The 230686-nt window shown below is 34.5% G+C and carries 258 protein-coding genes, 3 tRNA genes, 1 other RNA gene and 1 pseudogene (1 of these 263 cut by a window edge); 74 read left to right on the forward strand and 189 right to left on the reverse strand.

Annotated elements, in window-relative coordinates:
* The first annotated feature begins 85 nt into the window (after window positions 1-85).
* The 5 genes from Q4P18_RS04030 to Q4P18_RS04050 all read left to right on the forward strand — a co-directional run bounded on the left by Q4P18_RS04030 (window position 86) and on the right by Q4P18_RS04050 (window position 5370).
* The gene (locus tag Q4P18_RS04030; RefSeq protein WP_303335938.1) at window positions 86-1120 is read left to right on the forward strand and encodes a glycosyltransferase family 2 protein; all 1035 of its coding nucleotides are present in this window, start codon (window positions 86-88) and stop codon (window positions 1118-1120) included.
* A 136-nt stretch (window positions 1121-1256) separates the two neighbouring features.
* Window positions 1257-2084, forward strand: a complete 828-nt coding sequence (locus tag Q4P18_RS04035; RefSeq protein ID WP_303335941.1) for a phosphorylcholine transferase LicD — start codon at window positions 1257-1259, stop codon at window positions 2082-2084.
* Window position 2085: 1 nt separating this feature from the next.
* A complete protein-coding gene (locus Q4P18_RS04040) occupies window positions 2086-3159 on the forward strand; it encodes an alanine--glyoxylate aminotransferase family protein (RefSeq protein WP_303335943.1) in 1074 nt (357 codons plus the stop codon).
* A gap of 9 nt (window positions 3160-3168) precedes the next feature.
* Complete coding sequence (locus Q4P18_RS04045) at window positions 3169-4497, forward strand: Gfo/Idh/MocA family oxidoreductase (protein ID WP_303335945.1); 1329 nt, start codon at window positions 3169-3171, stop codon at window positions 4495-4497.
* Between the two features lie 9 nt (window positions 4498-4506).
* Window positions 4507-5370 carry a phosphorylcholine transferase LicD gene (locus Q4P18_RS04050; RefSeq protein ID WP_303335947.1) on the forward strand — a complete coding sequence of 288 codons (864 nt, stop codon included), beginning with the start codon at window positions 4507-4509 and terminating at the stop codon, window positions 5368-5370.
* An 82-nt stretch (window positions 5371-5452) separates the two neighbouring features.
* Here the strand turns inward: Q4P18_RS04050 and Q4P18_RS04055 are convergent, their stop codons facing one another.
* Window positions 5453-6331 (reverse strand): hypothetical protein, encoded by an 879-nt coding sequence (locus tag Q4P18_RS04055; protein WP_303335949.1) that lies wholly within the window; start codon window positions 6329-6331, stop codon window positions 5453-5455.
* A gap of 215 nt (window positions 6332-6546) precedes the next feature.
* Window positions 6547-7404 carry a glycosyltransferase family 52 gene (locus Q4P18_RS04060; protein ID WP_303335951.1) on the reverse strand — a complete coding sequence of 286 codons (858 nt, stop codon included), beginning with the start codon at window positions 7402-7404 and terminating at the stop codon, window positions 6547-6549.
* A gap of 286 nt (window positions 7405-7690) precedes the next feature.
* Here Q4P18_RS04060 and Q4P18_RS04065 point away from each other — a divergent pair, with 286 nt between their 5' ends.
* A complete protein-coding gene (locus Q4P18_RS04065; protein ID WP_303335953.1) occupies window positions 7691-9118 on the forward strand; it encodes a flippase in 1428 nt (475 codons plus the stop codon).
* Window positions 9119-9305: 187 nt separating this feature from the next.
* A complete protein-coding gene (locus Q4P18_RS04070) occupies window positions 9306-10172 on the forward strand; it encodes a hypothetical protein (RefSeq protein ID WP_303335955.1) in 867 nt (288 codons plus the stop codon).
* A gap of 16 nt (window positions 10173-10188) precedes the next feature.
* Here the strand turns inward: Q4P18_RS04070 and pseI are convergent, their stop codons facing one another.
* The 7 genes from pseI to Q4P18_RS04105 form a co-directional block, all read right to left on the reverse strand.
* A complete protein-coding gene (gene pseI, locus Q4P18_RS04075; protein ID WP_303335959.1) occupies window positions 10189-11235 on the reverse strand; it encodes a pseudaminic acid synthase in 1047 nt (348 codons plus the stop codon).
* Between the two features lies 1 nt (window position 11236).
* Complete coding sequence (locus Q4P18_RS04080) at window positions 11237-12670, reverse strand: bifunctional UDP-2,4-diacetamido-2,4,6-trideoxy-beta-L-altropyranose hydrolase/GNAT family N-acetyltransferase (RefSeq protein ID WP_303335961.1); 1434 nt, start codon at window positions 12668-12670, stop codon at window positions 11237-11239.
* Window position 12671: 1 nt separating this feature from the next.
* On the reverse strand, window positions 12672-13505 hold the full coding sequence (locus Q4P18_RS04085) for a glycosyltransferase family protein (RefSeq protein ID WP_303335963.1): 834 nt from the start codon (window positions 13503-13505) through the stop codon (window positions 12672-12674).
* A complete protein-coding gene (pseC, locus tag Q4P18_RS04090) occupies window positions 13506-14666 on the reverse strand; it encodes a UDP-4-amino-4,6-dideoxy-N-acetyl-beta-L-altrosamine transaminase (protein ID WP_303335965.1) in 1161 nt (386 codons plus the stop codon). It lies immediately after the preceding gene.
* Complete coding sequence (pseB, locus tag Q4P18_RS04095; RefSeq protein WP_303335967.1) at window positions 14667-15662, reverse strand: UDP-N-acetylglucosamine 4,6-dehydratase (inverting); 996 nt, start codon at window positions 15660-15662, stop codon at window positions 14667-14669.
* 129 nt (window positions 15663-15791) lie between these two features.
* Window positions 15792-19733, reverse strand: a complete 3942-nt coding sequence (locus Q4P18_RS04100; protein WP_303335969.1) for an Ig-like domain repeat protein — start codon at window positions 19731-19733, stop codon at window positions 15792-15794.
* Between the two features lie 167 nt (window positions 19734-19900).
* The gene (locus Q4P18_RS04105; protein ID WP_303335971.1) at window positions 19901-20464 is read right to left on the reverse strand and encodes a hypothetical protein; all 564 of its coding nucleotides are present in this window, start codon (window positions 20462-20464) and stop codon (window positions 19901-19903) included.
* Window positions 20465-20510: 46 nt separating this feature from the next.
* On the opposite strand from Q4P18_RS04105, the gene Q4P18_RS04110 reads away from it, so the two are divergent.
* From Q4P18_RS04110 to Q4P18_RS04130, 5 genes are all read left to right on the forward strand, one after another.
* Window positions 20511-20798, forward strand: coding sequence for a hypothetical protein (locus Q4P18_RS04110; protein ID WP_303335973.1), 288 nt, complete (start codon window positions 20511-20513; stop codon window positions 20796-20798).
* Window positions 20799-21161: 363 nt separating this feature from the next.
* A complete protein-coding gene (locus tag Q4P18_RS04115) occupies window positions 21162-21935 on the forward strand; it encodes a uroporphyrinogen-III synthase (protein WP_303335975.1) in 774 nt (257 codons plus the stop codon).
* Window positions 21928-22212 (forward strand): signal recognition particle subunit SRP19/SEC65 family protein, encoded by a 285-nt coding sequence (locus Q4P18_RS04120; RefSeq protein WP_303335977.1) that lies wholly within the window; start codon window positions 21928-21930, stop codon window positions 22210-22212. The genes Q4P18_RS04115 and Q4P18_RS04120 overlap by 8 nt, the downstream gene beginning before the upstream one ends.
* Window positions 22213-22249: 37 nt before the next feature.
* Window positions 22250-23638 carry a DHH family phosphoesterase gene (locus Q4P18_RS04125; RefSeq protein ID WP_303336562.1) on the forward strand — a complete coding sequence of 463 codons (1389 nt, stop codon included), beginning with the start codon at window positions 22250-22252 and terminating at the stop codon, window positions 23636-23638.
* A 53-nt stretch (window positions 23639-23691) separates the two neighbouring features.
* Window positions 23692-24495 (forward strand): winged helix-turn-helix transcriptional regulator, encoded by an 804-nt coding sequence (locus tag Q4P18_RS04130; RefSeq protein ID WP_303335979.1) that lies wholly within the window; start codon window positions 23692-23694, stop codon window positions 24493-24495.
* Between the two features lie 5 nt (window positions 24496-24500).
* On the opposite strand, the gene Q4P18_RS04135 is transcribed toward Q4P18_RS04130, so the two are convergent.
* A complete protein-coding gene (locus Q4P18_RS04135; protein ID WP_303335982.1) occupies window positions 24501-25790 on the reverse strand; it encodes a DEAD/DEAH box helicase in 1290 nt (429 codons plus the stop codon).
* A 72-nt stretch (window positions 25791-25862) separates the two neighbouring features.
* Window positions 25863-27356 (reverse strand): radical SAM protein, encoded by a 1494-nt coding sequence (locus Q4P18_RS04140; RefSeq protein ID WP_303335984.1) that lies wholly within the window; start codon window positions 27354-27356, stop codon window positions 25863-25865.
* Window positions 27357-27486: 130 nt separating this feature from the next.
* Between Q4P18_RS04140 and cas4 the strand changes: the two genes are divergently transcribed.
* The gene (cas4, locus tag Q4P18_RS04145; protein ID WP_303335986.1) at window positions 27487-28173 is read left to right on the forward strand and encodes a CRISPR-associated protein Cas4; all 687 of its coding nucleotides are present in this window, start codon (window positions 27487-27489) and stop codon (window positions 28171-28173) included.
* Between the two features lie 24 nt (window positions 28174-28197).
* Here the strand turns inward: cas4 and Q4P18_RS04150 are convergent, their stop codons facing one another.
* From Q4P18_RS04150 to Q4P18_RS04165, 4 genes are all read right to left on the reverse strand, one after another.
* A complete protein-coding gene (locus Q4P18_RS04150) occupies window positions 28198-28605 on the reverse strand; it encodes an RDD family protein (RefSeq protein WP_303335988.1) in 408 nt (135 codons plus the stop codon).
* Between the two features lie 12 nt (window positions 28606-28617).
* Window positions 28618-29637 carry a hydrogenase expression/formation protein HypE gene (gene hypE, locus Q4P18_RS04155; protein ID WP_303335990.1) on the reverse strand — a complete coding sequence of 340 codons (1020 nt, stop codon included), beginning with the start codon at window positions 29635-29637 and terminating at the stop codon, window positions 28618-28620.
* A gap of 117 nt (window positions 29638-29754) precedes the next feature.
* Window positions 29755-30138 (reverse strand): 30S ribosomal protein S8e, encoded by a 384-nt coding sequence (locus tag Q4P18_RS04160; protein ID WP_303335992.1) that lies wholly within the window; start codon window positions 30136-30138, stop codon window positions 29755-29757.
* 178 nt (window positions 30139-30316) lie between these two features.
* Window positions 30317-30997, reverse strand: coding sequence for a DNA polymerase domain-containing protein (locus Q4P18_RS04165; protein ID WP_303335994.1), 681 nt, complete (start codon window positions 30995-30997; stop codon window positions 30317-30319).
* A gap of 105 nt (window positions 30998-31102) precedes the next feature.
* Here Q4P18_RS04165 and Q4P18_RS04170 point away from each other — a divergent pair, with 105 nt between their 5' ends.
* Window positions 31103-31804 (forward strand): TIGR02253 family HAD-type hydrolase, encoded by a 702-nt coding sequence (locus Q4P18_RS04170; protein WP_303335995.1) that lies wholly within the window; start codon window positions 31103-31105, stop codon window positions 31802-31804.
* A 48-nt stretch (window positions 31805-31852) separates the two neighbouring features.
* Here the strand turns inward: Q4P18_RS04170 and Q4P18_RS04175 are convergent, their stop codons facing one another.
* The 5 genes from Q4P18_RS04175 to Q4P18_RS04195 form a co-directional block, all read right to left on the reverse strand.
* Window positions 31853-32626, reverse strand: coding sequence for an exodeoxyribonuclease III (locus Q4P18_RS04175; RefSeq protein WP_303335996.1), 774 nt, complete (start codon window positions 32624-32626; stop codon window positions 31853-31855).
* A gap of 29 nt (window positions 32627-32655) precedes the next feature.
* Complete coding sequence (locus Q4P18_RS04180) at window positions 32656-34203, reverse strand: phenylalanine--tRNA ligase subunit alpha (protein ID WP_303335998.1); 1548 nt, start codon at window positions 34201-34203, stop codon at window positions 32656-32658.
* Between the two features lie 326 nt (window positions 34204-34529).
* Window positions 34530-35414 (reverse strand): triphosphoribosyl-dephospho-CoA synthase, encoded by an 885-nt coding sequence (locus Q4P18_RS04185; RefSeq protein ID WP_303336000.1) that lies wholly within the window; start codon window positions 35412-35414, stop codon window positions 34530-34532.
* Between the two features lie 5 nt (window positions 35415-35419).
* A complete protein-coding gene (hemB, locus tag Q4P18_RS04190) occupies window positions 35420-36424 on the reverse strand; it encodes a porphobilinogen synthase (RefSeq protein WP_303336002.1) in 1005 nt (334 codons plus the stop codon).
* A gap of 104 nt (window positions 36425-36528) precedes the next feature.
* Window positions 36529-37224, reverse strand: coding sequence for an endonuclease III domain-containing protein (locus Q4P18_RS04195; protein ID WP_303336004.1), 696 nt, complete (start codon window positions 37222-37224; stop codon window positions 36529-36531).
* A 94-nt stretch (window positions 37225-37318) separates the two neighbouring features.
* Between Q4P18_RS04195 and aroC the strand changes: the two genes are divergently transcribed.
* On the forward strand, window positions 37319-38404 hold the full coding sequence (gene aroC, locus Q4P18_RS04200; RefSeq protein ID WP_303336006.1) for a chorismate synthase: 1086 nt from the start codon (window positions 37319-37321) through the stop codon (window positions 38402-38404).
* On the opposite strand, the gene Q4P18_RS04205 is transcribed toward aroC, so the two are convergent.
* Both Q4P18_RS04205 and Q4P18_RS04210 read right to left on the reverse strand, forming a co-directional pair.
* Complete coding sequence (locus tag Q4P18_RS04205; RefSeq protein WP_303336008.1) at window positions 38401-39303, reverse strand: MBL fold metallo-hydrolase; 903 nt, start codon at window positions 39301-39303, stop codon at window positions 38401-38403. The genes aroC and Q4P18_RS04205 overlap by 4 nt on opposite strands.
* 15 nt (window positions 39304-39318) lie before the next feature.
* Window positions 39319-40239, reverse strand: coding sequence for a DUF2121 domain-containing protein (locus Q4P18_RS04210; RefSeq protein ID WP_368660189.1), 921 nt, complete (start codon window positions 40237-40239; stop codon window positions 39319-39321).
* Between the two features lie 193 nt (window positions 40240-40432).
* Between Q4P18_RS04210 and acs the strand changes: the two genes are divergently transcribed.
* The 3 genes from acs (at window position 40433) to Q4P18_RS04225 (ending at window position 43905) form a co-directional block, all read left to right on the forward strand.
* A complete protein-coding gene (gene acs / locus Q4P18_RS04215) occupies window positions 40433-42532 on the forward strand; it encodes an acetate--CoA ligase alpha subunit (protein WP_303336013.1) in 2100 nt (699 codons plus the stop codon).
* Between the two features lie 264 nt (window positions 42533-42796).
* Complete coding sequence (locus Q4P18_RS04220) at window positions 42797-43291, forward strand: hypothetical protein (protein ID WP_303336015.1); 495 nt, start codon at window positions 42797-42799, stop codon at window positions 43289-43291.
* Entirely contained in the window at window positions 43288-43905 is a 618-nt protein-coding gene (locus Q4P18_RS04225) for a DUF447 domain-containing protein (protein ID WP_303336017.1), read from the forward strand. The genes Q4P18_RS04220 and Q4P18_RS04225 overlap by 4 nt, the downstream gene beginning before the upstream one ends.
* 33 nt (window positions 43906-43938) lie before the next feature.
* Here the strand turns inward: Q4P18_RS04225 and Q4P18_RS04230 are convergent, their stop codons facing one another.
* Both Q4P18_RS04230 and Q4P18_RS04235 read right to left on the reverse strand, forming a co-directional pair.
* Entirely contained in the window at window positions 43939-44883 is a 945-nt protein-coding gene (locus Q4P18_RS04230; protein ID WP_303336019.1) for an ABC transporter substrate-binding protein, read from the reverse strand.
* A gap of 149 nt (window positions 44884-45032) precedes the next feature.
* Window positions 45033-45752, reverse strand: coding sequence for a UPF0280 family protein (locus tag Q4P18_RS04235; protein ID WP_303336020.1), 720 nt, complete (start codon window positions 45750-45752; stop codon window positions 45033-45035).
* Window positions 45753-45788: 36 nt separating this feature from the next.
* Between Q4P18_RS04235 and comD the strand changes: the two genes are divergently transcribed.
* Both comD and comE read left to right on the forward strand, forming a co-directional pair.
* Window positions 45789-46280, forward strand: a complete 492-nt coding sequence (gene comD / locus Q4P18_RS04240; protein WP_303336022.1) for a sulfopyruvate decarboxylase subunit alpha — start codon at window positions 45789-45791, stop codon at window positions 46278-46280.
* A gap of 4 nt (window positions 46281-46284) precedes the next feature.
* A complete protein-coding gene (comE, locus tag Q4P18_RS04245; RefSeq protein WP_303336024.1) occupies window positions 46285-46827 on the forward strand; it encodes a sulfopyruvate decarboxylase subunit beta in 543 nt (180 codons plus the stop codon).
* 50 nt (window positions 46828-46877) lie between these two features.
* Here comE and hdrA read toward each other — a convergent pair whose 3' ends face one another.
* The 11 genes from hdrA to Q4P18_RS04300 form a co-directional block, all read right to left on the reverse strand.
* The gene (gene hdrA / locus Q4P18_RS04250; RefSeq protein WP_303336027.1) at window positions 46878-49187 is read right to left on the reverse strand and encodes a ferredoxin:CoB-CoM heterodisulfide reductase subunit HdrA; all 2310 of its coding nucleotides are present in this window, start codon (window positions 49185-49187) and stop codon (window positions 46878-46880) included.
* A 13-nt stretch (window positions 49188-49200) separates the two neighbouring features.
* Complete coding sequence (hdrB, locus tag Q4P18_RS04255) at window positions 49201-50139, reverse strand: ferredoxin:CoB-CoM heterodisulfide reductase subunit HdrB (protein WP_303336029.1); 939 nt, start codon at window positions 50137-50139, stop codon at window positions 49201-49203.
* Between the two features lie 2 nt (window positions 50140-50141).
* On the reverse strand, window positions 50142-50732 hold the full coding sequence (gene hdrC, locus Q4P18_RS04260; protein ID WP_303336031.1) for a ferredoxin:CoB-CoM heterodisulfide reductase subunit HdrC: 591 nt from the start codon (window positions 50730-50732) through the stop codon (window positions 50142-50144).
* Window positions 50733-50741: 9 nt separating this feature from the next.
* Window positions 50742-51989, reverse strand: coding sequence for a methanogenesis marker 16 metalloprotein (locus Q4P18_RS04265; protein WP_303336033.1), 1248 nt, complete (start codon window positions 51987-51989; stop codon window positions 50742-50744).
* A 25-nt stretch (window positions 51990-52014) separates the two neighbouring features.
* Window positions 52015-52788, reverse strand: a complete 774-nt coding sequence (gene comA, locus Q4P18_RS04270) for a phosphosulfolactate synthase (protein WP_303336035.1) — start codon at window positions 52786-52788, stop codon at window positions 52015-52017.
* Window positions 52789-52926: 138 nt separating this feature from the next.
* The gene (locus tag Q4P18_RS04275; RefSeq protein ID WP_303336037.1) at window positions 52927-53949 is read right to left on the reverse strand and encodes an adenylosuccinate synthetase; all 1023 of its coding nucleotides are present in this window, start codon (window positions 53947-53949) and stop codon (window positions 52927-52929) included.
* 93 nt (window positions 53950-54042) lie between these two features.
* Window positions 54043-54573, reverse strand: a complete 531-nt coding sequence (locus Q4P18_RS04280) for a hypothetical protein (RefSeq protein ID WP_303336039.1) — start codon at window positions 54571-54573, stop codon at window positions 54043-54045.
* Complete coding sequence (locus Q4P18_RS04285; protein WP_303336041.1) at window positions 54570-55163, reverse strand: hypothetical protein; 594 nt, start codon at window positions 55161-55163, stop codon at window positions 54570-54572. Before Q4P18_RS04285 ends, Q4P18_RS04280 begins: the two co-directional genes overlap by 4 nt.
* Before the next feature lie 2 nt (window positions 55164-55165).
* Window positions 55166-55762, reverse strand: a complete 597-nt coding sequence (locus tag Q4P18_RS04290; protein WP_303336043.1) for a hypothetical protein — start codon at window positions 55760-55762, stop codon at window positions 55166-55168.
* 7 nt (window positions 55763-55769) lie between these two features.
* Window positions 55770-56495 (reverse strand): DUF6882 domain-containing protein, encoded by a 726-nt coding sequence (locus Q4P18_RS04295; RefSeq protein ID WP_303336045.1) that lies wholly within the window; start codon window positions 56493-56495, stop codon window positions 55770-55772.
* Between the two features lie 9 nt (window positions 56496-56504).
* Entirely contained in the window at window positions 56505-57740 is a 1236-nt protein-coding gene (locus tag Q4P18_RS04300) for an LL-diaminopimelate aminotransferase (protein WP_303336047.1), read from the reverse strand.
* Window positions 57741-58035: 295 nt separating this feature from the next.
* Between Q4P18_RS04300 and Q4P18_RS04305 the strand changes: the two genes are divergently transcribed.
* On the forward strand, window positions 58036-59553 hold the full coding sequence (locus Q4P18_RS04305; RefSeq protein WP_303336050.1) for a hypothetical protein: 1518 nt from the start codon (window positions 58036-58038) through the stop codon (window positions 59551-59553).
* 97 nt (window positions 59554-59650) lie between these two features.
* On the opposite strand, the gene Q4P18_RS04310 is transcribed toward Q4P18_RS04305, so the two are convergent.
* A complete protein-coding gene (locus Q4P18_RS04310) occupies window positions 59651-61318 on the reverse strand; it encodes a glutamate--tRNA ligase (RefSeq protein WP_303336052.1) in 1668 nt (555 codons plus the stop codon).
* A gap of 108 nt (window positions 61319-61426) precedes the next feature.
* Between Q4P18_RS04310 and Q4P18_RS04315 the strand changes: the two genes are divergently transcribed.
* From Q4P18_RS04315 to Q4P18_RS04325, 3 genes are read left to right on the forward strand one after another with little or no spacing between them, the layout of a single operon-like run.
* Window positions 61427-62461 carry an aldo/keto reductase gene (locus tag Q4P18_RS04315; RefSeq protein ID WP_303336055.1) on the forward strand — a complete coding sequence of 345 codons (1035 nt, stop codon included), beginning with the start codon at window positions 61427-61429 and terminating at the stop codon, window positions 62459-62461.
* A 4-nt stretch (window positions 62462-62465) separates the two neighbouring features.
* Window positions 62466-63200, forward strand: a complete 735-nt coding sequence (locus tag Q4P18_RS04320; protein ID WP_303336057.1) for a nitroreductase family protein — start codon at window positions 62466-62468, stop codon at window positions 63198-63200.
* A gap of 9 nt (window positions 63201-63209) precedes the next feature.
* A complete protein-coding gene (locus Q4P18_RS04325; RefSeq protein ID WP_303336059.1) occupies window positions 63210-64034 on the forward strand; it encodes a class I SAM-dependent methyltransferase in 825 nt (274 codons plus the stop codon).
* 142 nt (window positions 64035-64176) lie between these two features.
* Here Q4P18_RS04325 and Q4P18_RS04330 read toward each other — a convergent pair whose 3' ends face one another.
* Together Q4P18_RS04330 and hcp are read right to left on the reverse strand one after the other, a co-directional pair.
* Window positions 64177-64509 (reverse strand): cupin domain-containing protein, encoded by a 333-nt coding sequence (locus Q4P18_RS04330; RefSeq protein ID WP_303336061.1) that lies wholly within the window; start codon window positions 64507-64509, stop codon window positions 64177-64179.
* A gap of 58 nt (window positions 64510-64567) precedes the next feature.
* Window positions 64568-65869 carry a hydroxylamine reductase gene (hcp, locus tag Q4P18_RS04335; RefSeq protein ID WP_303336063.1) on the reverse strand — a complete coding sequence of 434 codons (1302 nt, stop codon included), beginning with the start codon at window positions 65867-65869 and terminating at the stop codon, window positions 64568-64570.
* Window positions 65870-66059: 190 nt separating this feature from the next.
* On the opposite strand from hcp, the gene Q4P18_RS04340 reads away from it, so the two are divergent.
* Window positions 66060-66842 carry a TrmB family transcriptional regulator gene (locus Q4P18_RS04340; RefSeq protein ID WP_303336065.1) on the forward strand — a complete coding sequence of 261 codons (783 nt, stop codon included), beginning with the start codon at window positions 66060-66062 and terminating at the stop codon, window positions 66840-66842.
* Window positions 66843-66860: 18 nt separating this feature from the next.
* Here Q4P18_RS04340 and idsA read toward each other — a convergent pair whose 3' ends face one another.
* The 52 genes from idsA to Q4P18_RS04600 all read right to left on the reverse strand — a co-directional run bounded on the left by idsA (window position 66861) and on the right by Q4P18_RS04600 (window position 98160).
* Window positions 66861-67856, reverse strand: coding sequence for a short chain isoprenyl diphosphate synthase IdsA (gene idsA, locus Q4P18_RS04345; protein WP_303336067.1), 996 nt, complete (start codon window positions 67854-67856; stop codon window positions 66861-66863).
* Window positions 67857-67880: 24 nt separating this feature from the next.
* Window positions 67881-69230, reverse strand: coding sequence for an RNase J family beta-CASP ribonuclease (locus Q4P18_RS04350; protein ID WP_303336564.1), 1350 nt, complete (start codon window positions 69228-69230; stop codon window positions 67881-67883).
* Entirely contained in the window at window positions 69220-70281 is a 1062-nt protein-coding gene (gene fni / locus Q4P18_RS04355; protein ID WP_303336069.1) for a type 2 isopentenyl-diphosphate Delta-isomerase, read from the reverse strand. Before fni ends, Q4P18_RS04350 begins: the two co-directional genes overlap by 11 nt.
* A 4-nt stretch (window positions 70282-70285) precedes the next feature.
* Complete coding sequence (locus Q4P18_RS04360; RefSeq protein ID WP_303336071.1) at window positions 70286-71086, reverse strand: isopentenyl phosphate kinase; 801 nt, start codon at window positions 71084-71086, stop codon at window positions 70286-70288.
* A 4-nt stretch (window positions 71087-71090) separates the two neighbouring features.
* Window positions 71091-72053, reverse strand: coding sequence for a mevalonate kinase (gene mvk, locus Q4P18_RS04365; RefSeq protein ID WP_303336073.1), 963 nt, complete (start codon window positions 72051-72053; stop codon window positions 71091-71093).
* Window positions 72054-72063: 10 nt separating this feature from the next.
* Window positions 72064-72915, reverse strand: coding sequence for an AmmeMemoRadiSam system protein B (gene amrB / locus Q4P18_RS04370; RefSeq protein WP_303336076.1), 852 nt, complete (start codon window positions 72913-72915; stop codon window positions 72064-72066).
* Window positions 72916-72923: 8 nt separating this feature from the next.
* Complete coding sequence (rpsB, locus tag Q4P18_RS04375; RefSeq protein ID WP_303336078.1) at window positions 72924-73526, reverse strand: 30S ribosomal protein S2; 603 nt, start codon at window positions 73524-73526, stop codon at window positions 72924-72926.
* Window positions 73527-73556: 30 nt separating this feature from the next.
* Window positions 73557-73748: a ferredoxin gene (locus Q4P18_RS04380; protein ID WP_303336080.1), complete on the reverse strand. Its 192-nt coding sequence runs from the start codon at window positions 73746-73748 to the stop codon at window positions 73557-73559.
* 16 nt (window positions 73749-73764) lie between these two features.
* The gene (gene eno / locus Q4P18_RS04385; protein ID WP_303336082.1) at window positions 73765-75009 is read right to left on the reverse strand and encodes a phosphopyruvate hydratase; all 1245 of its coding nucleotides are present in this window, start codon (window positions 75007-75009) and stop codon (window positions 73765-73767) included.
* Between the two features lie 145 nt (window positions 75010-75154).
* Window positions 75155-75355, reverse strand: a complete 201-nt coding sequence (locus Q4P18_RS04390) for a DNA-directed RNA polymerase subunit K (protein WP_303336567.1) — start codon at window positions 75353-75355, stop codon at window positions 75155-75157.
* 66 nt (window positions 75356-75421) lie between these two features.
* The gene (locus Q4P18_RS04395) at window positions 75422-75592 is read right to left on the reverse strand and encodes a DNA-directed RNA polymerase subunit N (RefSeq protein ID WP_303336084.1); all 171 of its coding nucleotides are present in this window, start codon (window positions 75590-75592) and stop codon (window positions 75422-75424) included.
* A 47-nt stretch (window positions 75593-75639) separates the two neighbouring features.
* A complete protein-coding gene (locus Q4P18_RS04400; protein ID WP_303336086.1) occupies window positions 75640-76041 on the reverse strand; it encodes a 30S ribosomal protein S9 in 402 nt (133 codons plus the stop codon).
* 18 nt (window positions 76042-76059) lie between these two features.
* Complete coding sequence (locus Q4P18_RS04405; protein ID WP_303336089.1) at window positions 76060-76482, reverse strand: 50S ribosomal protein L13; 423 nt, start codon at window positions 76480-76482, stop codon at window positions 76060-76062.
* 20 nt (window positions 76483-76502) lie between these two features.
* Window positions 76503-76868 carry a 50S ribosomal protein L18e gene (locus tag Q4P18_RS04410; RefSeq protein ID WP_303336091.1) on the reverse strand — a complete coding sequence of 122 codons (366 nt, stop codon included), beginning with the start codon at window positions 76866-76868 and terminating at the stop codon, window positions 76503-76505.
* 3 nt (window positions 76869-76871) lie between these two features.
* Window positions 76872-77675, reverse strand: coding sequence for a DNA-directed RNA polymerase subunit D (locus Q4P18_RS04415; RefSeq protein WP_303336092.1), 804 nt, complete (start codon window positions 77673-77675; stop codon window positions 76872-76874).
* Window positions 77676-77694: 19 nt separating this feature from the next.
* A complete protein-coding gene (locus Q4P18_RS04420; RefSeq protein WP_303336094.1) occupies window positions 77695-78087 on the reverse strand; it encodes a 30S ribosomal protein S11 in 393 nt (130 codons plus the stop codon).
* 11 nt (window positions 78088-78098) lie between these two features.
* On the reverse strand, window positions 78099-78644 hold the full coding sequence (locus tag Q4P18_RS04425) for a 30S ribosomal protein S4 (protein ID WP_303336096.1): 546 nt from the start codon (window positions 78642-78644) through the stop codon (window positions 78099-78101).
* A gap of 55 nt (window positions 78645-78699) precedes the next feature.
* The gene (locus Q4P18_RS04430; protein ID WP_303336098.1) at window positions 78700-79146 is read right to left on the reverse strand and encodes a 30S ribosomal protein S13; all 447 of its coding nucleotides are present in this window, start codon (window positions 79144-79146) and stop codon (window positions 78700-78702) included.
* A 185-nt stretch (window positions 79147-79331) separates the two neighbouring features.
* A tRNA-Ser gene (locus tag Q4P18_RS04435) sits at window positions 79332-79416 on the reverse strand.
* A gap of 114 nt (window positions 79417-79530) precedes the next feature.
* Complete coding sequence (locus Q4P18_RS04440) at window positions 79531-80496, reverse strand: RNA-guided pseudouridylation complex pseudouridine synthase subunit Cbf5 (RefSeq protein WP_303336099.1); 966 nt, start codon at window positions 80494-80496, stop codon at window positions 79531-79533.
* Window positions 80497-80556: 60 nt separating this feature from the next.
* The gene (locus tag Q4P18_RS04445) at window positions 80557-80778 is read right to left on the reverse strand and encodes a 50S ribosomal protein L14e (protein ID WP_303336101.1); all 222 of its coding nucleotides are present in this window, start codon (window positions 80776-80778) and stop codon (window positions 80557-80559) included.
* Window position 80779: 1 nt separating this feature from the next.
* On the reverse strand, window positions 80780-81298 hold the full coding sequence (gene cmk, locus Q4P18_RS04450; RefSeq protein WP_303336103.1) for a (d)CMP kinase: 519 nt from the start codon (window positions 81296-81298) through the stop codon (window positions 80780-80782).
* The gene (locus tag Q4P18_RS04455) at window positions 81295-81564 is read right to left on the reverse strand and encodes a 50S ribosomal protein L34e (protein WP_303336105.1); all 270 of its coding nucleotides are present in this window, start codon (window positions 81562-81564) and stop codon (window positions 81295-81297) included. The genes cmk and Q4P18_RS04455 overlap by 4 nt, the downstream gene beginning before the upstream one ends.
* 103 nt (window positions 81565-81667) lie before the next feature.
* A complete protein-coding gene (locus Q4P18_RS04460; RefSeq protein ID WP_303336107.1) occupies window positions 81668-82237 on the reverse strand; it encodes a DUF106 domain-containing protein in 570 nt (189 codons plus the stop codon).
* Window positions 82238-82258: 21 nt separating this feature from the next.
* Complete coding sequence (locus Q4P18_RS04465) at window positions 82259-82816, reverse strand: adenylate kinase (RefSeq protein WP_303336109.1); 558 nt, start codon at window positions 82814-82816, stop codon at window positions 82259-82261.
* Between the two features lie 34 nt (window positions 82817-82850).
* Entirely contained in the window at window positions 82851-84212 is a 1362-nt protein-coding gene (gene secY / locus Q4P18_RS04470; RefSeq protein ID WP_303336111.1) for a preprotein translocase subunit SecY, read from the reverse strand.
* Window positions 84213-84241: 29 nt separating this feature from the next.
* Window positions 84242-84679, reverse strand: a complete 438-nt coding sequence (locus tag Q4P18_RS04475) for an uL15m family ribosomal protein (RefSeq protein WP_303336113.1) — start codon at window positions 84677-84679, stop codon at window positions 84242-84244.
* A 14-nt stretch (window positions 84680-84693) separates the two neighbouring features.
* Window positions 84694-85152, reverse strand: coding sequence for a 50S ribosomal protein L30 (locus Q4P18_RS04480; protein WP_303336116.1), 459 nt, complete (start codon window positions 85150-85152; stop codon window positions 84694-84696).
* Between the two features lie 11 nt (window positions 85153-85163).
* On the reverse strand, window positions 85164-85805 hold the full coding sequence (rpsE, locus tag Q4P18_RS04485; RefSeq protein WP_303336118.1) for a 30S ribosomal protein S5: 642 nt from the start codon (window positions 85803-85805) through the stop codon (window positions 85164-85166).
* Between the two features lie 2 nt (window positions 85806-85807).
* Window positions 85808-86389: a 50S ribosomal protein L18 gene (locus Q4P18_RS04490; protein ID WP_303336119.1), complete on the reverse strand. Its 582-nt coding sequence runs from the start codon at window positions 86387-86389 to the stop codon at window positions 85808-85810.
* 11 nt (window positions 86390-86400) lie between these two features.
* Window positions 86401-86847, reverse strand: a complete 447-nt coding sequence (locus Q4P18_RS04495; protein ID WP_303336121.1) for a 50S ribosomal protein L19e — start codon at window positions 86845-86847, stop codon at window positions 86401-86403.
* Between the two features lie 137 nt (window positions 86848-86984).
* Window positions 86985-87314 carry a 50S ribosomal protein L32e gene (locus Q4P18_RS04500; protein WP_303336123.1) on the reverse strand — a complete coding sequence of 110 codons (330 nt, stop codon included), beginning with the start codon at window positions 87312-87314 and terminating at the stop codon, window positions 86985-86987.
* Window positions 87315-87323: 9 nt separating this feature from the next.
* Complete coding sequence (locus Q4P18_RS04505) at window positions 87324-87860, reverse strand: 50S ribosomal protein L6 (RefSeq protein WP_303336125.1); 537 nt, start codon at window positions 87858-87860, stop codon at window positions 87324-87326.
* 10 nt (window positions 87861-87870) lie between these two features.
* A complete protein-coding gene (locus Q4P18_RS04510) occupies window positions 87871-88263 on the reverse strand; it encodes a 30S ribosomal protein S8 (protein WP_303336127.1) in 393 nt (130 codons plus the stop codon).
* An 11-nt stretch (window positions 88264-88274) separates the two neighbouring features.
* On the reverse strand, window positions 88275-88418 hold the full coding sequence (locus tag Q4P18_RS04515) for a 30S ribosomal protein S14 (protein ID WP_299522416.1): 144 nt from the start codon (window positions 88416-88418) through the stop codon (window positions 88275-88277).
* A 16-nt stretch (window positions 88419-88434) separates the two neighbouring features.
* Window positions 88435-88947: a 50S ribosomal protein L5 gene (locus tag Q4P18_RS04520; RefSeq protein WP_303336133.1), complete on the reverse strand. Its 513-nt coding sequence runs from the start codon at window positions 88945-88947 to the stop codon at window positions 88435-88437.
* Window positions 88944-89672, reverse strand: a complete 729-nt coding sequence (locus tag Q4P18_RS04525) for a 30S ribosomal protein S4e (protein ID WP_303336135.1) — start codon at window positions 89670-89672, stop codon at window positions 88944-88946. Before Q4P18_RS04525 ends, Q4P18_RS04520 begins: the two co-directional genes overlap by 4 nt.
* A gap of 1 nt (window position 89673) precedes the next feature.
* On the reverse strand, window positions 89674-90027 hold the full coding sequence (gene rplX, locus Q4P18_RS04530) for a 50S ribosomal protein L24 (protein WP_303336137.1): 354 nt from the start codon (window positions 90025-90027) through the stop codon (window positions 89674-89676).
* Between the two features lie 9 nt (window positions 90028-90036).
* Window positions 90037-90435 (reverse strand): 50S ribosomal protein L14, encoded by a 399-nt coding sequence (locus tag Q4P18_RS04535; protein ID WP_303336139.1) that lies wholly within the window; start codon window positions 90433-90435, stop codon window positions 90037-90039.
* A gap of 4 nt (window positions 90436-90439) precedes the next feature.
* A complete protein-coding gene (locus Q4P18_RS04540) occupies window positions 90440-90757 on the reverse strand; it encodes a 30S ribosomal protein S17 (RefSeq protein WP_303336141.1) in 318 nt (105 codons plus the stop codon).
* 11 nt (window positions 90758-90768) lie between these two features.
* Entirely contained in the window at window positions 90769-91059 is a 291-nt protein-coding gene (locus Q4P18_RS04545; protein ID WP_303336143.1) for a ribonuclease P protein subunit, read from the reverse strand.
* Window positions 91060-91123: 64 nt separating this feature from the next.
* Window positions 91124-91465 (reverse strand): stress response translation initiation inhibitor YciH, encoded by a 342-nt coding sequence (yciH, locus tag Q4P18_RS04550; RefSeq protein ID WP_303336145.1) that lies wholly within the window; start codon window positions 91463-91465, stop codon window positions 91124-91126.
* Window positions 91466-91672 carry a 50S ribosomal protein L29 gene (gene rpmC, locus Q4P18_RS04555; RefSeq protein WP_303336149.1) on the reverse strand — a complete coding sequence of 69 codons (207 nt, stop codon included), beginning with the start codon at window positions 91670-91672 and terminating at the stop codon, window positions 91466-91468.
* Between the two features lie 18 nt (window positions 91673-91690).
* The gene (locus Q4P18_RS04560) at window positions 91691-92461 is read right to left on the reverse strand and encodes a 30S ribosomal protein S3 (RefSeq protein WP_303336151.1); all 771 of its coding nucleotides are present in this window, start codon (window positions 92459-92461) and stop codon (window positions 91691-91693) included.
* Entirely contained in the window at window positions 92461-92925 is a 465-nt protein-coding gene (locus Q4P18_RS04565) for a 50S ribosomal protein L22 (RefSeq protein ID WP_303336153.1), read from the reverse strand. The genes Q4P18_RS04560 and Q4P18_RS04565 overlap by 1 nt, the downstream gene beginning before the upstream one ends.
* A 12-nt stretch (window positions 92926-92937) precedes the next feature.
* Window positions 92938-93348 carry a 30S ribosomal protein S19 gene (gene rpsS / locus Q4P18_RS04570; protein WP_303336155.1) on the reverse strand — a complete coding sequence of 137 codons (411 nt, stop codon included), beginning with the start codon at window positions 93346-93348 and terminating at the stop codon, window positions 92938-92940.
* A gap of 15 nt (window positions 93349-93363) precedes the next feature.
* A complete protein-coding gene (locus Q4P18_RS04575; RefSeq protein ID WP_303336157.1) occupies window positions 93364-94089 on the reverse strand; it encodes a 50S ribosomal protein L2 in 726 nt (241 codons plus the stop codon).
* Window positions 94090-94101: 12 nt separating this feature from the next.
* Window positions 94102-94362 (reverse strand): 50S ribosomal protein L23, encoded by a 261-nt coding sequence (locus Q4P18_RS04580; protein WP_303336160.1) that lies wholly within the window; start codon window positions 94360-94362, stop codon window positions 94102-94104.
* 21 nt (window positions 94363-94383) lie between these two features.
* The gene (rpl4p, locus tag Q4P18_RS04585; RefSeq protein WP_303336162.1) at window positions 94384-95148 is read right to left on the reverse strand and encodes a 50S ribosomal protein L4; all 765 of its coding nucleotides are present in this window, start codon (window positions 95146-95148) and stop codon (window positions 94384-94386) included.
* 2 nt (window positions 95149-95150) lie between these two features.
* Window positions 95151-96161 carry a 50S ribosomal protein L3 gene (gene rpl3p / locus Q4P18_RS04590; protein ID WP_303336164.1) on the reverse strand — a complete coding sequence of 337 codons (1011 nt, stop codon included), beginning with the start codon at window positions 96159-96161 and terminating at the stop codon, window positions 95151-95153.
* A 338-nt stretch (window positions 96162-96499) separates the two neighbouring features.
* Complete coding sequence (locus tag Q4P18_RS04595; protein ID WP_303336166.1) at window positions 96500-97327, reverse strand: putative RNA uridine N3 methyltransferase; 828 nt, start codon at window positions 97325-97327, stop codon at window positions 96500-96502.
* Between the two features lie 194 nt (window positions 97328-97521).
* Window positions 97522-98160 carry an METTL5 family protein gene (locus tag Q4P18_RS04600; protein ID WP_303336168.1) on the reverse strand — a complete coding sequence of 213 codons (639 nt, stop codon included), beginning with the start codon at window positions 98158-98160 and terminating at the stop codon, window positions 97522-97524.
* Between the two features lie 80 nt (window positions 98161-98240).
* Here Q4P18_RS04600 and Q4P18_RS04605 point away from each other — a divergent pair, with 80 nt between their 5' ends.
* Together Q4P18_RS04605 and Q4P18_RS04610 are read left to right on the forward strand one after the other, a co-directional pair.
* Window positions 98241-99734, forward strand: a complete 1494-nt coding sequence (locus Q4P18_RS04605) for an acetyl-CoA carboxylase biotin carboxylase subunit (protein WP_303336170.1) — start codon at window positions 98241-98243, stop codon at window positions 99732-99734.
* Between the two features lie 12 nt (window positions 99735-99746).
* Window positions 99747-100667 carry a biotin--[acetyl-CoA-carboxylase] ligase gene (locus tag Q4P18_RS04610; RefSeq protein WP_303336172.1) on the forward strand — a complete coding sequence of 307 codons (921 nt, stop codon included), beginning with the start codon at window positions 99747-99749 and terminating at the stop codon, window positions 100665-100667.
* A 44-nt stretch (window positions 100668-100711) separates the two neighbouring features.
* Here the strand turns inward: Q4P18_RS04610 and Q4P18_RS04615 are convergent, their stop codons facing one another.
* From Q4P18_RS04615 to Q4P18_RS04655, 8 genes and pseudogenes are all read right to left on the reverse strand, one after another.
* Window positions 100712-101863: a TIGR03576 family pyridoxal phosphate-dependent enzyme gene (locus tag Q4P18_RS04615; RefSeq protein WP_303336174.1), complete on the reverse strand. Its 1152-nt coding sequence runs from the start codon at window positions 101861-101863 to the stop codon at window positions 100712-100714.
* Entirely contained in the window at window positions 101864-102448 is a 585-nt protein-coding gene (locus Q4P18_RS04620) for a hypothetical protein (protein ID WP_303336176.1), read from the reverse strand.
* Between the two features lie 371 nt (window positions 102449-102819).
* Entirely contained in the window at window positions 102820-103230 is a 411-nt protein-coding gene (locus Q4P18_RS04625) for a hypothetical protein (protein WP_303336178.1), read from the reverse strand.
* 513 nt (window positions 103231-103743) lie between these two features.
* Window positions 103744-105027: pseudogene (locus Q4P18_RS04630) on the reverse strand (ATP-binding protein).
* 71 nt (window positions 105028-105098) lie between these two features.
* The gene (locus Q4P18_RS04640) at window positions 105099-105350 is read right to left on the reverse strand and encodes a CatA-like O-acetyltransferase (RefSeq protein ID WP_303336184.1); all 252 of its coding nucleotides are present in this window, start codon (window positions 105348-105350) and stop codon (window positions 105099-105101) included.
* A gap of 1 nt (window position 105351) precedes the next feature.
* Entirely contained in the window at window positions 105352-105492 is a 141-nt protein-coding gene (locus tag Q4P18_RS04645) for a hypothetical protein (RefSeq protein WP_303336186.1), read from the reverse strand.
* Window positions 105493-105917: 425 nt separating this feature from the next.
* Entirely contained in the window at window positions 105918-106019 is a 102-nt protein-coding gene (locus tag Q4P18_RS04650; protein ID WP_303336188.1) for a zinc ribbon domain-containing protein, read from the reverse strand.
* Between the two features lie 928 nt (window positions 106020-106947).
* A complete protein-coding gene (locus tag Q4P18_RS04655; protein WP_303336190.1) occupies window positions 106948-107469 on the reverse strand; it encodes a FumA C-terminus/TtdB family hydratase beta subunit in 522 nt (173 codons plus the stop codon).
* A 121-nt stretch (window positions 107470-107590) separates the two neighbouring features.
* On the opposite strand from Q4P18_RS04655, the gene Q4P18_RS04660 reads away from it, so the two are divergent.
* The gene (locus tag Q4P18_RS04660; RefSeq protein ID WP_303336192.1) at window positions 107591-109417 is read left to right on the forward strand and encodes a DUF2070 family protein; all 1827 of its coding nucleotides are present in this window, start codon (window positions 107591-107593) and stop codon (window positions 109415-109417) included.
* A gap of 14 nt (window positions 109418-109431) precedes the next feature.
* Here Q4P18_RS04660 and Q4P18_RS04665 read toward each other — a convergent pair whose 3' ends face one another.
* Window positions 109432-109713, reverse strand: a complete 282-nt coding sequence (locus Q4P18_RS04665) for a hypothetical protein (RefSeq protein WP_303336194.1) — start codon at window positions 109711-109713, stop codon at window positions 109432-109434.
* A 102-nt stretch (window positions 109714-109815) separates the two neighbouring features.
* Between Q4P18_RS04665 and rqcH the strand changes: the two genes are divergently transcribed.
* Window positions 109816-111822 (forward strand): ribosome rescue protein RqcH, encoded by a 2007-nt coding sequence (gene rqcH / locus Q4P18_RS04670; protein WP_303336195.1) that lies wholly within the window; start codon window positions 109816-109818, stop codon window positions 111820-111822.
* Window positions 111823-111852: 30 nt separating this feature from the next.
* On the opposite strand, the gene Q4P18_RS04675 is transcribed toward rqcH, so the two are convergent.
* Window positions 111853-112572, reverse strand: coding sequence for a metal-dependent hydrolase (locus Q4P18_RS04675; RefSeq protein WP_303336197.1), 720 nt, complete (start codon window positions 112570-112572; stop codon window positions 111853-111855).
* Between the two features lies 1 nt (window position 112573).
* Complete coding sequence (locus Q4P18_RS04680; protein ID WP_303336199.1) at window positions 112574-113692, reverse strand: hypothetical protein; 1119 nt, start codon at window positions 113690-113692, stop codon at window positions 112574-112576.
* 184 nt (window positions 113693-113876) lie between these two features.
* Between Q4P18_RS04680 and Q4P18_RS04685 the strand changes: the two genes are divergently transcribed.
* Window positions 113877-114089: a class III signal peptide-containing protein gene (locus Q4P18_RS04685; RefSeq protein ID WP_303336201.1), complete on the forward strand. Its 213-nt coding sequence runs from the start codon at window positions 113877-113879 to the stop codon at window positions 114087-114089.
* Entirely contained in the window at window positions 114089-114259 is a 171-nt protein-coding gene (locus Q4P18_RS04690; protein WP_303336203.1) for a class III signal peptide-containing protein, read from the forward strand. The genes Q4P18_RS04685 and Q4P18_RS04690 overlap by 1 nt, the downstream gene beginning before the upstream one ends.
* A 24-nt stretch (window positions 114260-114283) precedes the next feature.
* Here Q4P18_RS04690 and fwdF read toward each other — a convergent pair whose 3' ends face one another.
* The 4 genes from fwdF to Q4P18_RS04710 all read right to left on the reverse strand — a co-directional run bounded on the left by fwdF (window position 114284) and on the right by Q4P18_RS04710 (window position 119444).
* Entirely contained in the window at window positions 114284-115288 is a 1005-nt protein-coding gene (gene fwdF, locus Q4P18_RS04695) for a tungsten-dependent formylmethanofuran dehydrogenase subunit FwdF (protein WP_303336205.1), read from the reverse strand.
* Between the two features lie 10 nt (window positions 115289-115298).
* Window positions 115299-115490: a 4Fe-4S binding protein gene (locus Q4P18_RS04700; protein ID WP_303336207.1), complete on the reverse strand. Its 192-nt coding sequence runs from the start codon at window positions 115488-115490 to the stop codon at window positions 115299-115301.
* 55 nt (window positions 115491-115545) lie between these two features.
* On the reverse strand, window positions 115546-116004 hold the full coding sequence (locus tag Q4P18_RS04705) for a phosphopantetheine adenylyltransferase (RefSeq protein ID WP_303336209.1): 459 nt from the start codon (window positions 116002-116004) through the stop codon (window positions 115546-115548).
* Window positions 116005-116093: 89 nt separating this feature from the next.
* Window positions 116094-119444, reverse strand: coding sequence for an Ig-like domain-containing protein (locus Q4P18_RS04710; RefSeq protein WP_303336211.1), 3351 nt, complete (start codon window positions 119442-119444; stop codon window positions 116094-116096).
* A gap of 390 nt (window positions 119445-119834) precedes the next feature.
* Here Q4P18_RS04710 and Q4P18_RS04715 point away from each other — a divergent pair, with 390 nt between their 5' ends.
* From Q4P18_RS04715 to Q4P18_RS04725, 3 genes are read left to right on the forward strand one after another with little or no spacing between them, the layout of a single operon-like run.
* Window positions 119835-121382 carry a radical SAM protein gene (locus Q4P18_RS04715; protein ID WP_303336213.1) on the forward strand — a complete coding sequence of 516 codons (1548 nt, stop codon included), beginning with the start codon at window positions 119835-119837 and terminating at the stop codon, window positions 121380-121382.
* 29 nt (window positions 121383-121411) lie between these two features.
* A complete protein-coding gene (locus tag Q4P18_RS04720; protein WP_303336215.1) occupies window positions 121412-122530 on the forward strand; it encodes a pyridoxal phosphate-dependent aminotransferase in 1119 nt (372 codons plus the stop codon).
* Window positions 122523-123428 carry a cation diffusion facilitator family transporter gene (locus Q4P18_RS04725; RefSeq protein WP_303336217.1) on the forward strand — a complete coding sequence of 302 codons (906 nt, stop codon included), beginning with the start codon at window positions 122523-122525 and terminating at the stop codon, window positions 123426-123428. Before Q4P18_RS04720 ends, Q4P18_RS04725 begins: the two co-directional genes overlap by 8 nt.
* Window positions 123429-123451: 23 nt before the next feature.
* On the opposite strand, the gene Q4P18_RS04730 is transcribed toward Q4P18_RS04725, so the two are convergent.
* The 12 genes from Q4P18_RS04730 to hdrC (Q4P18_RS04785) all read right to left on the reverse strand — a co-directional run bounded on the left by Q4P18_RS04730 (window position 123452) and on the right by hdrC (Q4P18_RS04785) (window position 131814).
* A tRNA-Ser gene (locus Q4P18_RS04730) sits at window positions 123452-123536 on the reverse strand.
* Between the two features lie 45 nt (window positions 123537-123581).
* Window positions 123582-123897, reverse strand: an RNA gene (gene ffs, locus Q4P18_RS04735) — signal recognition particle sRNA.
* Window positions 123898-123965: 68 nt separating this feature from the next.
* Window positions 123966-124364 carry a CBS domain-containing protein gene (locus tag Q4P18_RS04740; protein ID WP_303336219.1) on the reverse strand — a complete coding sequence of 133 codons (399 nt, stop codon included), beginning with the start codon at window positions 124362-124364 and terminating at the stop codon, window positions 123966-123968.
* Window positions 124339-125247, reverse strand: coding sequence for a 2-phosphoglycerate kinase (locus tag Q4P18_RS04745; protein ID WP_303336221.1), 909 nt, complete (start codon window positions 125245-125247; stop codon window positions 124339-124341). Before Q4P18_RS04745 ends, Q4P18_RS04740 begins: the two co-directional genes overlap by 26 nt.
* 145 nt (window positions 125248-125392) lie before the next feature.
* Window positions 125393-126040, reverse strand: a complete 648-nt coding sequence (locus Q4P18_RS04750; RefSeq protein WP_303336222.1) for a trimeric intracellular cation channel family protein — start codon at window positions 126038-126040, stop codon at window positions 125393-125395.
* 228 nt (window positions 126041-126268) lie between these two features.
* On the reverse strand, window positions 126269-127624 hold the full coding sequence (locus Q4P18_RS04755) for an MFS transporter (RefSeq protein ID WP_303336224.1): 1356 nt from the start codon (window positions 127622-127624) through the stop codon (window positions 126269-126271).
* Between the two features lie 18 nt (window positions 127625-127642).
* Complete coding sequence (locus Q4P18_RS04760) at window positions 127643-128332, reverse strand: metallophosphoesterase (protein WP_303336226.1); 690 nt, start codon at window positions 128330-128332, stop codon at window positions 127643-127645.
* A gap of 87 nt (window positions 128333-128419) precedes the next feature.
* A complete protein-coding gene (locus Q4P18_RS04765; RefSeq protein WP_303336228.1) occupies window positions 128420-128944 on the reverse strand; it encodes a DUF2096 domain-containing protein in 525 nt (174 codons plus the stop codon).
* Window positions 128941-129207, reverse strand: coding sequence for a DUF749 domain-containing protein (locus Q4P18_RS04770; RefSeq protein ID WP_303336231.1), 267 nt, complete (start codon window positions 129205-129207; stop codon window positions 128941-128943). The genes Q4P18_RS04765 and Q4P18_RS04770 overlap by 4 nt, the downstream gene beginning before the upstream one ends.
* A gap of 118 nt (window positions 129208-129325) precedes the next feature.
* Window positions 129326-129691, reverse strand: a complete 366-nt coding sequence (locus Q4P18_RS04775) for a hypothetical protein (protein WP_303336233.1) — start codon at window positions 129689-129691, stop codon at window positions 129326-129328.
* Window positions 129692-129751: 60 nt separating this feature from the next.
* Window positions 129752-130660: a CoB--CoM heterodisulfide reductase subunit B gene (gene hdrB, locus Q4P18_RS04780; RefSeq protein WP_303336234.1), complete on the reverse strand. Its 909-nt coding sequence runs from the start codon at window positions 130658-130660 to the stop codon at window positions 129752-129754.
* A 23-nt stretch (window positions 130661-130683) separates the two neighbouring features.
* Entirely contained in the window at window positions 130684-131814 is a 1131-nt protein-coding gene (hdrC, locus tag Q4P18_RS04785; protein WP_303336236.1) for a CoB--CoM heterodisulfide reductase subunit C, read from the reverse strand.
* 186 nt (window positions 131815-132000) lie between these two features.
* Between hdrC (Q4P18_RS04785) and Q4P18_RS04790 the strand changes: the two genes are divergently transcribed.
* Entirely contained in the window at window positions 132001-132744 is a 744-nt protein-coding gene (locus tag Q4P18_RS04790; protein ID WP_303336239.1) for an archaeosine tRNA-ribosyltransferase, read from the forward strand.
* Window positions 132745-132769: 25 nt separating this feature from the next.
* On the opposite strand, the gene rbr is transcribed toward Q4P18_RS04790, so the two are convergent.
* The 5 genes from rbr to dph5 form a co-directional block, all read right to left on the reverse strand.
* The gene (rbr, locus tag Q4P18_RS04795) at window positions 132770-133345 is read right to left on the reverse strand and encodes a rubrerythrin (RefSeq protein WP_303336241.1); all 576 of its coding nucleotides are present in this window, start codon (window positions 133343-133345) and stop codon (window positions 132770-132772) included.
* Window positions 133346-133417: 72 nt separating this feature from the next.
* Entirely contained in the window at window positions 133418-133843 is a 426-nt protein-coding gene (locus Q4P18_RS04800) for a hypothetical protein (protein WP_303336243.1), read from the reverse strand.
* A 16-nt stretch (window positions 133844-133859) separates the two neighbouring features.
* A complete protein-coding gene (locus tag Q4P18_RS04805; RefSeq protein ID WP_303336245.1) occupies window positions 133860-134747 on the reverse strand; it encodes a hypothetical protein in 888 nt (295 codons plus the stop codon).
* Window positions 134748-134875: 128 nt separating this feature from the next.
* Window positions 134876-135034 (reverse strand): hypothetical protein, encoded by a 159-nt coding sequence (locus Q4P18_RS04810; protein WP_303336247.1) that lies wholly within the window; start codon window positions 135032-135034, stop codon window positions 134876-134878.
* Window positions 135035-135534: 500 nt separating this feature from the next.
* Complete coding sequence (gene dph5, locus Q4P18_RS04815; protein ID WP_303336249.1) at window positions 135535-136326, reverse strand: diphthine synthase; 792 nt, start codon at window positions 136324-136326, stop codon at window positions 135535-135537.
* 61 nt (window positions 136327-136387) lie between these two features.
* On the opposite strand from dph5, the gene Q4P18_RS04820 reads away from it, so the two are divergent.
* Complete coding sequence (locus Q4P18_RS04820; RefSeq protein ID WP_303336251.1) at window positions 136388-137383, forward strand: class I SAM-dependent methyltransferase family protein; 996 nt, start codon at window positions 136388-136390, stop codon at window positions 137381-137383.
* A gap of 354 nt (window positions 137384-137737) precedes the next feature.
* Here Q4P18_RS04820 and mtnA read toward each other — a convergent pair whose 3' ends face one another.
* From mtnA to Q4P18_RS04880, 12 genes are all read right to left on the reverse strand, one after another.
* Window positions 137738-138667, reverse strand: coding sequence for an S-methyl-5-thioribose-1-phosphate isomerase (mtnA, locus tag Q4P18_RS04825; protein ID WP_303336252.1), 930 nt, complete (start codon window positions 138665-138667; stop codon window positions 137738-137740).
* A 145-nt stretch (window positions 138668-138812) separates the two neighbouring features.
* Complete coding sequence (locus Q4P18_RS04830) at window positions 138813-139190, reverse strand: hypothetical protein (protein ID WP_303336254.1); 378 nt, start codon at window positions 139188-139190, stop codon at window positions 138813-138815.
* Window positions 139180-139695: a Panacea domain-containing protein gene (locus Q4P18_RS04835; protein WP_303336256.1), complete on the reverse strand. Its 516-nt coding sequence runs from the start codon at window positions 139693-139695 to the stop codon at window positions 139180-139182. The genes Q4P18_RS04830 and Q4P18_RS04835 overlap by 11 nt, the downstream gene beginning before the upstream one ends.
* 148 nt (window positions 139696-139843) lie before the next feature.
* On the reverse strand, window positions 139844-140263 hold the full coding sequence (locus Q4P18_RS04840) for a hypothetical protein (RefSeq protein ID WP_303336258.1): 420 nt from the start codon (window positions 140261-140263) through the stop codon (window positions 139844-139846).
* Between the two features lie 149 nt (window positions 140264-140412).
* Entirely contained in the window at window positions 140413-140670 is a 258-nt protein-coding gene (locus tag Q4P18_RS04845; protein ID WP_303336260.1) for a hypothetical protein, read from the reverse strand.
* A 108-nt stretch (window positions 140671-140778) separates the two neighbouring features.
* Entirely contained in the window at window positions 140779-141492 is a 714-nt protein-coding gene (locus Q4P18_RS04850) for an alpha/beta fold hydrolase (protein ID WP_303336262.1), read from the reverse strand.
* Between the two features lie 186 nt (window positions 141493-141678).
* Window positions 141679-141873, reverse strand: coding sequence for a hypothetical protein (locus Q4P18_RS04855; RefSeq protein WP_303336264.1), 195 nt, complete (start codon window positions 141871-141873; stop codon window positions 141679-141681).
* Window positions 141849-142070, reverse strand: coding sequence for a hypothetical protein (locus tag Q4P18_RS04860; protein WP_303336265.1), 222 nt, complete (start codon window positions 142068-142070; stop codon window positions 141849-141851). The genes Q4P18_RS04855 and Q4P18_RS04860 overlap by 25 nt, the downstream gene beginning before the upstream one ends.
* 292 nt (window positions 142071-142362) lie before the next feature.
* Window positions 142363-142833 (reverse strand): hypothetical protein, encoded by a 471-nt coding sequence (locus tag Q4P18_RS04865; RefSeq protein ID WP_303336267.1) that lies wholly within the window; start codon window positions 142831-142833, stop codon window positions 142363-142365.
* A gap of 521 nt (window positions 142834-143354) precedes the next feature.
* Entirely contained in the window at window positions 143355-143735 is a 381-nt protein-coding gene (locus tag Q4P18_RS04870) for a type I DNA topoisomerase (RefSeq protein WP_303336269.1), read from the reverse strand.
* Window positions 143736-143955: 220 nt separating this feature from the next.
* Entirely contained in the window at window positions 143956-145566 is a 1611-nt protein-coding gene (locus Q4P18_RS04875) for a GIY-YIG nuclease family protein (protein ID WP_303336271.1), read from the reverse strand.
* Window positions 145567-145783: 217 nt separating this feature from the next.
* Window positions 145784-146716, reverse strand: a complete 933-nt coding sequence (locus tag Q4P18_RS04880; RefSeq protein WP_303336273.1) for a hypothetical protein — start codon at window positions 146714-146716, stop codon at window positions 145784-145786.
* 302 nt (window positions 146717-147018) lie between these two features.
* On the opposite strand from Q4P18_RS04880, the gene Q4P18_RS04885 reads away from it, so the two are divergent.
* Together Q4P18_RS04885 and Q4P18_RS08520 are read left to right on the forward strand one after the other, a co-directional pair.
* The gene (locus Q4P18_RS04885; protein ID WP_303336276.1) at window positions 147019-147231 is read left to right on the forward strand and encodes a hypothetical protein; all 213 of its coding nucleotides are present in this window, start codon (window positions 147019-147021) and stop codon (window positions 147229-147231) included.
* 5 nt (window positions 147232-147236) lie between these two features.
* The gene (locus Q4P18_RS08520; protein ID WP_368660187.1) at window positions 147237-147356 is read left to right on the forward strand and encodes a desulfoferrodoxin family protein; all 120 of its coding nucleotides are present in this window, start codon (window positions 147237-147239) and stop codon (window positions 147354-147356) included.
* 286 nt (window positions 147357-147642) lie between these two features.
* Here Q4P18_RS08520 and Q4P18_RS04890 read toward each other — a convergent pair whose 3' ends face one another.
* From Q4P18_RS04890 to Q4P18_RS04930, 9 genes are read right to left on the reverse strand one after another with little or no spacing between them, the layout of a single operon-like run.
* The gene (locus Q4P18_RS04890) at window positions 147643-148512 is read right to left on the reverse strand and encodes a radical SAM protein (RefSeq protein ID WP_303336569.1); all 870 of its coding nucleotides are present in this window, start codon (window positions 148510-148512) and stop codon (window positions 147643-147645) included.
* Between the two features lie 57 nt (window positions 148513-148569).
* Window positions 148570-149130 carry a methanogenesis marker 17 protein gene (locus Q4P18_RS04895; RefSeq protein ID WP_303336278.1) on the reverse strand — a complete coding sequence of 187 codons (561 nt, stop codon included), beginning with the start codon at window positions 149128-149130 and terminating at the stop codon, window positions 148570-148572.
* A gap of 16 nt (window positions 149131-149146) precedes the next feature.
* Window positions 149147-150385, reverse strand: a complete 1239-nt coding sequence (locus Q4P18_RS04900; RefSeq protein ID WP_303336280.1) for a methanogenesis marker 15 protein — start codon at window positions 150383-150385, stop codon at window positions 149147-149149.
* Window positions 150386-150387: 2 nt separating this feature from the next.
* The gene (locus tag Q4P18_RS04905; RefSeq protein WP_303336282.1) at window positions 150388-150918 is read right to left on the reverse strand and encodes a methanogenesis marker 5 protein; all 531 of its coding nucleotides are present in this window, start codon (window positions 150916-150918) and stop codon (window positions 150388-150390) included.
* Window positions 150919-150933: 15 nt separating this feature from the next.
* Window positions 150934-151389 carry a methanogenesis marker 6 protein gene (locus tag Q4P18_RS04910; RefSeq protein ID WP_303336284.1) on the reverse strand — a complete coding sequence of 152 codons (456 nt, stop codon included), beginning with the start codon at window positions 151387-151389 and terminating at the stop codon, window positions 150934-150936.
* Complete coding sequence (locus Q4P18_RS04915) at window positions 151361-152908, reverse strand: methanogenesis marker 3 protein (protein WP_303336286.1); 1548 nt, start codon at window positions 152906-152908, stop codon at window positions 151361-151363. Before Q4P18_RS04915 ends, Q4P18_RS04910 begins: the two co-directional genes overlap by 29 nt.
* Before the next feature lie 44 nt (window positions 152909-152952).
* Window positions 152953-153927: a methanogenesis marker 2 protein gene (locus tag Q4P18_RS04920; protein ID WP_303336288.1), complete on the reverse strand. Its 975-nt coding sequence runs from the start codon at window positions 153925-153927 to the stop codon at window positions 152953-152955.
* A gap of 25 nt (window positions 153928-153952) precedes the next feature.
* Window positions 153953-155077, reverse strand: coding sequence for a DUF2117 domain-containing protein (locus tag Q4P18_RS04925; protein WP_303336290.1), 1125 nt, complete (start codon window positions 155075-155077; stop codon window positions 153953-153955).
* Between the two features lie 9 nt (window positions 155078-155086).
* The gene (locus Q4P18_RS04930; protein ID WP_303336292.1) at window positions 155087-155584 is read right to left on the reverse strand and encodes a type II toxin-antitoxin system VapC family toxin; all 498 of its coding nucleotides are present in this window, start codon (window positions 155582-155584) and stop codon (window positions 155087-155089) included.
* Window positions 155585-155793: 209 nt separating this feature from the next.
* Here Q4P18_RS04930 and Q4P18_RS04935 point away from each other — a divergent pair, with 209 nt between their 5' ends.
* The 4 genes from Q4P18_RS04935 to Q4P18_RS04950 all read left to right on the forward strand — a co-directional run bounded on the left by Q4P18_RS04935 (window position 155794) and on the right by Q4P18_RS04950 (window position 158270).
* Window positions 155794-156600, forward strand: a complete 807-nt coding sequence (locus tag Q4P18_RS04935; RefSeq protein WP_303336294.1) for a winged helix-turn-helix domain-containing protein — start codon at window positions 155794-155796, stop codon at window positions 156598-156600.
* Between the two features lie 9 nt (window positions 156601-156609).
* Entirely contained in the window at window positions 156610-157398 is a 789-nt protein-coding gene (locus Q4P18_RS04940; RefSeq protein WP_303336296.1) for a winged helix-turn-helix domain-containing protein, read from the forward strand.
* Between the two features lie 64 nt (window positions 157399-157462).
* On the forward strand, window positions 157463-157774 hold the full coding sequence (locus Q4P18_RS04945; RefSeq protein ID WP_303336298.1) for a winged helix-turn-helix domain-containing protein: 312 nt from the start codon (window positions 157463-157465) through the stop codon (window positions 157772-157774).
* A complete protein-coding gene (locus tag Q4P18_RS04950) occupies window positions 157764-158270 on the forward strand; it encodes a molybdenum cofactor biosynthesis protein B (protein WP_303336571.1) in 507 nt (168 codons plus the stop codon). Before Q4P18_RS04945 ends, Q4P18_RS04950 begins: the two co-directional genes overlap by 11 nt.
* 44 nt (window positions 158271-158314) lie before the next feature.
* Here Q4P18_RS04950 and pyrE read toward each other — a convergent pair whose 3' ends face one another.
* From pyrE to Q4P18_RS04970, 5 genes are all read right to left on the reverse strand, one after another.
* Window positions 158315-158839 (reverse strand): orotate phosphoribosyltransferase, encoded by a 525-nt coding sequence (gene pyrE, locus Q4P18_RS04955; protein ID WP_303336300.1) that lies wholly within the window; start codon window positions 158837-158839, stop codon window positions 158315-158317.
* The gene (locus tag Q4P18_RS04960; protein WP_303336302.1) at window positions 158840-159073 is read right to left on the reverse strand and encodes a PRC-barrel domain-containing protein; all 234 of its coding nucleotides are present in this window, start codon (window positions 159071-159073) and stop codon (window positions 158840-158842) included.
* A gap of 44 nt (window positions 159074-159117) precedes the next feature.
* Window positions 159118-161766: a PEP/pyruvate-binding domain-containing protein gene (locus Q4P18_RS04965; RefSeq protein WP_303336304.1), complete on the reverse strand. Its 2649-nt coding sequence runs from the start codon at window positions 161764-161766 to the stop codon at window positions 159118-159120.
* A gap of 249 nt (window positions 161767-162015) precedes the next feature.
* Window positions 162016-162129 carry a symporter small accessory protein gene (locus Q4P18_RS08525; RefSeq protein WP_368660188.1) on the reverse strand — a complete coding sequence of 38 codons (114 nt, stop codon included), beginning with the start codon at window positions 162127-162129 and terminating at the stop codon, window positions 162016-162018.
* Window positions 162129-163736, reverse strand: coding sequence for a sodium:solute symporter (locus tag Q4P18_RS04970; protein ID WP_303336306.1), 1608 nt, complete (start codon window positions 163734-163736; stop codon window positions 162129-162131). The genes Q4P18_RS08525 and Q4P18_RS04970 overlap by 1 nt, the downstream gene beginning before the upstream one ends.
* A 139-nt stretch (window positions 163737-163875) precedes the next feature.
* On the opposite strand from Q4P18_RS04970, the gene Q4P18_RS04975 reads away from it, so the two are divergent.
* Window positions 163876-165177 carry a phenylacetate--CoA ligase family protein gene (locus tag Q4P18_RS04975; RefSeq protein WP_303336308.1) on the forward strand — a complete coding sequence of 434 codons (1302 nt, stop codon included), beginning with the start codon at window positions 163876-163878 and terminating at the stop codon, window positions 165175-165177.
* Window positions 165178-165185: 8 nt separating this feature from the next.
* Window positions 165186-165617 (forward strand): amino acid-binding protein, encoded by a 432-nt coding sequence (locus tag Q4P18_RS04980; protein WP_303336310.1) that lies wholly within the window; start codon window positions 165186-165188, stop codon window positions 165615-165617.
* On the opposite strand, the gene Q4P18_RS04985 is transcribed toward Q4P18_RS04980, so the two are convergent.
* The 4 genes from Q4P18_RS04985 to iorA are packed head-to-tail and all read right to left on the reverse strand — an operon-like array spanning window position 165618 to window position 168780.
* Window positions 165618-165941, reverse strand: a complete 324-nt coding sequence (locus Q4P18_RS04985; RefSeq protein ID WP_303336312.1) for a hypothetical protein — start codon at window positions 165939-165941, stop codon at window positions 165618-165620. It lies immediately after the preceding gene.
* Window positions 165942-165961: 20 nt separating this feature from the next.
* Window positions 165962-166240 carry a hypothetical protein gene (locus tag Q4P18_RS04990; RefSeq protein WP_303336314.1) on the reverse strand — a complete coding sequence of 93 codons (279 nt, stop codon included), beginning with the start codon at window positions 166238-166240 and terminating at the stop codon, window positions 165962-165964.
* Between the two features lie 58 nt (window positions 166241-166298).
* The gene (locus tag Q4P18_RS04995) at window positions 166299-166886 is read right to left on the reverse strand and encodes an indolepyruvate oxidoreductase subunit beta (RefSeq protein ID WP_303336316.1); all 588 of its coding nucleotides are present in this window, start codon (window positions 166884-166886) and stop codon (window positions 166299-166301) included.
* A 4-nt stretch (window positions 166887-166890) separates the two neighbouring features.
* On the reverse strand, window positions 166891-168780 hold the full coding sequence (iorA, locus tag Q4P18_RS05000) for an indolepyruvate ferredoxin oxidoreductase subunit alpha (protein ID WP_303336319.1): 1890 nt from the start codon (window positions 168778-168780) through the stop codon (window positions 166891-166893).
* 145 nt (window positions 168781-168925) lie between these two features.
* On the opposite strand from iorA, the gene tfrB reads away from it, so the two are divergent.
* The 4 genes from tfrB to glyS are packed head-to-tail and all read left to right on the forward strand — an operon-like array spanning window position 168926 to window position 173606.
* Entirely contained in the window at window positions 168926-170413 is a 1488-nt protein-coding gene (gene tfrB / locus Q4P18_RS05005; RefSeq protein ID WP_303336321.1) for a fumarate reductase (CoM/CoB) subunit TfrB, read from the forward strand.
* Window positions 170414-170428: 15 nt separating this feature from the next.
* On the forward strand, window positions 170429-171322 hold the full coding sequence (locus tag Q4P18_RS05010) for an RNA methyltransferase (RefSeq protein ID WP_303336323.1): 894 nt from the start codon (window positions 170429-170431) through the stop codon (window positions 171320-171322).
* A gap of 1 nt (window position 171323) precedes the next feature.
* Window positions 171324-171911 carry a dCTP deaminase gene (dcd, locus tag Q4P18_RS05015; protein WP_303336325.1) on the forward strand — a complete coding sequence of 196 codons (588 nt, stop codon included), beginning with the start codon at window positions 171324-171326 and terminating at the stop codon, window positions 171909-171911.
* Between the two features lie 3 nt (window positions 171912-171914).
* Window positions 171915-173606, forward strand: coding sequence for a glycine--tRNA ligase (gene glyS, locus Q4P18_RS05020; RefSeq protein WP_303336327.1), 1692 nt, complete (start codon window positions 171915-171917; stop codon window positions 173604-173606).
* A 93-nt stretch (window positions 173607-173699) separates the two neighbouring features.
* Here glyS and Q4P18_RS05025 read toward each other — a convergent pair whose 3' ends face one another.
* Entirely contained in the window at window positions 173700-174476 is a 777-nt protein-coding gene (locus Q4P18_RS05025; protein WP_303336329.1) for a winged helix-turn-helix domain-containing protein, read from the reverse strand.
* A gap of 147 nt (window positions 174477-174623) precedes the next feature.
* Here Q4P18_RS05025 and Q4P18_RS05030 point away from each other — a divergent pair, with 147 nt between their 5' ends.
* The gene (locus Q4P18_RS05030; RefSeq protein WP_303336331.1) at window positions 174624-175379 is read left to right on the forward strand and encodes a TatD family hydrolase; all 756 of its coding nucleotides are present in this window, start codon (window positions 174624-174626) and stop codon (window positions 175377-175379) included.
* Here Q4P18_RS05030 and Q4P18_RS05035 read toward each other — a convergent pair whose 3' ends face one another.
* Both Q4P18_RS05035 and Q4P18_RS05040 read right to left on the reverse strand, forming a co-directional pair.
* Window positions 175380-175793: a cell division protein SepF gene (locus Q4P18_RS05035; protein ID WP_303336333.1), complete on the reverse strand. Its 414-nt coding sequence runs from the start codon at window positions 175791-175793 to the stop codon at window positions 175380-175382.
* 1 nt (window position 175794) lies between these two features.
* Window positions 175795-176850: a DUF1611 domain-containing protein gene (locus Q4P18_RS05040; RefSeq protein ID WP_303336335.1), complete on the reverse strand. Its 1056-nt coding sequence runs from the start codon at window positions 176848-176850 to the stop codon at window positions 175795-175797.
* Window positions 176851-177018: 168 nt separating this feature from the next.
* Between Q4P18_RS05040 and Q4P18_RS05045 the strand changes: the two genes are divergently transcribed.
* Window positions 177019-177594, forward strand: coding sequence for a ZPR1 zinc finger domain-containing protein (locus Q4P18_RS05045; RefSeq protein ID WP_303336337.1), 576 nt, complete (start codon window positions 177019-177021; stop codon window positions 177592-177594).
* Between the two features lie 5 nt (window positions 177595-177599).
* Here the strand turns inward: Q4P18_RS05045 and Q4P18_RS05050 are convergent, their stop codons facing one another.
* Together Q4P18_RS05050 and Q4P18_RS05055 are read right to left on the reverse strand one after the other, a co-directional pair.
* Window positions 177600-178052 carry a hypothetical protein gene (locus Q4P18_RS05050; RefSeq protein ID WP_303336339.1) on the reverse strand — a complete coding sequence of 151 codons (453 nt, stop codon included), beginning with the start codon at window positions 178050-178052 and terminating at the stop codon, window positions 177600-177602.
* 226 nt (window positions 178053-178278) lie between these two features.
* Window positions 178279-182511 carry a hypothetical protein gene (locus Q4P18_RS05055; protein WP_303336341.1) on the reverse strand — a complete coding sequence of 1411 codons (4233 nt, stop codon included), beginning with the start codon at window positions 182509-182511 and terminating at the stop codon, window positions 178279-178281.
* 455 nt (window positions 182512-182966) lie between these two features.
* Between Q4P18_RS05055 and Q4P18_RS05060 the strand changes: the two genes are divergently transcribed.
* The 9 genes from Q4P18_RS05060 (at window position 182967) to Q4P18_RS05100 (ending at window position 189887) form a co-directional block, all read left to right on the forward strand.
* Window positions 182967-184079: an adhesin gene (locus Q4P18_RS05060; RefSeq protein ID WP_303336344.1), complete on the forward strand. Its 1113-nt coding sequence runs from the start codon at window positions 182967-182969 to the stop codon at window positions 184077-184079.
* A gap of 42 nt (window positions 184080-184121) precedes the next feature.
* Window positions 184122-184826, forward strand: coding sequence for an MIP family channel protein (locus tag Q4P18_RS05065; RefSeq protein ID WP_303336346.1), 705 nt, complete (start codon window positions 184122-184124; stop codon window positions 184824-184826).
* Between the two features lie 212 nt (window positions 184827-185038).
* Window positions 185039-185512, forward strand: a complete 474-nt coding sequence (locus Q4P18_RS05070) for a MarR family winged helix-turn-helix transcriptional regulator (RefSeq protein WP_303336348.1) — start codon at window positions 185039-185041, stop codon at window positions 185510-185512.
* Window positions 185496-186896: an MATE family efflux transporter gene (locus Q4P18_RS05075; RefSeq protein WP_303336350.1), complete on the forward strand. Its 1401-nt coding sequence runs from the start codon at window positions 185496-185498 to the stop codon at window positions 186894-186896. Before Q4P18_RS05070 ends, Q4P18_RS05075 begins: the two co-directional genes overlap by 17 nt.
* Window positions 186897-187017: 121 nt before the next feature.
* Window positions 187018-187692 (forward strand): UMP kinase, encoded by a 675-nt coding sequence (gene pyrH, locus Q4P18_RS05080; protein ID WP_303336352.1) that lies wholly within the window; start codon window positions 187018-187020, stop codon window positions 187690-187692.
* 8 nt (window positions 187693-187700) lie between these two features.
* Window positions 187701-188489 (forward strand): TatD family hydrolase, encoded by a 789-nt coding sequence (locus Q4P18_RS05085; RefSeq protein ID WP_303336354.1) that lies wholly within the window; start codon window positions 187701-187703, stop codon window positions 188487-188489.
* Window positions 188490-188501: 12 nt separating this feature from the next.
* Window positions 188502-188693: a DUF2116 family Zn-ribbon domain-containing protein gene (locus Q4P18_RS05090; protein ID WP_303336356.1), complete on the forward strand. Its 192-nt coding sequence runs from the start codon at window positions 188502-188504 to the stop codon at window positions 188691-188693.
* Between the two features lie 8 nt (window positions 188694-188701).
* Window positions 188702-189025: a YbjQ family protein gene (locus Q4P18_RS05095; RefSeq protein ID WP_303336358.1), complete on the forward strand. Its 324-nt coding sequence runs from the start codon at window positions 188702-188704 to the stop codon at window positions 189023-189025.
* 7 nt (window positions 189026-189032) lie between these two features.
* Window positions 189033-189887: a heavy metal-binding domain-containing protein gene (locus tag Q4P18_RS05100; protein ID WP_303336360.1), complete on the forward strand. Its 855-nt coding sequence runs from the start codon at window positions 189033-189035 to the stop codon at window positions 189885-189887.
* Window positions 189888-189913: 26 nt separating this feature from the next.
* Here the strand turns inward: Q4P18_RS05100 and Q4P18_RS05105 are convergent, their stop codons facing one another.
* Window positions 189914-190732, reverse strand: coding sequence for a sulfite exporter TauE/SafE family protein (locus Q4P18_RS05105; RefSeq protein ID WP_303336362.1), 819 nt, complete (start codon window positions 190730-190732; stop codon window positions 189914-189916).
* Window positions 190733-190782: 50 nt separating this feature from the next.
* Between Q4P18_RS05105 and Q4P18_RS05110 the strand changes: the two genes are divergently transcribed.
* Window positions 190783-191865 (forward strand): hypothetical protein, encoded by a 1083-nt coding sequence (locus Q4P18_RS05110; RefSeq protein ID WP_303336364.1) that lies wholly within the window; start codon window positions 190783-190785, stop codon window positions 191863-191865.
* A 39-nt stretch (window positions 191866-191904) separates the two neighbouring features.
* Window positions 191905-193818, forward strand: a complete 1914-nt coding sequence (locus Q4P18_RS05115; protein ID WP_303336366.1) for an MJ1255/VC2487 family glycosyltransferase — start codon at window positions 191905-191907, stop codon at window positions 193816-193818.
* 25 nt (window positions 193819-193843) lie between these two features.
* Here Q4P18_RS05115 and Q4P18_RS05120 read toward each other — a convergent pair whose 3' ends face one another.
* The 3 genes from Q4P18_RS05120 to Q4P18_RS05130 all read right to left on the reverse strand — a co-directional run bounded on the left by Q4P18_RS05120 (window position 193844) and on the right by Q4P18_RS05130 (window position 195981).
* Window positions 193844-194776, reverse strand: coding sequence for a transcription initiation factor IIB (locus tag Q4P18_RS05120; protein ID WP_303336369.1), 933 nt, complete (start codon window positions 194774-194776; stop codon window positions 193844-193846).
* 44 nt (window positions 194777-194820) lie between these two features.
* Window positions 194821-195108, reverse strand: a complete 288-nt coding sequence (locus Q4P18_RS05125) for a Gar1/Naf1 family protein (RefSeq protein WP_303336373.1) — start codon at window positions 195106-195108, stop codon at window positions 194821-194823.
* Window positions 195109-195219: 111 nt separating this feature from the next.
* Window positions 195220-195981 (reverse strand): RraA family protein, encoded by a 762-nt coding sequence (locus Q4P18_RS05130; RefSeq protein ID WP_303336375.1) that lies wholly within the window; start codon window positions 195979-195981, stop codon window positions 195220-195222.
* Between the two features lie 453 nt (window positions 195982-196434).
* On the opposite strand from Q4P18_RS05130, the gene dnaG reads away from it, so the two are divergent.
* The 8 genes from dnaG to Q4P18_RS05170 all read left to right on the forward strand — a co-directional run bounded on the left by dnaG (window position 196435) and on the right by Q4P18_RS05170 (window position 203181).
* Complete coding sequence (gene dnaG / locus Q4P18_RS05135; RefSeq protein ID WP_303336378.1) at window positions 196435-197670, forward strand: DNA primase DnaG; 1236 nt, start codon at window positions 196435-196437, stop codon at window positions 197668-197670.
* 160 nt (window positions 197671-197830) lie between these two features.
* Entirely contained in the window at window positions 197831-198694 is an 864-nt protein-coding gene (xerA, locus tag Q4P18_RS05140; RefSeq protein ID WP_303336573.1) for a site-specific tyrosine recombinase/integron integrase, read from the forward strand.
* A gap of 11 nt (window positions 198695-198705) precedes the next feature.
* Window positions 198706-200010 (forward strand): Mur ligase family protein, encoded by a 1305-nt coding sequence (locus tag Q4P18_RS05145; RefSeq protein ID WP_303336380.1) that lies wholly within the window; start codon window positions 198706-198708, stop codon window positions 200008-200010.
* Between the two features lies 1 nt (window position 200011).
* On the forward strand, window positions 200012-200740 hold the full coding sequence (locus tag Q4P18_RS05150) for a type 1 glutamine amidotransferase (protein ID WP_303336382.1): 729 nt from the start codon (window positions 200012-200014) through the stop codon (window positions 200738-200740).
* Window positions 200741-200807: 67 nt separating this feature from the next.
* Complete coding sequence (locus tag Q4P18_RS05155; RefSeq protein WP_368660190.1) at window positions 200808-201413, forward strand: biotin transporter BioY; 606 nt, start codon at window positions 200808-200810, stop codon at window positions 201411-201413.
* A gap of 38 nt (window positions 201414-201451) precedes the next feature.
* Complete coding sequence (locus Q4P18_RS05160) at window positions 201452-201838, forward strand: DUF1284 domain-containing protein (protein ID WP_303336386.1); 387 nt, start codon at window positions 201452-201454, stop codon at window positions 201836-201838.
* A 64-nt stretch (window positions 201839-201902) separates the two neighbouring features.
* Window positions 201903-201974 (forward strand) — tRNA-Gln (locus tag Q4P18_RS05165).
* A 46-nt stretch (window positions 201975-202020) separates the two neighbouring features.
* The gene (locus Q4P18_RS05170) at window positions 202021-203181 is read left to right on the forward strand and encodes an ATP-grasp domain-containing protein (protein ID WP_303336390.1); all 1161 of its coding nucleotides are present in this window, start codon (window positions 202021-202023) and stop codon (window positions 203179-203181) included.
* Here Q4P18_RS05170 and Q4P18_RS05175 read toward each other — a convergent pair.
* The 11 genes from Q4P18_RS05175 to Q4P18_RS05225 form a co-directional block, all read right to left on the reverse strand.
* The gene (locus tag Q4P18_RS05175) at window positions 203164-203313 is read right to left on the reverse strand and encodes a hypothetical protein (RefSeq protein ID WP_303336392.1); all 150 of its coding nucleotides are present in this window, start codon (window positions 203311-203313) and stop codon (window positions 203164-203166) included. The two genes, Q4P18_RS05170 and Q4P18_RS05175, sit on opposite strands and share 18 nt — an antisense overlap.
* A 52-nt stretch (window positions 203314-203365) precedes the next feature.
* Window positions 203366-204067 (reverse strand): V-type ATP synthase subunit D, encoded by a 702-nt coding sequence (locus tag Q4P18_RS05180; protein WP_303336395.1) that lies wholly within the window; start codon window positions 204065-204067, stop codon window positions 203366-203368.
* A 28-nt stretch (window positions 204068-204095) separates the two neighbouring features.
* Entirely contained in the window at window positions 204096-205499 is a 1404-nt protein-coding gene (locus Q4P18_RS05185) for a V-type ATP synthase subunit B (protein WP_303336397.1), read from the reverse strand.
* A gap of 3 nt (window positions 205500-205502) precedes the next feature.
* Entirely contained in the window at window positions 205503-207257 is a 1755-nt protein-coding gene (locus tag Q4P18_RS05190) for an ATP synthase subunit A (protein ID WP_303336399.1), read from the reverse strand.
* Entirely contained in the window at window positions 207254-207571 is a 318-nt protein-coding gene (locus Q4P18_RS05195) for a V-type ATP synthase subunit F (RefSeq protein ID WP_303336401.1), read from the reverse strand. The genes Q4P18_RS05190 and Q4P18_RS05195 overlap by 4 nt, the downstream gene beginning before the upstream one ends.
* Window positions 207568-208722 carry a V-type ATP synthase subunit C gene (locus Q4P18_RS05200; RefSeq protein ID WP_303336403.1) on the reverse strand — a complete coding sequence of 385 codons (1155 nt, stop codon included), beginning with the start codon at window positions 208720-208722 and terminating at the stop codon, window positions 207568-207570. Before Q4P18_RS05200 ends, Q4P18_RS05195 begins: the two co-directional genes overlap by 4 nt.
* An 11-nt stretch (window positions 208723-208733) precedes the next feature.
* On the reverse strand, window positions 208734-209360 hold the full coding sequence (locus Q4P18_RS05205) for a V-type proton ATPase subunit E (RefSeq protein WP_303336405.1): 627 nt from the start codon (window positions 209358-209360) through the stop codon (window positions 208734-208736).
* 10 nt (window positions 209361-209370) lie between these two features.
* Window positions 209371-209856 (reverse strand): V-type ATP synthase subunit K, encoded by a 486-nt coding sequence (locus Q4P18_RS05210; protein WP_303336408.1) that lies wholly within the window; start codon window positions 209854-209856, stop codon window positions 209371-209373.
* A gap of 66 nt (window positions 209857-209922) precedes the next feature.
* Window positions 209923-211926, reverse strand: a complete 2004-nt coding sequence (locus Q4P18_RS05215; RefSeq protein ID WP_303336410.1) for a V-type ATP synthase subunit I — start codon at window positions 211924-211926, stop codon at window positions 209923-209925.
* 11 nt (window positions 211927-211937) lie between these two features.
* Entirely contained in the window at window positions 211938-212252 is a 315-nt protein-coding gene (locus Q4P18_RS05220; RefSeq protein ID WP_303336413.1) for a V-type ATP synthase subunit H, read from the reverse strand.
* A gap of 144 nt (window positions 212253-212396) precedes the next feature.
* The gene (locus Q4P18_RS05225) at window positions 212397-212747 is read right to left on the reverse strand and encodes a hypothetical protein (protein ID WP_303336415.1); all 351 of its coding nucleotides are present in this window, start codon (window positions 212745-212747) and stop codon (window positions 212397-212399) included.
* A 73-nt stretch (window positions 212748-212820) separates the two neighbouring features.
* On the opposite strand from Q4P18_RS05225, the gene Q4P18_RS05230 reads away from it, so the two are divergent.
* Window positions 212821-213156 (forward strand): hypothetical protein, encoded by a 336-nt coding sequence (locus Q4P18_RS05230; RefSeq protein WP_303336418.1) that lies wholly within the window; start codon window positions 212821-212823, stop codon window positions 213154-213156.
* Here the strand turns inward: Q4P18_RS05230 and Q4P18_RS05235 are convergent.
* From Q4P18_RS05235 to Q4P18_RS05280, 10 genes are all read right to left on the reverse strand, one after another.
* Window positions 213146-213499 (reverse strand): hypothetical protein, encoded by a 354-nt coding sequence (locus Q4P18_RS05235; protein WP_303336421.1) that lies wholly within the window; start codon window positions 213497-213499, stop codon window positions 213146-213148. The two genes, Q4P18_RS05230 and Q4P18_RS05235, sit on opposite strands and share 11 nt — an antisense overlap.
* 6 nt (window positions 213500-213505) lie before the next feature.
* Window positions 213506-214012, reverse strand: coding sequence for a nitroreductase family protein (locus Q4P18_RS05240; RefSeq protein WP_303336423.1), 507 nt, complete (start codon window positions 214010-214012; stop codon window positions 213506-213508).
* Between the two features lies 1 nt (window position 214013).
* A complete protein-coding gene (locus Q4P18_RS05245; protein WP_303336425.1) occupies window positions 214014-214820 on the reverse strand; it encodes a citryl-CoA lyase in 807 nt (268 codons plus the stop codon).
* A gap of 39 nt (window positions 214821-214859) precedes the next feature.
* Window positions 214860-216218 carry a cation diffusion facilitator family transporter gene (locus tag Q4P18_RS05250; protein ID WP_303336427.1) on the reverse strand — a complete coding sequence of 453 codons (1359 nt, stop codon included), beginning with the start codon at window positions 216216-216218 and terminating at the stop codon, window positions 214860-214862.
* A gap of 5 nt (window positions 216219-216223) precedes the next feature.
* Complete coding sequence (locus tag Q4P18_RS05255; protein WP_303336429.1) at window positions 216224-217099, reverse strand: fumarate hydratase; 876 nt, start codon at window positions 217097-217099, stop codon at window positions 216224-216226.
* A gap of 5 nt (window positions 217100-217104) precedes the next feature.
* On the reverse strand, window positions 217105-218007 hold the full coding sequence (locus tag Q4P18_RS05260) for a peptidase (RefSeq protein WP_303336431.1): 903 nt from the start codon (window positions 218005-218007) through the stop codon (window positions 217105-217107).
* On the reverse strand, window positions 218008-219417 hold the full coding sequence (locus Q4P18_RS05265; RefSeq protein ID WP_303336433.1) for an MmgE/PrpD family protein: 1410 nt from the start codon (window positions 219415-219417) through the stop codon (window positions 218008-218010).
* 45 nt (window positions 219418-219462) lie between these two features.
* The gene (locus tag Q4P18_RS05270; RefSeq protein ID WP_303336435.1) at window positions 219463-219948 is read right to left on the reverse strand and encodes a LysO family transporter; all 486 of its coding nucleotides are present in this window, start codon (window positions 219946-219948) and stop codon (window positions 219463-219465) included.
* Window positions 219949-220842, reverse strand: coding sequence for a DUF3100 domain-containing protein (locus Q4P18_RS05275; RefSeq protein WP_368660191.1), 894 nt, complete (start codon window positions 220840-220842; stop codon window positions 219949-219951).
* Between the two features lie 204 nt (window positions 220843-221046).
* On the reverse strand, window positions 221047-222315 hold the full coding sequence (locus Q4P18_RS05280) for a tRNA(Ile)(2)-agmatinylcytidine synthase (RefSeq protein WP_303336437.1): 1269 nt from the start codon (window positions 222313-222315) through the stop codon (window positions 221047-221049).
* 77 nt (window positions 222316-222392) lie between these two features.
* Here Q4P18_RS05280 and Q4P18_RS05285 point away from each other — a divergent pair, with 77 nt between their 5' ends.
* Together Q4P18_RS05285 and Q4P18_RS05290 are read left to right on the forward strand one after the other, a co-directional pair.
* Window positions 222393-223331, forward strand: coding sequence for a transcriptional regulator (locus Q4P18_RS05285; RefSeq protein ID WP_303336440.1), 939 nt, complete (start codon window positions 222393-222395; stop codon window positions 223329-223331).
* 9 nt (window positions 223332-223340) lie between these two features.
* The gene (locus Q4P18_RS05290) at window positions 223341-223733 is read left to right on the forward strand and encodes a hypothetical protein (RefSeq protein ID WP_303336442.1); all 393 of its coding nucleotides are present in this window, start codon (window positions 223341-223343) and stop codon (window positions 223731-223733) included.
* 13 nt (window positions 223734-223746) lie between these two features.
* Here the strand turns inward: Q4P18_RS05290 and Q4P18_RS05295 are convergent, their stop codons facing one another.
* Together Q4P18_RS05295 and Q4P18_RS05300 are read right to left on the reverse strand one after the other, a co-directional pair.
* The gene (locus Q4P18_RS05295) at window positions 223747-224493 is read right to left on the reverse strand and encodes a hypothetical protein (protein ID WP_368660192.1); all 747 of its coding nucleotides are present in this window, start codon (window positions 224491-224493) and stop codon (window positions 223747-223749) included.
* 62 nt (window positions 224494-224555) lie between these two features.
* Window positions 224556-224894, reverse strand: coding sequence for a heavy metal-binding domain-containing protein (locus tag Q4P18_RS05300; protein WP_303336448.1), 339 nt, complete (start codon window positions 224892-224894; stop codon window positions 224556-224558).
* A gap of 110 nt (window positions 224895-225004) precedes the next feature.
* On the opposite strand from Q4P18_RS05300, the gene serA reads away from it, so the two are divergent.
* On the forward strand, window positions 225005-226579 hold the full coding sequence (serA, locus tag Q4P18_RS05305) for a phosphoglycerate dehydrogenase (RefSeq protein WP_303336450.1): 1575 nt from the start codon (window positions 225005-225007) through the stop codon (window positions 226577-226579).
* Window positions 226580-226651: 72 nt separating this feature from the next.
* Here the strand turns inward: serA and Q4P18_RS05310 are convergent, their stop codons facing one another.
* The 4 genes from Q4P18_RS05310 to Q4P18_RS05325 all read right to left on the reverse strand — a co-directional run bounded on the left by Q4P18_RS05310 (window position 226652) and on the right by Q4P18_RS05325 (window position 229161).
* Window positions 226652-227197, reverse strand: coding sequence for a Mov34/MPN/PAD-1 family protein (locus tag Q4P18_RS05310; protein ID WP_303336452.1), 546 nt, complete (start codon window positions 227195-227197; stop codon window positions 226652-226654).
* Between the two features lie 13 nt (window positions 227198-227210).
* Window positions 227211-227942 carry a tRNA(His) guanylyltransferase Thg1 family protein gene (locus tag Q4P18_RS05315; RefSeq protein WP_303336454.1) on the reverse strand — a complete coding sequence of 244 codons (732 nt, stop codon included), beginning with the start codon at window positions 227940-227942 and terminating at the stop codon, window positions 227211-227213.
* Window positions 227943-228704 (reverse strand): aspartate dehydrogenase, encoded by a 762-nt coding sequence (locus Q4P18_RS05320; protein ID WP_303336456.1) that lies wholly within the window; start codon window positions 228702-228704, stop codon window positions 227943-227945.
* Between the two features lie 61 nt (window positions 228705-228765).
* Window positions 228766-229161, reverse strand: coding sequence for a PRC-barrel domain-containing protein (locus tag Q4P18_RS05325; RefSeq protein WP_303336458.1), 396 nt, complete (start codon window positions 229159-229161; stop codon window positions 228766-228768).
* A 233-nt stretch (window positions 229162-229394) separates the two neighbouring features.
* On the opposite strand from Q4P18_RS05325, the gene Q4P18_RS05330 reads away from it, so the two are divergent.
* Window positions 229395-230120, forward strand: coding sequence for a tRNA-binding protein (locus Q4P18_RS05330; protein ID WP_303336462.1), 726 nt, complete (start codon window positions 229395-229397; stop codon window positions 230118-230120).
* Window positions 230121-230129: 9 nt separating this feature from the next.
* Here Q4P18_RS05330 and Q4P18_RS05335 read toward each other — a convergent pair whose 3' ends face one another.
* Window positions 230130-230686, reverse strand: partial view of a lactaldehyde dehydrogenase gene (locus tag Q4P18_RS05335; protein WP_303336464.1) — the end only. It continues 856 nt past the right edge of the window; only the last 557 of its 1413 coding nucleotides appear in the window; its start codon lies off the right edge, out of view; it ends in the stop codon at window positions 230130-230132.

Raw genomic sequence — 230686 nt, forward strand, 5'->3', positions numbered from 1 at the left:
AATGTTTCTTTACATTACATAAGAAAACAGTGTTCTATGTTTATTATTTCAATGTTTCTTTACATTACATGCATGGAGATGACTTATGAGTTATAAAATTTCTGTAATCCTACCAATCTTTAATGGTGAAAAAACCATTAATCGAGCTATTGAATCTGTAATTAACCAAACAATTGGTTTTGAAAATATAGAGCTAATATTGTATGACGATGCTTCAACAGACAGATCCAGAGAAATAATTCTAGATTATGCAAAAGAGTATGGAAACATTGTCCCCATTTTATCAGATGATAATAGCGGATACCCTGGAAGAGGGAGAAATGAAGGAATAAAAAGATCATCAGCAGACTTTGTAATGTTTATGGACAATGATGATGAGTATAGGTCGGATTTTTGTGAAAAACTCTACGATGCTGCTGTAAAATATGATGCGGATGTTGTATTGTGCGATTACATTGAGGAAGATTATGTATCATCATATGTTTGTAAGACAAGCTACAATGGAGAAATAGTGGAAAATGACAGCACAGTAATTTTTGACCATCATGTGAAGAATCTTAATAACATGATGCTTTGGAACAATCTCTTTAGAAAATCCATAATTGAAAAAAACAAAATCAGATTCCCTGAAGACAAATTAGCTGAGGACATATATTTTTCATATCTCAATTACATGCATGCAAATAAGGTGGTTTACCTGAAATCCTATATTGGTTATGTCAGACATATTCAGGGAACTTCACTGTCCAGAACCCTTTCATTTAAGAAAATAGAAGAAAGTTTGACTGTACTGTCTGAAATTGTCGATGAATTTAACTCCAACAATTATAAACCAGATTATAATGTCCTGTTTAATGCAAACATTAGATTAACATTAAAGTACATATACATGTCCCAAGATTTTAAAGACAAAAAGGAAATTAAAAAGCTTTTAAAACAGCTGTATGACTTTGAAAGGAAAATCGACTTTGAATATGATTATGCTCCAATCTTTAAAATTGCCAATTTCCTGTTAACACACAGGATGTGCAATCTTCTGATATTGTACCTTAAGACATTGAGAGCCTTTGCCAAATCAAGGTTAATAAGAAATATCTACAGGTCAACTTTGGGCAATTAGAACAGTTTTCTTTAAAAAAATCCGTTAGAAACTCCCGTTACTATCGCAAAAATAGCCTTTTCATTAATAAATATTTTATATTTAAAAGACTAAAAATATAATAAACTAAAAATTATCATTGAATTGGAGTTTCACAATGGATAATAAACTTGACCAACAGACACTGAAACATTTGAAGGAAACAGAGTTAATGATTCTAAAGGATGTTATCGATGTTTGCGACAAGCATGACATTGACTATTACTTGTTTTTTGGAACTCTTATTGGTGCTGTTCGTCATGAGGGATTTATTCCGTGGGACGATGACATTGACATAATGATGTTTAGGGAAGATTATGAAAAATTCCTGAAAATCTTCAAAAATGAAAAGAGCGACAAATACGAAGTGTTGGAGGGTCGCTGTCAGGACGATTACTTTTTGCTTTTCGCCAAAATATCCTTGAAGGATACCAAATTTGAAGAATACTGGGCGAAACAGGTTTCCTTTAATCTTGGAATATTCATAGACATCTTCATTTTGGACAATGTTCCAGACAATAAGGTTAAAAGATTCCTCTTCAAGAAATATTGCTTCATGATGGACAAGCTATTGACAATGGCTACAATCAGGTTGCCTGAGCATTATCCTCCTCACATAAGGATTCCTGCAAATGCAATGCACGGCATTCTAAACAGGATAGGTCTTGACACCGAATATTTCAAGAAAAGAACCGAAAGGCTTGCTAGAAAATATGAGAATCAGGATACTGAATACGTTTGCGATTTGACTGAAGTAAAGCAATTCCATTTTAGAAGAAGTGATTTGAAGCCTGCAAAAATCATGAAATTTGAAGATATTGAAGCTAAGGTACCTAACAATTATGATTATATTTTAAAACTGTTGTATGGAGATTATATGAAAATACCTCCTGAAGAGGAACGCACATGTCATGTTCTGGATGGTATTGAATTTGGAGAGTATTGAAATGCTTAATTTTACTATTGGTCCTGTAATGTCTAACGATAAGGTAAGGGAAATCGGATCTGAACAGGTTCCCTATTTTAGAACTCCTGAATTTTCCGAACTTATGCTTGAAAGTGAAGAATTGATGAAAAAACTTTTGAACGCTCCTGAAAATTCCAGGTGTGCATTTATTACAGGCTCTGGAACAGCATCTATGGAAGCTGTTGTAATGAATGTTTTTACAAGTGACGACAAGATTCTCATCGTTAATGGAGGCGGATTCGGCGAAAGGTTCGTTGAGCTCTGCAAATTGCATGAGATTCCCTACGAATCAATTGATTTGGAAGTGAACAAGGACATTGCAGAGGACATTTTGAAACAGTATGAAAACAAGGGATTTACTGGATTTCTTGTAAATATTCATGAAACCTCCACAGGAGTGCACTACAATCTTGATCTTATTAGCGAATTCTGCAGGAAAAACAATCTGTTTTTGGTTGTCGATGCAATCAGCTCATTTCTGGCCGATGAGGTTGACATGAGCAAAAACGACATCGATGTGGTAATCACAGGGTCACAGAAGGCATTGGCATGTCCTCCAGGAGTTTCCATCATTGCATTGTCTCCAAAAGCTGTTGAAAGGGTTGAGGAAAACACATGCAAGTCAATGTATCTTGATTTGAAGAATGCATTGAAAAACGGAGAAAGGGGCCAGACACCATTCACCCCAGCTGTCGCTATTTTAATCCAAATCAACGCCCGTTTAAATGAAATCTTTGACAATGGAGGGGTTGGAAGCGAAATTGAAAAGGTTGCTGAAATTGCAGACAACTTTAGAAGTCAGATTAAGGATTTGCCGTTTGAAATTACTTCAGAGTCCCTTTCAAATGCCGTTACTCCCCTACATCCAACAACAGCATCTGCCGAGGATATTTTCCACATCCTGAAGGATGAATACGGCATATGGATCTGTCCAAATGGTGGGGAGTTTAAAGATACCCTGTTTAGAGTGGGCCACATTGGGGATTTGACAATTGAAGACAACAACAGGCTCATTGAAGCCCTGAAGGATATGCAGAAAAGAAATTTAATTTAGGTTGGAAAAATGAAGAAAGTTATAACCTATGGTACATATGATTTATTCCATTATGGCCATCAAAGACTATTGGAACGTGCAAAAGAGCTTGGAGACTACCTTATTGTAGGGGTTACAGCTGATGACTTTGATAAGACAAGGGGAAAAATCAATGTACACCAACCATTGATTGAAAGGATAGAATCAGTTCGTTCAACAGGCCTTGCAGACGAAATCATAGTTGAGGAATATGAAGGCCAGAAAATCGACGACATCAAAAGAAAGGAAGTGGACATATTTACAGTCGGATCAGACTGGATAGGAGAGTTTGACTACCTGAATGAATTCTGTGACGTCGTATACCTGGACAGGACCGAAGGGATCTCAAGCTCAGACATACGTTCAGAACACAGAAGCATAAAACTGGGCCTTATAGGTAAAAGCAGAATCCTTACAAAGTTCTACAACGAAAGCAAACATGTAAACGGAATAACCGTAGACTACGTCTGTACCGAAGACCCAAAGGAAATCAACAAGCTCAAGGACGAGGATGTCGTAATAACCGAAGACTATGATGTACTTCTGGAGCATTGTGATGCCGTATACATAGTATCACCACCAATCAGACATTATGAACAAATAAAAAAGGCCTTGAATCTTGGAAAACATGTCCTTTGTGAAGCCCCAATAGCATTAAGGGAAGATGAATTTGACGAGCTTATTGAACTTGCAGAAAAAAACGGCCTGATGCTGTTTGAATCAATAAAGACCGCATACTCAACAGCATTCCACAGGCTTGTATTGCTTGCAAAAAGCGGAAGGATAGGAGACATAATCTCAATAGATGCGACCTGTACCAGCCTAAGGGACATAAACACCGAAGCGCTGGAAAAGGAATGGAGCAGTATTGAAAAATGGGGTCCTACAGCACTCCTGCCAATATTTGAAATATTCGGAACAGAATACAAGAACAAGCATGCATCATCACTGATACTAAAGGACAATTTCGACATATTTACAAAAATAGATTTCGAATACGAATCATCAGTGGCATCAATAAAGGTCGGTAACAGCGTAAAATCCGAAGGTGAACTTATAATATCCGGAAGAAACGGATACATCTATGTTCCTGCACCATGGTGGAAAACAGACTACTTCGAATTGAGATATGAAAACCAGGAAGAGAACAAGAAGTACTTCTACCAGCTTGAAGGTGAAGGAATAAGATACGAGCTTGTAGCATTCATCAGGTCAATACAGATGAACAAGAACAATTCATACATAAAGACAAAGGTCTCAAAGGCCATTGCAAAAACCGTCGGCGACTGCATCTACGGAGACGTAAACAAACTATCCTGAGGGCTTGACATGACAATAATGGAAAAGGAAACTTTCTATGAATACCCTCCAGAAACACTTCAGAAAATAAAGGACCTGGAACTGATGATTTTAAAGGAATTCATCAGAATCTGTGAGGAAAACCACATAACCTACTTTTTAGATGGTGGAACAGCCCTTGGAGCCATCAGACATGAAGGATTCATTCCATGGGATGACGACATTGACGTAATCATGCTAAGGGAAGACTACGAAAAGCTTCAGGAAGTCATGAAAGACTACAAAAGCGACAGGTTCGAGTTCCTAAGCAAGAATACAAAGGAATACTATTGTCGTAACTTCTCAGAGCTGAACCTTAAGGGAACATATACTGAAAGGTTCTACAACAGCGAAAACACCGACTTTGAGCTTGGAATAAGCATAGACATATTCGTTCTGGACAACATTCCTGACAGCAAGCTAGCAAGAAAGCTCTTCAACCTCAGATACAAGCTATTCAGGCTACTGCTTATCTCATATGAAATATCATTCAACGACATGTACGTTTCCGAAACCAAACAGAAGATCGGAAGGACAATCAGGTCCATCTACAGGCTGCTGAACATTGACAATGACTTTGTAAAAAGACAAGGGGACAAGCTAATTGAAAGCACCATGAAAAAAGAAACAAGAGACGTTGCAAATCTAAGTACCCCATATTCCACATTGAACATTGTGCCAAGAGATATTTTCAAGCCTGCAAAAAAAGTAAAGTTCGAAGATTTGACCGTAAACGTTCCGAAGGACTACGACACTTATCTGACAGGAATCTACGGAGATTACATGACCCTGCCGCCAGTTGAGGATAGGGTAAACCACAGCTTTGCAAAAATCGATTTTGGAGAATACAAATAGGTTCCAAAATCCATAAAAAAAATTATTTTTACATTTGGAGAACATGTAATTTCTCCAAACGCTTTAATTAGATTTAATTGGTTTAGGGAGTGGTTTGTTGCTCTTCCCTTAATTTTATTATTTCTTTAATTGTATCATTATCAATACCAACTTCCCTCAAAGCTGACAAAAATCCCTCTCTTTCCTCTTTTATTCCTTCTTCTCTCCCTTCTATTTTTCCTTCTATTTTTCCTTCATCTATTCCTTCCTGTTTCCATTCATCAAATATTGGATTCCCCATTTTAGCCAACCTCCTTATTTCATTGCATTTTTTACTGTCTTTTACCAGTTTTTCACATAGCCTAATTAAAAGATATTTAATTTGACCTTTTTCCATTTCTTCCTGTTTATTGTTTGTTTCTATCCTGTTTGCAGTTATCATTGATTGCTTTATCAATCCAGCACATTCTTCAACCGCTTTTGTGGAATATGGAATCAGTATCAGGTCTTGCTTATCCTGATTTGTAAGATGCCTGTTGTCTTTTATTTTATTGTTTATGCTATTTAACAATTCTTTTCCGTCAAGATTCAGTGAGCTTTTCTGGAAGACCTTATGATAGATATTTGAACGGAGCTTATTGCAATGATCTTCATTTTTCACAGGGAGAATTGTGATTACATATGTGTATACCTCCCCATCGTATTTTGCCGTAGTGAGACTTGCATATTCATGCAATACCTCCTGCTTTGCTTTGTTTGGATATGTGCTTTGAAATTCGATATTTAGAATCACTCCTTCCTCCGTTAGAATGATACAGTCCATGCTATAACGTGAATCTATCTTCAATACATTTTCTGTGGGCAGGAACTCCTTAAAGGTATATGGAATCCCAAACCTATCTAGAAGACCTTGAGGATTAAGATCAACCATAAACTTGAAGGCACTGTCATGAATCTTTAAGCCATTTAATTTTTCAGCCATAAAAACCACCGTTAGCCTTTAATTTAATATTAATAAGATATAAATCTTTTGTTTATTAAATAAAATAATTTTATACTTAAAAATCCATTTTAAAAGATTAAATAAATATTTAAGAGTGAAAACAATAATTTAAAATGAGTTTAAAAAATAAGATAATAAAATAAATTTATATGCTAATTAAAATTAGCAATGAAAAAAATAATGAAAAAAAAACCCTATTTCTCATTTAAAAGCTCGATAAGGGTTTTCCTATAGTTTTCCAGCTTGTCGGAATACAATGGCCCGTCGTAGATATATATTTCAGAACCGTCCTTAAAGCTTAAGGCAACTGTGGAAATGATTGTACCAACCACTTTCGGCCTGATTCCAAGTAGCTTCAGAAATTCTATCGGGAACAGGTTGCTTATGACCTCCACTTCAGGGAAAATTGCCTTGTAGTCCTTTGATTCCCTTGGATGGGGCTTGACAAATACATTCCTTGAGGAAAACTCGGCAATCATGTTTCTGTAGATGTCCATTTCCTCATCTTCAGTGATGAAATTGGCCTCACTCAAAGGCTGGGTCAATATGAGAACGCTATCATCACCTATCTTGGATATTGCATCGTAGTCTATGTTGAAAAGTGACAGAATCTTTCTTTTCTCTTCATCTGACTTTTCTGCCCATAGCTTCTCGATGTCTATGACCTCTATCTTCTCGTTGATCAGCTCATCATCATGCTCGTTTGTAAGATAGACCTTTTTGATGTTTTTATGTGACCCCAAAGTCTCCTCTATTCTCAGATAGTACATTCCACAAATATGAAGAATTTTATCGATTATTGGATTGATCTTATGGGTTTCCATGGCTTTACGAGAGTAGTTTAAAAATCCGTCCTCGATTATGCTTGCATTTTTAAGCTCGTAGAAAGGAAACGAGAATGCGGTACTCGCATTTCCGAAAATCTCATATTCACAATTGTACCTGTGCCTATTATAAAACAAGAACAGTCTTAAGGAGATATAGCCATAGAAATACCTCAGATAGCCTGCAATGTTTTCAAAGACTCCTCCTATTGAATCCAATGGAGCCATTAAAGGACCTTTTATGAAATTTACCTTAGGCAGCTGAAAATGGTTGAAGTTTTTAGCAATCTCCCTTGGAAACAGGTATGTGAAGATGAAGATGTCATCATCATCATATCCGCATATCAGAAGATACAGGAAAAGATTGTATAAAGTGGCCGTAAGACATATCCTTTTTGTTTTCTTAGAAATAATAAACACTCTCCTATACTAAAATATTTCTCATTAGAATTATTTAAATTTACTTTACAACAATATTTTAATAGAATCAATAACATATCTAATTAGGAGAAGTATGAATCGAGTTAAAACCATTTTCATGAACATGAGCTGGCTTATGGCATCACAGATAATAACAAGCATCCTTTCATTTATCTGGACCATAATGATAGCAAGATATCTTGGGGTAAGCGATTATGGTATTTTCGGTTTTGCAGTTTCCCTATCAGGAATGTTTGCTGTCCTTGGAGACTATGGGATAGGAACCCATATCGTAAGAAGCATTGCAACAGACTACAACCTGGCCAAGGACTATCTGGGAAACGCCATTCCCCTGAAGATGTTTTTGAACATTTCATACTTTGGAGTTATTTTTATTTTGCTTGTAATATGGCATTCCTCCACACTGGTAATCTACATTACAATGCTATACGTTTTGGAATCCGTAATAAAGAGCTTCTGCAACCTGTTCTACGGAACCTTCCAGGCACATGAGAAGGGAAAGTATCAGGCAATTGCAAGCATCATCCTTTCACTGCTTTCATTCGGATTCATCATGGGAGCCATCTACTTCAATCTGGGCTTGAGTGGAATCACATGGGCTTACGTCGCTGCAAATGCAATAACCCTCCTCTACACATTGAATGCACTGATAAGGCATATCGTAAAGCCAAAAATCCAGTTCGACTTCAAGTTTTGGAAACAGCTGCTTATCTGGGGTGTTCCATTTGCACTTTACAGTATTTTCTACACTGTATACTATTCAATCGACATAGTAATGCTTACTCAGATGGTGGGAGACTTTGCAACAGGTATCTACAATGCAACCTACAAGCTGATAAGCGTTTTGACACTGTTCTACGGAATATACACAGCCGTGATTTTCCCCGTTATGAGCAAGCAGTTCAAGAGCGAGAAGAAGCTTCTTTTAGCAAGCTTTGAGAAGTCAACAAAGTACCTTTCAATGGTTACCATACCAATATGCATTGCATGCCTATTCTATTCTACCGACATTATCCAATTCATCTATGGACACCAGTATGACCAGGCTGCTGCAGTTTTGGAAATCCTTATCTGGACAGTTTGCTTCCTCTTCATAAATGGTGCGGCATCAACAGCATTGAACGCTTCACACAGGGAATATTCCGTAACTAAAATCTATTTGGGAGCTGCAATAACAAATGTGGCATTGAACCTTGTTTTGATTCCAAGATACTCCTATATGGGTGCAGCTACCGCAACCGTTCTTAGTGAAATCGTAATTCTTGTTCTGGCGCTGTTTGTTCTGGGAAAGGTAGGAATAAAGGTTTCAAGACATCTTGTTTTCGATGTGTGCAAGATCATCATATCCTCACTTGCATTAGGAGTCGTTCTATACTTCCTGAACCTTAACATGTGGATAGCCATACCTGTGAGCATTGCAGTCTATCTTGTGTTCCTTATTGTTACAAGAACATTTGATGATAGCGACAGGCACATCATAAAACAGATAATTGGAAGATGATCGGTCAAAAAATCATGCTTATCCTGTCCGAAAATCTACTTTTTTTTAAACTTCTTTTGAAATTGCTTTAGATTAAAAATATTTATATGGTTGATAAAATTGATTTTAAACTGTAAAATTGCTTTATTTAACAAAAAAAAGATTTATATTTCATTAATCTAAAAATAAATGATTATGGTGATGTTTAATGAATGGTAAGTTAAATGGTTTGAAGATTCACGATAGTGCCTTCAAGTTCATGATAGATCTTGACCCTCAAGGTCTTCTGGACAGGTTTGGAATTCCATACACATTCAAGGAGTTTCTAGCTACTGAAAACGTGCTGAAAATAGATTCACGCTACAGCATGGATTGCCTTATTCTGACAGAGGAAGGGATAATCATAAATCTTGAGTTTCAAAGCTCATATCCAAACAAAGCAAAGCAGGAAGTTTTGCGTGTGTATGCAAGCCTTACGACAGTCAAATATGATGAAGACGTATTCACATATGTACTTACGATCCACCCTGTTAAAAATGAAGAGAAGTGCAATAAGCTTCGTTCAAACATTTATCACAGGGTTTTCCAGAAAAGCTCCTTGAATCTTGATGGAAAAGAATTGTTAAATAGCATAAACAACAAAATAAAAAACAACGGACATCTTACAAATAAGGACAAGCAAGACCTGATATTGATTCCTTATTCCACTAGAGATGTTAAAGAATGTGCAGGATTAATAAAACAAGGAATGATTACTACCAATAAGATAAAAACAGATAGCAAACAGGAAGAAATTGAAAAAGGCCAAATGAAATATCTTCTGATGAGGCTCTGCGAAAGGTTGGTAAAGGACAATGAAAAATGCAAAGAAATAAAGGAGTTGGCTAAAATGGGAAACCCAATATTTGACGAATGGAAACAGGAAGGACTAGAAGAAGGCTTAGAAGAAGGAAGAGAAGAAGGAATAGAACAAGCAATAAGAAAATTAGCAACAAAACTGGAAAAACTAGGAATTGACAAGGAAATGTTGAAAAAGGCTCTTGAATTAACCGAAGAGCAAACCAATACAAATTAAAAATAAAATTAAAAAATCAATTGATGAACTCCAACTTGAAAGGAGTTCCTCTTTTTATATCTTCATTTACTTCTTTTCCCAGAATTTCGTTTAGGTATTTTGGATGAAGGCCGAACCCAGGCCTGATTGAACGAACGTTCTTTTCTGTTACTGTTTCTCCTTTTTTAATGTCTTCAACTGCAAAAAGAGATCTTGAAAATTCACGATTTATCTTTGCCTTTTCAGTCAGTTCGAAGCTAACTTTTCCCAATGCCTTTTCGATGTTTCTAATTGAATCTACCATTTCCTTGAATTCTTCAGGCTCCATTGAGAATTCGGCATCAGGACCTCCCATATTCCTATCCAAAATAAAGTGCTTTTCTATAATTTCAGCCCCTAATGCAACTGAGGCTATTGCCACTTCGCTGCCCAATGTGTGGTCAGACAATCCAACCTCAACACCAAATTCATCCATTATTGCAGGAATCGTATTGAGGTTCATATCTTCAAAAGGGGCAGGATATGATGAGGTGCACTTAAGGATAGCTATCTGGTCGTTTCCTGCATCGCGACATGTTTTTATGGCAAGCTCAATGTCTTCCCTTGAGGCTATTCCTGTGGAGATTATTATCGGCTTCCCCTTGCTTGCAACATATTCTATTAGTGGAATGTCAGTTATTTCAAAAGATGCAATTTTATAGGCTCCCATACCCATGTCTTCCATAAAGTCAACTGAAGTCTTATCGAAGGGTGAAGAAAATACAATCAAGCCTAAATTTTCTGCTATGTTTTTAAGTTCCTCTTGCCATTCCCAAGGCATGAATGCATCCTCGTATAGGTTGTACAATACCTGGCCGTCCCAGATGGTTCCCTGCCTAATCTGGAAATACTCATTGTCGCAATCGATTGTTATTGTATCTGGAGTATAGGTCTGGAACTTGACAGCATCCGCTCCAGCATCAGCCATTGCCCTGATTGTATCTGCAGCAATGTTGAAATCATTCAGATGATTTGCAGAAAGCTCGGCAATTATAAAAACAGGATTACCTTCACCAATTCCTCTTCCATCAATTTGAAAACTCATACTATAAACTCCTAACATATTTCAATGCATCAAAACCCTTTACATTTTCAGTTCCTTCAAATTCAAATCCGCAACGTTCAAACAACGAAATTGAAGCCATGTTTTCCTTTTTTATATAAGCAACCATATTATCCAATCCAGCAAATCTAGAGGCCTCCAAAAGCAAAAACGGAGAGATGTTAAGTCCCCTGTATTTCTTATTCAGACTTATGCTGACTATTGCACCATCATCTTCCAAATCAAAGCGAACCTGACCTATCAGATCATCCCCATATTCTGCCACGAGAAAAATAGTGTCTTCATCATCAATTATGTTTTCGAACCATTTCCTATGGTTTTCAAGAGGAATCTTTTCTGAGTTGAATGAAGCATTTCTAACCTCGTCGTCATTTGCTATTTCGAATATCCTATAGCAGTCACCAACATCTGCTTTCCTTAGCTGTAAATTCTTTTTGTAGTAAGCTGACAGGATTCTTTTAACCAATCTCCTAGCACCCTTACCATCAACGGCAGAATTTCCTTTTTCCCTTTTGGATTGCCTCATGCCATAATCATTCAATATATTCAATTTGCCTTTAATATTTTCAAGCAAATCATCGTCATCCCAGAAGCCTACAAACTCTATGAAACCCTGCTCCTGCCAGTTTTCAATGTTGTTTATCTGGTTATCGACTATTCCAATAGCTATTGTTGGAACACCAACCCTTGCAAGCTCATACAATGTCTGACCGCTTGATGAAATGGCCAGATCGCAAGATAGCATTACGTCAAGCATTTCTGACGCATCGAGATTAAACAGAATTTCAGTGTTTGAGTCGGCAGCTTCCCTAATTTTTTCAACATTTTTAAAGCTGTTTCCAACAATGACCTTCTTTTTCAAGTCCGAATCAAGCAATTCCAATATTTCGGGAGTCAGATTTCTGAAATCGTCTCCCCCCATAGTTATAAGAACTGTTTCAACTTCCCTGTTGATTTCAGAATTTTCAAATTCCTCAAATGGCTTTCTCAAGAGTATGAATTCGCTTCCAAGAAGGTCTTCCCTTCCCTCAATATCGGAATATCCAATTCTGGAAGCAAGGATTGTTCCGTTTAGAAGAATGCCTTCCGGATACTCCAGACGGTTGTTGTCATCCAAATAGACACCTAATGAAACTTCGTCGGCTATCCTATCATAAAATACCTTGTCTGCCAGATATGAATCGATTATGACTATATCATCTTCATCCAACATGTCAAATAGCCTGTCCTGATTGGCTATCCAGTCAAAATTTAAAAAATCGAAGTCTGTGATGAAGCCATCCACTGACTCGTCACCATTGACAATAAACATTGGAGATATCCCAAATTCCTTAAGGGAACTGTGGATTGAACTGCATCTTGCAATGTGTCCAAATCCCCTGTTCTTGCCGCCTTCAGTTAATATTACAACATTCATTCTAATCAATATGTTTTTCAAGAAATTCTTTGGCCCTGTCCAAGTCCTGCCTGTCGCAAAGACTTATGACCTCTTCCAGTTCTTCATTCAGACTGTTGCAGACCTTTTTCTGAGCTATTTCGCTGTTGATGTCCCTAAGATAAGGCTTCTCATCAAATAGGTTCAAGACGTCCTCCAAAAGGAAATAATTATCCGGGCAATATAGATTGTCATAGATTGTGCAAAGCAAGGCGTAGTCCTGTGGAGTGTCAAGGGTTATCCTTATGTCTGAATTGTCCTCATCAGATTGGATTCTGTTGATTTTGAAGTCATCCGGATGGGTCTTGTAAATAAATGGAGTAACATGTTCTTTTTCAAATTTTTCAGACGCTTCCTCATATGCCCTCTTCAAAACATCGAAGTTTATAACTTCCGCATCGATTCCTCTTGGAAACGATTCAATAAGAGCATTAGAAGTATAGTCAGCTCCCAAATCCAAATGGCTTTTGACAATATCATCAATTACCGTATAGTCAGCACAGGGACAATCGCTGGTTATCCTTACAATGACATCCAAGTCATTTTCCACTGCAGCACCGTAAAACCTCTCAAGTACATTGGGAAGGCTCCCCCTATAATAAGGCACCTTTTCCATTCTGGCCACTTCAACTATCTCTGAGTCCTCATCCTCAGTGGTAGTAGCAACGATTACCTCATCAATCATTTCAGACCTTTTGACACGCCTGATTACCTGCTGCAATACGCAGATGTCGCTATCGTAAGGCAAAGGCTTTAGAACCTTTTTCGGAAGTCTTGATGATGAACTTCTTGCCTGTATTATTGCACCAATCTTCATCTAATCAAACTCGGAAATTACTTTATAAAGCTTCTCTTGAACGAATTCAAGGTCATCGTCTGTCAGGGTAGGATACATAGGAATGCTTAGCTCGCGAAGATAGAATTCCTCGTCAACAGGACAGCTGTCTTGAGGATACCCCAATTCCCGATAGTATGGTTGCCTGTAAACAGGAATGTAATGAATCTGAACACCAATTCCCTCTTCCCTTAATCTGGAAAATATCTCCCTTTTATTTTTGAGATACTTGTCCTTGAGAAGAATTGGATATAAATGATAGGCTGACTCTGCATTTGGAGTCTCTTCAATCACATCAAAGTATGGGTTGTCCTCGAACATCCCATCATACTTTTTAGCTATTTCCCTTCTTGAATTGACAAAGGAATCCAGTTTCTTGAGCTGGGAGATTCCTAAAGCGCATTGAATGTCGGTTATACGATAGTTGTATCCCAAATGCTGCATTTCATAATACCAGTCACCATCAGACTCGTTGACCAGATTCTCCTTAGTAATACCATGGGATCTGAATAGCTGAAGCCTGTTGTAGTATTCCTCATCGTTTGTGACAATTATTCCTCCCTCACCAGTTGTAATATGCTTGACTGGGTGGAATGAAAACATTGCCATTTCAGAATACTCCAATGAACCTATAGGTTTCCCATCGTACTTTGCCCCAAGAGCATGTGCAGCATCCTCAATTAGCTTAATGTCATTTTCTTCAGCAATCTCGGCAAAAGCCTTCATGTCACATGGATTTCCACTATAGTGAACAGGAGCTATGAATTTGGTCTTGTCAGTAATCTTATCTGCAACCTTCAAAGGATCCAGATTACCTGTTTCAGCCTGCACATCACCAAATACGGGTTTTGCACCTAGATACAATGCAGCATTTGATGTTGCAACAAAAGTGTTTGGGGAAGTTATCATTTCATCCCCAGGATTTAAGCCTAAAGCAAAATAGGCACCATGCAATGCAGAAGTTCCTGAATTGAAAGCTACAGCATATTTGGCACCGCAATATTTAGCTATTCCCTCTTCAAACTCATTAATCTTAGGTCCCTGTGTGATAAAATCTGCATGGAGAACCTCTACAACGGAATCAATGTCATCCTGATCCATTGTCTGCTTCCCATAAGGTAGAAATTTAGAAATAGAAATCACCTAATAAACTATATCAATATTTTCCAGAGCTTCCCTAATCTCTTCCACGGTTAGCCATTCAGGATTGTTGTCTGATGAGTAGGAGAATCTGTCCTCTACCTTCTTGCCTCCATCCTTGATGTCCCAATTGTCCCACCAGTTAAGCTCAGGATAGATTATGTAGTAATCATCATATTCGTATGCTGAACGGGAATCCTCTTCAGTAATCATCACCTCATGAAGCTTTTCACCAGGCCTTATTCCAACATCTTCAAGCTCACATCCGGGAAGCATTGCTTCCGCAAGATCAGTGACCTTAAATGAAGGGCACTTATGGATAAAGAGTTCCCCTCCTTTTGCATCAGCAATTGCCTTGATTACCAAATCCACAGCCTCATCCAATGTAATCCAGAAACGAGTCATTCTCATGTCAGTGATTGGTAATTTGGTAACCCCTTCATCAATGAGAGTCTTGAAAAACGGAATTACAGACCCGCGACTTCCGGAGACGTTTCCATATCTAACAACTGAAAATGAGGTGTCCTTGGCCCCAACATATGCATTCGCAGCTATGAACAACTTATCGGAAACCATTTTGGTGGCTCCATAGAGATTTACGGGATTTACTGCCTTGTCTGTTGAAAGTGCAACAACCTTGTCAACACCCTTGTCAATAGCAACATCCACAATATTTCTAGCTCCGTCAATGTTGGTTTTTATTGCTTCCAAAGGGTTGTATTCAGCTGCAGGAACCTGTTTTAAAGCAGCCGCATGGACAATTATGTCCACATCATCACATGCCCTTGCAAATCTTTCCTTATCCCTAACATCACCAATGAAATATCTCATCTTGTCCTGATATTCTGCAAAAGCCCTTTGCATAAGATATTGCTTATATTCATCTCTTGAATAAATAATAACCTTTTTAGGATTGTACTGTTCCAAAACTCTTCTGGTGAACTTTTTACCAAAAGAACCAGTACCTCCTGTAATTAAAATAGTTTTATCGTCTAACATGCTAAACTCCAAATAAATTTAGTTATTTATAACTATCTTAATTATTTTATTTATAATATTGTATGAGAATTTGAAAAAAAAAGAAGAAATAAGATTAGGAAAAACATTCCTAACCTTTTTGAATGGATTTTAAGCTGTTACTTTAACAGTTGTTTGTGTTTGAGCACCATTTGGAGTTGTTATTGTTACTGCATAAGTACCTGGACATAAGTTGATAGGCAAACTGGCCAAACCGTCAGTATCGGTTATCTTATAGTAAGTTACGGTTTTTGTTGGGAATTTAATGGTAAATGATACCACCTGACCAGCTGCAGGTTTTCCCTGTTCATTAACAAGTTTTGCGGATACTGAACCCGGTTGGTTTGCAGGTTTTGAAACGCTTTCAGAAGTTATAACAGGTAAAACTTCAATATAGTTTTGAGCCACGTTTCCATCAACATCCGCAGATATTGTATATGTTCCTGCTACCAAATTGATGTCCAATGTTGCAACACCATTGTCGTCAGTGACAATATTGTATTTTGCAGGATTTTTCCAGCTGGAAGCGCCAAGAGTTATTGCTACTGTCTTGCCCGCTACAGCGTTGCCGTTCAAGTCCTTGACTGTCACATGATATTGAGTTCCGTTCTTATAGTATTTTACAACATCTGCACTTTCAAGCTTGTATGCTGCTTTTAAAACGTTGACCTGAGTTTTTACGGATTCGCCGTCAAATGAAGCCATAAATCCATAGCTGCCTATAGCCAAGTTAATAGGCAAGCTTGCAACACCGTCTTCATCGGTGACTATGTTGTATGTTGCAGATTTGGTCCATTTAGGACTGGAAATGGTTAAAGCTACAGTCTTTCCAGCTGTAGGATTGCCGTCTGCATCAAGAACAGTCACATTGTAGCTGGTTCCGTCCTTGAAAGTCATGTCAATGTCTTCAGCAAACAATTCATAGGTCATTGGCAATACTGTGATGCTGTTTTTGACTTCCTGATCAGCCATTACTGCAGTGATGCTGTAATCTCCAGGAGCCAGATTAATGGCCAAAGTAGCGACACCATCTTCACCTGAAACAATGCTGTATTTAAGGTCCTTGAATGATTTACCGTTAAGGTAAACATCTACAACCTTGCCAGATGCAGGATTTCCATTTTCATACAAAACCTTTACATTGTATTGTGTGCCGTTTTTGTAATATTTCACAACATCTTGTGATTCTAGATAGCATGAAGGCTCAATAACTTCAAATTCTGTAGAATTTTGAGAACCTAAATAGTTTTCATTACCCTCAAATGTTGCATCAACTGCATAGTTGCCAATTTCCAAGCCCTCAATTGGAAGGGTTCCTTTTCCATCAGTTACATCCACTTCATAAGCATCCCCATTTACAGAAACGAAAACCTTTCCGCTTAAAGGAGTGCCGTCAATTGAATTCAAGGTCACATTTACAATAGCTGCGTTGCCTAAAATGATGTTGCCAACAGAAACGGAAACAGTACTATTAGCCTTAGCTACAGCAAATGAAGTTGTATTGGAAGACGGATTGTAATTGTCATTTCCAGCAAAGGACACAACAACATCATAATTACCAGCATCCAAAGAAATAACCTCATCAATAACACCATTACCATCAGCAACGGAGATTTCATAATCTTTATCATTGATAGTTACAGTTACATTACCATCCAAGCCATTTCCAAGAGAAACAACACCAGAAACCCTATCACCAAAAGTAATATTATCAACAGAAACGGAAACAGTACTATTAGCCTTGGTTACGGAGAACTGTGAATCTGCAGAGGAAGGAGCGTGGGTCTCATTGCCTTCGAATTTTGCTTCAACAGAATAATCCCCTGCTTCAATGTCATCTATTGCATAATTGAAATTGCCGTTTTTATCGACGATTGCTTCATAAACCTTGTCTCCAACCTTAATGGAGATTGAAGATCCATTTGAGATGTTGGTAGTTGATCCTGAAATGACTACAGAATTCCCATATGAAACATTAGCAATAGGATTTAATGTTACTGAAGTCTTTATGAAATTAGTAAAGCTGATTGAATCCTCTGCATCGGAATATCTTAAATTCCCATCGTATTTTGCAGTTACTTTGTAGATTCCAGTATTCAAAACACCTAAATCAAGTGAAAACTTATCGTCTGTTACTGTAACGTTGCGTTCCTCACCATTAACAGTAACTGTAATGTTTGTTCCATTGGCAATGCTTGAAGTGTTTCCTTTAATGATTATAGCTCTGCCGTCGTCAGTATAGTTTTCAATTGAATCAAGAACTATTTTGGTGTCTATCAATTCTATCAAAGCTGTTGTATTAGCTTCACATGCATACCAATGCCCAGTGCTTGTAAGAGTTCCCTGTTCCGGAAAGGTCACTAAAATGTTGTGAAGTCCATATTCAACTTCATCTTTAGGTATTGTAATGTTACCACTGAACTTACCAGGATTAAAATTATTTCCAGTAACCTTGATTGTTTCTGTGAAATTACCCATTGTAACTGTAACATAGGTATTGGAATTACCTGTTTTTACGCTACCTGATATGAAAATCACGATATTTTCGTCATTATATTCAACAGAAACATCATCCAATGTCATTTCTGTAATGAAGTTTATGTTTTTATAAATTATAGTTGTTAAACTACTGGCAACACCCTTAGAATTGCTTGTAATATTTTTTATGGTAGCTGCAGGCCTAGTATAATAAATATCCCTGCCTTGTGACCCCATATTGTCTAAGAATAATGAATTCATAATTGTAGCAGTGGCACCAACAGTATAAATAGCTCCACCATAGTTTTTTGAACTGGAATTGATGAAAGTACATTTGTCCACATTCAATATGAACGGTTTTACACTGTATATAGCCCCACCAGGACTTACTGCATTGTTGACATCAAAAGTGGAATTGTTAATGTTTACGACATTTGAATATCCTGCAGTTGCAGTGGATGAAATTTCAATTGCCCCACCGCTTTTGGTAGCATTGTTGTATTGGAATATGCAGTTGTTGATGGTTATTCCATTGTTTTCACCTATAGAAATAGCCCCACCATAGTGAGCACTGTTGCTTATGAATCTACAGTCGCTGATTAAGGCACTGGATCCTCCAAAAACAGCCAATGCTCCACCATTGTTATTGTTAGGAGATACGTCACCTTTTCCAGTACCCTTGTTACCTGTAAAGTTACATCCAATGATAACTGCAGTCGGACCGTTTACGTAAGCTGCACCGCCGTAGATTGAAGTGTTGTTTTCAAAGGTACAGTTTACAATTTCCACTTTTGCAGATGACTTTTTATAATCAAATGCTGCAATAGCTCCACCGTAACGACCATAGTTATTGTCAAATCTTGTATTGACAACTGTCAAGTTACCTGAAGAAGAAACAGCACCATACATGATATGGCCATTTATATAGTCCTCAGCATTGTCCCTTATTTCAGAATTTCTGATGGATGTTACATTTGAATTGAAAATTGCTGCACCAGCGGCATAAGCATCTCCAGTCAAGCCCGCTGAAACACGATAGGTGATGTTGTTTCCTTTAAAAACAGACTTGTCAACATCCAATATCCCATCATTACTTATTGCTCCCCCATAATAAGTTGCGGTGCTGTTAATAAATTCTGAGTTTGAAACTGTTAGAATGCCATTGTTATAAACTGCACCTCCCTTGGAAGTTGCAGTATTGTTTAAAAATTTACAATTGTTTAAAAACAAGGTACCATAATTAGCTATTGCTCCACCGCAGTCACCATTACCGTTGATAAATGTTATGTCGTTAATGGTTACTGTGGCACCTTTGTCAATAGTGAATATTGGTCCTTTGCCATTGCCGTCAATTGTTTTTCCATTTCCATTGATGACAATATCTTTAGAAATATTTATTGCATTAATTGAATCAGCATCATCTCTTAAATAATCAGTACTTAAATCTACATCATCAGTTGCTGAAGAAATAGTGTTATTAAGACTACTAAATGAATCAGCATCCTCTGCAGAAGCTACAGATATAAATAAAATACAAATCAATAAAAAAGACAATGCGCACATCTTTTTATTCATTATTTTCCTCCAATGAAATGCTTGAAAAGCACTAATCATTAGTTTAATTTTTGGATTTTTTTTAATATAAACCTTATTATAAGGGGATTTAATGAATAAAACGTACAATAAAAAAAGAAAATGTGGATTGTAATGAATCCATTAAAACGATATGATAATGTATCAAATTACATGTTGTCATATTCGCCATGATACTTCTCATCCAAATCGCGGACTTCCAAATCCAGCAATTGAACGAAGCGAGCATCCTTTTCTATTAGATAATCACCATTTGTCAAATTCTTAACTAGGAATATCAAATGGGTCTCAAAGCCAGGGTCTCCAAAAGCGCCCAGAACCTCAATACCTGACCTCATCAATGTGCTTCTTGAAAGATAGATCTGGCCAGCGTGAATAGCTTTAATCCTATCCTTGGTCCTTATAAGATATGGCACATTAGGTTTTAGTCTGAATACTTCAGCTTCCCTAAGGTTTTCACTATCCTCCATTTTGGAGAGTATCTCCTCTTCAGACAAGCCATCCAAATCAAAATTTGGAAGTTTCATCTTCTCAGCATCTATAGGAACATGCTTTGGAAGGTGTTTTCCCTCATAGAACACTCCAGCAGGAAATTTTCCGCTGTTGTCAATTTCAAAAAGTTCACCTGCTCTCAAATCAATACCTGCAGGCTGATACTGTTCCTCATCAAATTGAGGGTATTTTACTCTTAATATTGCATCGCTATTAAGCATCTCTATCACCTAAAATTAATATGGCAAAAGCAACTATATAAATATTATGACTCAAACAATGTTAGATGAAAATTTTGATGTTGAAATTATTACAGACATTATCGAAAGTCAACTATCACAGTGGAGATGCCATAGGATTACCCTCAACAACATAAAATGGGAAATTTTCGATTTTGATGGAAATACCGTTTATAGCTATTTTTTCAATATAAATTTTGAGGATATCGAAGCAAGAATAAAATTAGAAGACCTGAGATTGAACATCATCCACTACATTGAGTCAATGAAGGACGATACGACATATGACTACTATCTCAATGACCTGTTCCGATAGCCTGTTTTATCTTTTGATGAGAAAAATTCCATTGAATTTGGATTTGCGGAAGAATCTGTTTTTCCTAAAAATAAACCTAATAAAAAATTAAAAATATTAATTTATAAACTTATATTCTAAAATATATAATGGCTTATAAAGAGTTATATATTAAAGTATATAACTAATTTTTCAACTAAAAAAATATCACAATATCCTTATTTTCAAGTCAAATAACGATTCATTGTTGTGTATCCCAATAAATGCTTTATAATGATTCATCAATATTTCAATTACAAAAAATATGAACAACTATCATGAATTGAAAAAAATAGTAATTATTTAAACATTCAAAAACATACTAATATCAAAGGAGATAATAACATGTCAAAACCTGTAGTTGCAATTACAAGACCCTATGATAGGGCCAAAAAAGCTTGTGAAATCGTAAAGGAATTGGGCGGAGAGCCTGTTCTTGCACCAACTCTTGATTTGCAGCCAGTAAATACAAAATCATTGAAAGAATTGGTAAAAAAGCAAGATGAACTTGATTGGATTGTTTTCACATCCCCAACCACAATAGTTTCCCTAAACGAATTTCATCCAGAATTCCTAAAAACATTGGACTGCAAAATAGCAGTTATTGGAAACAAGACTGGAAAGGTAGCTAATGAATATGGTTTAACCGTGGATTTAGTTCCCGATAATTTTACAGCGGAAGGACTAGTTGAAGAATTTAAAAAACAAAACATCAAGAATCAGGTTGTTGGAGTTCCAAGAACCCTATCCGCAAGACCGACACTTGTAGACGGCTTAAAGGAGCTTGACAATGAAGTAATTGTAGCTGAAGCTTACAGATCTCTTTTCCCTATGGACAAAATCAAAGTTGAAAGATTGATTGAACAGATAAAAAATAATGAAATTGATGCTATAACTTTTACAAGTCCATTGACTGTTGAAAATTTCTTTAAAATTGTTGTAGAAGAAGAAAAAATCTCAAATTTGTTGTCTGAAGAGGTTATAACTGTAGCTATCGGACCAATAACCGGAAAAGTTCTGGAAGAACATGACATCAGCTACATTTATCCGGACACTTATACGGTTAGAGACATGTTAGAATTACTATTCAAAGTTTATAACGGTGAGCAAAATGGCTAAAGATAGAGACATTATGATATGGCCCCAATACTTAAATAACAATCTTTCACGTTGCGAAGGCAGAAAAGTTTCTCTTGAATATGCAATTAAAGATCCAACAGTAAATGAAATCTCAAGAGCTTTAAAAAGACTTAACATTACCCATAATGTTGAAAAAGACAAGGCATATCCTGGAAAATGGTATGATAAATCCGGTAGGGTTCTTAGTGAACGCACCATGGATAAAAATGAATTGTTGAAACAGATTTGTATCGAAATTAAAGCTATTAGAAAATGATAATATGACATCTGGCGAAGAAATATTAGGTGGAGATATAACAGAGTTGCCAGAATCAATGCGCAATCTTTACAAAGAAGCTATAGAGCTAATAGAACAGAACGATGATATAAAAATATATACTCACATAGATTGTGATGGTTTGTGTTCTGGTGCAATTCTTTCACAGGTTCTTGATAGGCTTGGAAAGGAACATGAAATTGAATGGGTTAACCTGGATGAATTGAGCGACTTGAAAATCAATCATGACCTGACAATATTTTCAGATTTGGGATCAGGACAGCCAGTGGATAAGAATGCTAAAGAAGGGCAAAATATAATTATCCTAGACCATCACCCTCCATTGAGGGACCTTGACTATGAAACCGATTGCAATTACATTGAAATAAACCCGTTGCATCATGGTATAGATGGGTCATTTTATGTTTGCGGTGGAGGACTATGCTATTTCCTTGCAAGAGAGTTGGGTTATAAGGATTTAAGTTGGATTGGAGTGCTGTCTGCAATTGGAGATATTCAAAATGGAAGAAGTGGAAAATTGGAAGGTTTGAACTCCACCATTCTAAAGGATGCCGAAGACCAAGGCTACATTGACACCACCCCCAATGACATAAACATTTACGGAAGAAAAACAAGACCTCTTTTTGTTGCCCTATCCTACTTTAGTGACGTTAAGATACCGATTACTGGAAATCAAAACACTTCCAAAAGAGTATTGAGAGAGCTGAACATTGACATGGATGGAAGACGTACCCTAAGTGAGCTTTCACAAGAAGAAAAGGGAAAATTATTCAAATACATGCTTAAGGAAATTTCAAAAAGAGTGCCTCAGAAATATGTAAAACATGTTCCGAAACTACTTATTGGGGACGCCTTTGAATTTTTATGTGAAGAGGAAGGGACATTCTTAAGGGATGCAAGCGAATTCTCAACTGCAATGAATGCCTGTGGAAGAAATGAGAAATATCCCGTAGCCCATAAAATCCTTAAAGGAGATAGAGGGGAAGCACTTGACTGTTTAGAACAAATCAGTAAAGAGCATAGGATGAGACTTGCAAAAAACATAGCAAAGGTTGGAGATTCCATAATCGAACTTGAAAATCTTCAGTATTTTGACGGGAAAGATATGGCTCCAAATATAGTTGGAACAGTTACAGGAATGATTTTGGGCAATGGAAACTGGAAAAAACCTATTATAGGATTTGGACAAACTGATGAGGATCATTTGAAAGTTTCCTTAAGATGCTCCAAGCTATTGTCATATGATGGAATACACTTCGGCCACATAATCAGGGAAGTATCAAGAGAATTCGGCGGGGATGGCGGAGGTCACTCCATGGCTTGCGGTGCATATATACCTATTGATAAGAAAGATGAGTTTTTAGAAGAATTCAACAACAGACTTGAGGGAGTAATAGAAAACTAAATATAACTGGATTAAAAAATAAAATAATATTGATAAAAATAGGAGTATCTAAAATGAAAGCATTTAAAAAAAGAGGAGCGCTTACACATTTTCAAATATTAAGTGAAATATCAAAACAAAACCCAAATCTTAAACAAAAAGACCTTGCAGAAACCCTTGGAATTACAATACAAGCAGTTTCCGAAAATATAAAGACATTGATTGAAGAAGGCTACATAACTTCAAAAGATGGAAGGTCACCATACAAGATAACACAGAAAGGAATAGACAAAGTTAAAAAAGATGCAATAGTTCTTAGAAAGTACACAGATTCAGTACTTGAAACTATGAATCATTTTAAAACCGTATGGCCTGCAATAGCTAATGAAAAATTGAAAGAAGGGGAAAAAGTAGGTCTTTATATGGACGGCGGGGTTTTATATGCCTCAAAACAGCCAGCAAGTGCAACTGGAACCGTTTTAAAAGATGCTGAAAAAGGAACCGATGTTGCTTTAGGCGGTCTTACCGGACTTATTGACATGGAAGTCGGTGAAGCGATAATCGTTACACTCCCAAACATTAAAAATGGAGGATCCGATGCGGCAGATTTGGATTTAATCATGAATATCTACGAAAAAGGAACACAACATGGTGGAAAAATAGATAAAATAGCAATCGTAGGTACTGTTTCACGTTCAATTACAAATCAACTCAACTTACCTGTCGATATCGAATTTGCAGCGGCTGCAGGAACTGCAAATGCATGCAGAAAAGGATTGAATGTTTTAGTATTGTCCGTCGGAGATATGACAAAGGCATTTATCCGCGAACTTGAAGAAGAAAAAATAAAATATAATATAATTGATGGTATTAAATAAGGAAGCTAATCATCCTTAACCATCTTTAAAAGAGCTGCAGCCACTTCCAAAGTAGTGTAGTTCTTTCTTGTATACTTTTTAACGGCTTTTGTATAGTTTTTCAAATCATCCTTTTCGATGATGTTTTTAACTTCATCAAAAATAAGACCATTTCTGATTTCTTCCATTTCCTTATAGGAAGGAATTTGCTGCTTTTTAATGCTTGATTTTGTAACATTGCGAATATTGTTTAGCATGTGATGCTCTTTTCCATTGACAAATGTAAATGCATACCCAACATTACCTGCACGAGCTGTTCTTCCTATTCTATGAACATAATACTCTGGATTTTGAGGCACATCATAATTGAAAACCGCCTGAACATTAGGAACGTCAATTCCACGGGCCGCAACATCAGTAGCAACAAGAATCTCAATATTTCCATTTCTAAACTTGTTCATGACCTTATCACGAATCTTTTGTTTCATATCACCATGAATACCATCAACAGAATACCCTCTGCTTTTAAGATGGCGAACAACATAATCCACTCTCTTTTTAGTATTGCAGAATACAAGGCCCAAATTTATGTCATAAACATCTATTAAGCGAGTCAATCCATCAAGCTTATCCCTATCCTTTAGATTATAGTAAAATTCACTGATTTCAGGAACAGTCATTTGTTTTGAATCTATTTTAAGATGTTTTGGATCTCTTTGATAAAATTTAGCTATTCTTTTAATGTCATCAGGAATAGTAGCTGAAAACAGCAATGTTTGCCTTTGTTTAGGAGTATGTCTCAATATCTGTTCTATATCCTCCCTGAAACCCATGTCCAACATTTCATCAGCCTCATCAAGAACAACTGTTTCAATGCCTATAAGGTCAAGAGTTCCCCTTTCGATATGGTCCAAGATACGTCCCGGAGTTCCAATAACAATATGAACACCCTTATTTAAAACTCTAATTTGACGTCCAATCGGTTGACCTCCATAAACTGGCAAAACTTTAAGGTTTTTAATATTTGAACCTAATCTGGAAATCTCATTAGCTACCTGAATTGAAAGTTCCCTTGTAGGGCAGATTATAATTGCTTGGGGAGACTTGTCCTTAATAAAAATCTTCTGCAGAATAGGAATCCCATAAGCTAAAGTTTTTCCACTCCCTGTTTGAGCCTGCCCAATGATGTCCTTTCCCTTAACCGCTTCGGGAATGGTCAATTCTTGAATAGGGGTTGGTTCTTCAAATCCCATATTCCTAATGGCTTTCTTAATATTATTATCAATATCAAAATTATTGAATGTAGTTAAACTCATAAAAATCAATTATTATATTAGATTCCAACAGTATAAAAAGATAATTTTAAAAAAAATAAAAGGAAAATAGGCCTATTTACCTATTTTTGCACTTCCTTTTTCGTAATAATGAGCAATGTCATTACTGTTTTTAAGACAACCAGAATCTCCTTCTAGGATGTCACCATTATATGTGTATGCACGTGCCCTACAACCACCGCAGATGTATCTTGAGTCACATTCACCACAGTGTCCTTTAAGTGCATCTTTGTTTCTGAGGTTTTGTAACAGTTCGTTGTTAACCCATAAATCTTCCATATCTGCGTCCTTAAGGTTTCCTAATTTAAGAATGTCATCGTGTGGGAAGAATACACATGGATACATGTCTCCATTAGGCTCTACGCTCATATAGAATCTACCAGCACCGCATCCACCAACAAAGTCTGCTAATGCTTTCATACCAGGATTGGTATATTCCGGATTGAAGAAGTGTGTTGGTACCATATTGTCGTCTTCAGTTTGGATGGATGTTGAAATATCTGCAAATTGAGGAGCTGTTGATAGGATTTGCATTTCCCCTTTCTTGTTTTCAACATAGATTTTTTTAAGAAGATCGAACCTTTGTTCAGGTGTTAAATCTATTTCTGTAACTTCCTCCGCACATCCTGTTGGAATGAAGTTGTAAAGCATGTACCAGTCAACTCCTAATTCGCGCATGAAATCAATCATGTCATCGATTTCACCAATGTTGTTTTGTGTAACGGTAGTTGAAACCTCTGTAAATACTCCTAATTCGTGGAAGTTTTTAATAGAGTCTACAGCTCTTTGCCAGGAGTTAGGAACACGTCTAAATTCATCGTGAGTTTTTGGGTCTCTTCCATCAAGACTTATTTGAACGAATTGAAGTCCAGCATCAGCAAATTCTTTTGCACGTTTCATATTACCAGTTTTAAAACCATTGGTAGCCATAGAAACATACATTCCCCTGTCGGTTGCATGTCTAATGAAATCTAAGATATTTGGATGGATTGATGGTTCTCCACCTGAAAATGCAATTGAAGTAACTCCAAAATCAGCCAACTTATCAATTCCTGCATGAATCTCTTCTGCTGTGAATTCATCTGCATCTTTCTTACCTGCATTTTCATAGCAGTGAATACATCTGAAATTGCATGCTTTTGTAATGTTCCATACAATTTGGAAAGGTGCACCTGGAACGAAAGGTTTTTTAACACCGAAGCTACCCATACCCTTAATTACACTTACAAGACCTTTACTCCAGTATGGATCCTGCATGGTTGATTTGAATGCCTCTTCAGAGGTATTAAAACTTTTAAGACCTCCTTTAATGATTAATTTCAATGCAGGTACAACAAGGTGACATTTCATACAAATGTCATCCCTTTTACCTAAGTAATAATCAAGAGCGCATTCTAATCTGTTTGCCCCGCATTTTTCACAGTATGCGGTAGCTGCATTAATTGTTTTTTTAGAGATAGGATTGTTAATAAAAGTTTCAAAAGTATTGATCATGGAACTGATATCAGCGCCTTCTACCTCTTCTTCGTTGTTTTTTCTGAAATTCATATTTTCATCCCCATTTAAAAATAATTGCATAATCTATTAACACTTAGAAATTGTGTTATCTAATAGTAATAATGTCTACTATATAAATGTTTTCAAAAATGCACTTATACTTATAATACAAAATTTAATTATGGAAAACAAACTAATACAATCAAATGCTGAGGATTATGATATTGAAAAACATCCCAACATAAAGGGCGTTCAGATAATAGAAGGAAAAAACAACTTTCCAATAAGCTGGTTGAATCAACAGGGATACTGTGAATATCAGATATACCTCCAATATTTCAAGGACATTAAAGTTGGAGCAACAGCTGCAATGAAACAGGGAACTGCAGTCCACAATGAATTGGAAAATAAGTTTAAAGAAACAGCAGAAGTTGCAAGTTTTGAAGATGTCATGGAAATGTCAAAAGAAACAGCAACAATATCAAGGGAAGTATTTGTAATATCTCCTGAAAACGGAATCAGAGGATTCATTGATGAAATACAAATGACTCCCACCGAATTCATCATAATAGATGACAAGCCTGGAACCACACCATACAATTCAACAATAAACCAGGTCAGGGCATATTGCTTGGCTTTTAAAGAACTGATTGGTGATGACACAAGAAAAATAAGAGGAGCATTAAGACAGAGAGGAACAGACAATATCTTTTGGAGCGAGGAATTTAATGAAGATGTTGAAAAATCAATAAAATTCGTCCTAGACAGAATGGAGGGCCTGTTTAACGGGACAAAACCGTTTATCCCAACCAAAAATAAAAATAAATGTAGAAGTTGCAGATATCAAAGTTACTGTGAACACTTCTAACTGCAACACCCTTTTTAAAAAAAATTAATAATATTTAGGTATTTCAATAACTGTGGTTCTTGTAATTGAATCTAAAATCCTATCATCCTTTTTTAGGATTTTTCCAATAGCCCAATCAAAGATTATTGGAATCCAATAGATTTTAGTTAGGTTACGCGCAAAAGCCTGACCCCAGGTAATTCTATAATCCCTAATGTCACGAACCTCCAAATACATTAAAGCCTTACCAACAGTAGCTCCCTTAATCTTTTCAAGCAATGTGAAGTAAACCATGATTATGATAGGAACCACAAATGGGAAATAACTGTAAACCTCAAACAGTTCAAATGGATCCATGAATAAAGATAAAACATAAGAAAAAATCCACATAATAGCAGATACGACAAAAAAATCAGCTATGTATGCTACAACTCTTTTTGAAAATACTGACATCAAATCACCTAACTAACAAACTCTTGGAACCGGATCTGCAATAGGAGCCTCCAATATTCTTTCCCCGCCAATAGGTGTTTCAACAAGAACATAATCTCCCTCAATAACTTCACCAACGATAGCTGCATTTTCACCATATTTTTCGCTTTTGATGGCCGCAAGAACCTCTTCAGCCTTATCGGCCTTAACACCCATTACAACCTTACCTTCATTAGCTACTTCAAAAGGATCAATACCCAACATTTCAGATGCCGCTCTTACTTCCTCACGGATAGGAATGGCTTCCTGCTCAAGACGTATTCCAACACCAGATTTAGATGCCATTTCATTAATAGCGTTTGCAAATCCACCACGAGTAGGATCCTTCATTGCAGTGACACCACCAACATCCAATGCCTTTTTAATAACGTTCCACATAGGGGCAACATCAGATTGCAAATCAGTTTCAAAACCGAAACCTTCCCTAAAGGACATCAAACTGATTCCATGATCTCCAAGAGTACCGGTAACAATGATCTTATCCCCAACTTCCAAAGTAGAGTCCCTAATGATTTCGTCTTTTTTGGCTACCCCAATACCTGTAGTAACCATAACAATACCGTCAAGACTGCCTTGATTAACTACCTTGGTATCACCGGCAACAACAGCAACATCTACCTCACTACATGCCTCATCGAGAGATTTCATAATCTTATCCAAATCTTCAATCGGGAACCCCTCTTGCATAATAATAGCATTAGTAATAGCTAATGGCTTTGCTCCCATAACAGCCACATCGTTTATAGTTCCTGAAGCTGAAATTCTTCCTATATCTCCACCAGGGAAAAATAAAGGATCAATTGTATGGCCATCAGTAGTTATAACAATCTCATAATCACCTAATGGGATGGATGCACCATCATCTAAATCATCTAAGCTTACTCCACCATTTACACTTTTTTTAGTGATATTGTCGAGAACTGTCTTAGAGATTAAATTAGCCATTACTTCTCCACCAGCACCGTGATTCATACTAATTTTATCATCTGACATTGTATCTCCTAAAAAAATTTAAAATTATAATAAAATAATATTTGTTGAATAAACTATTTAATAATAGTTATTTGTAAAAAAAGTTTTGAAATAAAATAAAAAAGAGAATTAAAGAAATTATTCTTTAATTAAAACACCGTTAATAACACCATCTTGACCAGGTCTTGATGTTACTTTAGCATTACCTTCAGGAGTTTCTACAATAGCCCCTTTAGTAATGATATTCCTTCTTACGTAGTTTGGGTTTGCAGTGTTTTCAACTACACCAATAATATCTAAAACTTGGGTTTTGTTAGTGTCAGGATTAGTTACGTTGATTTTGTTACCGGTAGCTAATCTGAGTTTTTCGTTTCCACCACGAGTTCTGATTTTTCTTAATTTTTTTTCATCTACTCTAGTTTCTGCAGGTTCTCTACCTAATTGTGCTTTTCTTTTTCCACGGTTTGCTTTGTTTCTAGCACCAGATGGACTTCTTGTTGATTTTCCTTGAGAAATTGCCATTATTTCACCAAATAAATATAATAATTTTATTAAATAAATAAGTAATCGCAATCAATAAGACACTTTCATCTAAATTATCTGACAAGAAAAAATGATAATTTAAATATTCGAGAGCAATAAAGCATCTTAAAGAATAATGATAATAAAATATTACTTCTTTCTAATATATAAAGTTTTATTAGAAGAATGCATCCAAACTTTGTTGGAATTCTCCCCTAGCCAAATCTTCAAGATCTTTTTTTGAATAGCCTAAAGGCCCCATAATCCTAGCAACAGCAGGGATTAGTTGATTATTAATATAATAGTCCCTATCATACTCCAAACCATCGCTATATTCATATGGAACGGCTTTTTGACTGATCGGACCCTTTCCCTTAACAATAATATACTGAACGATGGTGCCCTTGCTAACCTTAATTCCATGAGCTTCAATTTGACGAGCGGCCACCACATGAGGTCCTACCTGCTTATAGTCATCCAATTTCTTTGTAATTTGAGTGTGGATGATTAGCTCTTTCATATCAACATTTCCGCTCTTCAATTTTTTCAGAACTTTTTTAACTTCATCAATTGCCTTTTGAGTGTTACCCTCTTTAAGAATGGCCATAAGGACATTTTCCTGAGTTTTTTTAACAATTGGAGCCCAATCCCTTCTTACAAGTTCAAGACCTTTAGCAATTATCTCTCCCTCTTCAATAACAGCATATCTTTTTTTACTTACAAAGAATCCACGCCTGTAGAAACCTTCATATTCCAGTTCCATACTTTCAGGAAGAGTATCATTAATATAATCAATAAATGATTGAGCCTGATTCTTAATCTCTTGTTCCAGTTCTAGTTGTTTAACATCGTCTTGCAAGAAAAGCACCTACTAATACTATTGACTTCAACATATAAAATAATTTTCAATCGGAACCCTTCAATCAAAATTTTTAAATATTTTCAAAAATAAATTTTTAAGTACATGAGAAAAACTGATAAGGCAAATGAAAGTGTTGTATTTTTTGATGTTGACGATACATTACTAGACACCTCCAAATTTGCAGAAACTGCTAGAAGAACAGCTATTGAGACAATGGTTGACAACGGGCTTCCCCTCAAAAAGGATATAGCCTACTCCACATTAAAAACCGTCATTAAAGAAAAAGGATCAAATTATGACAAACATTTTAATGTTTTGACAAAGGCGCTTTTAGGAAAGGAGGACCCAATGCTTGTTGCACTTGGTATGGTAACCTACCACAATGTTAAATTTTCTCTTTTAAGACCATTTCCAAAAACAATCGACACATTAATCTATTTGAAAAGTCAGGGATACAAATTAGGAGTAATTTCCAATGGAATTACAATAAAACAGTGGGAAAAGCTCGTAAGATTGAACGTATACCAGTTTTTCGACGAGGTTATAACTTCAGAAGAGGTAGGATATGCAAAGCCAAGCAAAGAAATTTATGAGGAAGCGTTGAGAAGAATGAAGGCCGACCCTGAAAAAAGTGTCATGATTGGGAATAAATTTTTAGAAGACGCTTTAGGAGCAGTTGAAGCTGGATTAAGTGCAATACTTGTAAATTCAAATATAACTAATTCTGAAAGATTAAGAATAAAAAAAGAAAATTTAGATATTAAAATTGTCGATAATATTGGAGATATTAACACAATTTTATAAAAAATGAATCAACACTAAGTTTTAAAAAACTTAGTGACTTATTTTAATTTAGAAATCCAATTCCAAAGTAACTGGACAGTGATCTGAACCCATTACGTTGTCTTCAATGGTTGCTGAAAGTACCTTATCCTTCAAATCTTCACTTACGAAGAAATAGTCCAGTCTCCAGCCGATTCCTTTGGACCTTGCATGATACCTATAGCTCCACCAGGAATATTTCTCTTCTGTAGGATGCAATTCCCTAAATGTATCAATAAAACCCAAATCTAAAAATTCAGATAGCCAATCTCTTTCTGCAGGCAAAAATCCTGAGTTTTCATGGTTTTTTTCCGGATTTTTCAAGTCAATAGGCTCATGAGCAATGTTAACATCCCCAGATATTACAATGCTGCGACCTGCATCCTTAAGATCAATAATATAGTTTGTAAGGGTGTTACAGAACTTGATTTTCTTATCTAACTTTGCCCCTCTTGTTCCACTGTTTGGGAAGTATATGTTGAGCAAGGTAAAATCCTCAAAATCTGATCTTAAAAGACGACCTTCCATATCCAATTCTATGTCCCCCAATCCATGGAAGACATTGACTGGTTTTACCTTGGAGTATGTTGCAACCCCACTGTAACCCTTTTTCTCTGCTGTGGTAAAGTATGAGTTGTAACCATCAATATTGTATAGGTCAGCAGGAATATCATCAATATTCGCTCTGATTTCTTGCAAATTGATTATATCCGCTTTACTATTGTTGAACCAGTTCCAAAATTCTGGCTTTTTATTAACTGCCCTTATTCCATTTACATTCCATGATGTAAGTTTAATTGACATCTTTTTCATCTCCTACAATTAATTATTTTTTATAAGTCAATTCCATTTGTAATTGGCAATTCACGTAGCCATTTGATATCGCTTTTGTAAAGCATACGAATATCTGAGATATCGTAACGTATCATGGCCAACCTTTCAATACCAAGTCCAAACGCAAGTACAGGAACGTCAATTCCTAACGGTTCAAGAACTTCAGGTCTGAACATTCCAGAACCACCAAGCTCAATCCAAGCACCCTTATCCTCCAAATAAACTTCACATTCAGTGGAAAGATAAGTGTATGGGAAGTATGCTGGCCTGAATCTTACTTCGAATCCTAATTTTTTATAGAATTCTTTTAATGTTCCAAGTAAGTTCTGATAGCTGATTCCAGGTGCTCCAACAATTCCTTCAACTTGATGGAACTCAGGTAAATGTTTGTATGTGATAGTTTCACGTCTAAATACACGACCTACTGAGAACATTTTAAAAGGAGGTTCATTTTCATATAAATATTTTGTGGAAACTCCCGTAGTATGAGTCCTGAGTACACTTTGACGTGCAACATCCTCATCCCAATCATATTGCCATCCTGTAGAACCGGTATTTCCACCGTTTTCATGAACTGTAGCTGTTAATTTTACTAGATCCTCGTCATCAGGCAAATCACAGGTCAATGGGTTTTTAACATAAAATGTATCCTGCATTTCACGAGCAGCATGGTCTTGAGGTTGGAAAAGTGAATCGAAATTCCAAAATGCTGAATCAAGAATAGGCCTGTTGGATTCTGTAAAACCAAGATTTAAGAAAATTTCCCTAATTTCCTCAATAATCCTTCTGAGAGGATGTTCCTTACCTGGAAATATTTTAGGAGCTTCAGCATTTATATCATAAGGCCTGTATTGGAGATTTCTCCATTCCCCATCTTTAAGTTGTTGGTGTGTTAATTGAGTAGCCTGTTCTTGAATAGTAAAACCTACATCTAAAATATCTTTACCTTTAGACAATACTTTAAAAGAATGTGAGGTGTTCTTTTTGGTATCCAATAGGTTTTTTCTATTGTTGAGTAATTTAAATCCATCTAACAAATCGTCATCCAATTCATTTTTAATTGTTGACTCCGCTTCAAAAAGATATTTGAGGAGCTTTTCATCGTCCCCTAACTTCTCTGCACTTTCGCGACCCACATCGGTAATCTTAATAATGCCCTTGTCAACGGTAGCCCAATGTTTACGGTTTAGCCAACCGATTGCAATACCAGTGTCCTTTTTATCGATTCCTGATTTTGCTGCAAGTTCACCCATTGGAATTTCATCTTCAGCAACCAAAACGTCAAGAATTCTTCTCTCAGGCAATCCAAACTCAGCATAGCTTTTACCGTCATCGGTCAATGAAAGAATTTCATCAATATCCTTTTCAACTTCAATAATCTCTTTTGATGCAAGAGAACCGGCCGCACTCATTACTGATTTAATATCCATGCCGGTAATTTCAGCAACTTCATCAGGAGTTACATCCCTGTTTTTTTCCAATTCTTGCAATAGCTTTTTTTCGTAAATATGTAATTCATTAATGGTTTTTTTAATATCCTCACTCATTAAAACACCTACTTGTTTATTCTATATTATATATGATAATCATAATATAAAAAGCATTTCAATGTTAAGAATGAAAAAAATGATTTGTTTTGATAAGATTCCATTTATGATTGAAAATGATTCCAAATAGAACCGTTCACTTTATTTATAAGAAAATAGATTGAAAAATCATCATTAAAAAGTAATTGGAATGACAACTAGGATATTAAAAGAATAAAACAAAAGGAATATCCAAAGTAGGATGCCTGGAATCAAAAAAAGATAATTTAAAATATAAGATTGGAATTTAAAGAAAATCTCTTTAAATTCGTTGAAGCTTTTTTTAGCTAAAACTTTTCACTTAACAGACTAAGCATGATTGAAGCTGCAGTTAAGTCTGCTGTTGTTCCCGGATTTAACTTGTTTTCAAACAGGTAATCGTCAAACTCCCTAACCTTGTCCATGAAATTGATGGCGTCAACATAGCCCAACAGTTCTGCAGCCATTTCAGATACTTCCTCTGCCTTTTCATCGCCGTATTTTCTAGATATTAATGTATCTGGAGTTGTTGAGAGAATCTTTAAAAATGTTAAAACTCCACTCATGTTAAGGGAGGTTTCTTTCTTAAGTTTTGAGTATTCCTTAAACCCTATTTCAAAGCAAACCGGAAGGGTAGTGGTTAATTCACTGGCTAGCCTATCCCAAGGAGCTGAGATTTCAAGAACATCATACATTGTCTGATTGTTTTCCCTAAGTTCCTGTTTTGCATTCTCACCAGCTACATCATACTCATCCTGTTCACCCATTCCTCCAGCATCTGCAATATTAATGGCATCGTAAAGATTTATTGCATCATCTACAGTTGTATGTGCCATTAAATCAACCACATTTTCACGTATTTGATAGAAGTCTTCACTAATAGCTGCTGCTGCTGAAATTGGCACAAGCAACATTACAATTCCAAGATTAGTATTGTTTGCAATCCAATTGTCGGTTTCTTTTACAGCTTCCAATATGTATTTTCCAAGTTGTGCAGAAGCCAAATCATCCTTATCAACATTTTCGGCAACTTCCCTTATTGTGTCACCTATAACAACACCACTTATTAAAAAGTCTTCAAAGACCATGTCATCGTAATCTCTTGTTCTATGAACGTTTCCAGGTTTGGGAAATCCGCTAACCTCAAGACAAGATGCGATTTGGGCTATTTTAGCTATTGTTTTAGAATCCATGATGATCAATCCAACATATCGTTTTCAAGCACATAAGGTGCAAAGTTTGTAATTATCAGGTCTGCTCCAGCCCTTTTGAAGGCAAGTAAAGTTTCATATATGGCCCTATCGGTCAAATATCCCTTTTCAATAGCTGCCATAATCATTGAATATTCCCCACTTACATTATATGTGGCTAAAGGCAATGGAAACTCTTCCTTAATCATTTTAATAATGTCAAGATACGGAAGCCCTGGCTTAACCATTAAGAAGTCGGCCCCCTCTGCAACATCCAATTCACATTCCCTGATGGCTTCGATTGAGTTTGCAGGATCCATCTGATAGCTTTTACGATTTCCAAGTCCTGGTGATGAACAAGCAGCTTCCCTGAAGGGTTCATAAAATGCGGAAGCGTATTTTGCAGAATAGGACATAATCATGACATTTTCAAATCCTGCCTCATCCAATCCGCATCTTATAGCTTCAACTCTCCCATCCATCATGTCAGAAGGGGCTACGATATCGACCCCTGCCTTTGCATGGGACACTGCAACTTTAGCCAGGTATTCCAATGTTTCATCATTGCATATCTCAAGGCCAAAATCAGTGTCCGCATTTTCAGCTATCAAACCGCAATGGCCATGAGAAGTATACTGGCAAAGACAAACGTCACTTATTACAACAAGATTTGTGTTCTCCTTGATGGCTTTAATGGCCTTTTGAACAATCCCATCATCTACAAATGCAGGAGTTCCCACCTCATCTTTTTCATTGGCTGAAGGGACTCCGAAAACAATGATTGATTTAAGACCCAATTCTTCCAAATGCTTTGCAAATTCAACACCAGCTTCAAGAGAATACCTAAATTCCCCAGGCATGGAAGTTATCGGTTCCTTTTCCATACCTTTCAACTCTTCTTTAAAGAATATTGGATAAATCAAATCTTCCTTGCAGACCTTTGTTTCACGTACAATGGTTCTTATTTTTTCATTTTTCCTAAGTCTTCTCAATCTTGTAGTTGGAAAATACATTTTTTCACCTTATTAGATTAAGATATAATTTGTAATTTATTATTTAAAAAACTTTAAAATGAAAATAAAAAAGTCCTGCTGAAAGACAAAAAGAATAAAAAAAATTAGGAGATTTTATATTTGGATAAAATTTTATCACCGACCCCATAAGGCCTGTTTCTGTAATATAGCTTGGCATGCTCTACAATAAGGCCATGATAATCCTCATAATCCTTTACATCCCCTTCAAAGTTATCCTCAAACAGCCTTTTAAGCTTTAGATAAGTTACCTTTTCAGACACGTAGCCTAGATAGGAAAATATTCTCCTCGTATATGCGTCAACCACAAATTCCTTCTCATTGTAGGCGTAGAGCATGATGGAATCTGCAGTTTCGTTCCCTACTCCCTTAACAGACAGCACTTCCTTTCTTGAGGGAGTCTTGCCATCTAGAGAAATGTAGAACTCCGCAATGTTTTTCAAGTACAATGTCTTCTGATTGTAATATCCCGTTGGCTTTATAAGCCTTTTAAATAGATCAGGATCGTCTTCAATGAAAGCAATTATGCCTTCGGGATTGAAATTCGTATATTTGGATAAATTCTTTAATGCCCTATCTACACTTACCCAAGTGGTATTTTGAGTTAAGATGGTTCCCATGATAATTTCAAATTTACGATTATCCTCTAAAGAAGAATTTTCAGCACCATATTTAATATTTTGAGCATCAACATCGGTTGTTGGCCACCAATGACCTTCATGAGGATAATTTTCTTTTAAAGTCCAATAAATATTGTTAATATTCTCCTTTATCTTATCCATCATATCACCTTTTCAACTATGAAAAATTGTTTTTTTAATTATAAATACTTTATCAAACAAAATTAATATTCATAAATTTAAAACTTGTGATATTATGGCAAATCGATTTGGAGAAGTATTTTCTGTTACAAGCTTTGGTGCAAGCCATGGAAAAGCAATCGGAGCAGTCGTTGATGGATGTCCTGCTAATTTGGAATTAAGTGCTGAAGACATCCAAAAAGAATTAAATAAAAGGAAACCTGGAACAAGTGCAGTTACAACACCACGTAAAGAGGACGATGAAGTTCAAATACTTTCAGGGATTTTTGAAGGAAAGACCGATGGAACACCAATAGCAGGAATTGTCTTTAATAAAAACCAGCATTCAAAAGACTATTCAATGTTCAAAGACACACCTCGCCCATCCCATGGAGATTACGGATGGATGACCAGATATGGAAACTATGACTACAACGGAGGAGGTCGTGGAAGTGGAAGAACAACCATTGGCCATGTAATTGGTGGTGCAATAGCTAAAAAACTCCTTAAAAAATATGGTATTGAAGTAATAGCCCATGTAACCCAAATCGGAGACATAAAATCATCAAAATTAAACATTGAAGACATTGAAAAAAATGTGGTTAGATGTGGTGATTTAGATGTTGCAAAGGAAATGGAAGAATTGATTATTGCAAAAAAACAGGAAGGAGATTCCGTGGGAGGAGTAGTTGAAATAATTGCTACCGGAATACCTGCAGGACTTGGAGAGCCAGTTTTCGGAAAGCTGGATGGAGATATTGCACAAGTTTTAATGAATATCGGAGCTGTTAAAGGAGTTGAAATTGGTTCGGGTTTTGATGTTGCAAATAAACTAGGATCTGCAAACAACGACGAGTTTTATATTGAAAATGATGAAATAAAAACAAGAACTAACAATTCCGGAGGAATAATCGGTGGAATGAGCAATGGAATGCCTATTGTTGCCAGAATAGCTATTAAGCCAACCCCTTCAATATCAAAACTTCAGGAAACTGTAGACATGAAAAATATGGAAAATAAAAAAATAGAAATAAAAGGAAGACATGACCCTTGCATTGCTCCAAGAGTTACTGTCGTTGCAGAATCAAGTGTAGCTATCGTATTGGCCGACCATATGATTCGTTCCGGATTCATACATCCTACAAACATTGAAAATGACTAATTGTCCTTATTGATAGTTAGTTCATCAAATTCTTTATTTTTTAAGGTACTTTGATAAGTAGTTTCCCTTTCTTTTTTATATAATGAAGAACTAGGATCCTTTAAAGACTTCATTCTTGAATATTGTGGCTTTGAATAGTTTATATCCAAAGACATACCGTCATAAGCAGCTAAAGTTTTGATACGTGTTTTTTTAGTAATCTTTTTAGCTTCAGATATCGGATTTGCATTAATCATTTTCAAACCAAAATGTGTCATGATAGCTAATTTAGGTTTGACTTCATTGATTAAGTCCTCAAAGTTTTTAGAGCACATATGACCTCTGATAGTCGTATCCCCTGGTCTTAGCACACTACATATTAATATATCTGCCCCTTCATGATATTCTGCCAATCCATCAAAGTTTGATGTATCTGCCGTGTAAGATATTTTCAGATTTCCTTCATCAATTTGGAAACCGACACCTGTGGGATCTCCATGAATTGTTTTGGTTCCCTTGATTGTGAATCCATCAATTTTCTTAACATAATCCGGCTTCAGCAAGTAATTTTCTGATTTGCTTCTATGATAATCAGAAACACATGGGCCGAATTGTTTGAATCCTTCAAATACACTTTGACTTCCCATTATGACGCCTGTATCCCTAGTCATTCCTTTTGTTATGGCTTCAATGAGAATTTCAGCGTCTGAATAATGGTCAGTATGAGCATGTGAAACAAAAACGCCAGACAAGTTCCTAGGATCAAGTCCAAATTGATATGTTCTAACAAGAGCGCCTGGACCTGGGTCTATGTGATAATTCTTGCCTTTCAAATTATCTATCCTGAAGCCCCCAGTCATTCTGCGCTGACTAATTGTGGAAAATCTTCCCCCACCAGTTCCCAAAAATGTTATTTTCATTTGTTTCTCCTGCAACTATGCATTACATAATATTATATTGCATTTAAGTGAAGATTTATCTTTCTTAAGACATAAATCCTCTCCTTCAATAACTACTTCATCTCCGACCTTTACATCGTCGCTTTCAGTAAACATTATAACATTTTCATTAGGCCCTGCAAGCTCTTTCCAGTTACCGTCATATGCAACTGTCTTGTCGTTGAGTTTGACTTCCAACATCTTGCCATCAACATTTATGACTTTTCCAACAGACCCCTCATCTATAATTTTAGATGCAAGCTCTATTTCTCTTGATTTTTCAATCAAATCGTTTTGAAGCTTTTGTCTGAACTTGCTCAACAGTTTGACATCGGTTTCGATGATTTCATCCAAATGTTTTTGTGCCTCTTGAGGTGTGTACTGTGGCTGTTTTAAAAGAACATCAACTTCCCCACCAACAGTCGGGGTTGATTTTGAAATTTCTTTAATAATTTCAGCAAATATGTCTCCCATATACTTTAAGCTCAATGATGATTTCCATTTTTTGGAAATTAGCTTTTCAGCTTCGGCCTTTGCGTATTTGTTTCCAAATATGATGATTGCCTTTTCACCTGAATTTTTAGAGGTTATGTTGGATCCGATCAACTCAATGATTTGATATCCGTTTGTGGTTCCGTAAATTCTTTTTCTTTTAGTTTCAAAAGCTCCCTTAGAACTTACTTCACCTCTCACCACATCATCAATAGTGCTAATTTTATTTCCATCACTTGATAGTTTGATTTGAATATCTAATTCCTGAGCTCTATTTGTTAATTCCTCTTCACTAGTTATTTTACCAGCATATAATTCATCTTCCAATTGTGCCAAGTTATCCTTATTACCGAAATAAGCGATTTTTCTTTTATCACTTGCCATTACACATCCTTTTTTACCAATATATGCTATAATCAAACTAATAGTAATCCCTCCTTTGATTTTTTTATTTTTTTATATTAATTATAATTTATACTATTTATAAGTTAAATACTTTCCAAGCAATTTTTCCAACCATATATTTATATATTAATTAAAATCTAAATTATTAATTATGATAAATTGTTAATTATTTATCATTATAAATTAACAATCCAACAAATATGGAGACTATTTTATGAAAAATCTTGATAAGATATTCAAACCTGATTCTGTGGCTGTAATCGGAGCATCTGATACTCCGGGTAAAGTAGGTTACATTATCGTTGCAAATATGATTTCTGGAGGATATCCTGGAAAAATATTCCCAGTGAATCCTAAAGGCGGAGAAATCCAAGGATTAAAAGCTTACAAAAACATAAAAGACATCCCAGAAATGGTCGATTTAGTAATAATGTCCATTCCAGCTGCTTTCGTAAACGAATCTGTTAAAGATTGTGGAGAAGCAGGTGTAGAAAATATGGTTGTAATTAGTGCTGGATTTAAAGAAATTGGAGAAGAAGGTGCTAAATTAGAAGCTGAATTAACAGCTCTCGGAGAAAAATATGGAATCAACATTATTGGACCAAACAGTTTAGGTACCACCGATTCACATACTCCGTTAAACTCCTCATTCTCACAAATGATGCCTCCAGCAGGTAACATTGCATTTATCTCACAAAGTGGAGCTATGATGGTAGCTATTCTTGATTGGAGTGTAACCTCAGGAATAGGATTCAGTAAAGTAATCAGTTTAGGAAATAAGGCAGGAGTAACTGAAATTGAATTGATGGATTATTTAGCTAACGATCCAGAGACTGCTGTAATCATTTGTTACTTAGAATCAATTACAGACGATCCAAACTTTGTAAATGCATTAAGAGAAACTGCAGCTAAAAAACCGATTATTGTTCTTAAATCCGGTTCCAGTTCTGCAGGTGCACAAGCAGCATCATCACATACCGGTGCATTAGCAGGTAGTGACATTGCATTTGATACTGCATTTAGACAATCTGGAATTTTACGTGTAGAAACCATGGCAGACCTATTTGACTTAGGATTAGCATTTTCAAAAGCACCACTTCCAAGTGGACCTAATGTAGCTATCATCACCAATGCAGGTGGTGGAGGAGTAGTAACTGTAGACGCTATGGAAAAAGCAGGTTTAGAACTTGTCCAGTTTGACGATGAAACTAAAGCAAAACTAAAAGAATGTATCCCTGATGAAGGTAGTGCAAACAACCCAATTGACGTTCTTGGAGATGCACCAGTAACAAGATACAAAGAATCACTGGATATTGTTTTAGATGATCCTCAAGTAGACAGTTTGATTATCATGGTATGTCCAACCGCATCCGCAGATCCTGATGGAATTGCAGAAGTAATTCTTGAAGCTGAGAAGAAATTTGAAAAACCTATCCTTGTCGTAAACATGGGTGGACCTTCATTTGAAAATGCAAATGACATGCTTAGAAAAAACAATGTTCCTACTTATGTTTTCCCTGAAACCGCTGTAAAAGCGCTTGAAGCAATGACAAGATATGCACGTCTTGAAAGCAGAGAATACAACGACTGCGTAAGCAATATTGAAGGAACCAATCCTGAAGTTGTAGCTGAAATATTTGAAAAAGTTAAAGCTGACGGAAGAGACACATTACTTGGAAGTGAAGCATATGCAGTAGCTGACGCTTACGGAATTTCCGCAGCTCCAATCAAGCTTGCAACCTCAGCGGCTGAAGCAGGAGACCTTGCAGAAGAAATGGAATTCCCAGTCGTACTTAAAATCGCTTCCGACAAAATACTTCACAAATCCGATATCGGAGGAGTAAAAGTTGGAATTGAAAACAGGGAAGAGGCAGAAGCAGCTTACGATGAAATTATAGCTAATGCAAAAGAAGCACATCCAGACATCATTCCTGACGGAGTGGAAGTTCAGAAAATGATGCCTACAGGACAGGAAGTTCTTGTTGGTATGATTAAGGACAAACAATTCGGTCCTATGATTGCTTTCGGTATGGGAGGAATCTACGTAAACCTTATTGAAGATGTTGCTTTCAACCTAGCTAAAGGCCTTACCTGCCAAGAAATCGATGAGCAAATTGAAAAGACTAAAGTCTGCACATTACTTAAAGGTTACAGAGGAGAAGCTCCTTGTGACATAGATGAAGTAAAAGAAGCTGTTAAAAGAATAGCCAAATTAACTTTAGACTTCCCAGAAATATCTGAATTAGATATCAACCCTATCTTCGTTTATGAAGAAGGTTCAAGTGCTCTTGACGTAAAAATCAAACTCGAATAAATTTCTCAACTTTTTGAGAAATTCTCTTTTTTTATTTTCGTTATGTAGATTAACGGATATTTATTTTCAACATTATATTCAATGTTCCATATATTTTCATATCTCTTTAATATTTTTATAAGATTAATTGAATCTATATAAAATAAACATAGCTATTTTTAATTATATCATTATAAAAAACATGGTAAAAAATTACAATATTGCATATATTTAAAAACTAAAAAAATAAATAAACTATCTAAATAAAAAAAAAGAGGTAATAGTATGAACGGTGAATTTGATATAGAACTTTATACAATTGCAATGACCAGACTAAATAATGGCTTTGCAAAAGTAGGCGATATAATTCAAGAAAATGCAGCTGTACTTAACAGCGAAAATGAAGATGAAGAAAGAGAAAAGAAATTGGACAAAATGGCGGTTTCAATAAAAAGAACATTGCCTGACTTTAAAAATGCATGCAAGGAATTTAAAGATCTCTATGCTGACATCGAATCTGATTTAAATAGTAAAGAGATAAACCTAAATGATTACGAACCTTTCTTCAAACATGTTCAAGAGACATTTCCACAATCCTCAATCGATTTGGAAAAAGGAATAAAAGGAATCCAGGATGCAGTTCAAATTGCAACAGGACCTCTTGATTACGCAGTAGCTGACCTAGCACAAATAATTGATGAAATATTGGCTACATTTACTGCATTATACTCACTTTCCTGCAACACCCTTGAAAAAATACAAAAAGGAGAGTTAAGATGAATCTTGAAAGAGTAGGAATAAAGCCACAATTGAAATATGAGTGCATTTATACCACCATATCAAAGGATGGCAAAAAAGATGCCGCACCTATCGGATTCACATATCTTGGAAATGACAAAGTGAAATGCAGCATTTTTGAGGATGCGCAGACACTTAAAAACATTCTTGATACAAGAAGGTATGTTGTAAACATTACCCAGGATCCAATGGCATTTGCATATGCGACAATAGCTAACGTGCCTGAGGACTACTACACCAACGACGAGTCAATAGCTATCCTGAAAGATGCTCCATCATATCTAGTTATAGATGTTGAGGACATTGAAGAAAAACATGCGGAAAGATATCCAATCGAGAATGACAAGTCAAGATTCGAGATTACTGGAAAAATAGACAAATTCGTGGTTAACGACGATTCCGTAAAAGCATTCAACCGTGGCATGGGATGCCTTATAGACTCACTCGTAAACTATACAAGATACTACATTGTTGACGATGAGGGTAAAAAATTCTTCGATGAAAGACTTGAAGAAAACCAAAGAATTATCAACAAGGTGGCCGATAGCAACGTTATTGAAGCTATGGAACTGTTAAAAAAGAATCAAGAAAAATAAATAAAAAAAAATGGAAGTATTAACAATACTTCCTTAATTACCATTCCAGAATATTTTCTGTTCTGATAATGGTTCTTTTAAAATACCTAATTCTACTTCCAAGTTCATGAAATCCATGATACTTTGTTTGTAGCTAGCATCCAAACCTGAGATGAAATTAATACCGCCGAGAGCTTTTTCTTCCAAAGTCACATTTGAAACAATCTCTTTAGGCAATTGTGAAGCTGCACCTTTGGAATCCTTTTTAATGATGTCGGTTGCTTCCTTGTGAGCATCAATTAAATCTTTTAATTCATCAGGATGATCAGCGATAAACTTATCTGAAGCTGCAACTACACAACATGGGTGTCCTGGAAGAATTTCAGATGAATTAACTAATAATTTATGTCCGTTTTCAGTAGCAGTGGTCACATATGGTTCATAAGTCAACATACCATCAATCTTGTTAGAATTCAATGCATCATTCATAGGAGCCACTTTCATTGCAGATACTTTTAAATCATCTACAGACATGCCATTTTGTTTTAAGTAGTATTGGAGTAACATGTATTGGATGGAAGCTTCACCAGGAGTTGCGATTGATTTTCCTTTCAAGTCTGAAGCCTGTGTAATTCCAGAAGCTTCTGAAACTGCAAGTCCACTACCTTCAGTCTGTACACCGGATACAACTTTTACAGGTACGCCTTTTTCAATTGAGGATAATACTGGAGTAATTCCAACATAACCTACATCAACTTCACCACTAGCCATAGCGGTCATCAAATCTCCACCATTGTTGAACTGTACAAGCTCTACGGAGATACCTTTATCATTATAAATGCCTTGAGCATCAGCTATAAAAAGTGCAGCGTCGTGATCGGAAGGAAGGTAACCAATTTTTACAGTACCTTCAGAACTATTGCCGGAAAGCATGAAAGCTGCTCCAGCAACGATAATTACCACTATCACAATAATAGCTGCAAGTAATTTTTTATTCATTATTAAATCACCAAAAAATATTAATTATAATTAATACATTATTATATTTTAATAAAAGAGCATATATTATTTTATATTTTATCTTATATTTTATCCAAATGAAATTGAATTGATGCTAATTTAAAAATCATGTGAATAAGCTTAAACAACTAAATTTTATCCAGCCTGAATTCGCTGGTCTTGACCAATTTTGGAAGCTTCCCGATTGTTCCGACATTGTCTCCACAGATAATCAGAACCCCGTTGAAATATTCCCTATAGTCCTCACAGACCTCCAATGCATTGGAAATAGCTTCATTGGAATTATCCCCATTTACTTCATTTGCAATCCTTGTTGCCAATCCATCAGCCAAAGAACTTGAATTTCCAACTACAGTAACAGAATCAGAACTTCCGAAACTAATGGAATGACCTATTTTACCAGAGGAAGTGCATATTCCCAATGGAACCCTTCGCGGTTTGATTCTGAATGCTATGTTGTTTTCTATTACTTTATTATTGGAATAAATCCCGCACAATACGGTTTTATTGTTTAAAATAGCTATGTCCCCACCATTTTCAACTATGGAATATCTTGATCCTAACTGAATCAAGCGATTCAAGCATAGTTCAGAAATAGAGCCTGCAACACAGGCCATAGGGCCAACATCGGCCTTTTTAGATGAATCAGCCATTAATCCTATAATGTCTTCCTGTTTATCAACTTTCAAATCCAAGTTATCAAGGGACAATAGGAAATCCCTATTGGAATTGATGAATGAGTTGAGGGAATTGTGGATTTTATAGATTAACAGCCTTAAATCATTGCTTTTGATATCTGTTGTTAATCTGATATGGGTCTGGTTAATGTCAATGTTTTCACTATACATTAAATATATTATTAAAAACTTTCCTAAAATAAATTTATGGACAGCAGTGAAGCGATTTATAATGGGATTAAAGATGCAGGAATAGACTTCATTGTAAGTGTTCCCTGTGTCAATCTAACACGATTGTTGAATATGATTGATGAAGACGATGAAATAACACATATTCCAGTTACACGTGAAGAGGAAGGAATTGGAATATGCGCAGGGGCATATATGGGTGGAAAAAAAACAGCCATACTAATGCAGAATTCCGGTCTTGGAAACTGTATAAATGCCTTAAAGTCCTTAACTGAATTGTATCATTTTCCATTAGTGATGATAATGAGCCATAGAGGGACTGAAGGGGAGCAAATTTGTGGACAGGTTCCTATGGGGGAGTCAACACCATCAATACTGGAAGGAATGAAATATGATTACCATAAACCTGAAACTCCAGAAGAAGCCTATGGAAACGTTAAGAACTCATGGATTGAAAGTGAAAAGACTGGAAAACCAGTGTCCATATTATTGGAAATAAAATATTGGTGATGTTATGTTTAGAAGAGATGCGATTGTAAATATAATGAAAGATATAAGTGACGAATTGATTGTCTGCAATATAGGCGTTCCTTCTAAAGAATTGCATGATGTGAAAGACAGGAACGAAAACTTTTACATGATCGGTTCAATGGGGCTTGCATCATCAATAGGTCTTGGATTAGCTGCAGCTATTAAAGATAGAAACATTGTGGTTATAGATGGTGACGGATCTGTTTTGATGAATTTGGGAAGTCTTGTGACAGTGTTTGCACAAAATCCAAAAAACTTAACATGGATTGTAATCAACAACGGAGCATATGGCTCTACAGGAAATCAGGACACATATGCACAGAAAGTAGACATTTTAGAAATGGCCAAAGGAGTTGGTTTTGAAGATGCACACAACTACGAGGACATTAATCTAAAAGAAATATTGAAAAATGAGAAATGCAGTTTTATCAACTACCCGGTTGATGCGGGAAACAGTGCTGCACCAAATATTGAATTAACTCCTGAAGAAATAAAAGAAAGGTTTATGAATGTAATAAAAAAATGAATAATCAATTCTTTAATTTTTAATAAAAAAAAAGGAAAAAAATAAAAGAATTAAGCTCCTAATTCATTTAATTCTTTAATTTTTTCATCAAAGTCAGTTAATTTTTTAGCTAATCCTGTGAAATAAGGAATATAAACTTTAGAGAAAGCCAATCTTTCAGGATTTTGGTTTGAGTCTGAAAGTCTCTTTTTAACCCTTTCAACCTTTCTTTCAACTTCCTCATACATCAAATCTCCAGGAAATTCACCAATGAATACGCCGTCAGCGCCGTTTTCTAAAGCATGATTGATATGTCTTGGCCTTACACGGTTTACTGAATGAACTTTGATTATATGAATGGATTCAGGATATTTCAAACGGTTGACCCCAATATTATCGGCAGCAGTATAACCTATATTATCTAAAAATACTAGAATCATGCGCTCATTTTCTTCTTTTTTCTCCAGAATACCATTAATTGTTGCCATGATTTTCTCATCAATGTTACCGTTTACTGTAATGGCCGTATTTTTACATGCGGTCAAACACTTTCCACATCCAGTACAACTCATCGGATCTATTTCAATCTTATTTTCATTAATTGACATTGACTTGAATTTGCAGCGCATTATACAGTTACCGCAAAGCTCACATTTTTCATCGTCAATTTCTGCAATGAACGGTTCGATTTCCACACCAGCATAATTGTATTCAGCAACTTTTGAAGCGGCTGCAGTTGCCTGCATGATTGATTCTGTTATATCCTTCGGATCCTGTGCTGTTCCACAAACAAAGGTTCCCTGAAGGTCTGTTGTTACAGGTTTGATTTTTGGATGGGATTCCTTTATGAAATTATCTTCAGTGACTCCGACATTTAGAATATCTGCAATTTCTTTTGTACCTTCTGACGGTTCCATAGCAGTGGATAAAACAACCATGTCTGCCTCAATCTCGGAAAATTCCTTTTTGAGAGTATCTTCAACCCGAACGATGTAGTTATCTCCTTTTTTAACAACTTCTCCTGGCCTTCCACGTATAAACCTCACACCACTTGCCTGAGAATGCTTATAATATTTTTCATACATTCCTGGGGTCCTGACATCAGTATAACAAATTACAATGTCAGTATCTGGATATTTATGTTTGATAATGTTAGCGTTTTTAAGGGCAACCATACAGCATATTTTAGAACAATATTTATGGCCATCTGGCTTTTCATCCCTTGAACCTACACACTGTATCATAACAACCCTTTTGGGAACATCCCCGTTCTTTTTAAGAAGTTTTCCTTTTGTTGGACCGTTTACTCCAGTAATACGTCCCAGTTCAGATTGTGTGATTACATCATCGTATCTGTCATAGCCGTATTCTGGCCTCTTGTTTGGATCAAACAACTGATGACCAGTAGCTAAGATTAGTGAACCTACACTTAAAGGAGTCTTTTCACTTTTTCCCTTAAGCTTTATTGCATGCATAGGACATACCTTTACACATTCGGCACATTGAGTGCAGCTATCCATATCAATAGCATATGCTTCTGGATATGATTGTCCGAATGGCCTGTAAATAGCTTTTCTATTGGATAGATTATCGTTCCAGTCATTTGGAACTTCAACTTCACAAGCTTCCGCACATTTTCCGCAAGCAATACATTTGTCCGGATTTACATACCTTGGAAACTGTTCCAGAATTAGGTTGTAAGTTCCTGCCCTTCTCTCAGCATCCACAACCTTTGTGTTGGTCATCACATCAATATTCTCATTCCAGACCACTTCGTTGAGGATTGGATTCAATAAACACATTCCGCACTCTTCAGCTATTTTAACTGGAGAAAACACCTTACCTATCTTTGCCATATGCCCTCCAATTGATGGGCTTTGTTCAATCAAGGTAACCTTTGTCCCTTGTTTAGCCAAGGACAATGCAGCATTCATTCCTGCAATTCCACCACCAATAACTGCAACCTCATTTGGCGTTTGACAATAGATTGGATTTACTGCATCAGATTGTTTGACTTTTTCGATGGAAGCGTTGATTAAAGTAATTGCCTTTTTAGTTGCCTTTTCACAATCATCATGAACCCAAGAACACTGTTCACGAATATTGGCCATATCCATCAAATAAGGATTTAAAGGTTTTACATAATCCTGGAAAGTTTTCTCATGACTAATCGGTGAGCATGCAGCTACGACAACACGATCCAAATCATGCTCAAAAATAGCATCCCGAATAATCTTCCTACCATTTAACGAACAAAGATTTTCAAATTGTTCCACAACCGCAACATCCAATGATTCTTTAACTTTGTCAATATCTACAATATCTGAGATATTTCCACCGCATTCACAAATAAATACTCCTACTTTTAAATCATCAGCCATAATTATACCTCCCTTAAATTTTCTCCTTCAAATCGGTTAATTTAGATTCAACAGGAACAGTATGGGTCTGTGTTCCAATAACCTTTCTAAAATCAGCACCCATTACAATAGCTAAGAACTGTGAAATGTTCAAATGAATCATGTCAAAATCTTCACCAATGTTTTCACCAATCAAATTCTGGTACCTGTCAAACTGAACATGGCAGTTTGGACACAAGTGGATTAGAATGTCAACATCATCCTCTTTTAATGCCCTCAGCTTATCTTCAGTAACCTTTAATGAAAGTTCCTTGTTCGAATATCTTTGCCTAAAACCAGATCCGCAAGTTGTTCTTTTATGATCATAGAACCCGATGGTTTTACAACCTGCAGCTTCAACAAGCTCATCCAATATTAGAGGGTTTCTAAATCCTCCAATAGTGTCGTCATAATGAACTTTACAGTAATGGCAACCGTGATGAGTGGCTATTTTAAAATCGCTTAAATCGTATTTTAGATGGTTGGAAATCTCATCCTTTTTATTATATAAAATATCCACAACGTGAAAAATATTTTCGCTAGAGTCTGTAGAATCTTTTTCATAGACCAAATGTGCCAAATCTGATTCTTTAAAAACTTCATTTACCTTATCTCGAACCTCGTCCTTGTTATTGAGAATGTTGGCTACTTTTTTATTGATTGCATAACAAGTAGCGCACATCATCACAAGATTGGGTCTGTTGATGTTTTGAGCTATCTTAAAATTACGTGCTCCAAGAGTTGTTGTAGTAAATTGATCAAAAACATCAGAATAATGTCCCAAACCAGTACAGCATGTTTGGTGAGGGGAAACCTCATAGTCAACCCCCAATTTATCAAAAACAAACTTGGTGGATGACTCTATTCCAGGATATTCTACACTTACAAGGCAACTCTTAAATAAAAGAATATCTTTATCAGGTATTTTCTTCATGTTTACAACTCATTAGATTTTCTAACTTTTTCTATTCTCTCTTTAAATCCGCAATTTGTCAAAATTAGGGAAACCTCATCAATTACCTCTTGTGGAGGGGTTACTGGGTCGAGGTTTAGTTCGTTTCTGATTTCTCCAAGGTGTTGTCTGAATTCCCACCATCCTTCAACATCTTCTCTGATGTCAGGATAAAAATTTTCAGGGATTGCACCAATAGCTGCACTGTAGTAACTATCTGCAAAACCCAAATATTCGTACAGCTTATCATATGCCAAATCTTTACTTATTGCAAATTGTTTTAAAATTTGATTTACTTCACATACGCTGTTTCCAACTGGACATGTACTGTGGCATGTATAACAGTAGAAACAGTTCCAAATGTTTTCGTCTTCAATTAATGTTTCGTCTCCTTGAAGAACTCTTTCAATAATGTCTCTGGGATTATAATCGGAGTGTTTTGCTGATGGACATGTTGATGTACACATACCGCACTGAACGCATTTTAAAACTCCATCCTCCTTTGAAGACTTGATATCGTTGATTATCTCCTCCACAAAATTAAGTGGAGTGTCTGTGATTTTTTGAACTTTCATTTGATCACACTACAATAAAAATTCCTTATTCATAATCATTTTTTTAAGCTTTGATGATAGTTTGTTTCCTCTTAAAACATCAGATTGCCTGCATATAATTGGAATATCATATTCATTGTCTTCAATTTCCAAATTAACAGAACCTGTGTTCATTTTTATTGCGCCCTTTCTGCAGTAGTGAGCGCAGATTCCACAACCGAAACATCTGTATTGATCAATCCTTTTATCATATAGAGCATTTGTTGGGCATATATCTTCAACAGAACAGTCATTACACTTATCACATTTGGTTCTGTTGAGTCTTGGCCTTAGGTCATAATTGCCCCATGCGTCTCCATAAGTCATTTCACCAATTGGAAAACGTCCATCAATATCTGCAACTGTAAGTGGAATGTCCTTATTTTGAACTAGTAAACCGTTATAAATCTCCTCATTTAAAACAGGAATTGGAACAGCTACGGTATCATAAACTTCTCCACCTTCACCTGTCTTAAATCCGCCGATGTATGTGGAATCCATTTCTTTTAGATTTCCTGTAAGCATCAAGTTCGGTTTTTCAGAAGTGCTCCTTGTCCCGTTTCCAATAACCAAACCCTCAGCCCCATTTAGAAGGATTTTGGTACCGAATTTGATTATGTTCTGATTTGGGTCATTTTGAAGAGGATTTAGATCTCCACAACCTGAAAATGTCAAGCCGGAAAATGGTCCCTCAAGAGGAATAGCAGAGAATATTGAAGAAACCGGCTGGTTGGAAGGATTGGTAAATGCTGTGTAATTTTTGAATGCCATTCTTGTTCCGAATAGTTGCGCATTTGGAATTTCGCTGATGTTTGTGGTGGATTCTATAATTTCTCCGTCAATTGTCTCCACCATAACCTCAATGTCCTTTCCTTCAAGTATTTCCTTAAATAAAAATCCTCCACCATAACTTGAATCGTTTATTGCCTTGCTGGTTCCGTTAACAATTAGATCAACAGATCCCAAACGTTCATTAGGGCAAGGCCCCACATTGCCTGGAACACCGTTCAGATATATGTTTTTAGCTCTAACGAAGCTACCCTGTTCAGCCACAATTATATTAAATACTGCTGCAGTTCCACTCATTACACCGCAGGTTCCAGTTGTGATTACATCGACTTCATCAAATTCAGGCGCTTCATCATTTTCAATCATGTTTTTGAATTCTTCGGCTGTGTAAATATTACAGTCATCATTTTCTATTTTTTTATTGATTTCCTCAATAGTCCTATTTTGCAATATTACCACCTAAAATATGTTGTTTCTATTCTATCTTGCCAAAAGTGTCTCCCCTTAATCCTCTTCTAATGGTTTCAAGAGAAGTGATGTCCTCTGTAGAAATGTTTCCTAGATTAACGTCTTTTCCAACATTCAGAACAAAGAAAATCTGTTGATCTTTATTAGGGGCTTCCCACAATATTCTATCATTGTCAACGCCATCTAAAATGACATTGATCTCATCTTCCTTAACATTTCCTGCCTTATCATATATTCCAATATTCTTTCCACCTTCACGGGCTTCAACGATGATGTATGAAGAGCCTGCTTCCAATTCATTGTTCATCATTTTAACCCTTTCATAAATATCTATCTCTTTATCGAGTTCCGGATTTTTCTTACCCACTTCAGATAGGACCTGAAAACCTTCTTTCTTTGCACGTTTTATTGCATCAAGTTTGGTTTCATGATCTATATCGCATGAACCGTCAGATATTTCTACGGCGGGAAAGCCCAATTCACGAGCTTCTTGGAAAAACTCATCTAATTTGTCGTTATGATAAGCAAGCTCAAATAATGTTCCTCCAGTATAAGGAACTATGTCATGAGATTTATACATGCCAACCTTGTCTTTAATGACTTCCCTATCATGAACTATGCTAGTCCCCCAACCGAATTTTACAAAATCAACATAATTTCCAGCTATTTTCATTAAACTGTCAGCTGTTTCAAGCCCTAAACCTTTATCAAGAACCATTGTTATCCCTTTGGTTCTTGGTTTATTTTCACGTTCTATAAATAAAAAATCAAATGCATTCAAAATATCACAACAAATAATTCAGTATAAGTATAATATTAAAAAAGAATTAAATTAACTTTTCTATATTTCATAACTATTGTTATAAAAATTAAAATCAAATAATCGAATAACATGCAGAAAATTAAAAAAAAAAATGAATTATAATAATTCACTTCTTAAATCGATTGTGTCTTTTAAATCAGGACCTGTTGAAATAATAGTAACAGGAACGCCTGTTTCTGCTTCAATCTCATTAATGAAAGCTTTAGTTTCAGGAGACAAATCAGAATAACTTTGAGTTCTAGCACAATCAGGGTAAAGTCTATCTACACAAGTTAAAGCTATTTGGGTTGCACCATTAATCCTACAGGACTCTTTAGCCAATTCCATATCAAAGTAACCAACACGACGACGACGTCCGGTTACAACACCATACTCTTCAAGTCCTTTAGATTCTGCTTCATCCTGAGACATTTCAGTAGGGAACGGTCCTTCTCCAACACGAGTAATATATGCTTTGAATACATTAATTACCTCATCTACTTTAGTTGGACCAACACCTACATCAGCAGCAAATGTACTTGCAGTAGTATCTTTACTAGTAACAAATGGATAAGTTCCATAGTATAAAGACAATGCAAATCCTTGAGAACCTTCTATAAATACATCTTCACCATTGTCAAGAGTTTCATTAACAGCAAATGAAACATCCAACAAATAATCTTCAAGTTCTGGAACATCCTTAGCTAATTTAATGCTTCTCATTACCCTATCAGAATTAGCCGGACCACATCCGGATCCAGTACTACCAATTTTTTTGTATAAATGTTCTGAACCTTTATCTCTTACTCTATGATCATCAGTAATAATTGCAGCTCTTGGATCTACAAATGTTCTTTCACTTACATTATATTTCTTTAAATCTTCGAATTCTTTGAATAAAACTTCAGGATCAACTAATACTCCTGCACCAATTAAAAGTTTTGCATCAGTATGAACAAATCCAGACGGAGTTAGTCTTAAACCGTATTTTTCACCATTAAATTCAACAGAGTGTCCTGCATTAGGACCTACTCCTGCACGAGCAATAATATCCGGTTTATCATGTTCACAAAGGTAAGTAATACATTTTCCCTTACCTTCATCACCCCATGCTCCACCTACTAAAATACTACAAGTCATTTAAAAACTCCTTTGTATTAATTTGAAAATAAAAAAATTTTCACACCAGTAAAATAATTTATAATTAATATATTAAAAACTTTTTGAAAAAAATTAAGCCTCTTCCAGAATATCCAAAAGATGAGTGAGATAAATAAATCTCAAATGTTTAAAAGTTTCATCATCCTCAAGAAAATAATCCAGAACAATAGAATTCATCTGCCTTAAAATGGCCAAATGAATGATATTCTTAATGTTCTCATCCACATATCCCCTAACAATCAATTCGCCAAATCCAATGGCTATTATTGACCAATCTACAGACAGAACAAGTTCATCAAAATCATAATCCTCAGCCAGCCTCAGAATATGATCATACTCAATGATGGACTCGTTATAATCCTTTAAACTCAAATCCCAATAGTTAAGAATGTCCCTAATGTATTCTATTACCTGACCTTTAGGATTATCATCAAGCCAGTCAACAAAATCTTCAAATATGAAGATGGCGGTCTCATTCCCGAAAGGAGACAAATAATTGGTGGAACTCCAGAAAAATTCAAAATTAGCTATCCTAATGGCATTTGGATGTGGAATTACACCATGAAATTCACAATCTTCAGGAAATGCATACGATTCAATCAAAGTCTATTCTCCTTTAAATGATTTTCACACATAGGATCTTTATTCAACATTTTTCTTTGAGATTTGTAGTCTAAAAAATAGATCATCCACTGATTTGAAAGTTCCTTTAAGATATGGTCATCTAATTTTTCAGATTTGTTAAAGAAATCCATTTGATTTCCACCAACCACAACGGCTATCTCATCTATTTCAAAAATCAGGAAAAAGTCATTTCTAAGATTGTTGATATCAAAATCTTCAATTAAGGTAATCAGCTTGCTTTTGCTGTAATCGTTTACAATCTTATGCAAGTATTCGAAATCAAGGAACTTGAAATTCTTAATTTTAAAATCAAGATTGGCATCAATCCTTAGAGTATTATGGTTAAAATCAGAAAGAAATTCCAAATCCCAAATATTGCTATAAAAAAACATTATGAATGAGTTGTCTGCAAAACGAACTGATAATGACAATTCATCATCGATCTTAGGATTTCCCAGCTCGACGTTTAAAAAGTCCAAATATATTGTGTCTTGAGCTATTTCCAAAAAAGACCAAATTCCAGAATTGACAACAACTTCCTCGATTCTTCTAAGAGAATTTATATTCACGTTTACACCTGATTATTCTTAACAAAATTATCAAAAGCCCCTTCCATTTCATATTCCCTATCTGGAGTGAACTTTTTATCCCAAACGAATGGATTGATTACAATCTGATTGTCAACCGATCCATCCCAAACAACATTAAAATCAAATGATCCCAGAACATGTTTAACAGTTTTTCCAATTTCCAAAGCTTCGGATTCATTGTTATTAAAATCTCCGAAAGTAATATTTAATTTATCTTCAGAAATGGCTTCTTCAATATCTTCAAAAGTGTAAAAACAAAAACCAATCGGATCAAACTTATTATTTTTCAAATGAACCAAAAGCTCAAATGCATCGTTAACTCCCTCTTCGATATCATAACCACAATTATGAACAGCTATGATTCCTTCCTTGGATAATGCAGTGAAAGCTTCTTCCAAACGGGAAAAATTAGAATTAGAAGAGTCCATTAATTCAATGGTTAAATTGTCAAAGTCAATTCCATCTTCATCCATGAACTGTTCTTCCAATATTTCCAATATTTCATCTTCATCGAAAAATCCTGACCTAACCAGATTTTCATGCATCAAATCCAATTCTTCGATAATATTTTCATCCATAAAATCACTAATCGGCAGTAAGCATCTGAATATGGGTTAAATTTCCCCTGTCAGTAAATCCTGCAATAATCCTGTCGTCACCTATTTTAGCAACGGAAAACTCATCTCTTCCCTTATAGATATAACCTTTAAGCTTGGTGTAGCCTTCAAAAGTCAACCTTGGGAAAACGTTGAAGTTTTTCTGGAAAGTCGCATAAGTGTTTCTGAATTTTTCAACAGAATCATTTCTTTTAATCAAATCTGATTTGATACCTACAAATACGTCAATGTTTTCAACACGAGCAGCATAATAAGCATCCAAATCCAAAACACCTGCAGCCGCCATTGCCCAAATATGACAATTATTGAATGTGGTTTGGAACACTGGAGTGTTAAACTCTTTAATGGAGAATTCATCACCAATTTCTTTGATTTTCATAGCTAGTTCAATAAGAGATTCGTCAAATCCAATGTCATCGTTATCCCAACACCAGGACCATTGTCCAACTGGTTCATCTTCTGACAAATCCTCATTGGAACCGAATTCCTTATAGAATCCTAATAATTGTACTGGAAATTCAATTTCATCATTGAATTTTAGGACTCCACTATCTAAATCAAGTTCGCCCACCAAATCTCCGATCAATTCAGAGAGATTTTCTTGCCTATCAAAGGCAAGACAACCAAATTTGGAAAAAACTGTTTTGAAATTATCTCCTTGTTCTATTTCAATCGGTGTTTGTATATCTCTCATAAAATCACCTTAAATATCTAGTTTTGAGATTCTATCCATAGCTTCCTGAGTGTTTTCATAAGTGTTAAATGAAGTAAGTCTTAAATAGCCTTGACCACTTGGTCCGAATCCAGCACCTGGTGTACTGACCACATTAGCTTCATTCAATAATAAGTCGAAGAATTCCCATGAATCCATTCCATTAGGAGTCTTTACCCAGATGTAAGGAGAGTTAACTCCACCATAAACTTCAAGACCTAAGTCAGTTAAGCTTTCACGAATAAGTTTTGCATTTCTCATGTAATATTCGATGTTTTCCCTAACCTCCTTTTTACCTTCTTCGGAGTAGGTAGCAGCAGCTGCAACCTGTACAGGGTAAGATACACCATTGAATTTAGTGGTTTGTCTTCTGTTCCAAAGACTGTTTAAATCCTGGGTTTCGCCATTTGCAGTGTAACCCATTACATCTTTAGGAACAACTGTGTAAGCACAACGGGTTCCAGTGAATCCTGCGGTTTTTGAAAAGCTTCTGAATTCAATAGCTACTTCTTTAGCTCCTTCAATTTCATAAATACTGTGAGGAACATCATCTTCGGTGATGAAAGCTTCATATGCTGCATCGAACAAGATAATAGCCTTGTTTTCTTTTGCATAATCGACGAATACTTTTAACTGATCTCTGGTTAAGGTAGTACCTGTCGGATTGTTAGGATAGCATAAGTAAATAATGTCAACAGGTTCTTCTGGAAGTGCTGGAACGAAACCGTTTTCAGCATTACATTTAAGGTAAACCAAACCTTCATACATTCCATCATCCTGCATGAATCCTGTTCTTCCTGCCATTACATTAGTATCAACATATACGGTGTATACAGGGTCGGTTACAGCAATCTTATTGTCGATTCCGAAAATTTCCTGAATATTACCAGTATCACATTTTGAACCGTCACTAATGAAAACTTCATCAGGCTCTAAGTAAACTCCATATGGTTCGTAATCACTATTGATAATTGCTCTTGCTAAAAATTCGTAACCTTGTTCCGGACCATAACCCATAAAGTTACCTGCTTCACCCATTTGAATAACAGCATCGTTAAATGCTTTAATAATAGCTGGAGACAATGGTCTTGTTACATCACCAATACCCATTTTGATTATGTCAGCTTCAGGATGTGCTTCTTGAAATGCTTTTTCTCTTCTTGCAATTTCAACAAAAAGGTAACTACTTGCTAATTTAAGATAATTATCATTGATTTTAACTACCATGATTAAACCTCATTAATATAAATCTAATTTATATTTAATTTTAAGAATATATATAAGTAATTGACATGGAAACATGATGTAAATGAGGATTAATTGTTTAAAAAATATTAAAATAACATAAAAACATTTTAAAATATTTGGAGAATTATAAAAGAACATGAAATATTTTGCCAAATAATATAAATTCATATAAAAATGATGGAAAAAATGGAAATTCGTAAGATATAAAAATATATTAATTAAATAATACCAAAATGTTAATATATAAAATTAAACATTTATTATGTGGGATTGTATGCTTGGAACAACAGAATTAATATTAATAAATATAGTCATAATATGTGTGATTTCAATAATTATTGTAAAATTATATTATAGAAAACATGCTGAAGCAGATACAGACATTAAAATATTCAACAGAGGTCCTGATGGAGGATTCTTCTCAAGGAAAAACTCAGAAGAAACAAATGAAATCATTACTCAAAGCACTACAAATAGAGCCTTGAACAATGTGAATTCATATTATGGAAATTCAATGAACCAAGAACCTCAATTTAGAACTCAAAGAAATAATGCCTATGCAAATCAAGCACCACAAAATAAACCAAACCCTTATAATGTAAATCCAAACATTAATACTTATAATAATTATAATGCAACCAAGCAAAAAGAAGGAGATATAATGAAAAATAACAATGCACAAGAAGTTGAAAGAAAAGATGTTGCTGAAAAAATAGCTGAGGAAACCAGCAGCAAAACAGTAACAACAGATCAATCAACAAAAAAAGAAACATACACAGAAATCGCAGAAGAACAACCAAAAGTAAAAGACAATGAATTAAAAGATTTATTTACAATTGATGAATTGATAAAAGAATCTAAAAGAAAAACAAAATCAACAACAAAAACATCATCTGCTGATGACCAACCTAAATTTGAGAAAAAAGAAGTTGCTTCTTTCTTAACACCTGAAGAAAGAAAAGAAATGAAAGCAAAATTAAATGAAATGGAAGACGAATTGAAGGAAAAAGAAGCTAAAAAGGATTTGGAAGATTCTGTAAAAGAAGTGGAGACCGAAACCGTCAGGGACGTTTTAAACAAAAGTGAAAGCCCAATCGGTTCACCTATTCTTAAAACCCCAACAAAAACAGAACCTCTCGATGAAGTGATAAAAGACACAGTAGCTGAAAAAATCAGCGAATATCCTCCAGAAGTCGACCAATCTACCAAAAAATCAACCTACACAGATATTTTAGAACAAGAACCAAGTCCAGTAGATCAACCGTTGAAAAACGATTTATTCTCACAAACCACAATTGATGATGAAGACTACTTTAGTGGTGAGGACGATAAGGAATTTGACGAACTTGATTACAGAAAAGACCTAGCTAGAATAACCAACAAGGTTAAAGGATCAAAAATATTCAAGGACGTTAAAAACAAGTTGTCCAGTGAAGAAGTGGAAGACGATCCAAGTATCGATGAAGAATTCATAAGAAATGTAAGATCATACGATTCCCCAGATGAAGAAGACGAATATGTTGTAGATGACTTCATTGCTCCGGAACCAGCTGCTCCTAAAATAGAAACAGCAAAAGATCTCCACATAAAAGAAATTCCTAAAGTTGACAAAATCCAAATTAAAATAAACAACAATAATTCCACCCTTAAAATAGGAGACGAAATCATTTACAAATACAATGGAGACACATACTCAAGCAAAGTATTCGACATTGCTGGAGATGACATTTCCGTCAAATTCAGAGGTAAATACATTACAATAAAACCTACTGATGTCAAAAAAATATTCTAGATAGTTTAATACTATCTATAACTTTTTCTTTTTTTAAAACAGCTTATTTTTATAAATAAATAATTAAAATTTCTAAAAAAAAATAAATAAAATGAAATTATTTATGAGCAAAGTAAAAGATTACTTCATCATCTGTAATTTCATCTAAACGTGCAAATCCAACTCTTTCAAATTGAACCATATCATCAACTTTCAAATCTTCAATAGCTATTTCACCAAGCCCTGTCTTTACAGAGCCGTCAGGCATGACTATTTTTACATTGACATTCTCTTCAACAGGAACCCATTGAATGATTTTAGCCTTTTGCTCCCTTGCATCTTCAAATGAAGTGGAATTGTATGTTAGTTTATCTCCTTCAATGTCTGCATTGACCGCATCCATCAATCGGACTACTCCATCACGGATATCTTCGCTTGCAAGATATGCGCTGCCATCAAACGCTAGCAATCTGTTTCCCCTGTCGGTGTGGTCAGCGTGTAATGGTCTTTCAATGATAACATCACCGTCTTCATATCCTTCAACAGTAACTTTTACAGGATTTTCAACGAAGAAATAACGATTAGCTATTGGTTCTACAAAGTTACGGTTAAGACCATGTATCTTTTTCCAACTGATGGCTGAATCTGACATCTTGACTCCGATTTCGGTGATTAATTGGTAAATTGTTCTTGGGTCAATTCCCCTTCTTGCAATTGCCTTTAATGTTCCAAGCCTTGGATCATCCCATCCTGAGTATTGGCCGCTTTCAATTCCTTCCGATGCTTTTGAAGTGCTTAAAGCAATGTCCTCCATTTTCAATCTTCCGTAATGTATGAATTCAGGCATGTCCCATCCCATATGTTCATATAGATATTTTTGCTTTTCTGTGTTAGCCAAATGATCCTTACCTCTTAAAACATGAGTTAAGCCCAATAAGTGGTCGTCTACAGCTACTGAAAAGTTCATCATAGGATATATTCTGTACTTGTCCCCTAAACGTGGATGAGGTTCTTCAACAATCCTCATAGCCACCCAATCACGGATAGCTGGATTTTTATGTTCAATATCTGTTTTTACTCTTAAAACAGCTTCTCCAACTTCCATTTCAGGGAACTTTTCCCACAATTCAAGATTTTCTTCTATAGTGTTGTCTCTGCATGGACATGGCTTGCAGTTATCCTTAAGCTCTTTGAAGGTAGCCCCATCACAGGTACACATGTAAGCTGCCCCTTTTTCTATCAATTGGCGAGCATAATCATAATATGTTTCAAACCTGTCACTTTGATATATTACTTCATCGGCTTTTACCCCTAACCATTCCAAGTCTTCAGGAATCATTTCATAAGCAGGTTCATATACTCTTTTTGGATCTGTGTCTTCTATTCTTAAAATCAGTTTTCCATCATGTCTTTTTACATATTCCGCATTTGGAACTGCCGCACGGGCATGACCAATATGTAACGGTCCGCTTGGATTCGGTGCAAAACGCATGACGATGTTTTCATGAGAACCTGGAAGTTCCTGAAGTCCCACTTCTTTTTTAACCTTCTTTTCCTTGACTTCCAAATCATACTTTTCCATTTCAGAAGCTAATTCCTCAGGAGATAAACCATTTACTTGACCTACAATCTTGCCTGCAATAGGACCTATTTCCTTAGCCCTACTCCTAAGTTCTGCTTCTTGACTCATGATTGAACCAATAACAGCTCCAGGATTTGCACTTCCCTTATGTTTAGCTGCATTTAATAAAGCGTGTTTATAAACTATTTTTTCCAATTCATTCATAAAATCATCACATTATAACATTTTAATAAAAAATTAGTAATTTGATAAAGTTATTTATTAATAAACCATATAATATATTTTATTATTAAAAAACAGGAGTCTCAATATATGCAGAAATTACGTCTTGGAAAAACAGATTTAGAAGTTAATAAAATTGGATTTGGAGCCCTTCCAATTCAGAGAAGAAATTTTGATGATTCTCTTGAAATCCTCAAAAAGGCCTATGACAACGGAATAGACTTCTACGATACTGCACGTGCTTACAGCGATAGTGAGGAAAAGTTAGGCCTGGCATTTTCAGATGTTCGCGATACAATCTATATAGCGTCCAAAACCATGGCTACTGACGTTGAAAACTTTTGGAAAGACCTTGAAACCAGCCTTAACTATCTTCAGACAGACTATATAGACTTGTACCAATTTCACAATCCATCCACCTGTCCAAAACCAGGTGACGGCAGCGGCCTTTATGAAGCAATGCTGGAAGCTAAGGAAAATGGACAAATCAACCATATTGGAATAACCTCCCACAAATATACAATAGCTAAGGAAGCCATTGATTCCGGGCTTTATGAGACATTGCAATATCCCCTTTCCTATCTGACTGGAGATAATGAATTGGAACTTGTAAAGATGTGTGAGCTTAATGATGTTGGATTCATAGCTATGAAGGCCATGGGTGGAGGATTAATAAAAAATTCCAAAGCAGCATTCGGTTTTTTAAATGAATTTGAAAACGTGCTGCCAATCTGGGGAATTCAAAAGGAAAGTGAACTTGATGAATTTTTAGACTATGGGAAAAATAATGTTACTTTAAACAACGACGAGAAGCTTGTTGAGGAAATTGAGCATGACAGGAAAGAATTAGGTGATGAATTCTGCAGAGGATGCGGATATTGCATGCCTTGTCCGGAAGATATTGAGATTAATGCAGCTGCCAGAATGTCTCTTTGGATTAGAAGATTCCCAACAGAGCCTTGTTTAGGTGAAGACTACCAGGAAAAAATGAACAAAACCCTCGACTGCACCGAATGTAGGATGTGTGTTGAAAAATGTCCTTATGATTTGAATATACCAAAATTGCTTAAAGAAAACTATGACGACTACATGAAAGTTTTGAATGGAGAAACAAAAATTAGGTGAAAACATGGATTTGAAAGATGTAATTTATAAAAGACGCTCCCACAGGGATTATTACCAAAACATACCTGAAGATGAAACAATAAATGAGATCAAAGATTTCATATTAAATGCAAAACCATTATATCCGGATATTGAAACCTATTCTGTGATTATAGGTAATGAAGATGTTTCCGGACCTTTCAGATGGAAAGCTCCCCAATACATAGCCATTTTCTCTGAGAAAAAACCAGGCTATTTGACCAATGTCGGTTTTATCTACCAACAGGTGGATCTCTTTTTGCAAAGCATTGGTTTGGGGTCTTGCTGGCTTGGAATGGGTAAATTCAAACCTAAAACGGAGGACATAAAAGACATTACTAAAAATGGAGAGCAATTTGTAATTTTGATAGGTTTCGGTAAAGTGAAAGGGGAACTCTATAGGGATGAAAGCCAGTTCAAAAGAAAAAACCTTAATGACATTTCAGATTCCATTGATAGAAAATTAGAGGTGGCTAGACTTGCGCCGTCCGCCATCAACAGCCAGCCATGGTATTTCATACATGAAGACGGCTATTATAGCGTTTATTGCAAGGAATTGAATTTTATCAGAAGAAGAATTCTTGGAAATCTAAACAAGATAGACATAGGCATTGCACTGGCCCACTTATACATTGCAAATCCGGAGACTTTTGAATTCTTTGAAGTTGACAGCCCCATACCAATAAAAGACTATTATTACATTGGAAGCTTCAAAATATAGGTGGAAACAATGAAAAAACAATGCATAGACAATCCTGATGAACTAGATTGGGTTGCATACTGGCAGAAAGCCATTTCATCAAAGGAAGGAAAAGACTGGGATAAGGCAGCAGTTAACTTCAAAAAGAGAAACAGGAAAGACGATTATCAGAATTCCTTGTTTTCAAAACTCCCATTAACTGAAGATGATACAGTATTGGATGTTGGATGTGGTGAAGGATCCATTACATTGCCAATAGCTAAAAAAGTGAAAAGGGTGACTAGTGTTGATTCATCTAGAAAAATGCTGGAACTGTTAAATGAAAGAGTGGAAGATGAAGGGGTTGATAACGTTGACACCATACTGAAGCCCATTGAGGACATCAGATATGATGAAATTGGTGATCATGATATTGTCATAGCTTCAAGATCAATGAATGGAATAGTTCCAATTGAGGAAACCATTAGTGAACTCAATAAGATTGCAAATAAATATGTCTTCATCACAGTATTTGGACCTAATGACCGAAAGATGATAAAAGACTTCGAAGCATCTATAGGAAAGGATTCGAATCATTTCCCCGACTATAACTACCTATTCAATATTCTTTTTAATATGGGCATATATGCAAATGTTGAACGGTTAGACATTAAAGAATACCCAAAATACGATTCCATAGAAGAAGCCATGAACAATGGAAAATTCCGCCTTGACCTATTGGATGACAGTGAAAAGGACGAACTAAAGACATATCTTGAAAAAGTCCTTAAAAAAGATCCGAAAACAGGAAAATTATATAATAAGAATGACAATGCCGACTGGATGTTATTCTGGTGGAAAAAAGAGGATGATTAATTTCATAATCTTTTTCTATTACCTTTTTAAATTTTGAAGAATTTTAAAATAAGAATCTATTTTATAAAACACTATTTTTCAAATAGCTGAAATAAACTTTTTAAAAATAAAAAAAATAAAAAAAAAAATGAATAAAATAAATTTATTCAGATTTAATCATGGTTAACATCATTTTGAATTTTTGGTCAGCTTTCAAAGCATGTGGAATGTCTGCTGGCATGATAATCATTTGATCTTTTCTTACAACATGATTTTCACCGCCAATAGTGACGATAGCTTCACCATCAATGACTTGTACAAGTGCATCGAATGGTGCTGAATGTTCGCTGATACCTTGACCTTCGTCAACTGCGAAAAGAGTAATAGTACCGGTTGTCTTTTTCACAAGCTCTTTACTTACGATTGTGTTGTCTTGGTATTCAATAAGTCCTTGTAATTCCATTGCTTTTGCTATGTATTGTTCATCAATTGTCATGATTTCATCTCCTTTTATATTTTGTATTTTTTTATTAATGACAATAAACTATATAAACTTAACCCATTATATCTTTGATGTCTTCTTTTGCATCTCCGCAGACATGCAAGTTGAAGTTGTCAACTAAGAATGTTAACATTTCATCGTTGATCCATGCAGGTACAATCGGTCCGATGTACATGTCTTGTTTGTTTAATGCAAGTAAACTCCAAAGGATAGATACTGCTTTTTGTTCCATCCAACTTAATACGATGCTTAATGGCAAGTCGTTTAATTCAACGCCGAATAAGTCACATAAAGCAACAGCAATATCAATAGCTACGATGGTATCGTTACATTGACCTAAATCTATAAGTCTTGGGATTCCTTCGATATCACCTAAATCCAAGTCGTTGAATCTGAATTTACCACATGCTAAAGTAAGAACAACAGTGTCTTCAGGTAAGTTTTCTACGAATTCTCTATAATATGATCTTTTTGGATTTGGTCCGTCACATCCACCGACAACAAAGAATCTTTTGATTTTTCCTGATTCAACTAATTCCTTGATTTTGTCAGCTAAGGATAAGATAGTTGCTAATCCGAATCCTGTGGAAATGGTTGTGGTTTCTTCTTCCGGCATGTCACCAAGTTCAAGAGCTTTGTCTATGATTGGTTGGAAATCGTAATCTTCAATTACAGGTACGCCTGGAAGTTTTGCAACATCCATAGTGAACATTCTGTCAGCATATTCGTCTTTAGGAATGAGTACACAGTTGGAAGTTCCTAAAATAGCTGCATTGTATTTTGAGAATGTTTCTTTTTGATCAGCCCAGGATCCACCTAATTCACCAACTAAATGTTCATATTTGTTGAGGCCAGGGTAACCGTGTGCTGGCAACATTTCACTGTGAGTGTAAACTTTAATTCCAGTTCCTTCAGTTGCTTTTAATAATTCTTCCAAAGCTTTTAAGTCATGACCTGTTACGATGATAGCTGGACCGCCTTGGGAACCTACTTTAACTTCTACAGGTTCTGGTTCTCCGAATGCTGCAATATTTGCTTCCTTAAGCAATTTCATTACTTTGATATTAGCTTCACCAGCTTCAATACCTAAGTTAATCAAGTCTTCTGCATCGAAATTAACATTGGTTAAAGTGGAATACAAACCTTTAGTTAAAAATTCGTCAACATCGGTGTCACGTGCTCCTAAAACATTTGCACAGTAGTTGTAAGCACTAATACCTTTCATAGCATAGATTAAATTATCTTGTAATCTAGCAACAGTAGGTAACTTTCCACAAACTCCTCTTACTGTACAACCTTCGCCTCTAGCGGTTTGAGCACATTGATAACAAAACATATCTAATTTTTCTACCATATTTAAGTTCCTCCTATTAAAAAAAATTACAAATATTAAATAAAACAACAAACTATTTAACATTATCGTAATATCCCATTAAAATGGAAGATAATAAAAGATATAGTTTAATATAATATAATAATTTTGTCACTATATTTGGGTGAAAAGTGACATATTATTTAAAAACCATGAGAATAAAATTAAAATTATGAATAGTGAAGACATTGAAACACTAAGAAAGATAGGATTGACAACATATGAGGCAACGGCATACATAACCCTGGCGTCACTAATATCAGCCACTGCAGTTGAAGTAAGCAAATCCTCCCAAATCCCAAGATCAAAAATATATGAAGTTTTAAAGAGCCTGGCAGAAAAAGAATTTATAGAAATAGAAACCGGAAGACCGTTGAAATACAACATAAAACCTCCGATAACAACAATAAACAAGCAGAAGGAAAAGCTAAACACGGAACTGGACAAGCTTGCAAGCAAGTTGAACTTCATATATGAAAATGAAATAAAGCAGGTGCCTGCTCCGGTATGGAAGATAAGTGGAGTGACAAACATCATTCAAAAAGAGATTGACATAATAAAGCGCTCAAAAGAAACAATCTCAATGAGGATAGGATTTCTGTTTGAAGATGAACTTGAAATAATCATTAAAGAACTGAAAAAGAAAAATGAAACCGTGAATATTAATGTGCTGATTTCTCCAGAATGTCCATATGAGCATTCAGATGCAAATATAATAGAATGCTTTAAAAAAGAAGGAATAAATGTCTACGAAGCAGATATTCCATCAGTTAAAATGATGATAATCGATGGAAAAGAGATGTTCCACACATATACAAAAATTAATGAAGACAAGAATGAAATCATGCCTAATTCAACCATTGGAGTTTGGAATCAATATGAGGACGTTGCGAAAAATTACGAGTCAAACTTCAAAAAGCAGCTTAAAAAAATTAAAATGAAAAAAGAAGAATAGGTAAAATAATTACCTAATTTAGGAATGTCTTTCAAGCACAAAATCAGCAATCAATTCTAATGCAGTTTTACTTGGACTATCAGGTAATATTTCTAATAGTTGTTTAGCTTCATCCACATTATCTTGAGCGATATTTCTAGCATATTCAATGGAGCCATATTTATTGAAAATTTCAATAGCTATATCTACATCTTCCTGAGTAGAATTAGGATTTTTCAAAATTTCCAATAATGTTTCGCCATCCTCTTCACTAGCATTCTCTAAAGCATTAACAACAATTAAAGTCATTTTACCTTTAACGATGTCACTACCAATAGGTTTGCCAAGAGATTCTTCATCACTTACTAAATCAAGGTAATCATCCTGAATTTGGAATGCAAGACCAATCAATCTTCCATAGTCATACATTATTTCTACAATATCCTCACTTGCACCACCAGTAATAGCCCCTGCTTTTGTTGCAGCGCAAATCAATGCACCTGTTTTCTTGAATATCATGTCAAGATATTCATCTTCAGTTACATCATATCTGCCTTCAAAGCTAATGTCAGCAGCCTGACCTTCACAGATCTTTACACAAGCATCAGAAACTGTAGCAATAGTTTGGGTAATCTGCAAAGGTGACACATTTTCCCTTTCTGAATTGCAAATCAATTCAAAGGCCTTTGAAAATAAAGTATCTCCAGCCAAAATAGCTACACCATTACCCCATACCTTATGAACAGAAGGCATACCTCTCCTCATATCATCTTCATCCATGATATCATCATGAATAAGTGAGAAAGTGTGTATTAATTCAATTGCAGCTGCAGCATAAACTGCACTTTCCTTTTTGCCTCCAATAGCTTCAGCAGAAATTAAAGCAAGGCAAGGCCTTAACATTTTACCTCCTGCTTTGGTTAAATAAATTGAAGCCTCCTGAAGACTTTCTGGAGTGATATCAGACAAACCTTCAACTATTACATTGATAATATCGTCTGAATAAGACCCCAATATCTCTTTTACATCACTCATAAAAACCTCTCCGATAATTGTATTCTAGTTAGCTGTATTAAAAACTTGAGCTTGAGCATTTCTCAAAATATGAACGTTCTTACCAATCCTATACCCTTCTTCTTCAGCCAATTCACCATATGCAGAAAGCATGGATAAATCTCCGTGAGCAGGAATAATATGTTGTGGTTTTAACATTCTAATGAAATCCCTATGGTCTTCACGACCTGCGTGTCCAGAAACATGAGCTTCTGAATAAATTCTAGCACCTGATGATTTTAACCTACGTTCCATAATATGCCTATTAGCAGCATTTGTTGGATTTGGAATAATAGGTGCTGAAATAATAACGTTATCACCTTTTTTAACAGTGAAAGGAGTTTTTCCACTAGCTATTCTTGGAAGTAAAGCATCAGGTTCCCCTTGATGGCCGGTAGTTACAAGCAAATATTTGTCACGGGCTTCATTAGCCTTCATCAAAGCCTTATTTACTGCCTTAGGACTTCCATAAATACTAGCGTTTTTTGGTAATTTTAATATTCCCTGACTTTGAGCCATACCACAGAACCTTTCCATTGATCTTCCAAGGAACAAGATTTCCCTATGGCTTTTTTTAGCAATATCTGCAATAGCTTGAATCCTTTCAACATGAGAAGAGAATGTTGTAACAATCATACCTGTCTTTTCATGAAGAGGACCTCTCATCAAGTCTTCCAAAATGTTTCTCGCAATCCTTTCTGAGTAAGTTTTAACTTCAGTTGTATTTTTAACGTTAGTACTTTCGACAATGAGAGTTAAAACTCCTTTTCTACCTAATTCTTTTAGTCTTTTGTAATCAGGTGGTGGAGACACTTTTTGATGATTGTCAAACTTAAAGTCAAGAGCATAAACAATAATTCCTTCTGGTGTGTGTAAAACAGGAAATACCGCTTGTGGTATACTGTGAGTAGCTTGAACAAATTCTAAGGTAATGTCCTTAGACAAGTTCATTTTTCCACCAGGATTTAAAGTTTTAATAGGATTATTAACTTTAAATTTACGTTCTCCATTAATTTGTTTTTGTACTAAAGCAGCAGTATATGGACTTCCAATTAACGGTGCATCATATCTGTGTGCCAATTTTGCAACTGCCCCGATATGATCCAAATGACCGTGAGAGAAAACAATTCCTTTAACTTTACCGTCTACTTCCTTCATCAAAGTATCATCTGGAATTACTCCTCTTTCAATCAAATCCAAACTGTGCATCCTATCAATGTCAGTATCTTCATGAACATTGATTCTGTCAAGATGTATCCCCATGTCAAAAATTATTACATCTTCGCCTACCTTAACAGCAGTCATGTTTCTTCCTACTTCTTCGTATCCGCCAATAGCAATTACTTCAACGGTCATTATTACATCTCCTTGAATAAATACTTGTTTCAAATCCTCTGTCATTTAACCATTGTCTAGTTTTCCCTTTAATGATTAAATTTGAGTTTTTAAGTTCTTCTATGTTCTTTGCACCTACTAAAAACATTGCAATTCTTAAAGACTCTTCAAATCTATCGATGAAATCAATCATATTGTCAATATCGGTTGAATATTTTAAAAACGGTAATGCCATACCAACAGCATCAGCACCTAACGCAATAGCTTTTGCTGCTTCAAGACCATTCCTGATGCCTCCAGATGATATAACAGGAACATCTACGCTAGAAACAATCTCAGCAGTGCTAACCGCTGTAGGAATTCCCCAATCCCAAAATAATTCTCCATAATATTTATCATCAGAACGATAAGTTTCAACAGCAGCCCAGCTAGTTCCCCCAGCGCCTTCAACATCAATATAACTAACTCCTGCATCAACTAACTGTTTAGCGCATTCTGCAGAAATTCCACAACCTGTTTCCTTAACCATGACAGGAATGTCAATTGAATCAACAATCTTGGAAATTGAATCAATATAATTCCTAGCATCCAAATCCCCTTCGGGCTGTATGGATTCCTGCAATGGATTTAAATGAATTGCCAGAATATCAGCATCCAACATTTCAACTGCATCACTAGCCAAATCCAATTGTGGAGCTCCGATATTTCCTACAAGCAAACAATCGGGAGCGTTTTCACGAACAACAGTATACGTATCAGCAAGTTCGGGATGTTCAATAGCTGCCCTTTGACTTCCAACACCTAATGCAATGTTTTTTTCTTCAGCAACAATTGCCAATTTCTCATTAATAGTTTTGGAATATGGGTGTCCACCAGTAATTGCAGTTATGAATAAAGGAGAATCTAATTTCTTGCCAAATTTAGATGTTGATAAATCAATATTGTTCTTATTGACTTCAGGCAATGCTTTATGAATTAATTCAACATCCTCAAAACCTGTGGTCTTATCTTTAAATTCAACATCGTAGTTTTCACAGATTAACAGATGTTCTAATTTTCTATCGGTAATCATAATATCACTTTTTAGTTGAAATTACGGTTTTCTTAACTTTATTGTTTTCTAAAGCATCGAAAATATTGTTTTCCAAATCAGCATTGATTATTTGTGATTCTATTCCCAAATCGGCCAAATCCAATAGCTCTTTAATTTTTCCAACCATTCCGCCAGTGACGTCAACGTTGGTGGTTTGTTCAAAAGCGTCCAAATCATCTAAGGATGAAACCAATTCAATGAATTCCGCATCATCATGAAGCTTTGGATTTTTATTGTAAACCCCGTCTACGTCAGTTCCTAAAATAACAGTGTCAGGTTTTAAATTAACGGCTAAATATTGTATGATCTGATCTCCTGAGATTACAGCCATCTCAAGCTCCTCATCAATTACAACATCCCCATATATTACCGGGACATATCCCTTTTCGATATATTGTTTGAATTTATCTAGATTCCCATCTGTTATTCTTTTATTGGTGGATGTCATGAAAGCTGATGCCGGAACTGCAATCACAGGAATATTTTCACCAATAAGTGCATCACAAATAAGCATGTTTAGCTTTTTAACTGCATTTTGTGTTTTTGAAAACCCTATTCTCTTTTCTGGATATTCATCAATTTCAAAAGGCTCTCCAATTTTATACTGTTTGGCTGGAGGATGTCCAAATGAACCTGCACCATGAACAATAACTAATTTACTGTTTGATGATTCAAGAGACTCTTTAATTTCATGAGCAATTCTCTTTAAATTATCATCGTCAATTTCGCTTTCATCAGAGTCTTTTTTGGTTAAAATACTTCCTCCAAGTTTTAAAATTATCATATAATCATTTCCTAACTCTTGAAGAAACACCTTTTTTTGTGAATCTAACTTTTAAAACATTATCATCCTTTGCAATACATTTAGCTACCTTATCAACCTTTCCAGGACACAATGCTATAATACTTCCTCCACCACCAGCACCAGTAATCTTGGATCCTATAGCTCCACATTCACGAGCCCTATAAACCATTCTAGCTAGTTCATAAGTATTTACTCCCAACAAATCAAGGAACCCTTGATTAAGATTCATCAATTCCCCCATCTTTTCATAGTCCTCATTTAAGATTGCCTGTTTTGCATAGTTTGTCAATTGACCCATTGAAGATAGGACTGTATTAACTATTTTGGGATTTCTGTTTTTGAGAGCCCTTACATCCTTAACCATCTTGCCCGTATTTCCGTGCTTATTTGTATAACCTACAACCATTGGAGCTTTAAAATTAACTTTAAATCTCTCAATCTTTTTATTTCTAGACAAATAAACAAGACCCCCATATGTTGAAACCATAGTGTCCAATGGACTTGCAATACCCTGAACTGCCTGCTCTACCATATGAGCATCATGTGCTAATGATTTTTTATTGAATCTGACATGGTGGTATCTGTATAGTGCTGCTAATGTAGCTACTGTAACAGCTGCAGAAGAACCTAAACCAGAACCTATTGGAATATCAGACGAAAGAATCATTTCAATAGGTGAGTGATCATGTACTCTGAACAATGATTCCAAAATATATCTAATTATTCCAGGTTTTCCTTTTTTTAATGTGTATTTTTTGTTTTCAGTATCTAACTCTGCTTCAAAATTTAAATCATAAGATTTTAAAACTGACTTATCAGTTTTAGAAGGCCTAATTTTCACTACTGCTCTTTTATTAACTGCACCTGCAATCGCCGGCTCATTATAAACCACCGAATGCTCACCAAATAATATTGTTTTAGCAGGAGCTGAAGCTATAGCTTGCATTTAAAACACCTTATTTAAATATAGCTGAAGCATAACCAACAACTTGGGAAAAATCCCCTGTAACATCCCCGCTTGTACCATAAGCAAGAATTTCACAATGTTCTTTCCCAGTTAACTTAGAAATAATGATATCACTCATAACAGGACCATAGCCGCACATTGTAATATTATATTGAATTATTTCTTCCAATAACTTAAACTCATTCATTTCACCAATATCCTCTAAAACAAAACCATCAACCTTATTTGCTCTTTCTTGAGTATTAAAATGAGACAGATCAGTGCTTGCAATAACACAGTAGGACTTGCCCAGTTTTTCAGCTGCGCTGACAATGGCTGTTGCAAGATCTGAAGCTGTAACAAGAGTTTGAGTGCCCATGGTTATTGGGACTATCTTAAAATCATTAGAAAAAAATTGTAAAAATGGGAGCTGAACCTCTATGGAATGCTCCCTAACATGTGCTTCAAAGTCTGCAGATGCAATATCTGAAAAAGAGATAATAGTATCTGCAAATTCTTTGTCAACACTTACGTTTCCAAGAGGAGTATTCCATTCTCCTTCATTGAAAACAGAAATCTCCCTACCAAATCCAGTATGGTTTGGGGACAATATAATAAAAACATCAGGAATGCCATGCTTAGCTATTTCATAATAGCCATATGAAGCAATAGGGCCTGAATAAATGAATCCTGCATGTGGAACCATGACATTAATCGGATAGTTATCACCTTCAAATTTTTCAACATTCTCAGGCAACTTACCCACTCCAAAAGGAGATAAAAAACAATCCTCAATGGATTGCTTAAGCTCATCCTCATCATCGGAGTAAAATGTTCCACTAACAGCAGGTTTTCTTATCATAATATCATTTAGAATTTTAATTCAAAGTCAGATGCTTCGACGTCTAAATCTCCATCTTCAGGAATAGTTCCTCTTTCTCTTAAAATTTGTCTTGCAAGTAACCAGTAAACTAAAGCAATAGCTTTTCTACCTTTGTTGTTTACAGGAATAGCAATGTCAACAAAGCTTAATAAGTTTTCAGTATCACATAAAGCAATAACAGGAATTCCATTTTGTTTAGATTCTAGAATAGCTTGTGCATCAGATCTTGGGTCAGTTACAACAATGATTTTTGGTTCGATGAACTTGTTGTAAGTTGGGTTGGTCAAAGTTCCAGGAATGAATCTACCAGGAATGGTTTTAGCACCGGTGATTTCTCCGAATTTTTTAACAGGAGCTTGACCGTATTGTCTGGTAGCAACTACTAAAATGTCATCAGGATCATATTTTGCTAAAAGTTTTGCGATTTGTCTGATTCTTTCATCTGTTTTTTGAATGTCTAAAACATATAAACCGTCTGATCTTACTCTGAATATGTATTTTTCCATATCGCTTGTTTTTTGTTGGGTTCCGATATGTAAACCTGCTGCTAAATAATTATCTAAATCAATTAAAAGTTCGTTATTTGCCATTTATATCACCATTATAATTTTATTTTAAATTTAATCGTCTTCTACATTTACACACTCTTCAGGACAAACATCCATACAAACTTCACATAAGCTGCAGTCTTCAGGATTTTGAACAACAATTTTGTCCCCTTCAAGCACTAATACTTCCATAGGGCAAACGTCAGCACATTCAGCGCAGTCTGCTCCTTCACATTTACTTTGATCAACAGTAACTTTAGCCATTTTAATCTCTCCCTAATTAAAATTTACCCATTTCAGGATTTGGAAGTTCTTCTTCAATACGTATAAGTTCATTTAATTTAGCTATTCTTTCTCCACCAATAGCACCGGTTTTAATCATTGGTGAACCTAAACCTACTGCCAAGTGTGCAATGGTATCATCAGTGGTTTCACCAGATCTGTGAGATACAACAGGAACTACATTGTTTTCCTTAGCCAATTTAACTGTTGCATAAGTTTCAGATAAAGAACCGATTTGGTTAGGTTTAATGATGATTGCATTAGCTGCATTCATTTCAATACCTTTAGCCAACAATTCTTTGTTGGTTACGAATAAATCATCACCACAAATTAAACATTTATCTCCAACTTTTGCGGTTAATTGTGCAAATCCATCGAAATCGGATTCATCGAAAGGATCTTCAACGTAAAACATGTTATAAGTTTCAATAATGTCTTTAACAAATTCTATCTGATCTCCAGTATCTCTTTCAACACCGTCTTGAGCATAGACATATTTGCCTTTCTCTGCATCCCATAATTCAGAGGAAGCCATGTCTAAAGCAGGCCTGATTTCAATACCTAATTCATCACCGACTTCTTCACATGCCTGAGCTTGAATTTCCAAAGCAGCATCATTGGTAATGTTAGGCACCCATCCACCTTCGTCTCCTTTTCCACCGGTGAAGTTAGAGTCTTTGGTTTGGATTAATTCTTTTAGCTTTTTATGAATAGCTGCATTAGCAAATACAGCTTCAACCATATTTTTTGCTCCAATAGGAACAACCAAGAATTCTTGAATATCAGGAGCATTAATACCTGCATGTGCTCCACCATTCATCATGTTTCCAAGAGGGAATGGCAATTCGTTTACGAAGTTTCCGCCGACATACTTGTATAATGGTAAACCGTAAGAAGCAGCAGCAGCTTTTGCAGCAGCCATTGAAACAGCCACAGTAGTATTTCCACCAATAGCTGAAAGGTTTTCAGTACCGTCCACTTCTTTCAATAATTCGTCAATAGTTACAAGATCTTCTGCATCCATTCCAATAAGTTCTGATGCAATAACATCTTCAACTTCACTTATGATTAAATCTACTCCGCCTTCAGGGAAAGATACCACTTCTCTTGAACCAGTACTTGCCCCACTAGGTGCAGCAGCTCTACCGAAACCGCCCCAAGTAATTACGTCTACTTCGACGGTCGGATTTCCTCTACTGTCCAAAATCTTACGAACTTGAACGTCCTCTATTATACTATCCAAAAAAAACACCTCTGTGTTAGTTAATTTATTACCATCTAACCTATATTTAAACAAAAAATTAGTAATTCTCTTTATAGATTCAAAAATGGTATTTTTTATTTTTTTTAATTAATAAATGAGAATAAATAAAATAGAAAAATTCTATTTATTCCATTCTAATTACATCTAATGGTAACTTATCTTCTTTAAGTTCAGCATATGCAATATCAATAGGATCTAAAGAATCTAATTTTTTAGTATCGACTAAAGGTTTAGCTCCCATAGAAATTTGTATTGCTCTTGCTCCAAGAAGTCTAGCTTTTTCAAATCTTGTTAAATTTTTTGTTGTCATAAATTTTACTCCAATTCTTTAGGCATGCGTTACCAAGATTAATTTTACAAATAAAAAATTATCCCTACAACTTGCATAACATTATTCCCATGTTTCCACATGAGAAATTAACATTCTTCTACAACAGTATCTATTTAAACCTAAATCATCGAGAATATCTTTTGATTTTTCACCAGCCTCGATTCTACGATTGTATTCATCGAAGTAAGCTGATACAGGTTTTCCGCAACTTAAGCATCTTATAGGAATCATTTATATCATCTTTTAATAAATTTAAACTAATTTTAAAAGGTACAGGTTTACCTGTAACTTTTTTGTTTACGTGCTCTTGCTCCAGGACCACCGTATTTTTTAGGTTCGGAACGTCTTGGATCTCCTACTAACATGGTTCTGTCGTAGTGGATGAATTTATCTTTTAAATCCATATCTTGAGACCATTTGACAAGTCCTTTTGCAATAACCATACGTGCAGCTTCAGCTTGACCCATTACTCCACCACCAATAACATGAATGTCGAAATCGACTTCATTTGCAAGGTCTCCTGCAATGGTTAATGGTTCTTGGAGTTTCAAACGTGCAAGTTCAGGTGAGTAAAGTTCTAAAGGAACCCTGTTAATTCTAACTTTACCAGTTCCTTCTTTAACAGTACCTCTTGCAATAGCTGTTTTACGTTTTCCACTGGTATGTTCTACTTTTACCATAATTACACATCCGTTAATCTAGAAATTAGCTCCTAAAAGTTTAGAAACTTCTCCTAATTCAATACCTTTTTTAAGGTCTCTTAATTCTGCTTCAGGAACATTTACAATTTCAGCATCTGCATATTCAGCAGGTACACCAACAAAAGCTTTTAATCCTTTGTAAGCGGTACGGCCTTTTGACTTTTTGAATGGTAACATTCCTCTTACAGTTCTTCTGAATATATCATCTGGTCTTCTAGGATATTTAGGACCTAAGTCACGAGGGTTAGAGATACTTGCTCTATCTACTCTTTGTTTGTATTTTGCATAAGCCCAATCTTTGTTACCAGTAATCATGATTTTTTCAGCATTGAGAACTACTACTTCTTCGCCGTTAAGAAGACTTTTACTAATTACACTAGCTAATCTTCCTAATACATGTCCTTCTCCATCTATAATCATTAAAACACACATCCTTTAGATTATCCCATAATTATAATGTTGCTTCCTTTAGGATTAGTTTCCATAATTTCTTCAATAGAGATACATTCTCCACCAGCATTTTCAATTTTTTCTTGAGCTTTAGCTGAAAATTTAAATGCAACAACATTTACGTTTTTATCTAAATCCCCGTTAGACAATACTTTACCAGGAATTAAAACAGTATCATCAGCACTTGCAAATCTTGCAATATCTGAAAGGTTAACTTCAGCTGTTTGTCTATTAGCTCTTGAAAGTCTTTTAGCAACATCTTTCCAAATAGCTGCATTTTCACTATTAGATTTTTCATAAAGTTTATTAATAAGTTCAATAAGGTTAGGATTTGTTTTTGTTAATTTCTTAACCATTATTTACCCTCCATTTTCGGCAAAACTGATAAATTTTTCTGCTTTTTCACCTAATTTATCACATGCTTGTAATAAAACTTCTTTAGGAGGCATTGATCCATCAGTTTCTATTCTAAATATAAAATCATTATCATGATACCCTACATTAATGTAGTTTAAGCCGTTTTGTTGTGAAGCCCTTACACAGCTTTTACACATACTACAATTTTCAATATCTAAAATTTTGATCTCCTTTGATCTCCTATCGGATTTTAAAACTCCTCTAGGACAAGCGTTAGCACAATCATAGTCAATGTCAACGTCTTCATTAAAAGTTATTTTAGGATATTGCTTGTAAGTACACACAGTAGTTGGCATCCATTTTGCATGTTCCTTTCCGTAACCAACTTTAGCTTCAGCTTCGATATTGAGGCTTTCTCCTTCTTTAAGTTTTACCAAAGGAATAGTATCATATACAGGTTTAATCTTTGAGTCTGAAGAAATTAAATCTTTGGAATAAACAGTTTTAGGTCCTTCTTCAACTAAAGAAAACATGACTCCTTGGGAGGTCTCGTAATCTTCATCTTCTGGTAATGGCATTCCTTCAATAGCATCCATATCAGAAACTAAAGGAGTTAAACCTAATCTGTGAGCAAGCACCTCATTAAACATAGCTGAATCATTTCTAAGCATGTTAACATTTTCAATAGCTATTTTAGGAACATCCACCATTGCGGCTCTCCTAATAGCATTTACAAAAGGTACTTCTGCATCACGGATAATGAAAACAATTTCATCATCAGTTTGACTTTTAACTTCTATCTCCATTTGTTAAACCTCTTTAAAATTATACTCTTCTTCCTCTTTTACCACCAGGTCTTCCGGTACCGTCGTGAGGAATAGGTGTGATATCTTCAATCTTACCTATTTTAATACCAGCTCTTGCTAAAGCACGAATAGTTGCTTGTGCACCAGGTCCAGGACTTCTAGGTCCGTTTCCACCAGGAGCTCTTACTTTAATATGTAATCCAACAAATCCTTTTTCTTTAGCATCATCAGCAATCCTATTAGCAGCAGCCATAGCAGCAAACGGTGAAGCTTGTTGTCTGTCTGCACGAACTACTTTTCCACCAGACCATTGTGAAATAGTTTCAGCACCAGTAATATCAGTTACGGTAATAATAGTGTTGTTAAATGATGAGTAAATATTAGCTATACCCCATTTTTCGTTTTTTGCCATAATTACACCCTCTATTCTGCATTTTCTTCAACGTTAGCTTTGTTTCTGTTGTTATTGTACTCTTCAATTTGTTTAGCAACAGGTGAAGATTTGTAAAAGCCAATGTCGTCTTCTTGACCTTTTAATACTACATAACTTGGAGAGTTGATTTTCTTACCATTTAAAGTTATGTGACCATGTACAACAAACATTCTTGCTTCTTTAGGAGTACGAGCTAAACCTTTTTTGTATACAACAGTTTGTAATCTTCTTCTTAAGATGTCTTCAACTGTTAAGTTTAAAATATCTTCAAGAGCAGCTCCTTCTGGCAAAACACCAGTTCTAGCCAAATGTCCTAATAATTCTAATTTTTCTTCTTGCATTTGATCTTTTGAGAAACCAAGTAAGTATCTTGCTTCCCTACTGTATCTTCTAACTAAAGTATCAGCTTTCCAAATTTCTTTTTTATTTTTTAAGCCGTATTTAGTCATTAATTTGTTTTCTTCTTTGATTCTTTCTGCATTCCAAGGATGTGGTGGTGTATTATACTTTTTCCTTGCTTTTCTAGGTTGTCCCATTGAAACATCTCCTTCAATATAAATATAAAATATTAAAAATATTCAAAAAATAAGTTTATCTAGAACGACTTACACCAACGGTAGAACTGTGTCTGAAAGTTGATTTGGTTCTTTGACCTCTAACAGGTAAACCACGTTCATGTCTTCTACCTTTGTAACTTCTGGTCTTTTTCATTCTGTTTAAATCATCTCTTAAAGTCATGTCAAGATCAGATTCGATTAAGTGAATGTTGTCACCAGTTTCATAATCTTCTCTACGATTTAACATCCAATCAGGAATATCAAATTTTTGAGGATCTTCTAAAATTTCTTCGATTTTTAATACATCTTCATCGGAAATATAACCCATTTGACTTTTTAAATCTAAATCTAAAGTAAGACAAATAGTTTTGGATAAAGACATACCGACACCTTTAATCTCGGTTAAAGCTTGTTCAATGGTTTTATTTCCATCTACATCCTTTCTAGAAATACGCACTAAATGCTTGAATTCGTCTTCCATTAAATAACCTCCATTTATAGAGCGAACCTACGAGACGTAAAATATAGATTCGAATGTTTTATTTTATAAAACACAGTTTTTTCAACAATATAAACTTAGTAAAAAAAACTAAGAGTGCAAAATATCAGTTTAACAATTAGTTTATAATACAGAAATTATAAAAAAATACGTTAAAAACTAATAAACGCCGAGACTGGGATTTGAACCCAGGCGGGGACAGGCCCCACAAGATTTCCAGTCTTGCGCCTTACCAGGCTAGACTATCTCGGCATGAATTACTTAAAGCCTAAGTAACGTCAAAAAGAAGATACTTTGCCTTCATATTAATCCATATTAATATGATAATATAATATTTTCTCGTTAAACTATTTAAATGTATTGGTATTATTTCCATAATCTTGGATAAATACCAGGTTTCATGAAAACCTTGGAAGTTTTGACAACAAAACCTGAGTCTGCTGACAATATTTCATCAGTGGTAAACAATGCGGTTCCTGCAGCTACAAGTTCACCTTTTAAAGTTTCGATAGCTACAAAATCATTGATTTGAATATTATCAGATAGCTTTGAAATTCCTCCGCTTGCCAAATCTGCACCGTGACAAATCGCATCCACAGCAGAATCTTTTATGATGACTTTCGGCAAATAGTCTGCAGCCCTCTCCATTGGCAAGAGAGCTTCTCTCAAAAAGCTTTCGTCACCATCCTCCTTCCAGAAGTGATATGCATCAGTCACATCCTGAAGAGTAACCAAATGATTTTTTTCATTGAAAGAACCTACCTGAGTTCTTCTGAGTTCCGCCATATGGGCACCAACGCCTAAAGCTTCCCCAATATTGTGACAATATGTCCTGACATAAGTTCCAGCTTCACAACCTATCCTAAAAAGAACATCCCTTCCATCAATTTCATAAATGGTAGCATAATAGATTGTACGGGTTCTCAATTCCCTTTTGACAGCTGATTTAACAGGAGGCAATTGGTAAATCTTACCTGTAAACTCTTCGAAAACTTCCCTGATTCTATCTTCACTTACTTCACTATGCAATCTCATTAAGCAAACATACTCCTTTGGAGCAGTTAACAAAAGTTGAATGGCCCTAGTTGCATCATCAATACCTATTGGAAGTACACCAGTAACCTTAGGATCCAATGTTCCCCCATGTCCTGACTTCTGACAGTGCAAAATTCTTTTAACCCATGCATCTATTTCATGAGAAGTCGGACCTGATGGCTTATCCAGATTAATAACACTTTTTGAGATATAATCCTCGATAGGTCTTTCTTCAGGTTTGCATCCAAAATCAGGACTTGTAAAACTATTAGATTTAACAACTAAGTTAGATTTCATTAAAATCACAGAAAAATTAAATTAAAAAATAGTAAAAGTTGAATAATAAAAATTATTCAATTATAAGTCAGCTAAAGCAGCTTTGATTGCGTCAATATCGCCAGAAACATCAATGGTTTCAGCAGTTGGTTCTAAATGGTTGATATTGCATCTTCTGTTTTTTACAGCTTCACCAACAACTTCAACAAAATTTTCATCAATAATTTCTACAATTGCACATTTTTCTCCTGCTTCTCTTCCAGCAGTTTTAACACATACTCTTCCTACTTCGATTGATGCCATTTTAAATCACCTTTAATGTATTTATAATTATATCAGCTATCTGTTCAGGCAAAAAGGTTCCTGAATTAATAACTAAATCATATATATCCATGCTTGATATATCAATATCATGAATTTCTTTATATCTTACAGCTTCGCTTTCTTCTCGTATTATGATTTCTTCTTTAGCTAAATCAACAGTTTTGTCTTCTCTTTCTGCAATTCTGGCAGCACGAACATCAAATGGTGTTATTAACCATAGTTTCAAGTCAGCCTCTACGAAATATGCGGAGAGCCTTCCTTCAATAATTAAGTTATCTGAAGATTCAGCAAGCTCAGCCTGTCTTTTGTCAATTTCAATATCGATGCTAGTATCATTTTCAGCAAGTTCACCGAATTCTAAAACAGACATTCCTCTTTCTTTAGCCATCTGACGGAAAATTGATCCTGTAGACAAATAAGGAATATCCAATTTTTCTGATAATACTTTAGCCGCTGTAGTTGTTCCAGTTCCAGCAAGCCCACCGATAGTTATAATCATAATTGTCTAGCCTCGTTTTTGAATACTTTACGTGCGCATTTGGAACATAAGTATCCACCATAAGGACGGTTAGGTCTTTTTTGGGTTTTTGACAATTTTCTGATTTCATAAGGACGTCCACGAGGAACTCCATGTAAAACTTGACCACATTCAGCACATACATGCTTAGATGGTTTTTTCTTTTTGTATCTTAAAACATTCCTTCCACCAGGAGTGTTTTTGTGAACTCTTTTGTATGATCTTGATCTATATCTCATTGCAGGCATTTAATCACCTATAATATAATTAATAATTTAAATGTGTAATAGCGAATTCAAAATAGAATAATATACTATATTGAATTCATTATTAATAAATTTTATTAGGATTCTAGAATCCTTGTTTAAATCCTAAGTATTTTCTTAAAATTTGACTCATACCGAATGTACAAATCATATACCATAATAACCAACCAATTACATAACTGCTTGAAGGATGTCCTCCATAGAATAATGGTCCTATAAAGTGCCAGATTGGAGTTAAAGTTATATAATAAACTGATGGAGGCATTTGAACGACAAGGCCACTAATAACTGATGCTCTCATCCACCAAAATATCAAAAGAATTGGAACCATAGTAACAATCATAGGTTTGAAGGAATTACTCATCATTTTGGTCTGGTTCTTCATCATTTCAGCTTGTTCAGCCTGAAGTTTAGCTAACTCCTTACCGTCCCCTCTTTTCTGAGCGTCCCTGAATTTTTTCTGGAATTCTTTTGATCTTTTTTGCATTTCATTCATTTCATCCTGATCGACCAATAATTTATTTGCAACTGTACTTATTAAAGAAATAATAAATGCAACTATCAATACAGTCAATACAGGATTTTGTGGTGTTGGATCCATTTGTATTAAAGGATCAAACACAGCATTTAGTGCTCCAAATATAATGTCAAACATTCTATCGCCTAATCATCAAATTTATTTTAAAACATCAACCAGCCTTGCAACAGTTCCCGGCAAATGATTATCATGGTTTTCAATAATCTTAACTGTAGCTCCAGTTAAAGTAGCATAAGCCATAGCTGCAGCACGATTCATTTCTTGATGAAGTTTGATATTTTTAGCTTTTTCAACATCTCTTGAACGTGTTTCATCAGATAATCTTCTGTAGATAATTTCATCAGGATTTGCTTCAACTAAAATAAAATTGCTTGGTTTTAATTTTTCAAGAACCCAAATCGGAAGACCTGGTAAAAATCCATCAGGAGTGCTTATAGTACAATGAGTATCTACAATAACATTCTCTGATTCTGATCTTTCTTTAATTCTTTTAGCAGCTTTTTGTTGAATGATTTTTTGAGTTTCAGATGGTAATTTACGTAATTCATCCCTATTTTCAACAAGTTTTTCTTCAATAGCAATTTCAGTCATGATATCTCCATAATTTAAGTGAAGATATTCAACTTCCTCAAGTGCTTTGTTAAGTAATGTTGTACTTCCAGATCCTGGAATACCAGTTAATACTACTAATTTCATAATATACCCTCTAAATTTTAAAGAAAGGTGGGATTTAATCTCCACCTAAGAATTTTCTAAGTAATGGATTAGCTGACATAAGTTGTTCTTCAGCCATTTCTTCATAAAGTTTATGAATAATACCTACTGTAAGTAAAACACCAGTACCTCCACCTAAAGCACCAGTAAGGTCAGCAGCAAATGCAATTATACCTACATAAATACCACTTACAAGAGTGAGTGCAGGAATATATTTTTTTAATATTTTATATAATTGGCGTTTACTACTTCTGAATCCTGGAATTTGTATACCGGAATCATATAATTGTTTTGAAATTTTCTTCGCATTCAATCCACTGATTTCCACCCATAAATATGAGAATAACATACAGCATAACAAGAAGAAAATTGCATACACTAGAACCCTTAACGGATTAGTTACAAGTAAACTAATATCAGATGGAGTTGAAAGGAACAATGCAATACCACTTACAGCTTGACCGTTTTGAATTTCTCCTAAAATTGGAACACCAATTTTTTGGAAAACACTTGCAAGAAGTGAAACGTTTACAAGCAATGCACTGGTAAGAATAACAGGCATGTTACTTGCATAAACAAATTTTAATGGGTATTTACCCACAGATCCCCTAACTCTTCCATGTCCTCTAACTTGACCATGAGAAATTGGTATTTCAACTCTCATAGATTCACCATAAACAACAACAAGGAATACACAAATGGTTGCGATTAATGGAATCAAGATAGATACATCAACACCAGTCCAGAAGGATTGGATAAATGAAGGAATGATACCTGGCAATGCACCATCAGATGCTGGTAAGAAATTGAATGAACCTACCATAATAGCTTCACATACACCTGCAGCAATGAATAAACCAATACCACTACCGAATCCCCATTTTGAAACAACTTCATCAAGATAAATTACTAAAATTGCTCCAATAACAAGTTGAAGGAAAAGTACACCAATATAAGAATTATCAATTGGAATTAAACTACCAGTTAATACTAAAACACCAGCCTCAAATATTGTAAATACAATAGATAAAACTTTTTGTGTAGCTTGGAAAAGAGATTTATCCTTATGAGAAGACAAATCTAAATTTAAAAGCTTTGAACCTACTAATAATTGTAAAACAATAGAAGCAGTTACAATTGGACCAATTCCTAAAGTAAGGATAGAACCAAAACTTCCAGCCATTACAGCTCTTAATTGTGCAAACTGGTCAACAGCATTCGGACTTAACCCAAATAATGGAATTTGTGTTAAAATATAATACAAAACCAAAATCAAAGCTGTCCATTTTAGTTTTTCTCTAAAATCTTCTCTATGAACTGGAGACTTAACTTCAGGAATAAACCTAAATAAAGGCTCCAACTTTTCCAATGATGACATTTTATTTTCCTCAAAAAAATAAGGAAAAGCTATAATTCTATAGCTTCTCCACCTAACTCTTCGATTTTTTCTACAGCAGATGCTGAGAATTTAGGTGCTGAAATTTTGAATACTTTAGTAATGTTTCCTTTTCCTAAAACTTTATCAAAACCTAAATCGGTTACGTCAATAACAATTGCATCTCCATCAACAGAAGCTTTTCCAGATTTGATTAATTCGTCAGCTTTTTCTTCTAAATAAACTAAGTTAACAGGATTTACTTTTTTAATCATTTTACTTGGTCTTTTGAATCCGTGTTTACCGTAATGGTTAGGATCGTGAATTACAGTCCAAGTCCAATGTTGTTTTGAAGCTCCAGCATTACCTTTTCCACCTTTGTTACCTGCACCTCTACGTTTTTTGGTACAACCTCCACCGTTGGATCTAGAACCTCTTTGTTTGTTAATTTTACGTTTTGTTCTAATCATTAAAATCACCTAATTTAAAGCATTTTAGCTGCAAGGTCTTCAATTTCTTCTCCTCTGTAACCTAAAGATCCTCCTTCATTAATTGAAAGACGGATGTCTTCATATCCTTTTCTAGGAGGGTGTAAACGGAATACAGGTTTGATATCTAAATCAGCTAATTTTACTTCGGAATTGATAACAGCATTAGCTAATTCTTCAATGTTAGCGTAGTCAGAGTTTTCAGCTACATATTCATCAGTAACTGCTTTTCCACCAACAATTTTACCTCTTTTAGCAATCATTTTTGCTAAAAATTCAGGAGTAATTTCACCCCAGGTAATGTAATCCTTACCTTTTTGAAGCATACCTTTGTAACTAGGATTTTCTTCAACTAAAACTGCATGGTTAATTCTATTAAGTCTTAACATGTCTAAAGTATCAGCGATTTTTTGAATAACGCCAGTTGTTCCTCTAACTCTAATAACTAAAAACATTATATCACCAATTAGTAGTTAACTCCCATTTTCTTGAGATCACTTTCACTAGCTTTAATTGCACTTAATTCTTTTAATGCTTCGAAAACAGCATTAGCAAAGTTTACAGTAGTTTGAGTTTGACCAAAGGTTTGAGACCATACATCTTGGATACCTGCAAGTCTTAAAATAGTTTTACCTACATCTCCAACTACTAAACCAACACCTGCTGGTGCAGGAATTAAAGTTACATTTACACTACTGGTTTTACCATTTACTTTGAAAGGCACGGTGTGTTCTCTTCCACATACACAACCCCAGTCTCCACAACCTCTTCTTACTTTGATAAGGTTGTATTTAGCATTGTCAACAGCTTTTCTGATTGCTGGACCTACCTCTTTAGCTTTACCTTGGCCTAATCCAACATATCCATCCTTATTACCTACTGCAACGATTACTCTAAAGTTAACTTTTCTACCAGATTTGTGCATTCTTTGAACTAAGTTAACATCCATAACTTCTTCTTCTAAATCAGGAACTAAGGCATCAACTATTTCTAATTCCATAATTGGAAGACCTTTTTCAAAGATTTCATCGATATCAGTGATAGTTCCATCTTTAACTAATTTACCTAATTTAGTTTTAGGTTCCCATTCATCCATATTAAAGCTCATAGTTATACCTCTGCCTCATCAATGTTCTTTTTAGCTTCTTCAAAATTCTCAGGTAAATCTACAGGATTAAGACCTCTTTCAAGATATTTAGAGAATTTTTTGTTTAATTCATCTTCATCTAAAGATTCTGCATATGCAGCTACATGTTCTCCTCTAATACGTTCGTCTTCAGGGAAAATGAAATCACCGTGAGGAACTTCTAAGCCTGCATCAACAGCACCTTTGAGAGCTGCGAATACTTTTGATCCTTTAATAGGGGATTTTAAACCAATGTCTAAGATTGCAGTGTCAATGTCTTTAGCTAATGCTCTTTTTGCTGCAAGGTAAGCTGTTAAATAAACACCAGAAATGTTGTTTGCTCCACCTAAGTAACCATATTTAGGTAATTCTTTACTTACAGCAGATGCTAAAGTAATATCTCCTTCAGGAGCGTAGTCAATAATTTGAACAGTTGCATTAGCGTTGGAAAGTCTTACAACTAAACGAGATTTATCGTAGTCGACTAATTTCATTCTAGCTGCATAATCAGTTTTTCCTTCTCTTCTCCTTCTGAATGGTATTTTGTAATTTGATCCGTTAGCCACTTTCATTCCCCCTATTTAATTAAATCATGGTCACGAGCGTAGTTTTTCATGTAAGATTTACTTCTGAAAGCTCCACCTTTAGCCATTTTATATAATTTACGGTATGTAGTAGCATCAATTTCTTCATTAGCACGCATTTCTTTAAGATCTTTTCTTAAAGCTCTGATTGTAGTCATCCATGCTTGTTTTTTAGGAGTACGTGCTTTTTTAGCTCCTTTTCTACTACCATGCCCTTTTCTTTTTCCTTTTGCTTTTTGTTCAGCTATCTTTTTAGAACGATAGCTACTAATTCCTTTTTTAGGTTTTGCTTTAATAGCACCATTATCGATTAGCTGTTTTACCCCTTCTCTAGTAATTGCTCTAGAAACTTCATCTATTCTTTCAGGGTCAATCCATACACGGTTAAGACCTACTTTAAGAATACTTGCAGCTAATCTTTTTTGAGTTGTAAGATTCATATATATAATCCTCCGTCTTCAGCTCAAAGCTGATTATTTAGATTTTATCTAAAGTCCCTTAATTTTTAATAAATTTATATCAGTAGAATCAATAGTACCCTCATTGACTCAACTTTAATAAATATGAATTATTCAAATTATTTATTTAAAACTTTAATTCCGAGTTCAGCTGCTTTTTCAAGCATTAACTCTTTTTTCCTTTTACCAATAGAAGCATTAATTCTTGCAGCTTCGGTTGCTGGATCGATTGCTTCTAATTCCTTCATGTTATTAACAAGAACATCTTTATATCCGGAAGGGTGTAAATACCTAGTTGATTTAGGAGTCCTGTAACCAATTGCAGGCATTGCTGGTTTTCCTGCTTCGTATCTTCTCATTTTACTGGTTTTTCCTCTAGGTCTTCTCCATTTGATTCCAAGTTTTTTATAACGAGCATATTCTTGTCTTTTAAATCTTTTATTAGCCATTAAAATCACCTATTCTTTGCTAATTAAATATATTCCGTCTTGGAATACTCTAGGATCTCTTCCTTTAATTTTAGTTGCTTGTTCTAGGTTAGCCATGGTTTGACCAACATGTTCTTTGTTAATACCTGTAATTGTGACCTCATCACCTTTAACAGAAACTTTTGAATCTCCTACGATTTTTGCGTTTCTTGGGTGTCTTTCCCCGAGGAAATTGTCAATTACAACGATGTCTTTATTAACTTTTACAGTCATTGGAAAGTGAGCAAATACAATTTTCATTGTGTATTTGAAACCGTCAGTCACACCAATAATCATGTTTGAAATGTGTGCTTTTGTGGTTCCGATCATTGCTTTATCTTTCTTTTTTGGGAATGAAGTTTCTAAAACAATAACATCATCTTCTTCTTTGATACTTACGTTAGGGTAAGTAAATACTCTGGAGTCTTCTCCATTAGGCCCTTTAACAGAAACCTCATTTTTATTAATTATAACTTCAACGCCTTCAGGGATTTCAATTTCTTCCCTTATAGCTGCAGCTACTACCATATATAATCACCTAGTACATGTAAGCCAACAAACGTCCACCAATACCTCTTTCTTTTGCCTCATTGTGAGTCATAATACCTTGAGGAGTGGTAAGGATTAAAATACCAAAGTTCTTTGCTGGCAAATATCTTTTTTCAAATTTCTCAAATTCATCTTTCTTAACAGCGTGACGAGGTTTGATAACACCACATTTGTTTATGTTACCATCCAATTCAACATTGAATTTACCTGCTCTGTTGTCATCTACATATTCAAAATTACCAATATAATTTTCTTTTTGCATAACGCTTAAAACTTCTCCAATTAATTTTGAAGCTGGAGAAATAACACAAGAATCGTTTACTTGTAATTCGTTATTTCTAATGTTAGTTAAAGCATCAGCAAGAGGATCCATAAGACTCATATTAACTACCTTTAATTATATTTTTTAAAACCTATTTTAGGAGCAATTTCCCTAAAACATTGTCTGCATAAATTGAGCCCATATCTACTAATCATAGCAGAATGATCTCCACATCTAGTACATTTTTTTGCAGCTTTTCCATATTTTCTTGGCAAACTATCACCTATTAATCTATTCAGTTACGTAATTTACATTAAAATTATCTTCCATGAATTTCATGGTTTCTTCTTTTGAAATTCTATGTTTTTGTGGTATTTTCTTTTGTTGGATTTTTCTTTTAGCTATTCTATAACCTGGTTTTTCAAAGGTTATTGAAAGGTTCATACCAAAAATACCGATATCAGGATTATATTTCATACCTGGAATATCGATATGTTCTCTAATACCGAATGAAAGATTTCCTTGGTCATCGAATTGGGTAGGTCTAAGGTTTCTCATAATTCCTTCTAAAACCATATCCACTGCTTTATCAGCTTTGTCTCCACGTAAAGTAACTTTACATGCAATAGGTTGACGTTTTCTGATACCCCATTCAGGGTTGGTTACTTTTGAATAAGTTTTAACAGGAGTTTGATCAAACATTTCTTCTAAAAGTGTAATAGCACGGGATAATTTTTCACCTGCTTCACCTACACCAATGTTAACGGTAACTTTTTCAATTTGAACTTCGTTCATAGGATTCATTGATTAACCTCCAATAAGTCAATTATTGGTGCATCAGTTCCAATAACAAAAGCATAATCTTTTAAAGTTAAGAAATTGTCTTTTGCATTGTTTTCAATAACGATAGTATTTGGATTAGAAGATTCGTTAATGATGATTTCAGTTACTTTACCTAATTCACCGGTGTGTTTACCACCAGTAACAAGTACAGTAGCTCCAACTTCTAATTTAAGTGATTCTTTGATATCTTGTTCAGGAACAGAGATAACAACAATATCTCCAACATTTAAGTCGGTTTCATCAACAATTATGTTTTTACCATCGTGAAGGTTTAATTGGATTTTTCCGCCTTTGATAGTGGTTTTGTTGACGATTTTACATAATTTAGAATCATTATCGTCTATTGGTTTTAATTGTAATCTACCTTTAGTATCTAAAAGTATTCTATAAGATTCTTCAGTTTTTGGAATTTCAATAATATCCATAAATCCAACTGGGAATTTATAATCTTTAACTACTCTACCATCTACAAGAACATTACCTGAGTTGATGATTCTTTTTGCTTCTCTGGAATTGTCAGCTAATCCGAGAATGTCTCTAATAACTAAAGTTAATGGTAATGCATCATCAATAGCATGTGAACCTGCTGAAGGTTTTACAGTCCAGGTATCTTCTTTAGGATGAATAGGCCAGGTTTTTGGTGCTTTATATCTTTTGAGATGTTTTCTTGAACCCATATTAGCCATGTTATTTATCTCCTTTTACGTTTTTTGCTCTTCTATCATCGTCCATATCAGCTTTAATAATCATTAAGTTGGATGGATCTACTGGAAGAAGTATTGCGCTTCCATCAGGTTTGGATAAAGTTACTTCCTCAATAGTTACTTTGTAGTTGTTATAATCTACACCTAAAATTTTACCTTCGTGATCTTTGAAGTCTCCACGAAGAACTTTTACTTTATCTCCAACTCTTAAAGGTAAAGCTCTTGTACCGATTTTTTCTCTGAGATCTTTACTTAAAGTAGCACTTAAGTGTTTACCACGTTTGTGTGCAGGTGCTTTGTAAAGAGCTTTTCTTTGTTTTCTTGGTTGTTTTGACATTATTTCACCTTATACTAAAATACTTGCTGCACTACCTACACTAGGCCATCTGTCAGCTGCTTCTTTAGCTACAGGACCTCTGATTTCTGATCCTTTCAATACACCTTCAGGAGTAATAATAACAGCTGCATTATCTTCAAACTTAACACGAAGTCCGTCAGCACGTCTAAATTCCTTTTTTTGTCTTACAACTACTGCGTTAACGATTTCTCTTCTCATATCAGCAGTACCTTTTTTAACAGATGCTACAACTAAATCCCCAACACCAGCAACATCGAGTCTTCTGCGAACACCCTTATATCCTTTTACTGAAATAATTTCAATTTCACGTGCACCAGTATTATCCACACATTGAAGAGTAGCTCCGATTGGTAATGCTTTAGATACACTTGATGTTAATGCTTTCATAAAATTACTCTCCTTTTACTTCTACTAAAACAAAGTGTTTAGTTTTACTTAAAGGTCTACATTCTGCAACTTTTACAGAATCTCCAATATTTACATCTAAACAATCTGGTTTGTGAACATTAATTTTAGATTTTCTTTTTTCGTATCTTTCATATTTTTTAATGAATTTATAGTAACTACGTTCTACACTAATTGTCCTTTCAGCTTTGTTACTTACAACAACACCCTCAAGGATTTGACCTCTTACAGGTAAGGATCCGTGGAAAGGACAGTTAGGATCATCGCATGTAGTTTCTGGTACTTGAACATTAAGCCCAACCATATTATCACCATTTATATTTTTTTAAATCTTTTTTTTATTCTATCTTCAGGACGAATTGACAAAATATTACCCTCAATTTCTATAATTTCATTGTTTGGTAATTTGAATTGAAAGATTGAATTGATTTTAGGAATTAATTTTTCCTCATATATCCCTTTATCATTCTTAACTTCAATCTTAATCGTATTCTTTGTCTCATCAATAATAATTCCATTTAAATCAAGAGATTTATTAGTTGAACTAATAACCCTTACATTTAGTCCAATAAATTCATGATGAACTAAATTTTTTGAAGTTATCATAATATCTCTCTATGAAACTAGTCAGCTGAATATATTTGAACTCCTATTATCGAATAAATGAAATTTATTTTCTTCTTTTTCTATTGTTCTTTTTAGATTCACGAATTTCAATAGTATCGGATGAGAATCCCATATCAGATAAAACTTCTTTAACTCTTACTTTATGATCTCCTTGGAGTTCAATTTGACTGTTTTTAGCAGTTCCACCACAAGCACATTTTGCTTTAAGGGTTTTAGTTAATTCTCTGATATCAATATCGTGTTCATCGATACCTTCAATAATAGTCATGAGTTTTCCGAATCTTCTTCTAACTGTAAATACTTTAACAGTTTGAACTTCACGTGCAATTTCTTCGCAAACACAAAGTTCTTCCGGAAGCCCACATACATCACAGATTTTTGACATTTAATTCTCCTTCTGTTTTTCATTCAAAATTGTAAGAACACGAGCAATGGTTCTTTTCAATTCTCTAATTTTTCCAGGGTTTTCATTAACACCTGCAGCTGCACTTTTAGAAACATTTTTGGATAATTCTGCTTTGAGTTCAATTAATTTTTCTTGAATCTCATCAACTTCCATGTCCCAAATTTCTTTACTTCTTAAAATCGCCATTGTAACAACTCACTATGACTAATCATCGTCTGCTTCTACAGCATCTTCTTCAATAACTTCTTCTAATTCATCGAGGTCTTCGATTTCTTCTACGATTTCTTCGTCTTCGATGATTTCTTCATCTTCAGGAGTAATTGATTCATCTATTACCATTTCACCTTCAGCAACAACTTCACCATCTTCAACGATTTTTTCAGTTGGAGGAAGAATTTCAACGGTATCTGGTAATACAGTTTCAGGAGGCATGATTCTTACATAAATACCTAAAACACCAGGTTTTAATTGAACTGTAGCAAATCCTTCTTCTACAAATCTGATTGATGGTTCACCACATTTTTTGATGTAACCTTCTACAAATTTAGCTACAGCAGATCTTGAACCTCTGATTTTACCGGAAATAGTAACTTCTACACCTTGAGCTCCAGCACCCATAATTCTACGAATAGTTGAATAAGCTACTCTTCTGAAGTGCATACCTCTTTGTAACATGTTAGCTATTTTATAAGCCATGATTTTAGGATTAAGTTCAGGAGTTTCAACTTCTTTAACCTCAATTTGAGGATTGTCTAATCCAAATTCGTTTTTAAGAGTATTGGTAATGCTTCTTACGTTTTTTCCGCCTCTACCAATTACCATACCTGGTCTTTCTGCATAAACTACAACCATAGTTCCTAATGGTGTAACTTGTACGTCCATACCACCGTATCCAGCTCTTTCGAGTTCTTTTTCAAAATATTCGTCAATTCTTGTTCTTCTAAGGCCTTCAGTGACAAAATCTTTTTCTATCATTAGTTAGCCTCCTTTAATACTATTTGAATGTGGGTTGTTGGTGTGTTAAATGGAGTTACTCTACCAAATGCTCTTGGAATAGCTCCACGAATTACAACTCCTCTGTGACTTGAAATGTGTTCAATGAAAAGTTTTTCAGTATCCATACCTTTGTATTCAGCATTTGCTTCAGCGTTTTCTAAAACTTTTAAAATAGCAGCAGATGCTTTAACAGGGTATCTTCCTGATGGCCAACCTTGTTGTCCTTTTCTGTGACCTACTTTTTTATTGTGTCTTTTGAATGGAACTGATTGTTTCATGTCAATAACATTTTCTAAGTAAGCTTTTGCTTTTTCCACATCCATTCCTCTAATTGCTCTACAAATCTCTACACAGTGTTTAGGGGAAATCTTAAGAGATTTAGCCATAGCACGTGCGGTTTTTGCTTCATTACCTTCTTTGTTATAAGCATATTTATTAGCCATGTTCTAATCTCCTTATTTAAGTGGTACAAACATAGATGATCTTGTAGCTCCCATACCAGGGTCCCCGTGTTGAACCATTTTTCTGGTTGGTGCGTATTCACCAAAGTAATGACCAATCATTTCTGGTGCAATGGTTACTTCAACAAATTCATGTCCATCATAAATTCCGAAAGTGGTGCCTACCATTTCTGGAATAATAACCATGTCTCTGCAGTGAGTTCTGATTACTACAGGTCTACCATCTTTTGTTCCTTCTTTGTTTAACTTTCTCATCTTATCCAAAACAATTTGTTGTCTTGGTAAAAAACCTCTTTTTAAAGATCTTCTTTGTCTTGCTGGGAATAATTCCATTACTTCCTCTAAAGACATGTCTTGTAATTCTTCAAGAGTATGACCTTTATATTTAAATATTTTTCTTGCCAATGAAACACCCTCTATCTATCTTTTTAATCCTGTTCTTCTAGCTGCAATAGAACCAACTTTTCTTCCTGGTGGTGCATTTCTTGAAATAGTAGTTGGACGACCAGGATGTTGTCTGTTACCTCCCCCGTGAGGGTGATCTACTGCGTTCATTGCTACTCCTCTAACTGTCATGAACTTCTTACCTTTAGCTTTGTAAGCATGCCATCTTGTACCTGCTTTGAGGAACGGTTTTTCTTTTCTTCCTCCACCAGCTACAACACCGATACTTGCACGACATTTAGGATTTAAGTATTTTAATTCACCAGATGGTAATTCAACAACAGATTGATTTGCATCGTGAGTAATTAAAGAAGCATAAGTTCCAGATGATCTTACAAAACGACCACCGTCTCCTGGAGTATTTTCAATATTGTAAATAGGAGTACCTTCAGGAATTTCAGCAAGTGGTAATGTGTTACCGAATTTAATTGGTGCAGAAATACCGCATTCGATTTCATCATCAATTTGAATACTTTCTGGTGCTAATATGAATTTTTTCTCACCATTTTCAAATTTAACTTCTGCAATAGGAGCAGTTCTAGCTGGATCGTGTACGATATCAGTTACAATACCTTTAATACTTCCTTCTTTTTCTAATGCATCGTAAGATCTGTATCTAATTTTATCTTTAAAACGATGAGAAGCAACACGGTGAGTAGGAGTTCCTCTTCCTCTTCTTTGGATTATTAATCGTTTTCCCATTCAAATTCCTCCTTAGAATACACCTATTTTAACAGCAATTTCTTCTGCCATTTCTGGTTCAACAAGCTTGATATATGCTACTTTTTCACCATAAGGAGTAATGTGAGTGTTAACTCTTTCTACTTTTTCTTCGTATAATTGTTCAAATGCTAATTTAATTGTTCTTTTGTTAGCGCTACGTTTTACAACAAAAGTAATTTCATTATTTTGATCAATTAAATTCATGGTTTTTTCAGTAACATGAGGTTTAATAATAATTGAATATGCATCCATGATAATCACCTATTTTCCAATTTATTGGAATAAACCTCCTAATTTTTCAACTGCTGATTTAGTAAATATTGTGAGTCTACCAGCATGAGTACCAGGTGCTAACAATTCAGCATTTAAGTTTTCAACACATACTACGTCTAATCCAGCATGGTTTCTTGCACCTAAACTAATACCTTTATCTTCACCAACAACTAAAAGAGGTCCTTTGGATTGTTTGTATTTACGTCCTCTGGTTTTTCCTCTACCAGCTCTAATTTTTTTACTTTTTTTAGCACGTTCGATATCGTCATAAACACCTAAAGCTTTGAATACTTCACGAGTTTGTTTAGTTGTTTTTAAAGAACAAATATCATCGTCAACTACTATAGGGAATTGTTCAATATCGCCAGTTACATGGCCTCTTCCTTCAATTAAGTCTTTGTCAGTAGTTGCTGCTACAGCAGATCTGATAGCGAATCTTCTTTCTTTAATATTGATTTTTTCGTGATGATTTTTTTCAGATCTTACAGGATGTGCTTGTCTACCACCAATTGCCATTGGGACGAATGCTGCTCTTGCACCGTTTTTTATTCTTGGTACTCTAGCAGTTCCTCTACCTGAACCCCAACCTTTAGCACTGGTTCTTTTACCTGCCATAGGGTCATTTCCCCAAGGTTGGATTCTTGCAGTTTGTGAAGAAATTACAGCTCTTTTTATTAAATCTGGCCTGTATTCTTCGTTAAAAATAGCTGGAAGTTCGATGTCTCCGTTAACTTCCCCTTCCAATGAATAAACGTTTACCTTCATGATTATACCCCTTGTTTAGATTTTGTACTTATGTAGTTTATTTGAGGTAAATCCTCAGACTTTCCATTAGGCCTAATAGGTTCTCTAAGAATGACTAATCTTTTAGAAGGACCTGGAAGTGAGCCTTTTACTAAAACATAATCATTTTTAACAAGACCGTATTTTACAAATCCGCCATCTGGGTTGATTTGATCAACTTCATCTTTTGATGCAATTTTTAAAATTCTCTTATTGAATTCAGTTCTTTTATGGTATCCCATTTGACCTGCTTGTGCTACGGTCCACATAGTTCTTGATGGAGTCCAAGGTCCGATAGAACCTACGTGTCTTGCTTTACTACTTCTAGCAGCTTTACCATATTGAATTCTAATTCCCCATCTTTTAACTACACCTTGGAATCCTTTTCCTTTTGTAGTTGCGATTGCATCAACAAATTGACCTTCTTTGAATATGTCACTTGCACTTACTTCGTTACCTAATAATTCTAATGCAGTGTTTAATTTCTCCTCAGGAGTTGCTCCTCCAATACCACATTCGAATATGTCTGGTTTTTTCTTAGGTACACTTGTAACTTTAGGATTGGTGTGTACTAATACTTTAATATCTTCTGTGTTTTCTAAAGCACCTTGTATTTTTGCAATAGCTTCAGATTTATTGTACTCTTTAGGAAGTGAAATTTTCCTTGAGAGTTCTTCATCCAAATTGTCTGCAAGAACTTCGGTGATTACTTTCATTCCACGAGAAGTTTTTTCGTATGCTCTAATTCCCATTACTACGACCGGCGGTACTTCCAATACGGTTACAGGAGTAAATACATCCATACCGTTTTTTGGAGAGTTTTTATCGGTTTCAGTGACTAAAGCGTGAGTCATACCGACTTTATAACCCGCGAGGCCTAATAATTTTGGTTCATCATTTTTTGGCCAAGCTTTAATTCTTGGGGTTTCTTTTGCTACTCTTTTCCTTGGACTAAAAGCAACAGACCCTTTTCTTGGCTGGTGATGTCTTACCATTTGATTATACCTCCGTTTTATTTAAATTCCTTTTATTTTTTAAATTAATTAGTTTTAATTAATTTTTTAAATGAAAGGCTAATTAATAGCCAAATAAACTTTAATAAAATTATTAAAGCCATATATAAATAGCTAAAACTGTTAACACAGCCATATAGCTAGATAAATATTAAATTTAATATATTCTAGATTTAAATTTAATTTAAAACACTCAGAGAGCGTATTTTAATGTATAAATCATCTGCAATAATATAATCTATAAGAAAGTCTTAAAAACTTCAAATGTATAAAAAGTTGAGCGAAATATCTAATCTATTAAAAATAAATTAGATTTTGAATTAAAATCTCATAAAGTTAATTAAAGAAAGTGTAGCGATAACTGCTTCTTCACTCCTAACAGTTTCAGTTCCTTGCTCTGGAATGGTATTTACTTTAAATAAATCCCAGTTTCCACTAGAAACATCCTCCTGGATTGAAGAATAAGGTCCACCAAATAAAATAGCAATATTTTTACATTCTTCTACTTTAAATTTTAATTCATTAAAAATAGAATTGATTGAATCGCCATATCTTGTAGTCTCAACAACAAGATCTGGACTGATTAATTTTAAGCTATTTTTAAGACTTTTATTAGAGGACATTACATTATATCCCCAGTAAACGTCATCTGGTTCATCAGGTGTGACAATTACTTCTTTTTTAGCAATTTTAGTAATCTTAAAGCTAAATATCTTCTTAACACTAAGTTGCTCTTTGCAGAACGCAAGTTTATCCATACCAATATCCACAAAAGTTCCTTTATTATTTCTTTTTACAGTGAAACCTTGCCTGTAATCTCCAACCTGTGGATTTTTATCTACAGGGTGGTGAGGAGTTCTAAGTGGTGGAAGAATACCAACATGCTTCAATTCTGGTCTAATTGGGAATGCTCTTTTTCTCAAATATTGAGGAGTATTCATATATCTCAAAATTTCAGCAATAAATTCTCCATCTTCTTGTCCCTCATCATCTTTCAATTGCGCATCATTGTAGATTACAACATTGTTTACTCTGTAAACAGCTAAAGCTCTTCCAAGAATTCCTACTTTATAAGTACGAATTTTAAGATCTTTAGATTCTGAAAGAAACGAATTCGGAATAAATACAGATAGCTCATCTTTATACATTAAACAATAGATTTGTTTAAAAACATATATAAAGATTGTGCTAAGTTTATATAGCTATCACTAATAAGACTCATACATTTGAAAATATTATATCAATTATAATACCCGTAGTTTCATAACTACAATAATAAACTCATAGAATATATTAATATAAACTATGTCCATAGTAGTATATAAACTTAATTGAAAAATAGCTATTTACAAGTATTTTCGGCCCTAATCACAATAACATTAACACCTTTTGACTCTTTTGAGTGAAATTCATAAATTTTGGGAATTTTAAATTCATATCTGAATATATGGGTAATTTTAAGATTGTTTCTTGAAAAATAATCAATCAGGAATTCTTCAGTAGATGCCATGTGAAAAGAATAGATAACATCGGGACCAAAAGATATTGCTTTCTCTATAAAATCCAAATCAATTCCCCTTGTTGCCCTCTTTTGAGATCCGAAAGGAGGGTTCTGAAAAATAGTGTCAACATTAAAATCATCAACAAGCTGAAAAACGTCGCCGGCTATGAACCTGCAGTTATCCAACTTGAATTTTTCAGAGAAGGATTCTGCAACATCAACGGATTCCCCATCAATATCAATGCCTATTGCCGAACCCGCACCAAGCATCAATGAACCTATTGTAAAAACACCGCACCCACATCCCAAGTCAAGAACGTTCTTATCTAGAATATCCCCCAAACTATAGGCATTCCATAAAATGTCTGCCGCAATGTAGGCAGGTGTGGAATACTGCTCCAACTCAACTTTAGGGTTAGGATGGTTGGGAATCTGCTGTAATTTAATTTCAAGTTGTTTCTTATTTTTTATAGGTTTCATAAAATCAAATTCATAAATTATAATAATTAATATAATTTAATATAATAATATATTAAAAAATTTTTTATTGAGGTTTTAAATTGTTTAATAAAATATTGATAGCAAATAGAGGAGAAATAGCTATTAGAATTATGCGTGCCTGTCGCGAACTGGATATTGAAAGTGTAGCGATTTATTCTGATGCTGATGCAACTTCTCTATATACAAATTATGCTGATGAGAGTTATCCTCTAGGTAATCCTTCACCGGCAAAATCTTATTTAAATATAGATAAAATCATTGATATAGCCCTGGAATCAGGAGCAGAAGCAATACACCCAGGTTACGGTTTTTTAGCTGAAAATCCTAAATTTGGTGAAGCATGTGAGAAAAACGGAATTAAGTTAATTGGACCAAGTGGAAAGATTATTCAGGAAATGGGAGACAAGATTACCTCTAAAAACCTTATGAAAAAAGCGGGAGTTCCTGTTATTGAAGGTACACCTGAAGGCGTAACCGATATTGAAGAAGCTAAAGAAATAGCTAGGCAAATCGGTTATCCTGTAATCGTAAAGGCGTCTGCAGGTGGTGGAGGTATTGGAATGCGTGCGGTTTATGAAGAAGATGAACTTGTGCGCGCTATTGAATCCACTCAGTCTGTAGCTTCCACTAACTTTGGAGACTCAACAGTATTTATTGAAAAATACCTTGAAAAACCTCGCCATATTGAATTCCAAATATTAGCTGACGAACATGGAAATGTAATACATGCTGCAGACAGAGAATGTTCTATACAAAGAAGACATCAGAAACTGTTAGAAGAGGCTCCTTCCCCAATCATGACCCCTGAGCTAAGGGCAGACATGGGTGAAAGCGCAGTTAAAGCTGCCGAATATATCGGATACAACAGTGCAGGAACTATTGAATTCCTATATGACTCTGGAAACTACTATTTCCTTGAAATGAATACACGTATCCAAGTAGAACATCCAATCACAGAGATTGTTACAAACATCGACCTGATCAAGGAACAGATTAGAATAGCTAACGGAAACGAATTAAGCTTCCAGCAAAAGGACATAAAGGTTTCAGGACATGCAATCGAATGTCGTATCAATGCTGAAGATCCGTTTAACGACTTCGCTCCAAATCCAGGTAAGATTACAGGTTACAGGTCACCTGGAGGTCCTGGAGTACGTCTGGACAGTGGAGTCTATATGAACTATACAATCCCAACATTCTACGACTCAATGATTTCCAAACTAATTACCTGGGGAAGAACAAGACCAGATTCAATTGCTAGAATGAAAAGAGCATTAAGTGAATACATTATTTTAGGTGTTAAAACTACAATCCCATTCCATAAGGCAATTCTTAGAAACCCTAATTTCATAAATGGTGATTTAAATACTCATTTCATTGATACCTATAAAAAAGGAATCGATGAGGAAATGGAAAAAGTTATTGAAGAAGAAATGGAAAAGGTAAACAAACTTAAATCCACATTTATGCCTGCTAAAAAAATAGCTGCGATTTCTGCCGCTGTAGGTTCCTACTTAAACACTGCAAAAAATCAGCAACTGGCTAAAAAATAAGGGGTTTTCAAAATGAGAACTGAAATTATAGAACTTTTAAGAAAAGAAGGAAAATTATCTAAAAACACTCTTTCAGAATTGGCCAACTATGAACTTCACGACTTCATAGATACCGTAAAAGAGGTTGGAGACAATCAGACAAAATACATCAAAAAAGAAGAAATCCTAAAAAATCTCAATACTGAATTCATTGGGAAAAACATTTACATTTTCAAGGAAGTAATGTCAACCAATACTGTTGCAAAGTTCTTTGCAGAGGAAGATGATTCAGATGGTTTGGTCATTGTTTCAGAAAAACAGACTAATGCTAAAGGAAGAACTGGAAAACCTTGGGAATCACCCTTAGGGGGCGTATGGCTATCAATAATATTAACTCCTCACATTACCCAAAACAAGATTCCGATCATAACCTTGGCTACTGGAGTTGCAGTGGAAAAAGCGTTCGAAAGACTTGGAATCAAAAATGCAGAGATAAAATGGCCTAATGATGTTTTGATAAACGACAAGAAGGTATGCGGAATCCTAACAGAAGCAATAGCCAAATTCAACACAATCGAAAGAGTAATCGTAGGTGTTGGAATTGACGTGAACCTGAATGTAGATGAATTGCCTCCTGAAATCCAGGAAGGAACCATTTCCCTCAAGTCTATTACCGGCAAGATAATTGATGAAAATGAGGTTATTGCAATATTCCTTGAAGAGTTTGAGAAAATATACGAACTCATTAACGAAAGCAAATATGAAGAGATTCTTAAGGAATGGAGAAAAAAATCATACAGTATCGGAAAAACCGTAGAAGTGAGACCTCCATTCAGCAAATCCTACGATGCCTATGTTGTCGGTGTTGACAGCGAAGGAATATTGATTGTGGAAAAAACTGACGGAACTTTAGAAAAAGTAATATCTGGAGAATGCATTATCAAAAAACAATAATCATTCCCTCTTTTTTTTATTTTTAATTTTGAAAATTGAAGCAATTATTCAAAAACAATTTCATGACATTTTTCTTTATCTGAAACTACTTCTGATAGCTTGTTGAAAGAATCAATGATTTTCTGATTTAACTCGTCCAATTCCAATCTGAAGGCATCTGAAGTGGACAGATCAAATCTTATTGTTGCAGATGCGCCAGGCATTGAAACTGCAGGAATTGTAATAATGCCCTCATCTTTCAGCAAAATCATTGCAAAGATAAATGCAATATCATCTGGAGATAAATCGTTTTCAGCATTTAATTCACTGGCTAACTTTTCAGGAGTTACCATAACACCGGTAGGAGTCAATTCAAACATTTCAAAATTCTCGTTGAGCAAATTTAAAAGGTCTTCTTTTCTATCAAAACTTTTAAGGAGATTATCTTCTGTGAAATTTTTAAGACCGTTAACCATTGCTAGAATAGATGGAGGCTGTGCTTCAAGACCAAATTGATTTGCCTTTATTTTGATTTGATCCAGATATTTCTCCTTACCTGCCATCAAACCTCCTCTAGGTCCCGGCATAAGCTTGTCAGTACTTGTAATTACAATGTCTGCCCCCAAATCACATGCTTTTTCCTGATTGAAAATTACAGTTCTTAAACGTGCCCCCGAAGCATCATCAACAAGAACCGGAATATCCCTTTCATGTGCTGAACTGATTATTTCTTTAAACTCATCCTCATCAATAACTTGATGATCCATTGTGGAACCTGTTATTACAATCAGTGATGTGTTTTCAGGAATGTTGAACTCATTGAAATCATCATATTCCTCATAGTTCGCACCTACAATTTCACAGCTTCTAGGTATTGAAGGATGAGCTGGCAGTTTAGCAAGATAGTGAACAACAGTGCTGTCTTTTTCAACTAATGCTAAAATAGTTGCCAATATACCTGATGATGTTCTGTTAAGAGGCAAAATCTTTTCCCCGCCCATATGATTTATACCTTCAACCTGCAATAGCTCTTCAAATACCGCAGGCCCAATATAGGTTTCAAGAAGACTTAATTCTTCATCTGAAGCTATAAATCCTCCAGACAAACCAGTTAAATCAAAAAGTTTTTCTCTGCCTTTATCAATTACGATATTCTTTATAACTTTCAAAGAGTTTTCTCTTTTCTTAACTTCATCGAGGGAATTGTTAACTATCATCTAATCATCTAGTTCTAATTTGAAATCTTTAAATGCTTCATAGAAATGTTTAATGTTTTTAACAGGTACTTCAATAGGATCTGCTGCTTCAACATTTCCATCATTATCCTCTTCCATATAGGAATACTCTAAAACAGCGATTTTACCTTCCAAAGTAGTCCAAAAGATAACACTGTCATGAATCTTAAGGTTCTTTTTACCTCGGTTAGGCATGAAAACCTCTAAAGAGGATGCAACCTGACTGTCGGTTTCAGCCACTTCCTCCTCATTCTTATAATCAATCAATTCCAATTTGTAATCCTTAAACTCTTCATAATATTTAACTAAATCCTCATCAGAAACAGGAATGAATTCTTCAATATCCTCATCCACATCATATTCCACATCAAGAATCTTGCCTTCAGGGCTTGTTCTAAAAATCAAACCCATAATTCTGTCATCAGGCACTTCATCAAGCATGAATGATAAGGACATTCCCAATTGATTGAAGAATTTTTCCCTTTCTTCTTCGTTTTTATTCACTTTCTTGATTTTAGTAGTTTTAGATTTTAATTTTTTTTCTGCTACTTCATTAATGTCAGCCATAATCTCCACATCCAAAATGATATAATAATAATGAATTTTTATATAAAGTATTTTTAATTAATATATATAAATATACTGTTTGTTAAAATCCATTAATAATATTTTAGAATATGGAAAATTTAATAAATAATAATTATATTCCAATTTATATAATAATGACAACTTGAAATATTATTTTTTTAAAATCTCTGACAAATTTATTAACAGTGAAAACTTGGATAGAAGTTTTTTTATTTTTGTTGTAGAGACCTAAATATTTGCAGGAAGATAATCATTTAATCATGTTTATTTTTATAACATGAACAACTCTTCTAAATCATAACTTCCTTTAATATTTTTTATTTCTTCCCTAATACCATTATTACTTTCTTTCATAAAATTATCACATGATTGGGTTCTATTTTTTCATAAAAAAGTTTTTTGAATTCATTTAAACTTTTATAGAAATAAATTAATTCTTTATCATCTACTAATTCAATAGATTTAGCAACATCCATTGTAAACTGTATTAATCCTTTTTCAAGTTTTTCATATTCTTCATCATCTGCTAAAACTAATTTTTCACTTAATTTTATAAATAAATAATCAAATTCACTCAACATTTTTATTATCCTATCTTTATCAAAACCACTTTCTATTGCTATATCTAAAATTGAAAGAAGAGTGACTTTTGTCTTTTCTAAAGCAACTTTTGCTCTAGTTGTACATAAAAGACAATATGATCTATCAACATTTATTTTTACTTTTTCTCTTATTGGTCTTTTAGATTCATATATTATCATTATTACTTCTCCTAAAATCTTTTAACTGATTTCATAAAGATTATGATTTAAAGTTTAGCTTCATCAATAGAAATTGGATTATCAAGAGTACCAAAAAATATCCGGAAGTCTACCTCTCAATACACCAATGTTTCCAATGGGAATATTTTCTTTTATCTTTTAAATATAGGAATTTAAAATGATCTAGTTTTTCTTCCATAGTTCCCATGTTTTTAATTTTTTTAACAAATTAAACGGTAACTAATATTATCCCAACCAGATTCACTAGCTAAACTAAGCCCCATAATTCTCAATTTTACCACGTTTTATCTTTTTTGTTATATATATAACTTATGTTTATGTTGTACTTTTTTAAATGTTTATATATGTCCAAAACCAATTCCATATTTGAATTTGCAAATTCATTTAAATATTTATCACAAAGAGAATCATTGTCAACAATTGAATCCGAATTGCATGTTTTAAGAATAAATCTTACACTCCCAAAAAATATAATCTTTTCACTCTATTTAATCATAGTTTTAAAGTACCTATAGGAATCACTTTAATGCCATCTTTTCGAGTGTATGCCAATTTACCACCAGTAACAATTGCTAAAAAACTAGGGGCTTTTAAATTTAGATTCTTTTCTTTAATATTCTTTTTAATAAGATTATCTAATTTGATGAGATTTTTAGATCCATCTTCAATTTCCATTCGACCTAATTTAAATTCTATTAATCCATATCTCCCATCTCTTAAATGAACCACACAATCTACCTCTAGACCATACCGGTCTCTAAAATAAGACACTCTTCCTCCATAAGGAGCCAAATAAACATTTAAATCCCTAATACATAATGTTTCAAAAATAGATCCAAATGTTCTTAAGTCAAATTCTAATGATTGAGGATTTAAATTTAATGCTGCAACTGCTATTGATGGATCAATAAATTCTTTTTTAAAAGAAGATTTTATCGCTGTTTTAGATCTAATGTTTGGAGTCCATGCCCTAACATTATCAATAACAAATAATCTTTCTAATGCATTTACATATGAATAAAAAGTATTTTGAGACATGTCTCCATAATTAGTTTTGATGTCCTTTAATATTGTTGAATTACTTGCTTCTGTTGAAATATTTCTAGCATAAGATGATAATATACTTCTAACCCTTAAAGGATCTCTTTTAACTCCATCAACTGTAGATATATCATCATTACAAATACTGTTTAAATAGATATATGGTAATTCTAACTGATCGGTTTTATTCTCAAATTTTAAACTTGCTGGCCATCCACCTCTACAAGCAGCAAATATTAAATCTTCCATAGATAAATCAGATTCTATACCATCAATATCCAAATTAGAATTATTAAATAAGTCAATTATTGATATTTTTCCATTAGATTCTTTACTTTCATATAAACTCATAGGTCTCATCAATAGTCTAACTATCCTGCCCGTTCCAGTATGTATTATTTTACTTTCATCAACAGATGTTGAACCAGTTAAAATATATAAACCTGTTTCATTTAACTCATAAACACTTACTCTAACAGCATCCCATAAAACTGGAGCTATTTGCCATTCATCAATTAAACGAGGTTTTTCACCACTTAAAAGTTTTGATGGCTTATAATAAGCCCACTCCAAATACGATTCTCTTTCATCAACATTTTATAAATTTAATACGCTATTAGCATGCCTCTTTCCTGTTGTAGTTTTACCACACCATTTAGGACCCATTATAAGAACAGCACCCATTATTCTTAAATATTTATCCAACATTTCATCAAGAACACGATCATAATACATTATTTTTCACCCTACATAAACATCCTTTTTAGATAAAAATTGTGATAAATTGAACTATCTAGTAGAATATTTTAATAGATTATACTTTCTTGATTATTTAATGTATTTTGTAAATATTCAAAGAAATATCCAAATTCATGACCATTAACAAAAATATGACTTACAGTTATTGATACAGAAATTTCATTATCTTTATTCATTTTTCCCCATGTTAGTAAAGGTTGTATGGCATTACCATCAACAACACAATTTGTAATAGCATTGAAATCCACCCAAGGAATGAATAAACAATTAATAATATTTTCTAAATCTATTTTTTCCATTTCAACAGAAAATCCAGGATTTTTCAAGTGATAAAATATCGTTTTCTAATTGTTTATATTCATCACCCCATTGCTTAATATTTTCAAATCCTGTTGGTGATGTTACATTCATTTCACAAAATATTTGTTTTTCTTCATCCATAGATGGTTGGTCATATTAATTTTTTTCAATATTCATATTATTACAAAATGGTAATTGAATTACTTATAATGCTTTATTTTGAGATTTTTCCTTAAAAAGTATTACTTTTGAATAGATTTTATAATTTTGACCAAGCCCCTAGAGAAGAAATAAAAAATATTAAAGAAGTTATGATTTAGAAGAGTTGATTATGTTATAAAAATAAATATGAAATTAATGATTATCTTCTTGCAAATATTTAGGTTTCCCTAATAGAAATAAAAAAACATATTATTTAACTTATAAAACCAAATAATCATCAATATAACTTCTTAAAAGAATAAAGTTATTTATTGTTAAGATACTTGAAATTCATATAAACCGTAATGACTTACTTTCCCTACAACTATATTATCAATAAAATATTGGATTTTATAAACAAAAAATTATAAAGGAGTCCCACAAAAAGGACAAATTACTTCACCAGATTCAATAAATTCCCCACAAATCGGACAAATAAAATCTTCTTCTGAATCATCATAACACATATTTTCACCTAATTATATACTTAATATGTATATAATTATTAATAAAGTTATCTAAAAGTAATTTCACTAATATGTCTTATATGTTATTAATAAGTAAACATTAGATGTTTATTCATTGATTTTAATTATTGAATTTTTCGCAAAAAATCGAACATTGATTACTTATCAATGATGGAAAACCTACTGGAAAATGAATTTTAACAGACCCATCAATAAGAAGAGTATATATTTATTAACAATTTATCCAGTGAAACAACGTAGTCCAAATCAAATTTATTATGAATAACTATGCTGGAGCAATCAATAAAACTGGCTTTATAACTTTTATTGTTGTACTTTTTAAATATTTCCACTTCATTTACAATATTGAAGTTATCATCCAGATAGCAATATGCCTTGGTTAACTCGATACCCTTTGTTTTACCACAACGACAGTTATAATTTCATTTAAAACACCGTTGCTAATATAACATTCATTTTCAAAGAAAATGTTTTTGTTTTTTTCAATAATCTGTCTGGATGAATCTTTTCTTTTAAAGATAGGCATAAAAATAATGTATCGATAAACAGTTTACTCATTGTAGATCAACTCATCAACATTCCAGTCTTCATCATCATCAAACATCCCAAACACATTATCAAATGTATCATATTGTTTCCCCAGATATCCCAATCAAAAATTGTGTTTTCATCAATTGGAAAATCTTCAAATTCTCTTTTATGATTTTAGGTAAATGTAGCTCGTCTTACCATGAAGTTTACTAAGATAGTTAAAACTACAAAAAATCAAATGGGTTCGGCGAAATGTTTTAAAGAACAAATCAATCAAAAAACATATCAATAACAACACAATTACCAAAAAAAACCCATATAACCTCACGACAATTTTAGACCATGCTATTATGATTTAAAAGGAAATAATATATGATTAATGTTCATCATATAAACTATTTCCATGGCTGTCCATAGCCACTATAAGAGGTCCGAAGTCCTTGACCTTTAATTGCCACATAGCTTCAGGCATTCCCAAATCAAGCCAGTTAACATTTTCTATTTCTTCAATAGCATCAACATATAATGCTGCACAGCCACCAGTAGCAACCACATAAACTGCACCGTGCTCTTTTAATGCTTCCCTTACTGTATCGTCCATTCCCCCTTTTCCAATGATTATTTTAGGACCCATGGCAATTACATCTGCCTGATATGGATTCATCCTCATTGAAGTGGTAGGACCAATGGCCACCATCTTATAATCCCCATCTTCCTCAGTTATTATTGGGCCTGCATGGAACAGTGCAGTATTCTCGATATCTGCAGGAGCACCCTCTTCAAGAAGTCTTTTATGTGCTTGATCACGTGCAGTAAAAATTGTACCGGTTAAACTGATTACATCCCCAGCCTTAAGTTTTGTTAAATCCTCCTTAACAGGAACATTAATTTCAATCATATACTCACCTAATATAATTTATTGATTAATCCAATAATAAATATTTTTAAAAAAGATACATTTATTATATTTCATTTAAAAAAATTATACCATATTAAAATAATTATCAGATGGGTAAAATATGTCAAGTATGAGTAGTGTGGCAGGGTTGTCAAAATATTTAACAACATTGCCGAAAACAAAAAACGCCATTTTAACTATGATTTTTATCAGTTTCATTACTGGAACAATATACTTCCTCATAAACCCGCTTTACAAGATCGGTGTTGTGGAACAAGTAATTTATGGTGGAAGTTTCGGATTTTTTGTCCTGGGAATCAGTTCCATAATAAGCGGAGTCATAAGAGAACATGGATTGAAAAAGTTACAAGGAATAAATTTCAAATTGAAGCATTCAATGTTTCTATCCCTTTTGTCAATGGTATTCATTTGCGTAATATTAATTCTAGGTGGAATTTTTGAAATCCTGTTGGGTCAGAGATTCTTGTCAAACATTCTCCTATTCGGATGCGTTCTTATATTTGGAATAAACACATTGATCCTTTGGAGCGTAGCCAAGATAGGATTTTCCAAGTCTGCGGTTGTGGCAACTTTCCAACCATTATTGATACTGGCCACCTACATCATATTTTCATTCCTATCTGACATGCCAATATTTGATGATACCAGCTTCACTACAATCGCATTAAAACTTGTTGGTGGAAGCATAATATTCATAATAGCCATCTACTCATTCATTACAGTGGTGGAATCCCCAATGAAAAAAAATTTAGGTATTGGGGTTCTTGATTTGTTGAGCCTGTTTTTAGCACACATGAACGAAGGATCAAATTCCCTTGAAAATCTCTTTGAACACATGGGAGAGTCAATCAGTACAATTGTTAGTTTTATAAGTTTTAAAAAGAAAGACTCCAATGATTTGAAATGTCTTTTCATAAGTCCTTGTGTTCACCCTGGACCATTGGGGGACATTGGAGGATCAAATATGCCAACAATATTGGCTAGCGACTATGACAATTTCACAATGGTTGCTCATGGCCCATCAACCCACGATTTTAACCCTGTTGCAGTAAAGGAAATAGACAAGATAAAAGAATCCATTAACAGAGGGCTTGAAAAAGCAGAATACTCATCAAAAGCAAGTGTCTTTAAAAGATATGAACATAAAAATGTGAAGATTGGAGTTCAATTCTTCAACAAGGGAATGGTGCTTTTGAGCACATTTGCACCTAATGGAAGTGACGATATTGAATTCGGAGTCGGCCTTACCATGATGGCTCAAAGTAAAAGCAAATGCGAAGTAAAGGATTCCATTATTGTAGATTGCCATAATTCATTCACTCCCGAAAGTGGTGAAGTATTGCCTGGAAATGATGAGGTATTCGAGATAATTGAAGTTATTGACAAAATAGAATGTGCAAAAGAATATTCCGGACTGAAAGTCGGTTGTTCATACGTCAATATGGAAGGTTTGGACAAAACCAATGGAATTGGACAGAGCGGATTGAAAACCATGGTTGTGGAAGTCAACAATCAGAGAACAGCATATCTCCTGTTTGATTCAAACAATATGGAAATAGGGTTCAGGCAGGAAATAATTGAAGCTGCAAACGATTTGGATATTGACGAGATTGAAGTGATGACCACTGATACCCATTATGTGAATACTTTATCCAGAGGATACAACCCTATTGGAATAAATGAAAGAGAGAAAATTATTGAATTTGCTAAAAAAAGTATAAACGAGGCAATATCTAACCTTGAAGAAGTAGAAGTTGCCACAGGTACTGAAAAAATAGAAAATCTTAAAACATTCGGTCCAAACAATTCAACAGAACTTATTTCAACCATTAGTTCAATAGTGGCAGTAAGTAAAATTACAGCTCCTGTGTTGTTTATATCAGCATTGCTAATATTATTCGTGTGGATTTTCTACACAGGAATTTAAAAAAAAAGGATTTTTTATAAAAATCCCATATAATTATATAATACAACGAATGAAATTATCCAAGTGAATAAGAATGGTGAAATTCCATCCCATAGCCATTGGCTAAATCCACTAATTTCATCATTATAACGTTTTTGACAAGCTTGTCCAATGAAATAAAGAATAATGAATGGTAAAATACCTGCAAATACATCATTTTTAAAGCCGAACCAACCAACAGATATTCCCAATGAAATAAATGCTGAAATAAGACCACCAATTACATGAATTGTTGTTACTTTAATTGTAGTATCCATTAGAGTCCTCCAAAATTAATTAAATAAAAAGTAAAATTTATACTAGTAATTATTATCTAAATTATTATATATAAAACATCGTATTAACAAAAAGTGATTATTATGAAAACAATGTCAAATGTTGATATTTACACAATAACAGACGAATTGAATAATTTGCTTGAAAATGCAAGAGTGGACAAATCATTCCAACCAATGAAAGATACTGTCGTTATCAGATTTCATGTTCCAGGAACAGGACGTGTAGACCTGGTTATGCAATGTGGAGTGCGTATGCATACAAGCCAGTATCCGTTGGAAAATCCTACACAACCTCCATCATTCCCTATGCTTTTAAGAAAAAGAATTAAAGGAGCAAATGTCGTTAGTGTAAAGCAACACAACTTTGACAGGGTTGTTGAAATCAAGGTTAAAAAAGACAAGTATTACACAATCATCGTGGAATTGTTTGACAAAGGAAACATAATTCTTTTGGATGATGAGAACAACATTATATTGCCCCTTAAAAGAAAGCAGTGGAGCAGCAGGGACATCAGCTCCAAAAAAGAATATAAGTTTCCTGCAGAGCGCGGAATCAATCCCGTCACTGTTACTTTTGATGAACTGAAGGAGCTTTTCAAAAATTCCGATAGTGATGTTGTCCGTACACTGGCCAGGAACGGTCTTGGAAGCCTTTATGCTGAAGAGATAATCTTAAGGGCTGAAACCATTGACAAGAATGATGATGCAGACAAATTATCCGATGAGGACATTGAAAAGCTTTACAACAGCATATTAAGCATATTTACCGATTTGAAGAATGACAACTTTAAACCGCAAATCGTAAAATGTGAAAATAAGGAAGATGTTGTTCCTCTTGACTTGGATCAGTACAAGAATTGTGAAAAACAGTATTTCAAGAATTTCAATGAGGCCTGTGACGAATTTTATTCCAAAAAAATAAATGTTGGAATAAAAGATGTCAAGGAAGCCACATGGAACAAAAAGGTTGGCAAGTACGAGAAAAGATTGAAGCTACAAGAAGAAACAGTTCAAAATTTTAGAGATACAATCGAAACATGCCAGAATAAAGGAGAGCTTATCTATTCTAATTACACATCTGTTGAAAACCTGATTAATGTTGTTAATAATGCTAGAAGTAAGGACTATTCCTATAAGGAAATAGGCAAGACTCTTAAAAAGGCAAAGAATGACGGAATGGCAGAAGCCCAATCATATGAAAGCATCGACAAGCTCGGAAACCTCACACTGAAATTCAATGACACATCCATAAACATTGATCCCCATATGAATGTTCCAGAAAATGCACAGATTTATTATGAAAAGGCAAAAAAAGCTAAAAGAAAAATAAAAGGTGCATTGATAGCTATTGAAAACACCAAAAAGCAATTGGAAAAAATCAGAGCCAAAAAGGACATTGAAATGGAGAAAGTTCTATACCCTAAAAAAAGAGTTAAGAAAAACCTCAAATGGTATGAGAAACTTCGCTGGTTTATTACCTCAGACAATGTGTTGGTAATCGGAGGGCGTGACGCCAACACCAATGAAAGTGTTGTTAAGAAATATTTAGACAATAATGATATTTATTTGCATGCTGATATACATGGTGCAAGTTCAATTGTGGTAAAACTTGAAGGTGATGAAATAAATGACAATACCCTTCAACAATCTGCAAGCTTTGCTGCTTCATTTTCATCTGCTTGGTCAAAAGGTTTCTCTACACAAGACGTATACTGGGTCCATCCAGACCAAGTTTCAAAAACCCCTCAGGCTGGGGAATTTGTAGCGAAGGGTTCGTTTATAATAAGAGGAAATCGTAATTATGTCCGTGGAGCAAAAGTTCAGATAGCTATTGGAATTGTAGACTATGAAGGAAAAAGAATAATGGCAGGACCTGTCGAAGCCCTTGAAGCACACAGTGAAAATTTTGTTGTTCTGAAACCCGGCTATACCAAAAAGGAAGCAATAGCCAAAAAGGTACTTCACAAAATCAATGAAGATGACCTGTTGACTTTAGATGATATCGTAAGAGTGTTGCCAGCCGGAAAATGTGACATTGACGAGGAATATCACCAAAGAAAAAAATATTTGGACAGAATGAAAAACTAGTTTTTAAAAAAAAAGGATTGTTGAAGAGATCTACTCTTCATATTCTTTTGGATCATACTCAAAGTATTCTCCAGGATTCAATATTACCACATCAATATTTGGATTAAGCTGATTTACGAAATTAGCATAAATGGCAGGATCCTGTTCTATTGGTGGGAATGTATTGTAATGCATTGGAATGGCAACTTTCGGATCAATCCATCTTGTTGCAAGAGCCGCTTCAAATGGACCCATTGTGAATTTATCTCCAATTGGTACCATTATTATGTCTGGCTTGTATATTTCTCCAATAATTGTTTTCATGTCTCCAAACAAACCAGTGTCTCCTGCATGGAATATTTTGGTTCCATCCTCAAGAGTTATTAGGAAACTGGCAGCTACACCTCCAGGTGTGGTTTCCTCAACAATATCCAAATCACCGGAATGTCTTGCATCCAACATTGTAAACTTAATGTCCCTAAATATAAATGAGCCACCAATGTTTACTCCAATATTTCTAATTCCCTGTTTTGACAAGAACAATGCGATTTCATGAATTGCTGCAATTGGAGCGTGGGTTGTATTTGAAATTTCTAAAGCATCACCAAAATGATCTGAATGACCATGGGTAACTAAAATAATGTCCGGATTCAAATCCTCTACTGGAGTAGAGCATGCCGGATTATTGCTTATGAAAGGATCAATTAATATTTTAACATTTTCATCAGTTATTATTTCAAAGGCTGAATGGCCTAACCATCTAATTTCCATTTTAAGCTACCTCCTGACCCATATATCTTAAAAGAATATTTTCATCCAAATCCTTTGCCATTTCCCAAGTTTTTTCAAATGAAGATCTGATGTCTGACAATGCATTTCTGTCTTCATATATAGCACCATATTCAACATCACCATCCCTTCTTCCTTTTGAAAGAATCATTGCCTGGGAATCGTCAGTGATTAGGTTAATGGTGTTTACTTTAGGCATGGTTTTAATGTGGACTCCTTGTTTTAAAAGAGAAGCAACAAGAATCATATAGGATATATTGGAAACGTCAAAGTCCTCAATGATTACTCTTGAATATATAGAAGGAATATGGGATAAGAATCTATCAGACAAGTCATTTAAAGATGGGATTTCCAACATTACCTCTTTTTTAATGTTAGTGCCCAATTGTTCGAATGCATCTTTTGAATTAATAATTTCGTCATTAGAGATAATATAACTGTTTAAAAGTTTAGGAATAGGGAGTGAATCAGGATTATTTACATCAATTTTAATATCTCTAACCTGTTCGTTTTTAGGCCTTAAGTCAACTGCATTGACTGGAGTTTCTTCACTTAAAGCCCTTTTGATTGATTCTGATTTGTCAATATTGCCTTCATTTCCATAAATGTCATCGGAAAAGATACTTCTCTCACGTCTTTTAGGAGCTCTAGTGATTTTCAATGGCTTATCGTAATTTGGAGTAAAGTTGAGACTATTGCCAAACTCTGAAGTTTCATCAATAACTTCACTTACTTCAAATACACTGTTGAAATCATCAGCAGAATACTCCTGAGAATCTAAATCGTCACTATAAAAGTCATTGTCATAGTTATCGAATTCTCTTCTAATTTTTAAAGGCATTTGATTAGATTCCTCTTTAGAGTTATTGGAAAAGTTAGATCTCTTTTCAATACCCTTAAGATATTCTTTAAACATAGCATTTGTTTTATTTGCTGATGAATCAACAAGATAGGAAATTATGATGATAATTCCAATCAAAGCTATGATTAAACCAACAACTAAAATAATATCCTTTAATCCGTAGATATATGATTCATATGATATGAAAATACCAATAATAAAAAGAATTATACCTGATACCAATTTACTTATACTTCCCACATTCTCACCATCTAATAAACAAAATTAAGTTATTTTAAATTATCTATGACCATATTAATAAATATAATGGTTATTTACATGTTTATATTAATTTTAAAAAATGATTTCAATAGAAAATAATACTTTTTATTAAAATAGTAATATTAATATAATATGTCGACTAAGTATTACTACTGGTGAAATCATGACTATTTTAAAACAAACAAAATTAGATGACTCAGGACAAGGTGCTGCAGAATACATATTGTTATTTGGCGGAGTGATTGTTATTGCAATATTTGCCCTACTGATATATAGGCATTACATGACAAGAAGCGAAACAACAATAACCGCAGGAGATGATATTCAGGACGTTAGAACTTCTGTAGACAACAACCGTACAAAATGGGGAGAATGATGTTGGATAACAAAGGTCAGGGAAGTGCAGAATTAATATTAATAATTGGAGGGTTAATAATCATTATTTTAGTAGTTGCCAATTACATTTCAGCCATTACGCAAGAAACACAAAATAATTTAAAAAATACGTTAAAACAAGAAAGAGATTTTGAGATAAATAAAATTTAGAGGAGAGCTATCTCCTCTTCAAACCTAATCAAGAAGTTTGTTTAGTATTTCGTTCCATGATTCGGAATTGATATTGATTAATTTCATGGATGTTCTATCAATGTGCCTTATGTGCTGTGGACAGGCAGGAACACAAGCCCCACATAAATTGCAGAATGTAGGATCAGTAACAGAAATATTATCAATAATCTCTATTGCATTACATGGACATACATCCCTACAAGCGTGACAGGACTCGCCTTTACATTTAGCATCTTCGGTTTCAATAAGCTCTATTAAACCTGTAAACGGTTTAATAATTGTAATGGTGTCCTGCGGACAGATTTCTGCACACCATGAACAGTAAACACAATCATTTTCAATAATACTGGTCTCACCTGTAATTTTAGGAGTAATCAACTCGTCAGAATACATACAAGTAGAACATACAGTTTTGATTGCTGTTTCAGGACAAGCACGTTTACAAACACCGCAATAAACACATTTGGACTCATCAACAGTAATAACATTATTCAATACGTCATTACCATATTCAGGATTACATTCAAGGGAAATCGCTCCAGCAGGACATAATTCTGCACATATTTTACAATAGATACATTTTTCATCATCTATTTCAATAATACCCTTTACCAAGTCCTCCCTGGAAGGCAATTGTCTTTCAAAAAGAATGGAATCTTGTGGACAAACGTCAAAGCATCTTCCACAATAAATACAATTTTCCTGATTAACAATAGAAGCCAATTCCCAATTAGGATAATTAACCAAATCCTTAATGTTTTCATCATCAATAGTTAAAAACATCGCATCAAATGGACATGAAACAGAACATAAACCGCATAAAACACAAGAATTGCTATTTACAGATACTTTTTCCATATCAATAAGCCCTCTTGCAATCGGTACAATCGGACCTAATCTTAAAGATTCTGTTGGACAGACCTTAACACAGATTCCGCAACCGACACAATTATCGTTTTCATGAGTAAGAACTCTTAGTTCCTCTCCCTCTCTTTTAACTGTGAACATTTCAACCATCTCATGCTTTGCTTATAGCCTGATTTGGGCAATTTTGAATACATAAATCGCAATCATCACAATTTTCAGGCACGATTTTTACATCGCCGTCTTCTTCAATTATTGCATCTTGTTCACAAAGTTTAATACATAAACCATCTACTGGACAATTTTGAATATGTCCGCATAAATCACCATCTATTTTTACTGCCATTATAACTACCTCTGAATATATTATTTATCGAAATGTAATAATAAACATATCGGTTTTATTTTAATATTTTACCAATTTTATTAATTTCCCCTCTTCTAATCCTCGTAGAAGAAATAGGATTTCCGTCCTCAGCTAAAACAAAACTAACAATAATTATATCTAATGGTTGCATCCCCTTAGTAATTCTAATGTCATTGATTTCCACAGCAGTAGGTTCTGTTTCTTCACTAACAACAATAGCATCAAATTCTGGATCAAAAATGGTTGGTCCATAAGCATCATCTAAAGCAGTTATGTGAAAATTAGACTTATCTGAAAAAAAAGACCTAAGATTTGCCATCCTTTCCTTACAAGAATCAATATCTCCCTTCAAACCACCAAAAGCATTAGAAGTAACTCCAATTTCAACTTCAATACCAATTTCAAAAGCGGTTGTTAAAAGCTTTTTATGACCCTCATGAAATTTATCAAAAGTTCCTCCAACGGCAACTTTCCTATATACCTTTTTATTCATAATATTATCCTAAAATTAGCTAGTCCATTTATTAATTTTATAAAAAGTATTATAAAACAATTACTAAAAAAGAAAAAAAGAAAGAATAATTAGAATGGCAATTCAATATATCTAGCCTTGAATTGATAGTTATAATTATTCCAATTATTTACAACACCGAAACTGTTTCTAGCACTTGTTGTATCAGCTACAACCCAAGTATCACCAATCAATACTTGTGCCCAAACATGCCCGTAAGTTCCTGAACTAAATTTACAAGTTCCATGGACATATCTTGCAGGCAATCCTGCAGCTCTAAACAATGCAATTACTGCACTTGCCTTATCACAACAGTTACCAGTCTTGTATTTGAACAATGTATTGTAAGCTCCATATCTAGTATTGTAATAGAATGAATATGAAACAGTATCCCTTACATAATTAAATATAGCAGTAGCTTTTGCAACATCACTTTCCAAGCCTGCTGTTAATTTAGCAGCCAAAGCCTGAATTTCAGCATTGTCCACTTGACAATTCTTAGTTGGCTGTAAGTATGGAGTAAGGTTCTCTATATCATTAACATTATCCAAAGGACTTGATGGAATAGGTGCTGAGAAAGCTTTAAGAGTCACATAATTCGGCATCATTCCGTTGTTTTCATAATATGCAACCACTCTTGCGAATGCATAAACTAAAGGATCATAACCAGATTTTCCTAAAGCGGTGTTCATTGAATCAGGAGCAATACCCTTCTCATCAATGTAACTTATAATATTATAAGCTGTTTCAATGTAACCGCTGAGCATGAGATTACCTGAAACGGTTGTTTTTACTGGATTTGCGGGATTTTGAACACTTGAAACATAAATGTTTCCGGTTTTACCTTCATTTAACATTACAGTAGCTTGTGCAAGCATGTATAAAAATTGAGGAGTAGTATAAGTTTCTCCATCGACAGTTACAGTGCTTGGCAATACATTGTTACTTTCAATGTATTTTTTCAATGTAGTAGCTGCAGTCAAAACTGATTTGAGTGGCACTCCACCTTTTACAGTTACAGTGCTTTTTCCTGAAACAGGAGCTTTTCCTTCAGGAGTATATGCATATGTAATGTTATAGCTACCTGGTTCCAATTTAGGCAATGCGATTCTAGCAATACCATTATCATCAGTTACAGCAGAAATTTCATCATTTTCGATGGTAAAGATAATTTCCTTGCCTGCAATAGGCTTGCCATAAGCATCAGTTAATGAAGCTTCATAAGAAGCATCTGAACCATATTCAACATCAATATTATTACCTTTAATTATAGTTCCGTTTACTATAATCTTATTTGAACCTAAATCAGAGGAATATTTGTCATTATCACAAACACGATAAGTTATATCGTAAACTCCAACAACTTTAAGCTCTATTTTCAAGGATGCAATACCTTGATCATTGGTAGTGGCAATATAAGACTTTCCAGCTACGGTTATGTTAACATTAACATTACTTACTGGAATAGTATTTTTATTGGTCACTAACACTTCAAAGTATTTTACATCTCCAGGTTCCTTTACCATATCATTAGCTTCAACATTAAGTACTGCCTTGTTAACAGTCACATAATTGCTTCCATAACTGTAATCTTTTTCACCGAGTTTGGAATATGAATAATTGACCTCATATTTACCAGGAGCCAAATCATTAGGAATATCCAATTTAGCAATACCCTGATCATTTGTGACTACCTCTTTTGATTCGCCGTTGAAGTTGACGTTAATGGTCTTGTCAGCTAATGGTTCCCCACTAATATTTTTTAAGGTTATTTCAAATTCAGCAGAATCACCATAAGGAACACTAATGTCGCTACCACTTATTGCAGTAGTGGAATTGATAATAGTAATCTTACTTGAATCCTTAGAAGATTTATAATTCTTATCTCCAGCATATTCATAATTAATGGTATTTTCACCTACAGGCAAACCTGTAAGATCTACCTTTGCAACACCTTTAGCATCAGTAGTTGCAGATATCTTTTTACCATTTACATTGAAATTGATTACTGCCTTATCTATAGGTTGTCCACTTTTAGAAGTTAAAGTGACATTATATGATACAGTAACATCTTTGATAGAAGATATATCATTACCTTTTATTACGGAAGATGTTTGCAATACAGTTACCTTTTTACTTACTTGAGCATCATCAATAGCAGCAGTAACAGTATAAGTACCTACATTCAACCCAATAGGCAAACTTGCAACACCATCAGCATTAGTCACTCTTTCATAAACAGGATTAGTACCAGTTTTTACAGTGAACTTAACAGTAACACCTTTCAAAGGAGCACCAGTAGCATTGGTTACTTTAGCAGTAAATGCACTACCGTTCTTATACTCAAGTGTTAAGTCTGATGCTGTAATAACATCCTTAGGTTTAGGAAGTTCGTTACCTACAACCAATGTATTATATACTGTACCATCAGGTATTGAAGAAGCAATAGAATAAGTACCTACAGCTAAATTAATAGGCAAACTTGCAATACCATCTGCATTGGTTACTTTATTATAACTATTAACAAGTTTGCCCTTGAGATAAATAGTAAATTTAACAGTAGCACCTTTTACAGGATTACCATTATTAGTTACCTTAGCAGTGAATGCACTACCATCCTTATAATGCATGTTTAAATTACTTGCAGTAATTACGTCCTTACCTTTTGAAACTACAGTAATCTTATTGGTTATTACTTTACTATTACCTACTGAAGAAGTAATAGAATAAGTACCTACAGCTAAATTAATAGGCAAACTTGCAACACCATCAGCATTGGTTACTATATTATAAACAGGATTAGTACCAACTTTTACAGTGAACTTAACAGTAGCACCTGCAACTGGTTTACCTCCACCAGTAACAGTAGCTTTAAAACTACCATCCTTATAAGTTATAGTAACATCATTAGCAGATACTTCCACAGGAAGTACTTTAATAGTGTTTGTAACATTAAAATCTTCAAAAGTAGATTTGACAGTGTAGTCACCAGGGTTTAAACCAATGACCAATGTTGCAATACCATCTGCATTGGTAATTTTATTATATTGTGCTGGATTTTTCCAGCTTGAACTTGAAAGAGTAATTGTAATAGTTTTGTTAGCTACAGGAGCACCGGTACTATCTTTAAGAGAAACATCATATTGAGTACCGTTTTGACAATATTTCACAACATCTTCAGCGTTTAACTTATAATCTCCTGAAGATGAAGGGCTCTGAGCATAAACTCTTCCATTATTTACATTGTTTTGATTATTCCCATCAATAGAATCATGATTTTCCACAATTATATTATCGTTAGAACAATTAACTAAATTAGTTTCTGAGATAGAGTTACTAGAAACTTTTGAATTATCATTATCAACATCAGCTGCAGCCACTGATCCTAAAAATACGAGGAATATGCAGACTACAGAAATCAATAATGTTTTATTTTTTATCGAAATTTTTCCACCTCTTTCTCATTACAAAATATATATAAAAAAATATGAACCAAACTTAAATTAATAAGAATTCATAATGAGTATATAGAATTATGTTTATAATAACATATAAAGGTTTTTAAAAATAGTTTGATGAAAAATAAGCATATAAACGTTTAAAATTGGCAAAAAGAGATAAGAATTAGCGAAAATAATTGAAAATAAAACTATATGAAAAAAATTAAAAATAAAGAACTTACAATATTAAAATAAAACAAATATAAAAACAAAATCTGTAAAATATAATAAAAAGATGAAAAATAAATTTATATTGAATTTAATGAGTTGAATAATCTTTATTGATTAATAATAATGAATAGGTTGATTAAATTGATATATGAAGAAAATATAATTCAGAAAAACCTAAAAGCTGTAGATTTAAGGGTTGGTTTATGTTACCCAAATATCTATAGAACAGCAATGTCTTCATTAGGTTACAATATACTATACGACTTCATAAATCAAAACCAAAAAACATTTGCTGAAAGAATAATATATCCTTCTGTTCGTTCCATTGAAACCAATAGTCCGCTGAAAGATTTTGATATCATTAGTTTTTCACTGCAATATGAAGAAGACTATTTCAATGTGGTTAGAATGCTGAATGAAGCAGGAATTCCTATTAAAAGAGAAGATAGAACAGCAGATGATCCATTAATAATAGCTGGAGGTCCTTGTGCCACTTCAAATCCCGCTCCAATGTCAGAGTTTATAGATCTTTTCATTATTGGCGAAGGAGAGGTCAATTTAAACAACGTATTTGAAACATATGGTAAATTTGGCAAGGATTTGGAGAAATATCTTAAAATCCCGGGAGTATATATTCCTGAATTCAACAACAAGGCCAAAATAGCCATTGTGGAAGATATGGCCGATGCCCACCACATAACAACACCTGTCATAACAACAAGTGAAAATGAAGATTATCAGACCATTTTTAAAGATTCCATAATGCTAAACGTGTCAAGGGGATGTACAAGAGGCTGCAGGTTCTGCATGTCAAGCTATCTATACCGCCCAATGCGTGAAACATCATTAGAAAAACTGGTTAATATAGCTGAGCAGATGAGGAACAATACCGGCCTCAACAAGGTAACCTTGATTGGAGCTGCAGTTTCAGATTATTCAAATATTGTGGAACTCATTGATGAACTTGAAAAAAGAAATTTTGAAATATCCACCCCTTCCCTTAGATTGGAATCAATTACAAGAAAACAGCTGGAGCTTTTACGTCAAGCAAATCTTAAAACCATTACAATAGCTCCGGAGTCAATCGGGAAACTTAGGAAAGGCATAAATAAGGAAATTCCTGATGAAAAAATATTTGAAGTTGTTAAAAATGCTTTTGATTTGAATTTCAACATGAAACTATATTTCATAATCGGACTTCCGAATGAAACTATGGATGACATTAGGGAACTTGTTGAATTTATGAAAAAAATAGCTAGCTTTAGAAAAAACAATTCAATAAGATTTAGTGTCAATCCTTTAATACCAAAACCACACACTCCTCTACAATGGGAAACCTACGATTTGAAAGACATTAAGAGGAAAATGAGATTTATAAAAAAAGAAATGAAGAATTATAAAATTAAGTTCGAAAGTCCTAAAAAAGGTATGATTCAGTATATACTGTCCTGTGGAAATAGGGCAGTTTCTCAAATTATTGAAAAGTCACTTACTGAAAACATAACCATGAAAGAATGGAAAAAATACCTGCCCGACTATTCTTTGGAAGATCCGCTCCCTTGGGACAATATTGATGTTGGAGTCAAAAAGAAATTTTTGGAAAGGGAATACAGAAGAATCGAAACAGGCAAACAAACACCATGGTGTGATGTTGATGTATGCTATAACTGTGGTGCATGCAATAAATAATTTAAATAAAATTCTACAAACATAATAATATGATTAATCCCGCTAACAGAACAAAAATGGTAGAGTTATCTCAAATAAGAAAAATGTTTGAAGTGACAAATCCAGATGCAATAAATCTTGGAATTGGAGAGCCTGATTTTGATGTTCCTGAAAATATTAAAGCAGCCATGAGTAAAGCGATTGAAGACAACGATACTCATTACACTCCAAATAAAGGTTATGTTGAACTTAGAGAAGAGATCGTTAAAAAATTTGACAATGACAATAACATTGAAACAGATATAGAAAACGTTATTGTGACAAATGGTGCTAGTGAAGCACTTTATATGTGTGCACAGGCATTTTTTGAAAAAGGAGATGAAATTCTTCTCCCGGACCCTAGCTTTCTATCTTATGAGGCCTGCATAAACATGAGTGAAGCCACTCCAGTCCCAGTGGAATGTTCAATGGAAAATAGTTTAAAACTTAAAATTGAAGATGTCAAGGAAAAAATATCCTCAAAAACAAAAGCAATAATGCTAAATTCCCCATGCAATCCATCTGGAGCTGTTATGGACAAGGAAGACGTAAAAGCAATAGCTGAACTGTCTGAAGACCATGATTTCATCATAATCTCCGATGAAATATATGAAAAAATCATTTACGATAAAAAGCATTATTCCCCTGGCGCCTACTGCGATAATGTAATTACAATCAACGGTTTTTCAAAAACATATGCAATGACCGGAATCAGGATTGGATACTTGAATGCAGGGGAAAACCTTAATGAAGAACTTTTAAAGATACATCAATATTGTACTGCCTGTGCTAATTCAATAGGTCAAATTGGAGCTATTGAAGCATTGAGCGGCCCTCAAGATTCAGTTGAAAAAATGGTTGCTGAATTCAAGAGAAGAAGAGATTTGATTACAAGCCGTTTAATTGATATGGGCTACAACACCCCAATACCTGACGGGGCATTTTATGTTTACCCTGAAGTTGAAAATCCTATGGAATTTGTCAGAACCGCTGCAGATGCTGGAGTTATTACAGTTCCGGGACTTCCATTCGGTGAAAATGGTAGGAAACATGTAAGAATGTCTTATGCTAACTCTTATGAAAACATTGAAAAGGCAATGGACATATTAGAGGGATTGAATAATGGATGAAATGAGAACAAAAGGAGGAAAAAAGGCAGCTATAGTTGGAGTAGGTGCAAACTCCTTTTTAACCATTTTTAACATAATCGTTGGATTGATGTCTGGAAGTTATGCATTAATTTCCGAAGGGGCGCATACATTATCCGATATAGCAACAACAATAATTGCATATATCGGTTTTAGAATCGGACAAAAGCCTGCTGATTCAGAGCATCAAAGTGGACATGGAAGAGCGGAAGCAATTGCAGGACTTTTAATCACTATTTTTTTAGTTGTAGTTGGATATGAGATAGTTACCGGAGCCATAAGGAAACTTTTAAATCCTAGCCTTATTACTGTGCCTGACTATTTGGCTGCAGTAATGGCAGTGATAGGTATCGTTACAAATATTTTAATAAGTACATACATAATCCATTTGGGTAAAAAGATCAATTCTCCGGCAATAATCGCTGACGGCCAACATCAGAGAGTGGATGTTTATTCTTCAGTAGCTATTTTGATTGGAGTTATTATTTCAAAAACAGGTTATCCTATCTTTGACCCGATTATAGGATTGTTTATTGGTTTGATGATTTTTAAAACCGCTGCAACCGTTTGTAAAGACAATATCGAAAATATCATGGGAAAAATCCCATCACAAGATCTGATTGATGAAATTGAATATCATGCAACAGAAATTCCTGAAGTTTGTGGTGCTCACAATATAAAAGTGGACTATTTTGGAGCTTATGCGATTGTAGTCCTCCATATTGAACTTGATGGTGAACTAAAATTATTCGAATCTCATAAAATTGTTCATAGAGTTCAAAACAACATTATGGAAAAGGTAGAAATCGTAAAAGAAGTTACTGTTCATTCCTGTCCATGTGGTGTTGAATATGACCATAAACAAGAAATCGATATGTAAATTATAAAAAAAATTAAAAATAACGCCGGGACCGGGATTTGAACCCGGGTGATCCAAGGGATCATCGGATTAGCAGTCCGACGCCGTACCAGGCTGGGCCATCCCGACATACTATTACTTATTTTGACATTCATATAATATAAAGTTATCTAAAAAATGGCATGTTCAAAAGTGGACTAATGTCAGAAGCATAGGTGATCTAAAAAAACAAGCTCCACCCCGTGATTCTACAAGCATTGAATGTAATTAAGTGGGCTGCTCCCTTCCGGGCCTGACCCATTGCTTAAAATTAAGATAAAAAATCTTTACCCTCCAGTAAAGCAGAAATCACCACCAATCCTGCAGGGCGAGGTTTCTATGCTATTTTTTTAGGCCTACACTTCATCAAAAAGCCGCCTTTTGAACTTCGACCGCACCAAAGGGGGTATGTGCTTACAGAGGACCCCTAACCCTCCAGTCTAGCCATATAATATATATTAAAATAATATTATATAAATGTTATCAAAAAAAAAGAGTTGAAATTAGAAAAATAAAAAATTATAAGATATATTTAATGATGTCCCCATCAGAGATTATGCCCACCAATTCATCACCGTCTACAACAGGCAATTGATTTAAAATATCATTTCCGGATGTAGCCTTAGTCATTGCATTAATAGCTGATTCTAAAGTGTCTTCGGGAGAAATTGTAAATACATCCTCTACCATTATACTTCCAACTTGAGTTCCAAGTTCATACTTGTCCAAAATTAGATTATGACCCAAATCAGTAGCTGTTACAATACCAATAATCTTTTTGTCCTCATCGACGACAGGCATTGCACTTATCTTATGTTTCATTAATCTTTCAAATGCATAAACCACATCCATATCCGGATTCACGGTTATTACATTTTTAGTCATTATGTCCTTAACTTTGCTTGTTAACACTAACATCACCATATCTTTCTGTAATATCATTTATCATAATGTCAATTGTTTTTACAACATCAACATTGTTGATAATATGAGAATCAAATTCATGAGCTTGCTCAATCATGAAATCCTGTGTTTTCCTAATTGTATCGAAGTTATCCAGATAAGTTTGAAGGGACCTTTTAACCCATGGGCGCCTACATCTTGAATAAAATCTGCCCTTATGTATATCTTCATCATCCACTATTAAAGTGAATTCAACAATATTGTTATTTTCCATCAGTTCCCTGCTTACAAAACCTGGAACAATATGAACCCCTTCAATAATTGTACTTATACCTTCTTTAAGAGAACGTTCAATAATTGCCTCCACACCAACATTTACAACATCAACATGATTTATGAATCCTTCAATGACCGGATCGATGCTTGTTGTTGGAGTTCTAATACTCTCAAAAGCGTTGAAACTTGATTTATGAATAACGGGACTCAGTTCCTTAGACACTATTTTACGCATAACTTCACGTATCATATCCGTACTGATTAAATTCTTTAAACCTAACCTACTGGCCAATTCAAAAGCCATTGAAGATGTTCCAACACCTGAAGCCCCTCCAATTAAGATAATTAAAGGTTCCTTGGTTTTTCTAATAATTCTCCATTTTTTATATTTCTCAGCAAAGACAGGATAATTTTCCTCAAGATACCTTATGATAAGCTGAGTCAAATCAGGAATTGTTATTTCATCGATATTTTCCCTTGTTAGCTTGGACTCGATTTCAGCAGCTATTTTATAAGCGTCATCTGCTCCCATATCAGTCACTACAAGAGATCTAGCCAGAATACCCTTTGAAAATGGTTCTTTGTACTCATTATTTTCCACTTTACCTTTAACCATTATCATTGAAGCAAGCCTCCATATAGTTATTTTGTAACTTAATCTTAAATAAACATTGTCATTTAATTTTATAAAACAAAAATTAACCAAACTAATAACAACATATAGGTAATTTTTAAAAAAAGTTCAATAAAAAGCGAAAAATTATAGATTATTTCAAATTGAATTCATGATAATACTTGGCTTTCGGAAGGTCCAGATCCAGGTGTGCAGATAAAATTCTCAATATGAACACCACAATAAAGCATAGAACAATGGCCCAATTGATGTTGAAGTATAAGTTTACGGCATAGCAAACAATAGCCCCTGCAATTGAAGCTGTAGCGTAAATATGCCTTACAAATATTATCGGTTTTTGAAGAGCAAAAATGTCCCTCATTACACCGCCCCCAACTCCAGTTATTACCGCAACGGAAATAAGCAGAAACCATTCGCTGAATCCTGCCTCAAAACCTACGAGAAATCCGTAAGCTGTGAAGATTCCCAAACCAATTGAATCCGCAATTAAAAATATCTTTTCAAAAAGGTTTTTGTTTAAGACAATGTGCTTGTTTATCAAAGTCGGGAATATTAAAAGTGAAGTTGCACCAGCTATTAAAATAAACTCCGGACGTATAAGTGCAGAAACAGGAGTGATTCCCAGAATAGCGTCTCTCACCATACCTCCTCCAACAGCAGTGGTTATGCCTAAAACAGCAATTCCAAAAATATCCATCTCTCTTCTCATCCCGGTAAGAGCTCCTGAAATTGCAAAGGCAATGGTTCCTATAACTTCAAAAATGAAAATATATGTGTTCATAAACTATCACAAAAAGATTTATGATTAAACTATCTTTCTCAAAGTATAAAAAATTTAATTTTTAGATTTTAGCCAACTGCCGAAATCCAAAAAAAGAAAAAAAAATATAAGATTAATTCTTGGATCTGTAACCAACTGCCGAAATCCAAAAAAGGGAAAGAAATATAAGATCAATTCTTGGATCTGTAACCAACTGTCGAAATCCAAAAAAGGGAAAGAAATATAAGATCAATTCTTGGATCTGTAACCAACTACAGTAGCTACAAATGAAATGAAACAGAATACAGTACAAATTCCGCAGGTTATCTGTGAACTTAATATCAACAGGCCATAGTTGGTGCTGCTGATTACAACATTTCCCATTACAATGGCAAATATAACTGTAAATAAGGCCAAACTAAGTGTTTTTCCTACATATTTACTTGTGGAAACTGCAGATGATGCATAATCATTGTATTTTGACGGCAGTGAACTCATAATGACCTTTGTGTTTGGTGAAGCAAACAAACCATAACCTACTCCGTAAATTACCATAGCCAGTATTATATAATCCAAAGGAGTGTTCTTGAATATCAAAGTAATCATTATCATTGAAATTAAAACTATGAAAATACCTGCCATAGCTATTACTTCCGGATTTCTCTTATCGGACAATCTGCCTGCAATGACTGCTGAGAATGTCATTACCAAAGGCCCGATAACTAAAAGGGCACCTGACATTTCTGCAGAATATCCCATGATATATTGGAAATGGTAGTTTAAGACATAAGTCAGGACATAAATACCTATATAACTGGTTAAAGATGCGATATTTGAACTTAAGAACTTAATATTCTTAAATAGATCCAATTTAAATACAGGATTCTTCTGTTTAAATGACAAATAAAAGCAAACCAATCCTATTATTATTAATGCAATGCCTTCAATCTGGTTCAGTATGGTGAAACCATACATCATGACAAAAATTGCTATGCTGATTAAAGTAAGGCTCTTGAAGTTGACACTTGTGCTTTTATCCCTAACCCAATCCTGCTTGATTTCAAATATTATCAGGAAAATTGCAATCAGCAAGAAAGGCACCTGAATGTAAAAAATACTCTGCCAACCGTAATTGTTAGATAAGAAACCTCCCAAAAATGGAGCTATTGTCAACCCAACATAAAATGAAGCAAGATTGATTCCAAGAGCTGTTCCTCTCAAGCTTTCATCAACTGCCTCAACAATCATGGCTGTTCCGGAAACATAAATGAAAGCAGCCCCCAATCCTTCTATTGCCCTTGATGCAATTATAAATAAAGATGAGGTTGAAATTCCGGATAAAATTGAACCCAGTAAAAAAATAACTACCCCAATCAACAATGACTTTTTCAAACCATGCCTTTTAGAAAAGGTACCTGCCAAAATAGAGAAGGTAGCTATAACCAATAAATAGATTAAAGAAATCCAATTTTGCATTACATTATCCATCTTAAAGAAAACGGCCATTGTAGGAAGCACTATTGAAATGGCAGATGAAATGTATGCAACAAAAAAAGTTGTTATGGAAGTTATAATGATAACAACGTATGCCAATCGTTTATCCATAACAAACACCAAAAAAAATTATTCTGATAAGTCCACTAACTCAACATTATAATCAGAGCCATCATTAATGGTAACTAAAACGGCTCCATTGTCCTTAAGCATTCCAGGGTTTGCAATAATTGTATTGTCACCAAGTTGATCAATTGATTTTGCTTCATGAATATGGCCGCACAAATTAATGTCAGGCTGGAATTCATGAATGGATTTTTGAATACCCTGACTTCCAACATGCATGCCTGAATCAGTCAAATCAGCTTTTGTGTTATATGGGGGTGCATGAGTAAGTAATATCTTTACTTTAGGAACCTTATCATTGTAAATATAATCGTATTGAGCTAGCAACTCATAAACGTCCCCGTAAATCTTATTGTCTTGGATTTCGCCAGGAGTGTTGAATGGAGTTTCATTAGAACCGCCGTATCCAAATAAAATTGCATCCCCATAAGCAATAATGTTGTTATGTAAGCAGAACACGCCACTTTCATTAATTGCATTACAAATACCTTTAGGGTCGCAGTTACCTGGAATTGCTATTATATCAACATCACATTCTGCAAGCTTATCGAAAAATTCGCCTACAAATTCCAAAGGTCCGAAATCAGTAATATCTCCTGAAACAAGAACTAAATCAATGTCATTTTCTTTAACATATTTATATAAATTCTCATTTTCCTGACCATGAACATCACTAATTGATAATATTTTCATTTTAAATGCCCCTAATTAATAAATAATTAATTATATTAAACTAAAAAGTAATAAAATTTATGATTTAATATAAAAAAATAAAAAAAGTTATTCTGAAAAGAATGGCCCCATTTCTTTTAAACCACTCTGAACATCGGACTTGTCACCATATAAAGCGACAGTATAATCGTCATCAAATTCGATTATAAGGCCATTCCACTCAGCTATTTCCTGTACCCGCTCTTCTGCTAAAGGAGATTTAAGTGTAATTCTACCACTGGACATTCCAGGAGGAGTATTGATTAAAAATCTTGATCTTGATTGAGGCATTTTGAAAACTTCTTCGCCTCTTGTAGATCTTGATAGTAAATCCAACCATTCATTAAGATAGTCCTCTCCTTCCTGTTCAGCCATAGCCACCAATGATTCCTGAATTTCATTCATCATCATATCTGCTTTAGCTAAAGCATTGATCATTTCCATATTAGTTGGATCTTTTTTATAGAAATTGATAGAGGACCTAGCAAGAGATAAGTCAGAATTGAACTCATCTGGAATTTCATAACCTTTTTTCTTTAAATCTGTGAGAAGTTTTACGAGTACCAACCAATTTTGTTCAGAAGGTACATTCATAAGTGTCCACCTATAATTTTTAAAGTGGTATGATTAATTTTTGCATCAGCATCTTTTAATTCTTGTTGAATTTCTGCAATACTATCATATGCATCTAAGAATAAAACATGGTAGCTGTCTGTACCAGTAATTTTCAAGATTGCTAATTCATCATCATCTTGTACGTCCCTTTTTTCAATAGTTGCTTTAAATTGTACGTATGGATTGTAATTTTCTGGAAGATCTCCGTATTTAAATATTCCTTCTAAAGTTGCGACAAACATATAATCACCTTAAAATTTTTTACAGTATATCATATACATTTAATAATATATAAACTTAATTGAGAATTGTTCGTAAATGATAAAACTAAATAAAAATTCATAAAAAAAAGATGAAAAATTATTCCATCTTAACAGTAACAGAACCTAATGGAGCGTTAGTTGATTGATTGGAAATAACTTTTCCGTCCTTTAAAAGTTGTGCTTCAATTAAACCATCGTCATTTGATTGTTTTGTAACAGTAACACTAATAGAGGAATTTCCATTTAAAGAATATGTAGCATTACTTTCGTTGTAGAAATTAACGTATCCATCACCATCGGTTATACTGGCAGACCATGGACCTTCACCAATAACTTTTAAAACAACCCCTGAAGATTCATTATCTGAACTGATGGAATTTAAGTCAACATTAAATGATGAAAAAGCTACAACAGCAAAAACAACAATGATAATAACAAGCCCAATTACCCATTTATGTTTCATATTTTCAACGTCCAAATACTAAAAAAAATAAAAAAAAATTGAAAGGAAAAATCCTTACAATTATTCTGTTGCTAATCTGTCGTATTCTTCTAATGCTTTAGCAAGAGCTGGAGCACAGTCAATTAAGTGGTTGTCCATGGTTAATTCTTTTGCGTCTAATCCCATAGCAATACCGTATAATTGAGCTAAGTGGAATACAGGAATGCTGAAGTTGGTTCCGTATTTTTTGTTAACTTCAGTTTGACCTACATCAAATTGTAAGTGACAGAATGGGCAAACGTTTACAATAGCGTCTACACCTGCAGCTTGCATGTTTTCTAATTTTTCTTTGGTCATGCTTAAGGTTACGTCGATGTCTCTAGATCTTAATCCTCCACCAGCACCACAACATAACATTTTTTCTTCGTATGGAATGGATTTTGCACCGGTGATTTCTATAAGATCATCTAAGATGGATGGGTCTTCTGCAGATTCTTCAATACCTACTTCTTTGGTAGGTTTTAAGAAGTGACATCCGTAGTGAGCAGCAACGTTTAAGTTTACTGGTTTTTCTACGATAGATGCTAATTTTTCAAATCCTACATCGTCTCTTAAAATTTGGGCAAAGTGTTTTACGTCAATGGTACCTTTGTATTCTCTTCCTACTTCAGCGAGAATTTCGTTGATTTCTTCTTTAGCTTCTGGGTCTTCTTTTAATAAGTTGTTACATTCGAGTAAAGAACCGAAACATCCGTTACATTCAGTCATAATGTCCATTCCCATATCTTCAGCAATGGTTAAGTTACGAGCTGCGATGGATGCCCATGTTTTTTCATCGAAAGAACCGAATACACCAGGAGCAGGACAACAGGATGCTCCTTCCATATCTTTTAACTCAATATCTAATGCGTCAAATAAAATTCTGGTTGCTTTTTCTACACCAGGGTAACGGTTGTTCATAATACAACCTAAGAAATATGCTACTTCCATATTATCTCCTCAATAAAAATAATTTAATCTTTTAATTCTCCAGTTGCTTCATCATAGCCGATTAATTCGTCAAATCCGGTAAGTTTACAGATTTTTTGAACTTCTTCTAATGCTTCTGGGAACATGTGAGTAGTAGGTGGTAAAGGTCCGAGTCCTACTCTTTCTCTTAATTCTTTAGTTACAGGGTTAATTGGTACACCGTGACCAGTGGTAATTACGAATAAACCAGTCATTTTGTGAGCTTTTGCCATGTATCCTGCGTGTGCAGCAATATTTCTTGCTTTTTTAACAATTCCTACAATAATTACACTTCTAGGACATCTTTCTTGACAGGTGTAACAGGTAGTACACATCCATAAAGCATCATCAGAGATTACGTCGTCTTTTAATCCGAGTAAACATTTTCTTACTAATTGTCTTACTTTATAAGGAGTTCTTCTTCCTGAAGGACAGGATCCACCACAAGTACCACATTGGAAACAGTTTTTAACAGTTTCAATTCCTGCATCAATAAAAGCTGCAGTAAAGTCTTTGTCGAGACTTTCGCTAGTTATTAATTCTTTATCTGTTAATAAAGTCATATTATCTCTCTCTTTATCATTTTCGTCAGTATTTTCATCTTCGATTTCATCTTCGTTTTCTTCAGGTTCAACTTCTTCAGCTTCATCATCTGATTCATCTTCAGAAGCATCTTCCTCATCAATAAGATCAGAACCTTCTTCTTCAGCCTTTTCTTCCTCTTCAGCAACTTCATTAATCCTTTCTTGAGCAACTTCAGTAGCTTCTTCAGCTAACTCAGGAATAGTAGTTTCTTCAGATTTTTCTTCCTCTTCAGCAACTTCATTAATCCTTTCTTGAGCAACTTCAGTAGCTTCTTCAGCTAACTCAGGAATAGTAGTTTCTTCAGATTTTTCAACCTCAGTTTCAGGGACAGATTCTTTCTTATCTAAATCTTTTTCAGAAGGTATGTCTTTGGAACCTGATTCAGGTTTTGAAATCGGTTCAGAACTTTTTTTTCCAGAAACGATATTATCATCAAGTTTCTCTTTTGAAGATGTAACTTTAACGTTTTCTTCAGCTTTTGCTGTAGAATCGTTTTTTTCTTCCTTATCTCCTCCTCCAAATAGAGAACGGAGACGACTTAAAATAGACATTGAAAACACACCTTGGATAATCATTGGATAAATTCCTCACATCCTTACTATAAATTTTAATGAAAACCATATATAAAGGTTACTAAATTTTCGATGAGTGTAACCTAAAAGGTGACACATTATTTGACAACATTAAAATAAAACAACCTATAATAAATATTAACATTAATGAAAGGGTTGTTAAGCTTGATAAGAAAATTTGAAATTAAATCACATGACGGACCAGCAAGACTAGGAAAATTAGATGGGGAACTTACCCCAAGGCTATTTAACAGGAACACCATGAAAATAGCCCCATGCGAAGGATCATCATACAATATAGACAAAGAGATAGCTGAAATGAATGTAAGGGAAACATTGAAAAAGGCTAAAGAAAATGTTGAAGAATGCGACTTTGCAGTAATCCAAGGTTCAAAATACATTGATTTAAGAGTAAAATGCGCTAAGAAACTTGAAGAGATTGGATATAACGGTTTCCTGATAGCCAATAGTGACGAGTTACTGCTCCATCCAAGAGATCTGGTGGATATGATAGTCACATTAAAAAAAGAGTTAAGCCCAACCAGTTTTCTGATATTTACTTTTGCAGAACCATCATTCATGCCCCTTCTCTGTTATATAGGAGTTGACGGATTTCTTACAGACTCCGCAAACTATTACAGCTATTTGAATGACCTGATGACTGCCACCAAAACTTATGATTTAGACGAATATGCCCTTTTTGATGATCTAACCAGGGAAAAACTAGAGGAATACAATATCCATACCCTTGAATTCGTAATTCGTGAAATCCAGGCACACATTAAGAACAAGTCCTTGAGAAATCTTGTAGAGGAAAGATCAACTACAACACCTCAAAACATTTCAGCCCTGAAAATACTGGATAAAAAATACATGAGCTATTTGCTTGAAAATACTCAGCTATATTAAAAAAAAAAGAATTGAAAAAGATAATTTAGATATAATTATCTATTTTTTTAATGAAGTATGCTCTTGGATGTGCACATACTGGACATTTTTCTGGTGCTTCAATACCATATTCTAAGTGACCGCAATTAGCACATTCCCAAATGATTTCTTCCTCTTTTTTAAAGACGGTACCGTCTTCTACATTTTTGATAAGTTCATCATATCTTTGATGGTGAGCCTTTTCCACTTCTGCAACTTTTCTGAAGTAGTCTGCAATTTCGGTGAATCCTTCTTTTTCTGCAGTTTCTGCAAAGCCAGGATACATTTCGGTCCATTCCCAATCTTCACCTGCAGTTGCATCTTTAAGATTGGTAAAAGTGTCAGGTACTCCGTCATCGTGCATGATTTTGAACCACATTTTAGCGTGAGCCAATTCATTGTGGGAAGTGGTTTCGAATACTTCTTGGAACCCTACATAACCGTCTTTTTTAGCTTTTTTAGCGTAAATAAGGTATTTTACAACATTTTGACATTCGCCAGAATATGCTGCTTTAAGGTTTTCGAAAGTTTGAGTTCCTTCTAATTTGCTTAAGTCTTCGTTTTGGATTAATTCTTCACCCATGTTAATCATCTCCTTTTTGATTAAAGTTACATAGTACAACTTAATATATAAACGTTTTGCTATTATGGGAAACTATAAAATTTCAAATGAATTTATTAGTGCATCGTACTCATCCAAGAGATCATTTCTTGGATTGACTGTTCTTAGCTCAAATATGTATATGTTGTTTAAATAAATGAAAACATAAGTGTAAATTTCAAAAACGATATCTGGAGTGCTCATTTCAGCAACTACCTTAATCGCATCCTTTCCCGCTCTTGAAACCAAATCTGATTCCATGAGTACTCCGCCGTCATCGGTAATCATGTCCTCCATTTTGAGCTTGAATTCTTCTAGGTTTGCATGTGTTGGAAACATTACAACATTAAGAAGGTTTTCATCGCCTTTTGACAGTGTAGCTATACAATCGGGATTGTTGAAAGTATCCGGTTGTTCTTTTTCCCAGGTTACGGGATATTTGAAAGAAATCTTTTTGTTTTTGAATGTTTTAAGTTCCATATTTTCCATCTCCATTTTAATCTATTATTTCGATATCAATAGTATTTATATCTTCTTCATTATCCTCTTCTAAGGTGTCAATATATTTTGAAAACGGTTCTGGAAGTTTGGGCATTACCTCTTTCAGCACTTCTGCAGCATCCAGTTCAAGAATCTGGCCATCGAAGAGGTGGTCAAGATCCATGTCAAACTCAAATGGTTTCAATAGGTCGTCGGTAGGGACAACCAAATTAATGTTCTTCTTATTCAAAAGCATTTTAATCATGCTTGTGTTCCTAATCTCTTCATTGATTGCATCCATGGTACTGTTTATCTCGAATGCTATAGCTTTATTCTTCTCATTGACCTCTTTTTTGGAGTTTTCTATTGACTGCTCCAACCTTTTGGCCAGCATCTGGTTTTTGGCATTTATATTTTCCCTTGCCTCGTCAATAACAACATTGATTGCCTTCAAGATTGACTTGTTGAGCTCCACATTGTATGCAAGAATCATCTTGTTCTTATAGTCAAGCTCTTTAAAGATAGCTACCCTTTCCTCATCGATTTTGTTTAGTTTATCGTTCAATTCAGCAATCTTGTCATTGGCCTGTATAAGTTTCTCCTTATCATTGAGCTGGTCTTTAAGGTCAAAAACGTCATCAAAAAAAGAATCCTTGAGGGTTTTGACCTGTTCTGTAAGTTCTTCGATTTGGCCGTCCTTTTGTTTGATTTCCTCACTGCAATTACATTTTGCCAGCTTCTCATATTCTTCAAGAGATAGGACGATTACCTCATCATCATTTTCAAACGGATCATCTTCAAGTAAATTAACCTTTTTTTGCACAACTTCCTTCTTACTGTTATCCTCACTGCTTAAAGTTGTTTCTGTATAAACCTCAACAGTTCGTATTTCCCTTTTTAGCATATACAACACCTAAAAATGATTATTTCTTATATAATCTATAATAAAATTACTAGATATAAAAAGTTTTACATTAAATTGCTAAAATCAGATTTCTGGAGAAAAAAATAAAAAATAAAAAATGAAAAAAATTAGGATGCTTCTTCTTCTTTTATCCAGAGTTCCATGGCCTCCTCAACGGCTTCGGAGTACCACCCTGTTTTGAAGAGCATTTTTGATGAAGCCAGTTTTCTAAAATGCAGATCCACATCGTTGTTGATTGAAATAGTAACACGCTTTGTTTTTTTCATACAAAAAGGTAATACTTGAAAATATATAAGTATTAAGTTTTTAAAATTATGAAATTTATGAAAAAATAATGAAAAATATCACAGAAGTAAGTTTTAAAAAAATGTGCAAAAACATGTGAAGCAACAAAAAATAAATCTGAAAGTTGTTGCCCGAAACTGTCTGAATGAAACGGATTTTTTTATTGGAGAAATTATGATTTTATGAAAAGGAGCAACATTTTCTTCAAAACTTGAAGATACGTATAGAAAAATCATTTGTTTCTTTTTCAATTGATGAAAAAACCCTATGAAAAATTTCATGATATGAAAATTAAAACTGAAAATAAAAGAAAAATATTTAAATATAATGAACATTAAAGTATAAAACGATATGAATATAAATTCATGTCATTCTCATAATAAAATGATCAGTCAATCATTTTATAATCTCCAAGATATAAGAGAAGATAAACAAAAAGTAGGGAAAAAAGGACACATTTTTCCTACTACCCATCTTATTTTTAAATTTCCTCAAGAATTTCAGGATCGGCCCCTGCAATCTCAACCAAATATTCAGCCTCAACAATATGAAGCTTGGATGGAATTATAATGCAATGAAGAGGACCTCCAAAATCATAATCGATTAATTCGGAGATTTTTCCCGCCTTTACGATACAGTCCTTGGAACCAACGCGAGCAATGCCCATGGCAAGGGTATCTTCATTTATAAGCCCTTCCTCATCCAGACTCTCATTGATGCTCATCAAATATTCCAGACCTTCATTTACGGTCATGTAACGATTTTTGTGAGCCTGAATATCTAATAAAACAAGAGTGTGCATATCCATCTTTAAATTTTCCTCAATAGCGAAATATGGAGATTTAGGATAGAAATTATAATCAGGAAATGGAATTGTGGTTACCTTTCCAAACTTATAGGCCTGAAGGCCAGAAATAGCTGGTGCAGATGATAAAATTGAAGAACCGTGAATTACCTCATAGTCAATCCCCTTTTGACTGCATTCTACCAGAAATTCAGAATGTGTGGTTGCGATTAAAGGATCTCCTCCAGTGATTAAAGCTACATTGCTGTCTTTTGCCTCATCCAAGAATTTACTTTCCTCTTCAACTTCATTGCGAACAAGAACTTCAATTTCATTGCCGATCAATTCTTCAATAGCTTCAAATGAAGAACCGAACAATCTTGAAGTGAAAAACTCGGCATAAATCTTATCAACATTTTTTAAACATTCCAAAGCTTTTAAACTCATGTCCTTTTCATCAAATAAACCTAAACCAACTAAATAAAACATAAATATATATTTTAATAAAAAAAAATTTAAACTTAACTATTACAATAATTTGAGGAAAACCATGAAGGCCGTAAAAGTTCCATTAAAGCAATTGAATGACGTTCGTAAAATCCTAATGGAAGAAAAACTTATGAATATGGACTATAAAATAAAAACCGAAGATGGATTCGGCTATATTCCATTAAACGAGAATACTGATAGCTATGAAGTATGCGATATTGAATTGGAGCCATTGAAAAAATATCCTAAGAATTTTACAGACCTGCTGAAAGGAATTCTAACTGAAGAAGAAAGCGAAGAGCTGAAAACCTCATTTGACATCATCGGAGACATCGTGATTGTAGAGATTCCCGAAAATCTTGAAAGCAAAAAGTCAGAGATTGGAGAAGCTACCTTAAGGTTTACCAAACGCAAATCCGTCTTCATGAAAAAAAGTGCAATACATGGAACTACCAGGATAAGGGATTTGGAGCTAATTGCAGGGGAGGACAACAGCGTAACAATCCATAAGGAACATGGAACCCGTTTGAATCTGAATGTTGAAGAGGTCTATTTCTCACCAAGACTTGCCACCGAAAGAAAACGTGTCAGCGATAGCGTTGAAGATAATGAAAAAATATTGGACATGTTTTGTGGAATCGGACCGTTTCCTGTAGTTATAGCTAAAAACAACAATGTAGATGTAACTGCAGTTGACATCAATGACAGGGCCATTGAATACCTGAAAAACAACATAAAACTCAACAAGCTGAAAGGAACAATCAGGCCAATCTGTAGCGACATAACTAAAGTTGAGTTTAAAACAAAATTTGATAGAATAATTATGAACCTTCCAGGTCTTGCATATACTTTCCTTGACCTTGCAATTGATTTGATTGATGATGGTGGAATAATCAACTATTATGAATTCTCTGATTCATTCGGACAGGGCATTGAAAGGCTACAGAATGCGGCTTCCAAAAAAAATAAGAATGTTGAGATTTTAAACACCCGCAAAGTGAAATCCTCCAGCCCGGGAATGTGGCATGTTGCAATCGATGCCAAGATTACTGGCTAAAAACAATAATAATGCCCAAATCAATCAAATAAACCTTCTTGGAACTTTTATATAATGTTACATCCATAATAATAAAATAGAATGAGATGTTCTTCAACACCATTCTTAAGAAAATACTTGTATATTCTACGAGATATTTCCATAAATCCTTCAATTCGTGTTGGGAAAATGTCTAACAGCAGATAGTATGTTTACAAAGCAAAATTCGCTTTGCGAACATTGTTAGACGCTAATGCTTTTTTTTGCTTTGAAACTTTAATTAAAATTAAATATAGCTCAGAAATAGTTTCATTATTTGATTTTCAATAAGATGATCGTATATGAAAAATACAATAATCACAAAATAGAAACTATCTAAATCGGATCGATAATGCCCTCTTCAGTTATAATTCCTGTAATCAATTCCTTTGGAATAATGTCAAAAGCAGGATTTATAACTTCAGTTCCTTCAGGGCAGATTCTGCATCCACCATAATATCTGACTTCATCAGCATCTCTTTCCTCTATTTCAGTGTCAAAAATTGAGGCTTCAAAATCGAATGTGGATAAAGGTGCAGCTACATAAAACGGCACATGGAAATGATTGGCTGCAAGAGCAACCATCAGTGAACCGATCTTGTTGACAACCCCTCCTTTTGCTATTCTATCGGCACCAATCACTATTTTGTTTATCTTGTACTGGGACATGAGATAACCTGACGCTACATCTGGAATAAGCTTTACCGGAATTCCTTCCTGTTGCATTTCCCAAACGCTCAATCTTGCACCCTGACCTCTAGGCCTTGTTTCATCACAGATTACATTAATGTCCTTTCCCTGATGAAATGCTGAACGTACGACTCCCAAAGCAGTCCCATAATCCACACATGCAAGAGCGCCTGCGTTACAGTGTGTTAAAATTGTATCTCCATCCTCAATTATTTCAGCACCATGACGGCCAATAGCCAGATTGGTATCAATGTCTTCCTGATACATTTTCAAAGCCTCTTCAAGAGGGTCTTCACTTTTAGCAACCCTGTCAACAGCCCAGAAAAGATTGATTGCAGTAGGCCTTGCCGCCTTTATCTCTTCAGCCGCCTTTTCCATATCCTCACCTGCAAGATATGCCAATGCCATACCGAATGCTGCAGCCACTCCAATAGCTGGAGCTCCCCTTACAATCATGTCCTTGATGGCCACTATAACATCCTCATAGTTTTCGCAGTAGACATAGCTAAGTTCATCCGGAATTTTAGTCTGATCGATTAGTTTCAATTTGTTGTCTTCCCATTCAAGAGTTCTCATTGTTAAACATCCTAAAACGTTAATTATGTTCAATTGTAATAATGATATTCATATTTATTATAAAAGCAACTATTAAATATTGCTTATTGAATAAATCATTAGCTGATAAAAAAAAAATGATGAAAAATAAAAAGGCAATTGCACTCTAAAACAACCCATTTATTCTTTCTTTGTCCTCTATTTCATCCTTACTTTTAAAATACATTTCAACGAAATATATTGATTTTTCTGCTTTGTTATAGACAAAAGTTATTCTAAAACCAGAATTGGCTCCCCTATTCATCTTTTCACAATAAAATCTTTTAACAACAAATACCGGCAAATAGACCTTCTTTGATAAACCTTGAATCTTAAAATACTTATTGTTGTCTGTAGGCACTTCATAGTCATTGTTTCTTATATCTGTAGTTAATGCAATTTTGAACCTTTCAAAATCTTTTTCCATAGATGGGCATCTTTTGACAAATTTGCTTTTTTCCTTGAAAAATTTATCATGACCATCAAAATTAAAATCAGATATCATAATCTCTCACAGTGTATTCCTCATCGCGATAGAATACAAACCCATAATCTATAATATCGTAATCTTCTGTTGCCATCCAAGGCATATCCCTATGAGAATATTCGCTTATTTCAGATGCATTCATATTCCCAATCTTGTTTATCACATCATCTATAACTTCTTTTTCTATATTCAACAGATCTTTAGCATTAGGTTCTGTTAAAGAAACCATGGAATATTGTTTTCTTTTTGAGTCAATCTGATGTTCGATTTCTTCAATTTTATTTTCAAAAATCAACTCTTCTTTAGCTTCAAAAAAATGCTTAGGGACAGGACCTCTAGGATATTTCTCATAATCCTCATGAGCAATAAAATTTTCATATAATTCAAAGTAATTGAATTCTGAAAAATACAGCAATTTATACAGTACCGTCCTACCAAAATTTCTTTTATGTCCGCATTTACTGACAATATAATGTATCATTGCTTTGAATTTATCCTTATTGAATGCATTGCGATAACTCATTTTACTTCCTCATCGTATTAAATAATATTATGAAAATGAAGCATTTGAGCCATTGAACAACAGTTCAAATATCTCCATCATTCATAGTAACATATTACTCTTACTTTTATAATCATTTTTGGCTAGCATTAGAAAAGTATGTCAACCTTTACATCCTTAAATACATGAAAATTGCATTTGTTTCAGCCTCATTGGTATTGTCTGAATCAATTATATTACCATCAGGATTCAAGAGATTTACAGTTGTGGTTCCAATTCCAGTTTGATCAACTGTTATGCTTGCATAATGATTTACCTGACCCAAATCAATTGTTGCATTGGAAGTGCCTGTTTTTTGAATGTTGTGGCCATCTACGATAATGTATGCTACCCATTGAGCATTAGATTCAATTTGTACGGAATATTGGTCCGGAACCGCATTAGTAGGTAATTCATGTTCAATATTAACATTGTAGCCGGTTTCTGTATCAACACCAATACCTAAAATGGTTACGGCTCCCCCTACTGAGACGGAAACTATGATGATGATGAAAATTGCAATAATCTTTTTATCTTCTTTCCAATTCATATCTATTACCTTTAAAATTTTTTTGATAAAAATAGTATTATCCAATTAGTATATAATGTTAATGGAAAGAAATGTTTTCTTAAAAAAAGTTGATTATTTGAAAGTTGAAAAGGTGAATTCCCCCCGGGAAATGCACCTTCCTATCATGATTAGTTTAATACTCTTACATTTTCGATTAATTCTGTTTTGACTCCGTCAGGCATATCGTCTAAAAGTTGATCAATGTCCACTGGGTCTTTGCCGAAATCAGCTATTTTGATTTTACCGTTAGGACATTCAAATTTAAGTTCGATTGCATCAGTGTGGACTTTTTCGTCGATTGTTTCTTTATGTTCTGCATAGAATTCTGCGAAGTCAGCTTTACTGTCAAATACATATAATCCGTCTTGTGGTTTTTCATAACTCATATTTACATCTCCTAAATAATATTTGTTTTAACTTGAAAAGTTACAAGACTTATTAGAATAAAAATAATATATAAACTTTTGGATTTGTATTTTTTAAAAAAAAGAGAATTAGCTATTTAAAAATTCCACGATTAAAATAGCTGTCTTGTTCTGCTGATCCAAACTTGAAATAATAGACTTGTTATCTCCCTTTTGAAGTCCGTAGTCCCCAAAGTTTCCATGGTTTCCGCCGGAAATTATTTTTTCAATTGAATTTTCAGGCCAGTATTTCTTAGCTTCCTTATATGACTCCAGATTCAGGACTCCGTCCTTATCCCCATAGATGGATAGCATACTGATTTTGCCGTCGATTTTTTCTGAAGGATATGATGCGAGAAGCACTATATCATCTATTTTATCCTTATGGTCATTTGCATAGCTGCTGGCCACTATTCCACCTAAAGAATGGCCTGACATTGCCCATTGGGTGTAGTTGTACCTTTCAATTATTGGAGTTGCCTTGTCGCTTCCGAAAAATGCAAAGTTAAATGGCATGTCCACCAAAAAGCAGTCCACTCCATCAGAAGCTATTTCATTCATCAAGTTTGCATATGCCTTTGCCTCTACCTTAGCTCCGGGATAGAATATTATTGCCTCATCTTTTCCAGGGCCGTCAAAAAAGTACCCTTCATCGATTTTGGTCACGTTTACATTCTGAGTGCTTTTCAAGGCCTCATCAGCCACATCGGTTCCATGATAATAGTCTCCGAAGTAGATGAAGAATGCACCTGCGACTACTGCAATAATGCAGACCATTATAATACCTATTCTTTTCATATTCATAAAAACTCGTCCCAATAATAGCTTTGTTTGTGATTTTAATAAATTTTGCGAAAAGCCGAGCAATTCATTTTGGTGTTGGATGAAAGGTAATTCAAAATGACCAAGTTCAAATCAAAAACTTCATTATATTATTCCTGTATTCAAAAGTTATGAAAACGAATATTTTAAAAAAAAATGGCAAATTAGCTACAGATATTTATCCATAAATGCTTGAATGTATCTATATGTATTTTCTGAAGGTTTTTCGAGCATTGCATATGCCGCAAATTTTTCATCATTTCCGAATAAAATAAATGGAACTCCATCTCCCAAATTCAGTTCAAATTCATCCTGATAAGGCTGATTCAATATTTCCCCTATGTAGAGAGACTTTTCAACCACATCGTCCAGCTTACCCAGATACCCTCCTTATAAAATGCAACAATAATATCATCTGGATTATCCTCATTTCTTAATGAATCCAATATCTTAATGTTCCTAAGCTCATCTAGCTTTTCATTTGTATAGAAAGAAGCGCTTTGTTCTGCAAGAGTCTTATATTCCTCTTTAATTCCGGGATTGTTTTCATCCAAAATCATTGATAAAGTGAAAATCCCTGATAACATTAATAAAACAATGTCCTACTGTTTAATATGAGTTTTTCTGGAAAATTTTAAAGAGCCATTAGCTGAAAGTTTCAGGGACAGTAAAAAATTGATGGTCGGATTGTATGTTATATTAATCGTTGCCATAATTGTTTTATGGCTTCTCTCAGGAAGCATGATTGGATCCAAAATATCTCGTTTGGGTGTTCAAATTTGTTTTTTGGCAAAATCCATTCAGAAAAAACTGAAAATAATATAAAAAAAGAGTTTGTTATAGAATTCAAATCTATAACAGATTTACCGTATTAACTAAATCTTGGGATACTCTGTTTGCTTCTCCTACCGCAGCTACCTCCACTAGAGTATAATTATCATAACTGAAGGCAAATATCTGTGACATGTAAGGACCTGCTGTATATTTTAAAGGGCTTAATCCCCCCACATGACTGCCAATTTCTTGTATGGCGAATCCCTGATTCATAATCTCCTTGACAGTCAAACTTTCTGATTTTGCTAACCCCAAACTTATTAATTCTCCATTTGGACCCTCAAAATCCATAAACAACATGTCATCTTTTTCATCTACTTCCGTTACTGTGTATCCACTTGCTACGAGTTTGGATTTAATTTCTTCACGAATTTCCTCCAATGACCTTTCCTCTGTTTCGTTCATTTCATCTTCAGACACATTTTCATCAGTCGTTTCCACACCATCTGCCGATGCATTTTCGCCGCTCAGCACAACTGCACATACCACTCCAAATACCACTATTATGACTATGCAGATCAATGCTAACTTTTTATCGTTCACTTTAAATCTCCCTTTTATCTTTGGTTGGTTTATGAATGATTCAAAGAACATTGAAAAATATCATATATAACCCAATAATTCTCAGGCCTTTTTTAAAGACTGATTTCCATCCCTGCCAAAACGTTTGATTTACAGCAAGGATTGATTAAATTCATTGGACAATGCTGCCAATTCTCATTTTGGCTGTTCTATGAATCTACATAATATTCTATAATATAATTTTAAGCACTTAAGATAAATAAAATTACACACCAATAACACATATTTCTTTTAAAATATATGAAAATATTGTTTTTAAATGAAAATGAAAATCAAAAAATATAAAATAGAAACAATGTAATTTAAGTTGCTGATTTCATGTTTAAACTAAATATGTCTGAAAAAACTCATTATTGAATGAATATCCTTAGAAACATTTAATTCGTTTTTTTATTAATAATATTCAAAAAAATTATTTCGAGCCAGAATTACAAATTCCTGGTAAACCTACAATCGGGAAAGTTTTCGCATCCTAAAAAACTACCAAATTTCCCATTTCTTTCTTTAAGAATTCCCCCGCATTCTGGACATGTTTCAACATCATCGTCTTCATTTTGCTCCTTTTTCACATCCACGGAAAACCTGCATTCAGGAAAATTCTCACAACTCAAAAACTCACCAAACTTACCATCCTTCTTAACAAGAGCACCACCACAATTCGGACACTTTCCGGATGATCCGTCAATAGGGATGTCGTTATCATTCACATCCACGGAAAACCTGCATTCAGGAAAATTCTCACAACTCAAAAACTCACCAAACTTACCATCCTTCTTAACAAGAGAGCCACCACAATTCGGACATTTCATATTAAAACCCCAAACAAAACATTAGAATTGCAATCGGTTCCTGAAAAATTCTTTCAGCAAACTTGAATTGCAATCCCTTTATAATTTTTATGCCAATAATACCTTATAAAATCATTCAAAATAATATTTTAAATATTCTCCAATCTTCAATAAATACTCAATGAACATTCAACTGAACCACCTATTCTTATTAAACTCCATTTATTCCATACCTGAGACATTAAATTACTTGGCTGAAGAACGGTTTTGAAACTCCCTGAATGTTATATCTTGGAGCATGCTGCTTTATTGTTTCCTGTTCTAAAAAGTTCAGTTCTGATTTATGGCATTCAATTACTTCAAATTCAATGTCTTCCAAATTATCTTCAATAAATAAATACATTGCCAAATGTTTTGTTAGATTATATTTTCCGTCATCTTTTTTTATGCTATCCAATATTTCATTAATGTCGGCATGCCAATGGTCTTTTAAGCGATTTCTCAAATTGCCGCTTTGACCAACATAAAAAACTTCATCATTATGAATTAGAAGATAAATTCCACATTTTCCTGAAAAAGACTCAATATGATCAAGATTATCCAAATTATACCTAAATCTGCCTGTAATTTCATCCCTTTTGACTTTATCGTCTTCCAATTTGATTTTAATGTCATCATTCAAATCTGTAAAGACAACAACATTGCCTTCCTTTTCTTCATCGAATTTCCTATCAACTAAAGAAAAAGGATAAAGTCTTGGTGAAACCATATTATAATCCCAATAAAGAGTATTGACATGATTATTGTTAATTTTCCTATCGTTAACATTGGTAATCAACAAGTCAATTTCTCCATTGTTGAATTTGTCCATGACAATCTGCTTGAACCCCTTTTTGGAATAGGTCCTAGAGCCCATGTCAAACATCTCGTTAAAGTCTTTCTGAATTTCCTTCAATTGGGATTTGATCCTATGCCTTTCCTCTAATTTGAACTCGTCGTGTCCTTTGCTAAGCACAGCTATCTTCAAATCGGTTTTTTCCTTTAAAATGTCGTAGTACCTTAAAACTGAACTTGTTGATGGGGCGAAAAGTATGGCAGAGTACTTTGAGTTTTTTGTTTTTGTTAAATGATTGCTTATTATCCATTTGCCGATTTTTTCAATCCTTTGCTGGGAACTTAAGAATCCTATGGACAAATCCAGATTGTCCAAATTATCATCCCCAACGAATTCCAAATCGGTTTTTGATAGAAAACCGTCATTCATTGCATCATCCAATGAATATTCGCTTACCTTATTATTGAAATAATGATTGATCTTACGAAAATGACCTAACTTTTTTTTAAAGTCTGGCATGGTCAAGAATCCGTATAGCCTATAATTTCTAAACATCCTTCTTAAAGGAGCCATATTGTCAGTCTGGGTTGTTAACATGCAATCATCAATTATGAATACACAGTTCAAATTAGAAAACTTCCCTATCTTCTTGGCCTCATATTTGAGAGAATAGTTGAAAATTGAGCTTGAAACCATAACAAGTTTTTCTGATGAAATCCTGTTGAGGAATTTTTTGGTAGGTACCGATAATAATCCGCTTTCCCTAAATAGGATATCCCTTTTGGATGTTATAAGAATGACCTTGTCAACATCAGGCAACCTTTCAAAGCATTTTGCCAATGCATAGGAAGATATGGAATTGCCGGACGCTGAACAGTGCAGCGCATATCCATTTTCACCCTCATTGTACTTTTCCAATAATTTCCCAATAGCATTCCTTTGGTAATGCCTTAAGGATATGAGTTCATTATTAATCACAAATTCTTCATCCAATATGTTATCTACCTTAAAATCCATAAACAATCCTCCAATATAACCATTTAATAAATATGGCAAAATTTAGCTGATTACATCCATTGTTGGCCGTGTGCATCAACATGATTAATGTTTGGATATATGCTGGGAAGAATATCTTATAAACATACTTCACTTTTCCCACATTCATCCAATCCTTCATGAAGATTTATTACCTGACACAATATTTTTCTAAGATCCAATAAATAAGCAAAGAGATTTATTCAATTATAACTCCCGCAATGTTAAGCAAGTCAATTCCGAACATGTTGAACAGTTCCGCTCCAAAATCCATATAGGTGTCTTGTTCCATATTGTGACCTCCAAAATTTAGAACTTCGCCACCATCAAAAACTAATGATAATATCCAAGAACAGCCACCGAAAAATAGGTGATTACTATTTATGGCTTTTTTCGAATATTCAATGAAGTTCCATTTAAAGACACCAAATTTTTTTATAAGAGAAACAATATTTTTAATGTCATGATCCGAATGAGTTATTTTTTTACCTCCATGAGTTATCAATTCATTTTCCTCAAAATCCAAATGAAATGAAGCAACAGTACTTGTAAATAAGTCTCCACATTCTTCTGAATAATCCATTTTCTTTAAAATCAATTCCTTACCTGTTTGCTTATTGTGAATTCCATTTTTATTAATAAAATAATCCTTTTCTGTAACTAATTTTTTAATGTTATCTGAATTAAAAACATCAAAACCTATCCCCTTTTCAAAGATTTCAAATAATTTTGATGGAATTTCATCGTAAAAAAATGTAAAATATTCACTTCCTTGATTAAAATATTCCACTTCCCTAGAATAAAAAACCATTACGGTCAAATCACAATCCAAAAGTGGATTTTTTTTATATTCCTCTTTAAAATTCTTTATAACACTATTTAGTTCATCCATATCTAGATTATTTAAATTAATTATCTCTTCAGTATAAAAACTATGAATATCTTTAAAAATATTTTTGCTTTCCTCATTTAATATAATGCATATTGGCGGACCATAAATCTCTTTCTCTTTAAAATACCCTTTATTGTTTTCAAAATCAAAAATAAATCGATAAGTTTCGTAGGAAGACTCCTTTTCAGCTACATTAAACCAGGATGTAAGACTAATTTTTTTAATGGAACTTTCTTTCATAATATTAATTATGTTATTAATATATTAATAAATTATGGTTAATGAGAGTTTTTTCTGTTAGGGTAATTTTTACTTATGCCAAAGGCATCTTAAAAAACTCAAACCAATCAAAAACAAAAAGTTCATTAATAGCCATATACATATAATGTGTGCAACTATTTTGGATGATAACAATGTGCGAAAATGATTATGATTTGGAAGATGACTTTATTTGTGTTAATTCATGTTTCGCCCAAAGACATCTAAAAAAACTATAGAGTATGTTCAATATAAGTACGGAAAATACTAAAGAGGTGCAAAAAATGGAGAATTGTGTAAGAATACTAAAGATAAAAAAAGTCATCGTAAAAAACGATGGCATAGAGTTGTATAACCAAAATGGTGTTTTAAATGCCGTATTTAAAGGTAACACAACAGTTGAAAAACTCAAAGCAAGATTTCCAAATCTTGAAATAAAACAAGGTACTGGAAGTTTAAAAAGTGTAAAAGAGGAATTCTTTAAGAATTCCCAATAAACTAATTGGAGGAATACGTTAATTCATGTTTCGCCCAAAGACATCTAAAAAAACGAAAAGTACTTGCAGAAAATGACATTGTTGTAAGAGAATACTGTAATTTACACGGTCTCTGGGAAAACTAATTTAAGAATTTCATATTCTTAAATCTCTTTTTTTATTTTTCATTATTTTTTCTTTAATCCTAACTGTATTTTAAACAAATTTTTTATACTTCTTTCAATAGATATTAAACTATTATAGGTTAATTCATGTTTCGCCCAAAGACATCTAAAAAAACCCTTCCTAATTTTCCTTAAAACATAGCTTTAAAGCTTTCTCCATCCTTCCTTAAAAAGCATTATTAGGAACGCTGAAATTATTACTAAAATGAGGATGGTTTCCTAAATTCTAAAAAAATAAAAAAAAGAGTTAGTAATGACTTTGTGGAGTCATTCCTAAATGATGATCTTCTGATTTTTTGCCTGGAATTCCGTATGCGTCTGCCCTGCATTGGGTACATGCCCTGAATACCGGCAACACTTCTTCCACTTCGCCCCTTACCTTTTCCATCATTGAACAGCCAGGACGTTCGTAGTCCTTCATCTTGTTTAATGGTATTAAAGGCAATACGTTCATAAGTGAAGCTCCGCGCTCCTTTACCTCTTTAGCTATTTCTACTATGTGGTCGTCATTCAATCCTGGAATAAGAACTGAGTTGACCTTGACCACCATTCCGTTTTCAGCTGCCTTTTGAATTCCTTCCAATTGGTTTTTGATGAGAATTTCTACAGCTTCACGTCCTTTTATGATTTCGCCATCATAGTTTATGAATGTGTAGATTTCCTTTGCTATGTCCGGATCAATTGCATTTACTGTTACGGTTACGGAGTTTACTCCTAGCTCAGCTAATTTATCCGCATATTTTGGAAGCAGGAGTCCGTTGGTACTCATACATTTGATTAGATCAGGATTGGTATCCTGAAGTTTTTCAAAGAATTCTAGGGTTTCCTCGTTTGCAAGGGAATCTCCAGGTCCTGCAACTCCAACAACTGCGATTGGTCCTTCAGCTGTTACTTCTTCTATGTGTTTGATTGCATCGTCTGGTTTCATTACGCAGGATGCAACCCCTGGACGGTCCTCCTGATCGTTTTTTAAGTCCCTTGTACAGAAATTACAGTAAATATTACATTTTGGTGCAACTGGAACGTGTGCTCTTCCTACTTTATCATGTACTTTTTCATTGAAGCATGGGTGTGCTTTTGTTATGTGTGCAAATTTAGAGCCATTGCCTACCATAATATCACTACCTTTTTATTATATTTGTTTGTATATTAAGGAACTAATTTAAATACTTTGCTATTCAACACCATTAAGTTCGTCGATGTAAACATGCATTTTCTCAATCCAATCGTCTTTAATCAACTCATCGGTAGCTATGACTGCAATGATATCCCCCTCAGACATGTCTTTAATGATCTTAAAGCCCTCAGGCAAAATTCTGAATATTGCATCATAGATTCTTCTCTGGAGGTTAGAATGAGGGTCATCCACAACCATGGTCGCCAAATCTGTTTGATCTCCAGGAAGCTCGATGTTGAATCTTGTTGGCTGATAAATATCCTCCCTTGAAAACATGAACCAAAGCTTCTTCAGGATATTTGGAAGGTAATTTTCATTTTCAACAAAAATGTCAGTTACATCCTCATCCTTCTTATATCTTAATTTTGCAATGTCTTCAAGCTTTTTAGCAGAGGATGTTTTCTTCATCTGAATGGCCAATATGAAAACGGGCTCTCTAGGATCGACAAATGCTTTTAAATCCTGTACAGAAGGTCCAAGAACCAAGTCCTGGAAAATTTGCTTGATAATCATTTCATATACTTCTGCACCTTTTTTATCATAGCATTCAACTAACATAAAATCATCTCAAAGTCTATTTGTCTTGTCTGTGTCCCATTCCAGATACTAAAAGTGCAGCTCCAACAGCACCGATGTGTTGTGAGTATTCAGGAACAATAACATCAATTCCACCTAACATTTCACTAACGGCTTCAACAAGACCAGAAATCAAGGAAGTTCCCCCTACCTGAATAAGAGGTTCTCTTAAGTCAATTTCCTGGAGTTGTTGTTCATAGACCTGTTCAGCTACAGAGTGACATGCAGCTGCCGCAGCATCAGCCTTGGAACCTCCTGCAGCCAATGTAGTAACCAAGTCCTGAATACCGAATACAATACAGTAACTGTTTAGCAATGCATTGCGATAGTTACCCTGCAATGCCAATGGTCCCAATTGGTCGATTGTTACGTCCAAACGACGGGAAGTCATGTCCAAGAATCTTCCGGAAGCACCTGCACAGATACCACCCATTGTGAAGTTGTCAGGAATTCCATCGTTTACTGTGATTACCTTGTTGTCCATACCACCAATATCTAACACGGTAGCTTCACCCTTCTGATGACCTGCCAAATATACTGCACCTTTTGCGTTAACTGACAGTTCTTCCTGAATCAATTCTGCATTTAACTGTTTACCGATGTTTATACGACCATATCCTGTAGTTCCAATACCGTCCACATCATCGATTGTGTATCCTGTTCCTTCAAATGCCTCGTCAACACCAATGAATACGGATTCCATGATGTCCTTGGTTTCTGTCCAGCCGGTTCCTATAACCTTGTTGTTTTCCATAGCTACAACCTTGGTTGTTGTTGAACCTGAATCGATACCTAAGGTCAATCCTTCTTGTTTTTCACGAGCAAGAATGCTTCTACGTGTTACTGTAGTAGCTAACGCTTCCATACGGATAAACAATTCGTCTGCCTTTGTTCTTTCTGTAAATGAATAGGTAACTACAGGTATACGAGTATTGTCCTGAATAAATTTACGTACCGCGTTTCTTACAAGCGCACCTTCTGCACATCTAAAACAGGTTGCAATAAATACCGCATCCGCCTTGCTTTTTCCTTCAACGATTGACATTGCTCTTGCAATCATCAACTTTAAGCTTGAACTCTGTGCTGAAAAACCGAATTTAGCACAAGCTTCCTCAATATAATCCAAATCAATTTCAGGAAGAACGATTTCCGCTCCAAATGTAAGAGCTGCTTTTTCAATTTCTTTTTGAACACCACTGTATTCTGTTCCACATGAAACTAAAGCGATTTTAACCATGACTAGTCCTCCTCAAGTTCTTTTTCTACAAATTCAAGGTCTTCTTTTTCACTGACCGGTGCCTCATCCTTAAAGTCTTCATCACTTTTTACAAGTTCATCTAATGAATCAAGGAAATCATTAATTTCATTAACCATTTGATAGGTTTCATCCTTATTAGTTGGATAGGTTACCTCTAAAGTTGGAATATCCTTATCCCTAAGCAAGAATGTTGATAATTCATTAGTTCTTGCACATCCAACACAACCGAAACCGAATGGTGCGCCGTCCACAATAATTGCAGCCTCGGCAGCATCTATCAACGGTCCGATAATTGACATTCTTCCACGAACACCGGATGGGACCTCAATAGCCGCATATTTAAGTCCTTTGATCGGGTCGTCTTCGGTAATGTTCATAGGAGGAGAATCAATCTCCGGATCTTTTACTTTTTGCCTAATCTGTTTTTGTAGTGCTAAAGGAGTGTGTCCTTTTCTTTCTATTAAATCTGCTAAAATTAATGAGTTTGGAGGATAAATAGCTATTTCTACCATACATAATCACCTACTTTAAGATTCGTTCATAATATTTTTAACTAAATCAATGTCAACAGGATGTTTTTTGGAAACCTTAACATCTTTTCTTTTCTCTAATGCATCAGCCACATCACCAAGAAGTCTGAATTCCTTTTCCATTTGGTGGAAACCTTCACGAGGGCCGAATCTTTGACCCCTACATCTTCTAGGATCCCCAGGTGCAAATCCCCTGTCCTTAGTAAAAATATGATTTGGATCAAGTTTTCTAATCTCTTCTAAAGCCTTCTTAACATCTTTCTCCTTTCCGCTAACCATAGCGCCGTAGCAAGTATTCTTGATTGTCAAAGGCAAGTCAAGCATGTGCATTTCACTTACAATCTCACTTTCACTTACTCTGGCACCTGGAGCAAGAATAATCATACGGGTTACAACATCAGGATCCCAATCTTCTTTACTTAATTCAGGCCTCGGGCATAAATTGTGTGACATACAAAACATCTCCATCTTTAAGTTTTTCAAGAATTTCAAAATCACTGCAGACTTTTCCTACAATATTTGTTGCTGCAAAGGACTCTGCAGTAGGTCCGAATTCAGAATTATCTTCAAATCTTACACCAATCAATCCGACATTTTTAGCAGCCATGTTGGTGATTCCAATTTCACCAGCCTTAACAATGTCTTTTGGTACGTTTTCCGGAATTAAACCTTTTGCGTTAGCAGCATCCCCTTGGAAAATAACTATTTTCATTCCAGGAACTGCAAAGTGAACTTTTAGGCTACCGATAGGATTTTCAGCAAGGCCAGTTAATTTTTCAAGATACCATTTTGATCTTGGCGCCTTATCCGTCAACTCAATGGTACATAGCTCATCCTTGTTAATTCCTTTAGTAAACACTTTTCCCTCTTTTAGAATGTCAAGAGTGAAATGAGGTGTTTGAGACACGATTAAAGCATCGTCATCTGTTACACCATCTCTGATTTGTTTAATTCCTAATGAGTCTAATAATTTATTAGCTTCAGCTTGGGTTGTATTTAGGGTCATTATCCTTTGCTGTTCGGAAATTACAGTAATGAAATCATTTTCCTTAGCAATATCGATTATTTCCATACCGTTTGTAATGTGTCCCACAGTAGTATGGCTTGGAGCTAGAACCCTATTTTCACGATAAACATAAACTCTTCCAACACCTATACCTTCATTTCTAACAGTTACTGTTCCCTTGCGGCGTGGTGTAAGGTCTTCCTTAGGCTTGTCAATACCTTGAAGTTCATAAAAACCAAGGAAAGAATTAGAATCGAAACTTACCTTTACCTTTCCTCCGCTAATAAGACTGAACAGGTGTTCGGCACATACTGGTGAATTTTCATCAATATCCAATGAAACATAGGTATACAATTCATTGCCTTCCTCTAAAACAATGTCCAGATCGGAAACTGAGAGGGTATTGGTAGTTACGCTTCTTTCAATAATAGGTTCCACATTTATTACGCCGTCACGTTCTGTCAATAGATCAAGAGTCTTCTTACCACCAATGACTCTTGCAAAAATACCCTTGTTGAATGGAGGCACACTGTAAACGTTGCTTACATTCTCTTTAATGAGAATAAGGTGGGTTGATTCATTACTGAAACTTGACAAGCTTAAAACAACATCCCCTTCATAATACTTGTATTCGTCAGGTGTTGGTTCAAGGTCAGTGACAATAGGACCTATTGCAACCTCGCTAGGTGTAGACCATCTGATGTTAAGATCATCAAAAAGACTATAATTTTCTTTCCATAACTCAACTAAAGGAGCTGCTGCTTCTTCGTCAGTTAATTCAATAATTATAGAACCTTTATTAGTTTTAATCTTATATTTACTAATATTCTTCTCTAATTCCTCTTTTCCTCTGATTAAACAGAGTATACTTCCTGGAGAATATGGAGCGTTGGCCAGTTCAATAACTTCTTCGATTGTTGAACCGTCCTTGACCTCCATCTCTTCGCCATTGACTTTAATTAACATACAATCTCCCATAAATAAGAATTAATTATAAATTTGATCAATAATTATGTACCTTTAAAAACCGGATTTTTATTCTGATTGAAGAGTTCTACTTTCTCATCACCGCTAACTACAAAAAGACTGTTGCCGTCAGTTATTTCACCAACAACAGCCGCATTTATTGAAAATTTATTCAAGTAATCAATAATTTCAGAACAGTTTTCTTCATCTGCAGTAAATACAAAACCAGAGCCAGGATACATTTTAAGCCAAGCATCCCACTCAACATCATCAACTTTAGGAATATCCTCCAGATTGACGATTGCTCCTTTATCTGAAGCTTCCAAAAGCATTTCCAATGTTCCTAAAATTCCAGGGTTGCTGATGTCCTTACCTGATTTGATGTAGTCGTTCTCAGCCAAATATTGAACTGCAGTTATCTGATCCCTGACCAGTTGAGCATCCTTCCCATAGGTAGTGTCCCAATTAAGAGAAAACATTTCATGAGGTTTGCCATCCAAATCAATGGCAACAATAACCTTATCCCCTATTTGAGCATTGAAACTAGTAATAAGCTTATCCTTTTGGGCAATACCCACAATAGCCACTCCTAAAGAATCAACAGCACCGTCCGGATGCAAATGACCTCCAACCATTGGAACTCCAAATTTCAAACATCCGTCCTTGATTCCAGTAAGCAGCTCCTCATAGATTTCATCATGAGCTATTGACATGATATTTACCATGGCCAATGGTTTACCACCCATAGCTGCAATATCGTTCACATTAACAAGCACTGCACAATAACCAGCCCAGTAAGGGTTTACATCCATTATCTGACCCCAAATTCCATCAGCAGCAACCAGCAATGCCTGATTATTTCCAATATCAATAGCTGATGCGTCATCCCCAATGTCGATAATCACATCGCCAGAAACATTGTAGGCATCCTCCAATAATGAGATGACATTATTGATTGAATTTTTACGAGTGACGCCTTCGAATTCTTGAATAGATTTAGCTAGCTTTTTTAAATCCAATAGAATACACTTCCATAATTATATATTAAATAACTTTAAGTTTATATTTACAATTCATATTATTTAATATTTCAATAATGGCCTGTTTCATATCTATTTTTTCATCACTTCCAAATTCCAAAATTGGGGAATTGTTGAAGATTCCATTAAAAATTTCCTTGCCTGCAACATCATCAAAGCCACTTTCAAGCTCGAAAATTATGGACCCTGGAGTTTTGAAGCCATGCTCAACAACCTTGTCTAGGTCGCCGTCTGTAATTCCGATAATCGGTATTTCAAACCGGTACAGAATATCCGATGAAATCAAGGTTGTGTCGTCCCCAACGGTTACGACCAAATCTGCATCCCTGTATCTGTAGATATCCTCCCCTGCATGGTCTACGAAGGCCACCCTATAACTTTCGTTTTCAGAGCCCTTCTCCAAGATCCTTGGCTTCACATCACTTTTTCTCAAAAGCCCTGTCTTTATAATTGCCTTGTCCAAATCAACCTTTGAAAGCTTTTCAACCCCATGAGGCTTTAAAATACCTCCTTCAATATCAACGATGTAGCCATCTTCAGCTATCAAAACAAGCCTGTCGGAGGTTGACTTGCCTATTATGACGCTGTTTACCATTATGTTTTCCCCAGGGCTTACTCCATGAATCAGCCTGTGAATTCTGTTGTCTTCAAAATCCATCCCGAAGTGTTTTTCGTATATTTCCTCGGGAGTTACCCTATTGAGATTGAATTTGCAGGCTATTTCATCTGCAACGTCTTCAGCATCCCCGTTCCAAAGGATAACACTACCATCATCTTCACCAGGCCTTTCAATCTGTATTAATGGAATGTCGTTTTCCTTGATCTTATCAAAATAATGATTTACAACCTTATAGCCAAAGACCTGCCCTGTAACATCAGACTTTCCGTAGTTTAAAAGAAAAATCATGTCCTTTCCATCATCGTTAAATAGCTTCAGGGATTCGCTTGGAACCAGCTTTCGGGAAATGTCAATGACATTCTCCAATGAGGAGTCTATGACTGCAGTCCTTCCCATGGTTCCTCCCAACCTTGCAGATACACTGCCGAAATCCCTTAAATAATCAATTATAATTTTAGCATATCCGGAATCTATAATGTTCGGACCGTGAACAACAACACCAATATCCATTGAAAACACCTATTTTACTCTTTTTTTAAATAAATCAGAACCGCATATTTCACAGTCATCAAATGGATAGCTGTCATCATATTCCCTTTTGCAGCCTGAACATATCTTCTTCCAGTTGTAGACCTCTTTGATTCCATTGGTTAGGATTGATGAAAACGGAATATTCATTATTTTTAAAGTGTTTTGAATAGTGTAGTCATCAGTTATGACCTTAACGTTTCCACCCTCACCGGAAAATTCCAAAGCCAATGCAATGACGGTTTTATCCTGAAGTGAAAGTCTTAGATTGTCGCCTGACTCTGCAATGATACGTTCCACCTCATCCATGAATTCGTCTTTAGGTTCCTTGATATCCAGCTTGCCATCCTCAATAGCATTGTCCATAATTAGTTTTGATTTGAAATCCTTAATCTCACAAGCTATTTCTGAAGTCGTATGGTTATTGTTTGTATCCAATGGAAAGCCATTGATAAAGGCCGAAGCGTCTAAAATATAATCGATTTTCATAGATTTCTATTTATTTCTGAAATTTATAAAGTTAATAGTTTTGAATTTTCAGTGAAATATTGGAAAAAAATTGGTTTAAATTTGGTTTAATTTTGGTAAATCTATTTAAATTCACTTAATTAATATTAAATCAAATCAAAATTTTTATTTTGAGAAATAAGGTGATATGAATTACCTATTTTTAAAAAAAATAATCGAGTGATGTGAAAATGAATAATAGAAAAGAAAATTATAAGACATTGTCAAAAATTCAGGACGAGCTAAAATTTCTAACAAAATCAGAAATTCGTCTTGAAATATTAAATTGTCTTAACCAGGCACCATATACCGTGAAAGAGATTGTTGACATTACTGGAATGACCTATAGTTCTGTTTCAAGTAATGTGAACAAGCTGGAAAAGAACAACAACATCTATAAAAAAGACAACAAGTTCCAGATTGATTATCTAACCAAAATCTACTTTGAAAACATCGTTAATTTTAAGAGGTCACTGGAGATCATTACCAATTTTGAGGAGTTTTGGAACAAGCACAACATCAATAAAATCGATTATGAATCAGTGAAAAATTTAACTGACCTTTACAATTCGGAGCTTGTGGAATCAACTTCCATAGACATCTATAAAACCTACAACACCATAAAAACCCAGATGATCAATTCTAAAAGAATAGAGGCTGTTTTTCCCTACCTTCATCCCGATTATCCAAAACTAATTGAAAATGAGCTTAGGAATGGGGCTCGGATAGACCTGATAATCAATGATGCGATTTATAAGGACCTGATTTTGACAATAGAGGATGACCTTAGAAGGGAGTCTATGAAAAATGGAAACCTTACTGTAAAGTCCGTGAAAGCTCCATTAAACATCTATCTAACCATCTGTGACGATGAAATGAGTCTGGGACTGTTTAAGAACGATGATAGTTTTGATCAAAACAGGATTTTGATTTCATCCAATGAAAAATCTGTGGATTGGGGTCATAAGCTATTTGACCATATCAAAAACAACATATGAGGTGAAAAAATGAAGGAAAACGAATACAAAGATTTGAAGTACATTCTAACATCTACAATGAGAACAAAGCTTATCATAAGCATATATGAAAAGTCCAAGAATTTGGATGATTTGAGAAACGAGCTGGGAAAGCCTTCAGCAACCATTCTCCATGGATTGAAAGAGCTTGAAAATGCAAACTATGTTAAAAAATTGAATAAGTATTATTCCCTTACCTCCAACGGATATCTTCTTGCAGTGAACCTGATTAAACTTATTGAAAATTGGTATTCCGTTGACGTGAACAAGGTGTTTTGGAACAATCATTCCCTGGACTATTTGCCTGAAGAGGCAATGAAGAATCTTTACAGGCTGAAAAATGCAGAATGCATAACTTCCACAAACAAAGACCTATCACAGGCGTTAGGAGAGTATATCAAGCTTATATCCGATTGTGAGGAATTGAAAATAATATTGCCGATATTTTCAGAAATTCATTTGGACAAGATTATTGAGATTTCCAGAAATGGGAAGGCCAGGAATATTGAAATAATAACCACCAACAAGATAGCTGATTCTATAAAATCAAATCCGATTTATTCGAATGCTCTAAAAGAGAACAAACACATTGGAATTTCAATATTGAATAAGAAAACCAATATCTACCTAACCGTAAGTGAAAAATTCGTCAGCCTGAACTTGTTTTTCAAGGACGGCCACTTTGACGATTCCCAGCTGTTGGTGGACAAGACCAAGGAGGGAATAAACTGGGGAAATGAACTGTTTAAACACTATAAATACACAATTAGTGAACCATGATAATATAATTTATATATTTATTGTGTATAAAATATTTCTATCAGATGTGTAGGGAGGTGTGAGATTGAATATTCTAGAGACTCTGCTTTTAGGAAGACGTGGCGGTGCAACCTCAATAAAGATAATTGATGTCCTGCTTGTTACCCCATGCAACATCAGCCAAATAGCAAAAATAATTAATATCAATTACAGTACTGCCCAGTATCACGTAACCCTACTTCTTGAAAACAACATTCTTAAAAAAGATTCTGATAGATATGGTGCATTATACGCTCCCACATCATATTTAACAAAAAACATAAACATATATAATGATATAAAAAAAGAATTAGAAAAAAGAGAAAACATAATTCGAGAAGCTGGTAATTATGAGTGAAACAACAAAGGAACATAAAAAAGGTTCATCCTCCGACATCTCATGCACAATAATAACATTAAGCGATTCAAGAAAGGAGAAAGCAGATGATCCTTCAGGGAACTATATGGCAAATCTGATTGAGGAAAAATATAGCTTGAATTCAAGGTTCATAATTCCCGATGAGAAAGAAAACCTTCTGAAGGCCATAGATGAAGCTATTGAAAACGATAGCGATGTAATTCTCACAACAGGAGGCACAGGTCTTGACAAAAGAGACATCACTGTAGAAACCGTTGAATCCTTATTTGAAAAGCATCTGCCTGGATTCGGAGAGATATTCAGATTGAAATCATATGAAGAGATAGGTGTGTCTGCAATTTTATCCAGAGCAACAGCAGGAGTCTACAAGAAAACATTGATATTCTCAATGCCGGGCTCTCCAAATGCCGTTAAAACAGCCATGGACATAATAATAGATGAATTGCCACACCTAGTACATCATGCTAACAAATAGCGTGATGTATTTATTTTATTTTTAAAAAAAAAGAATCTGATGAATTAGAAAAATTCATCAACTTTGATTAAGGGTTCGAAAGCAACCCCTTCTTTTTCAAAGGTTTCCTGAGCGCCTTCAAGCCTATCAACAACAGAAATAGCTTTTTTTACAACCCCTCCGTTTTCCTGGATAGCCTTTATTGCCTTAAGCAATGATCCTCCGGAAGTAGTCACATCCTCCACTACTACCACCTCATCACCATCTTCCAAATCACCTTCAATGAGCTTGGAAGTTCCATAGCCCTTTTGCTCTTTTCTAATCATCAACAATGGAAGATCGGATTCAAGAGAAACAGCTGTCGCAATCGGAACTGCACCTAAAGCTGGTCCTGCAACCTTATCGATGCCCTCATCCTGAATCTGTTCGGCAATTAGCTTAGCGATTGCAGATAAAATTTCAGGATAGGTGATTGCCTTTTTCATGTTTACATAGTAATTGCTTTTCTTGCCTGATGCTAAAGTGAAATCCCCCTCTAAAAAGACTTCGTTTTCCTTAAGCAAATCAATTAAATATTCTTTGGTAATCATTTAAATCTCATCTTCTTTTTTTATGAAAATCTTATCACCAATAGCTCCCAACATTTCAATAGGAACTACATATTCCCCATTGGATTTGAGAGTTTCAGCTATTCCTTTTCCTTTAAGAACAACATCGGTGATTTCAAAAGTATCATCATCAATTATGATGTCTGATATAACTCCCATTGTTTTTGCATCGGAGTCTAAAACTTCTTTCTTGTTTAAATCTGCATTAAATCTCATAAGAAATTCCCCTCATTATTCTTAAATTTTATAAATATGTGTTATTAAATTTTTCTTTTCAATATGCACATACTTTCATCCTTTTTCATGTCATGATAAAATTCCATGTTTCCCCTTTCCATATCGTATACATGGACCATTTCATAGATTTCCTCATCCAGGTTAGGGTTGATTTCCTTAAGCTTGTTAGGGCAGTTCTCCAAAAGGTCCTTGTTGAAATCCAATCTCTTTTCGTTCTCGAAGATAGCTCCGTAGTAGATGTCTGCCTCAACCAGGTCCTGGAACATGTGGCTTCCGAATGACAGTTCCGGCATGTATCCCACTTCACTGTAGGATTCCTCAAGAATGGCAAAGAAGTTGCTTATGTCTGCAAATACGACCGGAATTCCAAGTTCTGGTGAGGAGGTTCCTATCCTTCCAGGAACTATAAGAATTGAGTTTTTGTCGTTTTCCTTGCAGTAAGCGTTGACATCGCCGATTACACGAGCTATTGAACTCTTTTTGGCATATGGATATTCATAGTACTTATGTGGGTCGACATAGCAGACTGTGTCTATTTCCTCCTTACGTGACCTTCCCATTGAAGCATCCTTAATATGGAAATAAACATTTTCCCCTTCAGGCATTTCAATGATTTCATCAGTGGTTGATACTTTAAGCGGCCTGCATTGCAATAAATTGATAACGAATGAGTTATCCTCACCAACATTGACTGTGTACTCCATATCAACAGGATATTCATAGGCATCTTCCAGTGTTTCAAGAATGTCTTTCATAATTCCTGTGAACTTGTCGTTGTTTACAAGGCCCTGACAGTTTGCAAAGAGGACTTCCCTCTTCTGACCCCTTTCTCTGAATCTTCTCTCAGCATCCCTGTCATGTTCTGCAACAGCCCTTTTAGCATAATTGGGGATGATTCCAAATCCTTCAGTAGCAGGAATGTCGTGAATTGACCTGTTTTTAAAGTCAAGTACATCGATATAGTGCTGGGAATACCTGTGCCTGTCGTCAACATTAGGCATTGTGACCGCCTTAGGCATGTCAAGATTTATTACACGAGGATAATCTTCCATTGTCCTGTCAACCGCTTTTGTACCTAGCCCCATTACAAGACGAAGCATTCCTGCTTCATTGTCCATTTCAGGAAGAGGACAATATGAACTGTATGAAAAACCAACTCCTGCAGCGGTAGGGAAGAAATAGTCTCCGTAGTAGGAGCCTGAAACCCTTTGAACAAGAAGACCCATCTGCTCGTCGACATCGTCAAGGCCGTTGATTCTTCTGTATTCCAAAGCAGAAATATTCATCATACTTCCATAAACAGTCTTTACAGCTTCTTCAAATGCCTCCAAACGCTCTTCCAAGCTTCCCTGATTTATGCAGAACACAGACTCGTATTTTCCTGCAAATGCGTTTCCAAAACCATCCTCAAGGAAACTACTGGAACGTACAATGATTGGACTTTGGCCGAAGTATTCCAATACCTGGATGAACTTGTTCTTGATTTCTTCTGAGAATGTTCCGTTTTTCAAGCCTTCCTCAAGCTCCTTACCTGCTTCATAATACTCTTCCTTGGTTCTTTGATGAACCCTGATGTCCCAAAGGTTATTGGCCACTATGTAAGTGTAGAAAAGATCTGTTCCTATGTAGAATGAATCGTCAGGCTCGAAATAAGCATAAATGTCTGGACGGTCGATTTCAATGATTTTACGTGCAAGAAGCATTCCGCACGCCTTACCTCCAATCATTCCTGTTCCAACCATCCTGTTGTAGATTGTGAAGTAGTCCTGAGGTGTGAAATACTTTTTGATCTTTGAGAGAAGGTTTATATCCTTGGCCATCATGTTGTCGCACATGATGTCGCATTCCTTGGAGATGTCCTCTCCTGCATCGTATTTCATTTTGGTCAGTGACATGAACCTTTCCCAGCTGTCCATTGTGTGCTCGCTTTCCGAATTGTTTATGTCATTAACGATTTTATAGAACTTACTCACTTCCAAACCGTCCCTCAACGGAGTGATTTCCCCTGTTTCAGGGACGTACTTGTGACCAAGGAACATGTTTTGTGAATATCTGTTCCAGACTTTCAGAGGATGAAAATATACATCGTCCTTGCTGGAGAAAACATCCAGAAGAAGCTGAGTGGTTTCCCTGATTTTGGCTATTGCATCGAATGAATGCCTTCCACGAAGAATCGGGAAATATGCAACAGTGTCAAGAATGAATAAAAATGGACAGGTAACCTTGAAAAAGTTTCCCATCATCAAATCTGTGGACCAGACTGACTGAAGGTCTGAAAGGCAGTCAAATACGTAAAATGCGTCAAAACCTTCCTTGTCTATGATGTTGTGCACTTCCAATGTGAATGATTCGAACTGGTCATATGGGTCAACCTTATATATTTTGACGCCGTCCCGTTCAATCATTGCAAAATCATCACCCTTGTTTTCAAAAGCCTCGTCAAGAGCCTTAACATCCTCTTCAGACATGTCAATCAAGGGATCGTGATTTGCGAATCTCATGTAAATTAGGTTTCTACCGTCCTCTTTTGCCTGTTTGACAAATGGGTCAACAAAATAGCTGAATTCCTTCAGATTGGAAACGTGCCATACGACATTGTCCCCTAAACGAATATTGTCCAAGCTTTCGTCTAATTGTGGAATTCCTGATTTAATTCTATCAAAAGCAGCCATAATTAAAACTCCAAAAATATTCAATTAATTTAAATTATTTTATAATTATGTTCAAAGCCATATATAAAAATTAGTTAAAAACTGAATTAAAACAAGAATATTTTAAAAATATTGAACATTATTAAAAATTAGACAATAAATTAAACAATTGTTATTAAAAAAATTAAACGAATAATGACTTTTAATGCAAAAACATGTTCAAAATATGAACAGTTGAATAAAATAAAAAAAAAGAAAAGAAAAGGAGAGCTAGTCTCCCTTGTTCCAATTTACAATACCGTAAACAACACATAAAATAGCGGACAATACGATTAATACGAATACTCCCCAAATCCATGGGTCTTCAATTCCGATAACCATCATTATGCGTCACTTCCTTTTTTGTCAATTTGTTCAAATGCCTTATCAATAACTTCATCTTCAGGCCTTTTGGTAAGTAAACTTACAACGAATGTGAAAATAGCTGAAATTGGTACAGCAATCAACATTACGTCAATGAACGGCCATGGATGTACTGAAATCAAGCTTGGAACTCCGAATAAGAATTGACAGATTCCTACACCTGCTGCGGTTTTTGCAAAGACGAAAAGCAACCAGAAGACACTTATGAAAATACCGGAAATGATTCCTGCATAAGCTCCTGCTTTTGTAGTTCCTTTCCAGAAAAGAGCACCGAGAAATACAGGCAAGAAAGATGCAGCACATATTTCGAAGAAGAGAGTAGTACCTAAAGCTACAACACTTCCAGGTAAGATAAATGCAACAATAATAGCCAAGAGCACAGCAATCAATATACCGAATCTTGTAATGGTAATTGCACCTTTTTGTTTTGACTTGTCTCTTAAGGTTCCGTAAATGTCCACACCGAATGCAGAACCTTGGGTGTGCAATTGTGAACTTACTGTTGACATAGCTGCTGCAATCAATGACAATAAGAATACGTAAACGAACCATTCTGGAAGAGCGCTTGTAATAAATGTTGGAATAATCTTATCAATGTTTCCTCCAACCACATCTACTGCGATTTTACCGACTTTATCCATGAAGTAAACATTGGAAAGTGCTCCTACAATAAATGCTGTTGGTGTTAAAACAGCGATTGCTATACCACCGATTAAAACTGATCTGTTTAATTCCTTATCAGATTTTACAGTCATGAACCTTACGATTAAAGGTGGTTGAGCAAGTACACCGATACCTACACCAATCAATGTGGATGATACCAATGTCCACCAATAAGGACTGTTCAACGTTGGGAAGGCTGTCCAACCAATTCCTCCGTTAGCTGCTGCACTAGCAGGATATAAGTCAGCCATGTTGGTTAATGCTAAGTTTCCGACATCTACTCCTCCGAACATCCAATATACGAAAACGAGTAAGAAACACATAGCAGAAACCATAATAACACATTGCAATGCGTCTGTATACATTACACCTTTAATACCACCGAATAGTACATAGAATGTAATGATAATTGTTAAAATCAACAAGGATATTTTGAAATCGATCATCAATGAAGATTCTAAAAATCTAGCAGCACCGATCATAACTACAGCTGCATAAATAGGCATTGCCAAGAAAATAATTAAACCAGAAATGGTTTGAATTCCTTTACTGTTAAAACGTCTACCTAAAAATTCCGGGAAGGTAAGTGAGCCTAAAGAGTGACCCATCCTACGAGTTCTTTTACCTAAAAATACGAAAGCGATGAATATACCCACAAATACGTTTAAAAATGCGAGCCATAAAATACTCATTCCGTATTGACCTGCAACCCCACCGAAACCTACAATAGCTGCCGTAGATATAAAAGTAGCCCCATAACTTAAAGCCATAATTACCGGGTGAGTGTCAGCCCCTGCTATCATATAGTCTTCGGAGGATTTTGTTTTTTTCCATGCATAATAACCTACATAAACTAAAGCGAAAATGTAAATTATAAATACAATTGCCAAAATCATAACATTCATTTAAAAACCTCAAATATATCCATAAATTGAATATACAGTAAAATTTTTAAAAAAAATATTATATAAATTTTTATATTTCAAATAACAAATATGAACATAATAAAAAAAAAAAAAAAAAAAAAAATATATTGTGATAAATATGATTTGGAATGAAAAAGCCGAATGCATGACTCATGAAGAAAAAGAAAAATTGCAACTTAGAAGACTACAAAAAACTGTTAAAGTTGCTTATGAAAATGTTCCTTTTTACAGACAGAAACTAGATGATGCTGGAGTTAAACCAGAAGATATCAAAACCCTAAAAGATATCGAAAAACTACCATTCACAACTAAAGACGACTTGAGAGCTACCTATCCGTTTGGATTGTTTGCAGTGCCTTATGATGACATCGTCGAAATCCATGCATCTTCCGGAACTACAGGAAAACCTACCGTATCAGGATATACTAAAAAAGATTTAGACATATGGGGAGAAATTATTGCAAGAGGCCTTGGAATGGCTGGAGCTGAAAAAAATTGGATTATCCAAAATGCTTACGGATACGGATTGTTTACCGGAGGATTTGGAATTCACCATGGAGCATACAGGTTCGGAGCTATGACCGTACCTATGTCTGCCGGAAATACACAAAGACAGCTAACTAACATGCAGGATTTCCAAAGTGATATTTTAACTTGTACACCATCATACGCTATGTATTTAGGAGAAAGCCTCCACAAAGCAGGAATTCCATTAGAAAACATCAATCTTAAGGCAGGTATCTTCGGAGCTGAAATGTGGACCGAAGAGATGAGAGACAAGATTGAAGAAACCCTCGGATTAAAAGCATTGAACATCTACGGATTAACTGAAATCATGGGACCTGGTGTTGCTCAGGAATGTTTGGAACAAGACGGAATCCACATATCAGATGATCATTTCTATCCTGAAATCATTGACCCTGAAACCGGAGAGGTTCTTGGAGACGATGAAAAAGGAGAACTCGTATTAACAACACTTACCCGTGAAGGAATGCCAGTAATCAGATTCAGAACAAAAGATTTAACCTCATTAATGTCAGGTGACTGTGCATGTGGAAGAACCACCAAAAGAATGACAAGAATCACTGGAAGAAGCGATGACATGTTAAAAATCAAAGGAGTAATGGTCTTCCCATCCCAAATCGAAAAAGCATTGCTTACAGTTGAAGGAGTAACTCCAAACTATCAAATTATCGTAAGCAGACCTGAATTGACTGATGTGCTTGAAGTAAAAGTTGAAGCAACAAAAGAATTATTCTCAGATGAAGTAAAAGAAATGGAAAAAGTAGAGAAAAAGATCTTTGATGCAATACGCAGTGAAACAGGAATTAGAGCAGAGGTAATCATCTGCGAACCGGAAAGCTTGCCTAGAAGTGAAGGAAAAGCTGTAAGAGTTATTGATGAGAGAAACTTTGAATAGGTGATTAAATGAGTACAAAACAGATTTCTGTATTTTTAGAAAACAAAGAAGGAAGAATAAGAGATGCTATCAAAATCCTTGGAGAAGAAAATATTAACATCCATGCTCTTTCAATAGCTGACACTACAAAATATGGAATTTTAAGATTGATTGTTGACGATAATTTTAAGGCTGTTCAAAGCTTTGAGAAAAACAATTTCATTGTTCGTGAAAATGATGTGGTTATTGTAACCGTTCCTGATGAACCAAACGGTTTAAATTCCACATTGGAAGTATTGAACGACGGTAAAATCAACATTGAATACATCTATGCGTTTTCAAATGTAAAAATAGATGAAGCGATTGTTGTAATAAGACTTGAAAACATAGAAAAAGCAATTGAATTATTTAAAGAAAATGGCATTAAAGTTCTTGAACAAGAAGATATAGACAAATTATAGTCAGTCTTCCTCAGTGAGGACAACATCTATTTCTTCCTCACTAAAGTAGAAAGAATCGTTGACATTTTCCAACTTTTTTATTTTTTTTAAAAAATCCTTATTTTCAAATAAGGCAGCTATGCTATTAGAAAAAAGATTCCATTCCTCTTGTTTTGATTCGTCACAATAGATATTGGCGTAAATTATTTCACAGGGATTTTCACACCAATATACATCATTGTAAAATTCATGAGTTTCAATATTGCCGTCATCGTCCAGAAAAATGTCTGCAAACATTTCAAAACGGATTTCGCCTATCTGCTTGGACAATCTGTATTCAGGCAAAATTGAATCTCCAAACGTGTTTAAAGTTCATTTAACATTTGAGCTATGTCTTCCTTTGTATAGCCTAAACGCACAAACAAGCTTTTAACAGTATCCCTATCTGAAAATTGGGTAATTTCCCTCCATCTTTTGAAGTCGTTGTTTAAGATACTGTTGATTAATAGTTGTATTGTGATTAAATCATCACTTTTAATAGCTACAAATGCTTCCTCATTATCAAAAACCCTTTGTGGATCGATTAAAGTAATTTTACCTAATCTGTCTTTTTTTATTATAGCGTTATCGATTTTATAACTCATCTTAAATCCCCTGTATTATTACTCATATAATGTTTATCTAAATCCAACCATAAAAACATTAACCTCTAATCCACTCATATCCACTTTCGATGGCCTTAAGGTTAAGGTCGTGGAACTTCGGATTCAGGTTGTTTTTCATTGCATCGATTACGGACTCTTTTGAAATCGGGAAATTGTCATCTGCAGTAACCGCACCTAAAAGCACCATGTTTAAAGAAACTATGTTTCCCGCATCAATAGCCAATTGATTACCTTCAATCGGAAGCACGTTGTTGTAGTTTTCTTTGAGAATGGAAATCAAATTATCAATTTTTGGATAAGGCTTGTCACCGGAACTTGGAATTAAAGGGAATGTGTTGAAAACAAGCTTGGTGTCCTTGTTTGCTTTATCCAATGCCCTTACAAGTTCAATAGGTTCGAATGAAAGTATCATGTCAGCACTATGTTCCGGAAGAATTGAACTGTCGAAATCACCTATCTTCAATTCTGTGGATACTGAACCTTCCCTTTGAGACATACCGTGAATTTCACTCATGACCACATTGTGTCCCTCATTCATTGCGGCTTCACCAATAATTACTGAGGTTTTAATAATTCCCTGTCCTCCTACACCGCAAATATACATACTATAATTATCTTCTGCCATTTTCTCACCTTCCTGCACTTAAAGCTCCATACTTACAAACCTGAACACAAATATTACATCCATTACACATTGCCCCATCAAGAACTATCTTGTTGTCCTTAAATGATATTGCAGGACAAGCCAATTCATGTGAACATTTCTTACACTGGTTACATTTGCGTTCATCAAACTGAACTGTTGGCCTTTTCGGGAATCCTTTAATCAATGTACAAGGGGATTTAGCAATGATAACAGCCACACCATCAAATTCCAATGCCTCCTTGTATGTCTTGATTACCTGTTCCAAGTTAAGAGGGTTTACGACACGGACAAACTTGACTCCTGCAGCATTAGCCAATTTACGAATTGAGATTTCAGGAGCCTCATCACCCATACCGTCAACAGGAATTCCTGGATTTGGCTGACCACCTGTCATGGCAGTAATCCTATTGTCCAAAACTGTTAAAACGAAATTCTGTTTGTTGTGGACAGCGTTTATCAAAGGTGATACTCCGCTGTGGAAGAATGTTGAATCTCCAATGAAGCTTACCACATGCTGATCGGTAGCTACTGAAAAACCGCAGCCGTCACCGACACTTGACCCCATGGACAGGAGATAATCTGCTGCATTGTATGGAGGGTTAATTCCAAGAGTGTAACATCCTATATCTGATGCGAAAACCATATCCTCGCTAGGAATTCCAAGCTCTTCAGCAGCCTTGTTGATTCCATAATACATTGCCCTATGAGGACATCCTGAACATAGGACAGGAGCCCTGTTTGGGATTTCTGAGATTAATTTCTTTAAAGAATCAGTTAGTTTTGGCTCTTCCTTTTCGTAGAAATGCAAGTATTTGTTGAATCCGTCTTTAACAATATTTGGATTGAACTCATGATACATAGGGAATGTTCCATCAAGCTTTCCATGAACCTTAACATTCAAATTGTTTTGGGCTATGACAATAAGAACTTCCTTTTCAAGGATAGGATCCACTTCCTCTACAACAAAGACCTCATCCAAATCCTTCAAGAATTCCACCAGCTTCTTGTCAGGAGTAGGGTTAGACAATCCCACCTTGAAGACGTCAATATCCAAATTATTTACATTTACAACATCATGAACATAGTTGAATGCACTGCTTGAAGCTATTGCACCAATCTTTGAACCTGCATCATTTGTTTGCTTATTTAGATCTGACTTGTTTGAAATGGATTTGACCTCATCCATCTTTTCAAGCAAATCAATGTGCATCTGTTGGGCAAATGCAGGGACAGGCACGAACTGTGCAGGGTTCTTTTTAAATGTTCCCTTCTTCCAATGAGTTTCCCCATTGCTGGAATTATCCTCAACATCACCGAATTCCACAATTCCCCTCATGTGGGAAACACGTGTGGTAGTTCTTACAATAACAGGCAACTGAACCTTTTCAGACAATTCAAAACCATACTTAACCATGTCCTTGATTTCCTGACAGCTTGAAGGTTCCAAAACAGGCAAGTTAGCCAGATGTCCATAATGACGGCTGTCCTGTTCGTTTTGAGATGAAAAAATTGAAGGGTCATCTGCAATTAAAATAACCATTCCGCCACGAACACCAGTGTATGCAGTAGTCATGAACGAATCGCTAGCCACATTCATACCCACATGTTTCATAAAAGTAAATGAACGAAGCCCTGATGCAGCTGCAGTAGCTGCAACTTCCATTGCTACTTTTTCATTAGTTGAAAATTCAAAGTATATGTTTGCATCTTTTGCAAGAAAAGATAAAATATTACCAATTTCAGAGGAAGGAGTTCCCGGATAGGTTGCCGCTACAGAAAGACCTGCTTCGATTACTCCCCTTACAGCAGCCTCATTACCTAACAGAAATTGCTTATCTCCTTTTTTTCCTGTTACTAATTCTTTTAAATTCATTATCTCTCCTCAAATTAATTACAATAAAACTTGATAAAATTAAAATTTATTAATAATGATTAATATATTATATAATAGTTTTGTATTAATATAAATGTATTTTTTTTAATCTGATTTTATGAATTTTAACACATGAGGTAATGCAATGATAAAAGTTTATGTGTCTAGATTTGATAGGGAAGTAGACTCAGAACCACATATTGAATGCTACGAAATTGAAAAAACACCTGGAATGAAAGTATTGGATGCTCTTAAAGCAATAAATGAAAAATACGATGCTGACATTAGCTATAGGGAATCTTGTCGTGCAGGCCAATGTGGATCTTGCGCTATTAAATTCAATGGAAATGGGGCTCTTGCATGCCAAAAAGAAATAAAGGACGGAGCATTGATTGAGCCACTTGACTTTCCAGTGATTAAGGATTTGATTGTCGATAAAAGTGAAATTGAACAGAAAATAAAGGACATACATTTAAATCTAATTCCTCAACACGAAGATAAATGCTTCAATGAATCAATTACCAGTGAGGACATTAAAGAGACTAAAAAGGTCAGAGGTTGTATTGAATGTCATTCCTGCCTTTCTACCTGCCCTGTCGTCAAATACTTTAAAGATGAATACGGCGGACCCTACATAATGAGATATCTCTCTAAATTTGACAAGGACCCAAGAGACATGGATGACAGGCTAAGGGAAAGTCTGGAGGAAGGCCTGTTCAAATGTACAAGCTGTGGAAAATGCAAATCAGTTTGTCCTAAAAATATAAACACCTTTGGAGATGCAATTACCAAATTTAGAGAAAAGGCCTGTCAGGAAGGAGAAGGGCCTCTTCCGGCACATGTCAAGTTCAAGGAAAATATCCAAAAAACCAACCGTTCAGTTGTAAGTGACAAAAGCTTTGTAGAGGAAATCAACAAAATTAAAGCCAATAAAAAAGGAGAAAAACCTAAAGTGGCTTTATTTACCGGTTGCATGATGGATAAAAAATTGCCTGAAGTAGGCTATGCCTTAATGGATGTTCTTGAAGCCAATGGAATAGAGGTTGACATTCCTCAAGAGCAGGTATGTTGCGGATCACCTTTGATCAATACCGGACAGACCGAGGCCGTTCAGGATTTGGTTGATAAAAATAAAGAGGTGTTTGCTGATTACGATACTGTAATAACTGTCTGTGCAGGATGCGGTGCGACACTTAAAAACAAACATCCGGAATATGGATCCGAGCTTAATGTGATGGACATAAGTGAATTTTTAGTGGATAAGCTTGACTATGACAAGATGAATGAATTGGATATGAAAGTTACCTGGCATGACCCATGTCACTTAGTTAGAGGCCAAAACATCAAAGACCAGCCAAGAGAAATCATAGAAAATATGAAAGGGGTTGAGTTTGTAGAAATGAAACATCCTTGTCAATGCTGTGGTGCTGGTGGTGGAATAAAATCCGGAGAACCTGAAATAGCCTTGAAATTGTCATCTGAAAAGGCTAAGATGATTGACGATACAGGTGCAGAAGCAGTAATCACAATTTGTCCGTTTTGCCAGTTGAACCTTCAGGATGGTCTTGACAACGAAGAAGTTGACGTTAAATCAATGAACCTTGTAGAATTATTGCAAAAGGCATATGAATAGAAAGGGAGTGTAAGAATGGGAGATGCTGCAGTTAGTGAACAGTCAGTTGTGAATCATGAATTAAACTCATCAAAAAATGAAAATGAAGAAAAAACTGATGCGAAGGAAACTTCTACAAAAAAAGCAAAAAAGAAATCACAATCCAGTGGCAAGGAAATCTCCATAACCCTTAAAGACAATCCTGATGAAGAATCATTAAAACTTAAAAGTAATATTTATGTAGTTTTTGTTGAATGTGAAACTCCAGGAAACATAGGTTTTCTTGCAAGAACAATGGCCAATTTCGGACTTTCAAAATTAGTATTGATTAATCCTCCTGAACTTAAGAAGGAAGCATTTTATCAGGCAATGCATGCTCAGCACATAGTTGAAAATGCAATGATTTTTGATAGCTTGGATGAATTCTACAAAAATGTGAGGATTGATTTTAAAGTGGCTTCCACAGGAGTTGCTGGAGGTAGCTATAATCTTTCAAGAATTCCAATAAAACCTGAAGAATTAGGCCGTAAGTTGAATCCCAATAACAATACTGCCATCATTTTTGGACGGGAGGGAAATGGGCTTACAAATAAAGAAATTGAAAGCTGTGACATAACCGTAAGCATTCCAACCGACCCAACATATCCAATTATGAATATTTCACATGCGGCAGCGATTATTCTATATGAACTGTTTAAAAATAGAAATGAATTTCCAGTTGAAGGTCTTGAAGAGAGCACATCAATTGAAAAGGAATATCTGCTTAAAGATATGGAGGAAATCATCGATGCTCTTCCAATTCCAGACCACAAAAAGAAAACTGGATTAAGATCATTTAAAAATATTATAAATCGCGCTTTTATTACTGGGCGTGAAGCACATACATTAAAAGGTATTTTAAGAAGATTAAAAATGAATCAAGAGGAATAAAATGACTATTCTAAGTGATAAAACCATAAAAGAATATCTAGAGGAAGGTAAGATTGCGATTGAACCTTTAGAAGATGAAAAGCAAATTCAACCATCTTCCGTAGATATGAGGCTTGGAAATGAGTTTAAAGTTTTTAAAGTTATTAGAAAACCATATATTGATCCGAAAGATCCCGAAGATGTTGCATCATATATGGAATCTACCGTTGTTGAACCTGGAGAAGCTTTCATTATTCATCCCAATGAATTTGCATTGGCTACAACAAACGAATACGTTAAAGTTCCAGATGACCTTGTAGCAAGAGTAGAAGGCCGTTCTTCCATGGGAAGACTTGGTGTGACCATGCACGTTACAGCAGGATTTATCGACCCTGGTTTTGAAGGAAAAATTACTTTGGAAATTTCAAATATCGGAGCCATGCCAGTGGCATTATACCCTGGCCAAAGAGTATGTCAAATAGTATTTGAAACCATGACAACCCCATCTGAAATACCTTATGGACACCCAACAAGAAATAGTAAGTATATGGGTCAAGTAAAACCAGAAAGCAGTAGAATTAAACAAGATTATGAATTAAAGAAGGAATGAACCATGAATCATGATAAAATGACAAACATTAGTGCAAAAAGAGGATTTCTCTGGCCATCTTTTGAAATTTATTCTGGAGTATCCGGATTTACAGATTATGGACCTCTTGGAGCAAGTTTAAAAAACAACATAATGCAAAAATGGAGAAAGCAATACGTTTCAGGAGAAGGATTTTACGAAATCGAAGGACCTACCGTAATGCCTAAAGAAGTTTTAAAGGCATCAGGACACGTTGACAACTTTACTGATCCAATGACCAAATGTGAAGAATGTGGAGAAGTGTTTAGAGCTGACCACATCATTGAAGATGCAATTGGAGAAGATGTTGAAAGTTTGGAAAATGAAGAGCTTGATCAGATTGTTGTTGAAAACAATATCCTATGTCCCGAATGTGGTGGAAAACTAGCCAACATTTGGAATTATAACTTGATGTTCCAAACCATGATTGGAGCAAAAGGAGATAAAGTAGGTTACATGAGGCCTGAAACCGCTCAAGGAATATTCATTCTCTTCAAAAGACTTGAAAGATTCTTTAGAGGAAAACTTCCGTTTGGTGCAGTCCAACTTGGAAAGGCATATAGGAATGAGATTTCACCAAGACAGGGAGTAATCAGACTTAGGGAGTTTACACAGGCTGAAGCAGAAATTTTCCTAAACCCTGAAGACAAGACAACCCCTAAATTCAACAAGATCAAGGATGAAATCCTATACCTGAATTCCCAGGAAGTTCAGGAAACCGGAGGGGAACCTCTTAAAATTACAGCAGGCGAAGCATTGGAACAGGGAATTGTAGCTAATGAAATGCTCGTATATCAATTATACTTAGCTAAAAAGTTTTTAAATGAAATTGGAATTCCTGATGAAGTTTTAAGATTCAGACAACATTTGGCTGGAGAAATGGCCCATTATGCTCTTGACTGTTGGGATGTAGAATGTTTGACTGACAAGTATGGCTGGGTTGAAATAATAGGAATTGCCGATAGGGGAGATTATGACCTAACTTCACACACTAAATTCAGTAATGACGATTTGAATGTTTTCATTGAATATGATGAACCTAAAGTCGTTAAGAAAACAGTTGTGAAACCTAACCTTTCAAAATTCGGACCTGTCTTCAAAGGAGATTCCCCAAAAGTCAAACAGGCCATCGAACAAGCAGACGCAGATGAGATTATCCAAAGCCTTGAAGAAAACGGAAAATATGTAGTTGAATTAGACAACGTATATGAGGTTCCAGAAGATCTCTTGATAATTGAAGAGGTTGAAGAGGAAATTGCCGGTGAAAAGATTGTTCCACATGTAATCGAACCTTCCTTTGGAATTGATAGAATCGTTTACTGCACACTTCTCCATTCATTCCACGATGGAGATAAAGAATACTTTAAGTTTGCAAACGAAGTAGCTCCAGTTCAGGTAGGGGTTTATCCTTTAGTAAACAAGGAAGGACCTCGTGAAATTGCAGAAGAAATTACCAACAGCCTCAGATTGGAGGGCTACACTGTAGAACACGAAGTAACTGGAACAATAGGTAAAAGATATGCAAGGGCCGATGAAATCGGTGTTCCTTTAGCTATCACTGTTGATTTTGATAGTTTAGAAGACAACAAAGTAACAATCAGGAACAGGGATACTGAAGAACAGGAAAGAATAGCTATTGATGAAATTAGCCCATATCTTGAAGCTTATTACAAATAAGGGAAGAATCACATTCTTCCAACTACTTTTTTTAAAAAAAATAATAAAATTTGTGTGAATTCATTGAATCAGCACAAATTTACATTTTATATTTTAAATTGTATTGAACAGCTTGTTTGCCCATTTTAAACCTTCAGAAGATTTCGATACCATTATCCTGTTTTGATCGTAACTACCATCTTTCCTATAAAGGCCGAAAATCATCATGTCATTGGCCAGTATCAGTAAAAAGTTAAAATCGTTTTTGAATTCCTTAATCTTGACATTGGGCAAATCCAGATCGATATTTCTTGTGAAATCATCAAAAATATCATGAGACAGCTTGATTTCAACCTTTTTGTCGGAAGCTGCAAATTCCTCTATTTTTTCCCTTAAGTCCTGAAAGCTGATTGGAAGAATTGCTTTGATGGAATCTGATTTTTCAACAGCATCCAAAATGACTTTATTAATCTTATATGCATTGGTTCCACTAGATTCCAATAATTTGCTGTTTTCAACCATGCACAATTCAGATATGGAATTTATTGAGATATTCCTAACCTTATGATTTTCAAATAAATTGAAGAACTCCTGAAGAATATGGATGGTCTTGTTAAACTCCATCAGGTTCCTAATATATATTTTCATGACATTTGATAGAAAATAGCGGTTATCATCCCTTTTGACGTATTGATTTGTTTCAAGAAGATGAATGTTTGAAGAAATGGAGCTGTAACTTAGGCCAGTGTCTTCATTGAGTTCTTTCATGCTTTTATTGCCTTCAAATAAACTGAACAGTAGCTGCAATCTGACTATCGAATTAGTTATATGTTTTATTTCATCAGAAATATGTTCATAGTTTTCTAAATATTCTTCATTTTTCTTATTCACAAAACCACCAATGAGTAATACTTTACTAGTAGTTATCCTTAAGAAAAAATATAAAAAATTTCAAAGTGCGACTGTGTGTAAAATCACAGAAACTTAAAAAACAAAGAAAACAAAAATAACAATATAGAAAATCAAAAGGTTATGAAAATGATAGACACACATATACATGCAGATGCAAGAAGTAGTGAAGATTTCGAACAAATGTATTTAAGTGGAATAGATAGTGCAATAACTTGTGCTTTTTATCCTTATGATTTATTTAATGAAACTGTTCTTTTAAATCATTTAGAAAAAATATTAAACTATGATACCGCAAGAGCAAAAAAGTATGGCCTTGACTTGAAAGTAGCTTTAGGGATACATCCATCAAACTGTGATGTCAAACCTGAACTGATATATGAAAATCTCTACAAATGGATTGAAAACAAAGATATCGTAGCCATTGGAGAAATAGGCCTTGAAAACCTGACTGACAATGAAATTGAAGTATTCAAAAAACAATTGGAAATTGGTGATGAAACAAAAACCAAAGTAATCGTCCACACACCCCGCAAACAGAAAGCTGAAGTGTTAAAAGTCATAAACGAAATAATACCAGAACATATTGACGAAAAATTAGTTGTGATTGACCATATCAATCCTGCAGTTGTTGAAGATGTTATTGACAGGGATTATACCTTAGGCCTTACAGTCCAACCTCAAAAAATGGAAAAGGAAGATGCGATAGCTATTTTAAACGAATACGGATTTGACAGATTTTTGTTAAACAGCGATATAAGCAACATGCCTTCAAACCCATTATCAGTTCCGGAAACAGTAAGGGAATTGCAAAAACAGGGATTTGAAAATAAAAAAATAGAAAGAGTAGCATTTAAAAATGCTAAGGAATTTTTTAATATATGATTATTTTCTAACCAAACTTATGTTTTCAGGAGAGATAATAATCAAATTCTTATCTTCAGTGCGTGAAAGAAGTATTGCTTCTACACCAAACTGATTTCTCATATCTTTAATCTTATCGGCAGCTAATTTAAAGTTAGCTGGACTTTCTTTTTCAATAAAAGCAAAATCAACAATTACCGGATTTTTCTCTTCGATTATCTGATCGATGATGTAGTTAATGTCATCGATTGTTTTTGGCTTAAGCAACAATATTTCATAACTTGAAGAATAGTATTCATATTCAGGCTCAATGGTATATTCTTCAATATCATCATCATAATATTCAGAAATCGGATAAGATGGTGCTAAATTATTACTTTTTTCTTCAGTCTCTTCAAAACCTAAACTTCTTCTTAAAGCATTCATAAAACTCATATTAATCGTCCCCTAAATAATCAAAAATAGCATCCAATAATTTTGAAGCACCATTATTATAAACATCCTGAGTAGGTAAGTCATATCTATCTTCGAAGTATTCCTCATCCATATCCTCTAAATCTGAATTTCTAAGATTGATGGAGATACCTACAACTTTAGTTGGTTCAACAGCTTCAATAGCCTTAATTTCATCAGGAATTCCTCTTGGTTCTCTATAAGGGTGATTTGGTCTGTGTGCAACAATAACTGCATCCGGTGCAGAACCTATCAAGATTGATGCAGATAGTCCTCTTGGATGAGGATTTCCTTTTTCAGTCAAACTGGATTGACCTTCAATAAAAATGATATCAGGATTTTTAGATTCCTCAACGAATTTGATAGCGCTTAAGATAGCTGCAGGGACATCCATAACAGACAAACTTCCTGCTCTGAAATTAAAATCGGTTGGTTCTTCAATTCCCATTTCATCAGTGGAAATAATGGCTGAAGTCAATCCTCTTTTTTCAGCTTCAATACCTAAAGCTTTGGTGGTGGTCCTTTTACCACATTCCTGAGATGTACCTCCAACAAAAACAACCTTTGCCTTTGGAGTATAGGAAATTTTAGGTAAAACTTCACAGGATTTTTCTGGAGCTACGCCAGCTATTTCCTTAACCACGTCTAATCTTGGACTAATTTCCTTAATTTCCACGCCTTTTGATTCAGCAAATTTGACTAGAGATGAATTGTCCGCAACCGGGAGGGATCTAAATGAACATACTACATTTAAACCAGCATCAATAGCCTGAACAGCATACTTAAGTGCTGCTCCTTCAGCTCCAATAGGAATCATTATTGCAATGGATTTAGCGTCATTGTCTTCTAAAGCTTCTTCAAGACTGCTAGAAACTTTAATCCCACAGAACGGTTTGCCTTGTTTTCTCTCATCATCATCAATGAAACCTACTGTTTCAATACCCTCAAGGTTGGAGAATTTCTCTCCACCACCCCCACATCCAACTATAACGTAAGGGTTAAGATTTTGAAGATCTTTTACTGATTTTACTGAATACAAAATTATCACACCTTATAAATAAATAATTATAATTATTGGAATCAACGAATAATTTATAAAATTATAATTAAGATATATTTATAACTTTTATTATTATTAAATATGGTGATTTTATAACCTAATAAATTAAATAATATATATCAATTGAAAAAAATAGGAGGAAAAGATATGGATGAAATAAATTCAATGGTAATAAATTGTCCTGCCTGTGGAGCTGAAAATAAAGCCAAATCCATAATGAGAGAAATTGAAATCCCTCATTTCGGAAAAGTGCTTGAAACAACAATTCTTTGTGATGAATGTGGATTTAAACACAATGACATTATAGCTCTAGAACAACATGACCCAGCAAAATATACCATAGACATAAACAAAGATAATTTATCAGTGCGTGTGGTAAGATCCCAGTCTGCAACAGTAAGCATTCCAGAACTTGGAGTGAAGGTGGAACCTGGTCCAAAATCAGAGGGATACGTAACAAATGTTGAAGGAATAATAACAAGATTCAAGGATGCAACAAAAAAAGCATTGAATCTCTTTTCTGAAGAGGAAGCTCAAAAAAATGCAAAGCTAGTTCTAGAAAAATTAGATTCACTTAGTGATGGAACATCAGAAGCCACTTTAATAATTTATGACCCTTTCGGCCAAAGTAACATCGTAAGTGACAATGTAAAAATAGAAGAAATTCCTGAAGAGGAATTAAAAGAATTGAAAACTGGTTTTACAATAATAGAAGATGAATGAAGAGTCTATTCTTCTTCATCATCAGCTACTAAACTAATGGTAAAGTCATCCTCTTCAACTACGTCTTTTAATTTTAATGTTTTCTTAACGTCCATAGCTAAAGCGTTACAATCAGCTTTAATAGCTTCCAAATGTAATAAAATTCTTTCTTTTTCTTGGTTAATTCTTTCAATGTTAGTATATGGATAAGTTGATTCTTTTAACATCTCATATTCAATAGTAGTATATGGATATTCGTTTAATTGTTTACATACATTTTTAAGAACTTCACCTAAAAACTTGTTCATCTCAACTTTTACTCTTTCTCTTATCATTTTGTCATCGTCGAGATTTTCTTTCATTAAACGGACGACCTCTGCTTTTGCAAATGGCAATTTTTCATCGTCTTCGTCTAATTCTTCCATTACAATATCTTCGGTTTCTTCAATATTAGTTTCTTGTTCTTCAAAATCTACCATATTTTTCACCACGAAAATTGCGAAATAATAAGAAAAATAAGTCTTTACATCCTTATTACAATATAATATTTATACGAAGTTCTATTTAAAGGTATGCAAATTATTGTAAAAAGAGTCAATAGTTTTTATAGTTATGAACAAAAGTATTAAAATTATTTAGTATTATTTCAATAATTCGGCCACTTTAAAAAAATTAAAAAATGGATAGATTAAATACTATCCAATATTATTTTCTTGAAAAATAACCAAAGCCAAATGGAATTAAAATAATGATGGACATTATCAATATCATTATTGGAGATCCTGTTTTTTCAAGCTCCAAATGACTTAAATATGCTTTTGCAGCAGGATTTTCCATTAAGTGTCCACAAGGATTATCAGAATTTGAATAGAGAATTTCTGAAGTTTTGTTTGAAACATTTTCCATCAGATTTTCAATAGAAACTCCCAATTCTACACAATTGTTGAACTCATCAAAATCAAAATCATCAGAACTTACAACAGCCTTATTAAGAACAATTCCAGCATTTTGAGCCAATGCTTTAAATATTAAAGTAGCTGACTGATTATTTTCCAGTTCATCAACATGCCATAAATTACCGTTGTTTTCAAATATGCCCACATCTGCAGAATAGCTACTGAAAAGCATATACTGATCCATAATATCCTCTACAACCACATTATGAGCATTGTCAGGCCCATTATTCTTTACCTTAACAATATACTCAATAAATTCGCCAATTGAATATGTTAGCTTTGATGCTGATTTTGAAATATCCAAATCCACAGCAGGTCTGACATGAAGTGTGTTTAAACCATTGTTGTTTTCCAGATTGGTTTCGAATTCGTTTCCTGAAATAACACCATGATTTATGATGTCACCAGTTTTATTGACTGAAAATTCCAAGTTTAGGATTTTGTTTTCACCGACCTTTAAATTTCCAATGTTCCATAATCCATTGTCGAAATCACCATCACTTCCCACCAATATTAATCCATCAGGAATATTGTAAGCCACACTAACACCAGTAGCATCATCAGGACCGTTATTTGTAGCTATCAATGTTAATAAAACCTTCTGCTTATAATCGGGATTTGAATTATTGGCTAAAATTTCAACTGCCAAATCAACAGTTGGTTGGGATGAGACTGATTCTGAATGCTTGTTATTGGTTAAGTCATTATCGTACTCGTCTGCAATTACTGAAACATCGTTTTTAATATTGCCTGTTTTAATTACCTTACAATATACATTAAGGAATTCTGAGCAACCAGGCTCGATTGAATTAACATTCCAAATACCTGAATCGACATCATAATTTCCAGATGTTGAATCATAATTGATAATCATCAATCCTTCTGAAAGTTTTTCAGCAACCTTAACATTGTTAGCTGAATCAGGGCCGTTATTCTTAACTTTTATTGTCCATTTGACCACATCACCATAATCTGGACGTTTGTTGTCAACGGTTTTTACAATTGAAAGATCGGCAGCAGGAGCAACATCTATTGTTTTGGAATCAAAATTGTTTGTTAAATCCAAATCATGTTCATTTCCATTAACTTCAACATCATTTGCAAATTGGCCTGTCTTATTTACACGACAAACAATAGCTAAAGTTCTGGTTTCACCAACAGACAAAACACCAACATCCCAAACACCAGCATCAAAACTACCTTCACCATCATCAGAAACCCAAACAAGACCATCAGGAATCAAATCAGACACAACAACACCAGTAGCATCATCAGGACCGTCATTGCCAACTTCAATGATAATAGTTAACTCGCCTTTGAAATTCGGATTCAGATTGGTGACGGTTTCATTGATCCACAAATCCACAGTTTTGTCGACATGAATGGATTTTGAATCATTATTGTTGGTTAAATCATGATCATATTCATTTCCAAAAACATCAACATCATTTGCAAATTGGCCTGTCTTATTTACACGACAAACAATAGCTAAAGTTCTGGTTTCACCAACAGACAAAACACCAACATCCCAAACACCAGCATCAAAACTACCTTCACCATCATCAGAAACCCAAACAAGACCATCAGGAATCAAATCAGACACAACAACACCAGTAGCATCATCAGGACCATCGTTGCCTACCTTTATTGAAATTGTGATTTCATCTCCAAAACTTGGATTTGGATTGCTGATTGTTTCATTAATCCACAAATCAGCTGCAGGATTTACATAAATGGATTCTGAAGCGTCATTGTTTTCCAAATCATAATCATATTCATTTGAAGATATGTTTGCATGGTTTACGAGATTTCCTGTTTTGTTTATTTGAGTAACAATAATCAAGTTCATTCCAGTTCCATCATCAAGTTTTGATAAACTTAAGACACCGGTTTCGGGATTATACTGTCCTTCACTATTGTCCCAGACCCAAACAAGACCTTCTGGAAGAAGATCGTTTATGACTACTTCTGTTGCATTGCTCGGTCCCCTGTTTTTAATAGTCAAGTTCCATAAAACCAAATCCTTATAATTGTACTGTGAGTTGTTAGCTATTTTGGAAATCTGAACATCAGCATTTGGAATTATTGTAAATGTTGTTTGATTTGAAATCCCCTTATAGTAATTGTCCTCAATATGGGTGGAATATACATTATAGTTACCAGCATTGAGCTTTTTTAAATTAATGCTTGCTTTACCGTCCACATCAGAATATAATGTGTCGTTATAGACAACAGATCCATCTTCATGAACAACTGTTAATAAAATATTTGTATTGAACTCCCTATCGTCCTGATACAATTTTCCAGAGTTGGTTGCTCCCATAACAGGGTTTGCACCGTCAATTACAATATTATGAACATTTGCAGCATTGTAAATTGCATTTGAAACACCGATGTTTGAGCAATTAGCTATATTGTTTCCTCCGTAAATGACAGAATTCAATTCAACATCCTCACCATATAAAATAGGGTTTTCTGGAGCTGATATGGATAATCTATAAACCCATGCTTGATTTTCGCACATTTCATTATTATTTATGATAATCTTGTCAGCATTTTCATCTATGTAAATTGCACTGCCGTTTCTTGCAACATTGTATCTGAATGAATTGTCATCAATGACTGCATTAATACTGTTTATGTAGATAGCTCCTCCAAGGCCATCAATTATTTTAAAAAAATGAGGAGTAGCCTCGTTATTGTAAAACTGATTATTCTGAATGTTTGTTAAGTCTGCATTGATATATAATGCCCCGCCATTCATATAAGCTATATTATCATCAAACAAACAGTCTTCGATTGAAGTTGATTTTGCCTTAATAAATATTGCTCCACCTTCATGAGTTGCAATATTGTTTTTCAAACTGCAATTGTCAAAGCAAACAAATTCCCCATTTAAGAAGCATGCGCCTCCTTGAGGAGCGGAATTTCCATCGAATATTGAATTAATTATAGATAAATTCATGTTGGAAGTCAAATATCCTGTATTTAATGCACCACCATATAACTCAAATGCACTATTGTTGATAAAAACACAATCTGAGATGATTCCTGAGGAATGGTATGTTAACGCTCCACCCTGACTTGCCTTATTTGAAATAAAAGTACAGTTTCTGTATTCAACACCATCCCTAACACATCCTGCACCACCATGAGAATAAAATTCTGGAAATATTGATATGGCACTATTGTTTGTAAATAATGAGTTTATGCATTTTGAATTGGTTTTAATTTCATCCTTTCCCAATTGCAATGCTCCTCCAAAAGTTTCTGCCATATTTCCCTTTCTATTGTTTACCTCATTTGAATCAAAAATACATCCTATAACTTCATTATTCAATCCATAAAGGCCTAATGCCCCCGCAGCAGTATAAGCGAAATTGTTAGAGAATGTGCAGTTTATAACCTTTGTATTGTCTCCAGCGTCGGGAACTGCTACCCTGACGTAATCTCCATAAACTGCACCTCCCGCTTTAGCTTCATTTTCTCTGAAAACGCAATTTATGATTTCAACATCTGATCCGAGAATATAAATTGCTCCGCCACCACTATTAGGACAGTATCCATTTATAAATTCGCAGTTTTCAATAGTTAGATTGTCTCCATTTCCTCCTATTCTTAAGATTCTTTCCAAATTATTTCCATTTAAAATTGGCTTCATACCTTCCTTGCCAACAATACTGACTGATTTGTCCAGATTTATTGTTTGGCCATTTCCAACATACTCCTCCTTATCAAGAATAATTTTATCACCGTTTTTTGCGCCGTTTATAGCATTTTGAATATCCTGAAATGTTCCTATATTATTTGACTTTACATTAAGCTGTTGAGAATTTTCTTCAATGATTTCCAAATTATCCATCGCATTTTCCCCAATTTCATCAACATCCTCCGCAAGAGAATTTGAAGCGGCGAATAAAACCATTGAGGACATTATAAATACAATTAGGATAAAATGTCTTATATCTTTAGATTTAAACATTATTAATAACTCCTGAGGACGTTTTTATCTAAATTAATTAACGTGAGTTATTAAATAGCTATTAAACTTTTTATTTACTTCGCATTTACTTAAAATATTCAGCATGAATTATTAATTTAAAAATAACGCATGAATTAAAATAAAATTATGGATTAACCTTATTAAACTTTGAAATTTTATAAAATCAAAGATATAAAAAATGCACTATTTCCAATGCTAATATTGCCCAATATTTCCAAATAAAAAACAATATTGACTTAAATAAAAGATAACATCATCAAATCCTCCAAAAATCTTTTAGATGAGTTAAATATTTAAAACTTTGGATTTAAAGCAATTAAATTCTATTAAAATATAAAATATTCCCATTCAAAAAAATAATCCGTTTACGAAATTTAAAATAATATAAGATTAATAAAATAAACTTGATGAAAAAAAATATTTTTGTTTTTATATTGGCAATTCTGCTAATTAATGTGGTGGTAGCTGACGTATCTGCAACCACAGTATTTCTAACATCAGACAATATTGCCAATCCCGACGCAGACAAGGCATTGCTTGATTCAATTAGCAAATATGTTGAAGAACTTAGTAATGGACAAATCAAAGTTACCGTAGACAATTATGCCCCCCAACCTGGGGAAAGTTCAAGAGCTATTGAAGCTAATGACGATGTGAGAGTGGTTTTAGGAGCTTGCTGTGCTGGAAGTTTCTATATTATGGCCAAATATGCAGCCGTTACCACAGATCAAATCATTTACATCAACAGTGGCGATTTTGACTTGGACACCTCCAATAATCTAAGAAGGGCATGGGACGACAACTATTCAAACGGAACATTTGCAGGTATTAACAATCCAGGACAATTTTTGAACGAATCTGGAGTTTCATATATCCAACCCCTTCAAAAATATCCGGATGCAGGTCCTGACGGCTATATAAACACAAATAATGATGAAGTCAGCAAATATATTGCAGAAGAAATTATTAATGCAATTGAAAATCCTAAAAAGGGCGATTCAACCAATTCAGCATTACTTGTGACACATAAGATTCCAGTAAGCAAAATGGCTGAAGGAAGCAGTGAAATGTACTCATCTGGAGAAATAGATGCCGATAAAACATATAACGGCTATAGTGCTCCACAATTGCTTTATTTAACAAGCTCCTATCTTAACGGAAATGGTATTGACAACCCATCCAGCTATGACAATCCATCATCCCCTTTAAAATATTCCATATTTGCAAAGGACTCCTACTCCATATACCAGTATATGGAAATGGGTGGAATCGTTAAGAAATACATGGATGAAAATAATCAGGCTCCAGACTACATCAATTATCAGGGCGCATACCTCAGTTACGACGATCTCCAATATAATTTTGCAAAAATAACTGCAAACCATACAGATTATAGGCATATGGATTTTGAAGGTTCATACAGCTTTGATAAAACTAATGAATCCATACTCATTGACATCCTACCATTTTTATCAATCATAATCCTTGTTTTATTAGTATACCTATTAGTAAAACGTGTTAAAAAAATAATAAAGTTTAAAAAGTAAAAGAATTTAATACTATTTAGAAAAACAAGGAGAGATGAAAAAATGAAAAAGTATATTAGTGAACTTATTGGAACTTTAGTTTTAGTTCTTTTCGGATGTGGAAGTGCTGCAATAGCAGGAAACATCCTCGGTAATTTAGGAATCGCTTTTGCTTTCGGTTTATCAATCGTAGCAATGGCTTATGTAATCGGAGACATTTCAGGATGTCATATTAATCCTGCCGTATCTTTCGGTATGTGGATTACAAAGAGAATGGATACCAAAGATTTTATTTTGTACGTAATTTTCCAATGTATTGGAGCAATAATCGGAATTGCAATTCTTGCTTACTTCATTAATTCCTGCCCTTCACTTGGAGGATACTTAACCACCGGTCTCGGTCAAAACGGATTCGGATCTGCATCCAGTGTTGGAATAACTATGGGCGGAGCATTCGTAGTAGAAGCAATTTTAACATTTGTATTTGTATTTACTGTTCTTGGTGTTACCAGAACCGAAAAAACCGCTGGCGTTGCAGGTATTGTAATTGGTTTAACTTTAGCATTTGTACACATTATGGGAATTCCATTAACTGGAACTTCTGTAAACCCAGCACGTAGTTTAGCACCAGCATTATTCATGGGCGGACAAGCTTTAAGCCAAGTTTGGTTATTCATAGTAGCTCCTTTAGTAGGTGCATTAGTAGCTGGTTTAATATACAAATATCTTTATCCAGAAAACAAAACTTTACCTTATGATGAAATCTAATTTCATCATTCCATTATTTTTTAAAACAAATAAAAATTTCAACACTTTTTTTCTAAACATCTTCTAGAAAAGACAATACTGTTTAAAGTTAAACAGTAGCTTTTTAAATAATTGTTTTAACAACAGTTGCATAGGCAACATTTATATATGTGACTGAATAATGTAATTATATAAATTTAAAAATTTATAAAAAACAGAAATCAGTGAATACAATGAGCATAGAGAATAACAATATTCCATTAACTGCTTGTTTTTCATTCATAAAACAACAACATTATCTTTTTCTAAACAAAGTATTAGAAGATGAAGAGATTAATGCAGGCCAATCTGCATTTTTAATATACTTATTATTCAATAATAGGGCATGTCAGGATGATATAGCTAATCACTATAAAATAGGTAAGGGATCAGTAGCCAGAGGAATTAGAAAACTGGAAGATTTAAACCTAATTTCAAAAGAAACTGATGAAAACAATCGCAGAAAATGCATTCTAACCCTAAATAAAGACGGTGAAAGAATAGCTAAAAAAATTCTTGAAGCGAATAAGAAATGGGAGGAAGAAATATACTCCCAGGTAGATATTCCCAAAGAGAATCTTGAAGATATAATGAAACAAGTGGCAATCAAAACAATGGAAATAAATAAAAAAATCAATATGGAGGGCTTTGATGGCTCAGGCAAATGAATTCGAAGAAGAAACACATAAAAATATTGAAGTTATAAGGGGAGAACCAAAACGGGCTATTAGAAAATTAGCACTCCCAATGGCATTATCAATGTTATTGATTATGCTATACAACCTTGCAGACAGTATTTGGGTATCTGGTCTTGGTGCAGATGCCTTAGCAGCTATAGGATTCATAACACCATTATTTATGATAATCATAGGTCTTGGAAATGGAATTGGTGCAGGTGCAAACTCATTGATTGCAAGAGCAATCGGAGCAAAAAATAAGCAAGTGGCAAATAATGCTGCACTTCACTCAATTCTAATAAGTACAATAATAGGTATCGTAATACCGATCATATTAATTCCTTTGCTTCCTACAATCATTACAATAATGGGAGGAGCACCTACAATGAAATACGCAATGGCTTACTCCTACGTAATTTTCGGATTGATGATTGTATTTATATTCGCATCTGTAATGTCCGCAATTCTAAGATCAGAAGGTGACGTTAACAGAGCAACAATAGCGATTGCAATTACTGCAATATTGAATATAGTTTTAGATCCAATATTCATTTACTCATTAAATATGGGAATTGCTGGAGCTGCATGGGCAACAATCCTATCATCCATAATTTCCTGTATCGTGATGTTCTACTGGATGTGGATTAAAAAGGACACATACATGGATTTAGAGCTATCCAATTTCAAGGCAAGCAAATACGTGACAAAAGAGATTTTGAAAGTCGCCATACCTTCAACTGCGGAACAGCTAATTATTTCCCTTTTGGTAATGTGTATAAATGCAATGCTTGTAATTGTTTCAACAACAACACAAGTAGCAATCTATACCGCAACCATGAGAATTGTCCAAATGGCAATGATACCTCTTATGGGATTAGGAACCGCTCTTTTAACAGTGGGAGGAGCTGCTTATGGTGCTCGTAATTACAAGAAAATGAATACAAGTTTTACTTACACCATAAAAGTCGGATTCATAATATCCATAATATTGGGAGCAATCATGATAATATTTGCACCGCAACTTTCATTGTTGTTCTCATACTCTGCAGAAACAGCATATCTGACTGATAAAATCGCAGAAGTAATGAGAATAATGAGTTTGTTCCTGATATTCATGCCTTTCGGTATGGCTGGAAGTTGCATATTCCAAGGTGTAGGAAGAGGTACCACATCATTAATAATTACAGTCATACGTTCATTGATAGGTGAAGTTATACTGGCATATACATTTGGTATTGCTATGGGCCTCGGATACATGGGAATTTATTCCGGATTAATCGTAGGAAGTTTCATCGGATCAATGATAGGATTTGGATGGGCAAAACTCTTCATAAGAGAATGTAAAAAGCTTTTTGGAAAGAAAGCTGAAAACTAGCATTCTCCCTCTTTTTTTATTTTTAGCTGATTAGAACAACTTTTTCCAATTGAAACACTTCTTTTAAAAAAATTAAAATTTAAATATTAACTAAGAGATAAATATATAAGGTGAATATTTAATGAAAATAGTTGTTGCAATCGGTGGATCTATTCTTTTAAAAGAATATGACCATGCAAAATTCCAGGAATATAGTGAAATATTAAAATCATTATCAAAAGAACATGAACTATTTGTAGTAGTTGGTGGAGGAAGACCTGCAAGAGACTATATAAGTATGGTTCGTAACTTAGGAGCTGGTGAAGCACAATGTGACGACATCGGAATTGAAGTTACAAGAATCAATGCAAGAATATTATTATCTGCTCTTGGAGACTATGCATACCAAAGAATACCACATAATTTCCAAGAAGCTGCAGAATACTCAGCATACGGAAAAATCATTGTTATGGGTGGAACTGAACCTGCACACAGTACAGATGCCGTATCAGCAATCCTGGCGGAATATGTAAATGCAGACAAACTCATAAACCTAACATCCGTTGATGGAATGTTTGATAAAGATCCGAACAAATACGAAGATGCAGAACTAATTAAAGAAATAACTCCTGATGAAATGATTGAACTTGTAAGTGGAAAGGAAACCAAAGCAGGAACCTATGAAATCTTTGATATGACTGCAATTCAAATGATTAAAAGATCTTCTCTTGAAACAATAATAGCTAATGGATTTGAACCTGAAAATCTTGAAAAGGCTATAAATGGAGAAGACATTGGAACTAAAATTATACAATAGGTGATAATTTGGAAAATCTTATTGACATAGGCCTTAACTTAATGCACTCTTCCTTTAGAAAAAATAGGGAGGAAATAATAGAGGAAGCCAAAAAAGCAGGCGTTTCAAAATTCATTATAACAGGCACAAATGTCAATTCTAGCCAAATAGCTAGCGAATATGCATCAAAATTTCCAGATACATTATATTCCACATCAGGTGTTCATCCACATGATGCTAAAACCTGTAACGAGAAAACTCTTGAAGAACTTGAAAGTATAGCTAAAAACCCGTGCGTTGTAGCAATTGGAGAATGCGGTCTTGATTACAATAGGGATTTTTCTCCAAGGGATGTTCAAAGAGAATGGTTTGAAAAACAAATTGAATTGGCTGAAAAACTCGACATGCCATTATTTTTACATGAACGTGATGCTCATGAAGACATGTATAAAATACTAGAAAGGCATCCGGAAATAGCTAAAAAATCTGTTATCCATTGTTTTACAGGTACTAAAATTGAAGCTGAAAATTACATTGATTTAGGTTGTCATATTGGAGTTACTGGATGGATTTGTGATATGAAAAGAGGAAAATCATTGCAGAAAGCAGTTACTGCTATTCCTTCAGACAAATTAATGATTGAGACTGACGCTCCATTCCTAATACCGAAAAACTTTGATGTGAAACCTAAGAAAAATAGAAATGAACCTAAATATCTTCCACATATCCTTAATACAATAGCATATTACAAAGGGGAAGATTCAGAAAAATTAGGTGAAGAAGTTACAAAAACAACAAGAAAATTCTTTAAAATTTAAAATGGTGAAAATATGGCTGTAGACCCACATAAACATTGTCCAATTTGCGGAACCCCAATACCTTTAGATGAATTAGTTTGTTCTCCTGACTGTCAAAAAGTCTGGGATCAAAAAATAGCCCAACATAAAAAATCAAGACTCGTGTTATTTGGCGTAATAGTTGTCTTTATTATTGTATGGGCAGTAATGATGTTTTTAAAATAGGTGTTTAAATGTTACTTTCCTCCACCAATACAATCGACAACAAAGAAATAGTTGAATATAAGGGAATAGTTACAGGAGAATCATTAATAGGTTCCAATGTATACAAAGACCTATTTTCAGGAGTTCGTGACGTAGTGGGAGGAAGAACATCAAAATATGAAGAGGAAATTGAAAAAGCAAGACATATTGCAGTGCAAAGTATGCAGGAAAAAGCTGAAAAACTTGAAGCGAACGCAATAATCGGAATTTCAATTTCTTATGATAACCTGGGCGGAACCATGGGAAACACAATTCTTGTAAGTGCCTATGGAACCGCTGTGAATTATAAATAGAATAAATATGAAATCAAAATTTTCAAAGCCGGAACTGATAAAAGCAGGAAAAGCAGCAGTCTTCATTGCTATCGGTACTTTAAGCGGAATTTTAACATATCAATTTTTTTTATATTTTAATATAGCTATTTTCGGTTGGAATCTTGGTTTGCTATTTGCTCCTTTAGTTGCAGGCTATGTTGAAACATATTTGGCCCTTAAATTTTTACATGAAAGCATAGGAGCGATCAGCGCATTTATACTGTTTATTGTGACAGTAATTTATGGTTTCATATTATTTAACCCTACCCTGGGATTTAATGTCATAACAGTCGGCTCCGCACTTGTAATATTGCAAGCGGCACTGCCGACATTAATAAACTACATCCTAATCGTAGTGATTTTAGGAATAATCTCCTATTTTTTAGGTTTTTTCAAGAAAATAACAGATGCAACCTATTATAAACTGAAAAAAGCATATTACCACAAGATTCTGAAAAAGCCTGTTCCAGTAAAAATAAGCAAAAAGACATTTTACAATGAAAATAAAAACTGTCTTCTTATAAATAAAAGAGGATTCTATTTCTATACAACCACCCACCCTTTAAAAGGTGAAGTTAAACAATATTTCGGTCCTTTTGTTGGAAGCAGTGCCTTTGAAAAAAGAGCGAAAATGGTTTCATCAAATTTTGAAAAAGAAGATCAGGACCTCCTCAGAAGATTTAAAATAGCCCAATATGATGCATTGAACAATCTTGCAGACAATATTGAAAAGGCAGGCGGAAACGGTGTCCTTAATTTAAAAATAGAATTTGAATTGGTTGATATGGCGAAGGGAAGATTCCAAGTGATAGCTCATGGAACTGCCGTGCTGATAAAATAAACCTTAAAATTATAAAAAAAGAGAAGTTAAGGTAAAACCCCTAACATTCTAAGTCCAATATAAACCAAAATTATTGCAAATACTTGTTTTAATCTTTTTTCAGGCAAGCTATGAGATACGTTAGCTCCAAAGTAAGCGAGAGGTACTGAACAGATAGCTATGAAAAACCAGTTGATAAGGTTTATGTACCCTACAGAGTAAGGAAGCGGATTTACACCCCATCCAGATACAATATAAGAAATTACTCCACCTACTGCAGTTAAACATATGTAGACTGAGGAAATTCCAACCGCATCTACCAAGGCAAATCCTAAAAGGGCTGTTAAAGCCACAATGACGAATATTCCACCACCAACTCCTAACAATCCTGAAAGGATTCCTATTCCAATACCTATTATTGCAGCATTTATTAGATTAAACTTTATTTTGGATTCGCTGTCCTTTTTATTAATTGTAAGGAAGTTATATATAGCTATACAAATTAAAAATATTCCAAATATAAACTGCAAAATGTCGGTAGGCAATATTGAAGCTAATTGTCCTCCAATCAAACTCCCGACAATACCGAAAACACCTAACTTTATACCTGGTTTGACCATGTTGCTTGTAGATTTGCTATGCCTATAAGCTCCACTTATTGAAGTTGGAATAATAATGGCTAGACTTGTACCAAGAGCTACAAGCATTGAAATTCTTGGATCCACGTCTATTGATTCCATTAGGAATAGTTGAAGAGGAACAATTAAAAATCCTCCACCAACACCCAATAATCCTGATGCGAAACCTGCTACGATTCCTATTAATGCAAGTCCTATAATATATTCAATTGAAAAAATAATAATCACCTAAATTTAACTATTAATTTATATGTTTAAAAGTGTATAAATAATTAAATATGAAAATCAATAAAACTGTCCTGGCGGGAGTAATCCTAATATTGTTTGGTGGATTGCTATTTATAACCGATGCCTTGAATCCATTTATCAGACCCATAACATACCTATTTCTAATGGGATCATCAAAAGGAAAGGACATTTTATTTTTCGTTTTATTTGGCTTGTTTTTGATAATAAGTCAGGCATATAAAATTAGGGATATTAAATTCAAACCCAATAAATTATTGTTGATATCAATTATAAGTGCAATGTTGCTATTTGCAATTGGACTTTTATTGGAAGTTTATTTGCGTTTGAGACTTGGAACTGGAATTAATACAATATTCATAACCATAAGGCCAAGTTTTTCAACAACCAGCATCTTGCATTCCCATATTATTAAATCTGTTTTGGGAGAACTCCTAACAAGCACCATAAAGCCATTGATTGAAAGCAATATCAATACTGCAACAAGCCTATTTGCATATATCGGCATATTCAGCATTCCTGTTGCGGTTTTAATTGGAATATTGGTTGTTTCAGGATTCCTTTCTGTTCAAAAAAGGGAACCTCTAATTGAAATTCTTTTATGTTTCTTCCTAACCATACTAATCATTGGAGTTTTCGATGGTGGAATAATGGGAACTCCTGGGGCACTGGGATTGTTCGGAGCCATTTTCATATATTGGGATGAATATTACATTTTAAGATTCTGTGGAGAGCTATTTAAACAAAAAAACTTCATAAAAGCCTGCATAAAATATAAACCGGATTACTTGAAAACACCTCACTCCCAGATAAAGTTTTATTTAAATAGAGGAGTGCCTTATTTTATCGGCTTGATGATAATCCTTTTGAGAATCAGCATTTCCATATGGGGAGCTAATCCTGAATACTACGAAGTAGACATTTACAATCCGGACGATAATCTTAACCTAACTGATGACTTTCCAATAACATACGTGAATGCAAGTAGCGACAAGATTGTTTATCATATAGACCCATCCTTAAATGAACATAACCTAACACTCGAACTGTCGGAAAAACTGAATCATACCTGTGATCACTTTACATTATCGTGGAATTGGTACTCATATTTCTAAGAAAAAAATTTAATTAATGAAATCTATAAAGGTTAATTAATGATTTTAAGTATTGTAATACCAACATATAATGAAGAAGAATATCTTCCAGTATTATTGGATAGTATTAAAGAGCAGAACTTTAAAGACTATGAAGTAATAATAGCTGATGCAAACTCAACTGACAAAACCCGCGAAATTGCAGAGGATTACGGTTGTGTCGTGGTTGATGGAGGCATGCCTGCAGTTGGTAGAAATAGGGGTGCTGAAGTAGCTCAAGGAGAATACATTCTATTTTTAGATTCTGATTTAAAGCTAACTGACGAATACTTAAATGATTTATTATATGAATTTAGAATGGAGCGTTTGGGAATTGGAATTACACAAATGACCCCATTGTCCGAAAAAACCTTGGATAAAATAACACATACCTTCGCAAACATTTTCATGATGAGTGTTGAAAGCATAAAGCCTCATGGTGCAGGATGTTACGGAATAATTGTTAAAAAATCACTTCATGACGAGTTCGGCGGTTTTAATGAAGAGCTTACCTTCGGGGAAGACACAGACTATATTGAAAGGATAGCAAAAAAAGAAAGATTCAAAGTTCTTAGAAAACCGAAAATAGGTGTTTCAACAAGAAGGCTAGAAGAAGAAGGACTTCTGACAGTTGCCCGCCAATATAGCAAAAGTACATTTAACGATTTCATAGGAAAAAGAACAGATGCCGAATCATTGAATTATGGGTTTGGCCATTCAAATCCCAGCGGAGCATCCAGGAAAAGATTGGATGAAATAGCTATTGAATCTGAAAATATAATAAAATTAAAAGAGGATTTCGATAAACGTAACAATGATTTTAAAAAGGCTACAAAAAGACTGAAAAATGCCCAATATCCATTGAAATTAAAAATACCAAACAGAGACAAGAAAGTCGTATTCTATACTGTTTGTGGAGAAGGCCTTGGGCATGCCATAAGAAGTGGAGTTATAATTGACGCCATAAAGGAAAAATATGACGTCCATATTTTTACAAGCGAAAGGGCATACAGCTACCTTAGTGAAAAATTTGACAATGTTTATGAAATTGGCGGATTCAATACCGTTTATGAAAACAACCAGGTTTCCAACAGAAAAACATTCTACAATGCCTTAAAAAACAATCCCCATAACTTAAAAGAGGGATATGAGATTTTATATAAAAAAGCAAGGCAACTGAAACCTAATGTAATCGTTACCGATTTCGAGATATATGGAAGTATGGTTTCTAAACTTCTTAAAATTCCGTTAATAAGCTTAGATAACATCCATATGATTACACAAACAAAAATTGACTACCCTCCAAAGCATAAGGCAGCTCTCCTTAAATCAAAAACAATAATAAAAGGATATGTCATAAAACCAAAGATACACATTCTGACAAGTTTCTTCTATCCGAAAATAAAGCCCCACAAAAGAGCGGTGATCTATCCACCTGTTTTGCGTGAGGACATACTAAAACTAAAGCCAACAGTTGAGGATCACATTGTAGTTTATCAGACAAGTTCCAATAACATAAAGCTTGTGAACCAACTTAAAAAATTAGATGAAAATTTCATAATATATGGATTTAACACCTCCAAAAAAGATGAAAACCTGCAGTTTAGGGAATTTAGTGAACAGCAGCTGTATGAGGATTTATCAACTTCAAAAGCAGTCATCGCAAATGGAGGATTTACATTCATTAGTGAATCATTATACCTTAAAAAGCCAACATTCAGCATTCCTGCCAGCGGAAACTTTGAACAGGTCCTGAATGGTTTTTATGTTGAAAAATTAGGATTTGGACAGTATAATGAAGGCATTAATATGAAAAAAATTAAAAACTTCTTAGATAATCTTCCAAAATATCAAAAAAGATTAAATGAAATCAAAAAAACAAACAATAACGGAATAATCAATGAATTGATCTATCGCATTGAAAAATACAGTTAATTAAAAAAAAAGTTTAAAAGGTGAACTATAAAGTTACACCCATTTCAAGTTGTTCTGTTAATTCTTTGTATCTATTTCTAATGGTAACTTCAGTAACGCCTGCAATATCAGCAACGTCCCTTTGAGTTTTTCTCTCACCAAGCAAAACAGATGCAATATACAATGCAGCTGCAGCCACACCAGTTGGGCCTCTACCAGAAGTTAAACCCTTTTCCATAGCTTTTTCAATTATTTCAATTGCTTTTGATTGAACTTCTCCAGACAATCCCAATTCACTTGCAAATCTAGGAACATAGTCAACAGGTGAAGTTGGAGGCAATTTAATATTTAATTCTCTAGTTAAGAATCTGTAAGTTCTTCCCACTTCCTTTTTAGTTACTCTTGAAACTTCGGCAATTTCATCAAGAGTACGTGGAACATTACATCTTCTACAAGCCGCATATAAAGAAGCAGCCACAACACCCTCAATACTTCTTCCACGAATAAGTTTATTGTCTACTGCACTTCTATATACAACGGATGCAGCTTCCCTTACGCTTCTTGGAAGACCTAATCTTGAGGAATCTCTATCTAATTCACTTAAAGCAAATGCCAAATTACGTTCTGTAGCACCAGAAATCCTAATTTTTCTTTGCCATTTTCTTAATCTGTACCATTGTGCCCTGTTTCTAGCTGGAATGTCACGACCGTAAATATCCTTGTTTCTCCAGTCGATCATAGTACTTAAACCCTTATCGTGAATGGTGTAAGTAATAGGAGCACCTACTCTAGTACGTTTATCTCTTTGCTCGTGGTCGAAAGCCCTCCATTCAGGACCCATATCAACAAGATTTTCGTCGATAACCAAACCACATGAAGCACAAATAACTTCAGCTCTTTCATAATCGCCGATTAATTTGTCAGATCCACATTCAGGACATACTGTTTGTTTATCCTTATCGTATACGTCACCTTGCATGATTTCCTTTTCAGTTTTAACGTGTACATCCTTAGGAGCTTCTTTTAATTTTTGTTTCGTGGTCTTCTCCCCCTTCGTTTAGATTTTTTCTGTTTAGGTCTTGATACAAATAGTTTTTCACCATAGTTTTTCTTAATTCTTTTAATATTAGCTGATTTGAATAACCTAATAGACACATATGGATTTTTTGTAGGTCCAAAAACATAATTAACTTTGCCTATCTTATTATTATTGCTATCAAAAACTATGCCTCCGGCATTTGGAGTTTTAGTAGCTCTTGCTATTAGCTTTCCAGAATTTGCAATATGTAAACTGTTTCCTAAAAATTTCATAAAATCAGACTAAAAAAATAATTGTATCAACAGACTATATATTACTAAAAAGTAGTATATAAATGTATCGGAACATTTATATATTAAAATATACTTGTTTTAAATAATTTACTATTCCAAATCAGCAGGATTAATCAAACCAGTAATCTCCATTAAAGATTTGCCCTCATCTAACTGTTCAGTAATTCCCAATTCAGAAAGTTTAATCATAAGAACTTCATTAATAACTTGCACGAATAATGATGCTGGAATTACAACGACTCCAGTTTTATCTCCTAAAAAGAAGTCACCTGGACGAATAATTTCCCCTTCGATAATTAGATTTTCATTTATAGTGCCCAAAGCCAATGGCTTACCTGCATTTGGTGTAAAATCAGATGCAAAAATTGGAAAATCCAAAAATAGAATAGCCTCCATATCCCTTACAGATCCATAGATGGCTACACCTGAAACACCATTATTTTTAGCGTCAGTTGAAGCGAGTTCACCCCAAATAGCCAAATCAGTATTGCTAGATTCAATAAATAATATCTCCCGGTTTTCACATCCGTGAATAGCAACAATTCCTGTTCCCCAATCATCAGAATTGGTTTTAGCTGTAGCAATCCTACCATAAGCTTTCAAGTTGTTAATTGATTTCAATCCTTTTACAACACCAGTTTTTCTAAAAAGATTGTTGTATGCATCAGAGAGCTGACATGAAGATATTCCATCTAAAAGATTTTTTAAATTGATAAATTGATTATAATTATTTTTACCTAACTCTAAATCATCAATAGTAACATCTTTTAAAGTAATATCATGAATATCGATTTTTTTGTTAATATTTTTATTATTATTTAATTTAGATTTAGCTAATACATCTTTAGACATTTAATTCACCAGTTTAAGAAATTTCAATATATAATATTTATCTTCCAAAATATAAAATATTTACTTAATATAACTTTTATATATTAGTTTAATCATATATTAAAATAAGTATTATAAAATAATACATATTAATTAATTAGAGTTAAATTACAATTATTATTATCATTTATCATTCAAAACAAAAACTATAGGAGATTATAAGCTAATAAAAGAAATAGAATACTTAAAATTAAATAAATTACTTAAAAACAATAAGAATAATCTAAAAAAAAAGTATCTTTATAGCCTTAGCTAAAAATACTCCTTAAATAATAATTATAAACTCTTTTTAAATTAAATAATGACTTTATATAAATTAATAACTGTATTTACGTATAATTTATAAGAATTAAATCAATTTAATTATTTAATCATAAATTATCCCTAAATATGTTAAGCTAAGGAGGCTTAATCATGGGAAAAGGAGAAGAATTAACAACAACCAAATACTTAATTCATGCGCAGATTAATGCAAATGGAATTGTTGAAAAACCAGATGTCGTTGGAGCTGTTTTTGGACAGACCGAAGGTTTGCTTAGTAATGACTTAGACTTAAGAGAACTTCAAAGAACTGGTAGAATTGGAAGAATCCAAGTTATGATGAGAGCAAATAGTGGAAGATCAAAAGGAGAAATCGTTATTCCATCCAGTTTAGATAGAGTTGAAACCGCTATACTTGCAGCTTCCCTAGAAACCATCAACCGTGTTGGTCCTTGTGAAGCAAGAATTAACACATTAAAAGTGGAAGATGTAAGGGCTGTTAAAAGAGAGCAAGTGGTAAATCGTGCAAAAGAAATCTATAAAAGCATGGTTGACAGCGTTGGCCCAACCAGCGTCAAAATGATTGAGGAAGTAAGAGATGCAATGCGCGTACATGAAATCTCCGAATATGGTGAGGACAGATTACCTGCAGGACCAAATATACATACCTCCGATGCAATCATTGTTGTAGAAGGACGTTCAGACGTTTTAAACTTATTAAAATATGGCATTAAAAATACAGTAGCTGTAGAGGGAGTTAGTGTACCTCGCTCCATTGGAGAATTGAGTAAAAAAAGAACCACCACTGCATTTGTTGACGGAGACCGCGGTGGAGAATTAATCTTAAAAGAATTGCTCCAAATTGGTGATGTGGACTACATTACAAGAGCTCCAAAAGGAAAAGAAGTTGAAGATCTTGAAAAAGATGAAGTTTTAATAGCTTTAAGAGATAAAGTTCCTACAGAGCAGTTTTTAGCAACACATGAGGACATAATCCCAAATAATGAAAATAAGCACAACAACCATCATCATAAAAAGAACAATCACAAGAAAGATAAATACCATCACAAGAAAAAGGAAGAGAAAAAACCTGCTATAGAGGATGACGAAGTAAGTTTAATGAAAGACATGCTTAAGGAATTTGAAGACTCAGAAACCGCAGCATTTCTTGATGAAGCATTGAACATCACAAAAGAGGTAGCAGTCGAAAATCTCTACAATGAACTTAAAGAAAGTGATGAAAAAATCGACTTGATAATATTTGACGGTGTTGTAAGCCAAAGATTGGTGGATATTTGCGCAACCAAAAACATCAACAGGATCGTAGCTTTCAAATCTGCAAATATTGTTAAGAAACCACGCAATTTACAAATTATTACAATGGATTAAATATATCCATTAACTTTTTTTATTTTTAGCTAGTGAGAATATGGATGAGTATATTCGAACAAAACCTTCAAACAACCATTCTCAAGAAAATATTCCAGTGTTTCCAGTCTATAGAAATGGGGAAAAGATACATCTTCTAGATTATTTCGATTTTGATGAAATGATAGATGACTATCTGGTTGAACTGGAAATTAGAAATTACTCTCCAAACACCATAAAAACATATAATTCAATCATAAATAACTTTTATAAGTTTTTACAAAACGAGGAAAAGCTATTTGATGACAGGCAATTTTTAAGAATTTTCAAAAGATATATCCAACATCTGAAAAGGGACAAGGAAGTTACTCAAAATTACATTTATCTTGTTACAGTTGTTGTCAAAAAATTCCTGGAATTTAACCATATCTACTTTTTAGATGAAATCAGCGCCCCTAAAAGGACAAAATCACTTCCAAAATCATTAAATGAAAAAGAAGTCCAAGATCTGATTGAGGCAGTCACATACAACCCTGAAAGTGACAATGAAAACCAGAAAATTATAAAATCAAGAGATAAGCTAATCTTAACCTTATTATACTCATCAGGATTGAGGGTTTCAGAATTGGTAAATTTAATCGTGAAGGATATCGATTTTGAAGAAAGAACCATATTGATTAGGGGAAAGGGAGACAAGGATAGGGTCGTTCTTTTCGACAAGAATGCTAAACTATTAATATTAGAATATCTCAATCTAAGAAAAACAGACAGCAAACATCTGTTTACAAATAGAAGGGGAAATCCTCTTACTCCTAGATATGTGCAACTGATGATTAAAAAATATGGTGAAAAGGCAGGGATTACAAAAAAAGTGACACCCCATGTTTTAAGACACTCATATGCAACACATTTACTTAAAAACGGAGTTGATATTAGGGTTATCCAACAATTACTTGGTCATTCCAGCCTATCAACAACACAAATCTATACTAGTGTTGATATGGACACTATCAAATCTGTATATGATCAAGCTAAAACACATTAAGCCGTGATAAAATGAAAAATAATATGAGAGTTTTAGCTGGAAATTTAATATGCAAATTAAAGGAAAATAAAGCCGAACTGGTGCTAGATGAAAACATTATAAAAACAATCGGAGAAAACTGTGGAAAAACAGCATTTGTTACAGGAACAAATGGAACAACAACAACCACCAACATACTTAACCATATCCTAGAACATGACAATTCAGTCATTTCAAACGTTACTGAATCAAATATGGATAAATCAGAGCACAAGACCGTTGTTTATGACGGATGTGCCAAATATGACTGGGGAATATTCAAGGTGGATATGGCTGCAATGCCTCTTGTTAGCAAACTAATAAACCCCGATTACATAATAGTAACTAATTTTTTTAGAAGCCAGCTTGACAAATATGGTGCTGAAGAATATACCATAAATTCCGTACATGAATCAATAAAACCTGAAACAACACTTATTTTGAATGGGGATGATCCGTCAACACTATATTTTGACGATTTGAATAATGAAAAGATATATTACTCGAAAAATCACAGCGACTTTTCCCAAAGGAACACCCACGTTGAGGATTTGATATTCTGTCCAAAATGTGGAGCCAGACTAGAGTATGAGTATATACATTATGGAAATATAGGAAAATACCACTGTCCAAATTGCGGTGTGAAAAATCCCATATCTGATTACACAGTGACAGATGTTGGAATTAATGAAGAGGGGAAATTCGAATTTGAGGTCAACAAAAAAGGCCAAATAGTATTGAATCTTCTTGGAAGCTATAACCTATACAATACAATTGCGGCAATTAGTCTAGCTAGAAAAGAAGACATTGACTGTGAAACTATTAAAAATCAGATTGAAGGCATTGAATCCGAAAAAGGAAGAATGGAAGAATTTGAAATAAATGGGAACAAGGTAGTCCTTAGCATATCAAAAAATCCAGTAAGCCTTACCGAAGTTCTGAAGGCGGCAACTTTGGATCCGTCAGAAAAATCATTGATGATTATCTTAAATGATTCAGAAATTGATGGAGAGGACATTTCATGGATATGGGATGCTGACTTTTCAGACATTCTTAAAACAGGAAATATCGATAATTTCTACTGTGGTGGAAGTAGGGCCGAAGATATGGCAATTAGATTAAAATATGAGGACTTTGATTTAGATAAAATTAAATTATGCCCATCAAAATGCAGCATGGAAAATTCAATTGAAGACCTGTTAAATGAAGAAGGAAACAACAGCAAATACATAATTGGAACACAAAGTGCAGTCCCTCAAGCCCGTAAAATTCTTGTGGACAAAATAGGAGATGAATAAAATGGAATTAAATGTCGTCAATATGTATTCCCACATCCTAAACATGTATGGGGATAGGGGAAACGTTCAAATAATAAAACAAAGATGCTTATGGAGAGGAATTGATGTCAACATCCAGAATTTCACCAAAAGGACATCAACCAACTTCAATCCGGAAGAAACAGATATTGTGCTAATTGGCGGTGGTTCTGATCACGGCCAATCATTGGTTTCAGATCATTTTTTAAAACAGAGAGAATTCCTACAGGAATATGTGGAAAATAGAGGGGTCGTATTGGCCATTTGTGGAAGCTATCAATTGTTTGGAAGCAGATATATTGATGCTGAAGGGAATTCTATACCTTGTCTGGAAATTTTCGATGTTGAGACAAGAAGTGTCGGAAAACCTTTAATCGGCAATATTGTCCTTAAAAATCATATTGGTCTTAATCCAACAACCCTAGTTGGATTTGAAAATCATGGAGGACACACCTATCATGATTACCAAACCTTGGGAAAAGTTTTAGCAGGAAATGGGAATAACGGTGAAGATTGTGAAGAAGGACTTGTTTACAAGAACTTTATAGGAACATACCTTCACGGACCAGTTCTTCCGAAAAATCCGCAACTAGCTGACAGGCTAATATTGAATGCCCTAAAACAGAAGTATGGAGTTGAGTCAATAGCCAAGTTAAATGACAAAATTGAACAAATGGCACATAATAGCATGGTAAATCGTATCATTAAATAAATAGATATTTATACTAATTAAACCAAAATATAAGTAGTTATGGATTAATTAGGAGGAAAAAATGAATATCAATATTAATGACTTTTACACTACAAGAAAAAATGTGTTTGACAAACTCCAAAGTTCAAACACAGCCACTAAAATTTTAATGTCATTATTAATGGCTTGTTTTACAGGTGTTATGGCTCAAGTCGTAATACCATTACCATGGACTCCTGTCCCTATTACTGCACAAACCTTTGCTGTATTGGCAGCTGGTTTAATTTTAGGTAAAAGATACGGTGCATTATCACAGATTTTATATATTGTAATTGGTATACTCTTTGTTCCATGGTTTGGAGAAATGACAGGTGGATTGGATATTGTTTTAGGTTCCACTTGCGGATATTTCTTAGGGTTTATAATTGCATCCTACTTTATCGGATCAATTACAGAAAAATATGCAGGTTCACGTAAATTCAAACGTGCAATTGCAGTAATTGGAGTAGCTAACTTTGCACTTATTTACATTCCAGGATTAGCTGGTTTAGCATTATGGAATTACTTAACTTACGGAACTATGTTAAGCATCTCCAGCTTATTATTCATGGGATTGGTACCATTCATATTTGGAGATATTGTAAAAATATTAGGACTCGGTGCAGTCTCAAAAGTATTTTTACCAAAGGAATAAGATTTCAAATCTTATTCAACAACTTTTTTTTGATTATAATGAAACTTAATTTGAGAGGACATCACATTTTATGTCTTCAGGGATTTCAGGGATATGGCTATGATGAGAGTTTTGTTGAAAACATGACCTGTATCAATGAGATTAGAAAAAAAGAAGACACAAGAATAAGTGTATGCAATCATCCAGATGATATCTGTAAAGCCTGTCCTAATCTGGTCAACGGCATTTGTGTTGATGAGACGGAAAATGAGAAAATTATAAAAATGGATGATGAAGTATTGGAAAAACTGTCTAAAACTGATTTTGAAAGTTCTAAAGAGCTTTTTGATTTAATCAATAGCATTTTTAAAACCAAAAGTTCTGTAAAGGATATCTGCAGCAACTGCAAATGGATGGACAAGTGTCTTTTTGTCCAAAATCTTTAAAATCGATACCTTTAAATAGTAGATAATAAAGATATATATTTGTTGTATAACACATACATCAAATAGTCCCGTAGGGTAGTGGTAATCCTTCTAGGCTTTGGACCCGGAGACGGCGGTTCGACTCCGCTCGGGACTATTCTTTTTTACTTATTACTTTTTTTAATGATTTTATGGAAAACTTATTGATAATAGGGATTAATACTCGAAGTTTAGTTAATTCTGCTTTAAAATTAGACTATAATGTTTTCTCAACTAGCTATTTTCAAACTGCTGATTTTCCAAATATCGAAAATTCAAGGTGCATTTTAAATGAATGTGAAGATCAGTCCTGCGGAGTCTTTGAAGAATTGTATTCTCCTGAAAGCATATTGGATGCCTCAAGAGAATATTTGGAGGTTGCAGACAAGATAGTTCTTCAAAGTGGAGTCTGTTCAACAGATTTCAAAGGAGAATTCAAACAATATAGAAAGAAAATCCTTGGAAATTTGAATATTGGAAATATTGAAGACAAATTTAAATTTTATAATAAAATAAAGAACAAATATCTAACTCCTGAAACTTTTTATGTAAATGATATAGATGAAGTTATTGAAATTAATAAAAATAATGAATCAAAACAATATATTTTAAAACCTCTTTCAGGAAGTGGAGGTTACAATATAAACCTATTAAATAATGATAGCTTAAATCAAATAAACACTGAAGAATCCCGATGGATCATGCAGGAATATATTTCAGGAACTAACGTAAGCTCATCAACATTAGGAAACGGTACCGAATCAAGGCACCTGATTAATTCAAGATTGCTTACTGCCAATGATTTTGGTCAAAAAGACAATTTCCTATATATAGGAAATATATTGCCCCTTACAAAAGAGATGCTGCCCAATGCAGAGGAATTGAATGATGAAATGAAAGACATCTCCGAAAGATTGATAAAGGAATTTAAATTAATCGGGTCAAACGGAATCGATTTCATAGCCAATGAGAATGGGCTGTATGTTATTGAACTGAATCCCAGAATCCAGGGAACCTATGAATGTTGTGAAAAAGTTCTAAATACCAATATGCTATATGCACACATCCAGGCATGTGAAGGAAATCTGATAGATGTACCTCAAATAAATGGATATAGCTATAAGAAAATAATATATGCAAACGAAACCAATAAGTTTAAGCCTCTGCCTTTTGAAAATATTTATGACCTGCCCCATGACGGATCCATAACAGAAAAAGGAGAGCCATTGCTTACGATAATAGAAAAAAACAGAAATCTGGAAAAATTAATTGAAGATGTAACTTCAACAACATTAAAAATAGAACATTTAGAAGAAACCGACTAAATGCAAAATAAATACGATAAGACCAATAGTGATGAGAAAAGTAGTGATTACCATTCCTCTGGTCATCCAAATAAAAACCTTGGCTTTATTGTCTGGATCTGCCAGCCACTGATCTACAGGATTTCGTCTCATAAAAAATACCTAAAAAAAGAAATATGAAAAAGAGAATAGTTATTAAGAAAAACTAGACTCTCAAGTCAGGTACGTTGCTAGGTTTTTCAGCAAGTCCTTCCTCAACTTCTTGTTTTTTCTCAATTGTAGATCTAATCATTTTCAATCTAACAAAGTTTTCCCTTTCCATTTCTTGAAGTCTCATGTCGATATACTTTTCTGTGTTTCGGAATCTTGGAATCATAATGTGTTCTAACGCATTTACCCTACGTTTAGTTGATTCAATTTCCTCAGCCAATAGGAAAATAGTTTTCTCTACTTCACCAAGTTCAATTAAATATTTAACTGATTCCTCGAATTTTTTCGCAGCTTCATCTAACTGAATAGTAGTATCTGCAAATCCATAACCCCTATCAATAATGGATCTACCTTCATCCATTACAACATTTGTAACAGGTACTGATACACCCATAATACTTCTGGAAGTGATGTCTACATCAATAGATTCTTTTACAGATAATGAAGCTTTTCTAACTGCTAAGTCACCCATAACAATCTGAGCTTCAACTAAAGCTTCAGTTGCTTCTCTAAGACTTCTTTCTGCGTTTTCACGAATACCTTTAACACGATCTAAGATATCAAAAAACTCTTTAATAAGAGCATCCCTTTTTTCTTTTAATAAACCATGCCCTTTTTCTGCAAGTTTTGTTCTATCTTTAAGAGTAAGTAATTCCATCCTTGTAGGATTTACTCCCTCTATAATATCTTGTGCCATCTAATCACCTCATTAACTTGTAATGAAATTATTCGACATCGACACCGGAACGTTCAAGGAATTCTTCAATAAATTCATCTTTAAGACGTTTGAGTTCGGTTCTAGGTAAGATTTTAAGTAAATCCCAACCAAGGTCTAAAGTTTCAAAGATGGTTCTGTCTTCGTCTTTACCTTGAGTAATGAATCTGTCTTCAAATGCTTGTGCAAATTCTAAGAACTTTTGATCTCTTTCAGTAAGTGCTTCTTCCCCTACAACCGCTACTAAATCTCTTAATTCACGACCTTCCGCATATGCAGAATAAAGTTGGTCAGATACACCACTGTGGTCTTTACGGGTTTTTTCTTCACCGATACCCCCACTCATTAAACGAGAGAGAGATGGAAGTACGTCTACAGGTGGGTAAATACCTTTCCTATAAAGTTCCCTACCTAATACGATTTGCCCTTCAGTAATATATCCAGTTAAATCTGGAATTGGGTGAGTAATATCGTCTTGAGGCATAACTAAGATAGGCATTTGAGTAATAGAACCTTCTTTACCGTCAATACGTCCTGCACGTTCATAGATGTTAGCAAGGTCAGTATACATGTATCCAGGGTAACCTCTTCTTCCAGGAACCTCGTCCCTAGCTGCGGAAATTTCCCTTAATGCTTCACAGTAGTTGGTCATATCAGTTAAGATAACTAATACTTGCATACCTAAGGTGAAAGCAAAGTATTCAGCAGTAGTTAAAGCCATTTTAGGAGTTAAAATCCTTTCGATAGCAGGGTCGTCTGCTAAGTTCATGAATACAGTTACCTTTTCAAGTGCACCGGTTCTTTCGAAGTCTCTCATGAAGAAGTTAGCTTCCTCGTGAGTAATACCCATAGCAGCAAATATTACCGCAAACTCGGTGTCGTCACCAAGTACTCTTGCTTGTCTTGCAATTTGAGCTGCTAAATCGTTGTGAGGTAAACCAGATCCTGAGAAAATAGGAAGTTTTTGTCCTCTTACTAAAGTGTTCATTCCATCAATGGTAGAGATACCAGTTTGAATAAATTCTTCTGGGAATTCACGAGAAGCAGGGTTCATAGGAGCCCCGTTAATATCTAATTCTTCATCAGGGATGATTTCTGGTCCGCCGTCAATAGGTTTACCGATACCGTTGAAAATACGACCCATCATGTCTCTAGAAACACCAATTTTAGCAGTTTCACCAGTGAATCTAGTTTTTGTGTTTTTAGTGTTTAAGTCACTTGTTCCTTCGAAAACTTGGATAACAGCAACGTCTTTAGTTACTTCAAGAACTTGCCCACTTCTTTTTTCACCATTTGGTGTTTCAATATCTACAATCTCGTTGTAACCTACACCGTCAACACCTTCAACAACCATCAAAGGCCCGGAAACTTCAGAAACTGTAGTATATTCTCTAGTTTTAATATTTGTGTTCATTATTTAAGCCTCACTGCATTGTTTGGTAATATCTGCTTGAATTTGATCCACTTTAGCCATGAAATCATCTTCTGGCACATATTTCATTTTCGCAATATCTTCTTTAACAGGCAATGCTACGATTTTTTGGATAGGTACTCCTCTGTTTACTGCAGCAATAGCTTCTTTTTGGAATAAAAGAATAGTTTGTAACATTTTGTATTGTTTTTCAGGAGCACAGTAAGTATCTACGTCATCAAACGCATTTTGTTGTAAGAAGTCTTCTCTTAACATACGAGTAGTTTCTAATGTAGCTTGGTCCACTTCTGGTAAAGCATCAGGACCTACTAATTGTACAATCTCTTGAAGTTCTGATTCTTTTTGTAATAAAACCATAGCTTCGTCACGAACTGCTCTCCAATCTGCAGCAACGTTGTCTTGCCACCAGTTTTGGATACTGTCTACGTATAAGGAATAACTTTGTAACCAATCGATAGATGGGAAGTGACGTCTGTCCGCAAGGGATGCATCTAATGCCCAAAATACTTTACAGATACGTAAGGTGTTTTGAGTAACAGGTTCGGATAAGTCCCCACCAGGAGGTGATACAGCACCAACTACAGTAATGGATGCTACTTTTGGTTCGGTACCAATAGTATCTACTCTTCCTGCTCTTTCGTAGAATTGAGCGAGTCTGGATGCTAAGTATGCTGGGTATCCTTCTTCCCCAGGCATCTCTTCAAGTCTTCCTGAAATCTCCCTCATAGCTTCAGCCCATCTTGAGGTTGAATCTGCCATAAGTGCAACGTCGTAACCTTGGTCACGGTAGTATTCTGCAATGGTAATTCCAGTGTATACACATGCTTCACGAGCAGCTACCGGCATGTTGGATGTGTTTGCAATAAGAACAGTTCTATCCATAATTGGGTTACCGGTTTTTGGGTCGTCAAGGAATGGGAACTCAGTAAGTACCTCGGTCATTTCGTTTCCACGTTCTCCACAACCAATGTAGATAACAATATCTGCATCTGCCCATTTTGCTAATTGTTGTTGTGTAACAGTTTTACCTGAACCGAATGGACCAGGAATAGCTGCTGCTCCTCCTTTTGCAACTGAGAAAAAGGTATCTTGTGCTCTTTGACCAGTTACGAGTGGAACATCAGGGTCTAATTTTTCACTGTATGGACGACCTTTTCTTACAGGCCATTTTTGAAGCATTTGAATAGCTTCATCACCATTTTCAGTAGCAACAGTAGCAATATCTTCTAATACAGTGTATTCACCTTCAGAAGCTAAGCTTTTCAATTCACCTTCAATAGTAGGTGGAACAAGGATTTTTTGTAATACAGCAGAAGTTTCTTGTACTTCACCAAGAACGTCTCCACCTTTTACTTTATCTCCAACTTTAGCTACTGGTTTGAAAGTCCATTTTTTCTCTTTACTAATGGATGGTGCGTCTACACCTCTTGCAATGAAGTCTCCAGATTCTTTTTTAATTAATTCTAATGGTCTTTGAATACCATCAAAAATGGATCCCATTACACCAGGACCTAATTCTACGGATAAAGGTCCTCCAGTACTTTCTACAACTTGACCTGGTTCGATACCAGCGGTCTCTTCATATACTTGAATGGTAGCGGTGTCACCTTCGAGCTCAATAATTTCCCCGATGAGCCTTTGTTCACCTACTCTTACCATTTCATACATCTGGGTTCCTCTCATACCATCTGCGACAATAACAGGCCCAGCAATTTTAATAATCTTTCCTTCAATAATCATTTAACCATCTCTACCCCAATAACTCTTTTAATAAGATCTGCCATTTGATCAGATGATCCTTCAGAGGACCCGTCTTTATCAGGTATTTCAATTATCATTGGCAATACATTAGAACCTATTTTTCTATTAATATGTTCTCTCATTTCATTAGCTAATACTTGTGTGATTATAATAATAGAAACATCCTCTTCTAAAAACTTATCAAGAGCTTCAATAGCTTCTTCTGTGTTGTTGACAACAGCAGACTTTTTAACTCCACCTAATCTAAATCCGGAAACAGTGTCAATGTCTCCAATAATTCCTACTGAACTCATATTAACATCTCCATGATTTTAGAATTTGGGAATCCAACTTCTCTTTTTGCTCTTGCAATAATTTTTAAGTTTTTGATTTCAGTTTCTTTTTGACTTACGTATCCAATAATTGGACCTACACCTAATGGTTTTTTAGAAGCTAATGATTTAGCATGGGAAGCTAAATATTCATCTAAAGCTCTTTCAAAGACAGCTACATTGCCAGTTTCATTATATTTAGCAATAGCATCACTTAAAGCTTCAGCATATTTTGTACCTTCTAAACCAGAAATTACATTGGTTACATCTGGTGATTCCATTAAATCTTTAAGTTTCCATTCACGTAATTGATAACCTTCTTCCAACATGTATGGGCTAATCATATCATAGGTCAATCCATCTTCTTTAGCCCTTATGATTAATTTTAAGTTAGCAATATCAACCTTGGTTCCTACAAAGGAATAAACAATTTCCCTATTTTCATCTGATGGAACATCAGTGGATTTGAGTAATTTTTTCAAGTAATATTTGTCTAAAGCAGATTCCAATGGAAGAATCATACCACTATCTTCATAAGCTGGAAGAGCGTCTTCTAAAACAGTAGCGTATTCAGAACCGTCTAAAGCAGTTACAATATCAGTAACATTATCAGCATCTGCTAAATTAGAGAGATCGTCGTATAAATGACCGCCAGGAATTAATAAATCTTTAGTTTCTTCTGGGGTAAGACCTACTTCTTTAGCAGTGATGAGTGATTTGATGTTATCTACATCAGTTTTTTTAGACATAACAACGAATGGGTCTTTTACTTCTTTAGGAGCAAGACGTGCAATGAAATCATAAGTCTTAGCAGCTTGAATATCTAATGCTTTATCTAATGGATAATCATCTAAAGTTTCAGCGTAGTCAGGAACACCTTTAAGATAGTTTTCTACTTCAGCAACATCGTTAGCTTCAACGAGTTCTGTCATTTGTTTTTCTGTGAAAAGTCTTCCTTTTCTCGCTCTTACTCTAGCACTTGGATTAAGATAAGGATAAATATCTAATACTGGTCTAGTTGCAATAATCACAACAATAGCGCCTACAACAACAATTGCGATAATACAAAGAACTAAGAAAGTTTCTTGAGTTAACCCAATTGAACTAATAAGTGCAGCAATTTCATCAGCCATAATTTATCCTCCTAAAGATTAAATAAAACACTAGCTACTTCACTACGTAATATTTTTTTGTTTCTATCTAATCTAGATTCAATAGTGTTGTTAACTTCTATATCTCCATTTGCAGTAATAAGCACAGCTCCACCAATAACGTCGATTGGTTCACCTAAAGTTAAGGTGGTTTGAACACCAGTGTCATTGGTTACATCCATAGCTATTGCGCTTAATTTACCACTAACTGTACCTTTGTCAGAATCTTTTACTTTTACGATTAATTCTCCACCACCGATTTCGATAGCTGCTTCTTTAATCATGTTAATTAAAGATTCTGTGTATTGAGCATCATTTGATGAAGCTTTTTGAGATAATTCTTCAGTTGCTTTGTTGAAAGCAGCTTCAATTACGTCTTCTTTAGCTTCTAATTCAGCTCTACGAGCATTCATCTTAGCTTCGGAAATAATTTGCTGATATCTCATATCAGATTGTTTTTTACCGTTTTCTAAAATTTTATTCTTTTCAGCATCAGCATCTTTAGTAGCTTTAGCATTTATTTTGTCTACTTCTGCTTGTGCATCTTGAATGATTTTATCAGCTTTATCCTGGGCTTCAGACATAATGCTTGAAACAATTTTATCAGTGCCTGAGCTCATAGAATGCCTCCTAACCTAAGATTCCACCGAATACCATAAGTAAGATAGCAATCAAGAATCCATAAATAGCCTGAGTCTCTGGTAATGCAGAGAAAATAATACCTCTAGCAAACATATCGTTATCTTCTACAATTGCTCCTACAGATGAGGATGCAGCCATACCTTGTCCCATACCGGAACCTAAACCTGCGAAACCAATAGAAGCACCTACACCAATAGCTACAATACCTGCAGCTGTGGATAATCCAGCTCCTCCTCCGAGTAATCCAGAGAATACTAATAATAAGATTGCGATCAAGAATCCGTAAATAGCCTGAGTCTCTGGTAATGCAGAGAAAATAATACCTCTAGCAAACATGTCATTATCTTCTGCAACAGCACCTACAGAACCTGCTGCTGCCATACCTTGACCTAAACCAGAACCTAATCCAGCAAAACCAATTGCTACTCCAGCACCAATAGCTGCAAGAGCAGTTCCTAAAGCGATTTCTACCATAATTAATTCACCTTTTTAATAATAATATAACCATAAATTTTTTTAATTTAAAATAATATAAAAATTTTAATTTTTGATTTTAGTAAATACTCTACTAGCTTTGAAAGCTTCGAATTTGTTTTTTCCACTCATAAAGAATTGTGAGAAGAATTCTACGTAGTTTAAACGTAAAGCGTTAATAAATGCACCTAATACTTGGAACATGAAATTTGCAATGTGTCCAAATACAAATATGAATATTGCTACAAGAATTCCGATAAATGGAACCATATTATTACACATTTGTGCTAAGATGTTTACTGTCATTGCAATACCACCAGTAGCTAAACATAAAGCTAAAAGACGAGCGTATGACAATATATCTCCCATAAATCCGAAAATATCCATAACTCCATATGCACCATTAGCATATACTAACATTCCAATACATGCAACAATTAAAACTCCACCAAGAGCCATACCTATTATACCAATAGCAGGCATTAAGTATCCTAAAGCTAATAAAACAACACCAGCTTCTAATACGAACCAACAAAGTTGAGAACCAATAGCCTCTTTTTTGTTTCCATATCTTAAGTTGTCAATTGCACCTAATATGAAACCAATGTTAGTGTAAATTACACCAATAACAATAGCTATTATCAAAATAGTATCTGGATGTTTGAATGCTTCAATAGCTGGAATAACAGTAGGTAAACGAATACCTAAAATTCTTTCTGGGAAATCTCCAATAAACCCATTAGTTACAAGACCTAATATTACAGCCCATAAACCGGACATAATAAGGATTTTACCAAATGCATTCATGGATTTTTTAACTTTACCCATACCACGTAATAAAACAACTCCTATAAGAGATACAATAATTCCGTAAACAGCATCGGTTAAACAGAACCCAAAGAAGAATGGGAACATAATTGCAACAAATATAGTTGGATCAATTTCATTGTATCTTACTGGAGAATACATATCGACGAGGAATTCGTATGGTTTTGCATAATTCGGGTTGTTTTGTAAAACCGGTACATCTTCATCATCAGTGCCTTCTACTTCTATTACTTCTAAGACACAGTGTCCATCAGAACTTTTTTCTACCAATTGCTCTACTTCATCAACATCTTTTGCAGGGACCCAAGCCTCAAGCATGTAAGTGTCTTTAGTTTTGACAAAAGCAGAAAATATATCATTCTTTTCTTTTTCGTTTTCTAATTGTTCTTTGAGAGCTAATATATCGTCATCCCATTTTTCTGCAATTGCTTTTAATTCTTGCTTTACAGAATTACGTTCGGAAGCGATGGTTTGTAATCTTGAATCAGCACTTGAAATAATCTGTTGTGGAGTTCCATCAACATTTCCTACTTCAAATTTCTCAAAGTCATATTTACGAAGTGTAGCATAAACTTCGTCATTATATTCTTTTAAAGTCACCACAATAATAATCTCTGTAGTTTTATTATCATCAGCAACTGTAAATATATCTAATTCATCAGTCAGTTTACTTAACTCTTTTTCGATTTCTGAAGATGATTCAACATTAATCCTACCAATAGTAATGGAAGTGTACTTTGAACCTTTTAAAAGCGCTAAATTTATGTCTAAATTTTTAAGCCTATTAGCCAAGCTTTTGTTAGATTGTAGTTCACTAGTTTCAGCATCAAGAGCAGCAATCTTGCCTTCAACAACTTTTGTTTGAGCTTCCACTTGATTTAGCTTATCTTCAGCATTTTTGATTACAGTTTCAGTATCCACATTTGGGACTTCTTTCGGAACTGGAATATCTGGACTAATAAAAGACATTAACTTGTCTTTCAACCCATGGCCTTCTGATAATGAATTTCCTAATAATTCAGATATTCCACTAGTTTTCATCAAAAGTGAAGATAATTTACCAGTGTATTCAGTAGCTTTTGAAGGAGTTACTAACTCAGCCAATTGAGGATCTTGCTGAATGCTATCAGAGATGTCACTAATTTGTATAAGCCCTTGTTCATGAAGAGCATCAACAGTATCAGCAACATATTTATCGAGAGTAACGATTTTGATTTTACGCATTCTAGCTGTCTTAAACATATTTCCTCACACTACAAAATATTTTTGACAATAATTGAAGCAGCTTCATCTACATTTTGCATAGCTTTGCTTTTTAAGGAGTTTAAATTTCCTTCAGCATCATCTGCAATAGATTTTGCCTCACTTTTCGCTTTGTCTTCTGCATCAAAAACAGTTTTTTTAGCCTCTTCTGAAGCTTCTTCTTTAGCCTTTGCAATAGTATTGTCGGCGTTTACTTTTGATTCGTCAATCATTTCTTTTGCTTTGAACTCGGAATCAAGAATAAGTTGATCAGCTTCATCTTCAGCTTTTTTTATCATTGCGATAGCTTCTGATATCTCTGCCATAATTAATCACCATGGTAAGATAATTTTTATTTTGCTTAATATATATCTTTTACTATATCTTTTTTAAATAAAAAGCAAAAATTGATTTAAAACAAAAAATAAAGGCCTATAACTGAAAAAAAATAAAAAAAGAATTCTTTTAAATTATCTATAAAAGAATTTTAATAAGAATTTAGGTAATCTTTGAAGATATGCAAGAACTGAAACTACAAGGACAAATAAACCAATTATAATGAATAAAATATCATATGGTGAACTTAATAGTATACCACCACATAATGCAAAAATAAGTCCTTCTATGAATAAAATAGCCTTATTCCATGCAGGGTTAATAACACTTACAATATATCCTATACCTACTAAAACAAGAATAATGGAACTTGCAATAACATCATTTGTTATGGGAGCACTTATGAAAAATGGAGCGATTCCCCAAAAAATTAAAACTAAAGCAAGCAATATCCCTAACCTATTAACATGTTTTACTGTGATCATATTTTTTACCCCCTATACTATTAATAATAACATTATTATATTTCATCATATTAAAAAGTAATAGGTGATAGAAATGATAAGAGCCGTATGGACAATACATAATGAAAATTTTGAAATAATAATTGACGGTGAAATAAAAGATGAGAAGGTATCTGATAAAAAATACAGCGTCGGTTCCGACATTTGGACAGTAGCAATCCCCGAACTTAAATTCAATGATGAGACTGCGCAAAATGAGTACGACCAATTCGTAAAAGATTTGATAATCCTATTTAGTGAACCTACCATAAATCAAATATTGATTGATGCCAAAATTGGAGAGGAATCCGAATATGACACAAAAACAATTTCAAAACCGCTGATAATAAGAAAAATAGAAGAATATGAAGTTGAAGAGATTATAGAATAGAATTTCCCTCTTCTAAAACTTCATCAATTGTGTTAAATTCCAGCGGATTACCTTCCTTGTCCTTGGAATCTGTTGTAACAAGAACATTCGGCGATTTTACCAAAAAGCTATATGAAAAATATGCTACAACAATCATGACAAGAATGTATGCATAAGGGACTGGAACAATAAATAAAGCAAGCGCCAATAATCCTAATTGAATGATTGGATTCCCATATCTCTTTTTCTTCATTAGAACATAATGGCTTTCTCTGGCACGGACTTTAAACTTGTTTGAAGATAATTCTTTTTCTATATCCTCCATATCCTGCTTGTTTTTTGCATGAATTATCCTAAGAGCCATTGGAATCTAGATATATACAGTAAACTCATCAATGGATTTTCTTGGAGTGTCTCTTGGTTCTGCATCAGGATATCCTAATGGAGTGAATAAAACAGGAACTTCATTATCATCCAAATCTAAAAATTCTCTTGCTTTTTCTGGCTTGAATGCACCAATATAACAAGTTCCAAGACCTCTGTTAGTAGCTGCAAGAATCATATGATCCATAACAATAGTTGCATCGATGTCAACTATATTGTAATCATCATACTTACGTGTCCAAGCCTTATCCTTAAGTCCTACAACCGCCAAAACAATAGGAGCCTGTGTAAACCAGTCAGGAGAATAGATTTCATTAAGAACATCCTTATTCTTTTTAGCATCAATCACATAAACTTTAAAAGGCTGGTTGTTAACGCCAGTTGGAGCTATTGTAGCCGCTTCCAAAACATAATTTAAATCCTCTTCACTTACTTCCTTATCCAAATAACCTCTTACACTATACCTTTCATTAATAACTTTATCAAAATCCATATTATTCCCTCCTTATATCAGTATAAACAATATCATCAATGTCACAGAATTTTCTAAATTCATCCTGAGTCATGTTTTCTTCATGAATATGGGCAATTATTCCAGGAATCCTTCCAATGATAAAAACACCCAATCCCAAATCGCTGGTAAATCCCAAATCAGACAGCAAAGCTGCATTTGCACCATCAACATTCAAGCTTATATCTTTATTTGATTTTAACAAATCCTGGAGAGATAATGCCAATTTTGTATGATTACCAACCATTCCTTCCTTAATAGCCAAATCCATAAGCTTACGAGCTCTTGGATCAGTATCATGATATCGGTGGCCAAAACCAGGTATTTTCTTTTTATTGCTTGAATATCTATTATAAATATCAATAGCTAAACTAACAATCTGCTTATTGTCTATGTCAGAATCCCCAATCAACTGAATTGAATTTATAGCTGATTGATATAAATCCATTGTTTTTTGAATAGCTCCTGCGTGCTTGTGTCCAAAGGACAATAATGCTCCAGCTACTGCAGAATTCATCGGAGAACCTGAAGAAGTAATCAGACGAGCTGTTTGAGTGCTTGGAGGTGTTGCACCATGATCGCAGAAAGAAACCAAAATATGATTAAACAGTTTTCCTTCTCTAAGTGTTGGCAATCTTCCTCTCAAAAGCAAAAATACCATATCTGAGTATCTGATCTTTTCAATTAGATCCTCTTGATTATATCCTCTTGTAACGATTTTATTAGGCTCTACTTTTGAAATAGCCGTTTTTAATGAATGTTCATTTACCTTAAAATTATTTTCATTCATAATATTAATTATATTATTTAATAAAACATTTAAACATTATTACTCATCAGATAGTTTTAAAATAAAAAAATCCAAAATGTTTGCATCATAATTAGAAAATGATGACAAAATTTTATCCAAGTAATTAACCCCTTTTTTAGATGTTTTAAAAGAATTGTCTTTCACAATTATTGCTTCCGCATCAATTAAATGATTGAAAACATAATCATAATCCACATCATGCTTAATGGAAATGCCCAATTCAGAAATTAAAGGACAATAGTTGTTATCTATTAAATCATGATAAGAATCCACCAATTCCTCCTTTTCAACATAATCGTGCATGGCCCTATATAAAATCCATGTGACGAGATTTTCATTATGATTCAAATTCATGTAGTTTCCAAAAAGTGTTTTATATCTGCTATAGTCAACATTTCCGTCTTGAACTTCATGTTTAAACTCTTTTAATAAATCAATTGAATCCCTTATAATTTGAATACCAATGTAAAGACCTATTATTGCATCAATCCAATGGATTCCAACTAATGAGAATAATGCTCCTATAATAACAACAGAACCTATCAAAATATGATTTTTAGCATCGACTGACTGAGAAATCAATGTTAAATTATTCTGAAAACGACCTATGTGCCTTTCATAAGTAAATAGGAATAGAGCTACCATAATAGCAATGAATTCGATTACAACAACCAAACCGATATGTGTTGCAGGAGTGGCTGTTGCGAATATAATCCTATATAATTTACCTCCAGATTCATATAATGCGCTGAATCCTGCTACAAAAAGCATCACTATAACCAAAAGGTTGGTTAACTTCTGATAGTCATATTTAAGACCAACCCAAACAAAAAAAGCGGAAATGGTATCTGAAATTGCATCATAACCATCTGATATTAGAGAAACACAACCTGAAAAATATCCTCCACCCAATTTTAGAACAGCCAGTAAAAAGTTGATTATTGTATTGTTACGTTCTGCTTGAGTAATTTCAAAAAATTGATTGTTAATTAATTTTGCCTTGTGAACAAGAGAATTTTTGATGTTGCTTGCTTCCACAATCCCATTTTCAGTCAAATAATATTTTCCGTTTTTAAAGTCTACAAGACCATCATCAATTAACAAATCACATTCTTTTTTTGTATCGATAAAGCCATCTTTAAACACGGCTGATTTTTTGGAATGTCTTTTAAAGAGATTTTTTATATGATACCTTATTCTGGAGATATTATCAAAAATTGTGTTTAATAAAGATTTATTTTTGCTATCCCATTGTTGATACCAAATTGATGATATGAAAAGTACCAACTTACTATCAATATCATCTAAGGATGAAGGTTCTTCGTTTAAAACTAACAATATGAATTTATCTAATGAAATTAAAGTTTTGGATTCCATAAAAATCACTTTAAAGCTAATTTAGCAACTCTTGGTTCAACACAACAAGAAGGCCTTATTGACACGATTCTTACGCCGCTGGCCCTTTGATTTCCCACATTTACAAAAGATCCCAAAACAGTAGTTTTTCCACCAAGACCCATGGGACCAATATCTAATTGATTTAGTTTGTTAGATACGAATTCTTCAAATTCTGATTGATTATCCAAATTACCATAAGCAATTGACTTTAAAAGCAAAGTGGAAGCTTCAAAATGAGTTCGTCCTATTCCAATAGCTGGAATTGAAGGCGTGCATCCCAATTTTTCAAGAGAGTCCCCTAACCAATCAATGGCTGTTTCAAGGACATTCAAATAAGACCTTTTATGAAATACCCTATATGTTTTTCCACGAATTTCAGGGCCCCCTCCTTCCAATATAAAATGAATGTTTAATGTATCCGAATCTATTTCATGACCATAACTTGAAAAATCGTTTTCAGTATCTATGATGAATGGAGCAGGTTTCATTTTTCCAGGTCTTTCAAATAAACCCTTACTTTGAGATAACCTTTCCTTATCATTTCCCTTAACAGCCATTGGCCTTGCAGGAAGATTGTTTAAACCCAATTCAATGCCCCCATATATATTATTCAATAATTCTCCAGTAATTTCCCTTTCACTGCCCACTTCCAAGATAACATGAGGAATTCCAGTATCATCACAGAGAGGAAGCTTTTGTTTATTTCCAACTTTATAGTTTTCTAAAAGCTGATTTAAAACCCAAATTGCGTTTTCATTATCTTCATTTTTAATGGCATTATTTAATGCCCTTTCACGGTCTTTAGGAAAATTGACGCTGGCTTCAATAATTGCATTTGATATTTCATTTACAATATCCATTTAAATCATTCCGGAATAGCCAAATCTTTAGATGACTTTGGAGACATTGCTGCTTCAGGACAATACTGTTCAATTACCCGATTTACCAATTCCACTTGTTTCAATCTTAAAATAGCATCGTTTTCTGTAGTATCCCAATTATGATTTTTGGCCACAGATCCTCCGGTCTTGAGATAAACTGGACTTGCCACCCTTATGATATCTGGAATTTCATAATGCCTTATAAATCCTCCACTGGATTTTGGATTTTCAGTATGCAAATCCAAAGGAATATCACATGCACTCCTGATAGCTGCAATCATTGGAATCTGCAAATCACGAACAGGATTAAGAGAATCGAGACCTAACTGTTCAAATAATTTTCCATCGGCAGGATTTCCATGGCCAGCATGGGCTGAAAGTTTGAAATGAGTATTTTTAGGGATAATTCCATCATTTCTCATATTATTTAAGACCCATAAAAGGCCTTCATCATAAAGTAAAATTCCCCTGACACCCAAATCAATAGCCCTTTTCGCATCTTCAATAGCATATACTAAATTGTCATAGCCCCTAAGCCTATAACCCATCCTACTTCCTTCTTTAGTGTTTACACTAGCGCTTGTGTCATAAGTGGCTCTTGGGCCGATTGATAAAAATAATTCCACTTTATATTGTTTTGCAAGGTTGACCATTTCTTTTATTTCAGAATCTGTCAATAGCATGATTCCCTTGGTTTGAGTAATTCTGTGTAATACAATGCCCCTATTTGCAGCTTCCCTAAGTAGAACCTCCATGGTTTTTGGAGATTGAATTCCTGGAACCTCCAAACGATACTGCCCACCATCAGCAAATCTTTTTGAGGATTTAAAGGAAGAATCCTGTTTTTCGATACCTAATTTTTTCAAATATTCCATTGTATTGTTCATTTAATCATTTCCATTTAATATTTCCATAAATTCTGTCATTTGATAATTTTCAATGTCGTCAATAATAGAAAGTTTATTGATGTTGTATTTAGGATTCAATTCTTTAAATTTAGTAATCAAATCATTCAACTCATAAGGATTCTCCAAATCGCCTTTAGGAATTATAACCAAGTTTTGGAAAACTCCATTTCTAAAGTTTTCATCCAATCTTATCACAACATTGGATGGGCGTTTGGATGGATATAGCTGATTTAATTTTGGATCTACAGAAATAACAACCTTATTTGCCAAATTTCTAATTGTCTTAACAATATCCACATTACTGTTTTCATCAAACAAACCATATCTGATTAATAATTTAATATTATCAATACTCAAATTACCGCAAGCAAGTGCAATGGCTACTGCATAAGGCAGACTCTGTTTTAATTCTTCTAATGATTTTGGATTGTAATTATCATGAGATGCTGCTATATCATATGTTTTTACCAAAATGCTGTCTATATGGCCATATTCCTTGTCTATAATAGGCCTTAATTTTAAAATAGCTTCTATTGAAGAATGCAAATGTCTACAAAATGGATATTTCTTAAAATAGATATCTCTAAAATCAACATCCCCCACATTCATTAATAAATCTTCCAAACTATATTCATCTAGAGAATCATTGAAAACCATTGTTTTTAAAAATCCTTCTTCACCATCAAAAATACTACTGCTGCCAGTAAATCCGTTTTTGGCTAAAAATGCTGACAACATACCATTGAAAGCTGCTTTTCCAACATGCAATGACTTGCCCATACTTCCGGAATGGTCAGATTCCAATAACCCTGCAGCCTGAGTTCCGCTTAAGCCTAAAGCAGATGTGATTCTTTCTTCATCCAATTTCAGAAGTTTGGCTGCAACTGCCCCAGCTGCAAAAGTTCCAATAGTCCCTGTTGAATGAAATCCGTTGTTCCTATGTTTAGGATTTACCAATTTTCCTAAAAGTATTCCAATTTCATATCCCAAGATAACGGCTTCTAAAAATTCCTTTCCAGACAAGTTATAAGCTTCGCTAATGGACAATGCAGTGGAAAAAACAACGGCACCCAAATGTAAATGTGCTCCCCTATGACCATCATCCAAATCAAGAGAATGGGCTGAAATACCATTAATAAAAGCTGCGCTCAACATGTTTTGCTTTATTTTATCCTCACCAATGATGGATGATGTTAAATCATTGTAAGTTGCTTCACCATATATTTCATTTATTGTTAAAAAAGCAAAATAAGAAGGATTTTCCTTAAATCCCCTATAAGCCACTCCAAAATAATCTATAAACGCTGCTTTGGCCACATTTATGGTTTCGGGACTGGCCTGATTATAATCAAAATTTGAAATGAAATTAGCGATATTTTTAAAAAACATTTAAATCTTTAAATATATTTGTAAAAAATACTATTAAAGATTTACTTAAATTGAAACTCCAGTAAGTGTCAAAACAATATGGGCAATAATAACTGATCCAAGATAGGTTCCTGTGATAACCGCTACTGTAACAATAGCTCCTCTCCAACCAATCTTTTTGAATTGATCCCAATTTTTACCCATTCCAATACCAACATATGCTAAAAATACGGTTACAATAGCCAATAACTCTATTTTTGAAACATAGTAGACTATGAAACCTGAAGTTGGCATCATAGGCAATGATAAAATCAAACCCAATAAAGAAACATAAACAATAGAGGATATGTTTAAAGGCACGTATCTTTCAAGCAACATTGCAATCAATGTCAATCCAGATAAAATCAGCATACCTACCAATGATTCGCCCATCGGATGATGATAACCTACATAATTCCCAATTACTGTTATTACTGAAAATATCAACAATAAAAGAATCCAATTTCTAATTCCTGTAATTGAAACTGATTCTGAACCATCAATAATATCCATTTATTCACCCTCCTTTTGAGAATCTTTGGGATTTCTTCCTATTTTTGGTTCTAAAATTTCATATAATTTTTGTGTAAGTGGAATGGCAATGAAAATACATACATAAATTCCGATACAGAAAGATATGAGATTACTGAAACCTGAGAATGCTTCAATATTTGTAGATATGTCAGGAAACATTGCAAGCAACGGAGCTAAAGCCGCTGCATTCATACTAGCACTACCTACTCCACTACCCATTGCAAATGCATATGGATGGAACGGCAATACTGATACGCAGAAGCTTGATAAGAAGCTGATATATAAAGTTCCTATAACGGTACCTATAAGGAATACTGTTAAAACTCCACGAGTTTCAGGAGAATCAAAACCGAATTTATCTATAACAACCGCAACGTTTGGTTCCCTACCGATAGAATTTGTCATACCAATTGCCTCTCTTTTAAATCCCAATACAAGTGCAATTGGCAATGCTAAAAATATAGTTCCTAAATTACCTGCTTCTTGAAGAATCAAAGCAGGACCTACTTTAAATAAAACATCAATAGATTGGCCACTAGAAATAGCTAACTTACAAAGCAATGGCCCTATGAATAATAGCATTGCGCCTTCTGCAATTCTTGCTTGCTTTCTTGTAATAAATTTGGCAGGCTTGAATAAGTATAAAAAAAGACCACCCAACATTGCCCAAAGCAAAGGCATTGCGGACAATTCTATATTGCTAGTAATCGGTACTTTGATTGGACCTATTAATTCAGCAATAATGACTAAAGCTAAAACCGTAAGATGTAATTTATAGGATTTCCAAGGTTTCTTTTTTAGAATTGTTTTATCAGTTTTGTGTCTGAACCTATTGGTTTCTTCAACACTATCGGAATTATTCTCACTAATAATGTTCCACTCCTAATAAATATTAATATTTAATATTAATAATTATTTTAAGTTATGTAGTATATAAACTAATAGTATTTTATCCTGAATATTACACAATTTAGGAACTTTTATATTAAAAAAATATATGAAAATTTCACAAAATGAGAAAAATAGCTTAAAAATAACAATAAAATATGACTATGAAAATTAATTAAAGAAGATTAATTATTCAAAACCCATTCTACAAAGTGGCTTTGACAGATGTCTTCTTGCAGAAACGGGAGTTTCATAAAATGAACCTTCTTCAAGATTTCTATCAATTTTAAACTCCACCTTATCATTATTTTTTATTTTATATCCGCATTTCTTACATTTGAAACCTTTTCCTTTTCCGGCAGATGTCATTCTTTTTCCGCATTTGCAAAGAGGGTTTTTATATTCAACATCATTCATTTCCAACAGCTGGAATTTTTCAATGTTGAATGTATTATTTTCATTAATGCCTCCAAACAATCTTAAAACATCCCCCGGCCTTAAATCCTCAACATATTTTCTAAAGCCCTTTGTAGGTTCATAGGCACCACATTCAATAGAACCTGTTTCATCAGCCACATGAAAAAACATATGTCCTCCAGCAATGATTTTAGGTAGGGTTTTAACGGTCCCTATAATCTCATAACATCCAAATTTCCTCAATTGATCAATAGAATCGGCTTTTTGAATATGCATGTCAGTATGCTGATTTGTTTTATAAATTTGACAGTCAACAATATCCTCTTCAACCTCCACCATTTCAAAGGCCTTTTTTAGTGCATCGACTGTGTTTGATCTGATGCCATACAAAACAGGGCAAGGAGTTTTCGGTTCAATGGCCATATACCCCTCAGCATAATCAATATTTTCAAATGTCTCGGGATATGTTTCCTCATCCATCCTGTAAACGGATTCCCTGACAATATTCCGTTCAGTGCCATATTTGGATTTGTCCCTATAAGCCAATAGCTCATAAGTGAAGTCCTCCAAGGGAAGAGAAATGGCTGCAATGGAACCTATAATCCCCCTGCCTTTTTTGAACTTGTGAATTTCAGCCCCAATTTTATTTGCAAAATTCTCCGCTTCATCAATTGTAATAATCTCATAGATGGCCTTGAATGCATAATCAACCATTTCAGAAGTTATTTCACCTTCATAGAAGACAACTCCCGGATTTGTATTGTCACATTCAAACATGGACAGCTCACCAACAGCATTTAAAATAATTTCCTTGGCAAGTTCAATGTCATTATCCAAAGGAATTTTAAAAGAAACACCACCATTTCCCCTAGTCTTATGTCTTGCAAAAGGATTTAATCTAATTAAACGAGGAAAACCATCAATAGAGACATTGTTTTCCTTTAATTGATTAATTATTTGGCTAGCTAGAAATGTTGTACACATACCCTCTGGAGAATCAGTATCATCAATTCCAACATGTAAAAAATTAATTAAAATCACCTTGTTTATAAATATGAAAGTTAAATATAAAAAATATTAGTATCATAAAAACATAAATTCTTAAAGAGGCCTTTACAATGCAACATAGAAATGATATGAATTCAGAGATAAACAACTTCTTAAAATCAGAAGGGTTTGAAACTTCCAATATTTATGACCATGGTGCATTTGATATTGTAGCTCGTAAAAATCTTCTAATACTTCTTGTCAAGACCTTTGGAAACATTGATGGAGTAAATAAAACAAATTCCGAAGAAATGAAACAATTAGCCAGCATATTCTTAGCTTCCCCATTGATAATTGGAGAAAAATCAAGAAACGGAAAATTGGAAGATGGAGTAATATATGAAAGATATGATATTCCAACAATTACCCTAAACACATTCAAGCATATGATTTTATATGATGAATATCCTGAAATAATAGCGGATAGAGGAGGATATTTCGTCAAGATAAATGGAAATGTATTGAAAGAGTATAGGGACAAAAATTCATTATCTTTAAAAGATTTGGCAGACATGGCTCATGTATCAAGAGCAACCATGTACAAATACGAAAATGATATGGTTAAGGTAAATACGGAAACCGCAATCATATTGGAGGAGATATTAGGTACAAAAATTACTGTTGACATAAATCTTTTAAAGCCTTCTGAAAGCAGTGAAAACCTGAAGTATAGTGATGATGAAAATACGAAAATATTGTCAAAGCTAGGATATGGAGTTATTTCAACAAACAAAAGTCCTTTTGATGCGGCCGCAAAAATCAAAAACAAGGAATCCAATCCTTTAATTGCCAATGTTGAGAAAAATAGGACTCCAAAAACATTAGAGAAAATGGCAGTTCCCTTGAAGGATTTGTCCTTAATCACATCATCCGACTCTGTATTTATAGTGGATAATGAAAAAATAAGCGAATCAATTGGAGAAATTCCAGTAATTAAATCCTGGGAATTGAATGAATTTGAAAGTTCACAAGACTTATTGAAATTAATCAAAGAAAGAAAAAACAATTAGGTGAGAGATATGGAAAATTTAAAAATCGAAGGAATGAAAGATTATCCTATAAAATGGATCTGTAACTTTAGAGGGCAAAAAGCAATTGGAGTATGTGGATACAGCCAGAAAATAGCAATGTTTGCAGCAGATCCAAGGGTTGCCGGAATAATTGAAGACATTGTAATAGGAACTGACCCTGAAGCAGAAGGTTTTGGATGTGAAGAAAAAGACAGATGCTGCAATTTTGATTGCAAATACTGTGAAATCGACGCTAAAAAATACTTGTCAATAACCGGTAAAAAACCTTCAAATAAAAATGTAAAAGAATTGGAACAAGGTTTGAAAAGCCTTAACCTTGAATTGGAATCATTGAAATACGTTCCTTTCGACAAATATGAAGTAGTGGATTGTAAGGAATAAACTTTACAAAACACTATAATTCTTTTAATGCTGTGAAATCTTCTTTTACTTCTTTTTCATTAGCTACACCAACAGTTATGAGGTCAGCTAAACCAAAATCATCCAGAAATGAGAATGCTTCCTTAGGTGTTAAAATACCTGCAGCCAATACTCTAGATGCAATTATTTTTTTATCTAATTTTAAGACCTTTTGTTTGAATTCTTCCCGTTCATTTTCTAAAAATGAAGGAAGATCCATCATATAGGCCAATTTGTTTAAAGGAATCATGTAAAAGTCGAACAAATCCAAATCAATATTGTTGGCCAACTGTTCTGTGGTTTTATTAGGAAATGAAGTGGAAATGCCTGCTAATGAATCAGTATCATTAATGGCTTCCAAAATTTCATTGTTTAAATTCCAGTCATAGCCATCAGTTATGAATTCGTCGATGAGCATTATTGGAGTTTTGAATTTTGAAAACAATTCTATATCCTCATCCCAATCAACCTCTTTAGCCACATCATAATTAGGAGCCATATAATCAACTTCTGACTTTCCGATAGTAGCTATTACATCCATATTGCAACCACTATTCAAAGCTATTTCAAAACCTTCAATAAGTGCATCATCATTAACAAGATTGATTGCCCTTACTCCCTGTTCGTATGAATCCACGATGATTTTAGCTATGTTATCGGGATTTCTGTGCAAATCCAGCTGGTATAATCTGGCCCTATGGCCAAAATAAGGCTCTCCAATAAGTGGAGCATATCCCAGAATGGTTCTGGGAATATCCTTGCCCTTATATATTAGGTCATCCTGAAAAATTTGAATCCCCTCAATCAGATTTTTCTTACAACAACAGCAGTTCCATAAGCTAAAATTTCCTGCATAACCTCAGAAATATCATTAGAATCATAACGAGCTGCAATAATAGCATTTGCACCCATTTGCTCAGCATGTTCAATCATTCTTTTTAATGCTTCATCACGGGTTTCTTCCATCATTTTAACATATTCCTTAATTTCACCGCCAAAAATAGAACGTACACCTGCAGCTATTTGACCTCCAGCACCCCTGCTTCTTACAGTCAAACCGTAAACAAACCCTTTGGTTTCTAAAATCTCATATCCTGGAATTTCATTTGAAGTTACAATTGGAAAATAATCTACAGTTACCATCATAATCACCCACTATTAATTATTTTAATTAAATTTTAAATATAAGGAGATATATAAAATTTATTGTTATCAAAATTTATGTTTATAACAATATTATAAATGGTGAAATAATGAAAGTACTTGTTGCAGATGCAATTAATGAGAAAGGTATTGAAAATTTAAAGCAAGCCGGAGAAGTTGTTGTTGATACCGACATCACTCCTGACGAATTGGCTGAAACAATCCACGAATACGACGCTATCGTGGTAAGAAGTAGAACAAAGCTTACAAAAGACATTATTGACAAAGCAGATAATCTTAAAATTATCGCAAGAGCTGGAGTAGGTGTAGATAACATCGACTTAGATGCTGCTACCGAAAAAGGAATCATGGTTGTAAACTCACCGGAATCTACTTCAATTACTGTAGCTGAACATACCATGGGCTTATTACTTGCACTTGCACGTAAATTATCCATAGCAGACAAATCTGTAAAAGATGGCAAATGGGAAAAGAAAAAATTTATGGGTGTTGAACTTAGAAACAAAACCCTCGGTGTTATTGGAATGGGTAGAATCGGTTCACAGGTAGTAAACAGATGTAAAGCATTTGAAATGGATGCAATAGTTTATGACCCTTATCTTCCAGAAGAGGTTGCAAACCAAATGGGAGTTACATTAACCGATTTGGAAACTGTTCTTAAAAATGCTGATTTTATTACAATCCACGTACCTCTTACTCCTGAAACCAAGCACTTGATTTCAGACGATGAATTTGAAATAATGAAAGATACTGCATTTATCGCTAACTGTGCTCGTGGAGGAATTATTGACGAAGATGCACTTTATACTGCATTGCTAGAAAATAAAATCGGTGGAGCTGCTTTAGATGTATATGAAGAAGAACCACCAGCAGAGGATTGTAAATTATTCGAATTGGACAACATCATTTTAACTCCACATATTGCTGCATCAACTAAAGAAGCTCAAAGGGATGCTGCAATTATCGTAGCTGATGAAATTATTGAATTAGCTAAAGGTGGAACCCCTCAAAATGTTTTAAACATGCCACGTATCGACACCAACACATATAAAAAATTAACCCCATATGTGGAGCTATGTGAGAAATTAGGTAGTTTCATTGCACAAGCAATAAGCGGTAAAATCAAAGAACTTGAAGTTGTTTACGCTGGAGAATTAGCAGAAATCGACAATATCGAAATCTTAACCAGAACCATCCTCCAAGGAGTAATTAATCCATTTTTAGGTTCCCCTGCAAATGCTGTAAACGCTCCTTTGATAGCTAAGGAAAGAGGAATTAGCATTATTGAAGGTAGAAAAAATGATGCTAAAGGTTACGGATCTTTAATCAAAGTAACTGCTAGAACCAATGAAGAAACATTCTCTGCAGTAGGAACAACCTTACACGATCCAAAAATATTAAAAGTAAACGACTACTGGGTAGACGTAAAACCAGAAGGCCACATGTTTATTGCTAAATATGAAGACATTCCTGGAAGCATAGGAAAAATAGGCACTAAACTTGGCGAACATGGAGTAAACATTGGAATTATGCAAGTCGGAAGAGAAGAAAAAGATGGCAAAGCTATCATGATTCTCACTTTAGATAAAGAAATTCCACAAGACGTAATTAAAGAAATCCAAGAATTAGAAAATGTTTACGACGCAGTCGGACTCGAATTATAAAAAACAATATAATTATTTCACCAATATTGTTTTTTTATTTTCTTCTTTTTTTAAAAAAAATATTAACTGAATTCAATCATCAAAGAATTCATCATCATCATCCTCATCAAAGAATCCCGGTTCAAAGGTTTCCCCTTCTTTTAGCACATCGTCCTCATCGAAGAAATCATCAACTTCATCCTCAACAAGATAGCTGTAGTCCCCAACAGTATAATCCATTGGATCACCGTATTTGTCATATGCCCTGAATGTTTCAAGTGAGTATGGAAGACAAACGATCATGTGGAAAACCCCATGTTTTGAAAAGGTCTTTAAGTCAGCTTCTGAAGGCTGTGCACTTGGTCCCGGATGGCAATGAACAGACCCCCAATATTTCAATGTTGGAGGAACCATTTCACTGTGAAAAACGGCACCGGTGCTGCAAGTTTCACCCGGCAAAAAAATCAATCCTGTAATATAAAGTATATTGTCTTTAATTTCACCATCAAGAAGAGCTAAAAATTCATTTGGAAAGGCTTGGGTAGAATAATATATGACAGATTCCAAAACTTCTGCATCAACCCTAACCTCATCAAATTTATTATCATCGTTGCTAAAAATCTTTGAAAGAAAAGACATGAAAATCACCTTATTAAATTATATCCATCTCATTAAAAAACCTATCTGAAAATATCGGCAGATCAAGATCCCTGTAAATATAATTTCTATAGGTGGTGTTAGGAGTCATTTCTTTTTTGTTGAATCCTGCTATTTCCTTTTGTTTTTTATAAAATCCCATTCCTCTTTTTTTCCAATTTTCAACATCGTTTAAGTTGATTCCTTCATTGAACAACATTTCATGAATATCCTTCCCTTTCAATCCTGATATTCTGTCATTTGCTTCTTTTGAAGAGTATTTGGATTTTAAAAACCATATACCATAGCCATTGACACAATTTCTCCAGGCTTCATCCTGACGCCATTTAAAGTATTCTGCAATTTCATTTTTATTTACTGGAATTACCCTACAGTCAAAGGATATTGGCTTGTATAATGGTTTTTCGAAGTAGTTGCTGTAGTTAAGGGTGAATGAGCTTGAAGTGAAACTGGCAACTACTGAATCTATTTTTTCGAGTCTTTGGTTAAATGGAATTTCATTTAAGAGAATGTTAATCTCATCAGAAAAAGTATAAACAAAAGATGGTGAAAACTCTTTTAATATGTCTTCACATACATCAGCCATCAAATTGGCGAAGTTTTCATCATAAGGTTTAATTAAATCAATTTTAGATGCAAGATTATGAAAGCTTCTACCATCTACTCTCAAAATAATAGAAGAACTTTTAGGAATTTTCAGGTCCGAATAAATTTCATAATCTTTCATTTACATTCCAACAGTTATTGTTTCATTAAAACTTTTAAGCAATTTAATTGCGGATAAAGCTGCAAGCATGCTTGTTTTAGGATTTGCAGCACAAGGATAATTCATGGTAGTGGTCTTAAACTCGCCGAAATCCCCCTTAACGGTAAGCTCATGCACATTCCTATCAACTTTTGGATCCACTATAATTTTAACGTCGATATCCCTATTACATGCCAAACTGATGGTAGCTGCCACATTAATGTTTAATGGAAATTCCTTAACAGCCTCTGAAGCCTTACCTTCAAATAAAACCTCTTCATTATCAATAAGCTTGCCTAATGATTTTGGAGATTTGCGAGTCACAAGACGTACCTCATCCAAATTAAAGTTAGCAACGGCCTTCAAACCGTCAAGACCAACCACAGCACCAGATGGAAGATGTATATGGGCCCCATTTTCTTCAGCTATCTTTAAAGCAAGAGAGTAAAAATCCTTATCCATCATTGCCCCAATACTCATAATGATCATATCAATACCATTTTCCAAAGCGATTGTCGCATATTCCTTAACGGAGTCTGGAGAAGCACATTCTAAAATCAAATCAACATCAGACAACATATCTTCAAAATTAAGAACTGCAACCCCACCTGCAATCTCAGCAAGGTTTTCAGCGCGCTCCACATCATTGTCGAAGAAATGAGAAATGTTAATATTGTTATCGCCGATGACATGTGATACAATAATATTAGCTATTGCACCACATCCAATTATCCCAACATTCATAAAAATCACTAAAATAATGTAAATAACGAAAAAATAATAAAAAAAGAAGTAATGTTAGAGGCTATAATTTTTCAGCTCTAACTCTGTGTTTTTCTTGTTTTTTTGCATTTTGATTAGATTGAGGTGTTACAGCTTCAGGAATTGGAGGTTCTCTTTTCACTTTTCTTATATCTCTTGGATTTATTAGCATGATGTCTCCAATAGCTTGAACTTTATCAAAATCAATGGTTAGCAAATCATGTTTGAAACTTCTAACTTCATCCTGTTGTTCCATCCTAAAACCATTGCTCAATAATCCCCTAAGACCGATTTCTTTTTTCTCAGGTTCTATTGCTCTTACTTGTAATTTTGAAATAGTTCCTAATCTTATATTGAGAATAACATCAGCAACACGACCTACATATTGACCTGTGATTGTGTATATATCTAAATCATATAAACTTGAAACTTTTACCATTATAACACCTACAAATAATTAAATTAAATTATTTATATTTTATTTTTCTGTTTATATAAATAGTTTATGATTAAAAAATGAAAAAAAATAAAGAAAAAAGGCAAAATCATAGAAAAATAATAATAAAAATAAATAAAAAGAAAAATTTAAACAAAAAAATAATTAAAAAAGCATAAAAATTTATAAATTTAAAAAACAAAGATTAAAACAATAAATCAAATGGAGATTATAAATTGTGGGATACAAGTAAAGATTATAGGATTTTAGTTGCAAATGAAGCACGTGAAAATTATTTAAATTTGATTCCAACAGCATCATTTAGAGGAAATTGGAATAAAAAAATGGCTATTGATACAGCAAAAACCATGAATAGTGATTTTCAATCATTACTTTACTCCTATCTCGAAGGAGATGACCTTCCAAACTCTCCAGATGTAGCAAATTTGGCCGAAAAGGCTGAAAAAATTATTGAATATTTGGGCGGTCCCGATTGGAACAAGAAGTTCCTAAATGGAGCACCTAAAGAAGACCGCAACAAGACAATAGCAAATATTGCAAAAGTCAGATTCTTTTTAGACAGCATTTTAGGTCTTAAAGACCGTTTGGCACTTGGTCCGATTCCTGATCCAATTATGGGAATCGACATTAAGGTTGGGGAAGTAATGAGTGTCATGAAACATCCTGAAGCTGATGCATTGATGATTTGTAACGTGAACCTTGGAAACAGAGCGATAACCGTTGTTACAAATGATTTGAATGTAAAAGAGGGAAATAGGGTAGGAGTTTCATTATTGCCTCCACAGGAATTTATGGAGATTACAAGTGAAGGAATGTTCTTAGGAATGAACGGAAGCATTCTAAAAGAAGTTGATGGCGAATTGGGCCAGATGCCTAAAGGAATTCCCATGGAATCACTTAATGAGACCCGTAATTTAGTAGAATCCTACTTGAAAAAATAAAAGGTTAAATTATCTTAAATTTAACCCTATCAATTTTGTTTTTGTCATATCTTCAACAGCATATTTTATGCCTTCCTTTCCAGTTCCACTATTTTTAAAACCACCAAAAGGCATGTTGTCTGTTCTGAATGTTGATTGCTTGTTTATAAATACAGAGCCTGCCTCAATCTCGTTTGCACATCTTAATGCATCCCTAAAGCTTTCTGTGTAGACTCCTGCCTGAAGGCCGTAGTCAGTGCCGTTGGCTACCTCAATAGCTTCATCGATTCCACTTACTCTAATTATTGGTGCTACAGGCCCAAATGTTTCTGATGTCACCAGATCCATTTCAGGAGTTACATAATCCATAACGGTAGGTTGGAAGAATGCATTTTCCCTTTTTCCCCCAGTTAAAACAACTGCACCATCCTTTACAGCATTATTAACTGTTTCTTCAACTTGAATAGCTGCCTTTTCACTTATAAGAGGCCCTACATCAGTATCCATACTCATAGGATCTCCCATCTTAAGCTTTCTAGTTTCCTTTGTGAGCTTTTCTGCAAATTCGTCCGCTATTGCATCTGCCA

Source organism: Methanobrevibacter sp. (assembly GCF_030539665.1).
Taxonomy (GTDB): Archaea; Methanobacteriota; Methanobacteria; order Methanobacteriales; family Methanobacteriaceae; genus Methanocatella.

Bases quoted from the DNA above. Each gene is read 5' to 3' on its own strand.
- Q4P18_RS04030 (WP_303335938.1), top strand. From the start codon at position 86: ATGAGTTATAAAATTTCTGTAATCCTACCAATCTTTAATGGTGAAAAA.
- Q4P18_RS04035 (WP_303335941.1), top strand. From the start codon at position 1,257: ATGGATAATAAACTTGACCAACAGACACTGAAACATTTGAAGGAAACA.
- Q4P18_RS04040 (WP_303335943.1), top strand. From the start codon at position 2,086: ATGCTTAATTTTACTATTGGTCCTGTAATGTCTAACGATAAGGTAAGG.
- Q4P18_RS04045 (WP_303335945.1), top strand. From the start codon at position 3,169: ATGAAGAAAGTTATAACCTATGGTACATATGATTTATTCCATTATGGC.
- Q4P18_RS04050 (WP_303335947.1), top strand. From the start codon at position 4,507: ATGACAATAATGGAAAAGGAAACTTTCTATGAATACCCTCCAGAAACA.
- Q4P18_RS04055 (WP_303335949.1), bottom strand. From the start codon at position 6,331: ATGGCTGAAAAATTAAATGGCTTAAAGATTCATGACAGTGCCTTCAAG.
- Q4P18_RS04060 (WP_303335951.1), bottom strand. From the start codon at position 7,404: ATGGCTCCATTGGATTCAATAGGAGGAGTCTTTGAAAACATTGCAGGC.
- Q4P18_RS04065 (WP_303335953.1), top strand. From the start codon at position 7,691: ATGAATCGAGTTAAAACCATTTTCATGAACATGAGCTGGCTTATGGCA.
- Q4P18_RS04070 (WP_303335955.1), top strand. From the start codon at position 9,306: ATGAATGGTAAGTTAAATGGTTTGAAGATTCACGATAGTGCCTTCAAG.
- pseI (WP_303335959.1), bottom strand. From the start codon at position 11,235: ATGAGTTTTCAAATTGATGGAAGAGGAATTGGTGAAGGTAATCCTGTT.
- Q4P18_RS04080 (WP_303335961.1), bottom strand. From the start codon at position 12,670: ATGAATGTTGTAATATTAACTGAAGGCGGCAAGAACAGGGGATTTGGA.
- Q4P18_RS04085 (WP_303335963.1), bottom strand. From the start codon at position 13,505: ATGAAGATTGGTGCAATAATACAGGCAAGAAGTTCATCATCAAGACTT.
- pseB (WP_303335967.1), bottom strand. From the start codon at position 15,662: ATGTTAGACGATAAAACTATTTTAATTACAGGAGGTACTGGTTCTTTT.
- Q4P18_RS04100 (WP_303335969.1), bottom strand. From the start codon at position 19,733: ATGAATAAAAAGATGTGCGCATTGTCTTTTTTATTGATTTGTATTTTA.
- Q4P18_RS04105 (WP_303335971.1), bottom strand. From the start codon at position 20,464: ATGCTTAATAGCGATGCAATATTAAGAGTAAAATACCCTCAATTTGAT.
- Q4P18_RS04110 (WP_303335973.1), top strand. From the start codon at position 20,511: ATGACTCAAACAATGTTAGATGAAAATTTTGATGTTGAAATTATTACA.
- Q4P18_RS04115 (WP_303335975.1), top strand. From the start codon at position 21,162: ATGTCAAAACCTGTAGTTGCAATTACAAGACCCTATGATAGGGCCAAA.
- Q4P18_RS04120 (WP_303335977.1), top strand. From the start codon at position 21,928: ATGGCTAAAGATAGAGACATTATGATATGGCCCCAATACTTAAATAAC.
- Q4P18_RS04130 (WP_303335979.1), top strand. From the start codon at position 23,692: ATGAAAGCATTTAAAAAAAGAGGAGCGCTTACACATTTTCAAATATTA.
- Q4P18_RS04135 (WP_303335982.1), bottom strand. From the start codon at position 25,790: ATGAGTTTAACTACATTCAATAATTTTGATATTGATAATAATATTAAG.
- Q4P18_RS04140 (WP_303335984.1), bottom strand. From the start codon at position 27,356: ATGAATTTCAGAAAAAACAACGAAGAAGAGGTAGAAGGCGCTGATATC.
- cas4 (WP_303335986.1), top strand. From the start codon at position 27,487: ATGGAAAACAAACTAATACAATCAAATGCTGAGGATTATGATATTGAA.
- Q4P18_RS04150 (WP_303335988.1), bottom strand. From the start codon at position 28,605: ATGTCAGTATTTTCAAAAAGAGTTGTAGCATACATAGCTGATTTTTTT.
- hypE (WP_303335990.1), bottom strand. From the start codon at position 29,637: ATGTCAGATGATAAAATTAGTATGAATCACGGTGCTGGTGGAGAAGTA.
- Q4P18_RS04160 (WP_303335992.1), bottom strand. From the start codon at position 30,138: ATGGCAATTTCTCAAGGAAAATCAACAAGAAGTCCATCTGGTGCTAGA.
- Q4P18_RS04170 (WP_303335995.1), top strand. From the start codon at position 31,103: ATGAGAAAAACTGATAAGGCAAATGAAAGTGTTGTATTTTTTGATGTT.
- Q4P18_RS04175 (WP_303335996.1), bottom strand. From the start codon at position 32,626: ATGTCAATTAAACTTACATCATGGAATGTAAATGGAATAAGGGCAGTT.
- Q4P18_RS04180 (WP_303335998.1), bottom strand. From the start codon at position 34,203: ATGAGTGAGGATATTAAAAAAACCATTAATGAATTACATATTTACGAA.
- Q4P18_RS04185 (WP_303336000.1), bottom strand. From the start codon at position 35,414: ATGGATTCTAAAACAATAGCTAAAATAGCCCAAATCGCATCTTGTCTT.
- hemB (WP_303336002.1), bottom strand. From the start codon at position 36,424: ATGTATTTTCCAACTACAAGATTGAGAAGACTTAGGAAAAATGAAAAA.
- Q4P18_RS04195 (WP_303336004.1), bottom strand. From the start codon at position 37,224: ATGGATAAGATAAAGGAGAATATTAACAATATTTATTGGACTTTAAAA.
- aroC (WP_303336006.1), top strand. From the start codon at position 37,319: ATGGCAAATCGATTTGGAGAAGTATTTTCTGTTACAAGCTTTGGTGCA.
- Q4P18_RS04205 (WP_303336008.1), bottom strand. From the start codon at position 39,303: ATGAAAATAACATTTTTGGGAACTGGTGGGGGAAGATTTTCCACAATT.
- acs (WP_303336013.1), top strand. From the start codon at position 40,433: ATGAAAAATCTTGATAAGATATTCAAACCTGATTCTGTGGCTGTAATC.
- Q4P18_RS04220 (WP_303336015.1), top strand. From the start codon at position 42,797: ATGAACGGTGAATTTGATATAGAACTTTATACAATTGCAATGACCAGA.
- Q4P18_RS04225 (WP_303336017.1), top strand. From the start codon at position 43,288: ATGAATCTTGAAAGAGTAGGAATAAAGCCACAATTGAAATATGAGTGC.
- Q4P18_RS04230 (WP_303336019.1), bottom strand. From the start codon at position 44,883: ATGAATAAAAAATTACTTGCAGCTATTATTGTGATAGTGGTAATTATC.
- Q4P18_RS04235 (WP_303336020.1), bottom strand. From the start codon at position 45,752: ATGTATAGTGAAAACATTGACATTAACCAGACCCATATCAGATTAACA.
- comD (WP_303336022.1), top strand. From the start codon at position 45,789: ATGGACAGCAGTGAAGCGATTTATAATGGGATTAAAGATGCAGGAATA.
- comE (WP_303336024.1), top strand. From the start codon at position 46,285: ATGTTTAGAAGAGATGCGATTGTAAATATAATGAAAGATATAAGTGAC.
- hdrA (WP_303336027.1), bottom strand. From the start codon at position 49,187: ATGGCTGATGATTTAAAAGTAGGAGTATTTATTTGTGAATGCGGTGGA.
- hdrB (WP_303336029.1), bottom strand. From the start codon at position 50,139: ATGAAGAAAATACCTGATAAAGATATTCTTTTATTTAAGAGTTGCCTT.
- hdrC (WP_303336031.1), bottom strand. From the start codon at position 50,732: ATGAAAGTTCAAAAAATCACAGACACTCCACTTAATTTTGTGGAGGAG.
- Q4P18_RS04275 (WP_303336037.1), bottom strand. From the start codon at position 53,949: ATGACTTGTAGTATTTTAGTAGGTGGAGCATGGGGTGATGAAGGTAAG.
- Q4P18_RS04290 (WP_303336043.1), bottom strand. From the start codon at position 55,762: ATGGATGAAAATATTATCGAAGAATTGGATTTGATGCATGAAAATCTG.
- Q4P18_RS04295 (WP_303336045.1), bottom strand. From the start codon at position 56,495: ATGAGAGATATACAAACACCGATTGAAATAGAACAAGGAGATAATTTC.
- Q4P18_RS04300 (WP_303336047.1), bottom strand. From the start codon at position 57,740: ATGGTAGTTAAAATCAATGATAATTATCTTAAATTAGCAAGTAGTTAC.
- Q4P18_RS04305 (WP_303336050.1), top strand. From the start codon at position 58,036: ATGCTTGGAACAACAGAATTAATATTAATAAATATAGTCATAATATGT.
- Q4P18_RS04310 (WP_303336052.1), bottom strand. From the start codon at position 61,318: ATGAATGAATTGGAAAAAATAGTTTATAAACACGCTTTATTAAATGCA.
- Q4P18_RS04315 (WP_303336055.1), top strand. From the start codon at position 61,427: ATGCAGAAATTACGTCTTGGAAAAACAGATTTAGAAGTTAATAAAATT.
- Q4P18_RS04320 (WP_303336057.1), top strand. From the start codon at position 62,466: ATGGATTTGAAAGATGTAATTTATAAAAGACGCTCCCACAGGGATTAT.
- Q4P18_RS04325 (WP_303336059.1), top strand. From the start codon at position 63,210: ATGAAAAAACAATGCATAGACAATCCTGATGAACTAGATTGGGTTGCA.
- Q4P18_RS04330 (WP_303336061.1), bottom strand. From the start codon at position 64,509: ATGACAATTGATGAACAATACATAGCAAAAGCAATGGAATTACAAGGA.
- hcp (WP_303336063.1), bottom strand. From the start codon at position 65,869: ATGGTAGAAAAATTAGATATGTTTTGTTATCAATGTGCTCAAACCGCT.
- Q4P18_RS04340 (WP_303336065.1), top strand. From the start codon at position 66,060: ATGAATAGTGAAGACATTGAAACACTAAGAAAGATAGGATTGACAACA.
- idsA (WP_303336067.1), bottom strand. From the start codon at position 67,856: ATGAGTGATGTAAAAGAGATATTGGGGTCTTATTCAGACGATATTATC.
- Q4P18_RS04350 (WP_303336564.1), bottom strand. From the start codon at position 69,230: ATGACCGTTGAAGTAATTGCTATTGGCGGATACGAAGAAGTAGGAAGA.
- fni (WP_303336069.1), bottom strand. From the start codon at position 70,281: ATGATTACCGATAGAAAATTAGAACATCTGTTAATCTGTGAAAACTAC.
- Q4P18_RS04360 (WP_303336071.1), bottom strand. From the start codon at position 71,086: ATGATAATTTTAAAACTTGGAGGAAGTATTTTAACCAAAAAAGACTCT.
- mvk (WP_303336073.1), bottom strand. From the start codon at position 72,053: ATGCAAGCTATAGCTTCAGCTCCTGCTAAAACAATATTATTTGGTGAG.
- amrB (WP_303336076.1), bottom strand. From the start codon at position 72,915: ATGATAAGAAAACCTGCTGTTAGTGGAACATTTTACTCCGATGATGAG.
- rpsB (WP_303336078.1), bottom strand. From the start codon at position 73,526: ATGGCAAATAACGAACTTTTAATTGATTTAGATAATTATTTAGCAGCA.
- Q4P18_RS04380 (WP_303336080.1), bottom strand. From the start codon at position 73,748: ATGGCTAAAGTTACTGTTGATCAAAGTAAATGTGAAGGAGCAGACTGC.
- Q4P18_RS04395 (WP_303336084.1), bottom strand. From the start codon at position 75,592: ATGATTCCTATAAGATGCTTAAGTTGCGGAAAACCTGTATCAGCTTAC.
- Q4P18_RS04400 (WP_303336086.1), bottom strand. From the start codon at position 76,041: ATGGTAAAAGTAGAACATACCAGTGGAAAACGTAAAACAGCTATTGCA.
- Q4P18_RS04405 (WP_303336089.1), bottom strand. From the start codon at position 76,482: ATGATTATAGATGGAGAAGGACATGTATTAGGAAGATTAGCTAGTGTA.
- Q4P18_RS04410 (WP_303336091.1), bottom strand. From the start codon at position 76,868: ATGGTTAAGAAATTAACAAAAACAAATCCTAACCTTATTGAACTTATT.
- Q4P18_RS04415 (WP_303336092.1), bottom strand. From the start codon at position 77,675: ATGGAGATAGAAGTTAAAAGTCAAACTGATGATGAAATTGTTTTCATT.
- Q4P18_RS04420 (WP_303336094.1), bottom strand. From the start codon at position 78,087: ATGGCAAAAAACGAAAAATGGGGTATAGCTAATATTTACTCATCATTT.
- Q4P18_RS04425 (WP_303336096.1), bottom strand. From the start codon at position 78,644: ATGGGACAACCTAGAAAAGCAAGGAAAAAGTATAATACACCACCACAT.
- Q4P18_RS04430 (WP_303336098.1), bottom strand. From the start codon at position 79,146: ATGGAAGACGAATTCAAGCATTTAGTGCGTATTTCTAGAAAGGATGTA.
- Q4P18_RS04440 (WP_303336099.1), bottom strand. From the start codon at position 80,496: ATGAAATCTAACTTAGTTGTTAAATCTAATAGTTTTACAAGTCCTGAT.
- Q4P18_RS04445 (WP_303336101.1), bottom strand. From the start codon at position 80,778: ATGGCATCAATCGAAGTAGGAAGAGTATGTGTTAAAACTGCTGGAAGA.
- cmk (WP_303336103.1), bottom strand. From the start codon at position 81,298: ATGATTATAACTATCGGTGGGCTTGCTGGAACTGGAACAACTACAGCG.
- Q4P18_RS04455 (WP_303336105.1), bottom strand. From the start codon at position 81,564: ATGCCTGCAATGAGATATAGATCAAGATCATACAAAAGAGTTCACAAA.
- Q4P18_RS04460 (WP_303336107.1), bottom strand. From the start codon at position 82,237: ATGTTTGACATTATATTTGGAGCACTAAATGCTGTGTTTGATCCTTTA.
- Q4P18_RS04465 (WP_303336109.1), bottom strand. From the start codon at position 82,816: ATGAAATTAGTAGTATTAACTGGTATTCCAGGATCTGGAAGTACAACA.
- secY (WP_303336111.1), bottom strand. From the start codon at position 84,212: ATGTCATCATTGGAAAAGTTGGAGCCTTTATTTAGGTTTATTCCTGAA.
- Q4P18_RS04475 (WP_303336113.1), bottom strand. From the start codon at position 84,679: ATGATTAGAACAAAACGTAAAATTAACAAACAAAGAGGTTCTAGATCC.
- Q4P18_RS04480 (WP_303336116.1), bottom strand. From the start codon at position 85,152: ATGTTTTTAGTTATTAGAGTTAGAGGAACAACTGGCGTTATTCAAAAA.
- rpsE (WP_303336118.1), bottom strand. From the start codon at position 85,805: ATGAGCTTTAATATGGATGAATGGGAACCTAAAACTAAATTAGGTAAA.
- Q4P18_RS04495 (WP_303336121.1), bottom strand. From the start codon at position 86,847: ATGAATCTTACAACTCAAAAAAGATTAGCTGCAAGTATTCTTAAAGTA.
- Q4P18_RS04500 (WP_303336123.1), bottom strand. From the start codon at position 87,314: ATGGCTAATAAAAGATTTAAAAGACAAGAATATGCTCGTTATAAAAAA.
- Q4P18_RS04505 (WP_303336125.1), bottom strand. From the start codon at position 87,860: ATGGTAGTAGCTGCAGCTATAAGGGAAGAAATTGAAATCCCTGAAGGC.
- Q4P18_RS04510 (WP_303336127.1), bottom strand. From the start codon at position 88,263: ATGAGTCTTATGGATCCTCTTGCTGATGCTTTAACTAACATTAGAAAT.
- Q4P18_RS04520 (WP_303336133.1), bottom strand. From the start codon at position 88,947: ATGAATCCTATGAACGAAGTTCAAATTGAAAAAGTTACCGTTAACATT.
- Q4P18_RS04525 (WP_303336135.1), bottom strand. From the start codon at position 89,672: ATGGCTAATATGGGTTCAAGAAAACATCTCAAAAGATATAAAGCACCA.
- rplX (WP_303336137.1), bottom strand. From the start codon at position 90,027: ATGTCAAAACAACCAAGAAAACAAAGAAAAGCTCTTTACAAAGCACCT.
- Q4P18_RS04535 (WP_303336139.1), bottom strand. From the start codon at position 90,435: ATGAAAGCATTAACATCAAGTGTATCTAAAGCATTACCAATCGGAGCT.
- Q4P18_RS04540 (WP_303336141.1), bottom strand. From the start codon at position 90,757: ATGGTTGGGCTTAATGTTCAAGTACCAGAAACTACATGCGATGATCCT.
- Q4P18_RS04545 (WP_303336143.1), bottom strand. From the start codon at position 91,059: ATGATAACTTCAAAAAATTTAGTTCATCATGAATTTATTGGACTAAAT.
- yciH (WP_303336145.1), bottom strand. From the start codon at position 91,465: ATGTCAAAAATCTGTGATGTATGTGGGCTTCCGGAAGAACTTTGTGTT.
- rpmC (WP_303336149.1), bottom strand. From the start codon at position 91,672: ATGGCGATTTTAAGAAGTAAAGAAATTTGGGACATGGAAGTTGATGAG.
- Q4P18_RS04560 (WP_303336151.1), bottom strand. From the start codon at position 92,461: ATGATAGAAAAAGATTTTGTCACTGAAGGCCTTAGAAGAACAAGAATT.
- Q4P18_RS04565 (WP_303336153.1), bottom strand. From the start codon at position 92,925: ATGGCTAATAAATATGCTTATAACAAAGAAGGTAATGAAGCAAAAACC.
- Q4P18_RS04575 (WP_303336157.1), bottom strand. From the start codon at position 94,089: ATGGGAAAACGATTAATAATCCAAAGAAGAGGAAGAGGAACTCCTACT.
- Q4P18_RS04580 (WP_303336160.1), bottom strand. From the start codon at position 94,362: ATGGATGCATATTCAATTATTATTAAACCTCATGTTACTGAAAAAACC.
- rpl4p (WP_303336162.1), bottom strand. From the start codon at position 95,148: ATGAAGGTAAACGTTTATTCATTGGAAGGGGAAGTTAACGGAGACATC.
- rpl3p (WP_303336164.1), bottom strand. From the start codon at position 96,161: ATGGTAAGACATCACCAGCCAAGAAAAGGGTCTGTTGCTTTTAGTCCA.
- Q4P18_RS04595 (WP_303336166.1), bottom strand. From the start codon at position 97,327: ATGTATAAAGATGAGCTATCTGTATTTATTCCGAATTCGTTTCTTTCA.
- Q4P18_RS04600 (WP_303336168.1), bottom strand. From the start codon at position 98,160: ATGAAACCTATAAAAAATAAGAAACAACTTGAAATTAAATTACAGCAG.
- Q4P18_RS04610 (WP_303336172.1), top strand. From the start codon at position 99,747: ATGAGAACTGAAATTATAGAACTTTTAAGAAAAGAAGGAAAATTATCT.
- Q4P18_RS04615 (WP_303336174.1), bottom strand. From the start codon at position 101,863: ATGATAGTTAACAATTCCCTCGATGAAGTTAAGAAAAGAGAAAACTCT.
- Q4P18_RS04620 (WP_303336176.1), bottom strand. From the start codon at position 102,448: ATGGCTGACATTAATGAAGTAGCAGAAAAAAAATTAAAATCTAAAACT.
- Q4P18_RS04625 (WP_303336178.1), bottom strand. From the start codon at position 103,230: ATGATAATATATGAATCTAAAAGACCAATAAGAGAAAAAGTAAAAATA.
- Q4P18_RS04640 (WP_303336184.1), bottom strand. From the start codon at position 105,350: ATGGAAAAAATAGATTTAGAAAATATTATTAATTGTTTATTCATTCCT.
- Q4P18_RS04645 (WP_303336186.1), bottom strand. From the start codon at position 105,492: ATGGATGAAGAAAAACAAATATTTTGTGAAATGAATGTAACATCACCA.
- Q4P18_RS04650 (WP_303336188.1), bottom strand. From the start codon at position 106,019: ATGTGTTATGATGATTCAGAAGAAGATTTTATTTGTCCGATTTGTGGG.
- Q4P18_RS04655 (WP_303336190.1), bottom strand. From the start codon at position 107,469: ATGATTGAAATTAATGTTCCTGTTAAGGAGGATTTAACAAAACTTAAG.
- Q4P18_RS04660 (WP_303336192.1), top strand. From the start codon at position 107,591: ATGTCAAGTATGAGTAGTGTGGCAGGGTTGTCAAAATATTTAACAACA.
- Q4P18_RS04665 (WP_303336194.1), bottom strand. From the start codon at position 109,713: ATGGATACTACAATTAAAGTAACAACAATTCATGTAATTGGTGGTCTT.
- rqcH (WP_303336195.1), top strand. From the start codon at position 109,816: ATGAAAACAATGTCAAATGTTGATATTTACACAATAACAGACGAATTG.
- Q4P18_RS04675 (WP_303336197.1), bottom strand. From the start codon at position 112,572: ATGGAAATTAGATGGTTAGGCCATTCAGCCTTTGAAATAATAACTGAT.
- Q4P18_RS04685 (WP_303336201.1), top strand. From the start codon at position 113,877: ATGACTATTTTAAAACAAACAAAATTAGATGACTCAGGACAAGGTGCT.
- Q4P18_RS04690 (WP_303336203.1), top strand. From the start codon at position 114,089: ATGTTGGATAACAAAGGTCAGGGAAGTGCAGAATTAATATTAATAATT.
- fwdF (WP_303336205.1), bottom strand. From the start codon at position 115,288: ATGTTCACAGTTAAAAGAGAGGGAGAGGAACTAAGAGTTCTTACTCAT.
- Q4P18_RS04700 (WP_303336207.1), bottom strand. From the start codon at position 115,490: ATGGCAGTAAAAATAGATGGTGATTTATGCGGACATATTCAAAATTGT.
- Q4P18_RS04705 (WP_303336209.1), bottom strand. From the start codon at position 116,004: ATGAATAAAAAGGTATATAGGAAAGTTGCCGTTGGAGGAACTTTTGAT.
- Q4P18_RS04720 (WP_303336215.1), top strand. From the start codon at position 121,412: ATGATTAATCCCGCTAACAGAACAAAAATGGTAGAGTTATCTCAAATA.
- Q4P18_RS04725 (WP_303336217.1), top strand. From the start codon at position 122,523: ATGGATGAAATGAGAACAAAAGGAGGAAAAAAGGCAGCTATAGTTGGA.
- Q4P18_RS04740 (WP_303336219.1), bottom strand. From the start codon at position 124,364: ATGTTAGTGTTAACAAGCAAAGTTAAGGACATAATGACTAAAAATGTA.
- Q4P18_RS04745 (WP_303336221.1), bottom strand. From the start codon at position 125,247: ATGATAATGGTTAAAGGTAAAGTGGAAAATAATGAGTACAAAGAACCA.
- Q4P18_RS04750 (WP_303336222.1), bottom strand. From the start codon at position 126,040: ATGAACACATATATTTTCATTTTTGAAGTTATAGGAACCATTGCCTTT.
- Q4P18_RS04755 (WP_303336224.1), bottom strand. From the start codon at position 127,624: ATGGATAAACGATTGGCATACGTTGTTATCATTATAACTTCCATAACA.
- Q4P18_RS04760 (WP_303336226.1), bottom strand. From the start codon at position 128,332: ATGAAAATATTATCAATTAGTGATGTTCATGGTCAGGAAAATGAGAAT.
- Q4P18_RS04765 (WP_303336228.1), bottom strand. From the start codon at position 128,944: ATGAATGTACCTTCTGAACAAAATTGGTTGGTACTCGTAAAACTTCTC.
- Q4P18_RS04770 (WP_303336231.1), bottom strand. From the start codon at position 129,207: ATGTTTGTCGCAACTTTAGAAGGAATATTTAAATACGGAGATCTTCCA.
- Q4P18_RS04775 (WP_303336233.1), bottom strand. From the start codon at position 129,691: ATGAAACATAAATGGGTAATTGGGCTTGTTATTATCATTGTTGTTTTT.
- hdrB (WP_303336234.1), bottom strand. From the start codon at position 130,660: ATGGAAGTAGCATATTTCTTAGGTTGTATTATGAACAACCGTTACCCT.
- hdrC (WP_303336236.1), bottom strand. From the start codon at position 131,814: ATGTCTATTTTAAGTCGTCTCCGTTCTCTATTTGGAGGAGGAGATAAG.
- rbr (WP_303336241.1), bottom strand. From the start codon at position 133,345: ATGGGTGAAGAATTAATCCAAAACGAAGACTTAAGCAAATTAGAAGGA.
- Q4P18_RS04800 (WP_303336243.1), bottom strand. From the start codon at position 133,843: ATGGAACTTAAAACATTCAAAAACAAAAAGATTTCTTTCAAATATCCC.
- Q4P18_RS04805 (WP_303336245.1), bottom strand. From the start codon at position 134,747: ATGCTAAAAAGGGAAATACGAACTGTTGAGGTTTATACAGAAACAACT.
- Q4P18_RS04810 (WP_303336247.1), bottom strand. From the start codon at position 135,034: ATGAAAAAAACAAAGCGTGTTACTATTTCAATCAACAACGATGTGGAT.
- dph5 (WP_303336249.1), bottom strand. From the start codon at position 136,326: ATGTTTTATTTAGTTGGTTTAGGTTTATTTGATGAAAAGGACATGAGT.
- Q4P18_RS04820 (WP_303336251.1), top strand. From the start codon at position 136,388: ATGAAGGCCGTAAAAGTTCCATTAAAGCAATTGAATGACGTTCGTAAA.
- mtnA (WP_303336252.1), bottom strand. From the start codon at position 138,667: ATGAGAACTCTTGAATGGGAAGACAACAAATTGAAACTAATCGATCAG.
- Q4P18_RS04830 (WP_303336254.1), bottom strand. From the start codon at position 139,190: ATGATATCTGATTTTAATTTTGATGGTCATGATAAATTTTTCAAGGAA.
- Q4P18_RS04835 (WP_303336256.1), bottom strand. From the start codon at position 139,695: ATGAGTTATCGCAATGCATTCAATAAGGATAAATTCAAAGCAATGATA.
- Q4P18_RS04840 (WP_303336258.1), bottom strand. From the start codon at position 140,263: ATGAATTGGAAAGAAGATAAAAAGATTATTGCAATTTTCATCATCATC.
- Q4P18_RS04845 (WP_303336260.1), bottom strand. From the start codon at position 140,670: ATGAGTTATGAAAAACCACAAGACGGATTATATGTATTTGACAGTAAA.
- Q4P18_RS04850 (WP_303336262.1), bottom strand. From the start codon at position 141,492: ATGAATATGAAAAGAATAGGTATTATAATGGTCTGCATTATTGCAGTA.
- Q4P18_RS04860 (WP_303336265.1), bottom strand. From the start codon at position 142,070: ATGATTTTGGATGAAAACAATCCCGGAATTAAAGAGGAATATAAGACT.
- Q4P18_RS04870 (WP_303336269.1), bottom strand. From the start codon at position 143,735: ATGAAATGTCCGAATTGTGGTGGCTCTCTTGTTAAGAAGGATGGTAAG.
- Q4P18_RS04875 (WP_303336271.1), bottom strand. From the start codon at position 145,566: ATGGATTTTAAGGTAGATAACATATTGGATGAAGAATTTGTGATTAAT.
- Q4P18_RS04880 (WP_303336273.1), bottom strand. From the start codon at position 146,716: ATGAAAGAAAGTTCCATTAAAAAAATTAGTCTTACATCCTGGTTTAAT.
- Q4P18_RS04885 (WP_303336276.1), top strand. From the start codon at position 147,019: ATGGAGAATTGTGTAAGAATACTAAAGATAAAAAAAGTCATCGTAAAA.
- Q4P18_RS04895 (WP_303336278.1), bottom strand. From the start codon at position 149,130: ATGTTAGTTGAATGCTATGATAAAAAAGGTGCAGAAGTATATGAAATG.
- Q4P18_RS04900 (WP_303336280.1), bottom strand. From the start codon at position 150,385: ATGGTTAAAATCGCTTTAGTTTCATGTGGAACAGAATACAGTGGTGTT.
- Q4P18_RS04905 (WP_303336282.1), bottom strand. From the start codon at position 150,918: ATGGTAGAAATAGCTATTTATCCTCCAAACTCATTAATTTTAGCAGAT.
- Q4P18_RS04910 (WP_303336284.1), bottom strand. From the start codon at position 151,389: ATGTCACACAATTTATGCCCGAGGCCTGAATTAAGTAAAGAAGATTGG.
- Q4P18_RS04915 (WP_303336286.1), bottom strand. From the start codon at position 152,908: ATGTTAATTAAAGTCAATGGCGAAGAGATGGAGGTCAAGGACGGTTCA.
- Q4P18_RS04925 (WP_303336290.1), bottom strand. From the start codon at position 155,077: ATGGATATTGGTGTTGTTGTTCACGGTCCGAACATTATAGATTCCGGA.
- Q4P18_RS04930 (WP_303336292.1), bottom strand. From the start codon at position 155,584: ATGAAAATCGATTATATTTTAGACGCTTCGGCCTTTATCAATGGCTTT.
- Q4P18_RS04935 (WP_303336294.1), top strand. From the start codon at position 155,794: ATGAATAATAGAAAAGAAAATTATAAGACATTGTCAAAAATTCAGGAC.
- Q4P18_RS04940 (WP_303336296.1), top strand. From the start codon at position 156,610: ATGAAGGAAAACGAATACAAAGATTTGAAGTACATTCTAACATCTACA.
- pyrE (WP_303336300.1), bottom strand. From the start codon at position 158,839: ATGATTACCAAAGAATATTTAATTGATTTGCTTAAGGAAAACGAAGTC.
- Q4P18_RS04960 (WP_303336302.1), bottom strand. From the start codon at position 159,073: ATGAGATTTAATGCAGATTTAAACAAGAAAGAAGTTTTAGACTCCGAT.
- Q4P18_RS04965 (WP_303336304.1), bottom strand. From the start codon at position 161,766: ATGGCTGCTTTTGATAGAATTAAATCAGGAATTCCACAATTAGACGAA.
- Q4P18_RS08525 (WP_368660188.1), bottom strand. From the start codon at position 162,129: ATGATGGTTATCGGAATTGAAGACCCATGGATTTGGGGAGTATTCGTA.
- Q4P18_RS04970 (WP_303336306.1), bottom strand. From the start codon at position 163,736: ATGAATGTTATGATTTTGGCAATTGTATTTATAATTTACATTTTCGCT.
- Q4P18_RS04975 (WP_303336308.1), top strand. From the start codon at position 163,876: ATGATTTGGAATGAAAAAGCCGAATGCATGACTCATGAAGAAAAAGAA.
- Q4P18_RS04980 (WP_303336310.1), top strand. From the start codon at position 165,186: ATGAGTACAAAACAGATTTCTGTATTTTTAGAAAACAAAGAAGGAAGA.
- Q4P18_RS04990 (WP_303336314.1), bottom strand. From the start codon at position 166,240: ATGAGTTATAAAATCGATAACGCTATAATAAAAAAAGACAGATTAGGT.
- Q4P18_RS04995 (WP_303336316.1), bottom strand. From the start codon at position 166,886: ATGGCAGAAGATAATTATAGTATGTATATTTGCGGTGTAGGAGGACAG.
- iorA (WP_303336319.1), bottom strand. From the start codon at position 168,780: ATGAATTTAAAAGAATTAGTAACAGGAAAAAAAGGAGATAAGCAATTT.
- tfrB (WP_303336321.1), top strand. From the start codon at position 168,926: ATGATAAAAGTTTATGTGTCTAGATTTGATAGGGAAGTAGACTCAGAA.
- Q4P18_RS05010 (WP_303336323.1), top strand. From the start codon at position 170,429: ATGGGAGATGCTGCAGTTAGTGAACAGTCAGTTGTGAATCATGAATTA.
- dcd (WP_303336325.1), top strand. From the start codon at position 171,324: ATGACTATTCTAAGTGATAAAACCATAAAAGAATATCTAGAGGAAGGT.
- glyS (WP_303336327.1), top strand. From the start codon at position 171,915: ATGAATCATGATAAAATGACAAACATTAGTGCAAAAAGAGGATTTCTC.
- Q4P18_RS05030 (WP_303336331.1), top strand. From the start codon at position 174,624: ATGATAGACACACATATACATGCAGATGCAAGAAGTAGTGAAGATTTC.
- Q4P18_RS05035 (WP_303336333.1), bottom strand. From the start codon at position 175,793: ATGAGTTTTATGAATGCTTTAAGAAGAAGTTTAGGTTTTGAAGAGACT.
- Q4P18_RS05045 (WP_303336337.1), top strand. From the start codon at position 177,019: ATGGATGAAATAAATTCAATGGTAATAAATTGTCCTGCCTGTGGAGCT.
- Q4P18_RS05050 (WP_303336339.1), bottom strand. From the start codon at position 178,052: ATGGTAGATTTTGAAGAACAAGAAACTAATATTGAAGAAACCGAAGAT.
- Q4P18_RS05055 (WP_303336341.1), bottom strand. From the start codon at position 182,511: ATGTTTAAATCTAAAGATATAAGACATTTTATCCTAATTGTATTTATA.
- Q4P18_RS05065 (WP_303336346.1), top strand. From the start codon at position 184,122: ATGAAAAAGTATATTAGTGAACTTATTGGAACTTTAGTTTTAGTTCTT.
- Q4P18_RS05070 (WP_303336348.1), top strand. From the start codon at position 185,039: ATGAGCATAGAGAATAACAATATTCCATTAACTGCTTGTTTTTCATTC.
- Q4P18_RS05075 (WP_303336350.1), top strand. From the start codon at position 185,496: ATGGCTCAGGCAAATGAATTCGAAGAAGAAACACATAAAAATATTGAA.
- pyrH (WP_303336352.1), top strand. From the start codon at position 187,018: ATGAAAATAGTTGTTGCAATCGGTGGATCTATTCTTTTAAAAGAATAT.
- Q4P18_RS05090 (WP_303336356.1), top strand. From the start codon at position 188,502: ATGGCTGTAGACCCACATAAACATTGTCCAATTTGCGGAACCCCAATA.
- Q4P18_RS05095 (WP_303336358.1), top strand. From the start codon at position 188,702: ATGTTACTTTCCTCCACCAATACAATCGACAACAAAGAAATAGTTGAA.
- Q4P18_RS05100 (WP_303336360.1), top strand. From the start codon at position 189,033: ATGAAATCAAAATTTTCAAAGCCGGAACTGATAAAAGCAGGAAAAGCA.
- Q4P18_RS05110 (WP_303336364.1), top strand. From the start codon at position 190,783: ATGAAAATCAATAAAACTGTCCTGGCGGGAGTAATCCTAATATTGTTT.
- Q4P18_RS05115 (WP_303336366.1), top strand. From the start codon at position 191,905: ATGATTTTAAGTATTGTAATACCAACATATAATGAAGAAGAATATCTT.
- Q4P18_RS05120 (WP_303336369.1), bottom strand. From the start codon at position 194,776: ATGCAAGGTGACGTATACGATAAGGATAAACAAACAGTATGTCCTGAA.
- Q4P18_RS05125 (WP_303336373.1), bottom strand. From the start codon at position 195,108: ATGAAATTTTTAGGAAACAGTTTACATATTGCAAATTCTGGAAAGCTA.
- Q4P18_RS05130 (WP_303336375.1), bottom strand. From the start codon at position 195,981: ATGTCTAAAGATGTATTAGCTAAATCTAAATTAAATAATAATAAAAAT.
- dnaG (WP_303336378.1), top strand. From the start codon at position 196,435: ATGGGAAAAGGAGAAGAATTAACAACAACCAAATACTTAATTCATGCG.
- xerA (WP_303336573.1), top strand. From the start codon at position 197,831: ATGATAGATGACTATCTGGTTGAACTGGAAATTAGAAATTACTCTCCA.
- Q4P18_RS05145 (WP_303336380.1), top strand. From the start codon at position 198,706: ATGAAAAATAATATGAGAGTTTTAGCTGGAAATTTAATATGCAAATTA.
- Q4P18_RS05150 (WP_303336382.1), top strand. From the start codon at position 200,012: ATGGAATTAAATGTCGTCAATATGTATTCCCACATCCTAAACATGTAT.
- Q4P18_RS05160 (WP_303336386.1), top strand. From the start codon at position 201,452: ATGAAACTTAATTTGAGAGGACATCACATTTTATGTCTTCAGGGATTT.
- Q4P18_RS05175 (WP_303336392.1), bottom strand. From the start codon at position 203,313: ATGAGACGAAATCCTGTAGATCAGTGGCTGGCAGATCCAGACAATAAA.
- Q4P18_RS05180 (WP_303336395.1), bottom strand. From the start codon at position 204,067: ATGGCACAAGATATTATAGAGGGAGTAAATCCTACAAGGATGGAATTA.
- Q4P18_RS05185 (WP_303336397.1), bottom strand. From the start codon at position 205,499: ATGAACACAAATATTAAAACTAGAGAATATACTACAGTTTCTGAAGTT.
- Q4P18_RS05190 (WP_303336399.1), bottom strand. From the start codon at position 207,257: ATGATTATTGAAGGAAAGATTATTAAAATTGCTGGGCCTGTTATTGTC.
- Q4P18_RS05195 (WP_303336401.1), bottom strand. From the start codon at position 207,571: ATGAGTTCAGTAGGAATTATTGGAGACATTGACACTGTTTCCGGATTT.
- Q4P18_RS05200 (WP_303336403.1), bottom strand. From the start codon at position 208,722: ATGGCTGATGAAATTGCTGCACTTATTAGTTCAATTGGGTTAACTCAA.
- Q4P18_RS05205 (WP_303336405.1), bottom strand. From the start codon at position 209,360: ATGAGCTCAGGCACTGATAAAATTGTTTCAAGCATTATGTCTGAAGCC.
- Q4P18_RS05210 (WP_303336408.1), bottom strand. From the start codon at position 209,856: ATGGTAGAAATCGCTTTAGGAACTGCTCTTGCAGCTATTGGTGCTGGA.
- Q4P18_RS05215 (WP_303336410.1), bottom strand. From the start codon at position 211,926: ATGTTTAAGACAGCTAGAATGCGTAAAATCAAAATCGTTACTCTCGAT.
- Q4P18_RS05220 (WP_303336413.1), bottom strand. From the start codon at position 212,252: ATGGCAGAGATATCAGAAGCTATCGCAATGATAAAAAAAGCTGAAGAT.
- Q4P18_RS05225 (WP_303336415.1), bottom strand. From the start codon at position 212,747: ATGATCACAGTAAAACATGTTAATAGGTTAGGGATATTGCTTGCTTTA.
- Q4P18_RS05230 (WP_303336418.1), top strand. From the start codon at position 212,821: ATGATAAGAGCCGTATGGACAATACATAATGAAAATTTTGAAATAATA.
- Q4P18_RS05235 (WP_303336421.1), bottom strand. From the start codon at position 213,499: ATGGCTCTTAGGATAATTCATGCAAAAAACAAGCAGGATATGGAGGAT.
- Q4P18_RS05240 (WP_303336423.1), bottom strand. From the start codon at position 214,012: ATGGATTTTGATAAAGTTATTAATGAAAGGTATAGTGTAAGAGGTTAT.
- Q4P18_RS05245 (WP_303336425.1), bottom strand. From the start codon at position 214,820: ATGAATGAAAATAATTTTAAGGTAAATGAACATTCATTAAAAACGGCT.
- Q4P18_RS05250 (WP_303336427.1), bottom strand. From the start codon at position 216,218: ATGGAATCCAAAACTTTAATTTCATTAGATAAATTCATATTGTTAGTT.
- Q4P18_RS05255 (WP_303336429.1), bottom strand. From the start codon at position 217,099: ATGGATATTGTAAATGAAATATCAAATGCAATTATTGAAGCCAGCGTC.
- Q4P18_RS05260 (WP_303336431.1), bottom strand. From the start codon at position 218,007: ATGAACAATACAATGGAATATTTGAAAAAATTAGGTATCGAAAAACAG.
- Q4P18_RS05265 (WP_303336433.1), bottom strand. From the start codon at position 219,417: ATGTTTTTTAAAAATATCGCTAATTTCATTTCAAATTTTGATTATAAT.
- Q4P18_RS05270 (WP_303336435.1), bottom strand. From the start codon at position 219,948: ATGGATATTATTGATGGTTCAGAATCAGTTTCAATTACAGGAATTAGA.
- Q4P18_RS05285 (WP_303336440.1), top strand. From the start codon at position 222,393: ATGCAACATAGAAATGATATGAATTCAGAGATAAACAACTTCTTAAAA.
- Q4P18_RS05290 (WP_303336442.1), top strand. From the start codon at position 223,341: ATGGAAAATTTAAAAATCGAAGGAATGAAAGATTATCCTATAAAATGG.
- Q4P18_RS05300 (WP_303336448.1), bottom strand. From the start codon at position 224,894: ATGGTAACTGTAGATTATTTTCCAATTGTAACTTCAAATGAAATTCCA.
- serA (WP_303336450.1), top strand. From the start codon at position 225,005: ATGAAAGTACTTGTTGCAGATGCAATTAATGAGAAAGGTATTGAAAAT.
- Q4P18_RS05310 (WP_303336452.1), bottom strand. From the start codon at position 227,197: ATGTCTTTTCTTTCAAAGATTTTTAGCAACGATGATAATAAATTTGAT.
- Q4P18_RS05315 (WP_303336454.1), bottom strand. From the start codon at position 227,942: ATGAAAGATTATGAAATTTATTCGGACCTGAAAATTCCTAAAAGTTCT.
- Q4P18_RS05320 (WP_303336456.1), bottom strand. From the start codon at position 228,704: ATGAATGTTGGGATAATTGGATGTGGTGCAATAGCTAATATTATTGTA.
- Q4P18_RS05325 (WP_303336458.1), bottom strand. From the start codon at position 229,161: ATGGTAAAAGTTTCAAGTTTATATGATTTAGATATATACACAATCACA.